Source organism: Nostoc sp. PCC 7524, from assembly GCF_000316645.1.
Taxonomy (GTDB): domain Bacteria; phylum Cyanobacteriota; class Cyanobacteriia; order Cyanobacteriales; family Nostocaceae; genus Trichormus.
Window position 1 is genome coordinate 3233258 of record NC_019684.1, and the last position, 230686, is coordinate 3463943.

The following is a 230686-nucleotide window of genomic DNA, read 5'->3' on the forward strand; positions in this document are numbered from 1 at the left end:
CTACTACCAAAATTTCTGAAGGGCCGGCGATACTGTCTATACCCACAGTCCCGAATACCTGACGCTTGGCTTCTGCAACGTAGGCATTACCGGGACCGACAATCTTATCTACAGGGGTAATAGTTTCTGTACCATAGGCGAGGGCTGCTATTGCTTGCGCTCCACCAATACAATATATTTCTGTCACACCCGCAACTTGGGCAGCTGCCAAGACAACGGGATTAATTTCACCGCGAGGCATAGGTACTGCCATCACAATCCGTTCCACACCGGCGATTTTGGCGGGTAGGGCATTCATCAATACAGAACTAGGATAACTGGCGCGTCCTCCGGGGACGTAAATCCCGACTTGGGTAAGGGACACCCAATTTAAACCGAGTTTTACGCCTACGGTGTCGGTGTAGCCGATGTCTTGGGGTAATTGCTTGTGGTGGAAAGAACTGATACGTTCAGCAGCGAGTTCAAGGGCTGCTTTGACTCCAGCCGGACATTTAGCGGCTTGTTCAGCAATGAAGATGGCACTTAAACGTAAAGATTCCGGGTTGAAATGGTCAAACCGACTGGTGTATTCCTTAACTGCCGCATCCCCCCGCCCTTTGACATCGGCGAGGATATCTCTGACTGTACCACTAACATCAACCGTTGCTTCCCGGCGATCGCTCACCAGTGTTTTGAACTTGACGGCAAAATCGTTGTCGGTTGTTTTGAGGAGTTGCATGGACAGTATCTCTGAAGGAATCCAGGTTTGCAGTAAGGATAATATTTAGTGTAGAACGCTAGTACAGTTTAGTGAAAGTCAAATTCCATCTTGTTGTCATAGTTATTGTGGGGCTTTCTTCTTTGGACTGACTGCAAAATATAGCTGTGAGCGATAAAAACAAACGTCAAACTCCATGAAAAAATTTACTTGCCCTAAAATCATGGGAACTTGCACAGCTTTTGTCCAAGCAAATACGAGTTGCACAGGTTCAAATTTACCAACTGTTGCTTGAATCACAACAACACGAGCCTCATACTGAGCAAGATTTCCCGTTAAGTTTAAAGTTGCTGTCTGACGTTCCCAAACATATCCGAGATCAAGACCTATTGGATAGGGTAATACGTTTACTGTTGCACCTGTATCTAACAGGGCGGATGTTGTTATGGCGCATTGCTGGCTTGCAAGTACAAGTGGCATATATGGGCGAAACCCAACTTCCCCTAATGTTGTATCAGCGTTGACAAAAGGGAACTGCTCAACATTAGACATTGTTTTGATTTTTTGTGGCTTGTAAAACTTCTAGCATTGTGTTCGCTGCTTCAAAAGCATCATAAGGAGACCAGACGGGATAAGATTGTTCTGGTTTAATTAAGTCAGTTTCTTGTTGGGCTAATTCAGAAATCAACACTTGCACAACATACAGTTTTTCAGCACGGCTAAGTCCTTGCAGCGTGTTAAGTAATTCTGATGAAACCATGCTTGATACTCCAACTGATTTAATAGCCTGACTCCATCATAGGACGCTTACTGGTCAGCGATCGCTCACCCATCTTTTGAACTTCACACCTAAATCATCAACTTGCATCCTGGCGGGTGGTTGTGAATAATACATAGGGAAAGCTCTAGGCTTAAATCCCTATAAATTATAGATAACTATGACCACCATCATCTTTGTACATGGCACAGGGGTAAGGGGACGGGAATATGAGGAAACTTTTCGGGTAATTCAGCAGAAAATTCATGCCCAAAACCCAGATGTTATGGTTGCGCCTTGTCTGTGGGGTGATTTATTTGGCACAAAGTTAAACGCTCAAGGTGCATCAGTACCTTTCTATGATGCAACGCTGGGTTTAGAAGAGACACAAACAGAAGACGCAGATATTGTCCTGTGGGGGGAATTATACCGTGATCCTTTATATGAATTGCGATCGCTGTCTTTAAAATCGATTGAACAACGCAGCCTCAATCCTTTTGGAGAGCAACCCGCAGATAGGTTACAGTCACGACTGCAAGATTTCACCCCTACCGCCGAACTCGAAGCGGAATTGTCCCAAGCGGGAATTGCTGATGTGTTTGGGGAAGCGCGAGCAGCAGTGATTCACTCTCAGGCTTATGAGGAAGTTTTACCCACACTCAGCGAATCTGATTTCAATGAGTATGTGGCAGTTGTAGCTAGGGCAATTGTCGCTCAAGCAATGTTGATTTGTGAACAACAGCAAAGATTTGTGCCTATACTCACCGATGCACAATTGCGTGACAAGGTTGTGGAATTGCTAGTTTTAGATTTAGCAGAAGCGGAGTTAGGTTTGCGTAGGTGGTTATTACAACCATTGCTGCACCTGGGAACCAATTATGTTAAGCGCAGACGGGGTGCTGTTACAGATAAGGTTTCACCAATGCCCTCTGATATTTTGTTGTATCAGACACGGGGCGAGAAAATTCGGGCTTTTATCCAAGAACAAATTGCCCAAGCTGAACCGCCAGTAGTGTTACTTGCCCATAGTTTAGGGGGTATTGCTTGTGTAGATTTGCTGGTGCAGCAACCACTGTCTCAGGTGGAATTATTAGTTACTGTGGGTTCTCAAGCTCCGTTTTTATATGAGATTAACGCCTTGTACAGTTTAGAGTATGGTCAACCACTGCCGGAATATTTCCCGGAATGGTTAAATATTTATGATTTGCGGGATTTCCTCAGCTACGTGGGTAGTAGAATTTTTCCTAATGTTCAGGATGTAGAGGTAAATAGTCAACAGCCATTCCCCCGTTCTCACAGTGCTTATTGGACGAATGCTACAACTTGGGAGGCGATTTTTGCGAGGTTGCGATGATGTAATTGAAACGCTAAGGGGCGCGGAGGTAAACGCAGAGGTACGCAAAGAATTAGCTATGAATGAAATGCTGTACTTAATATTAAGGTTTTGGTCATTATGCAGTTGATGGCTAAACCGGAACGTACTTATGGGTTGGTGGTGGGGATTGAAAAATATCACGAATCTCAATGGAATGTACTTGGAGGGGGACAAGTCCATGATGCGCTGAGGTTTGCGCGGTGGTTGTGTGGGTGTGGTGTGCCACAGGAGAATATTCGGCTGTGTTTGTCGTCATTGGTAGAAAATGATCACTTGCTTGGGGAATGTGAGTTAAGGGTAGAGTTAGCGACAGAACAAAATCTCTATGATATTGTGACTAACTTTCTCTCTCAACAGTCGGGTGATTTACTCTACATTTTTTGGGCTGGGCATGGTTTGATTTCTGCGGAACGAGAACGCAGGTTGATTTGTGCTGATGCGACTCAACAGAGTTGGCTAAATTTAGATTTAAATTCTTTACTGCTGTTATTGGGTTCTGATAGGTTTGGCATTCGTCATCACGTCTGTATTATTGATGCCTGTGCTAATTATTTCTTGGAAACCCACGGAAGACCAACTAATTTAGGGGGAAGAATCTTTCCGAGTGGGAAGCCAAGAACGGATAGTCAGCAGTTTGTGTTACTGGCGGCGCGGGAGGGAGAAACAGCTAAGGTAAACACGGCAGAGAAAACGGGGTATTTTTCCCAAGCAGTGAGGGAGGCGTTAGCACAAGCGAATGGCAGCTTTCCGCCGAATATGTTGGCAGTTGCGGAACAAGTTAAGCAGCAATTTCAAACTTTAGATAAAAAACAACTCCCTACTTATTTTTATTACCGTAATGGGGATGGAGATCAAGAGAAATATCATTACAATCCTTTTGATATCCCCCACAATATTCAACAGAGTAACGCCATTAAATTTGTTGGTAGAGATAACCAATTAGAAAAACTGCACCAGCTATTACAGCTAAATGATGTCGTTGTAATTTCTGATGAAACTGGACAAGGTGGCGTAGGTAAAACAGAGTTAGCCATTCAATACTCATGGCAACATTTAGAAGATTATCCTGGCGGGTGTTGCTGGTTGAATCCCCAAGGTACTGAATTAGGAACACAGTTAGTAGAGTTTGGTATGGTGAATTTTCCTAACTTTAATCCTCCCCAGGAATTAAGTCTGAATGGTAAGGTGGCTTATTGCTGGCGGAATTGGCAAGCAGGCAAAGTTTTATTAGTGTTTGATGATGTTAAAGATTGGCAGCACATTAAAGACTATCTACCAGCTAAAGGTTCTCGGTTTAAGGTGTTAATCACGACTCGTATAAATACAGGCTTGACTTATCCCTCTCTGCCGTTAGGTGAATTGTCACCAGATGCAGCCTTAGAATTACTAACACAGCTATTGGGATGCGACAGAGTTGAAAAGGAATTAGAATTTGCCCAAAAACTTTGTCAGTTTGTGGGTAATATACCGATTGGGTTGTACCAAGTGGCAGCATACAGCCGAGAACCAAGGAGAGTGTTATGTTAAAAGACATCCTTGCAAGGCTACAACAAAAGCAAGCAGCAACAGGTGAGTCTGGTGTAGCAGCTGCCTTTGATTTGAATTGGGAGTGCTTAGAACCAGAGGCGCAAAAGTTAGCTTGTTTGTTGAGTTTGTTTGCTTTAGCCCCTATTCCTTGGTCTTTGGTAGAATCAGCAGCGAGTGCTAGTAATTTAGAATTTGACCTGAAAGCTAACCGCAGTATTTTAATTGAGCGTTATTTACTGCAAGAGTTGGCAGAGGAAACTTACCAAATTCACGAACGCATTCAGGAATTATTGCGGCAGAAGTTAGAAGAGTTAGCGGAAGTTGATGAACTCAAGCAGGGCTTTTGTCAGGCGATGGTGGCAGTTGCCAAGAAGATTCCACAGACACCGACATTGATAGAAATTGCTCAAGCAACTTTGGCTATGCCTCACATTGAGGAAGTAGCCACAATTTACCAAGCTTGGTTAAGTAATGATCAATTAATCTGGCCTTTTGCAGGCTTGGGTAGATTTTACCAAGGGCAAGGAGCTTACGAGCAAGCTTTACCTTGGCGGAAAAAATGTTTATCAGCTACTAGAGAACGCTTTGGGGATGAACACCCCGATGTGGCAACTAGCCTCAACAATTTGGCTTCACTCTACCGTTCCCAGGGCAGGTACAGCGAAGCCGAACCTTTGTACGTCGAGGCTTTGACGATGAGAAAACGTCTGCTGGGGAATGAACACCCCGATGTGGCAGTTAGCCTGAACAATTTGGCACTACTCTACGATTCCCAGGGCAGGTACAGCAAAGCCAAACCTTTGTATATCGAGGCTTTGACAATGAAAAAACGTCTGCTGGGAGATGAACACCCCGATGTGGCAACTAGCCTCAACAATTTGGCTTCACTCTACCGTTCCCAGGGCAGGTACAGCAAAGCCGAACCTTTGTATGTCGAGGCTTTGGCGATGACAAAACGCCTGCTGGGAGATGAACACCCCTCTGTGGCAACTAGCCTCAACAATTTGGCTTACCTCTACCGTTCCCAGGGCAGGTACAGCGAAGCCGAACCTTTGTATGTCGAGGCTTTGGCGATGAGAAAACGTCTGCTGGGAGATGAACACCCCTCTGTGGCAACTAGCCTCAACAATTTAGCTTCACTCTACGATTCCCAGGGTAGGTACAGCGAAGCCGAACCTTTGTATGTCGAGGCTTTGGCGATGAGAAAACGTCTGCTGGGAGATGAACACCCCTCTGTGGCAACTAGCCTCAACAATTTGGCACTACTCTACGATTCCCAGGGCAGGTACAGCGAAGCCGAACCTTTGTACGTCGAGGCTTTGGCAATGAGAAAACGCTTACTGGGAGATGAACACCCTGATGTAGCAACTAGCCTCAACAATTTGGCACTACTCTACGATTCCCAGGGTAGGTACAGCGAAGCCGAACCTCTGTATGTCGAGGCTTTGACGATGACAAAACGCTTACTGGGAGATGAACACCCTGATGTAGCAACTAGCCTCAACAATTTGGCTTCACTCTACGATTCCCAGGGTAGTTACAGCGAAGCCGAACCTTTGTATGTCGAGGCTTTGGCGATGAGAAAACGTCTGCTGGGAGATGAACACCCTGATGTGGCAGCTAGCCTCAACAATTTGGCTTCACTCTACGATTCCCAGGGTAGTTACAGCGAAGCCGAACCTTTGTATGTCGAGGCTTTGGCGATGAGAAAACGTCTGCTGGGAGATGAACACCCTGATGTGGCAACTAGCCTCAACAATTTGGCTTCACTCTACGATTCCCAGGGTAGTTACAGCGAAGCCGAACCTTTGTATGTCGAGGCTTTGGCAATTTTGGAACAACAGTTAGGGGCAAATCATCCTAATACAATCACTGTGCGGAATAATTTGGAAACTTTGCGCCGGAATAATTCGTAATGGGCTGCGCCCCGCTACGCTAACGTAATTCGTAATTTTTAGCTTTGTGAGTCTTTGAACTCCGTTAATGAGTATTTTTGTTTCGTTAATGAGTCTTTGATACTCGTTCACGAGTATTTTTGCTTCGTCGATGAGTATTTGAACTCCGTTAATGAGTATTTGAACTCGGTGAACGAGTATGTTTACTCCGTTGATGAGTATTTGAACTCCGTTAATGAGTATGTTTACTCCGTTGATGAGTATTTGAACTCCGTTAATGAGTATTTTTGCTTTGTCGATGAGTATTTGATACTCGTGAATGAATCAATTTCGCTCTACCAAATAGCGGCTAAACTTTACCCCCTGACGGTCTACAATTTCAATATCGTAGATGTGAAAGCCAAATTTTTGAAATAAGCCTAGGCTAAATTCACTAGCTTCTGCATATAAACGCTGGATTTTGTGACTGTGGGCATATTCTAAAATTTTCTGCATTAAAGTAGAACCAATACCTTGACGAATGCGATCGCTTCTGACATAAGCTGAGGTGACATGACCATCTTCAGCAATACCTGCAAAACCTAAAATTCCCGTTTCATCGGTAGCTATAAATGTGGTGGGTTTTAAGATGAACTGTTGAAACCCAGCAGTGTCAGATGAAAAGGATGCCCACATTTGGGTTTGAGCTTGAGAATATTGCTGAGGTGCGATGGGCTACGCCCCACCGTAGGTGATCGCTAACACGGTTGTTTGATAAAGTTCTGCTAGTGCAGGAATATCCAATTCTTCAGCAACCCGAATATTCATATTGATCAGATGGAATCCAAAACACCTCAAGTTAATTTATCGTAAATTCAAGGTTTAAATCCCAGACTCCAACTGTCTTTAATTTTGAAGTAATGAGTAATAAGTAATGGGTATTACTCATTACTCATTACTCATTACTCACTACTCACTACTCACTACTCATTACTCATTTATCAGAAGATTGTTAAATTCTTTCCCATATACCCCTTCCCCAATGGCAGATATAATCGAGTTTTACAAAAAAATCTATGGTTGCAGCTAAACGAGTTTACTTATTATTACTGTTGGGTTTAGCGATCGCTCCCCTATTATCCCTCTTCATCGGTATCCCCGCTAGCATTGCGATCGCTCTCATCTTTGATATCGCTGTCTTAGCTTTGATGGTTGTCGATGGTTTGCGTGTGCAGCCTCTGCGGGTGCAAATCACTCGCCAGTTACCATCCCGCTTTTCTATTGGGCGCGATAATCCGGTGATACTGGCAATTACATCCGAGAAAACTAACGCCATCATTCAAATCCGCGACTATTACCCGGCCGATTTTGGCGTATCCACACCTACACTAAATACTACTGTTGCTGCCAACACTACCCAAGAATTAACCTACACCGTCTACCCCAAACAGCGCGGTGAGTTTAATTGGGGGAATATTCAAGTCAGACAATTAAGCCCTTGGGGTTTAGCTTGGGATGATTGGCAGATTCGCCACGCTACCACCGCTAAAGTTTATCCTGATTTAATCGGATTGCGATCGCTCTCCATCCGTCTGACATTACAATCATCTGGTTCTATCCGCCAATCCCAGCAATTAGGTATTGGTACAGAATTCGCCGAACTGCGGAACTATCGCACTGGTGATGATTTGCGCTTGATTGATTGGAAAGCTACAGCTAGGCGGGTGGGGACACATGGTAATACACCGCCTTTGGTGCGGGTGCTAGAACCGGAACAGGAACAAACCTTATTGATTTTACTAGACCGGGGGCGGTTAATGACGGCAAGAGTTCAGGGTTTGCAACGCTTTGACTGGGGTTTGAATGCTACCTTATCTCTTGCCTTAGCGGGATTACACCGAGGCGATCGCGTGGGTGTGGGTGTATTTGATAACCAAATGCACACATGGATGCCACCGGAACGGGGACAACATCATTTAAATCAACTCATCGACCGTTTAACCCCAATTCAACCAGTATTATTAGAATCAGATTACTTAGGCGCAGTGACTCATGTAGTCCAGAAACAAACTAGGCGATCGTTGGTGGTAATTATTACAGACTTAGTTGATGTCACCGCTTCTACTGAACTCCTCGCAGCATTGACACGGCTAGCACCCCGCTATCTACCGTTTTGTGTCACCTTGAGAGATCCCAAAGTGGATGATTTAGCGCATACTTTTACTGATAATGTGACACAAGCTTACACCCGTGCAGTAGCTTTAGATTTATTAGCACAGCGTCAAGTTGCCTTTGCTAAGTTAAAACAAAAAGGTGTGTTGGTATTAGATGCGCCAGCTAATCAAATTAGCGATCAGTTAGTGGAAAGATATCTGCAACTCAAAGCCAAGAATCAACTTTAAGAGGTTGTTTGAAAAGTTCTTGGCTGTGATTTTGGAGACTTATTGATCCCCCCTACCCCCCTTAAAAAGGCTACAGTGTACACACAAGTTGCTGCATCGACATTGCCAATGTATCGCCTGACATTGCCAATGTATCGTCTGACATTGTTAATGTATCGCCTAACATTGCCAATGTATCGTCTGACATTGCCAATGTATCGCCTAACATTGTTAATGTATCGTCTGACATTGTTAATGTATCGCCTAACATTGCCAATAGACATCTCCAGAAATTAAATATGCGTTTTCCAGAAACCTTGTAGAGACGTTCCATGGAACGTCTCTACATTCTTTTTTGGAGATGTCTAATGTATCGTCTGACATTGCCAATGTATCGTCTGACATTTTTAATTGAATCTTTGTCCAGAGTGAATATTGTAGGGTGTCCATTGCTGTAAAGCCCAAAGGCTAGTGACAGCAGCTAGTGCAGATCCTAAAGTATCCATGATTAGATCAATGATTGTATCATCTAGGCTTTCAATTACTTCTATTGCCAAAATTTGACCAGCCGTCCATTCGCAAATTTCCCACAAAGCACCGATCGCAAGGCCAAAACTGGTAATTGTTAATAAGTATAAAACACGATGTTGACGAAATATCCCTAGCATTGGTCTATACACTAAAAAACTCAGTGCTAAGGCGATCGCAAAGCTAGTAAAAGCATGGACTATTTCATCATAGAGTCCTGGCATCCCAAATAGTCCCCAAACCCAGCCGATAGCGTTTAGCAATGCTGCTAATACAAAGAGAAAATCAAACAAGGTTGGTAGTCTGTCATCTCGAATTACAAATACGAAGGAAGCTGCTAAAAAGCAGAATAAACCCAAAGCATTCAGCCAATTTGCTTGCATAGCTGCGGCTATAACTGCGATTGTTAATAGTGCTTGTCCAACCCAAGCGGCGATGCGATATCCTTGCCAGTTTAAAGTAAACATGATTGCACCTACATTGAAATCCAACGATTTTGCTCTACGGCTTGAATGACGCTGAGATATTTTTCTTGCAAGTCTTGGCGATCTCGTGGTTCTGGTAATCCCTCTTTTCCTCCCCGTTCAATCATGTCAGCATGACGGCGGAGGACGGCTAAGTATTCGGGATTGTGGGTATACTGGGCAATACGGGCGATCGCTTCTAAAAGATGAATTGTCACGGCTGCATCACTACGGGCATATTGGCGAATGGGGTTGAAAGCATCATCCATAATTCCAGCAAAGGTGACGGGTTCAGCGATGATGCGTAATTGGCGATCGCGATCGTAACGATAGGGTGAAGGAAGTTTTCTTTGGACTAAATAACACATCCCCGCGCACAATCTATCAACGCACCGGATAGCCGTAAAAGGATCGTTAATTCCCGGAGACAGCGCACGCAAGGCTATTTCTACCAACTGATTCACCGGAAACTCTACATCTTGCTGTTCGGTGCGTTCTTTACCCAAGATAAAAGCTTTGTTGATTTCATCGATGATTTTTTGATTGACGCGTTTCCGTGGGAAAGCCATGACGAGAATGCTATCTTCAATCACAAACTTTCCTGGACGTAACTCTATCCGTAGTAGTAGATTATTTTTACGGGCAATTTTTAGTAATTGTTCGTCATCGATAAATTGCAGATAACCATTGCGTTTAGCACCAATGGGACTAGCCAAGGACTCAAAATCTTCGGGAAGTATTTCTGTGTGTTGTGGGTTTGGTGGTGGACTTATGCCAATTTTTTCGGGGAACAAACGATCAATGGCTTTGTTTAAATCCTCACTCACACTCTGAATCACATGGGAAGCTTGAATGATTGTTGAGGCGTGATGGATGAAGTAAATTAACACCCCAATACTAAAGATGGCTAGCACAATACCAAATGTCACAGACAAATGAGGTACAAACGGGTTATAGTCCTCACCGTAGATAGTTCGCAGTACCAGTAAGCAGTAAATAAAGGTAGCAATAAATGTACCTAATACCACTTGATTACCTGTGTCCTGCATAAAATTGCGGAGTAATCGGGGGCCAAAGTTAGCAGCCGCTAGTTGCAGTGCCACAATGGTAATTGAGAAAGCTGTAGCTGCTACACTTACCATCGAGCTGGCGATAGCTGAAAGTACCTCTCTGGCACCATCGGGGCCGCCTGTATAAATTAAACTCCAATCCCCAAACCCAATGGAGCGATCAAGGGTGAGCATAATAAATGATAAAGCGATCGCCATCAAAACCATCAAGCTGGGTAAAAACCAGTAGCTAGAATGAAGTGCATCCCATAACTTTCTCAACTGCACGTTATTCATGACTCTTCCTTGGCTGCTGGAGTGTCTACTTTACCGTTACCCCCCTCAGCCAACCGTCGCAGCGAACCGCTAATACTGCGTGGTTTGGGAACTTCTTTCTTACCCGCAGGCCATCCTTCACGTTGACGGGAGCGATCGCCGTCTGTTTCTTCGGTTTGGTCATGGAATAAAATTTGTCTGGTAGGATACGGTAAATCTATGCCATGTTCCACATACAGTTTTTCCTTGATTGCAGAGATGACTTTATCTCGTGACTCTAGTGCATCTAACCTAAAAGGTGGTTTAACCCACCACCTAGCACGAATATTTACCGTACTTTCCGCCAGTTCCATTACCAATACATCCGGGGCTGGCTCTTTTAAAACTACATCTACACTATGTATAGCTTCCAGCATCAACTGCTTTGTCTGCTCTAAATCATCCCCATAGCCCACACCAACATCATATTCCAATCGCCGATGCTCAAAGGCAGTATTTACAGTCACGGAATTAGTAAATAACTCAGAATTGGGGATGACAATCCGACGACCATCATAAGTTCTAATAGTGGTAGCCCGTGTTTCAATATTTTCTACTGTCCCCTCAAAACCTTTAAAAACAATTTGATCATCAATTTGAAAAGGTTCTGTCAATAAAATTAAAATACCCGCTAAAAAGTTTTGCAGAATATCCCGAAATGCAAAACCAATTGCTACCCCACTAATTCCCAACAACTGCACCAAATCCCCGGCTCTGAGTGTGGGAATCACAATAGATAAAGAGACAAATAACCCAACTAAAACCGTAGCACCTTGTGCCAATCTTCCCAACACCATACCCAGATTCCGCGCATAACGGCGGTGACGAGTCAAGTGTTTAACTATGCGTTTGATTTGTCTACCTACAAATATAAATAATACAAAAACAATTAACGCCAGGAAGATATTTGGTAACAAGACAATGAAATTATTTACCATCTTCTGCATCTGATTTAACAGTGCAGATGTTTCTGTATTCATGTTGAGAAATTGCCCTCACTCATCAGTCGTTGCTGATGATACTAAAAAATTCTGAGGGTAAAATCTATCTGTAGTTTGTATACTCGTTTTCTGCAAGAGAGATTTTAGGTGGGGACTGGGGATTTGGGACTGGGGACTGGGGATTGGGGACTGGGGACTGGGGACTGGGGATTGGGGATTTGGGATTTGGGACTGGGTTAGATAAATATTAGTATTCTCCTCTGCTCCTCTGCTCCCCTGCTCCCCCACTCCCCTCACTTCCTCATCCTCCCCTACTCCCCTACTCCCCACTCCCTACTCCCTCTCCAACTTATCTTTGCAATTGGCACAACAATACACCAAACCACTGATGAGAGTCAGTCCATGCTTGGATAGGGACTAAACCCTGTGCAGTGAGTTGTTGCTGGATGATGTCGAGGTCAAATTTGCGAGAGATTTCGGTGAGAATAGTTTCACCAGGGGCAAAGTTGACAGTGAGATTGAGAGATTTTAATTGTACAGTTTGCGATCGCATACTTTTTAAGTGCATCTCAATCTGACGTTGAGTCTCGTTATAAAACGCCCAATGTTCAAATTGTGTCGTGTCAAAGTTCCCCTCAAAACGCAGATTCAAATGCTCCAGCATATTGAGGTTAAACGCTGCGGTAACTCCTTGGCTGTCATCATAAGCTGGCTCTAAAATATGTTTTGGCTTGTGTAAGTCTATCCCCAACAAGAAATACTCACCCACTTGTAAAGCATTGGTAATTTGGGAAAAGAAAATATCACATTCTTGGGCATTAAGATTGCCTAAAGAACTACCAATAAAACCAATCATCCGACTTGGTGACTGAGTGGGTGGGAGTTGTGCCAAAGCTAATTCATAAGTTCCGGCTAGGGCGTAAACTTCCAGTGAGGGATATTCTTGGAGTAACTGTCTGGCGCTACTTTCCAACATCCCTGCACTAACATCTATAGGTAGATAACGCAGAGGATAGCCTAACTGCCGATAAGCATCTAGTAAAATCCGGGTTTTGGTAGAACTACCACTGCCCAGTTCCACTAATTCACAAGCACCAGTAATTTTGGCAATTTCACCAGCACACTGCTGTAAAATCGCCGTTTCCGTGCGTGTGAGGTAATATTCTGGTAACTCACAGATTTGCTCAAATAGCTCAGAACCACGGTCATCATAAAAGTAATAAGGAGGTAAAGATTTAGGAATTTGAGTTAATCCCTTGACGATATCACTCCCGGCAATAGATGCAACTATTCGAGTTGCTGCCACCAAACGCTGTATTTGCAAACGTTCCTCAATACTTTTGAGGGAAGTATCCTTGCTGTTAACAGCTTCAGATATTGACATTTAACCTCCGCATACGTTCCGTAATAGATTGCTTTTATGCGTCAAGCCTTACCCTAGTCAGTGAAACACAAAGCCCTGACTGCTAACATCACGCCTGAGCCAGATGAATCTAATCTCAGAGCGATATTTAGCGATTTTCACATTAAAATAGCACTAAATTATTACTAGAGCTTACCCAATATCTCTTTCATTCTTGTACAGACGTAGCACTGCTACTTCTCTACCGCACAACGGAACCCCGCGAAAATCTGCCGCACGCTCGGATGATACCAGTTGCGAAAACTAGGGCGCAGTACCCACGGACGAGTTGCCCAACTACCACCTTTTAAAACCCGGTGCTGATTGTCAAAATAAGCTTGAGAGTAACCTTTATAGGGAAAACTTTGAAAACCCTCATACCCAGCAAACCAAGAAGCTGTCCATTCCCAAACATTACCCAAAGTATCATACAAACCATAGGCACTTTGCCCAGTCGGGTAAGCATTGACTGGGGTAAGGCCTAGACCATCATAATTACAATATTGAGATGATGGCATTTCTTCACCCCAAGGATAGGTGCGGCGACTCTGAGTCTTGGCATCCCAACTAGCGGCCTTTTCCCACTCAGCTTCTGTGGGTAGACGCTTCCCCACAAACCTTGAGTATGCTTCTGCCTCGTACCAGCTCACACCACAGACTGGATGATCATCGTTAGTGTGTTCTACATTCCAGTAAAGCGGTTGTGTTACCTGCTCAGTTTGTAGCCATTGCCACCCTTCTATTGACCACCACTGGGATTTTTTGTAACCTCCTGCCTCCATAAATAGGCGATACTGCCCACGGGTAACAGGATAGCGATCAATGAAGTAAGTATCTAAATATACTTTATGTGCTTGACATTCATTATCCAGTGCATCTATCGAGTTACACCCTAACTCAAATTCCCCGGCTGGAATTTCCATCATCTCAGCCACAACACAAACAGACGAAGCAACAGCCACACTGAACTTTTGACTATTAACTAATTCCAAAACCATGCGAATAATTTCACAGTGTTGACTTTCGTGCTGAATCAAAAAGCGCCAAAGGCGTTCTTGCGGCTCAATATCTGCAACTTCCAAGTATTGCCAAACTTTTTCTCTAACTGTGTTCAGATAATCAAGAGTTTCCTCTAGCTTGGGTAAATAGACACGTTGGGATTTAGGTAAACCATCAGCTGCAAACAACTTCTGATATTGGGGAAATAAACACGGTAAACCCGCACTGTGTTCTAGTACCCATAAAGATTCTATGTAAGCAATATGACCCAAATGCCAGCCTACAGGACTAAAATCAGGATGAGGTTGATGGCAGAATGTAGCTGCATCCATCCCTGTAAATAATGTCAAAGTTTTGGTGCGACATTCCTCTAACGCATCAACAATAGATTTTTTTACACTAGATTTTGTCAACTTGAATATCACAGTCTTCTCCCACACTGATAACGCTATTTTCTGGGCAAGCAGTCCAATTACCGACGAATAATGGTTCAGAAGCAATAATGACAGAGTTAGGGAAATTTACATCATCTCTGAGCCAGTACAATGACGGTGCGGGTGCAGAAGTGGCAAAACGGGACGCTATCAGGCGATTTCCGTTACTAAAAACTATATTTGCTAAAGCTTTAACTTGATAGCGTTTTGCCATCTCCTGAAGCGTTAAGAGGGTAGTACGTAAAGCATACTCTGGAGGTCGATGTTTGTTAATTTGCATCTGCGAAAGCAACAATGCAAAAATGTGTTCAGAATCCGTATTACCATTGATTTGTTCGTAAAAATCAGGTGCTAAAGTGCTGCGGATTTTTCGGTGTAGGGTTTTACGAAAATTTTCAATAAATCCATTGTGGATGAATAGATGCTGTTGATGTCCAAATGGTTGACAATTAGCAAAATCTAAAGCCTGTCCTGGTGTCGCACTGCGAACATAAGCAAGCATACACTCAGATTCAACGTAACGACTGAGACTAGGTAAATTCACATCATTCCAAATAGGCAGTGTATTTTTATAGGTAAAAGGTGCAGTATTTTTTTGAGTGTGGTACCAACCCACACCAAAGCCATCTGCATTTACTACCCCGGAAGTCATTTCCCGTGGTTGGTAACTTTGAACTATTAAAGAATGTTCTGGTTTATACAAAAGTTGTTCTAAAGAAATCGGTGAACCGAGGTAGGCAAGTAGACGGCACATAATCAAAAAAATTGCTCCCAATTGCTTTACACCATAAGCTGTATTACTGATAATTTCCTGAATTTTAGATAAATTTCTGTCATCCTAGCTTGAAAGTGGTAAGTGGTGTTAGCTTTCTTCGGGGCGATGAGCCATCTACCTGCGGTTTTACCGTTGGGGAGGTTTATTGTCTGTTTGCTCGAAGACATTTTTCAGTAAAGCCAACCCTTCTTCAATATGGGAAATTTGCTCTGGTGTCAGACGTTCCAACAAGTCGGCAATATGAGCGCGAGTTTGGTCTTGGGATTGCTTTAATTGATGCCTTCCCTCTTCAGTTAAATTGAGGAGAACTCGCCGCCGCTCTTGCGGATCATCAATGCGTTGTACTAAGTTACGTTGTACTAGCCTTTCTACTGTGGCTGATGCTGTGGCACAGGTGACACCTAAATGATCTGCCAAATCAGATAGGGAAGCACCGGGATTCCGGTTGAGAAATGCTAGCGATCGCAACTGTGGTATAGACAAGGAAGCAGCACTATGCGCTCGCATATCCGCTCGGATAAACCGCATCACTAACGGAATTGTATCCATTACTCTGACAGCACAATCTTCAGCAGTTGTGCTTTGCGTAGGTTTATCGAGGGTCATGAGGTTCTTGGTTCTCCTAATTACATTGCTCCTGCGGATGAATCAATTCAAAATAAAGTTGTCCACAGATTACGGTCAAGCCTATTAATGTTAACAAGAGAATTGTACAGTCCCAACCAAAGCCATAGATACTAGATCGCTAAGAAAACCTCAATCACCTTGAACCCTATTTTGCCGTATTAGCCAAATGTTACAATCAAATATCTTAGAAGCTACGAAAACAGCATCTTCCCCTAATTTACTGGTGCTAGTTGAGTCACTAGCTGCTGATTTTGCTAGTCGTGCTGCTGTCCATGATCGGGATAGTTCCTTTCCTTTCGAGAACTTTGAGGCACTCCATGAAGCTCAACTATTAAGTTTAACTGTTCCCAAAGAATTTGGTGGTCAAGGTGCAGCCTACACTACTGTTTGTCAAGTCATAGAAAAGATAGCCAGTGGTGATGCTGCTACGGCTTTGGTGTTGACAATGCACTATTTACAACATAGCAACGCCGCCCGGACTCGTTGTTGGTATCCCACAATGTATGAGCGGCTATGTTGGGAGTCAGTTACAGGGATTGCTTTAATCAATGCTGCCCGTGTGGAACCGGAATTAGGCACACCCGCCAGAGGTGGATTACCAGCAACGATCGCCAAACCAACAGATCAAGGTTGGCTGGTGACTGGTCATAAACAATACACCACAGGCAGTCCGATTTTACGTTATTTCGTCGTTTGGGCGCGGACAGATGAGGAAGAAGCAAGGGTAGGCAGTTTTCTCGTACCGCGTGACTTTCCTGGTGTAAAAATCGTGGAAACTTGGGATCATTTGGGGATGCGAGCCACTGGTAGCCACGACTTAATTTTAGAAAATGTCTTAATTCCCCAAGAATATGCTTTAGATATCCGCCCTCTCAACGCTGTGTCAGCACCAGATCCTTTGAAAGTTGCGAGTGGGAGTTTGTGGTTGAGTGCATTGTATCAAGGGGTAGCGACAGCCGCACGAGATTGGTTAATTGAGTATTTAAATGAGCGATCGCCTACTAATTTAGGTGCCAGTTTAGCAACTCTACCCCGGTTTCAAACAGCCGTTGGTGAAATCGAAGCATTACTTTACGCCAACCATCGACTGATTTACAGCCTAGCTGCTGACATTGACCAAGATAAATACAATAGCAAAGTTGCTTTACAAGCCCAAACAGTCAAATATTTGGCTACAAATAACGCCATTCGCGCAGTAGAAATTGGACTCGAACTCATTGGTAATCCCGGTTTATCGAAGAAAAATCCTTTAGAAAGACACTATCGAGATGTACTTTGCAGCCGCATTCATACACCGCAAAATGATGCAATTTGTTTGTCTCTAGGGAAATCAGCACTCAAAATTAACTATTAATTAAGTGTTACCCGAAATCTTTGTAGAGACTGATCTGCTAAGTCTCTACAAGATCCAGATCTTCTTAATTATTGATTACCACCAACATCATAGAATTTTCCGGTGAAAGACTGATCATTAAGGCATCACCCAATTGGATGAGCCATGTGTAGGAATCGGTCAGGCTGTCAACAGGTGATTCTATAAAGAAGACATTCATCACATTGAACTTTCATCAGGAGAACAATTATGCAGCCAAACCGCAGACATCATACTTACATATCTGTGCTGGTTTTAGCCGTAGTGGGAAGTGCTGGAACTTCGATGCAGTGATCACAGCTTGCGATGGCTGAAGAATCAGCGAGGCAAAGTTAATTGGGACTAACATAAGTTTCTATTTTGTTGTTATTGGTAGTACAAAATTTATGACTCAAATGCAGTGGTACAACGAACCTTCCACCTGGAACGAGCAAGCAGAAGTTGTTTACGTTAACGCAGAGGCAAAGACAGATTTTTGGCAAAAGACTCACTATAATTTCATGCCTGATAATGGCAACTTTTACTATCAGGAAGTAAAGGGTAATTTTACAGTTGAAGTCAAAGTTATAGGACAGTATCAGGCTTTATATGATCAAGCCGGATTAATGATTCGGGAAAACGAAATTACCTGGCTCAAATGCGGGATTGAGTACGTTGAAGGGGTGCAAAACGTTAGTGCTGTAGTCACACGAGATTATTCAGATTGGTCAGTAGTTCCACTATCAAAACCACAAGTTGCTCTATGGCTGCGGGTACAGCGTCGCTCAGAAACGGTAGAAGTGCAATATTCTCTAGATGGCGAGAATTATCAAATGCTGCGACTGGCATATCTTACCCATGCAGAAACAGTACAGGTAGGACTAATGTGTGCCTCACCGCAGGGGGAAGGTTTCTTAGTGACCTTTGAAGGTTTCAAAATTACTCAACCATAGCAACACCAAGAACTAACTGTCTTTATAGGGCTATAGCTTACGGGATATCCCAAAACTCTACATGATTTAGTCGCAAAAACTCAAATTTTTCATCAATGGAAATCACGCATATGCTTAGAAGCAAGCAAACAATATCATTACCAATACTCATAACTCTGAAGCAAAATCAATCTTTTCGTTTACCGGAATTAGTAGATGAACTACAAGTATTCTCAGGTTGTGCTTGGATGACTGTTGCCGGACAAGATATTATCTTGAACAATCAACAAATAGCATCAATTCCACATAGTAAAGAAGGCGCTATAATTTCTCCCATTGGTCAAGAAATATTAATCTTAGAGTTGCGAACTAAGGCAACCAGTCTTATTCAGTAATTTAATTTACTGAAAAATTACATTACTCAGTCACTACATTGCATCAAAAAATAGCCCAAAATTACGAGTTTAAACCTTTGCAGATATTAAATATTGGCTGTTTAATATCTGCTACTATGCTCATAACATCAACTTCTGTAGTGGCTCAAACTTTTGAAAAACCAAATATCAGACTAAATATAGAACGTAAATCAGGAAGTTATCCAAGCAGTGTGTGGTTATGGTGAATGCTATGTTCCTTACACCTCATTATCTTTCTTCCCTGTCACCTGTCATCTATCACCTATCACCTGTTACCTATCACCTATTTAATTAAATAAATCTACTTTTTAGCAAAAGTTGAACAATTTTATTTGAACAGGCATGATTTTTAAGAAATTATTCATATTTACTGACTATCAGCGTGAGAAAATTAATGGTAAGTTCGATTTCAGTAAGTACCTAGTAGTGACAATTTTCCCAAAGCCTTATATTTTGGGAGCCAATCATCCAGTTGTGAGGGATCACACTCATAGCAGTACCGTAGGTGATAGATTGTACTTAATATACCTTACGTAGAGTATCTGATGGAGCTGTAGTATAAGTGAATTAATATATATGCGATCGCTGGCAGCAATCTATATACCTATGCGACTTCCACTTATCATTTTTGTGGGAGTAATTTTTATCTTAATGATCATCAGTTGCTCTTATCAAAATAGCGCCCCTAGACCTAAATCTATTAACACAGAACCAGGAGCTTTTAAAGTAGCCATGATTCTCCCTGGTTCAATTAATGATCAAAGCTGGAATCAATCAGGTTATGAAGGACTGAAGTTAATTGAAAAGCAACTTGATGCTCAAATAGCTTATACTACTAATGTAACAGAAATTAATGCCGAAGAAGCTCTCCGCCAATATGCTGAACAAGAATTTGATTTGATTATTATTCATGGCGGTCAATATTTAAAGTCATCGGAAATAGTAGCTCAAGAATTTCCGCGTATTAAATTCGCAATTGTTAGTAGTTATGGCGGTAATAATAAAAATTTTGGAGCTTTGGCATTTCGTAGTAATGAAGTTGGCTACTTAGCTGGGGTAATTGCTGCGCTCAAAACTAAAACTAATAAAATTGCTTTTATTGGCGGTGAACCTATCTTAATTACTCAAGAAGAAGCGATATTATTAAAACGTGCTATTCAAAAAACTAAACCTAATATCAATCTTTCAATTAACTGGGTAAATAGTTGGCGAGATCCAGATAAAGCTAAAAGCATTGCCAAGGCACAAATTGCCGACGGAGTAGATGTTATAGTCACCGATGCAGATTTAGGAAATTTTGGAGTGTTGCAAGCGGTATCTGGCAATAAATCAGTATCTGTGATTACCTGGATGTATGCTATTGAAGGCGTTACAGAACAGTATCAATTAGCTGCTGATTATATTATTACTCATGTTATTCAAAAAGTCCCACAGTTATTGTTAGAAGGAGCAACTTTAGCACAGCAGGGGCGTTGGGAAGGTAAGCAATATAAGTTTGGATTCCTAGAAGGAGTTCAAGATTTAACACTATTGAACGCTTCGTTAACTGCTCAACAACTAGAACTTGTCAAGTCCATCAAAAAAGATATTATCGCTGGCAAAATTGATATTTTCCCTTAAGGAGTTGTGATGAAAAAACAGCAGCGCCCTCATGCTTCTCATCCAGCAGGATATGGATTTTTTTCTATAACTAATCAATTACGTTATGGTTTAGTTGTGCTAGTAGTTATGGCGCTGCTGCTGGTATCCGGGACATTAACCTATCTCAGCTTTCAAGCACAAATGCAACAGTTAGCAGTTGCACAGCAGGAAATTTCACAAGCTGCGGCGGCGAAAATCAATGTTTATTTAGATGACTTGCAACGCAAACTCAGTTACCTGGCAAGAGTGCAAGGTTTAACTGACTTATCACCAGAAATTCAACAAAGATTCCTTGCTGCTTTGACTCGTCATCACAATGCCTATGAAACAGTAGCAATTTTGGATAACCAAGGAAAAGTCGTTTCTGCCGTTTCTCCCTATGGACAAGTAAATCTGGAGAAGATAACGCAAACTTCTTGGATTTTATATGCTTTTAAATACAAAGAAGATTTTGTTAGCCCAGTAGAAATAGATAGTATGACTAAGTTGCCTATGGTAACTTTAGCAGTACCAATTCGTAATCTAGAAGATAAAGTTAATGGTGTATTGATAGCGCGAATCAATCTCAAGTTTCTGCGGTTCTTTATCCACCAAACTCATGTCGGTAAAACTGGTTATGCTTATGTCATTGATCACCGGGATTTACTAATTGCCGCCAAATCAGAATCTTTAGAATTTTTAAGAGATTTATCGAACCAGCCTTTAATCACAGAATTAGAGCAATTAAAAACTAAAAAATCTTTAGCTACCTATCGCGGTTTAAAAGGTGTAGAAGTAGTAGGTGCAATAGCTCCTATTAATAGCCTAAGATGGCAGGTTGTAGTAGAACTTCCCATTGATGAAGCTTATACTCCTATCCATCAAATGCTGTTCTTTATGGGTGTATCTATATTAATAGCAACAGCAGTGAGTATAGGATTAGGTATTTGGTTTCAAAGGCAAATTGTTTTACCTCTACAGCGATTAACAACCGCAGCAGCGCGAATTAGTACGGGTGATTTAGATACTCACATCAAAGTTGTACAGCGTAACGAAATGGGAGTATTAGCTACCACTTTTAATCAAATGACTTTGCAGTTACAAAAACTAATTCACGATTTAAGTCAAGAACGTAATTTTGTGGCGGCGATTCTTGATACTGTGGATGCTTTAGTTATAGTAGTTGATCAACAAGGGCGAATTATTCGCTTTAATCGTGCGTGTGAGCAAATCACTAAATATTCATTGGCAGAAGTAGAATATAGATTTTTTTGGGATGTTTTTTCTCTACCAGAAAAAACAGAGTTAGCTAAATCCGAATTTCATAACCTGAATATAGAGCAATTTCCCAAAACCTATGAAAGTCATTTGTTAACTAAGGATGAACAACAAAGATTAGTTGCTTGGTCAACAACTGCTCTTGTAGATAATGCTGGGCAAATAAGTTATATAATTGGGACTGGCCTAGACATCACAGAACGCAGAGAAGCAGAAATCGCTCTACAACAGAGCGAAGAAAGATTTCGCATGATGGTTGAAGGTAGTGAGCAAGTCTTTTTTTATATTCACGATCGCCAGCATATATTGGAGTATCTTTCCCCTTCTGTGCAAACAGTATTAGGATATGCTCCCGAAGAATTAACGGGTAGGAATTGCGAATACTTCTTAATTGATGATGCAGCGATCGCACAAGCAATTGAATTGACAGATCATGCTTTACTCACAGGAGAGCGTAACCAACCATATGTAGTGGTTGCACGCCATAAAGATGGACATTCTCTGTTTCTAGAAATTGTAGAAACACCAATTATCATGGATGGAAATGCACTAGGAATGCAAGGATTTGCTCGCGACATTACTGAGCGCCGACAAGCAGAAATGCAATTACGCGCAGCCATAGAAAGAGAGCGATTAATTGCGGCGATCGCCCTCAGAATCTTATGGAGCCTCAATCTAGAAGAAATTTTGCATACTACAGTCACCGAAGTCCGTCAGTTTCTCCAAGCTGATAGAGTATTTATTAGTAATTTTAATGATATTCTGCCCGATAAGATTTTTGCCGAATCCATATCTTCAGAGTGGGAATCGATTTTAGATTTATTTTTAACAGATAGTGATTATATTCAAGAAATTAAAAATTTATATTCACAAGGGAATTTACAAAAAATCGATGATATTAGCCAAGTCAAAGTTTCTACCCAACGTGCTTATTACTTTGCTAAATATCAGGTAAAAGCTTGTTTAGCAGTACCAATTATGGTAGGTGATGAGTTTTTCGGCACATTAGTTGTGCATCAGTGTTCGAGAGTTCGTCATTGGCAACAAGTAGAAATTGACTTGCTACAACAGTTAGCAACACAGGTAGCAATTGCTATGCAACAAGCACAACTCTTTCAACAAATCCAAGCTCTCAATCTCAGTTTAGAGCGCAAAGTAGAAGCCAGAACTGCTCAATTGCAGCAAAAAATGATGGAATTACAAGATTTATATAAACAGCAAGATGAATTTTTACACGCTGTTTCTCATGATTTGCGTACTCCCATTACAGGAACTCTCATGCTCTTAAAACATTGGCAGCAATCATCTGTAGAGAATATTTCTATATCTCATAATATTTTAGAGCGGATGATTGAAAGTGGTGAGCGCCAATTACAATTGATTAACTCATTGTTGGAAACTCATTTAAGCGAAATTAAAGGTATTTCACTACATTCTGAGCCTGTAAAAATTAATGATTTAGTGCAATCTATAACTGAAGATTTAGAAGCATTATTAGTAAAAAATCAAGCAACCGTTCAGAATTTATTCTCAGATGATTTACCGCTTGTGAAAGCAGATCCTTTGCAATTAAGGCGTGTCTTTGAAAACTTAATCAGTAATGCACTAAATCACAATCCTCCTGGTTTGCAAATTACTCTGCAAGCTAGCCTAGAAGGGGAAATGATTCGTTGTTTAGTGCAGGATAACGGTGTAGGGATGAGTGAAGAACAATGCTCAGAAATATTTGAACGCTATTCTAGAGGCGATCGCCTCCGAGGAGGCGTAGTCCATCGCGCTCGTTCTACAGGTATTGGTTTAGGACTATACCTCTGTCGCCAAATTATCACTGCACATGGTGGACAAATTGGAGTTCAGAGTAGTCTAGGTAAAGGCGCAACTTTCTGGTTTACCTTACCAGTCAGTGGGAATATGAATTTGTCAAGTCATCACCAATTAGGGTAATTTTACGAAATCAGCAACCTCGAAAGTTTTCCCTGCTACTGTTACTTGATCACTCAAGACCAATTTTCGTCCTCGTCGAGTTTCCACTATACCATTGACTTTGACATCACCATTGATAATCATCAGTTTAGCTTGTCCTCCAGTTGGGGCTACACCTAATAATTTTAAAAACTGGTCAAGCTTAATCATTGATTTGATGCCTCTAGCAAGTAGTTCAATTTAATATGTCATTATCAACGATATCCGCCGCCGTAAGTCTTAGCAGATGCAAATCTCAGATGATTGCCTAAAAAATTATGTGTAAAAATAAAAATAGTAATGTGTGTTACGTATAGAACGTCCCAACGCACTTAAAATGTCTGATGGTGCGTTGCGCTACGCAACAACACACCCTACACCCTATTTTCTTTGGTGCCTCTGTAGCAGTTGGAAATTTTGCAGGGATATTACTATTAATTAGTAATAAAAGCAAGCTTTATCAAGAGAATTAGGTATTTATATCAATCAATAGCCGAATACTCAACTTCAACTCAAAAAAACCCCCCTTTTGGGGGATAGGACAATAGATATAAGTTCGTAGTACAATTTGATTTGTATAGTTAATTCGTCTACGATCACGGTTATCACTGTGGTCGTTTCCCTTATTCTAATTTATGCAACTAGAAACTGGGGTGAGGGGTCATAGCTCCCACCACGCTGTAGGCTAAAAAAGTTTAACCTAGAAAGTTGACCCTAAGATACAGATATACAACCTTAGCCCCTCATCCCCAACGGAGTATATGATATTAGCCGATACGCTCAACTACAGGAGGTGCGCTAGAACCATTACCTTGTTGAGCCTGTCTATGTTGGGGTGTATCGTGCAGTTGGGCTGGGGGTTGTGGTGGTTGTGGTTCTGCTCCTAAAGGCTGGGGGTTAGCAACATACTGGAATTCGCCTTTACCATCCATTGAACGACCTGTTGCCCAACGACCTTCAGCACTTTCATTACCTTCGGAATGATTCCAGAACTGATAGGCAAATTCGCGTTTTTCCAAATCTAAGGGGAAGGAACTGGGAACTGGTGTGCTTTCTAGTCCAGATTGTTCTAAATCTTCAATTGCTGCTAACCAGAGGTTTTGGTGCATGGTATCACGGGCGATCATAAAACTCAGGGTATCTTTCACCCCTGGATCATCCGTCATCTCATACAATCTTACTGCTTGCAAGCGTCCCTGACTCTCGGCGTGGAGATTAGAGCGAAAATCAGCCAAAAGATTACCACTGGCTACAATAAACCGACCATTCCAGGGGAAGCCTACACTATCAGCAGGCATGGCACCCAAACCGGAAACGATCGCGTGTTGGGGGTTCATGGCGGCGTTCATGATAACATCTCGTGGGTTAGTACCGCCCATCACAGCACCAACTACCGCATCTCTGACACCCTCTTCTTGAACTTTCAAAGGTGCTTTATCTAAAAGATGGGCAATTGTCGTAGCTAGCATCTCAATATGACCGATTTCTTCAGTCCCAACGTCTAACAACATATCTCGATATTTGACGGGGCCGCGACAGTTCCATCCTTGAAATAGATACTGCATCATCACGGTCATTTCGCCAAAAGTACCACCGATGAGTTCTTGAATTTTCATCGCGTATACAGGATCTGGCTTCTCTGGTGGCTTGAAATATTGTAGTTTTTTGGAGTGATAGAACATTTTGCTTATGCGTAAGTGACAGAATACAAGCTCATAAATTTCTGATTTTTATGGCTTATTTTCTCTAGTAAACTAAGTAATACTCTTATCTAAATCAGTCAAGAGTTATATAAAAATAGAAAATATTCATAGCATATTTAATTCTCTAGATGCACGTATTAATTTGCATCATAAAAAGGCGCATACCAGCAAAGGCAGAACCCGCAGGGTAGACGCAAAGAGAAAGAGTTGAATATATGGACTTTTAGCAGTATTTTATGAAATAAATAAACACAGATATTTCATCTGTGTTTATTTTTGATGATTATTCGTTTTAATTTTCATCACGTCCATGAACTTGGGCAGGCGGACTGGTGGCTTCTACAGCCGTAAATGGTTCTAGAATATTGTAGTGGTGAGTTGCTCCTTTGGGAACTACCCAAGAAGTACCCGGTTCTAGTAATATCATTTGCCCTTCAATGTGCAGTTCTGCACGCCCATTAATTACATAACCAACGGTTTCATATTCACGTTTGGTGGGTTGTTTATCTTCTCCTGGTTGTTCATTTTCCCAAAGACGCATAGATAAAGATTTGCCAGTAGCTAAATATTTTTGACCAAGTTTACCTTTGGGAGAATGACTAGAGTCTATTTTTTTGATGGTGGTATCAGTCATGGTTTTTTCCTTATGGTTTGAGTACAACTTTGATGCAGTTATCTTGTTTGTGTTTAAAGATTTCGTAGCCGTGGGGCGCTTCTGCTAAAGGTAGAGTATGGGTAATGACAAATGTGGGGTCGATGTCACCATTTTGGATACGTTCTAATAATGGTTTTAAGTATCTATGAACGTGTGTTTGTCCCATTTTGAAGGTTAAACCTTTGTTCATAGCAGCACCCATCGGTATTTTGTCGAGGAAGCCACCATACACACCCGCCAGTGATACATGACCACCTTTAGCAGCAGATACAATTACTTGCCGTAATGCGGTTGGTCGGTCTGTTTCTAAACGGACGGCTTGTTTTACTTGGTCGTAAAAAGCCATAAAGTCTGTACCGTGGGCTTCCATTCCCACCGCGTCAATGCAAGCATCGGGGCCGCGTCCGCCAGTCATTTCTTTAAGTGCTTCCCCAATATCGACTTCTTCGTAGTTGAGAACTTCGGCTTTACCGTATTCCTTAGCCATTTGTAGGCGTTCGGGAATGCGATCAAAGGCGATGACTCTTTCTGCACCCAGCATATATGCACTTTTGATGGCAAATTGTCCGACTGGGCCGCAACCCCAAACGGCGACAATATCACCGGGTTTGATATTGCAGTTTTCTGCGGCCATGTAGCCGGTTGGGAAGATATCGGTTAAAAACAGCACTTGTTCATCTGTGAGATTGTCGGGGATTTTCAGCAAGCCGACATCTGCAAAAGGCACACGGGCGTATTCTGCTTGACCACCAGCGTAACCACCAAATAAATGAGAGTAGCCAAATAGACCGGCTGGAGAATGCCCCATCTGTTTTTCTACAAGCCAAGCATTGGGGTTAGAGTTATCGCACAAAGACCATAATTCCCGTTGACAGAAGAAGCAAGAACCACAAGAAATAGTGAAGGGAACAACAACGCGATCGCCTACTTTCACATTTTTGACGGCACTTCCTAATTCAACGACTTCCCCCATGAATTCATGACCGAGGATATCTCCCTTTTCCATTGTGGGGATACATCCATCATATATATGTAAATCTGAGCCACAAATCGCTGTAGAAGTAATTTTAATAATGGCATCACGCGGATTGAGAATTTTCGGGTCTGGTACTGTCTCTACCCGCACATCGTTTGCTCCATGCCAGCAAACTGCTTTCATAATTATTAGTCCTTAATCAATAGTCATTAGTCAGTAGGGTCGCGATTATACTTTTACGAGCAGACGCTTTTAAAGCGTCCACTCGTTTATTAAGATAGTTTTGAATTTTAAACCTATCTTCTCATTTCTCTTACAGTCTCAGGTTGTTGGTAATAACCACGTTGAGTTCCGGTGATTGGCTCAACTGCTTCTCCGGCTTTTCTTTGGACAGACTTTTGAAAATCTTTTGTAGCTTTAGGAGTTGCTTCGTCTAAATTTAGCTTTTCTCTAACATTATCAGCAGTTTCTCTGAGCTTTTCTTGAGCATTTCTCACTTGAGTATCATTTCTAATGCCTTCATTATTGGGTGTACCTTTATAATAAGTACCCTCTGGGGTTCTAACATCAGCCTGGGCAATGATTGCACTACCGGATATAAAACATTGACCTACAAAAAAAGTAGCTCCTATTAGACAAACAATTAAAACTTGACGCAACAGAAAATTTTGTAACCAGGCAATCACACGATTCATAAATAACCTCAATTGCATTACGTCTATATTTTCAACGTGAGCAGTATAATTAAACATCCTTTCTAAGTTGGATTTATTAATATGTAATTAGTCGCAATTTATATACTTATCTACTTTTTAGGGAGGGAGTAGAGAAGAAGTGTTTTCTAGTAGTGAGATTCACGGAAGGGATGTGTTAAAAATCCTTAGTTATGTATCAAATATTAGATCCCCCTAAATCCCCCTTAAAAAGCTATGCGTTACCCACATCTTTCTTTACAATCTTAAAACCCTTGCTCTATAAGCATCTTAAGGACTGAAACTTTAAGCATACTTGACAAATCATCATTTACTCTTCTCGCTAAAACAGTGTTTTTATTGAGAATGAAAAACGAACGAATCAGGGTTCTAGAGACGTGAGTTCATACTCTCGAAATGTTAAGAAAGATGTTTATAATGGATAGCTTTTTAAGGGGGGCTAGGGGGGATCAAAACCATGTGAAATCAGGTAATCAAACTTGTGTATATGCCGTAGATGTCCTACTTCCTATCTTCAAGGTTTGAGTACAACTTTGATACAGTTGTCTTGTTTCTGTTGAAAAATGTGATAGCCGTGAGATGCTTGTTCTAGTGGTAATTGATGGGTGACTACAAAGGATGGATCGAGTTTGCCATCTAAAATTAGTTGTAGTAACAAGTGCATATATTTCTGTCCGTGCATTTGTCCCATCCTGAAGGTAAGACCCTTATTAAAAGCAGCACCAAAAGGTATTTTGTCTACAAATCCACCATACACACCCATGATGGAGAGAGTACCACCTTTACGACAAGCCACCATCATTTCTCTTAATACATGAGGACGGTCAGTTTCTAGCCTGAGTTTTTGTTTTGTTTGGTCATAAAAATCCTCTATCCCTATTCCATGTGCTTCTAAACCAACCGCATCAATACAAGCATCAGGGCCACGTCCGCCAGTCATTTCTTTTAATGCTTCGCCTGCATTGACTTCTTCATAATTAATGACTTCGGCTTTGGCGTATGTTTTCGCCATTTCTAAACGTTCGGGAAAGCGGTCGATAGCAATGACTTTTTCTGCACCCATCATATAGGCGCTAATCATGGCAAATTGTCCCACAGCACCACAACCCCACACAGCCACAGTATCACCTGGTTGAATATCACATAATTCTGCGCCCATATAGCCGGTAGGGATAGCATCGGAGATGAATAACAACATCTCGTCTGATAAATCTGGTGGTACTTTCACCACACCTACATCAGCGAAGGGTACGCGCACATATTCAGCTTGTGCGCCTGCATAACCTCCCAACATATGAGAGTAACCGTAAATAGCTGAGGTAATATTGCCAAAGAGCTTTTCTTCTATCCAACCATTGGGGTTAGAGTTGTCGCACAATGACCACATATCATGCTGACAATAATGGCATCTACCACAGCCAATTACAGAAGGAACAACAACGCGATCGCCTACTTTTAAAGTATTGATCTCCTTACCAACTTCGACAACTTCCCCCATAAATTCATGACCGATAATATCACCCTGTTGCATTGTGGGGATATAGCCGCCATAAATATGTAAATCTGAACCACAAATTGCTGTAGAAGTAACTTTGATAATCGCATCACGCGGGTTGAGAAGAGTAGGTTCTGGCACTGACTCCACCCGCACCTCATTGGCACCATACCAGCAAACAGCTTTCATAGTTATTAGTTATTGGGGACTGGGGATTGGGGACTGGGGATTGGGGATTGGGGATTGGGGACTGGGGATTGGGGACTGGGGATTGGGGATTGGGGATTGGGGATTGGGGATTGGGGATTGGGGATTGGGGATTGGGGATTGGGGATCAAGAATCAATTCTCCCTTGTCTACCTTGTCTCCTTTGTCTTCCTCATCCCCCTCATCCCCTCATCTCCCCCACTCCCTACTTCCTACCCGAAGGTTGCCCTTCTGTGGTGGCGATTTCCCCTGCTTCCATGAGCATTTTGAAGCGGCGTAATTCATCACCTATTTGCTGTTCTGGTTCCTCACCAAAAAGTTTGGCGAAAATTGCAGTCAATGTTCCGCCTGGGGGATTGTATTCTAAGACTACTTTGACTTCGGTACCGCGATTCGCTGGTGCTTTTTGAAAACGTACAAAACCAGAATTCTCAATATCTGAGCCTTCCACTGAAGCCCAAGAAATAAACTCATTTTCTCGGTCTTCTAAGATGTCTGCATCCCATTCTACATTGTTACCTAAAGGTGCATTTGCTATCCAATGGGAACGTTTCTCATTGTAGACTTTGACAGATTTGAGATGCTTCATAAACGTGGGCAGATTCTCAAAGTTGTGCCAATAACGGTACAGTTCATCTGCTGGTTTATTAATTGTCACCGTCTTTTCAACTTTGATAGGTTTATTAAGTCCGATGGCTTCTTGGACTTGCTCAATAGTGCTGTGTTTGGTTGCACCTTGATAAATTAAACCTCCACCAGCCAAAGCCGTCAGCACCCCCCGCAAAGATGCTTGTCTTAAACCCATCAAAACTAGCGCACCACCCCCAATCAGAGATGCCCAACGCTCCATATCACTGGCTTCTGCCCGTTTCTCTCCTGATGCCAAAGTCACGTCATTTCGCTCCGCATTCAAAATTAAATTTTGGGAAGGTTGGGGATTGGGGACTGGGGACTGGGAAATATCCTTATCTCCCCCCACTCCCACCCTACGGGTAGGCTTACGCCATCGTAAGAGAAGCAAGCTACATCTTCCTCATCTTCCTTGTCTTCCCCCACTCCCAACTCCCTATTCCCCACTCCCTTACATCGATACAGCCGCCCCAGTTGTAGGTTTAGGAGGCTGCACTTCAGTAGCCAAGCGCGCCCGATATAGCTCTACTAATCGCTGTTCGTATTTGAGCAAGTCTTGGTAAATTTCTTTGAAAATGGCGGTTGCAACTGGATCTGTGTACATTGCACACAAATTACCAATATCACCGATACCTGTTTGCACATCACCCAAGGCGCAACGCAACTGATAGATATCGTCGCTACCAGTAAAGGTTGATTTCACTTTGGCGTATTGATTAGCAATGTTTGCTCCAAAGGAAGGTTTTTCACCCAGTCTATGCAGATAGGTTTCTAATCTTTCAATATGACGCTGTTTATTAGTGATCATTTCTTGAAATAGCGCCTTTGCTTGTGTATCAGATTCTTTCTCTGCGTACTTCTCCAAGGCTTCTAGTGAATAACGTTCACCGCCTAGAGCAGTATTGATACCTCTAAGAATCTCACTTTTAGTTGAGCCGCCCCAAGCATCGGCTATTTTCCACCATTCCGCAGTAGTATCTTTTTCATCTGGTAGTGCAGCGTCTTTGCCACCGTAACCTAGACGGCTCAATATCGCGGTGGTGAAAATTGCTAAATCTCCAGGTTCACGGGATGTAATTAAATTACCGTCAACTACTAGGGGATGATCTAGATAATTTGCGCCAGCATTCATCATGTCTTTGCTAATGGCGCTAAAACCCGTGACGCGTTTACCTTTGAGCAAATCGCCTTCAATTAAAACTTGAGGGCCATGACAAACAGCAGCTACCAATTTGCCTTGCTGCATCGCCTCTTGGACAAAGCGGACTGTGTTAGGGTTGCGCCGCATCCTATCAGGAGCCATACCACCAGGAATTATGACAGCATCAAATTCAGAAGCGATCGCCTCTGTAGTGGTAGCATCAGCTTGGATAGAAAGTTTGCCTCGTTTGCCCTTATATTTTTCATTCATCCGCGAACCCAGGACAACTACCTCAAACCCTGCTTGTTTTAGTCCATTACAAGGAATAATAAATTCTACATCTTCTACTGCTTGTTCGATGAGAATAGCTACTCTTTTTTTCCCAGAATGATTATTGTTGGTCATAAACTTTCCTATCTAATTATTTTGAAAATTTTGAATTCTTATGCTGGTACTTCGCTAGTTGGTGGTGTACCAAACATTTCTTCGTAGTCGTGAGAAAAATGATGATGCAGTTTAGCAAATTCTTCTGGATTGATAGCATTTTGTAAAACTGCAAACACAGCACGCACATGAATTGCTGTTGTTGTTGGCTCCATATTCTCTTTTTGACTCACACGCACAATAAAATCTTGCAAATTAAAAGCCTGATCTGGTTGTCCTTCTCTACCTCGCAAACATTCACTAAGTTCCTCTGGTAGTTGGGCTGCTAAATCTTGTGCTTCATCACCAGAAATCCGCTCTTTAATAGTTTCTAGTGTGGTACGGGTAGCACGTTCTGCTTCTTCACGAGAACTAGATTGAGCGAGGCTTTGTACATGGGTAATAAACTCGGTGTATTCCACTGCTTTTCTCCCCTGATAACAATCAAATTTTCGCTGTTGTCCAATGGTTTAAAATAGTCAATAACAATTGCTATCTGAAGTAATTAATTATTCGATAGTTTTCTTACCAAGAAACATAAAAAAGTTATGAGCAGGAATTTTTTAGCTATTTTTGTGTGGATTGAGAATCCCTTGCTCATAACTAACGAATTCAACTACAAGTGGCTTGACCTTGATTTCATATTTTTAAGATTATGTTGTAATAGCTATTTTTCCGTCGTTCTCTGGAAATAGATTGTTTTATTCCTAAAGTTGTACAACCTCTGTAGTACAACTTGATGGCAAGAAAACGTTATGGTGATGATATAGAAAAGGCTAAAATTATGACAGAGCAAAATAATAATCAAGAAGAAATTAATTTAGATAATTTGCCACAGGAAATTACTGAATCTTATGGCACTGGTGTCAAAGACCTACCAGGGTACAATATTGGGGGGCGATCGCTCCAAGCTAAAAGGCATGAGTACACAGATACCAGTCCCGAACTCACAGGCGGTGATATTGATGCCTATTGGCAAGATGCAGACACAGTAGGGGATGAAGCTGTTGGCGGTACTGCTCCCACTCCTGATCAAAATGTCACAGAAGATATAGAAAAAGCCGTGGGATTGGAAATGGACGATAGAGCTTTTCTTCGCACCAACGATATTTTAGAACAGCGTGATGATCGTCGCTGGGAATTAGATCCCAAGTCTTCTGAAGATTATGAGGAACGAAGATAGAGTTTAGGTGAAAAAGGCTAGAGAAGATAGATTTTTTTGTGCTTAACTCTCTAAAAAAAGGGTATTAGGTTGAAGAGTGTAGGAATTGCCAGAAAAAACTTTGATTTGTATTTGCTAGGATCTACTTCATTAACCAAAAAGCTACAAAGTAATCCCTTCACTGTGAAAGTGGGGATTTTTTTATTATTAGTAACAAATGGGTAAAAATATAACTCTGAAGGTGGTAAAGTCCCAAAACAGCTAATTAGCACACGCTTAATAAAAATTTGTGTTTTGATTTAGAACACTCCCATAAGAGATACTTTTAATGTTGACTTATAGAAAATCAGGACTATAAACCTTAGATTATATGTAGACATAGCACAGTATGGTGTAAACGAACCAACCAAATCATCAGTAAAAAAAGCTAAAAATTTTGTATTTTGAATTTTGTGCATCGGTACTAGCAGCAAAAAATATCAATAACCTCAAAGATTAGGCTAAGTATGTCCAAGAAGAACAATGATCAGTTCAATCCACAAGTTGAGAAACGGACAGCCGAGCTTTCACGAGCTAATACTCTTTTGCAGCAGGAAATTCGCGATCGCCAGAGGGCAGAAAAGGCATTACAAAAGCAGGTTGAACGGCAGCAACTGGTGATGTCAATTGCCCAACGTATTCGCCGCAGTTTGAACCTCAACGAAGTTCTCAATACTACAGTAGCTGAAGTCAGAAAGTTCCTACAGGCAGACCGAGTATTTATTTATCGCTTTGAAGCAGACTATAGTGGAGTCGTAGTAGTCGAGTCTGTTGATCAACGTTGGATCTCTGCTCTGAATGCTCATGTAGAAGATACTTATTTCATGGAAACTCAAGGTGAGGAGTATAGACAGGGGCGTATCCAAGCGGTTGTAGACATTGATACATCAGGTTTAAGTGAATGCCATCGCGAGTTACTGGCTGAATTTCAAATCAAAGCTAACTTAGCAGTTCCCATCTTACAAAAAGACAAATTGTGGGGATTGTTAGTGGCTAATCAGTGTGCATCAACACGCAAATGGCTAACTTGGGAAATCGATTTACTCCAGCAGTTAGCAACACAGGTAAGTATTGCCATCCAGCAATCAGAACTATATGAACAGGTACAGGCGGAACTTGTAGAAAGAAGGTTAGCAGAACAGAAAATTCGCGAACAAGCAGCTCTACTTGATATCACCGCCGATGCAATTATTGTCTGTACACTAGAGCAAGAAATTTTGTACTGGAACAAAGGCGCAGAAAGATTATATGGCTTTTGTGCAGGAGAGGCGATCGCTCAAAATGCTAATGAGCTGTTTCACCAAGAAATTGGGTTACAGATGGAAGTAGCGAAAAAGGCTGTAGTTGAAAGTGGTTCGTGGCAGGGTGAGTTGCGGAAGCTAACTAAATCTGGCAAAGAAGTCATTGTTGCTAGTCGCTTGACATTAATGCTGGATGAAGCCCAGCAACCCAAATCAATTTTGATTGTTGATACTGACATCACAGAAAAAAAACAACTGGAAGCCCAATTTCTCCGCGCTCAACGCCTAGAAAGTCTCGGCACATTAGCAAGCGGTATTGCCCATGATCTCAACAACATCTTGACACCGATCATGTCTTCAGTACAAATATTGGCGCATAAACTGCCACATTTGGATGCGCGTCATAAACAAATGCTGAAGGTTCTCGAACATAACTCCAAACGTGCGGCTGATTTAGTCAAGCAAATTCTGACATTTGCCCGTGGCTCTGATAGCAGAGGCGTTTCTGTCCAACCTCTGCAAATGGAACATCTATTATTAGAAGTTGAGCAAATCCTCACCAGTACATTCCCCAAATCAATCAATATTGTCAAACAGCTACCAGCATCAAGACTGTGGACGATCATGGCAGATGGCACTCAAATACATCAGGTATTAATGAACCTGTGTGTTAACGCCCGTGATGCCATGCCCAAAGGCGGTACTTTGTACATTTCTGCGGAAAACTTCGTAGTTGATGAAAACTTTGCCCGCATGAATCTAGATGCTCAAGTAGGTGCTTATGTAGTCATCACGATTTCCGATACAGGGCTAGGTATTCCTCCCTTAATTTTAGAGCGAATTTTTGAACCTTTTTTTACAACTAAAGAATTAGGTAAAGGTACAGGGCTAGGTTTGTCAACGGCGATGGGTATTGTGCAGAATCATGGTGGATTTATCAACGTCGTCAGCGAAGTAGGCAAAGGTAGTCAATTTCAGGTTTACTTACCTTCTGTAGAGAAAATGGGAATTCAGCCAACCGAGAACTTAGAATTGCCTAATGGTAATAACGAATTGATTTTGGTTGTAGATGATGAAGTTGCCATCCAGGAGATTACCAAAACTTCCCTAGAAGACTCCAACTATAGAACTATAAAGGCTGGTGATGGTATCGAGGCGATTTCATTGTATGCCCAACACCAAGATGAAATTAGCATGGTCATTATGGATATGATGATGCCCTCAATGGATGGGTTAACTACCATCCGCATTTTGCAACAAATGAACCCCAATATTAAGATTTTGGCTATTAGCGGTATTGCCACCAACAGCCAGCTGATAGAAGCTACTGACGCTGGCGTTAGTGCATTCTTAAGGAAGCCCTACACTCTTAGTGAGTTATTACACACTATGAATGAAATATTGAGTGAACCGTGAGAAAGGACTGGGGATTGGGGATTGGGGATTGGGGACTGGGGACTGGGGACTGGGGACTCTTAACTAAGCAAACATTCTAGTCAAGAAAGTTACTATCTCAGCCCAAGCGGAGGTAGCGGCTGCGGCATCATAGCGATAACCATCGTCGCGCATGAAGGTATGTTCTGCTTCATATAAATGTACGGTGTGAGGAATTTTAGCATCCTCAAGGGCTTTCAGGAGAGTTTGGCGATCGCTTTCTGGAATGTGAGGATCAAGTGTGCCAAGTATCAGCAGCATTTCACCTGTGATTTCACTGAATCTGTGAATAGTATCAGCTACACCTTTACCTAACTTGCCACTGGGTATCCCCGTTGGGTAACAGCAAACGGCGGCTTTAATTTCGTTGGCAAAAGCTGCCCGAAAAGCTAAATGTCCACCAATACAAAAGCCAAGAGTGCCGATTTTATCGGGATTAACCGCAGTGTCTGCTTTGAGGAAATCAATCATGGCACGACAATCAGCATCATATTCTGCGATCGCAGTTCGCCGCGCATTATCATTACCCCGCATTCTCCCCAAATCATCTGGCTCAATCACTAAACCAATTGGCTCAAGGCGATGAAAAATTTCTGGTGCTGCTACTACATAGCCAAATCCCGCTAGGTAGTTCACTAGCCGAATCATTGCCCCACCTAACTGATAAATATCGCTGTAAAATAAAATACCTGGATATTTTCCGGCAGGCTTAGGTGATGCGACATAAACACGCATCAAGCTGTCGTCTACCCTCAACTCAACGTTGCGCTTAGTGATTTGCACGCTTTTAGCTCCATCTCATACTTTCATTAGCTTCTACATGAGTGAGTGGAGAAATCGGGATAACGGTGAATAGTGGCGATCGCTCTATCTTAAGATTGATTAAAAAAGTGGGGATATCCAAATGACACTCATGCCATCACATATATATGAGATATCTCCCTCTTAGTATACGCATATATGGATATGTTTTACAGCTTTAATTTCAGCAATTAGATGCTTGGAAAGAGATTTTTATGAATGTTTCAATCTATTAAGTAGTTACAATTCAAGATGATGGAAAATACATTAGTTGATAAAACCTTCCGTGACAGCAATGGCAATGTTGTCATAGCTCAAATGCCAAATTTACCGCTTATTGTTTGGATAGTAGCTAGTTTGCTATCTCTCATTTTCACCAATGGCAAAATCAATACAGTGTTAGATTTAGTGGCGTATGGTGCCTTATTTACTTGGGCGTGGATGGAATTATTTCAAGGTGTTAATTATTTTCGTAGAACCCTAGGTTTTGCTGTATTGATTGGTTTGATCGCTTCAAAAGTTATTTACTAATTTGAAATGCTCCCGGTTAACGACATTTCGCTAGCCTCATTTCTAAACAAAACCGGGAGATTCTTCAACCTTTCTCTCATTCCTAGATTCCCTTGTAAGCCGCCTGTGTGGATTAACAATAAGCGATCGCCTCTAGCAAAAAATCCTTGTTGTATTAAATCTATCACGCCATAAAACATTTTGGCGGTATATACATAATCAAGGGGGATACCGTAAGTTTGGGTAAACTCTTGGCTAAATGCTAAAAGATGATCATTTACCTTGGCATAACCTCCAAAATGGTAGTTGCAGATTAATTCCCAAGGTGTGGGAGTCAGAGATGGCGCAGGTAAGCCAGAAGCGAGGTACTGCGTTAATAGGTTGTTGATGTCTTGTTTGAGAAATTCCCCATTTTTCAACACAGGGAAACCAAGTATTTTCTTTGCCGATGGTGATGCCAGAGTCAAACCAATCAAAGTAGTGGCTGTACCACAAGCCATACATACAGTATTAAATATTGCTGTAACTTCAGCCAGTATCTCTGTACAACCGCGTACACCATTGAGATTACAACCACCTTCAGGAATCATAAACACCTCACCAAAACGCTGGCGTAATTGTGCGTGTAGTTCTGGGGTGTGACGTTGGCGGTAGGTTTCGCGATCAACATACATCAGTTGCATCCCTTGTTGCACAGCAAAACTGAGAGTGGGGTTTAGGGGTAGCCTTTCCTCACCGCGAATCACGCCGATAGTGCGAAATCCGAAAAGATTTCCAGCCGCCGCCGTTGCATAGATGTGATTAGAATAAGCACCGCCAAAGGTGAGTAATGTCGTGAAATTTTCCTCTTTAGCAGCCAACAGATTGTATTTCAGTTTGAACCACTTATTACCGTTTACCCACGGGTGCATCAAGTCAAGGCGCAGTACATACATTTCCACGCCTGCACAGTTGGCGATTTCGCTGTTGATTTGTTGTGTGGGGATTGGGGAATGAAGCATTGGATTCTCCCCTTTTGAAGGGGGGTTAGGGGGGATCTGAATGTACTTAAAGTCACAGCCTAACACTTTTCAAACACCCTCTTACCAATAAAACCAATGATTAGCATTGATTAATTTCAATGTTAATCAATACTAATCAGAACTGATTGTTGAAGTCTTACTTAATAAATATTTCTAATCAATCTCTTTAAATATTGGCATTTTACCAATTAGGAATCTCAAGTAAATATAGGAATAAGAATACTTAAATTACAGATAATATTTCTTTGGATAATCCCAATGGTCACACTCACAGAAAATACTCAAATTATTCCTAATCCTGGTCTTTTGACGGTTCAGACTGTAGAAATAGCTAGCGAAACAACAGCTATTCGTTGTTTAGATTGGGATCGTGAGCGTTTTGATATCGAGTTTGGATTACGCAATGGCACAACCTATAATTCTTTCTTGATTAAAGGAGAAAAGATTGCTTTAGTTGATACTTCTCATAAAAAGTTTGAGCAGTTATATCTAGAGTTAATCACAGGATTAATTGATCCAAATGAAATAGATTACCTGATTATTAGCCACACAGAACCAGACCATAGTGGTTTAGTCAAAGATATTTTGCAATTAGCTCCGGCTATCACTATTGTTGGTGCAAAGGTAGCTATCCAATTTTTAGAAAATATGGTTCACCAGCCATTTAAATCCATGCTGGTAAAAAGTGGCGATCGCTTAGATTTAGGCAACGGTCATGAGTTAGAATTTGTCTCTGCCCCTAACTTACATTGGCCTGACACAATTTTCACCTACGACTATAAAACAGGTATTCTCTACACCTGTGATGTATTTGGAATGCACTATTGCGATGATCAGACCTATGATGAAAACTTCTATTCCATAGAAGCAGATTTTAAGTATTACTATGATTGTCTGATGGGGCCAAATGCCCGGTCAGTATTGGCAGCTTTAAAACGCATCGAAAAATTAGACATTAAAACCGTCGCCACAGGACACGGGCCTTTATTACAACATCACATCTGTGAATGGATAGAAAAATATCAAACTTGGAGTTTAGAACAAGCGAAAACAGAGACATTAGTGGCTGCATTCTATGCCGAAGATTATGGTTATAGTGAGCATTTAGTTCGCAATATAGCTCATGGATGTACAAAGGCGGGTGTAGCGATAGAATTAATCGACTTAAATAGTGCTGAACCCCAAGAAGTCACAGAATTAGTAGCACAAGCGGCCGGTTTAATTATTGCCATGCCACCCCAATCATCAGCCACAGCCCAAGCGGCTTTAAGTACAATTTTGGCAGCAGTACATCATAAACAAGCCATCGGTTTATTAGAGTCTGGTGGGGGAGAAGATGAACCTGTATATCCCTTACGCAATAAGTTGCAAGAGTTGGGTTTAACAGAAGCATTTCCACCAGTTTTAGTCAAAGAACCACCCAGCCAAACCATAGAAAAACTCTGTGATGAAGCGGGGACAGATCTGGGGCAATGGTTAACCCGCGATCGCACCATTAAACAAATCAAATCAATTAACAGTGAACTAGAAAAAGCCCTCGGACGCATTAGTGGGGGACTATATATTATCACCACCAAAAAAGGCGAAATTCAAAGTGCCATGTTTGCCTCCTGGGTGACACAAGCCAGCCTCAACCCATTAGGAGTAGCAATTGCAGTAGGGAAAGAACGAGCGATTGAATCCTTAATGCAATTAGGCGATCGCTTTGTGTTAAACGTCCTAGCAGAAGGCAACTATCAAGGCTTAATGAGACATTTCCTCAAACGTTTCCCCCCTGGTGCAGACCGATTTGCTGATGTGAAGACATACCCGGCTGGCAATGGTGCGCCCATACTTGCAGACGCTTTAGCCTACATAGAATGTGAAATCACCAGTCGCATAGACTGCGGCGATCATTGGATTATCTACAGCACAGTGCAAAGCGGCAGAGTCGCCGATATCAACGCACTCACCGCAGTTCATCACCGCAAAGTTGGAAATCATTATTAGGTGACAGGTGACAGGGGACAGGTTACAGGTTACAGGTGACAGAAAGTAGGCGAAGTAAATTCTACATTGTCCCCCTTGTCTTCCTTCCCTCATCCCCCTCATCTCCCACCCTACGGGTAGGCTTACGCCATCGTAAGAGAAGCAAGCTACATCCCCCTCATCCCCCAATCTCCAACCACCAATCACTCAACAGTCATGTATAAACCCATAGAAGATAACGCCCTGTCTGCCTATGAAATCAATCGCAGCCGCATTGTTCGCAGTTTGGAACTTATCCAAGATGTGATTGTGATTTCCTTGTGTATCGGGTTATTTAGTTTCATGGCAATTCAGGTGAGAGATATGTTTCTCTCCCTGCTTCCGCCCCTAGACTTTCATGTTGTGACAGCCGATATTTTATTTCTGCTCATCTTGGTAGAGTTATTTCGCCTACTGATTATTTATCTCCAAGAACAACGCATTTCTATCGGCGTAGCTGTTGAAGTCTCCATTGTTTCCGTTTTACGAGAAATCATTGTCAAAGGTGTACTAGAAATCTCTTGGAGTCAAGTTCTAGCCACTTGTGCCTTCCTCTTAGTTCTCAGCGTACTTTTAGTTGTACGAGTTTGGCTACCCCCGACCTTTGAAGGTATTGACCCAGAACAAAACATATCCCAACGTTATAAAAACCGCATTGTAAGGGACTAGGAAGAAGCCGCAGGGTTAGGTTTTATCCCCCATACCCAGTCCCCAATCCCCAATCCCCATATTAAATTATGACTATCTCCACTCCTATTCGCCCCAGAGATGTACAGGTTGCAGAAATTGGTCAGAATACACTCGTATTGCGATCGCGTACTTGGGAAAGATTAAAATTTGAGGTTGAGTATTCCCGTCAACGGGGAACTACAGCCAATTCTTATCTCATCCAAGCTGACAAAATCGCTTTAATTGATCCTCCCGGTGAATCTTTTACGACGATTTACCTAGACCAATTAGCCCAAAATCTCGATTTGACGCGTCTTGATTATATTATTCTCGGTCACGTCAACCCTAACCGTAGTGCAACATTAAAGGAATTGCTGGCACAAGCACCCCAAGTTACCTTGATTTGTTCTCGTCCGGCGGCTAATGTTCTCAAAGCTACTTTTCCGGAATGGGAATCCCGCATTCAAGCTGTGCGCTGGGAAGACAGTCTAGATTTAGGACAGGGACATCGGCTGAATTTTATCACTGTCCCGACTCCCCGATGGCCGGATGGACTTTGTACTTACGATACTGCTACCAAAATCCTCTACACAGATAAGTTTTTTGGCGCACATATCTGCGAAGATACCCTATTTGATGAAGACTGGAAACAGTTAGACGGGGAACGTCGTTATTACTTTGACTGTCTCCATGCACCCCAAGCCAAACAGGTAGAAGTTGCCTTAGATAAATTAGCAGGGTTGGGAGCGAGATTTTATGCACCAGCTCATGGCCCCGTAATTCGCTATAGCCTCAGTCGTTTTACTCACGACTACCGCCAATGGTGTCAAGCACAGAAATCTCAGGATTTAAGTGTGGCGTTGTTGTATGCTTCCGCCTATGGAAATACAGCAACTGTAGCGAATGCGATCGCTCAAGGTTTAATTGAAAATGGCATCAATGTTGAGTCTATCAACTGCGAACTAGCCGACCCTACAGAAATTACCCGCATCATCGAAGCTAGCGATGGTTTTATTATCGGTTCTCCCACCCTCGGCGGTCATGCCCCAACCCAAATTCAAACCGCTTTGGGTATAGTCCTCTCCACAGCTGCGAAAACTAAATTAGCTGGAGTATTTGGTTCCTATGGTTGGAGTGGTGAAGCCATTGATTTAATCGAAAGTAAACTCAAAGATGCCAATTATCGTTTAGGGTTTGAAACCATTCGGGTACGCTTTAGCCCCACACCAGAGACACTACAAGAGTGTCAGACAGCTGGAGCGAACTTTGCTCAAACCTTGAAAAAGACCAAAAAACTCCGCAATACCCGCCAAGCCGTCACAGAATCCCAAATCGACCGGACTGAACAAGCCGTAGGACGAATTATTGGGTCTTTGTGCGTCGTCACCACACGCGACCAAGACACCCACAAAGGCATTTTAACTTCTTGGATCTCACAAGCCACCTTTAACCCACCAGGAATTATGCTGGCTGTAGCTCAAGAACAGAATGCAGATTTAATGCGTCATCCTGGGGATAGATTTGTGTTGAATATCCTGAAAGAAGGTAGAAATGTCAGGCGTTATTTTTCCCGTCAAAGTACATTAGGGGATAATCCCTTTGCTAACCTGGGGACTAAAACTGCTGAAAACGGTTGTTTGATTCTGACAGAGGCATTAGCCTATTTGGAATGTACAGTAAAAAATCAACTTCAATGTGGCGATCGCTGGTTAATTTATGCTGTAGTTGATCAAGGCGAAGTGTTAGAAAATGAGGGCGTTACTGCTATAGAACATCGCAAATCAGGCAGCTATTTTTAATTATCATCTGATTTACCAATGATCACTTGAGCTAGTCGGCTCACTCCTTCCGTAATTTGAGACTCATTTAGTTCGGCATATCCCAAAATAAATTCACTTCCAGGACTATGTTTTAAATAGTTGGGATATGCCGCAACAATACCTACTCCGGCCTGGGCTGCACGCTGGATGATTTCTTCATCACAAAGATGGGTGTGTATTTTGATCATGAGGTGCATTCCGGCATTTTCTCCCACAATCGTGACTAAATCGCCACAATAAAACAACAAAGACTGTACCAAAGTTTGCCGTCGTTGGTCGTATAGCGATCGCATCCTTCTGATATGGCGTTCTAGATGTCCTTCTGTAATAAAATCAGTCAGGGCATACTGTGCTAATAAACTACATTGCCTGTCTGCTAGCCATTTGGCACGGGCAAAGATAGGTACTAAATTGTGTGGCACAACTAAATAACCCAAACGCAAAGCCGGAAATAGTACCTTGGAAAATGTACCCAGATAAATCACTGAGTTACCTTGGTCTAATCCTTGCAACGCTGGGATGGGACGCTCACCATAACGATATTCGCTATCATAGTCATCTTCAATAATCATCACTCCTGATTTCTGCGCCCAAGTTAATAACTCCAGCCTGCGGGGAAGTGATAACACTGCTCCTGTCGGAAATTGGTGAGACGGAGTAACATAAACAAGTTTAAGGTTGGGAATTATACTTGTTTTTAGACTGTTAACGATTAAGCCAGATTGATCTACAGGTATAGGAAATAAACTAGCTCCTTGCGCTAAAAAAGCCCTTCTTGCCCCTAAATGACCCGGTTCTTCTAGTGCAATCCCATCACCCCTGTCAATGAAAAGCCGTGTAATTAAGTCAAGTCCTTGCTGAGAACCACCCACAATCATGATTTGCTCTGCACTACACTGAACAGCCCTAGAACGAGCCAGATAAGAAGCGATCGCCTGCCTTAATGGTTGATAACCCATTGAGTAAACAGTATAATCAAGCACACTGGGATTTGAGCGACAATGACGAGCTAATAACTTGCGCCACAGGTCTATAGGAAACCTGTCAAATGCTGGTCTTCCATAGCTAAAGTTAATTTCCAATTCTGGTTCTGGCAAGCGAAAAAATCCTTTGTCACTCAGATTTTGACCATAAGTTGATAAAGATACTGATGAAGCGGTTGGTTGTGATGGTGACTGAACAGGTGCAGTATTGAGTAAATCATCAGGAAGTTGCCGACAAACAAAAGTTCCTGAACCCAAAATTGTTTCTAGATAACCCTCACTAAGTAATTGTTCATAGCTTTGAGTAACAGTAGCGCGGGAAATACTGAGAAATTGAGAGAGTGTTCTGGTGGAAGGTAGTTTTTGACCTGGTGCTAATCTACCTGAGAGAATCGCCTGGCGCAATTCCTCGTACACTTGGCGATGCAGAGGTAAAGATGCGTGTGGGTCAATAGTAATGGCAAAATCCATAATCAGAAATCGTCGGTAATTACGAATTAGATTTGCAAGTGGACTGGTAGCTTAGTTAAAAAGTGGCACTTGTATCATGCCACTTATCTAAATACTCTAGTGATGTAGAGTAAAAGTTTCTAGTCATGTCTCAACAAAAAGCTCCCAGTCAAAGAACAACTGTTAAGCGTGTACCCCAAAGAGGAAACTATGAACGTGAAACGATTTATCAAGTCTTGGATGAAGGATTAGTCTGTCATGTAGGTTTTGTCGCTGAAGGACAACCTTTTGTCATTCCCACAGCTTACGGAAGAGTAAATGACACCTTGTATATTCATGGCTCACCTGCTAGTCGGATGCTCAGAACCCTACAACAAGGTATCGATGTCTGCGTTACTGTAACTTTGTTGGATGGGTTAGTATTGGCACGTTCGGCGTTTCACCACTCCATGAATTATCGTTCAGTTGTAGTGTTTGGTACAGCCACTATAGTAGAAGATACTGAACAAAAATTAGCTGCCCTCAAAGCATTTACAGAACACGTCATTAATGGCAGATGGGAAGAAGTGCGATCGCCTAATCGTCACGAATTAGCCGGAACTCTTGTATTATCTCTACCTCTAGCAGAAGCATCTGCAAAACTTCGTACTGGTGGACCTCTTGATGATGAAGCTGATTATCAACTATCTGTATGGGCTGGGGTAATTCCCTTAAAATTAACTGCCACTACACCCATCCCTGATTCTCGGTTGCATCCAAGTATCAAAATACCTACATATATCAGTAACTACACCAGATAAAAATCAACTCAATGCTGAAGAAAATCCAGATATCATCACACAATCACTACCAACAATGGTAAGGTCATTTACTATTCTCGACTCTCCGTCTTTATAGTCTATGGCTAAAGTTTTTGACTGTATTACAGAACAACTGCAAAACTTTATAGCAGCCCAGCATCTGTTTTTTGTTGGTTCAGCGCCCCTGAGTCCTGATGGTCATGTTAACCTCTCCCCTAAAGGATTGGATTGTTTGCGGCTGCTTTCTCCCCATCAAGTAGCCTACTTAGATTTAACAGGTAGTGGCAACGAAACTTCAGCCCATCTAGAAGAAAACGGGCGGATTACTTTAATGTTTTGCGCTTTTGAAGAACCGCCATGTATTTTACGTCTCTACGGACAAGGAAAAACAATTTTACCAACTTCCCCAGATTGGTATGACTTGTATTCCTTGTTTCCCCAAATACCAGGAACTCGTCAAATTATCCTTGTTGACGTGGAACGTGTGCAGACATCCTGTGGTTTTGGTGTCCCACTTTATGAATATAAAGGTCAACGACAGACTCTAGTTAATTGGGCTGATAAAAAAGGAGAACAGGGAATTAAAGACTATCAGCAGCAAAAAAATGTTGTGAGTATTGATGGTTTACCAACTTCACTCAGTAAAATGCCCTAAAAGTTCACTTTTGGATATGAATTACATAATTCGTCCACTGACACAACAAGATGAGCCTTTTCTGTGGCAAATGCTGTATGAAGCCGCACACATGGCAGCAGAAGGTGATTTAACAGTGCAAGATGCCATGAATCATCCTGAGCTATTTCCGACAGCAGCCCCACGCCGTCCCGAAGGGCGGCGATGGGAAGAATGTCGGGGCGGTGACGAACACACCCCCGAACCGATGTCAACCGCTAGGTTGACGGGGTGAGTGGGGTGGGTGAGGAATCGCCAATTGGTCTTGGGCGCAAGTCGAGGAGTCTTGATTCTGCACGTATTGTTTTAGAACCTCGACAGTCACCCCACCGCACGAGGCAATGAAGTAAGCACTATTCCAAAACACGGGTTTACCCCAATAAACGCGCCTAATCTCCATCAAAAACTCTTTACGAATTTGTTGACTTGTGTAAGATTTTAAGGCGTTGACAAACTTCGATAGTTGCATTTGGGGATAGTAGCGGAATAACAGGTGAACATGGTGAGCAGCGCGTTGGACGGGTTTCCCGGCTTGAAGCGACTGCGAACCCGAAGGGTCACTTTCGCCATTAAATTCAACGACTTCACAACCCCATTTCTGGGATATGTGATTAACCGATTCACCCAATCGAATTAGCATTGCAGGTGTGATTACTTTCTTGCGGTACTTGGTGGTCAAAACCAGATGTGCTTTTAGGTCAGAGATAGACCTAGCGGTTGATTTATAAGCCATAAAAAAGCCTGCAAAATGCAGGCACAATAATTATTAAAAAAGTTTAGTTACGTGTGACAAGTTCTTTTGTTACACTTTTCCCCATGCAATCTTGAACGACCTGAGTATAGTTAACAGGTTCATAATACAGAATAATAAATTTCTGATAAACCTGATGGTCAAAAACCTCATATCCCGCAAGATGCCATTCATGATTGGAATTGTCATAGTGTCCAAATGTTTGAACACTCCACAAATTACCTTTCTTTTTATCAAGATTAGATTCTATTTCTTGGATAAAAATAGCGGCATCATAACAACCACTTCCACCGCCATCAAGCATGACTGATGGACTATTAGGTAACGGGAGATTAATGTAGAAAAAACTTGGTGGATCATTTTCCCAAATCTCTAAAAGTCTTGATTGTATGTTCATGCTTATACTCCTTTATCCGTACAATACCAAACACCTTTTTTCAGGAAAACTCTAAACTTTTTAGAGTATCCCATTAAGTAAGCGCATTCTCTTTGTGCTGCTTGCCAAGACTTAGCGTTTAACGGATATACCGAGCCTTGATCTTCTTGTTCTGGATCTTCTAGGTAATCATCAGACCGGAATACATTACCTACTGCGTCAGCTACAACTCTTTTTCCTCCGCTATATTCCCAAACGTAGTAAGTTGCTCCAGCGATAGCAACAGCACCAATCAAAATACACCCTACTCCAGCAGTCCCTGCACAAAAAGCAGCAGGTGCAAGTATCGCTGGATTTGCATTAACTGGGCGTGAAAAACTTGAACAAGACAGCGCGAATGATATTGCAACAGCAATACCCGGTTGTATCCCGACCTTAATTTTTGACATAATACTATTACCAAGTTTTGGATAGAGAAGCGGTTAGTTTTCGAGGCAAGCCGCTTTCTCTATTACTATTAAATCAAGTTAGCTTGTAGTTGTCAAGTTGACTTGTATTAACAACTTGTAGTAGTATTTTATATAGATGACTTCAGGTGAAAGCTTTATGACGCTAAGAGAGTCTCTAGGACTCACTCAAAGACAAATAGCAGAGGCAGTAGGCGTTACTGATCAAACTGTTTCCAACTGGGAACGCGGAGTTCATACTCCGCGACTTACGCTAAGGCAAACCATCAAACTTTGCAAAATCACAAGATCCACAGTTGAAAATTTGGCCGATTTATTTGAACCAGAGAAAGATTAGATAAGAATGCGAATAGCCTACCAGTACCGTCTACGTCCAACCAAGCAACAGATAGCCACGTTTGAACAATGGCTAGAATTGTGCCGTCGTCAATATAATTATCGACTTGGTGAACGGTTCAACTGGTGGGAGCAAAATCGATGTGACATTGATCGTTGTTCATTGGAAGTTTGTCATCTGCCACGGTTAAAAGATAAGCCCAGTTACTACAGCCAAAAGCGCGAATTAACAAACACCAAAACTCTGTTTTCTGACTATAAAGAACTTCCCTCACATACGCTACAGGACGTAATCGCACGGGTTGAAAAGACATTTGACCGTTGGCTTAAGGGCGATAGTAATGGTGAGCAGCGCGGTCTTGGGGTCTCCCCAAGTAGAGCGACTGCGAACCCGAAGGGTAAAAAATCAGGTCGTCCACGGTTTAAAGGCAAAGGGCGTTACCGTTCATTAGCGTTTCCCGACCCCATCAAACCAGAACACATACAGGGTAAATTCATTCAGTTACCCAAAATCGGCAAGATAAAGATGATTTTGCACCGTCCTATTCCTGACGGCTTCAAAATCAAAACCGCCACGATTACCTGTAAAGCTGACGGCTGGTATATCAGTCTTAGTTTGGAAGATGTGACAGTGCCTAGCACTAAAACTTATGTCATCCCCGCGCTGGATAACACTGTGGGTATTGACATGGGGCTGAAATCATTCTTGGTGACGAGTGACAACCAGGAAGTAGAAATCCCCCAACATTACCGCAAATCCGAGAAGAGATTGAAGCGGTTACAGCGTCAATTATCACGCAAAAACAAAAGGTCAAATCGTCGTAAAAAAGCGATTAAACGTGTTGCCAAAGTTCATTTAAAAGTCGCTAATCAGCGTAAAGATTTTCATTATAAAACTGCAATATGGTTATTAACTAAATCTCAAGTCATCGCACATGAAAACCTAAACATCAAAGGACTAGCAAAGTCCATGCTTGCTAAGTCCGTGAATGATGCTGGATGGGGTCAATTTCTACAAATTCTCAACACCAAGGCTGCAAGTGCTGGGTGTTTGGTAGTAGCGGTAAACCCTAACGGCACAAGTCAAGAGTGTTCTGACTGCGGGGCGACAGTTCCCAAGGTGCTTGCTGACCGATGGCACAGTTGCCAGTGTGGTGCTAGTTACGACCGTGACCACAACGCGGCGCGAAATATAAAACACAGAGCGGCGGGGCATCCCGTTCTTCAAAGCTCAGGAAATGTCCGACGGGTTGCCGGGAGTCACTGAGAAGCCCCCGCCGTCCCGGAGGGCGGCGCGGGGAGTATGTCACTTAGCAAAGTATGTGAAAGACTGGGGATTACAAGATGACATGGGCGTTGCTGCTACCTTAGTCAGTAGCAATCAGTCTGTCGGTGCTGCATGGTTACGTTTACTGACTAGGGAAAATCCAGGGTATGGTTATGTTCACAATCGCACCCCTGAACTAGCGATCGCACTTCTCCCAGAATACCGCAGTCAAGGCATAGGAAACCAATTACTCACTCATTTAATAGCAGCCGCCAAAGTTGTTTATCCTGCTATATCACTCAGCATCAGAAAATCAAATCCAGCGTTACGTTTATATCAACGACTGGGTTGGGAAATCATTCCTGGTAGTGAAACCATCAACCGAGTCGGTGGTATATCTTTAAAGATGAAACTTGACTTCTATGAACGCAAATAGTAAGACTCAACCAACTGTCACTCTAAATATTGTGTGCAGTTAAAAACTGATCATTAAGGCAGCAGAGGAGCAGAGGGGCGGAGGAGAAAACTTCTTCAATTCCCCCTTAAAAATCAGGATTTAGGGAAGATATAAAAGTATTTAATACATCACTAATAATTTTTAAAACCCACTCTTGGAACATAATAATAATCTTGAATAAAATATAACAATAATTAAATCTAATGGGTGATCAACTATCTAAAGTATGAAAAACGTTTCTACAAATTGAACCTTTAGCTAGTTGTATTTTTCAGCTAATAAATTAAGAATTATATATATCTGTGCTTTAAATTTTCAATCATATATAAAGCTAAGGTGCATAATTTCGCCTAGCTATAGTCAACAAGATATTTGCCAAATTCTCATACATTGATTGAGCAGAAAAATTAACTTTTTGGAGGATAATTTCGTGCCTAATTTCTTTCACTGGTCATCAACAGGTGGTAATTTACTGGCTTTAGGATTAGCAGCAGCTACAGTTGCTCCTTTGACAATTTCTAGCGTGGTGTTAGCTCAAAATACTGCACCTTATACAGTTGCAGCCACTAATTTTTCTGATGTGAGTGCAGATTTTTGGGCGCGTCCATTCATCGAAGCCCTGGCTGAAAGAAATGTGATTAGTGGCTTTCCCGATGGCTCATTTAAGCCTAGCCAAGCGGTAAGTCGGGCTGAATTTGCGACCATGATCCAAAAGGCATTTAACCAACAACCAGTCCGACAATTAAGCGCCAGTGGATTTACAGATGTTTCGGCTAACTTTTGGGCAGCTTCAGCAATTCAGGAAGCTTACGAAACAGGATTTTTAACAGGCTATCCTGGAAACGTGTTTTTGCCAAATCAACAAATCCCCAAAGTGCAGGCGATCGTGGCATTAACCAATGGCTTAGGCTTACAAGCTACTGACTCTGCAACAGGTGTTGTCAATACCTACTTTACAGATGCTTCAGCCATCCCCAACTATGCGGTCAATGATGTCGCGGCAGCAACACAAGCTAACGTAGTTGTTAACTATCCTAATGTTAGACAGCTTAATCCCCTAGAACCTCTGACTCGTGCTGAGGCCGCAGCAATTTTGTATCAAGCTTTAGTGAAGCAAGGACAGGCACAACCTTTGGCTAGTAACGTTACAGCTGCTGAATATATAGTAGGTAGAACCGCTAGCAATGCTCAAACTGGTAATGATATTGTTTCTGTAGCTGCCTCTAGTAATTCTTTTACTACCTTAACTTCTTTACTCAAGACAGCAGGTTTAGCAGATATCTTACAACAGCCAGGCCCTTATACAGTGTTCGCACCCACTGACCAAGCATTTGCAGCTTTACCGGCTGGTACTATACAACAATTGCAACAGCCGCAGAATAGACCATTACTAATTCAAATATTGCGCTATCATGTGGTTCCTGGACAATTAACTGCTAATCAACTCTCATCTGGAGAACTAAAAACTGTTGAGAGCGCGCCTGTAAATATTAAAGTCGACACTGCTACCAATCAAGTAGCCGTTAACGAAGCTAGAGTTGTTCAATCAGATATTCAGGCCAGCAATGGTGTCATTCATGCCATTAACGAGGTCTTAATTCCCCCCAATCTTACCAGCCAGCAACCACAAGGAGAAACTAATCAAGCACAAGCTCCTACTAATGAGATTAAACCAGGTCGAGCTACTCGTGGCGGCTCTAGCTATATAGGTGCTGCTGGCAATATCGGTTTAGGTGGTGATACAGCTTTGAGTGAAAGTAATTTTGCAGTGATCAGCAAAATTGGTTTAACACGGACTTTATCAGTACGTCCATCTGTTGTGTTTGGGAACGATACAGTATTTCTCGTACCCTTAACTTATGATTTTGCACCTCGTTCAGTAGAGCCTGGTGTTGTTCAACAGTTGTCTGTATCGCCTTACATCGGTGCTGGTGTAGCCCTCGAAGCTAGTGACGATACTGACATTGGTTTGCTACTCACTGGTGGTGTCGATGTTCCTCTGGGAAATCGTTTCACTTTGACTGGTGCTGTCAATGCAGCTTTTGTTGATCAGACTGATGTCGGCTTGTTATTAGGTGTAGGTTACAACTTCTAGATATTACTTAACTTTTGATGTTAATTCTCCTATCAATACTACTGGTAGGAGAATTTTGTTGATTGATTTAAAGTCGCTCACAGACTAAGACAGTTCCTTTTTCTCCGCGAGTAATCCGCAGTTCTTCATCAAGATAGAGAATTTCTAGACGACCTTTAGGCGATCGCTCCATTGTAAAAGCTACTTCTCCGGTTGTAGGATTTATACCTTGGGGAGGAACTAACCCAAACATCAACCGCAAGACAACAGACATCAAATTCTCTTTGATAGTTTGTTTTGTCGGTTTACTTTGCTGACCAAAAACCGCGCGCCAATCATCTATGCTGTTAGGGTCTTGCGGTGCTAAAACTCCCCCCGTGAATTTGACTTGTAGCACCCTATCACTAATAGGTTGACAAACTCCTAAGTTACGCACAATCCCAGACAGTTGGGGAAAGGACTCATCAATAGTTGTAAACTCCACCACAATATCATGGGTGCGTTGTTCACCATTGCCTACAGGAAAAACAGGTTGCAGCACTCGGTCAATTACTAATTTCAATCCGGTCGGCTGAAACATATTAAAAGCCAGACGACCAAGGCTATAAGCAAACTTACCATTAGGAAGCAATTCCCCACCGGGAAAATTCGGCGCACTAATCAACAGCCATGTACCATCTTGTAGCGTATTGTTACGGGCTGGGGCTATCTCGGAGTTCACAGCCTGGAGATTTTCAATAGCAGCAATTACTGTTTTGTCTTTAGTATTACCATTGTTAGCCGCCAGCGCCTGACGCAAAACGGTTTTAGCCTCTGTACATTTCCCTGTGTCTACTGCCATAGCATGGAAATTTTTGAGTTCAACTGATGTTAATGTAGACCATCGATTGATTTCTCAACTCTTGTCTCCCACCTTAGTTAAAAAATTGTTACATTTTTGGTGATAGTGCATCATTCTCTACATATCTCACCATGACCAACAGCCTGTTACAGTCACCATCCTTAACCAGTGCCGCCACCTTACCGGCTGGTGGGCTAGATCCAGAACGCTTTGACTGGCAAGAGGTTTGGTATCCCGTCCATTATGTCGAAGATTTAGATAAATCCCAGCCGACTCGCTTCACCTTACTAGAGCGGGATATCGTGTTGTGGTGGGACAAAAATGAACAGACTTGGCGAGCCTTTGCAGACCAATGTCCACACCGTTTAGCCCCGCTTTCCGAAGGCAGAATCAACGAGGATGGCTGGTTGGAATGTCCTTATCATGGTTGGGCATTTTCTGGAACGGGTAAGTGTGAGCGCATCCCACAACAAGCAGCAGGAGATAAAGCCGAAACCTCTCTACGTGCTTGTGTTAACTCCCTACCTACCACAGTGCGTCAAGGACTCTTGTTTGTCTATCCTGGCCGTGCCGAGAATGCTGCTCAAACCACAGTTCCTATCGTTGATGCCCTGGAAGAAGACGCGGATGGCTGGGTATGTCTCAATACCTTTCGAGACATACCCTACGATGCCCTGACATTGATGGAAAACGTCCTCGATTCCAGCCATATACCCTACACCCACCACCGCACCGTCGGCAACCGAGCTAATGTATCTCCTGTGAATTTAGAGGTGGTAGAATCTGGAAAATGGGGATTTAAAGGGATTTGGGAGGAAGGCCCCCGCAAAGGCACTCTAGGCAAACAAGATACTACCTTCATCGCGCCGGGTTTGATGTGGCATGACCTCACCTCAAAGCAGTTTGGGAGGACGTTAACGGTAGTTTACGCCACCCCCATTCGCAAGGGAGAATGTCGGCTATTTGCTCGCTTTCCCTTCAAGTTCTCCTCCAAAATACCAGGGCTATTTATCAAACTGACTCCGCGCTGGTATTCCCATATTGGTCAAAATGGTGTATTGGAAGATGACCAGATTTTCTTACATTACCAAGAAAGGTATCTCGAACAACGGGGTGGCAGTGCTAATTTGAACAAGGCGTTTTATTTACCAACTAAAGCCGATGCTTTCGTAGCTCAGTTGCACTCTTGGCGGCAGCAATATCATGCTGAACCATTTCCCGGACAGACTTTAACACCGCCATTAACTAAGGAAGCCTTACTAGATAGATATCATTCCCATACGAAACAATGCGCCAGTTGCCGTACTGCCCTCAAAAACTTCCAACGTTTGCGGGTGGGGGTAGGTATAGCAACGGTATTGGCTTGGAGTTTGTTGCCGTTACTAATATTGATGCAGGAACAACCTTCTGTAATTACTGGTATCGTCGTGACTGTGGCTGTTGTACTCGGTGCAGGGACTTGGTTCGGTTTGGGCAAGTTCGAGCAACGGTTTTACCGAGGTAGAGACATCCCACCCAGAAATTTGCCGGAGAAGAAGTAGGGGATTGGGGATTGGGGACTGGGGATTGGGGACTGGGGATTAGGGACTGGGGATTGGGTATTGAGTCAAATCCCCCATCCCCAATAACTTGGTAACGCCAAAAAATTCTTACTTAGCAGGCACTATCACTTATTAGCTGCGTCAATTATCGTGATTAAGCTAAATCTGCATTAGTTTACCTATTGCAGTCATTTGGCGTTTGCTTTGAAAGCAATGTTATAAATTAACCTGATTTATTCAGCATCAATATTCATAAAGTAATGTCAACGCAATTTCAACGCCAAAGTACACGAGTTAACCCTTGGTTTGCTCAATTATTAGCCATACCGAAGCAATTATCTTTCATTCGTCCAGGTTGGCGTTTAATTAAGCGTTTTTTTCCTGTTCTGTTTGCCATATCGCTGGCTACAGTATTGACGCTAGAAAACCTTACCCCTGTAACTGCTCAACTACCCCAGTTACCACCTTCAGAAATTCGCGGGGTGTGGCTGACTAATAATGACTTTGATATCTTAAAAAATCGCGCTAAAGTCCAGGACACACTTGCTCAATTGCGGCGATTAAACTTTAATACGGTTTATCCAGTGGTTTGGAATGATGGCTACACAAAATATCCCAGTGAAATAACGCAACGAATGGGCATCCCTTTTTTCTTTAGAGGTGCAGAGGGACAAGATATCATTGCAGACATCCTAACTCAAGCTCGGAATCAAGGATTACTGGCCATACCTTGGTTTGAGTTTGGTTTCATGGCTCCCTTAACTTCAGAGTTAGCATCGCAGCATCCCGATTGGCTGACACAAAAGCGAGATGGCACCCAAACCTCAATTAGTGCTGCGGGTGAGGTGGCTTGGCTAAATCCCTTTCATCCGGAAGTGCAGAAGTTTATTACTGACCTTGTGGTAGAAATTGTTACCAAATATAACGCGGATGGTATTCAATTTGACGACCACATGAGTTTACCTGTGGATTTTGGCTACGACAAATACACGATAAACTTATATACCCAAGAAATTGGTAGCCCTCCCCCACCCAATCCCCAAGCACAAGCATGGATGAAATGGCGAGCAGATAAAATCACAGCCTTTATGGTGGAGCTAAACAAAGCTGTGAAAGCCAGAAAGCCCAATGCTATTTTTTCTGTTTCTCCTAATTACTATGACTTTGCTTATAAGTTTCAATTACAAGATTGGCTCAACTGGGTACGTTTGGGTGTTGTAGACGAGCTGGTAGTACAGGTTTATCGCAATGATTTGCAAAGTTTTAACAGTAAACTGATTACTCCAGAAATTGTCGAGACACGGCAATTAATACCCACTGGTATAGGGATTATGACTGGGTTGAGAAATCGCCCGGTTTCCATTTCACAGATTCAGTCTCAAGTCCGGGCTGCTCAAGAACGTGGTTTAGGTGCGGTCTTTTTCTACTATGAAAGTCTTTGGGACTCTGCACCGGAACCTGTGGCACAGCGACAGGCTGGATTTCAAGCCCTTTTTCCTCAACCGCTTAGGCGTGATACCTCCCAAATTACAGCCCGAAAACCCAGTTTTAATACGGTGACTGTGCCTCTATATCCTAGAGGTGCTGTTGCTCAACGCGGTTATTTTGTTGAGGTAGCAGTAGCAGGTGGTCAGCCCAGGCGGATTTTACTGGATACAGGCTCGGCGGGGCTGAGAGTACCTAGAGAGTTTTTAGGCAATGCCCCCATCAATAGCACAGGTCAAAGCATCAGGGAAGTCTTAAGTGATGGTACTGTTCTGGAAGGAGAGTTAGTTTACACTCATGTTCGGATTGGTTTGATAGCGACAGAAGAACCTGTTCCTGTGCAAGTCGTTACCAGTCGTCAATGTATCCCCCAAAAACCCAATTGCTCTGCCAGAAGTGGTACACCATTCTCTGGTATTATCGGTGTCAACTATTCTGAGCGCACACTTCCCTATAACCCATTGAGAAAACTTCCAGGCAATCTAAGTAACGGATTTATTGTTACGGGTAACGGTGGTAGTAACAACAACGGTAGCCTGATTCTCGGCTTGACAGCCAATAATCAATCAGGTTTTAGGATGGCTGCCTTGAGTCAACAACCTGCAATTAATGGTGTACCCGGTAAGAGATGGGACTCTAGACTCAATGGTGTTTGTTTAACTATTGCTGGGAGTGCCATGAAAAATGCTTGTAACAACAGAATGGTTGTTGCTTCAGGTAATGGGATGACTGAATTTAAGTCTGCTTCCCTTATGGGTAAACTGAAACCAGGCAGGTTAAGCCCAGCAAATACTGTGAAGGTAACAATACCTAAAGTCTTTGACTATAGCCTGGTACCAGGAAACCGCGACGGGTTTAATGTCTGGAATATCAATGTTTCTCCACAAGCAGAGCAGCCTATATTGGTGAATACTGGGATGGCATTCTTCGATAGATTTAACGTCTTGTTTGATCCGGTTAATGGGCGGATGGGTTTTCGGAGAGTATAGGGATTGGGGATTGGGGATTGGGGATTGGGGATTGGGGATTGAAACTTATCTTGTCTCCCCTCACTCCCCTCACTTCCCTCACTCCCCTCACTTCCCTCACTTCCCCCACACCCCACACCCCACACCCCTCCTTCTTCCTAGCCTCTCGATAGTAATTGTGCGTTTAAGGCTTTGGTGATGCGATCGCTCGAAAATTGCAAATGAGCTAGTGTATAAATATCGAGTTGTTTACCGAATTGTTTGAGTTGATGATCAATGGCTTGTTGTAGTTGACGTAGTTCGTACCAAGCCAGTGTACAAGCATCTTCTGGTAAATCATTTTTATCTAAGATCATTTCTAGCAGAATATTGAGGTGTTCGTGTTGCAATGAACGGCGGATGCTAGAAATTGGTTTTGGGTGTGGGTTGGCTAAAATTTCTGCCCAAATACCTGTTTGTAAGGTGTCAAATAGTTCTGGGATAGATAAAGCTTGATTAGCTGGGCTTTTTAATTCTATATCACGTAACCGATGTAGGCGATCGCTATCTAAGAGCGATCGTAATATCCCACTTTGGAACTGCAAAATCCGTTCGTGAATGGGATAATCAAGGCGGTTATTGGGTACAAGGCTACCCCAGTGTTCCCAACGTGATGGTGCTAGCTGATTCAGTAATTGTGGTGAGAAGGTGAAAGCATCTTCTGCAAAAACATACTCTTGCAACTTTGCTAATGCTTGGTGTTGTTTTAGACGTGGCACTGCCACAAAAGCCCAAGAATGCTCATCATTCACATGAAAATGCTCAAACGATTGTCCACCAATATACTTAGAGAGCAAGGTAGCATTGCGAAAATAATATTGCAATATCCTGTTAAATAGAACACGCAGATGACTATAACTTTCTCCTTTTGCCAGATAATGCTCATTGAGATGCTGCCACATCACACGGGCGTTATCCATTTGCCACTGGGAATAAACTAAGGCATCACTACTCATATCCCAAACATTGGCAAGGGGATTAATATCCCAAATATCTTCATCTGTGGCATAAGATAATTCTGGTTGAGGGGATGCCAAAGCAATCTGCTCTAAAAAGTCTTTCTCTGCTTCCGGTATGCTTGGTTCTATTGCTGGGCTTGGTTTATAGCCATACTCTATCGCCCATTCATCATAGGGGCCGACAACCCAAGGAAAATAGTCACCTTGCTCTACTCCCTGCGGCGCTAGATTCACGGGGACATAATCCATCACCGAAGCGACTAAGCCTTTAGTGTGGGTAATTTCAGTGTTATTTAATTCCTGGGGCGTTAACATGGTACTGCCGTGAAAGTTGTGGCGCAAACCGAGGGTATGGCCGACTTCATGAGCAATCACAGAACGCAAATATTGATGTACATACTCCTGCATGGCTTCATGCTGCGGTTTAGTCTCTGGCAATAGTGACAACGCCAAAGCTCCCATAGCAGCTTGATTTGTGGATTCCATGCCATAGCAAAATTCCGATGACTGTTTTTGACAGGAGTTATTACCCAGTGATGCAGTTGTTTCTTTTAAGGCGCGATATTGTTGCTGAACTGAACGCACCATATTGGCATCAATGATAATATCTGCATCTAATATTTCCCCGGTGAGGGGGTTGACGCGGATTGGTCCTTTGGCAAAGCCTGCATCTAGGGAGTTGAACCAGCGAATCGTATTATAGCGGACATCGGCTGGTTGCCAATCTGCATCATCTGGCATTTGCTGTACTGCGATAGCGTTTTCAAACCCAGCTTTGACAAAAGCTTTGTTCCACATCAGCACACCTTCGCGGATTGCATCGCGGTATTCTAGGGGAACAGCATTTTCAATCCAAAATACTATCGGCTGTTGTGGTGGCGATAAGGGTGCTTGAGGATTAGATGGTTCTAGATGCCAACGATTGATGTAACGGACAAAGCTGTCTGGTGAGTTGGTGTGAGCAAAATCTTGAAAGGCTGTAATAAAATATCCTACGCGATCGTCGGCCAGTCGGGGAATATAGCCGTTATTTTCTGGCAGTTGGGAAAAACTGTAATGTACCTTCAGAGTCAACGCCCTGCTATCAGGTAAGGTAACTAAATTTGCTCCTTCTGCTGAGGAAAACCCGTAAATGACATCTATTTCTACATTCTCTGGGAAGCTCTTGACATCACCAAAATAAGACTTACTGATTTCTAAACGGTAATCGGTTTGTAAAGAGTATTTTAATAGGGGCGTTAACCCTGGAAAGTCCCGCATCAGCAGATCATCTAGGTTGATGAGAATATGATGATTGTAAGGATTAATACTATCTATTGGAAGTGCATACAAAACTGAATCACTAAAGGAACGAGCTAGCGATCGCTGTTCTGGTTCTGTGACATCAGTACGAAATTTAACATTACGCACCACAAAGTGCAAGTTATTGTTGACTTGTCGGAAATAAAATAGAAAATCATTCAGAGGTAAGCCACTATAAATCCCACTTTCCCCAATCCCCGATTCCAACGTCACTGTAGCTAGGTAATTTTTATTCAGCTGCTCAGGTTTAATTTCCCAATAAACTTGTCCTGATTCCTGACTGTAATCAAGGTTGAAAAGTCCCTCTATTTTCTCTGTTGCTTTAATTAATTCCCGAAATCGGCGAAAATCTTCTTTCCTGCTTTGCTCAAAAGTATCGGCACTGGCTAAATTTTCCACGACTGGAATTAGGTTTAATTGCTGCACATCAGGATTTGCCAGTTGGTTAGCCCCTGCGTCATCAACATTTAATAAAAAACTACACAATATTATTGTGTAAATTGCTAATTGCCTGATCCAGTGCTTCATGTTGAGTAAAAATGTGGATTAATTTGCCGAAAATCCACCTTGGGCAGATAAATATTGTGAATTGTCAGGAAAAAACCCACTAGCTTGTCAGCAGTGTGTCTTTTCATTGCTATTAGCGTTTTTTAGTAATTTTCATTTATAAAATAAAATTCGCCATATAGCAATATTTACGTCTTAAGATAGATGAATAATCATCTCATAAATTGTGTAGCAAACTACATTTAGCATTCTCAGAAGTTTTCAATGGCTGGCGTTCCGCACTATCGCGTGTTTATATCCAGTAAAAACCCGGAATTGTTTAGATACACTTCTGCCAAATATAAAACATCTACACTTATCTTTATGGTTCTGCCTCAAACCAAACCGATAAACTCATGATGTAACTCGGATTATTTTGCTATACAAGTTGATGAATAAATTCAAAATTTAAAATACTCCTTCCCTACGGTTCCCTCCGGGTACGGAGAAGCAAGCTACAAAATTCAAAATTTAAAATATAAAATAAAATTCAAAAACTTAAGTAAATATATACCTAAAGTCTCAGAAATAATATCTAATTCTCAATTGCATTTTTACTTCTTTTGGCAGACGGTAAATGTAACTTAACTTTTTATATTAGAGGCTGTTTAATTATTTTATTGCCAGACAGCCAAGACATTAAACCTCACGTTTAGGTCTCATTAATCGCTAATCAATAGATAAATTTTCAAGCTTTTCCCATGATGTGAGAAAAGAGGTTTTCTCTATTGGTAAAACGATGATTTGAAATCTTTCCAGTAAGTAATTTTGTCTAACTAGCTGAAGTTGTGAAAAGTATAAGGAGAGAAAATGCTAACACCCCATAAATATCAAAAGTCAAGTTGGAATACTCGCATAGGTGCAACAGTCATTGCATTGACAGCTTTACTGCTTCCAGCTTGTGAAACTCCACAAGCCACTGCTCCTGATACAACCACAGAAGCTCCTACTACTCCTCCTCCTAGACCTGTAGCAGAACAAGATAATGTGACTGCACCAGAAGTTAGCCAAAATACACAAGAACTCATCGGTAAACTCGTCACTGTCCGAGGCCAAGATATTAATAGGGTAAATGACAAAGTATTTACAATTTCTGATAGAGAAGTCTTAGGTGGCGAAACAATTGCTGTGGTAAATACTACTGGTCAGCCTGTTAATTTGCCCCTACCTCAAGATTCCAGATTACAAGTCACGGGTACAGTGGCTACCCTTGATCCGAATACAATTAAACAAGAATACGGCGTGGATTTAGGTCAAAATCAGGTTGCAGAATATGCAGGTAAACCAGCAATTATTGCTCGTTCCGTGGCATTAGCACCAACACCAGGAGAAATCAACGAAAACCCTCAAGCTTATTACAATAAAGTAATTTCTGTCCCTGCTAATGTTTCCGAAATTTATGGACCTAACGCATTTGTTGTTGAAGACAAAGAAGTTCTTGGTGTCAACCCATTATTAGTTATAGTTACCGATAAATTGAAGGACAAAGCACCGATTAAAGAAGGTGAAAGGCTTGTAACTACTGGTACGCTGCGCCCGTTTGTTGTGAGCGAGATTGAGAGGGAATACAGTCCTGTTTGGGATGCACCATTGAGAACACGGCTAGAGAAAGAATATAGCCAAAGACCTGTGCTGATTGCCGAAGGTATATACCCATCAGCAGTACCATTAGGTACTAGATAGTTATTAGGCAAAATGATCAAGCGATCGCATGGCATAATTTAGTCATTGCGATCGCTTAATATTTCTACGAGTATGACCAAGCAGAATACTCCACTCACCGGAGACGCTCTAATTAAAGAAGTCTGTCGCCGCATTCGAGTAGCCCGCAGCTATTGGGATGCTCACAACAACGCAGCTTGTCGAGGTGAGCGCGAACGCGCCTTAGCCCTGTACAATACACTCACCAAAGAACAAAAACAGCAAATCCCAGAAGTGCTACGGGTGTGGTTACGCTATCGGAGTGAGAAGTATTTTGGCGCTCATCGAACACCGCCCAAGTCAGCGCGAAAATCAAAATAGTTTCCAACAGTTGAGAATCCTGGTTTTTTTCACAGCCAGGATAGTCTAATTGTCAAAGTTTTAATGTTGATTAATCACGGGTCAATATTTCTAGATTATGACCATTTGGATCATAGAAATAGAAACCACGACCTCCTTGTCTGTGATTAATTTCCCCTTTGTTGTGGTGCATGGGATCACTACTATATTCCAGTCCAGCCTGTTTTATTCTGCCAAAGATAGTATCGAATTCTTCATCGCTGACATGAAAGGCATAATGATGAGATTCAAATTCATTCCTATGGTCAAAATCAAGTGTGAGTGTGTCATTAACTCGCACAGCAGCAAAATGACCGAAATTTTCTACTTTTAAACCAAAAATCCGGGCAAAAAACTCAGCAGACGCTTCTTTATCATGGGCAGGAACTATAGTGTGATTTAAAGTGATTGCCATATTTGACATCCAAAATTTTTTCTAACTATAGCTCTAGAATGTCTTGTAAAATTTTGTTTTGCCCTCCTCATTTTGGTAGGAGTTTTGGCAATCCAGAGATGTTCTTAAATCACTGTTTGCTTAATTGTATGACACCCAAAATAGCAATCAGAAGATTTTTCTCAAGTCATTTCCAAAGGTACAGGATTTTGGTGAAACAGTAGTGCAAACATCATAAATTATGGTTGCAAAATCCTAACCACTCACAAGGGCAGCGATGAATAAAACAACACAGAACAAATTCAATTCTGAAATGACAGATGAAGATTGGTTGAATCTAGGAAAAGCTGATGCTTGGGCTGGAAAACCTAAAGCATCACCAGAACAAGATGCTCAAGCTGCTAGTATGTACGATTTAGGTTACAGCGAGGGGGAAATTACACGTTCGCCAATTGAAGCTAAAAAGGCAGATTCATCATTAAAAAGATTGAATTAAGCGCATTAATATCAGGGAAGCATCAATTTCTACTTTCTCTATCTTCTGAATCATACAAAAATGGTGAGCGATCGCCATAAATTTTAGAGTGTATATCTTCGCCTACAGTAACATTTAATTGATCGCCTACTAATAAAACAGCTGCACTCATCCACAGCCACAGCATTAAAACAATAACTGTCCCCACTGCACCATAAACTTTGTTGTAGTTGCCAAAATTCGCCACATACTGCCGAAATAAAGCAGATAAAAACGCCCAAAATACAGATGCGATCATTGCGCCTGGCATGATTGGTGTACCTCGGTTCCAAACGCTGGGGCCGTAACGGTAAATAAAACTAAATGCTGTAGCCACGATACCCAATACTAAAGGCCAGCGCAATAATTTCCAAAGATGCAATACAAAAATCAAAGATGAGTTACCACTAACCACAAATCCCAAAATTAGGTCACTAAGAAATACTAAAAAAGATGCTAATACTAATAGCAAAATAGCACCTACTGTTAATCCCAAAGAGATAATTTTAGCTTGCCAAAAGGGACGGGTTTTCTCTGGGGGGGTTTGATGGATTTGATCAAAGGCTGTCATGGCGGTACTGACTGCGCCGGAAGCAGTCCAAAGTGCAATGACAAAACTCAAAGAAAACAACCCACTATTTTTAGAGCGAGTAATTTCTTTACTGGCGAAATCTCTAATTAGCACCAATACTTCTTCTGGTGCGATTTGACTAAGTTGTACCGCGAGTTGTTTGAAAGTGTCTTGTAAAGATGCTTCTAGTAACCCAATAGCTGTCAGGATTGCCAGAATTGCAGGAAATAAGGATAACATGGCATTGAAAGCAATTTCCGCAGCCAGTCCTAAAAGTCGCCTTTTGATGGTTCTAGCAAGAGTTTTTTTGAGTGTACGCCAAGTAAGGTGACGAAAAAAGCTGACAAAACGGGGCTTTGGCATGACTACAGTTGCAGCTGGTAAGTTTGCGACTGTTCTCTAAATTATGAACTTAGAATGTTCCGGGAATGGTTTCCACGGGTGGCTTTCTCAGTGATTTTACCGTAAGTTTGAGTGTTATGGGGCTTTGGGGTTGTGTTCCTGGCATCAAAGTCAGGCGATCGCGATCAATTTGCCACTGAGATTTGAGATAATCTGTAATTAATTGCGATGGGCTAGGTTCTGCCTTGGGCGATCGCTCTTCGACACTATCTGTTAACTCCTCTAGTTCTGGGTTAACCATGACTTCTAGGTGTAAATTAGGGAATTGCTGCAAAAGTTGCCCTGCACGATCTAACAATTTGATGTTATCTGGTGTCAGTGTAGACTGATTTTGCTCAAAAGATATTGCTCCTAAATTAGTAGCTATTCTCTGCATACTAACTAAAGCAGACCGATAATTTAGCTTATTCCTCACGCTATCAGCTAGCAACACTTGAGCATCTTTTTCAATATCACGTTCACTCAAATACACCAACCTAATACGTAATGGTTCATTGGGAATGGTAATTAATTCATAATTAATCATTTGTGCTGGTTGCGGCAGCCGCATTTCACCTAAAGCTAATTGCACTTCTTGTAGGAAACTTGATTGTAATTGAGCGATGGTAATAACTGGTTCTGGTGGTTTTTCTTCGGGTAGGGGACGTAAAAGTTCACTTGATGCTGTGGGGATTTCAATTAGTTTGAGTGCTACTAATTCCGAAGGTTTTCCTAGGCGTGTAGCTAACTGCTGTACATAAATATTTTGTTCATCTTGTGTATATTGCTTACTACTAAATACTTGAAGTTGTACTGTCAATTGATTATTTTTCTCTAAAGTCGAAATATTGCCGATATAAGAGCGTGGTTCGCCATCAGGAAAAGTAGCAAATTCCTTTTGCCATAGGTCTGTTGCTGCTCTACGAATGCGGTTTTCTTGTTGCTGTTGAGTAATTTCTCTTCTGAGTTGGCTCAAAGATTGGTTGAGTGGAAAGATTACTGCCAAAATTGTCATAACAATTAGTAGTAATCTAGCTGGCAAACCCCCGATTTTTTTCAGTGTATTGTAAACAGGTAGTTGCTCTAAAATTTTCTGCATTCTGATACTTTCTGGGTCTGTATTTCGCCATTCCTTAACTTTGGCTTTCACCTGTAAATTATCAATATGCAGAGCGAGAAAGACTATCATAGCGGTAAAGGTAATCGCTACTAAGTTAGTGAAAAATAGTAAGCCACCACCACTAGCAACCTGTAATCCCTTTACAGAATTGATACTGACAGCTATGCCGATACCATAGCCCACAACACATAATGGTGGCATTAATGCTACTGCGATCGCTACACCAGGAATAGAAGTAGCTACCCCTCGCGGTTCTTTGCAAATTGCTACTGAACCCACCGCACCTGAAAATAAAGCCACAAATAAATCTAAAATATTCGGTCGAGTTCTAGCAACAATCTCACTGGTAATTTCCTTAAATGGCAGTAAAGATACCAGTAATACAGCAAAAGCGATCGCCACCGTACAACTTAACACCAGATTCAGCAACGCCCGCATCGCCAAGATGACATCACCCGCCGCTAGTGCCAGTCCGTTAGCCAGAATACTTCCCATCAAGGGAGAAATCAGCATTGCGCCAATAATGACAGCCGGGCTATTTAAGACGAGTCCGAGGGTAGCAATACCGGCTGCAAATAAAACTTGAATCCAATAGCTGATATCTTCCAGGCTTACTGACCTGCATATATCCAGATATACTTGTTCCTTGCGAGCTTGACTCACTCCCAAGTTATCTGCAAACCAGTCTCTAAACATAGATTAGTATTACTCAACTGATTGCATGATAATGGGCAGAATGTTGTGTGTACTATAAAAACGGACAAATTTCAACAAAATCAAGTCACATAGTCAGATTAGACACAGTAGCTGTATCGATTGTTAACAGGTTTATACCTAATGCTAACTATAGTATGTAGAACTTTAGTATGCAGCCGTTTACTACTATGTTAGCCATGTCTTGAGCAAAGTTCTATGAAGGCTGAAATACTCAAAAAATTTGGTCAAAGAGTCAGAGATGAAAGATTACAGCAAGGTCTTTCTCAGGAAGAATTAGCTGAAAAAGCAGGTCTTCATAGAACTTATATAGGCATGATTGAAAGAGCCGAGAAAAACATTACTCTCATTAACATTGGCAAAATTGCTAAAGCTTTGGATATTACTATTGATAATTTGGTAAAGGGAATTAGTTAAAAATGAGTGTGAATGAAGAAGAACGATGGATTAATGAAATTCGTCAATACTGTCGCTCGTTAAATATATCAACCAGTGACTTATACAAAATAGTAACTGACTTAAAAGTAGCTCCCATGATTCGTGGAAAAGCATTTGAATTTTCTATGTATTCTAAGCTTAGACAAATATTATCTGCAAAAGATTGGACGGTAATTAAGCCTGTTATTAATGCACAAACTGGAAATCATGATATTGATATTATGGTAATACACAATAGAACAAAAAAATTATATCTATTGAATGTAAATTGGCTGGCAAAGGAATGTTTAGTGTTGCGAAAACTTCCAGAACTGGGTTTCATAAAAAGGGTGATTATTTAATCAAAGTTAAATGTATGCGTTCCCGTACAACTAAAACACCAGAAAAAGTTAACATAATGGCGCAAAAACTGGGTGTAAGTCCGCAAATGTTTCTTGCTCATAGTGATCAATATCGGGTAACAAGTTTCAATGTAGTTGCTACATCTATAGGTAATGCTTTTTACCAGACTTTGGAAGACAGTGATGGCAACTTGATGTATAAATTTGAGCCTACTGAAGAAGGAATGCAATTTATTAATAAACTCAACCCTGCTGCAACTGATGAAGAGTTTTTGCAAGAATTTGTATATAACAAAGTTTATCTAGCTTGTTCATTAGATATTACTGTTTCCCATACTAGCGGGGTAATATGTGGTAAAAAAGCTTGCTTAGATAAGTACAATTGTGGCTTTATTCCTAACTATCCAATTATTAATTTTGGTAATATTAAAGAGTTAGCAGATGGCATAATGCCTTCTCCTATAAATGGTTGGATAGAACTAGATAAAAGTCTTGATTTTTTTGAAAATATATTAGAAAGAGTTTAAAATCCTATAACTAACTGCTTTGGCTCATAGAACAGATTGGTATTAGAGTCATAGTTTAATATAAAGACTTCCTTACCTTTATAACGCTCACCTTTGAAGTTATGCTCTTTTTTCTGACCTTTTTTTTGGTCATCTGTCCTATTGATTGTGTAGTTCCATTCTTTATCGTGCATTTCTACTGCCCATTCATACAAATCTCGCACTTCAGGAGTGTTATCGTAAGTTAATAAAAAGTGAATTCTATGTTGATGTTTTTTGAGTATTTTACATAACCGATAGTGATCATCTTTTGAAAAAGAGTAAGTATAAAACTTATCTTGATCTGCATTGAAATAAGGAGGGTCAATAAAGAGAAAAGCATTATTAGGTATAGTTTCTATAACCTGTTCAAAATCTAAGCAAGTAATCTTAACATCTTGCAGTTTTTCAGAAGTTCTGCGGATATTTCTAGGCCAGTTTTCTGGACGCATACTATATTTATCACCATATCCCCAATAGCAGTTTTGTGGCTTCATGATTCCTGAGTAAGAAGTTCGATTTAAATAAAACCATCTGGCTGCTGACTCTAGTTGATTTTGGGGATTAAATTTATTTTTATAAAAAGTATGTCTCTCTTTAGTTGCCTGTTCACCATCTAAATAATTAATTAGCTCTTCTGGATTATCTCTAATAGTTAAATATGTATTTATCAGTTCTTCGTCGATGTCATTTAGCCAATTATTGACGACTTTTTGTTTTGCGAAGAAAATAGAACCTCCTCCAGCAAAAGGTTCAGCATAGTACACATGAGGTGTAATATGTTTCAGGATTAAGTTCCGAGCATAAAACTTACCCCCTGCATATCGGAATGGGGAATTTATAGGCTTATTCATAATGAGTAAATTTTGATTAGCTTAATTAATCATTAGATTGCCAACTATAGTATACATAAAAACATATTGTCAAGGTTATAATCAGTCTGTAATACCTTTCTCAATATAAAAAACTAGACTATTTTTCTGATAAAACAGACTATTATTGTTGAAATTCATGGTCTGAAATGCAGATCAACATATATAAACCCGACAGTAATATGATCAGGTGTAAACATGACAGAAAGTATTGAAATTGGCACACATATCACACAACAATGGTTAGCTGAAATTGAAGCACTTAAACAACAGCTAGTAGAACAACAGCGCGATCGCGATGCCGCTTGGGAAAGTGCCGAGAAGTGGCGTAAACTTTATAACACTGAGGCAGAACAACGCCGCAGCGATGCTGATTTGTACCGCCAAACGATCGCTTCCCTCAAAGCAGAAATTCAAAAACTCAAAGGTATTGACACCACAGCATTACCCAACTCTTTGAACATCGCTGCCATTCAGCAGGAAGTTGCCGGTATCAAGACTTTAGAAGACTTAAAAGCCAAACTAATCGCAGTGATTCAAGAACGCGATCGCTTGCTCAACGCTTTGAAAACAGAGCAAGAAAACCACGCCCAAACCCGCAAAAGCCTTACCACTGCTTTAGGCGATGCTATTGATAGCCTCGCGAAAGAACGTGGTGGAATGGGAGGTGTAGTAGTTAAGGAGTAGGTTTGGTGAAAGGCGATGTCTCACGACGGGCTACGTCTACGCAGATTCTTGGTCGAGAGCGATCGCTTTTCTTTGTACTATCTTAATTAGAGTATAAAATTGTACCTCTGCTAAAAATTAATTGACACCCTTCCTGAAATATTTTTTGTTGCGAGTAGTTTGGTTGACTTTTCTTGGGGCTATAGTTTTAACTAAACCAGTCATTGCCACAATTACAGTTGCAATTCCTCCCATTAATAAGGAACTTAAAATGGCGGCGGCGAGAATAATTTCTGTGGGGCTATTTCCGTCACGTATCCAAGCAGAGGGATTTTCGATGGCTGGGGAATTTGAGGGAATTAACTGTGAGGTTTGGGTAGAAGTTGACGCGACGACGTGCAAATGATTGTGGAAACCCCTCTCCAAACCTCTCCCCGAAGCGGAGAGAGGCTTTAATTCTTGCTCCCCTTCCCTTGTAGGGAAGGGGTTGGGGGTTAGGTCAGAGAAAACGTTGTACACAGCGTCAGTTGTTAAATGATGATGATTCATGGCGAAGTAAGTGAAAAACTCGACTGTGTAAATCTTATTTCTGCCCTTAAAGTCGGAGATTCCTGAGAAATCGAGATAAAGTAGAAACAAAGTAGAAGATAAGTAGAATCAAGCAAAATTTTTCAGGCTGTCTATGCAATGGGATGACTTTTTAAGACAAGAAGCTGCTACTCATGAGTTATCCCCAGAGCAAACGGCAGCATTTTTAGTCAGGTTGCAGGCGGAAAACTCAGGTAAAAGTGAAGCGAAACTAGCCAGCGAGATTAATATCAGTGCGGCGGCGTTCAAAAAGCGCATGACTGAGGTGTATGAAAAGTTTGCCGAAAGTTGTTCTGACTTAGCTACCTCTAAACGCGGCAAGCTGGAGACATTAAAGGCTTACCTAACAGCAAAATATAACGGTGTTACCGACACCCAGCCGAAAAAAGAAATTCAGCAGAATATTCCCCCGGCTGTACCTTGGGAAAGATTTGTAGGTAGAGAGGCGGAATTACAACGACTGCACGAGATGATACAAAAATCCCAGCAAGTTGCAATTGTCGCCGTGGCGGGTATGGGTGGCGTAGGGAAAACTGAACTTGCAACCCAGTATGCTCAACAGAACTTGCAAAAATATCCTGGTGGGGTTTGCTGGTTATCAGCACAGGGTATTGATGTGGGGATTCAAATTCTCAGGTTTGCAGAAGATAAATTTAAATTTATCGCACCAGATGACCGAGAATTAGTAGATCGGGTAAAACTTTGCTGGGATAGGTGGGATGCTGGGGATGTTTTGCTGGTGTTTGATGATGTTACAGACTACAAAACCCAAGTTAAGCCTTATCTACCTGCAAACTCATCTAAGTTTAAAGTATTGCTCACAACTCGCCTGGGGTTTGATAGAACTCTGCCACAATTAAGCCTGGGTGTTCTCAAACCATTGGCGGCGATGAAGTTATTAAAGTCGCTGGTGGCGAGAGAACGACTGAAAAATGAGCCTTTAGTGGCGAGGAAAATTTGTAAATTTTTGGGATATTTGCCTTTAGCTTTAGAGTTGGTGGGACGATATCTGGATACAATGCCAGATTTATCACTGCAAACACTATTGAAGCGGTTAGACAGAAAGCGACTGGAACATGAAGCAATGGCTAAGGCTAACCCGTTGATGCGTTATGAATACGGTGTGGCTGAAGCTTTTGATTTGAGTTGGGAACAGTTAGATGAGAAGGCAAAAGAACTTGGTTGTTGGTTAAGTTTATATGCTTTGGCTGATATTCCTTTTGATGTGGAAGGAATGGAAGATGATGAACAGCAAGAAATTCGAGAGAAAGCCATTGCTGATTTGCTAAAACTGCATTTATTACAATGGCAAAGTAAAGGAGTTTATCGTCTACATCCCCTAATTCGGCAATATTTCCAAATGAAGTTGGATGAATTAAGCAATGCGGATGAGATGAAAAGAAATTTTGCCGCGCAGATGGTAGAAGTTGCAAAGCAAATCCCCCAACAACCTACCCGTGATTTAATTCAACAACTCACTTCCCTGATCCCTCATTTAGCAGAAGTCACCAACCATCTAACAGCATTCATTAGAGATGAAGAATTAATCTATGCTTTCACCGGGTTAGGCTGGTTTTATCAAGGGCAAGGATTTTATAAATATGCAGAACCCTTGTTCAGTCAGTGTTTAGAATTAATTAGACATCGCCTTGGAGCAGAACATCCCCATGTCGCCAATAGCCTAAACAATCTGGCATTAATCTATCTTGATATAGGAAGGTACAGTGAAGCTGAACTCCTGCATTTACAAGCTTTAGAACTTTATAAACGTCTATTAGGAGCAGAACATCCATCTGTCGCCACTAGCCTAAATAATCTTGCAGAACTTTATTTGACGACAGGAAGGTATAGTGAAGCCGAACTCCTGTATCTACAAGCTTTAGAACTTTATAAACGGCTGTTGAAAACGGAACATCCCCTTGTCGCTACTAGCCTGAATAATCTGGGATTATTCTACCATGCGACAGGAAAGTACAGTGAAGCTGAACCCCTGTTTCAGCAAGCTTTAAAACTTTATAAACTCCTACTAGGAACAGAGCATCCCCATGTTGCCACTAGCCTGAATAATCTAGCAGAAGTGTACCATGCGATGGGAAGGTACAGTGAAGCTGAACCCCTGTTTCAGCAAGCTTTAGAACTTAGGAAACGCCTATTAGGAGCAGAACATCCTCTTGTTGCTGCTAGCCTTAACAACTTGGCATCACTCTACAACAGGACAGGCAGGTATAGTGAAGCTGAACTCCTGCATTTACAAGCTTTAGAACTTGATAAACGTCTGTTAGGAGCAGAACATCCATCTGTCGCCACTAGCCTGAACAATTTGGCAGCACTCTATGAATCGACAGGAAGGTATATTGAAGCCGAACTAATGTTTCAGCAAGCTTTTGAACTTAGACAACGCCTGTTAGGAGCAGAACATCCATCTGTTGCCACTAGCCTGAACAATTTGGCATTTCTCTACAAATCGACAGGAAGGTATATTGAAGCCGAACTAATGTTTCAGCAAGCGTTAAAACTCAGACAACGCCTGTTAGGAGCAGAACATCCTCACGTAGCTACCAGTTTGAATGATCTGGCACAACTATACCATATGACAAGAAGATACAGTGAAGCCGAACCCCTATTTCAGCAAGCTTTGGGAATTTGTGAGCGCACTTTGGGTGTAGGTCATCCTGATACTATGACAGTGCGGGGAAATTATGCAACGTTTTTAAGAGAAGCATATCGTTAAGTAGATAGACAAAAATATTTACAGTCATTGCCAGCAAAGCGACGCAATCCCACCCCTGGCGATATTCTCATTTCAGCCTCAAAGGCTCAACGTTCAACCTCAGAACCTCAACGTTCAGCCTCAAAGGTTCAACGTTCAACCTCAGAACCTCAACGTTCAGCCTTAAAGGCTCAACCGTCAGCCTCAGAACCTCAACGTTCAAGCTCAAAGGCTCAACGTTTGACTTCAGAACCCCAACGTTCAACATCAAAGGCTCAACTGTCGCGTTCTGAGGCTGAAACTTCAAGTATAAAAGGTGATGTACGCGATGGGATGCGCCTACTCTCTACCATTTTGCAGATAAAATCAGGTATAGGCGATCAGACCTTTTGCAAAAGCCAGGATTATAGCGTCCTTCTTTGCGTCTTTGCGCCTTTGCGCGAAACAAAAATCATCCCATTAATCAGCAACGCCTCAAAATCTACTAACTGTTAACTGTCAACTGTCCCTAAAATCCCATCGCCTTAGCGACATCATCTAATTCTGCCGCAATCCCCTGTTTAAATTGCGCGTGACTGTGTTTAATGGCTGTATCGGGGTCTTTCAAACCATTACCAGTCAAGACACACACCACGGTTGCACCTGTGGGTACTTGGTCTTTCACCTGTAACAACCCAGCAACAGAAGCCGCACTAGCAGGTTCACAGAAAATCCCTTCAGATGAAGCTAACAGGCGATAAGCATCTAAAATTTCTTCGTCGGTGACGGCGTTGAATTTGCCCTGACTCGCTGATTGAGCCGCGATCGCTTTATCCCAACTAGCCGGATTACCAATACGTATAGCTGTGGCGATGGTTTCGGGATGTGTCACCGGATGACCATTGACTAACGGTGCAGCACCTGCGGCTTGGAATCCCATCATCCGGGGCAGGCGATCGCATTTCCCGGCTTGATGATATTGACAAAATCCCATCCAGTATGCTGTGATATTCCCCGCATTCCCCACCGGGATGCACAGCCAATCGGGAGCATTACCCAAAGCATCGACAACTTCAAATGCTCCGGTTTTTTGACCTTCTAAACGATATGGGTTGACGGAATTTACTAATGTAATGGGGTAGTGTTCCGCCATTTCCCGGACGATTTCTAAAGCGCGGTCAAAGTTGCCTTTGATTGCCAAGACTTCTGCACCGTAGAGTAAAGCTTGCGCCAATTTACCCAACGCCACATAACCATCGGGAATCAACACAAAAGCTTTCATTCCCCCACGACGAGCATAGGCGGCGGCGGCGGCGGAAGTGTTGCCTGTACTGGCACAAATTACAGCTTTTGCGCCTGCTTCTTTGGCCTTGGTAATTGCCATAGTCATCCCCCGGTCTTTGAAGCTACCAGTGGGGTTAAGACCATCGTATTTAACAAACACACGCACTTGTCTACCGATGCGTTCTGCGATCGCTGGCACCGGAATCAAAGGAGTATTACCTTCTAATAAGGTCACAATCGGCGTTGTTTCGCTGACAGGTAGATACTCACGATAGGCTTCTATCAGTCCGGGCCAGGGTTGGCGATGAGATTGAGCAACAGACAAGCTTAAAGTCACGGGATTTAAAACTGAGTTGAGATAGTACAGAGGATTTTGATATTTGTTAGGGTAACGAAGGTCTATTTTGCTGCTTCATTTCCCATTTTGATATTTTTCACTCCAGATATTATCTCTTTTTGTACAGATATTTTACAGAGAATTTTTATTTTATTTACAGGAAGTGGGGATTGGGGATTGGGGGATGAGCAGGGCTATTTCATTCGCTCAGATCAGGATTTTGTCAAGAGTATCGGCGATCACGGTTTAATTCGTCACTACAGGCGAGATTGTCAAAATTATTGCTCTGTACTGGCTGCCCGCAAGGAATTGGCTCTCTGGAACAAAGATAGTTAAATCGTTATCACTTATGATACACACCGTAACCTATTAAACTAAATGATTAAAAGGATACAATTATTTAACAAAGCTTAAAGTTGCTTTATTATAATATTTACCAAAGGTGTGAGTTGAGTTGTGGAATTTAATTAGCTATGACTACTTGTTTATCTACAGTTTCTGAACGCGACTCCCAAGCAATACGGGTGCGCGAACTAGCTAAGACTTGTTATCAAGGCGACCAACAAGTCAAACTAATGAACTTACAGGCAGAGGTCGATTCTCTCTTACAAGAATTGCAAAACCTGAAAGCACAACGTTTAGCAATTACTCAAGAGCAGTAAACCAATTTTCTAGCGATCGCCACCTGCTTGAGAGTGTGAGTTGATTAAAGCACTGATTTTAACTCAGCAAATTTGGGAATTGCTGGTTAAAAATCTAGGCGATCGCTCAGAATAATTTTAAAGACTTTCTAAAAATCTGTATATCAATTTACCATTACTTTGGCAAAGTTGGGAATAGTGGTACAAAAATTTTTGGTGCTAAGTCCTGAGTGGAGCAGGATGAAAGGTAGAAGACACTCCCTACTCCCCACCCTGAAGTTGTTTCAGTAAATTTTGAACATTAACAATAGTTGCGCTTTGCGTCTTGGGTTGCTCCCTTAACCAAGAATTGGCGCGGTCTTCTCCTTGTTGGACTGCTAAGATCAGCGCACCCCAAGTTTTTACATCTTGTCTATAGGGGTTAACTTTGAGTGCAGCTGTTACACGATTCCATAGCCGACCTTTGTCAGATTTTAAGAGGTTAGCGATTTCTTGAGCATTTTGTGGTGAGGCTTCAAATACTTGTAAAGCTTTTTGCCAACGTCCATCAATTAAATCTGCTAGCACTTGTTGACTAGGACTTGCCCAAGTTTTGTCAGCTTGGGTTTTAGAGAGTTGAGCGTGTAACCGAATCAGGTCAATTTGTGCTTGCGCTGCTGCCGGTATTACGCCTTGGCGCTGTTTTCTGATGAATTGCAACCATTCAAAGGCAGGTGTCCACAAGCCACCACGGGCAATAACTAGAGCATTTTGGTAAGCATAATCTTTGATGGCTGCTGTTTTGAGTGTAATTGGTTCTAGTTGCAGAGGTTTAAGGAATAGCTTGACGTTTTTGACTTGATACACTTGTAACTGTGGTTCTAAACCAACAGTTTGATCAATCACTAATTCTTGATCACTATCACCAGTTACCTGCTGCCATTTAGGTAATTGAGCATTGGGACTTGTCCAAGAGAGCATTTGTTGTAGGTTAGCTCTTTCTGGATTGTAATAGAGAATGTGACCGTAGGCGATCGCATGAGTGCCTTGTTGACGCTTACCTTGTAAATAGAACCATACTCCCTCACCTGGGGTTTTCCCTTCAAAGCGTTGAATCGCACTTAAGGGTAAAAGGTTGCTAGCTTCTTGATGTTCTGAGGTGGTATCAGTTATGGGAGCAAGTGCAAAAGATTCTTCAACTCCCGTTATCGATATTTGATCAGTTAAACGATAGAACTTTTCAGGCTGTGCTTTATACGATAAGTCTTCTACCTGATAAACCCTAAGTTCTACAACTTCTTGACAGTCAGACTGACAGTTGGGACGTTGACGCAACACCGGCAGCAGAAAAGAATTGTCGTCAGCATCTAACGCCATAGTATCGCCAACAATTTTTTTCTGGTGACTCAAACTATCCCGAATTTGCCAGAGAGTTTGGGGGTGTTCACTGTGATTCAGGGGAATTTGCGCCCAGTCTGGTAAAACACTATTCAGCCATACCACCTGTTGGGGATTGAAGATTAACAGTAGAGCAAACCAAGTAAAAGAGAAAACTAACCCAGCACCCGTGAGTAAAATCGCGATCGCTATAATTGAAGACAGCTTACTTCCCTTTTGCTGTCGGGATAGAGTTTCAGGGGAAACAGCTTTAATTACACCCACAATAGGCTGATTGTCTCCAGGAGAGTTTGGCGTTAGCTTGCGCGAGGAGCGATTGGCCATGGTAGTTCTCTGTCAATCTACAGTAGAAAGTTTTATTTGTTGTCTTTCTTTTATACTCGCGCTTTGAGTTGTTGCCTAGCATTAAGGATGTTTAAATTTTAACACTAGCCCCTATTTTCAGGTTATTTTGCGGCGGAAAATCATAAATATCCCAGTTTTGAACCCCATGCTGACGTAAGCTGTCTTCTACACGATGAATTTCTGATTCTGTGCTACTAAGGATAAGCAAATAATAACTTTGCTGGAGGCGATCGCTATAAATTCTGGCTCTGTTTTCGGGTATGCCTAAATGAACCAGCGCCCTGACTAAATTCTCATGGGCTGCTGTTCCCACTGCCACACCTCCCATGCTAGCAACTAATGCTACTCCGATAGAACCTGCTGCTAGTATCACTCCTAACGCGCCAGGCAATGCTAAACTGCTGATACCCACCAACAAACTACCCCAAGTAGTTGCTGACAGTGTATCTCCGATCGCACCTGTAGTATCTACATCTTGATTGCCAATGCGATCGCTGACTTTTACCTCACCCACCTGTTCCCTGCGTTTTCCATCTTTGGCAATTACTGAAATATTTTCTACAGGAAAGTCAGCTGCTTTTAAGTTACTAATCGCTTGTTCTAATTCTGTGGATTTAGTAAATACTCCTAAGCCAATTTTTAGATCATTCGTTGCCATATGCACCTCTATGTGGGGATTGGGAACAAATCAATTCAAAATAGTCTACGACTTCGCGTAGCGTCCCGTAGGGAAGGCTTGCGCCTACAAAATTAAAGAATGCTTGGGGATTGGTGAGTTAGGAAGAAATTCTCCCTTGTCTCCCCTCACTCCCTCATCCTCCCCCACTCCCCACTCCCTTCCTTCTAAGACATAGGTAAACCAATTCTTTGCGCTGCATCCCTTGCCATATCCCAGATATCTTGACTGGTCATCCCATCCCGAACTAACCAATTACCACTGATGCCTGTGTAATCTTGCATGGGGTCGAATACGTTGCCATCAGTCTGGGGGGCAGGTTTATGATCCTGGAAGTGGTCTTGATCTACTTGAGTTGCCATCATGCGCTCAAAGACATCGGGAGCCAAGGTTTTTTGTAAAAGCTGTAAATAAACGGCTTGACCAACTACAATTTCGCGCTGTGGTCTTTCTACTAACCCTGCGATCGCCTCAGCAACTTGTCTGGCAGGATATACAGGTGTCATAGCTTTGGTTTGACGACCTGTGTAATTAGCTGCGTGCTGAAATATGGGTGTGTCAATAGAACCAGGCAATACGGTACAAACATGAATGTCAGGCGCATTATCTAGGTACAATTCCATCCGCAATGAGTCAGAGAGTCCGCGAATGGCATACTTGCTGATAGTGTAGGGAATTGTATATGCCTGACCAGTTACGCCTACAACTGAAGACACATTAATTAAGTTACCGTTACCTTGTTCTCGGAAGTGAGGTAAGGCAGCACGCGCACCGTAAATGTATCCAAATAAATTAGTCTCAATTACCCGCCGAAAAGCTTCCATCGGTGCATCTTCAAACCGCGCAAATAAGCTGACGGCGGCATTGTTCACCCACACATCCAAGCGTCCAAAGGATTCAATGGCACGGCGTGCTAGGGCTTCCACATCAGATTCAAATGACACATTTGTTCGTACTGCTACAGCCGTTGCACCTAGATGTTCGCACTCTTGGGCAACTTCCTGTAAAGCACTTTCGCGCCTTGCTGCTAGGATTAATGTTGCCCGTTGTTTGGCAAACTCCAGGGCTGTAGCTCGACCGATGCCGCTTGAGGCACCTGTAATCACTATGACTGAACTATGTATTGGTCGTGGCATATTTTTCTCTCCTTGAGCGATACCTACAGTAGGTGTAGTCAACGCAATGATTTACAGCAAATTTCTACAGTCTTTGATGATTTATTTATCTATTTGCAGTTAATCACTGTTTTTATTTTTTAAGCTTAATTTTTTACGTAGCCAGCTATTATTTTTACTTGCAAGTAATAAGTTTTAATATTGCATAATGATTTTGTTGTTTATTACCATCCTTAGATAGAATTTATAGAATAATTTTGATTAAGTTATTAACAGAAATATTCCAGAATGCAGTAATTGCTATTGTTGGAAAAATATGTGTATGCAATTATATTAAATGCTAATTTTTATTTGCAAACATACAACTTTTGACGCATATAGCGTTTCCTAGTCTGCCGAGGTACAAATCTCTGCGTAACTCTGCGCTTTACTCCGCGCCCCTCTGCGTTTCAAAATATTATTTGTACCTCACTTAAGTGGGAACCTCTATATATTTATTCTTGCTTCTGATAGAAGTTATAGATTCGCTCATTGACCAAAGCACTTCGATGTCTCCTATACCCTATCTATCCCCAGTGCTTACTTCCAGCCAAATTTCCGCATCATCAGCTAATAATTGTTGTGCTGCTTCTAACATGGACCCAGCTATATCTTTGAGGTCTTCTCGATTGTGCAAGTATGTTTTTAATGCTTCCATTGGGTCTATGCTACTACTAGCACTCAACTCAGGAATGCGGGGACGAGCTAACTGACTGACTAATTCTGCTTGAATGGTGTAAGTATGAGCAGAACTGAGGGCAGAATGGAGAGCAGCGTTATCAATCAAATCGATTTGTTCAGAACGGAGTTTGTAAATTAGCCGTACTACTGCATCTTGCAGATCATGTTTAGCGATCGCTTTTATTAAAACACCTTGGGGTTCTTCTGCTTTCGACACATCCACTTCTAATGTGCGGAAAGTACGAACTGGTAAAGGACAAAATTCCCAGTTCACACTCCCCCGTTCCAATTCCACCATCACATAACCTTTATCTTCTTTTTCCTCACTGAAATCTACTCGTTCAATACTCCCCGGATAAATCACTGGTGGGTTATTGGATTTATTCAAGTTTTGATGGCGGTGGACGTGTCCTAAAGCCACATAATCAAAGCAAGGACGAGTCAACAAAGACAAGGGGAGAGTAAAACCTTTCCCCACAGCCAAAAAGCGTTCAGCCCCCAACGTAGCATTATCCGCCATCAAGTGAGCTAAAAGTACAGTGGGGACATCAGGATCAAGCCGCCGAATTTCCCCTTCGATAACAACTTGCAAGCGTTCTGTTAATAATTGATTGACTTCCGCCAAAGATAAATTTTCTGTTTCTTGGCGAGTCATCAGCGTGGAACGAGTCAGCCAAGGTAAGGTAATCACTTGTACTTTACCGTTGGGGGTTTGGATGTGGTGAGTTGTTAACTTATCACCGACTACAAAACCTGGTACTCCCAAGGTGCGGTAAATGTTTAAACTCGCGCCTCCCAACCCTTGGGAATGCTGATCATGATTTCCCACTAACAACACCGTCGGAATATTAGCATCTACCAATCGGCGGAATTGGCCAGCAAAAGCTTCCTGCACATAGGGCGGCGGTGTGGCATCAGGAAAAGCATCACCACCAAATAAAACTAAATCTACTGCATCATTTAATGCCCGATCAATACACAACGATAAAGTCTGAACAAAATCCTCCAGTCGCGTATTTAAACCTGTCACTGGATTAATTCTACCGTGGGAAAAACCGCTTCCCATGTGGATGTCAGAGAGATGGAGGATTTTAATCATAATTGCTAGTCCATAGTCAATAGTCCATAGTTCAAAGCAAAACTCATAACTATTAACTATCTGTACTTTTGTTTTATTGTATCGATTGCGTAAGTCATAAAACTCACCAGTTATACAATACACCTATCATTTACGGTTACGATTTATGCCTTCTTGTAATGACCAAAAATGAGGTTTATCGTAGGTGACAATACCATTACTGAGGGTTGTGAGTTGGAAGTTTGCGCCCCGGAAGTTAGTGTAGTTTAAATTAGTTTCCTTTAAGTTGGCGGCGGCCAAATTAGCACCAATCAAACCGGCGTAAGATAAGTCAGCCTTTACCAGCGATGCCAGTTGTAAATTCGCACCTATTAAAGAAGCGCCAGAAAGATTAGCAGCATCTAAGACGGCACCTTCTAGATTGGCAGACGTTAGATCGGCGTTAGCCAGATTCGCTTGAGATAAGGTTGCACCTTTCAAATTCGCCTGTCGCAAATTTGCTCCTGCTAAATTCATTGCAGATAAATTTGCGCCACTTAAATCACATCGAGGACACATACCAGATGCTTTCAACTGCTCTAGGTCTTGTTGATTGAAGGCAAAAGCCGATTGTGTTAACCCACACGCAGCTAACAGAGATATAGTAGCAATTAATGGCAATTTCATAATTTTAAGTATTATTGGGGATGACAAGTTATAATTTATTTTATTGTCACACACCTGGAACAAGTTTTTGTCAGTAAATAACGCGAATGAAGCTGTAATGAAGAACCTGTTAAAATAGTATAAATTCTGCTTATTATAGTGGTCAATTATGATTTTAGGTTTTAGAATCGAATCGTAACCAACTATACAGAACAAATTATAGTCTACCACCTATAGAAACCCCCTGATTGGCAAAAGAAATACCATCAGGGGGTATTAATTTTTGGATTTTGGTGATAGGGGGACGGGAGAAAAGGGAGACAAGGAAGATTTACTTCTAATGCCCAATGCCAAACTTAGCGCCAACCCAGCCACCGCAATCCAGGAACAATGAGATAGTAGCTGACTCCGAACCAAAAGTTGGTAAATATGCCGATGGAGCTGAAAAAGGCAACTGGTAGGGATAATTCTGACCAGAGAGGACGATCAGGAAATTGTAGGATGTTGGCAGGAAAACCTAAAAGTAGCAATGCTGCACAGCCCATTGCTGCACCAAAAGACCCAACTACGGCATAAACGATATGATGACTACGAAAACCAATACTAAGCGCCAATAAAAAAACAGCAATAGCTGTTGCTCCTACTAAACTTTCAGAGCGATCGCCTGTTAATGTGATCACTTGCCACAATAACCAGCCGAATACATAGCTGATTGTACCCATCAACGATGCTACTAAAAACCGTCGCCGTTGCCCAAAACACCCGGCAGCAGTGATGCCCCAGGCTGTCCCTACGCCTGCAACAGCAAATACTAAACTTTCTGCGCCAAATTTAGGTGGCGAGTTAGCAGCCAATTCGGGTAGCTGAGTCAAGATAAATTCGACCAAGCGATCGCCTAAACTGGTGTGATAGGCCAAAATAAATCCGGTGATTGTACCTGCGCCAGCACCCAAACCAGTGATAAACATTGCCCAAATTGTTGAGAAACAAGCTTTGATGATTTGGAATATGGTTTTAACTATCCACAAAACTATTTTGCGGACTGTCTTACCAAAGTTGCCTAAAGCTTGCTCTGTTGCTTGCAATAAGCTTTGCCATTGATGATTAACTTGAGTTAAAGCTTGCTGAAAAACGTTTGATCGTGATGATGGTTGAGTAATTTTGGTTAATCTTTTTTGAATAATTGCAGCATTGGCGGGACGCGATCGCACATCCTCCTGCACCATCTCATCTAATAAATCTGCCAACTGGGGATGCACATTCACCCGGTTACGCCACTGCAAAGCCCCTGTATCGGGATCTTCCAATTCTAAGGGATACTTGCCTGTCAGTAATTCAATCATAGTCCGACCAAGGGCATAAAAATCAGCCTCTGGCCCTACGTTTCCCCCACTTACCTGTTCTGGTGGACTGTAACCAGAAGAAAATAACCTCGTAGAACTAGACTCTTGACGTAGCCTTGCCGTTTTGACTTGTTTTGCCCCACCAAAGTCAATCAACACCAATTGTTCCCAGCCAGTTCCACCTTGAGAGGGAAGCGCCGTTGATATTGGAGTCCGCAACATCAAATTTGAGGGCTTGATATCGCGGTGAATAATTTGACGCTTATGCAATTCCTGTAAAATTTTTAGGGCTTGGATCAGCCAGTTTAGGATCAATTCCTCTGGGCATCCTTGAGGATATTTTTCTAAAATTTCCGCCAGAGTCGGCCCGTTGATTTTTTCCATTACCAAACAAGCTAGCTGACGCGGCTTAGGATTAGATACATTTACCTGAAAATGCCCATCAGCTTCGACTTTTGGCACCCCTGGATGCCGCAAACTTACTAAAACTGCTGCTTCTTGGGTGAATAATTCCAACGCCTTGGGGGAATCTTCTACCAACACCTTCAGCACTTTTTCGGATTGTGTCCTTTCATCCCAAACTGTGTATATTTGGGCGAATCCCCCCGAACCCAAGGGTTGGATCGGCACATAACGATCTAACAGCTGTAGCACCGCGCCACAGCTGTTACAAAACTTGTTACCCCAAGGTTGGGGATAGGGACGTTGACAATCAGGATTGATGCAGTGAACCGCACTTTTGCTGATGTGGGACACAACCGCTACATTACAAAGGCTGACTTGATTTTAGCGTCTATTTGGGATTGGGGAATAGGGAATAGGGACTGGGGACTGGGAACTGGGAACTGGGGATACTTCCTGTGATTTTTCTGTGTCTGTGTGGTTCAAACTGATATAGTGAGTGTCTGCTGTACTGTATAAATCAATTTTGATGCCAAGAATTGCTGCCAAAACACCATTAAAATTTGTCTCACTGTGGACTGTTGCAACTTTTGGCGGTTTTTTGGGGAGTTTGTTCTGGATTGAAATTGGTGAACGTCCAGATATTGGTGTAGCACAGGCGGCTGTGGGAGGATTAGCGATCGCACTACCTCAAAGCCTCATCCTCAAGCCAACTATCTTCGCTGGTAAGTGGATTGTCTTAACTGTAGCAGCTTGGGTGTTAATTACAGCTATGGGCTTGGGTGCAGTCGGTTGGATTGTCCCAGATGCCAAGGTACTTTACCTCCGGTTCTACTTTGGGGTGATTTATGGCGCAGTTGGGGGCTTAAGTATTGGCATAGCGCAATGGTTAGCAATTCGTCAGCCAGCATCTTGGGCTTGGCAATGGATATTAGCTAGTGCTGTCAGTTGGGCTATAGCCGTACCCATTGGTTCTGTTGTGGGCATGATTTTACATCAGCTAACACAGTTATTTTTAGCCGAAATTGCAGGGTTAGCCGTAACTTGGTTTGTGGTTGCCATCCTCACAGGTATCAATGCTTATCGATTACTTAAACCAAGTTGCTAGTTACAGTGCTGTTAGCGGTAGCGCGGCGTTAAGCAACATGGTAAGTAGAAGTCATTAGTCTAGGAATTGGGTATTGCAAAAAGATGAATTAGGGCAGGAGCGAGGATTTCCCCCTTTTCTCCCAGTCCCCAATCCCCAACCCCTCCTTAAGAAATGTAACAAAATCAATTTAGAATTTTCATTTCGTTAAGTATATGCAAAAATCTTAATAAAAGCTTAATAATAAATTTCCGTAGAATTACACTACCCTGCAAATACTTTTTAACCTTCAAATGGCAGGATTTGTTAAGCTTATTGCTATTCACTTTCTGAGATTTCTGGTAAGAATTAAAGAAAGGGGTCAATATCGTCAGCAAAAACTCACAATCATTCACTTTAGGCGCTAAAAGCATTTCTACCAGCGAAATTCCGAGATAAAGCGCCTCAAAGAGTCAGTAATACCAAACAGGGACTCTCGCATGAATATCAATTCAGTAGACTCAACCATCAAGTTGAAGGCAGAATCTCATTCTCATATTCTGTTCGGCACAGCAGTAGACGAACAAAGTAGTGGCAAACAGCTGCTACTGAGTATGTACGACTCTGTGCAGACATCTATATTCGTGGTGGATGTTCTCGAAGATGGTGATTTTTGTTATGTGGCACTCAATCCCACCCATGAGCGATGGGTAGGCATCCGCACAGAGGATTTACGGGGCAAAAAACCAGAGGATATTCTCAATGCAGTTGATGCTGCTAAGGTGCGTCAGCACTATGCAGAATGTGTGCGTTTGGGCAATACTATTTCTTACGAACAGTGTTTACAATTCCAGGGTGTCCCTACTTGGTGGAGTACAACTTTGACACCACTCAGGGATGCTAATTCTCGAATTTATCGGTTAATTGGTACAAGTAGCAATATTACTCCGGCTAAACAGGTAGCCCACGCGCAGGAAATTCAAGCAGAACGAGATCAAGTGTTGGCAACACTAAGTCAAAAAATTCATGAATCTTTAGATTTAGGTGTAATTCTCCATCAGACTGCTAAAGATTTGCGTCAGTGTTTAAATTGCGATCGCATCCTCATTTATCAGATGCAGACTAGCACAGATGGGGTAGTTATGACCGAAGCTATAGTCAGTCCTGAACTGTCACTATTAGGCAAGAACTTCCGAGATCCTTGCTTGGGTGTGCAACATCCCGAACACTCAGGGCGATGTTGTCTGCAAATTGTGCCAGATATTTACGCTAATGGGGTCAATTCTTGTCAGCAAAAATTTTTGGCAGCCTTGCCAGCGAGGGCGCATTTAGTCACACCAATCTTGCTACGACAAAACATTTGGGGACTGTTAATTGCTCAGTATTGCTATGAACCCCACCAATGGCAACAAATAGAAATTGACTTACTTGAGCAACTTGCAACCCAACTGGGGATTGCTGTACAACAATCAGAACTTCAAAACCAACTCAAACAACTGAAAAATCAACTAGAGTCCCAAAAAAAAGAACATCAAGCCCAATTACGGCAGATTCAGAAGTTTCAAGACTTAGTACGACGGATGACTGAAAAAATTCGTGATACTAAAGATGAAACTCAAATCTTAGTAGATGTAACTCAGGAGTTAGCAAATTTACTGCAACTAGAATCTTGCTATATCGAAATCTATAATCCTGATTGCACGGAAGTTATAGTTGTTTACGAGTACGCATTTGAACATTCTATCTACCAGGGATTGACTAGAAAACCGCCAGAATTGAGCGAAATTTATCAGCCGTTATTGCAAAAACAACACTTTCAATCAGTGGAAATTGTACCAGGATGGCATCCCAAGTTACTGGTAATTACTCAGTTAGCTTGTCCGATTTTTGATGAGCAAGGAATGCTGGGTAATCTTTGGCTGATCAGACCGATACAACAGATGTTTAATGAACTGGAAATTAGTCTGGTGCAAACTTTAGCCAACGAATGCGCGATCGCGATGCGACAAACAAGGTTACACGCCACCAGACAAGCCACGATTAAAAAATTAGAAGAAAAAGAACGCCACACTAAACAATTTCTCAAAAACCTTTCCCATGAACTGCGAACACCGATTACAAGTATTAGTTTGGCGGCTCAAACTCTGGAAAGTCTGCTGTTACCTGATGGCACATTAGATGAAGTAGTACCGCAACTTTTGCAAATCCTACATCATGAATGTGGCAGAGAAAGCAAACTAATTCACGATTTACTGACACTTATCCATTTGGAAGCAGAACCAGAAACCCCAACTTTAATCACTATCGACTTGCAAACTTGGCTTCCCCCCATCGTAGAATCTTTTTCTGATTTGAGCAGTTGTCAAGGGCAAACATTAAACCTGAATATAGAAACCGCACTGCCACCTTTAGCAACAGATATCATAGAGCTAGAGCGAATTCTCACCGAACTTTTAAGCTATACGTGCAAGTACACTCCACCTGGGGAGACAATTACAGTTTCTGCTCAGACGACAGTAGAGGCACTACAAATCAGCATCAGTAATTCTGGGTTAGAAATTCCTAGCCATGAGCGATCGCGCATTTTCGAGCCGTTTTACCACATTTGCAAAAATGATCCTTGGAAATATAGTGGTACTGGTTTAGAAATGGCATTAGTCAAAAAAATGGTCAGACATTTAGGTGGTTCAATTCATGTAGAAAGTGCTGCCTGTCAAACTACTTTCATCGTTAAATTTCCCAAATTTGCTAAACTATAAAACCTCAGTCAGTTGTATATTGGCGAATTAACTATATTTTTGTATTTATTATTAATTTTTGTGCATGATGGCATCATGTAGAGTTGTGTAATTTAGAAAACATAACAATACACCACGATTTTCACCCCTCTGCTTTTATTAGCTCATTCAAAGAAGTGTTGCGTATTAAGGTTTAGGTTGTTGCTTTGAGATATACCAGAGTAGTAAGCCATGTTGGGGATCATGACAGGGTAGGAGTATGGTGACTTTAAATGTTGCAGCATTAGAACCAGTTGATCAGTTTCATAGTCTGCAATTAACTTTGCGCGATCGCTGGAAAACTATCGAGCTATTTGACACTGGAGAGGCAGATATTATCGTCATTCCTTCCCTCAGTATTGACCAGCGTGAGATCCAAAAGGTGGAAGGTTTTGAACATTATGAAGAAAGATTACTTTTTGCCTTGATGCGGTTAAGAAATCCCCGCACAAGGTTAATTTATGTCACATCAATGCCATTACATCCCAGCATTATTGATTACTATCTACAATTATTACCTGGCATCCCCTTTTCTCACGCTCGCAATCGCTTACTTTTACTTTCAACTTATGATTCTTCACCTAAACCCCTAAGTCAAAAAATTTTAGAACGTCCCAGATTAATTGAGAGAATTCGCCAAGCCATCAGACTAGAAAAATCATTGATAGTTTGCTACAACTCCACCAATTTAGAAGCAGAATTGTCTTTAAAATTAAATGTGCCATTGTATGCGGCTGCACCAGAATTACAAATTTGGGGGACAAAAAGTGGTAGCCGACAAATCTTTGCAGAAAGCGGAGTTCCCCATCCAGATGGAAGTGGATTAGTCTGGAATACTCAAGATTTAGCTATAGCAGCTGGTGATTTATGGGAACGCCAACCGACATTACAGCGTATGGTAGTCAAGTTAAATGAAGGTATTTCTGGCGAAGGAAATGCACTGCTAGATTTGCGTCCTATTATGCACCTAGCACCAGGACAAGCTACTCATGAACAAAGATTAGCAGCAATTAGCGATCGCTTCTCTACTATGCGCTTTCAAGCCAAACAAGAAAACTGGCTAAATTTTGCCGGCAGAATTGCCGAATTAGGGGCAATTGTGGAAGCATTTGTCGAAGGAGAAATCAAGCGATCGCCTAGCGTTCAAGGACGCATCACCCCCACAGGCGAAGTTGAAATTCTCTCTACCCATGATCAAATCCTCGGTGGCCCCGATGGACAAATTTACCTCGGCTGTCGATTCCCTGGAGATGAAACCTACCGCTTACAATTACAGAATTTGGGGTTAAAAGTTGGCAGAAAACTAGCAGAAAAAGGTGCATTAGAAAGATTTGGTGTAGATTTTGTTACCGTTGATCAAGGTAACGGGGAATGGGACATTCAAGCCATTGAAATTAACCTCCGTAAAGGCGGCACTACCCATCCCTTCATGACCTTAAAATTATTAACTAACGGTCGTTATGACTTGTCTACAGGGTTATTTTATAGTCAACAAGGTCGCCCCAAATACTACATTGCTACAGACAACCTGCAAAAAGACCGCTATCGAGGATTATTACCAAATGACCTAATGGACATTATCGCCCATCACAAATTACACTTCGATAGCTGTACAGAAACCGGCACAGTATTTCATCTTATGGGTTGTCTGTCCCAGTTTGGCAAATTAGGATTAACCAGCATTGGTGATTCACCCCAACAAGCAGAAGACATCTATAACAAAGTAGTCAAAGTATTAGATGACGAAACCCGCACCGAAACACCCAATTTTTCCCTATTTTCAGACTACACCTTCCCCGTAGCCTGGGATGGATATAGTTGATAAGAATTGGTGAATATCTCTAAGTTCCTGTCACCTGTCACCTGTCACCTGTCACCTATCCCCAGTCCCCCTGACTATTGTCAATGGCCTTTTAGCCTTAGCTGCAAATAACTCACCAAAAACCGTGCGACGTTCTTGTGGTGATTCTGGTGTGATGTAACCCCACAAACTTTCCCAGTAAAAAAATGACATACCAAAAAAAGAGCGATCGCGCACAGCTTCGACTTGTTCTTGAACCTGTGTAATCTGCACAGGACTGCGTAAAGTCCCTGTAGTAATCCCAATTGCCACAGGTATTTTAGTCCGAGCAAATTTCACTGATGGTTTTTCCAATTCCGCAATAAAACTACTTTTGCTATTAGTATAGACCTGCAAAATCAACTCATCTACTAAACCCTTTTTCACCCAATTCTCCCAATCTTGCAGGTAGTTTCTATAGGCAAAAGCTTGTGAGGTTGGAGACACAGATATTTTGATATTAGGTTTTATCCCTTTCACAACTCTATATATTTTTGCCATAAACCCAGTTATTTTATTGGCACGCCATTTCATCCATTCCGGGTCAAATGGGTCATTAGGAGGGATTTTTCCCTGATGCTCTTTTTGATAAATTTCAATAGTAAAGGGGTCATAACCAAACTGTACTGGCATACCAAAATGATCATCAACTTGAATGCCATCTACATCATAATTGCTCACAACTTCTACAATTAGAGACAAAATAAACTCTTGCACTTCAGGATGCAATGGATTCAGCCAGACTAACTTATTGGTAGGATTATTATTAATTTCTTCAGGCAGCATTTCACTAATAGTTTTTGCACCTTGTTGACCAGTTGTCAACCAGTCAGGATAACGCCTAGCTAATTCTGAATCAGGTGGTGCCATAAAACCATATTCAAACCAGGGAATGACAGTTAAACCTTGGGGTTTAGCTAGTTGTAATAACTTCCTTAAAATATCCTGACCACCATGCACAACATTTACCAAGGGCTGAACATCACTACCTGTAAATAATTTGGCTGTATCACTTTTGTAGAAAGTATATCCTCGGTTCCAAACTACAGGATAAATGGTATTAAAATTGAGTGCTGATAATTGCTTGATAGCCCTGTCAATCCCCCAAGGGACAAATAGTACACCACTAGCAACATTAGTTAGCCACACTCCCCGGATTTCGGTTGTAGTAGGTAGGCTATTTTTTTGTTGATAATCTGAGAGTGAAGGGTTAGAGAATATTGTTAAGCACAATACTAATTGCACACAAAATAAATAAAACAAGCAAAGTTTAGCCAACCGATTCATTTGTTGTTTTGACTTTGTTGGGTAGAGATTGTTATTGATACAGAATAAATCATTATTTTTCTGGGTAATGTAGAAATATCATAAAAACATACCAAGATATAAAGCAAAACCTATCACTTTATATCTTGGCTTGAATTTAGTTATAGGATAGTTAACAGTGAACTTTGTTCGTAGTAAAGGCTTCAGCCCTTATTCTTAAATCTCCAAAGGACTAAACTCCTCTCTTCTCTACGAGAGGCTGCGCCAACGAGACGCTGCGCGTAGCTTGCTTCCCCGGAGGGGTACACTACAAACTGTCTTAAAACCTCTCCACTCCTGCAAACTGCTGATTGCTGTTTTGATTTGCCGCCTCCCCACAAGTGCGCGGCGTAGGAAATATCTTGCCCGGATTAGCTAACCCTTGGGGATTAAATACTTGTCTTACCCACTGCATCGTTTCTAAATCAGCAGTGCTGAACATATCGGGCATATAGCACTTTTTATCAGCGCCTATACCATGTTCTCCAGAAATACTACCGCCAACTCTGACACAAAGTTTGAGAATTTCACCGCCCAATTCTTCCACTTTTTCTAATGCACCAGGAACGGCATTATCAAACAGAATTAGTGGATGTAAATTGCCGTCACCAGCATGAAATACATTGGCGATTTGATAACCAAATTTTTGACTTAATGCCTCAATCTCTTGTAATACATAGGGTAACTGCGTCCGAGGAATCACCCCATCCTGCACATAATAATCTGGGCTTAAATGACCAGCCGCCGCAAAAGCAGCTTTACGTCCTTTCCACAGCTTCAATCTAGTTTCCGGATCACTAGCAGAAGTAACATTCCGCGCCCCATTCTTTTTACAAATTTCAGCGACACGCTTTTTATTTTCTGCCACTTCGATTTCTAAACCATCAATTTCAACTAACAGAATGGCTGTAGCATCACGGGGATAACAATTAGTAGCAACCACATCTTCCACAGCATTAATGCTGATGTTATCCATCATTTCCATCCCGCCAGGAATTATCCCCGCACTGATGATATCAGAAACAGTTTCCCCCGCCGCTTCTACAGTGGTAAAGTCTGCCAACAGCACACAAATTGATTCTGCGCTCTTGAGAATTCTGAGAGTAATTTCTGTAGCAATCCCCAAAGTACCTTCTGAGCCGACAAAGATACCCGTCAAGTCATAACCAGGGGTTTCGGGAATTTGTCCCCCTAAATCCACAATTTCCCCTTCAGGTGTGACGATTTTTAAACCCAAAACGTGGTTAGTTGTCACACCATACTTTAAACAATGCACTCCGCCAGAGTTTTCCGCCACATTTCCCCCAATCGAGCAGATAATTTGGCTGGAGGGGTCAGGAGCGTAGTAAAATCCAGCACCACTAACTGTCTGTGTTACCCAGCTATTAATCACTCCTGGTTGTACGACAATGCGCTGATTATCTAAATCAACGCTCAGAATTTGCCGCATTAAAGAAGTAACAATTAAAACTGAGTCATCAGAAGGTAAAGCGCCGCCAGATAAACCAGTTCCAGAACCCCGTGCGATGAATGGTACAGCATACTGGTTGCATATCTTCACCACCGCCGCCACTTGTTCTGTAGTTCGTGGTAACACCGCCACAGCCGGACGTTGACGATAGCTAGTTAAACCATCACACTCATAGGTGATGAGTTCTTCACGGCGTTGCACTACCCCGTTTGTACCAAGAACAGCCTCGAATGCTTTGATGATGGGTTTCCAGTTACGTTGTTGTTTATCTTGGGTAAGCATAGATTTTTATTTAAAGCCTGGGTGGGTAAGTTTAATTACTATTGTGGCCAGAATAGCAGTTTAAGGGAATGAAGAGGCGATCGCTTACACTGGGTTGTACCAATGCAACAATATTCAGTATTCTCCATTACCGTTATCTTGTAAAAAATTAATTGATTACGAATGAGAATCTAACCTCAAATTTTGCACCTACCCGATATTCCGCCTCGGAATTTATTCCGAGGCTCATTTATTTCTTGGCAGGATGAACATCTGGTGCAAGATATCAATACAAGTACATTCTTATTAAGTAGGTCGGCGTAAATAATTATTGTTGGAATAAGGCAGGGGGCAGGGGGCAGGGAGCAGGGGGAGAAAGAGTTTGAGCCTTATTTACTTTTCTTCACATGGTTTGGTTTTATTGCACCGACTTACTTACTCTAATCCATTAACCTAGAAATAACGCTCTTAAATCAATGGATAAAATCATGGTTGAGCAACTTCTCATAAATAATGATGATTTCTATGTACCAGATGCCAACCTGCTAGTCACTGAAGATGATACACCTGTGGACAATTTTGCATCTGCCAAGCAACAACGCCTATTAGTCGGATCTCTTTATAGTTCTTTACAAAATCAGACTTTTTTAGCTGAAGCTAATGTTGGTATTTATCACACAGACAAACAGCCTGCAATTGTACCTGATGTTTTCCTCAGCTTGGATGTCCAAACTCCTGAAAATTGGTGGGAGAAACAAAATCGCTGTTATATGGTTTGGCGATTTGGTAAACCTCCAGAAGTCGTGATTGAAATTGTTTCTAATCAAGAAGGTGACGAACTCGGTAAAAAGCTGGGAATTTATGAACAAATGCGAGTCAGTTACTACATTGTTTATGATTCAACTCAGCAATTAGGAGAAAACATCCTACGAGTTTATGAACTTAGAGGCAGACGCTATTTTGAAACCTCTGAAACTTGGTTAGAACAAGTGGGTTTAGGTGTGACTCTTTGGGAAGGTGAATTTGAAGGTAGACAGGATATTTGGTTACGTTGGTGCTATCAAGACGGTAGTGTTTTACTAACTGGTGATGAACTCGCTCAACAAGAACGACAACGTGCTGAACAGGAGAAACAACGTGCTGAACAAGCAGAAGAACGCGCCCAATTACTAGCAGAAAGACTAAGGGCTATGGGAATTGATCCCGATACCCTGTAAAAATCTTTCATGCAGAAAACCTATAGAGAGACGTTTCATGAAACGTCTCTACATATTATTGGTGAGAGTTACTGAATGATGGGATGAAACTTGATGTATTTAAATCTCAACCTCCTCATTCTCTCTGCGCCTCTGCGTGAGACAAAAAAATCCTTATACAAAAAGTCAATTATTGATAAAATCTTCCACACGCTGCCAAACATTTTCCAACAAATCAGAATCATCCGCATCAAACCATTCAATTTGGGGATATGCTCTAAACCAAGTACGTTGGCGTTTAGCAAATTGTCGGGTATGCAAAACTGTTAATTCTTTGGCAGATTCTAAAGAAATTTCACCCCTTAAATATTGCTTGATTTCTTGATATCCCAAAGTATTTAACAAAGGCAAATCAGCACCATATTTTTGACAGAGATATTCAACTTCAGCCACTAACCCATCTGTAATCATTTGTTCAGTACGTTGGTGAATGCGCTTGTCTAATTTCTCTACTTCACAATCTAACCCAATCTGCAAAATCGGATAATTTGGTGGATTTTCCCCTTGTTGTGCAGAAATAGGTATTCCAGTTACATAAAATACTTCCAATGCGCGTAAAGTTCGCACGGGATCATTGGGATGAATCTTTTGTGCAGCCGTGGGATCAACTTGTTGTAATATGCCGTAAAGTGTAGTTTGACCCAGAGATTCTAACTGCGATCGCAATTCATAATTGGGTGCAACTCTAGGAATTTTCATCCCTTGGACAATTGAGCGTATATACAAACCAGTACCACCCACTAATAACAGTGGAGATACCGCCAGAGAATTAATTAAAGCTTGTGCTTGCTCTTGATAGTCTGCCACCGTCATAGTATCTTTGGGATCGCAGATATCTATCAAATAATGTGGCACTACTTTTTGTTCTGCCAATGTTGGCTTTGCCGTACCAATATTAAATTCCCGGTAAACCTGACGGGAATCAGCACTCAAAATCACAGAACCCAACCGCCTAGCTAAATTCACAGCCAAGCTAGACTTACCAGTCGCCGTAGCACCACAAATCACGATTAATTTAGTCATTAGTCAATAGTCCATAGTCAATAGGTGACAGGTGACAGGTGACAGGTGATAGTCAATCTCTACCTTGTCTCCTCTGCTCCCTTGCTCCTCTGCCCCCCTGCTCCTCTGCTCCCCTGCCCCTTAAGAGTCCCCATTCCCTTTTATGCTAAAATTTTGAGGCTTTTTGCTCTCTTTAGATTAAACGCTACAAGCTCTGATTTTCTCCTACTCAAAATCTCTAGAGTATGTTATAAATCTGTGAAATTTGAAAAAATCAAGGAATTAATCTAAAAAACTTATGGGGATACATCCCCTATATAAACTTCTCATAAAATTGCCCTACAGTCGTCATTAAGGCTTTTGTGTTAGAATCTTGGTGTGTTTTTGACTTTTTAGCCTTTGGGCGCTTTCAACCCCACGCATCAGGAGAAATTTCATGACGAGCAGTTACAGTGCCGATCAGATTCAAGTTCTGGAAGGTCTGGAAGCCGTCCGCAAACGACCGGGGATGTACATTGGTTCTACCGGGCCGCGAGGACTCCACCATTTAGTCTATGAGGTGGTAGATAACTCTATTGATGAGGCATTGGCAGGTTACTGCACTCACGTAGAGATCGATCTCAATGCTGATGGTTCCGTGACGGTCACAGATGATGGTCGGGGTATTCCTACCGATACTCACTCGCGGACGGGGAAATCAGCTCTAGAAACTGTGTTAACCGTACTGCACGCTGGGGGCAAATTTGGCGGTGGTGGTTATAAGGTTTCTGGAGGGTTGCACGGGGTTGGGATTTCTGTAGTTAACGCCTTGTCTGAAGTTGTAGAAGTCACGGTTTGGCGAGATAAAAAGGTTCACACTCAGCGATATGAACGGGGTGTTCCTGTAACTGAGTTAATCGCAAAACCCTATAAAGAAGCAAGAACTGGCACTTCTGTCACCTTTAAGCCAGATGTGCAAATCTTTACCACTGGGACTGAATTTGATTATCTGACTCTAGCTAACCGCCTGCGGGAATTGGCATATTTGAATGCAGGAGTAAAAATAACTTTTACTGATAATCGTCTAGAACTACTCAAAAGCGAGACACCCAAAGTAGAAGTCTACGAGTACAAGGGTGGAATTCGGGAATACATCGCTTATATGAACCGCGAGAAGCAACCACTGCATGAAGAAATTATTTATGTGCAGGGAGAACGTAATAACGTTCAAGTGGAGGTGGCTTTGCAGTGGTGTACCGATGCTTACACAGACAATGTGCTAGGTTTTGCTAATAATATTCGTACCGTTGACGGTGGTACGCACCTAGAAGGTTTAAAAGCGGTATTGACGAGAACCTTAAATGCGATCGCTCGCAAACGGAATAAACTCAAAGAAAATGATTCTAACCTCAGTGGTGAACACGTCCGCGAAGGTTTGACGGCGGTAATTTCTGTCAAAGTTCCCGACCCCGAATTTGAAGGACAAACTAAAACCAAACTGGGTAACACTGAAGTTAGAGGTATTGTTGATTCTTTAGTCGGTGAAGTCCTCACTGAATACCTGGAGTTTCACCCCAGCATCGCTGATTCTGTTCTAGATAAAGCCATCCAAGCCTTTAAAGCCGCAGAAGCAGCCCGTCACGCACGGGAGTTAGTGCGACGCAAATCTGTATTAGAATCTTCCCCGTTACCTGGGAAATTAGCTGATTGCAGTTCCCGTGACCCTGGCGAGTCAGAAATCTTTATCGTAGAAGGTGACTCCGCAGGTGGTAGTGCGAAACAAGGACGCGATCGCCGCACCCAAGCTATCCTGCCCCTACGCGGTAAAATTCTCAATATCGAGAAAACTGACGACTCGAAAATCTATAAGAATAATGAAGTTCAAGCTTTAATTACAGCTTTAGGTTTAGGTGTCAAAGGTGAGGAATTCGACTCTTCCCAGCTACGTTATCACCGGATTGTGATCATGACTGATGCTGACGTAGATGGGGCGCACATCCGCACCCTACTGTTAACCTTTTTCTATAGATATCAGCGATCGCTCATCGAACAAGGCTTTATTTATATTGCTTGTCCCCCATTATATAAAGTCGAACGGGGACGCAATCATGAGTATTGCTATAGCGATCGCGAACTGCAAGAAATCCTTGCCAAGTTCCCCGCTAACGCCAACTACACCATCCAACGCTTCAAAGGTTTGGGTGAAATGATGCCTGGGCAACTCTGGGATACCACTATGAACCCCCAAACCCGCACCCTCAAGCAAGTGGAAATTGAGGATGCTGCCGAAGCTGACCGCATCTTTACAATTTTAATGGGCGATCGTGTTGCACCTCGGCGCGAATTTATCGAAACCTATGGTTCTAAGTTGAATCTCGTTGATCTAGATATTTAATCTACTCAAAATTCTCCAGTCAACTTGTCAATGGGTAATTGGTTAATATCAATTACCCATTAATTTTTCCCAAACCCATACAGGACGAGGGGAAATTAGCCCATGCCCTATGCCTAATCTCAACAAATCATTCTATTGCCTCAGTCCTCTCCAATTAAATTTTTTTTGTTAAGCAAAATTGTTTGATAATATACATAAGCAATCATTAACTAAATGATCAGTTTTCTCAAATCACACTAATGCACAAAGCTGATTTCTTGTCAACTATTATTTTCCAACTGATTGAATACCTTTTATCATCGGCTGTTATCAAGTCACAAAAACCTTACTTTGTTACCTTTGGGCTAGTTACTCCTACAATCTCCAAGAGTATTTGTTAAGCTGGGTAAGAAAACTGCTGCATTCATCTGCCCAGTAGGGTAATCTTGTTTTCTTCAATATTGAAGATCACTAGATAAACACATTGACTCAGAAATCAGGGTATTCTACTTCACATTTATTTAATTTTTTTTGACAAACAGCCAAATTGAAAATTAGGTTAAGCTCCAAATTATGATCTGAACTATACTTCTGCTACTCACTCCAAGCAGGAGAAGATAGCCTGCTACTAACTTGCTAATGTATTGCCTCTCTACCTTTTTCACAGCTATGATTTTGTCTTTATTCGATAAAGTTTTGCTTTAAGTCAGCAAATATCTGTCATCTCAACTGTCAAATCCCTTTTGAATTGATTAAAATATCGTTGGATACAATAATCAAAGTTTGTCAAGGTTCGGAGGGTTGAAATCTCAGTAGTGCGCTAATGTGTGAATAAGACTAAATTCGTGAAATTTCAATTAACTGCCATCCGGCCAGTTTTCTTAACCCTTTACTTGCTAGTAAAGGCGTTTTACACGTAAAAAGTTAAGTCTCTCAAAGCAAAAACTATTTTTGTTGGTGTCTTTATTTCGTGGAAAGTCTCGCCCAATTCTCCGGACTGAGTTCTTTATGAAGGAAATGTAAAAATGGGTGCCTTCATGCTTCTGGACTCAGTTAATATAAAAGACGCTGTTTCTAGGTAATTCATGTTTTGCGGAATACCAGAAATTGTGTAAAGGCGGCTTTAAACTCCTGAAAATATGAAGACAGTACCACGACAATTGCTAAAAGCTTTAGAGAAAATTTAAGGGATTCACTACCATTTTTAATGTCTTTTTGATAGTAGTGCCTTTACCTTGTGTAATGACTTCATGATTAACACCCAAAAAGAGTGCAATTTTTGTGAAACAGGCTACAATCGGAACAGTCTTTATAGGAAAATATGCCAACAGTCATAAATCATTTGTATGAAGTGGTAATTTTTTTTATCAAGACGAGTTTTGTTTGAGACAAGTCAATTAACAGTGTTTGCTACAGCAACACTTTTGGCTGGTATTGGGTGAGGAAGTCAGCATTAACTGCTACTTTTCACATTTGAGAAGAAATTCCTCCTTTGGCGAGGAAAAACTTCCAAAAAACATCAGGGAAACCCATCTAAAACTTTATTGTCGGTTGTTAACTAGCTCAGTTTAAAAAGAGCAGTAAACACATCTTGAGTAATTGATTCTGCAAGGAGCATGAGGAACGCGGCATGAACCAGGCTAACAACGTACTCGATAGCATTTATCAGCCTGATCTAGAAATAATGAATCAGCCTGAGATCGAGTTAGAAGACCTCTTAATTGAAGAAGATGAGGACTTACTACTTACCGATGACGGCGACATTGATGAGTTTTTAGAGCCTCAGTCTGATGAGGACGACGCAAAGTCTGGAAAAGCCGCTAAATCGCGTCGTCGGACACAAAGCAAGAAGAAGCACTACACCGAAGATTCGATTCGTCTGTACTTGCAAGAAATTGGTCGGATTCGTCTGTTGCGGGCAGATGAAGAAATTGAATTAGCCAGAAAAATTGCTGACTTACTCGAATTAGAAAGGATACGGGAAAGACTTTCAGAACAGTTAGAACGTGATCCTCACGATAGTGAATGGGCAGAAGCAGTACAATTACCGTTGCCAGCTTTTCGTTATCGCCTGCATCTTGGTCGCAGAGCGAAAGATAAAATGGTGCAGTCAAACCTGCGTCTGGTGGTTTCCATTGCTAAGAAGTACATGAACCGGGGCTTGTCATTCCAAGATTTAATTCAAGAAGGTAGCCTGGGTTTGATTCGTGCGGCGGAAAAATTCGACCACGAAAAAGGTTACAAATTCTCCACCTACGCTACATGGTGGATTCGTCAGGCCATCACCAGAGCGATTGCGGATCAATCTCGTACTATCCGCCTCCCGGTTCACCTCTACGAAACCATCTCCCGCATCAAGAAAACTACCAAGTTGCTGTCTCAAGAAATGGGACGCAAACCCACAGAAGAAGAAATCGCTACTCGCATGGAAATGACCATTGAGAAATTGCGGTTCATTGCTAAATCTGCCCAGTTACCCATTTCACTAGAAACACCGATTGGGAAAGAAGAAGATTCCCGCTTGGGTGATTTTATTGAATCCGACGGTGAAACCCCAGAAGATCAAGTTTCTAAAAATCTGCTCCGGGAAGACTTAGAAAAAGTCCTCGACAGCCTCAGCCCCCGCGAACGCGATGTCCTCAGACTCCGTTATGGTTTAGATGACGGTCGGATGAAAACTTTAGAGGAAATTGGACAGATTTTCAACGTCACTCGCGAACGGATTCGTCAAATTGAGGCCAAAGCACTCCGTAAGTTACGCCATCCCAATCGCAACAGTGTACTTAAGGAATATATTCGTTAGTCAATAGTTAATAGTCAATGGTAGAACTTTTTTACTCTTGACTATGGACTTTGGATTATTGAATCAAAGCAATAAAGAGCCTGGGAGTTTGATATTCTCCCAGGTTTTTTATTTATCTCTTGATTATTGCTAGGCAATCTGAAATTTTAAAAATTACAGAATACCCCAGAAATGTAGGAAACCCTGACCAGAAAATAGTTCAATTAATACAGCTGCTAAAAAGCCGATCATTGCCAAGCGACCATTCCAAATTTCTGCTTGGGGAGTAAAGCCCCAACGCCAAGCATTACGATCTTCGATTACAGGAGCAGTAATTTTTGTTGTGTCTGTCATGATTGGCACTCCAAACTGAGTTTGCTAAGGATTATTGCCTTATGTAAATTAATATAACAATTATTTTCAGAAATGCAACATTTATTTATGCTTTTGTTGACATAAATTAAATGCTATGGTTTGGCAAAATCCAGAAACAGACTTATACATCTATCTTTTGGTAGAAGGCTAGGTGTCAGGTGACAGGTGTCAGGTGACAGGTGACAGGTGACAGGTGACAGGTGACAGGTGACAGGTGACAGGTGACAGGTGACAGGTGACAGGTGATAGGTGATAGGTGATAGGTGATAGGTGACAGAATTGAAAGCCTTTTATTGTAAAGGTTTTAGGATTGTTGGCTGTCCTAATCTATATGGCTACTGCTATAGTAGTATGAAAAAATATGTATATTGCAATTATTTATCAACTATCTTAGCAGATTAGCTGTAGTTTGCGCTATATAAGCCCAAAAAATAGATATTTATAGGATTTACCATGCTTGCAAGCTAGTAAGTATATTGCTATTAATTAGCATTAATCTAGTGTCAACGCAAATATTCTTTACTGGCAATGGGAGTTTCAGAGTTGGTAGGGTGCGTCAGCACAAATAATTTCTCGGTAAGTCAAGGGTTTTTCTAGCTGACGCACCCTACATAGATATTGCATATTTTTTATTTGGAACTCCCTACCAGTAAAACGGTATTAGGATGAGCGTACTTCAGCGACAGTGATGACTTTTTCATCACGGTTGAGTTGCAGGATGCTTTCACCTTTACCATCTCTAGCCAAAATAGGCACGGCATCTATGGGTATTCGCACTACCCGCTCTTTATTAGTCACCAATGCCACTTCGGTAGTAGCGATCGCCCCGACCATACCAGCCAGATTATCTGTATTGCTGGTAAATTTCAGGGCTTGCGTACCTAAATCGCCGCGATTAGCTGACTTTAACTGATTTACAGGTAAGCGTTTGGCGTATCCTTGTTCTGTAACTAGCAATAGATGCTCTGCTTGCGCCGCACTCACACAACCTACCATTTGTTGATGTTTGAGTAGCCGTAATGCTTGCAAACCCATTGCTGTCCGACCCATCACTGGTAGTTGTTCATCATTGACGGGGAAGCGCAGCAACCGCCCACCAGAACTAGCTAAAATCAAATGCTCTCCTGACTTGATGAACTGAGTTAATAACAATTCATCATCATCTTTGAGTTTGACAATTGTTATTCCTCGCCGTGTTAAGTTGGTCAGTTCCCCTAAAGACAAACGCTTAATTCTACCCTGCTTTGTCAACAGAATAATTTGCTGAGTCTCCAAATCTGCTGGCAAGATAAAACGGCTAACCACTGTTTCTTGAGTACCTTGAGCTGTACTTGTCAGCATGGTAATCAATGGTGTCCCCCGTGGGGAACGTCCAGTAGTGGGGGGAATATCTCCGATTTTTACAGGGTAGAGTTTACCACCACTGGTCAGCACTAATAACTCTTTGTGGGTATCGGTTAACTCAGTGTGAATAATGAAGTCGTTATCATTTAAACCGTTGTCTAATTTGGCCTTTTTCCCAGATAGCTGAATCCGACGGAGATAACCCCGTTGGGTCGATTCTAAAATTACTTCTTCCGCAGGTTCGGCAAATTCCTGTTCTTCTTCAGTAACATTGAGGCTTTTTTGTCTGTCTACGCTTTTGCTTTTTGGTAATTCCTCTGAAATGTTAGTGCTAATCTTAGTACGTCGAGAATCGCCGTATTTCTTTTTGAGCGATCGCAGGTCTTTTTTCAAGGCTTTGAGTAATTCTTTGCGATCGCTCAACAGTTTTTGCAATAAAGCGATTTGCTCACTCAGTTGTTCAAATTCACGCTGTAAATTTTGCTGTTCTAAACTGGTGAGGCGGCGCAACGGCATCGCGAGAATAGCATCAGCTTGACTTTCACTTAAATCTAGTCGGCTACACAAACTCATTTTCGCCGTGCTACCATCAGCAGCCTGCCGCAAAATAGTAATGACTTCATCCACATGAGATAAAGCTGTGAGTAACCCTTGGACTGTATGCAACCGACTTTCTGCCTTCCCTAACTCATAACTGTAGCGACGATTAAGTGTTTGTTCTCGGAAGTGCAGAAACTCTAGTAACAGTTGCCGTAAACTTAACTGGCGGGGTTGGCCATCAACTATAGCTAACAGAATTGCTCCAAAGTTAACTTGTAAAGCTGTTTGGTGATACAAATGCTGGAGAATTTCCTGGGGATTGGTATCGCGTTTGAGTTCAATCACAACTCGCATCCCTTCGCGATCGCTCTCATCTCGAATGTCAGAAATCCCATGCAGGCGACTTTGATTTACCAAATCAGCAACTTTTTCAATCCAACCTGCCTTATTGACTTGATAGGGTAACTCAGTCACAACAATGGCTGTGCGTCGCTTGCTCCCTCTAGCTGCGGGAATTTCCTCGATTGTGGCGACTCCCCGCAAAACAATGCCACCCTTACCTGTGATATATGCTTCCCGAATCCCTGCTTCACTCACTATTTCCCCCCCAGTGGGAAAGTCAGGTCCTGGAATTAACTGCAATAACTTGTCATCTGATAAATCTGGTTGATCGATGAGGGCAATCAAGCCATCGACAATTTCCCCTAAATTATGGGGGGGAATATTAGTCGCCATGCCAACCGCAATTCCGGCACAGCCATTGAGTAACAGGAAGGGCAACTGAGCAGGTAAAACCGTTGGCTCTTGCTGAGAATTATCAAAGTTACCAACAAATTCTACAGTTTCTTCCCCAATTTCTGTCAGCATCCCCTCATGGCTAATCGGTGCTAGACGGGTTTCAGTGTAGCGCATCGCCGCCGGTGGGTCATTATCAACGCTACCAAAGTTGCCGTGTCCTGCCAGTAAGGGGTAACGACTGGAAAAATCCTGTACCAGTCTCACTAAAGCATCATAAACTGCTTGATCGCCATGAGGGTGATATTTACCTAACACATCCCCTACCACACGAGCGCATTTTCGGTAGGGTCTATCGGGTGTCAAACCTAATTCGTGCATAGCGTATAAAATCCGCCGATGCACTGGCTTTAAACCATCGCGCACATCTGGTAATGCCCGCCCCACAATCACACTCATGGCATATTCTAGGTAAGACCGTTGCATCTCGGTGTGCAGGGCTGTTGTGATTACCTGTCCCGTAGAGAGAAGGTTTAACTGTTTTGCCATGAGTTTTTTCCCTGAGATTGAACTACATAAAAGTCGCTGGCACTAAACATTGCAGCAAACACAGCATAACGGATGAAATGGAATTCATAACACAATTTTGATTATCACCGAAGAAAAAGCCGTAGTATTATCCTTGATGACAGGTATGTACATAGACTATTAAAAAGGATACAGTTAAGTGATTTAATCTAGTTGTTATCCACCGTTGCGGCTCTAGTTTGCCTAGTGTTCCGTAACCAAGATGCTAACCATGATTTCATTTGCAATTTTCTAGACTTACTCCTTTGGGGAAGCAAGTTATGCGTAGCGTTCTTGAAGGGTATTTTAAATTAATTTGTCCTCCTGACTTCTATAGATAAAATTCTCATGAAAACTGTTTTAATTGTCGAAGATGATCTGATTAATGCTCGTGTTTTTTCTAAGATTTTGACTAAACGGGGTGGTTTAGGTGTCAAACATACCGAAAATGTGGACGAAGTAATGCAAATAGCCCAATCGGGAGAAGCAGACCTGATTTTAATGGATGTTTCTCTGTCTAGAAGTGTTTATCAAGGCAAATCAGTTGATGGAATTAAGATTACTCAGATGTTAAAGTCTGATCCACAAACAGCAAATTTGCCTGTGATTTTAGTAACAGCACACGCGATGGAAGGCGATCGCGAGAACTTTCTCCGGCTTAGTGGTGCTGATGATTACATTTCTAAGCCTGTTGTAGACCATCAACAATTCGTTGACCAAATCATGGCACTTCTCCCCACAGACAACCACTGAAAACTTTAGACATTCTCTGAGGAATATTCACCACTTGGTGTTTTTGGTGAACATTTTTCATCCGATAGTATATATGTACCATATTATGAATCCTCATGCGTAAATTCCCCGTCGCAAAAAACAGGGGATATGAGCGAAAAGCCTAATACATTTAATTTAATGTATAATTTGCAACAAAAAAGTAATAGGTAGTGATTTTTAGCAAGTTCCGATACACAGATGTAGAGACGTTGCAATGCAACGTCTCTACCAACCATTTTGTAGATAAATGAGGTGTTATCCCCTATTCACCGGATTTATTTTCTGTTGTGTCAATGTGCTTGATTAGACGTGTAAAAGCTGATCCACTATCTGTTTGTTCTTAGCTAAAGCAGAGCCAGAGACGCTCCGCTTTGGTATGAGCAAATCTTCTTCAACGCTGTTCTAAAGCTGCTTGAATACGCGGTAATTCCAAGAATTTTTTCGCATCAGACAGTAGACGATCGCCCCAAAGATTTTCTTTGAGGAAATCTAAATTAGCATAGCGTTGATCAATGCGGAGTGCAGTTTCTCCCAAAGTTAGGCCTTGTTGGCGATCGCCTTTGGTGTATAGTGCTACCGCCAGTGCCAGTAATGGTTCGGCGGCTTGTTTATCAAGGGTGACAGCAGTTTGCCACTGCTTCATTGCCGCTTCCACATTACCCTGCTCGTATTGGATTAAGCCAATGTTGTTAATTGCAGGCCAAAATTTCTGATCTTGAGCGACGGCTTTATTGTATTGAGCGATCGCATCGGAGAGTCGGCCTACCATATAGTAACCATTACCCAAATCAAATAGCCCCTCTGGATCATTGGGTTTTAACTTCAAGCCTGCTTGGTAATTGTCAATAGCTGCTTGATATTTTTTCTGTTGAAAATTAGCCGAACCCAAAGCAAACAGAACTTCGGCATTTTTAGGATTGAGAGTGTTGGCTTGAGTTAAAGCTGCGATCGCAGCATCATAATTTTTGGTTTGCAAGTGCAAGCCACCCAAGAGAAACCAAACTTTATCGTTCTTAGGAGCCAGCTGACTAGCTAGCCGCGCCCGTGGCAAAGCCAACTCATACTGCTGAAACTGCCCTAGTTGGGCTGCCTCTTGCGCTAAACTTAACCCCTGCTTTTCTAACTTAGCTGTATCTAGTTGCAAAGTATGAGGTATCAATGCCTGGGCGTGAGCAGTTCTTGGCGCACTCCACAAACCACAGATCACTAAAAGAGAAATTAACCGAAAGTATTTAGGCACACTACCGCCTCTTAAACCATATATCAATAATCTTTCAGCTAGCTTAAACGATATCCGCTTGAGGTGACAGGCAAATTTTACAGTCGTTAGCACTGTTGGACTCAAGAAGTAGAAGGCAGTCCCCAGAATGAATCAATTCAAAATTCAAAAAACCCTACGGATACTCTATGAGAACGCCTTTGGCGAACGCGGTAGCGGGACGCAGTAAGGTTTTGAACCTAGCTTTTTCCGATAAAATGCTATTAAGAATTGTCTCAAAACCACAAAAATCGAATTTATTATGAGGACATAGTGATTACTTTTGAATCAGCATTCCATCCATTCACTCACATAAGGCGTATAATATGAAATCTTTGATGCAAGCTGCTCCTGAATCTTTTCGTAATCGCTATGGAAGTAGGTTGAAGGCAGCATACTTATGGACTCAGAGCATTCTGGGCAGAATTAAAAGACAGTTTTTTCGCCCCCCATTTCCTCAGCTAGATGATGAAGTGGTTAATCTACACTTAGGATGTGGCCCAATTAGTCATCCAAAGTTTATTAATATTGATGCGTTACCTGCTCCTCATGTACACTATGTACGTGCCATCAACGATCTATCTCCTTTTAAAGATAACAGCATTAACTTAATATATGCTTCTCATTGTTTAGAGCATTTTCCACACCCTAAAGTTCCACAAGTATTAGATGAATGGTTTCGAGTTCTCAAACATGAAGGCATTTTACGTCTTTCTGTTCCTGACTTCGATGTATTGCTAAACATCTATCATGATAATGAAAATAATGTGAATACTATTCTGAAATTTTTGATGGGGGGTCAAGACTACCCATTCAATTTTCACATGACTGTATTCAATCAAGCTAGTCTCAAAAATTTGTTGATACGCACAGGATTTAAAGAAGTAAGAGTATGGCAACCAGGTTCTTCTGAACTAACGACTTTAAATGATTCTTCTATATTAAAAATCATCAAGAATGGTAAAGAATATCCTTTAAGTCTTAATATTGAAGCCGTAAAGTAAAGGTAGTATTTCAGTCTTTTATCACAAGAGTATTTTTGGTTATTGATAAATATGTATATATGAATCCGGTTTGATTACTGTTCGTGTAACTTGGCGTAGCCAAATGATTTGCTTAAGTACACAGAAAAATTAGATATTGGTGTGAGGATGAAAGCCGTGTAGGATTGAAAACTGAAGCTGGTAGATTAATTACAGCAAAAGGTACAAAGCCTATTGGCATTATGCAATGGAAACGAGAGAATTTTTATTTATATGGATTAGTTGAACCATTAACTGGCGAGTATTTAATTTGGGAATTCTCTCATTTAAATACAGCTTGTTTTCAGATTTTTTTAGAAAAATTCTCTGCTACTTATTCCCAAGATATACATATTATTCAGTTAGACAACGGTGCTTTTCATTTTAGCCAACATCTTCAGATACCAGAGAATATCATTTTATTGTTTCAACCCCCACATACACCGCAAGTTAATCCAATTGAGCGGTTATGGGAAGAAGTTAAAAGACATTTGGCTTGGGAAAGTTTTGCTACGTTAGATGAATTAAGACAATTTATCTGGACGCGTTTGGAGAAATTAAATACATCAACCGTTGCTTCTATAACAGGGTGGGATTTTATTCTTGATGCTTTATTTGAATCAAATTTTTAGTGAATTGGTATAAGCCACCGATCAGAAAGCCGAGTGTCGGGGACTGCCACTGAGACCCAAGTCCCGCAGGCATAGAAATACTGCTACAAAAAACCGGGGTCATGCCCCGGCTTTTTAGGTCTGTGTCGTCTCGATTCAACAGCCGTCTGGTCCACAGAAACTGTGCCCGTACAGTACCTCCGCGTCACAAATATAGATCATGCCCGCAAAATCGAGGAAAAACTTCACTGCGACCTGATCCGCAATATTCTCGGCCATATCCCGATCCGGGGTGAGCACCTCGAATTTTATATTCGCCGTGGTGTCAGAAACGCTGGGTTGTCCCGACGAGCGCACGTTGCGACTGCCTTTACCGCCAGTTTCCAGAACCGTATAACCGGTTGCCCCGGATTCTTCGATGATATTGGCGATCTTTTTCAGCAGAATCTTTTCCGTGACGATGACGAGCTTTTTGGCTGGCTTGGCCATGTTGGTTACCTCCTTACCGTAATTGATCTTATATATTGAGTCGCTTGGTCTGCCGGGTCAAGGGAGGACCGACAGAACGCGACCCGTCTGGGATTACCTACCGCCTATCGCCTGGGCGAGTCCGACGAAGAGCGGTATACACAAGCCGATCGCAACGGGCGTACCGATGGCTGTGGAGGCCCCGATGTAGGCGGAGGGATTGGCCGACGGGATACCGGCTCGCAACGTGGGCGGACCTGAGATGTCTGAACTAGAGGAGGCGATGACGGCCAGAACCACGACACCGCCCAGGCTGAATCCTGTGGTGTAGTGGGCAATCAGGCCGAGACCGAAGGCGATAAGCCCATGCACAAACGGTGCCACTACGCTATACACGACGTACCACTGAGCCACCTTACGTAGTTCGCCAAGTCTTGACCAAGCCTCCATACCCATGACCAGCATCAATATCGAAAGCAAGCCGCGAAAGGCGGGATCGTAGAAGCTTTTATAGACACTTTCCGGCCGGGCTAATATGCCAATAGCAATGCCGAGCAACATTGCCGATAGGGCAGGTCCCTGGAGGCTTTCCTTCACGATCGGCCATATTTTGACCCGATTATCCGCAGACTGCTGCTTGCTGAGATACTCTTGCCGGGTGCTGGGATAATCCTGCTGAGCGAGATAATCGCCTGCTGCAACGGGCTGCTTGCCGAGATACTCCTGCTTGCTGAGATACTCGTCTGCTGCACTACCCTTCTTTTTCTTTTTGAGATAAATGTTGGCTATCACAATCGCAGTTACGAGCGCTGGGATATCCATGAAGGGATAGAGTGCGCCAGCCCATGCCTCGTATTGCATTGTTTGTCCATCCAGTACCGTCAGGGCGGCGGCCATGGTAGAGCCACTCACAGCACCAAACAACCCCCCGGTCGCAATCGCATCCACAGTTTTGACCTTCGGCAGCTTGGCCAACGTATAGCGCGCGATGAATACAATGAGAATTCCTATTGCTATAGCAGACGCTACGGGTAACACCATCTCCGTTAGGTTGGAATTGCGGATCGCCTGACCACCGGTCAGACCGATTTTCATGAGCAGCATGAAGATGATGATCTGAGTAATCGCCTCTGGAATTATTAATTCGCTACCAAGGGCGGCAATGACCATACCACCAATCAGAAAGCTGAGTGTTGGGGACTGCAACTGCTTAACGAAGTCCATTAAGAACAAGGACAAAAAATCCATGAATACCTCCTTCTGCCTCCTCTAAAAAAGAGCGATTATTGTGATAAGTGAGCTTTAAGAAGTAAGGGTGCAGCGCTTCAACCCTGCCGACAGGTGTTATGCGAACACCTGTCGGCAGGGGGCTCAAAGATGGCCGCTCTCCGAATGGGCTGGAAGGTGTTGCTGTCCCACAGTAACTTCTATAGAGCAATATCTATCTAATGCGCAAAATTCTATGTACTTAAGTCATATACTTAAATTCGCACAAAGTTGCGATCGTTTTACATGGATATGCTAAGTAATTTCAAATTCAAATCATAAGTTTTCCTTTTATTTTCAGAAACCCCGTATATCTCTGGTCAGTGTAAATTGCGATCACAAAATTTTCTCTATACACGGATATTGCACCGAGGACGGTATGAAATCAGCCAAATCGGAAGAGTTGTGTGGACACCGCTCTTCTAGCCATGACTGAGCTAATCAATCCACATTTATTTCAGGGGGAGCTGTTGACGGTTCATAAATCGTGGATGGACTGTAACTGGCGAGGTTAAACCACCCCACCGCCAGTAGGAGACCGAACCCACAGCCCAACAAAAAAGTCCAGGCGTGAGACGACTCGAGTACGCAGAGTAGGCGGCGATCGCCACTATATACCTGCACTAGCCAGCCTTCGCTGGTGTTGTCAAATTTTGTCCGCGTTGAGTCAAACTTGTTCATTGTGTACGCTCCATGCTGATCGAATGTTTGTGGCGGTGGCGGGCACTTGCGCGCTGCGACGGAAACACCTGTCAGAAATTCACCTGTGAATGGAGAATGTCTCAAGGAGAGAAACTGGGTCGCTCAAACCTGATGTTGATGTCGAACAGAAGACAGACATCTATGCTTTCGCCTTGAACGATATTCTTAAAGTTTATATAAGCTCATCAAGAAATCGGACAAGAAATCCACGTTATAATTCCTCCTTGATTCAGATATTGGGGGTCAAAACAATTCAAAATTGCAATCATTAGGGGCTTATACCCAGAATTAATTCAAAATAAATCTTCTTCTTAATTTTGCCTTTTGCATTTTGCATTTTTAATTCAAAAAAGGTCAGAACGGCAGGCATTTGCTTAAGTTTATCTGAAAATTCGTACAAATTTGCGATCGCTTTACATGGTTCTGCTAAGTAATTTCAAATTCAAATCATAAGTTTTCCTTTTATTCTCAAAAAACCCGTATATCTCTGGTCAATGTAAATTGTGATCACAGAGTTTTCTCTATACGTTCTCAAAACCCCAGCAATTCTCATTTTGACAAGAAGCTGTTCAAGCACTGGAAATCTCGGTGGGGAATATGTCGCTATCATGGGTGCTTCGGGTTCGGGTAAATCTACACTCATGAATATTATGGGGTGTTTGGATCGTCCCACGACTGGACACTATATTTTTGAAGGTAGAAATCTGACTACTTATAACTACGAATTAATCGGTTATTTTTTTCAACTTCTGCTACTTGATTTCTGTACCTGAGCAATTGCGAAAGCCATTTTCTACCTTTCACTGCAATTTGAATTTTTTGCCTCTGAATGCTCTCAAATACCTATTTTTTCGTAGCTCACATAGCGATCTCCTATTGCATTCAAATTTCTCAACCCCAGTTACAGTAAGCATTTTTCATTTGCGGATGAGTCTAATCAAAGAATAGGTTTTGTATTTCAGCAATTTAACTTACTCTCAAGAGCCACGGCGTTAGAAAATGTTATGTTGCCAATGGTTTACGCTAATATACCCAAACGCAAACGCCGTCAGAGAGCCTTAGAAGCTTTAAAAAGAGTAGGATTAGGAGAACGTATTTCAACCGTCCCAGTCAACTTTCTGGTGGACAACAACAACGGGTAGCGAGGCCGGCATTAGTATTAGCGGACGAGCCTACAGGCGCTTTAGACACTGAAACCTCTCATGAAGTGATGAATTTACTCACAGAACTGAATTAGCAAGGAATCACCATTGTCATTGTCACCCATGAGCCAGATATTGCCGCCCAAACCAAAAGAGTTATTCACGTACAAGATGGTTTAATTGTCAAAGATCAGAATTCTACACTGCAAGTCTGAAGATGTATCCCGTAACACTAAACAAGCAAATAGCTCTCATAAAACCTCTGTGTGACTTTGCGTAAACCTCTGCGTGCCTCTGCGTTACAAAATCCTCATCATAGAGATATCACTACTCAGCACCTAGTTCACCCTGTTAGGTGAAGGCACATTCAATAAATCAAAGCTAGGATTATTGACATATCAGCAACACCACGAATAATTATTCGTCTAATTAGTTATTTAGTTTTATGGCAATTGCCATATAGATTAGGACATCAAGCAATCATACAATCGTTACAATAAACCGCTTTCAAGTCTGTAATTTGTAACCTGTCACCTGTAACCTGTCCCCTGTCCCCTGCTATAAATAAGTATTTATTTCTACAATATTCTTAATCATTGAGATTCCTCATCAGACTGCCAATACTTTTCATAGACCAAAACTTATGATTGCCTACATAGAAGTTCCCATTATTGGCAAAGTCAAGCACCCAACTAGATGGCTAGTGGGATTGTTAGCAGCTGGAGCTTTGGTTGTTGGTACAACGACAACCTATAGCCTTGTTAGTCAAAGAAATAATCAACAAGATGTCACGCAACTAACCGTTCCTGTAGAAGCAAAAAATGTGACTCTGCGGATTACTGCCAGTGGTAAAGTTGTGCCAGTTCAGAGTGTTAATATTAGTCCAAAAAACCCTGGTGTACTGGCACAGTTATATGTAGAACAGGGCGATCGCGTCCAGCAAGGACAAATTATTGCCCGGATGGATGTGGGTGATATTGAAGCCCAAATCCGCCAATACCGCGCTAATTTAGCCCAAGCCGAAGCCCAGTTAGCCCAAGCTCAAGCAGGGAATCGTCCCCAAGAAATTGCTCAAGCTAGAGCGCGACTAGCCCAAGCCGAAGCCCAATTAGCCGAATCGCGTGCAGGGAATCGTCCCCAAGAAATTGCTCAAGCCCAAGCCCAAGTCGATGCAGCTCGCGCCAGGGCAAATTATACATCTGAGCAAGTTAAGCGTTATCAATACCTCTACCAACAGGGAGCAGAGAGAAAACAATTACTCGATCAAGCCATTAGTGAAGATAAAAGTGCTAAAGCTAATTTGGCGGAAGCCCAAAAAAGGTTGTCACTACTGGAAAGTGGCACTCGTAGCGAGGTGATTACAGCCAGAGAAGCAGCCGTCATTGAAGCACGCGCCGCACTGGTATTGTTGGAAGAAGGTAGCCGCGTTGAGGAAATTGCCCAACGTCGAGCATCTGTGAAAGCGGCTCAAGCACAGGTAGCAGCCGCAGAAGTCAGACTCCAAGATACTGTAATTCGCGCGCCCTTTTCTGGCATTGTTACGCAAAAATACGCCAATATCGGCGCTTTTGTGACTCCTACTACTTCTGCCTCCACCAGTGCATCGGCAACTTCTAGTTCTATTGTGGCTGTAGCCAAGGGTTTGGAAGTATTAGCGCAAATCCCAGAGGCTGATATTGGTAGAATTCAACAGGGACAGCAGGTGGAAATTGTAGCTGATGCCTATCCTGATGAAGTCTTTAAAGGTAATGTGCGTTTGATCGCACCGGAAGCAGTGATTGAACAAGGTGTAACATCCTTTCAAGTGCGGGTGGCACTGGATACAGGTATAGAAAAGTTACGTTCTGGGTTAAATGTGGATTTGACATTTTTGGGCGATCGCGTCAATGATGCTTTGCTGGTGCCAACGGTGTCAATTTTGACTGAGAATGGTAAAACTGGCGTACTTGTACCAGATGCTAGGAATAAACCCCGATTTCAGGAAGTGACTGTAGGCGCACAAATCCAAGACCAAACGCAAATTTTATCAGGAATCACAGCAGGCGATCGCGTATTTGTTGATCTGCCCAAAGACTACAAACTAGAGAAGCAGAAACAAGAGGGTAATTAATGAACCTGCTAGAAAGTGTGCAAATGGCAGGTAAAACCCTGCTGTCTAATAAACTCCGTAGCGCCCTCACCATGCTGGGTATTGTTATCGGTAATGCTTCGGTGATTGCCATGATTGGCATTGGTGAAGGTGGACAAAAATTTGTGCAGCAACAGTTAGAGTCTTTGGGACCAAACGTACTATTTATTATTCCTGGTAATCAAGCAACTCAACGAATTTCCAGAGAAGTACCGAAGACTTTAGTATATGAAGATGCCAAAGCGATCGCTACTCAAGTCCCAACCATCGCCAATGTAACTGCGGAGTTAAATGGTAGGCAGGTTGTTACCTACAGTAATAAAAATACTGATGTCAATATTATTGGCACAACTCCCAGTTTCTTAATTGTGCGGGATTTTGAAGTCGCCCAAGGGCGATTTTTTAGCGACGTAGACATGAAGCGCAGCAATCAAGTTGCAGTGTTGGGGGGAAAATTAGCCAACAGACTATTTGGTAATAGTAACCCTGTAGGTCAACAATTAAGAATCAAGAATGCTAGCTTTCAGGTGATTGGAGTATTAGAAACCAAAGGCTCAAGCTTGGGTGTTGACTATGATGATGCAGCCTTGATACCTGTGTTCACTATGGCTAATCGGATTGTGGGGCGGACTTCTCCCTATGGACTGGAGTTAAGTTATATTGTGGCTTCCGCGAAAAATGCCGATAGCGTAGATGCAGCCGTCTTTCAAATCACCAATTTGCTGCGACAACGCCACAAACTGATCGGTGAAGATGACTTTACCATTCGGACTCAAAAGGATGCTTTGCAAACAGTAGGACAGATTTCTAGTGCATTGACAATTATGTTAGCGGCGATCGCTGGTATATCTCTGTTTGTCGGTGGTATCGGTATCATGAATATTATGCTAGTTTCCGTCACTGAACGCACTCAAGAAATTGGACTGCGTAAAGCAATTGGCGCGACAGAACAAGATATTTTGCTGCAATTCATCATTGAATCTGTGATTGTTTCAGCCATTGGCGGCTTAGTTGGGACTGCGGTTGGTGTCAGTGGGATTATGTTAGTAGCAGCTTTAACACCCTTAGAAGCAGCAGTTTCACCCGTAGCGATTATGACTGCTGTGGGTGTCTCTGGTGGAATTGGTTTATTTTTTGGTGTTGTTCCCGCCCGTCGTGCTGCAAAACTTGATCCGATTGTGGCTTTAAGAAGCGTTTAGTTAAATTCTTAACAGCTTTACGGCGATGTCTAATCAAATCTTTTTCAAACCGCAACCCAGCTAAAACCTGAACACAAGCTGATATATTCTGTCGCTCGTCTGTTTCTTCAAACATATCGAAAGCATAAAATTATTGTCATTCAGTTCGTAGTAAGGGCTAAAGCCCTTTTCTTAGAACTAAAGTCCTTACTACAAACCTTTAATTATTTACACCGCGTATTTAATGCTCCTTGTCTTATTTCTCGACTTGATTTTTCATCAGCCTTTGCACACTGACTAATGCCCGATTTAACTCATAATTCCGTCTTTGGGGATTTTGTAAATACGCCTGCTGTTCCTCCTCAATCATCTGTACATCTTGCACCACTAAACCATCAAGAAACTTTTGCGCTGCGCCAAACAAACTATCTTTGACAAACTGCCGAAACCATACAGGCAATTTATGTAATCGCCAAAAAGCATTTAATGAGGTGAAGTGAATTAAATAAGCTTTCGTTTGCGTTTCACTCACCGGACATAATAGACAATAAATTTTAAAATCTTTGCCTAATGTAGACATCCAATGAGGATAGATATAACTCACATCCAAAGGTTCGGGATGTAAGCGGCGTAATGCAGGGAAAAATAACTGTGAAATAGACCAAATTTTATCTATTTTGTAATAACTTTGCGCTTGGTAATGTGCGTCTACACGGTGATTATCTTCATCAATATCTTCTAGTGTTGCTTCTGCCCAAGCCTGCAAATCCTGATGTAAATGTCCGTGATACATATCCATCAGGTTTTCAATTAAATAAGAATAATGAGCCTGACAATTAATTACTGCAACTGTAGCAATATAGTTTAAATGCTCCCATTCTGGTAAGCCTAAAGGTTCTACAGATGGTTCACCATCGCCAGGAAATAACCAAATAAAACCGTCTTGTTCTTTAACTGGATAAAGTCGGATTGTGCAATTAGGTAGTTTCTGATTGGTGGCTAGATAAGGAACAGTTGCACATTCACCTTGATGATTGAAACGCCAACCGTGATAAGCACATTCTAATTCATCGTTGATGACTTGTCCGTGACTGAGTTTAACTTGACGATGGGGACAACGGTCTTCTAAAGCGTGAATTTGTCCTTGACTGTCTCGATAGAGTGCGATCGCCTGATGCCAAATTATAATTCCTAATGGCCTATTTGTGACTTCACTACTGCGCGCGACCACATACCAATGATTAGGGTTAATCCCCAATTGCCGAACATCACGACTTGGCACAATTTGAGACAGAGAGGACATAGGTTGATACATCCTTGGCGGCGTTACAATCGGAAATTGCTACACCATTGACTAATTACAGGTGCAGTAAAACATATATTACAAGTAATTACGCCAAAATGGAATGTAATATTTCTTACTAATATTTCATAATGAACCAAAGCAGATAACCACACCCTTGGTTTTTCTGTCACCTGTAACCTGTCACCTGTCACCTGTCACCTGTCACCTGTCCCCAATCCCCAGACTATTACTTAAGGAACTCAACCTAATTTTGCTTACAGGCTATAAAGTATTGTGTAGATAAAACAGCGAATATATTGAGAGAAAAATCTGTATGACAGGCTACAAAGAAACCCTAATTAACCCAGAATCTTTAGATGAAATGGTTGAGACAACCGGCATTAACCATGTGGAAGTGATTGAAAATGTCATCGACTCCCTAGAACAAGATGACACCGCAATGGTAAGCCATCCCGCAGAAGGTGGTTATCTGTGGAAGTTTAAATATGGCAGTGTGGAAGTATTCGTCCAGTTGACAGGGACAACGGATGAAGATACCATCACCGTTTGGTCTGCGGTTCTCCAGCTACCGGCTAAAGATGAACCAAAGTTAATGCGTCACCTGTTGGAAATGAATTGCTCTAGCACCTTTGAAGCTCGTTTTGGTATTATTGAGAACCGAGTAGTAGTCATCTCTACACGCACTTTAGCAGAATTATCGCCTGGGGAAGTTTCCCGACTAATTACCATTGTGGCAACGATCGCAGATGACAACGATGAAGCCTTACAATCTGAATTTGGTGCAGCTTAGATAATTCACAATTCTGAATGGGTAACAAGCAGGTTTGGCGACTAATTCCTTTTTTAGAAGCGTCTGGTAGTGTGCAGATGGCAATTGACCGATGGTTGTTAGCACAGCATCTATCAGGACAGCAACCTTCAACTCTACGATTTTATACTTGGTCGCCACCCGCTATTTCCCTTGGTTATCATCAAAGACAATATCCCCAACATTGGGAACATCTCACTTGGAAAAATCAAATATTAGATTTAGTCCGTCGTCCTACAGGTGGTAGGGCAGTGTTGCACCAAGGAGATTTGACTTATACTGTTGTCACTTCGGGATTAACTGGCAATCGTCTAGAGAATTATCAAAGGATTTGTGAATTTTTGATTACTGGATGGCGATCGCTCAATATTCACTTAGACTATGGTACAGCCGGACGCGGCTACATTCATAACCCCAACTGCTTCGGCACAGCTACAGGTGCAGATTTAGTATTAACAGATGGTGCTAAATTAATTGGTAGCGCCCAATTAAGACGAGGCGGTGCAATTTTGCAACATGGTTCGATGCGTTTGCAGCCAGATGCAGAATTATTTGTTCAAGTATTTGGTGCAGAATCCTTTCAGGCTGTGCAAATACCGCAAAGTTTGAGTTTAGACAAGATTATGACAGCTTTAATTGCTGCGGCTAGGGATTGTTTTGATGTCGAGATTGAAGCACAACCCCTTTGTCTATCCGAGTGGAATGAAATTTTAAGCTAGCGTTCACCTGATACTATGAATGCGCTTAGTAGCAATAGGATCAAAAGGCAGCAAAATTAGTAAGGATTTTTACTAGATTCGCTGCCTCAGTAATTAATTTCAGAGTTAATTTTAGCTCAAGCTTACGAAACTTTTGCTTCCAAAGATTTGAGCAATTCAGTATTGACACCAGACTCACGAGTTAGAGAAATTTTACCAGTGCGAGCGATTTCCCTCAGCCCAAATTTTTGTAGCACCTGGACGATCGCCACCATCTTACCAGGATCACCTACAACTTCCAAAGTGAGCGAGTCTTCTGCCACATCTACCACCCGCGCCCGAAAAATTTGAGCTAGTTCGATCACTTCTGAACGGTTACTGCTAGTAGCATTCACCTTCAACAGCATCAATTCTCGCTCTACGCAGGGAGTTTCTGTGATATCCTGCACCTTGAGAACGTTGACCAGCTTGTATAGTTGCTTAGTCAATTGCTCGATCACGCGATCGTCACCATGTACAACCATCGTTATTCGGGAAACTCCTCCCTGTTCAGCTGCACCAACCGCAAGGCTTTCTATATTAAAGCCACGACGAGCAAATAAACTAGCAATGCGGGATAGAACCCCGGCTTCATCTTCTACGAGAACTGAAAGGGTATGTTTCATCTTTGCCAACACAGGCTAAGACAGCATCTTGCTAAAGCAAATGTTAGCTAACAGCTGCCTTACACGTACTGTTTACTAGGTTAATTAATTATAAATCGTGTATTTTATTTTAAACTTAATACTCGCACTCTTCATACTCTCCAGCAAAAAGTTATGTCCAAATCATTCTGCAAGCAGAAGCTAACTAAGGTAAATATCTTTTGATCGGCAGATGTGGATGATTTAGCAAAATTTTATCCTGGGAACGTTGTCAACCTTAAATCAGGAGAACATATATGAGTTGGTTGAAAAGATTGTTTGGCATGGAAAAACCTCAAAATGCCCAAGTAAATCCTACTCCGCAAGTTACACAAGCTCCTGCTACCTCTACTGCATCTACTGCTACTCAATCAATTCCACCAGAGCGTTTAGGATTGAATGGCGAATATGACCAAAGTGGTTTAGCCAAGCGGGTAGCATTAGCATTTGATCAAGACCCCCAACTAGATGATATGAATTCTCTCTGGGTAGCTCAGACTGGCAGCACTGTAGTGTTAAAGGGTAAAGTTCCTAACCAAGAAATTCTGAACAAAATGATTTCGGTAGCGCGTTCTGTACATGGTACTGCCGCAGTTGACACTAATCAAGTCAATATTGGCTAAACAGTCCAAATGTTTGGCTCTCCTAGTAGATAAGCACTGTTAGGAATTTTCAAGACATTTGTTAATCCAATCTAAAATTGCTTGGTTCACCTGTTCTGGACATTCGTCATGAGGACAATGGCCTACATCTTCTAAGTTGAGCAATTGCAATTTCTCGTTGTATTGAGCAAATTGATTAGCCAACATGGGAGGAACAAAGCGGTCTTTCTGCCCCCAAATTAACAACATGGGAATTGTTATGGTTGGTAACAGTGCTTTCACACTAGGACTGAAATTAATCCCGATCGCAGCTTTAAACAAGGCACTAAAAGCACGGACAGCACCCCTATCTTGGGGAGGGCTAGCCAAAATCTCGATCAGTTCATCGGTGATTGCTTCGGGGTGAGCGTAAGCCAACCCAGCCCAACGCCGTAGCACACTAGGCCGACGCACAAAATGAAACACAGGCTTTAACAACAATGGCGAAGCCACTAGATTTTTGATTGTCCTGACAACAGGGCGCAAAAAAGGTGGAATCGCCTCTTCCTCCAGCGATGGGTCGGGTAGACTCATCATGACTATCCCCTGTACCATTTCTGGATGGGCGGCGGCGGCGGCCAAAGAAACTAGAGAACCATTGGAATTACCTACAAGTACCACTGGTTGGCGAATAAAAGTTTGCCAGAAATCATACACCTGCTCTACCCACAACTCTATACTATAGTTAGCTGGAGCTTTTTCCGAACCACCAAAACCCAGCATATCCAGGGCATAGACTGTATGATACTCCCCTAAAACTTCTAAATTATGTCGCCAATGCCCAATAGAAGCTCCAAATCCGTGGAGTAGAATCAGAGGTATTGTTTTCTGGGAATTTTGGCTAGGGCGAATGTAAGTGTAACGGGTTTGCCAACCACGCCACACCCAGTCTCTTTGATTACCCACTCTTTGCTGCCAATGTACCGTAGTGGTCACACTTGCCTCCGATTCCTTGTTGCAACTCTCATAACTTCTATCTTACAAAGTCAAAAAGAAGGGTGTGGGGTATGGGGGGTAGGGTGTAGGGGAAATCAGTGGGTGCTTGATCCCAGCACTGATTTTAGACCACCAAATCAGAGATTTTGGTGGGGGCTTTTACCCTATTGGTTTCGGGGCAGGGTGTAAAAATAATATAGTTTTCTCTTCTTCCCCCACACCCCACACCCTGCACCCTACACCCTGTTTTGGTCAGGAAAGCCGCTATTAACTATGGACTATTGACTATGAGCAAATGAGAAAATAATTGTTACAATAATTAATTCTTCTCTAGGTTATGTGATTTAAATTAACTATGGGAGAGAAATTCTCTCAGAATGAGTAGAATAACAAATACAGAGATAACTAATTACTCTGTGGACTAACTAAACCAAAACTATAGACTCTTAATGAAGTCCTCAGTTATTTTAGTGTTGTGCCTATGATGCACAAAAATCAAGTCCAAGTACATCAAGTCCAAACTAACTTCTTAAAAAAGAGCTCCCACAAATCATAATGCCTGTGATTGAGAAAAAAAGAACTCGCGATCTGCCCCAAATTAACGAAAGAATTCGCTTCCCGAAAATTCGAGTTATTGACACTGACGGCTCCCAGCTAGGAATCATGGCTCCCCAGGAAGCACTGCAACTAGCAGAAGAAAAGGAGCTGGATCTAGTGCTGCTCAGTGACAAGGCTGACCCGCCAGTTTGTCGGATTATGGACTACGGGAAATACAAGTTTGAACAAGAGAAAAAAGCGCGGGAAGCCAGGAAGAAGCAGCATACAGCTGATGTCAAAGAAGTCAAGATGCGCTACAAAATCGAAGAACACGACTATAACGTGCGTGTTAAGCAAGCAGAACGCTTCTTGAAGGATGGAGATAAAGTCAAAGCGACTGTTATGTTCCGGGGTCGAGAAATTCAACACAGTGATCTAGCAGAAACTTTGCTCAAGCGTATGGCAACTGATTTGGAGCCATTCGGTGAAGTACAGCAAGCACCTAAAAAAGAAGGGCGAAACATGATGATGTTGATATCGCCTAAAAAATAGTGTGCCATTAATCCACCACTAAAAATATGACAATGACTTGATAGTCGTTGAATTTGATTAAAAACTGATAGTCCTGAACGCTGAGTGGGAAACATAATACTCAGTTGTTCAGGGCTTTTGCCATTTTTAGGAGAGATTGAGGGTGAAGGGATGAGGAGGATGAGGGGGATGAGGAGGATGAGGGGGATGAGGAGGATGAGGAGGATTAAGTATAAGTTCTCCCCCATCTCCCCCCACTCCCTCATCTCCCCTCACTCCCCCACTCGCCACTCACCACTCCCTACTCCCTACTCCCATTTCTCCTAAATCCGGTGATGACACCAGAAAATAAACATGGAATCGAAAAATCACTCGTTGGCTGCAAATCAGGGCTGGCTAACACAACTGCTTAAGTGGGTGAATCTACGGCCAGAGGAAGGCGAACGGACTTGGATGATGTTTGCCTTTTACACCACGGTATCGGTAGGGTTGCGATGGGCGGAAGACAGTACAGTTGCATTGTTTTTAGATGAATATGGGGCTGGGCCACTACCGTGGATGTATATAGCTAGTGCTGCTATGGGTGTAGCACTGGTTTTTTTATATTCTTGGTTGCAAAAGATTTTTCCGTTGCGCTGGGTGGTGGTGGCGATCGCACCTTGTATGGTGATGCCGTTAGTTGCTTTAGTATTATTACGCTGGGGTGTACAGGTTGCTTTCTTTTCAGTGATTGTGGTGTTCTTGCTGCGGTTGTGGGTGGATTCCCTGTATGTGGTAAATGATCTCAACACCTCTATTGTTGCTAACCAACTATTTAATATTCGCGAAATTAAGCGCACTTACCCACTGGTAAGCAGTGGTTTATTAGTGGCTGATGTGATTAGTGGCTTTAGTTTGCCTTGGTTGTTGCAATTCGCCAGACTCAATCGGGTGATTATCATCGCCTGTGGTGTGATTATCTTGGGTTCGGCAATTCTGGCCTATCTCAGTTATCAGTATCGAGCCGCTTTTCCCGATGCACCGCAACGCATCATTCCCCAAGAACAAGCTTCTCGCCACCGTCGCATTGAAGCACCACTGAAACGGTATACATTACAATTATTTGCCTTTGTCGGTCTTTTGCAGGTGATTGGTTTATTAATCGATTTCCAATATCTGCAAGAATTAAAGCTCAATTTAGGTGACAAAGAACTAGCCAGTTTTTTGGGTTTATTTGGTGGCATTATCGGACTGTGTGAGTTAACCACTCAGTGGTTTTTCTCTAGCCGACTCATCGAACGCTTTGGGGTATTTTTTAGTGCTGCCCTCTTACCTGTGGCTGTAGGCTTGGTTGTCCCTGGATTGATTGCTATCCTCAATTTGTTACCTGGAATCCAATCTTTGGCTTTTTTCTGGGGGTTGGTAGGGCTGAAATTTGCTGACGAACTCCTACGTTATACTTTCGTTGTCAGTAGTGGCCCGGTATTATATCAACCGATCCCTGAACGCATTCGCAGCCGGATGCAAGCATTATCAGGAGGAACAGCCGAAGCGATCGCTACAGGTTTGGCTGGGGTAGTAATTCTGATGACATTATTATTTTGCGGGCAGTTTGTCTCTGCTACCTGGCAAAAATGGGTCTTTATTGGGGAGACAATGATTGTAGCGGCTGCCTGCTTCAAAGTTGTTTTGGTATTGCGATCGCGTTATGTTGATTTGCTAGTCTTAAGTGCTGAACGCGGTGAATTGAGTGCTGCTAAAGTGGGTTTACGTGCCTTTAAACACGGGGTAGTCAAAGCTTTAGAAGAAAAAGGTAGCGCCGCCGATAAACACTCTTGTATTGAACTGTTAGCCCAAATTGATCCCCAAGGGGCAGCAGAAATTTTAGCAGGATTACTATTTAAGTTAACTCCAGATTTACAGCGTCACAGTTTAGAAGTGATGTTGACAGCAGGTGCTAATGCAGAATATGTATCGGAAGTGCGGTGGTTCTTAGAACGTCCTCCCGGTGCTGTGAATCCAGAAGTTTTTGCTTTAGCCTTGCGTTACGTTTGGCTATCGGAAGCTAATCCCAATCTCAGCCTGCTAGAAGAATATTTACAGTTACGAAACCATTCCCTCATCCGTGCTACTGCGGCGGCTTTGTTGCTACATCAGGGAACAGCCATGCAAAAGTTAGCAGCAACCAAAACTCTGCGCCTGATGCTGATCAATAAACAAGAAATAGAACGGATGAATGCTGTGAAAGCTTTAAGAGAAGCTGTTTATTTACAGGCGTTGCGGATTCACATACCCAATTTGTTGCAGGATGAATCGTTACGGGTACGCTGCGCTGTCTTAGAAATGATTGCGGCAACTCGCATGGAAGAATATTATCCGGCATTGCTGAAGGCACTCTACTATAAATCCACCCGTGCAACGGCGATGCGTGCCTTAATTAAAATGGAAAATGAAGCTTTAGATATGCTGCTGCAATTGGCTACCGATGCTTACAAACCAGAAGTATTGCGAATGTATGCTTGGCGGACAATAGCGCAAATCTCGACTTCAGAAGCAGTAGAAACTTTATGGTTACATTTGGAATCTTCTTGTAGTGCAACCAGATATCATATTCTTCGGAGCATATTAAAAATTCAAAAACAATCCGAAATTACTAATTTAGTAGATCGGTTTCAGCACAGTCGGGTAGAAAATTTAATTGAGCAGGAACTGCGATTTTTAGGTGAAATTTATGCTGCTTACCTAGATTTACAACCACAGAAAACTTTAGATATCTATCTCAATAATCAGCGAACTTTGGTTGTTTATGAGTTGCTGCAACGAGCTTTAAAAGAAATGGAATGGGATATTAGAGAGAGATTATTACTACTGTTGCGGCTACTGTATTCCCCAGAAAAAATGCAAGCGGCGGCTTTTAACTTAAGGTCTGAATCAGGGGCAAATTTAGCACGAGGGTTAGAAATTTTAGAACATACGGTGAATTTACCAACTAAAAGTCTGTTGTTGAATATTTTAGATAAGCGATCGCACCAAGAAAAACTAAATTATCTGATTACCGCCGGATTAATCGAATATCAAGAATTATCAGACGGTGATCGACTCCGCCGAATGCTTACCTTGGGAAATTTTCTCTCCGATTGGTGTTTGGCTTGCTGTTTACATTTTGCTCAAATTAATCGGATTCGCCTGACAATTCACGAAATCTTGTTAGCTTTACGTCATCCTACAGGCTTTGTGCGCGAAGCAGCGATCGCTTATTTAAGTGTAGTGTCCCACCGCGTCCTCTGTGAACTTTTACCAATTTTGCAAAAAGATTCACACCCTTTAGTAGCCGCACAAGTCAAGGAATTAATTAAAAAATACCCAACTACAAGTTATGTTGAACCAACATATTCCATATCCGATTCTGTGTGATTTCACGTTAGCTTTTCCACATAACGTGAAAAGTCAGAAACCATACTCATCATTAAACTCAAACGTAATCTGTAAATCTTGCAGATGAATCTATCCGTTCTTGCTTTTCTGGCGGTTCTCATCTATCTACAGCCTCGCTGTTTTGAATTTGATTAATCGCGTTTTCTATAGTTTTTGTTGGTGTTTTCAAGCAAAATATTCCTGAACGCCAAGCCCAAAAATCAGGAGCAAATTTAGCTAGGCGCGTGATGGCATAGTCTGGCAGAATAAATAATATGGGATGAGGTACGGTACTTTTATAAGCATCCCGTACAAAATTTAAGTCTTGCAAAACTGGGGGATATTCAGCGAAAACACCAATAGCATTTTCTAAACCTCTGATCATCAAGACTAATTTTTTATTGCTTTCCACCTCAATTTCAGCTAATCTTTGCACAATTTCATCTCGCAAAAATCGCAGATTAGCATCTGAACAATTGAGGATAAAAAATTGAATATCTTTACATTCTGAGTTTTTTTGCAACGCTGCAATTAATAAGTCTACATCTGGGAGAAAGTTAACTTCCACAAAACCAAGTGTAAACTTTTCTGCAAAATCGATAAAAGTCAGTAACTCAGCAAAGGCTTCTTGATTAATTGTGATAAATTGCCCAAGTTCTACGCTATTGACTTGTGAGTGCTGCAAGGGCTTTTTGGAAAAACTCATTTTGTTTTACCACGGGAGCGGGGTAATTCTAAGGTTTATTGTCGTTGTATTCTAAGACTGAATTTTAGGCGAGCAGCTACCCTGGGAGAAACACGATCGCCACTATCTTACCAGGATTGCCTACAACTTCTACCCCCTCAGAGCAACCGAAGAGGTGGCTATGATATAACTCATGTGATTTTGCGTCAATCTGGGAAAAATGTTCAGATGATTAAGAAGTGCAAAATTCTACCAGGAATTTCCTTATGGTAATTGAATCAGCAATGGGAGAGGAAGCGATCGCCTCTAATCTCAAACAGTTTCTTTTAGTGCTGTCGGTATCTTTAGGGGTGGCAACCCTACCGCAGATATTTACTTGGTTTCGCCAGATCCCCTATACATTACTGCTGGTAATTGTGGGGTTAGGTTTGGCGTTGGTTGATGTGCGTTTAGTCACTCTTTCCCCAGCCTTAATTCTGTTCATTTTTTTACCCCCTCTATTATTTGAAGCCGCATGGAATCTCAAATGGTCGGATTTAAAGCAGGAATTTGTCCCCATTTGTCTGTATGCGGTGTTGGGGGTAGTAATTTCCATTGCTGGGGTAGCCATTGGACTTAATCAACTGGCGGGATTATCTATCACCACAGCTTTACTCATCGGTGCAAGTCTTTCAGCTACTGATCCTGTTTCTGTAACAGCCTTATTTCGGGAATTAGGGGTAAGTAACCGCCTTGTCACCCTCATGGAAGGTGAAAGCTTATTTAATGATGGCATGGCAGTAGTGGCCTTTGGTTTTTTGGTAGCCTTGCCTTTAGGAAATGCCGAATTAGGATTTCAACCCATCACGGTGGAATTTTTTCAAGTTGTAGGTATTGGGTTAGCGGTGGGAGGCTTGATTGGCTTTGGGATTTCCTACCTTACCCAACGCTTTGATTTGCCGATGGTTGAACAATCTCTGACCTTAGTATCAGCTTACGGTACTTACCTGATTACCGAAGATTTGGGTGGTTCTGGGGTGATAGGAGTTGTCACCACAGGTTTAATTTTAGGTAACTTTGGCTCACGTATCGGCATGAATCCCCGTACTCGGATTATTGTGTCCGAGTTTTGGGAATTTTTAGCGTTTTTCGTGAATTCCATTGTCTTTTTGCTGATTGGCGACCAAATTCGCTTTGCGAGTTTAGGCGAAAATCTACAAACTATTGTAGTGACAGTAGCAGCAATGATTTTAATGCGAGCGATCGCTATTTTTATTCTTAGCTACTTGAGTACCACAATCACCAAATCAGCAATTTCTCTACCCGAACAAACTATTTTGTGGTGGGGAGGCTTAAGGGGTTCTGTATCTATAGCTTTGGCCTTGAGTGTACCGACAATTTTACCGGGGCGAGAAAAAATTATAGCGATCGTCTTTGGAGTCGTTTTATTTACCCTACTTGTTCAAGGACTAAGCATCAAACCGCTAGTTAAACAGCTCAATTTACTAGGCGATGCACCCCTACGGGAAGAATATTTAGAAATGGTTGCTCGTAATGTGGCCTTAGAAAGAGTTCTGCAATATCTTCAAACACAAAAACATCCCGGTATTGAGCCAGAATTCGTGCGCTACCAAGAGAAACTAATTGCAGGGGAAATGGAACAAATGCAAACCAAGATTGACAAATTGCAAAATGAGTATCCCAATCTCCAGAACTTTACAACTGAACAGTTTCGCGAAGAACTATTGACAATTGAAGCCGATACTTATGCAGAATTTGTCAAATCAGGTCGGTTAACTAAAGAACTAGCACCCATGTTAGAAAATGTTTTGCATCAAGGAGGCTAGAGACTATGTAGAAGCAGAGGAAGCAGAGGAGCAGGGGAGCAGGGGAGAATAAATTAACTTAACGCCCAATGCCTAATACCATTTCACGAAAAACCTGATACAGATGTAAACCCTGAAAGCCTTACTGCATCTAAGTTTTTTAATTGCGTAAAGCCTACGGCATAGCTGCGCTTAGAGCGGAGCGGGGCGAGAGCATCGTTGTGAATTGGTATAATCCCTACTTCCCGCTCACCATGACAGCAAAAGGACAACGACTCTCAGCTAAATTTACATTTGTTGGTTTTTTTCTCCAAGGCCAGAGTTTCCTAATGAAACCCCATAATCTTTGCCAGATAGAACGAGTAGTTTTTGTCTCTGCTACTGACTGCTGTTGTTGATCATTGTTTGGTAATTTACCACCAGATGTGAGCTTTTCTAGGAACTTAGTATTGTCATAATAATGTTCCAACCCAATAATTTTTAAATCATCGTTGACATGAACAACACTTGTGCCGATGATTTCAATAGTTTCACCTGTGGGTGCATAGTCTTTATATGCACCATTAAAATCTCCCCAATGTCGCCATTTAAAAACAATATTTGGCGGAGTTGAATAAACTTCCAAAACTTCCCATAAGAAACCATCAGGGAATGCAGTATGGAAAAGATTAGTTGAGGTTTCAAAGTTTTCCTCAGAGGCTTTGTAATGTTTGGTGTTGCCAATTAATAGTTTATAAGTACCGGAACTAATTAAATCTGTAATGGTGTAGCCATAACCACCATTGGTACTCATGCGAAACTTATCTTGGACAACAGAAAGCCACTGAGCCGGATTAGTTTTAAAATTCGCCTCAATGTCAAAAGTCCGCACTAAATTTTGGACTAATCTTTCTAGGGAATTTTCAGGATGATTGCGGGTGCTTTCTGCGGCAAGTCTTTCATTAGAATGGGTATAGTCTGGCTTTTGACCATATCGCCAGTCTATATGATGACTGTATTCCAACACTGTGTCTCTATCTTGTACCCAAAGATGAAGCTTACTGATGTCGATGGGATTCATAAATGCCTACGTGAAAAATTAACTACGAAATAACTGTAAATTCATGATGAGCAACAGAATTACGCAGTGAAAACCCTCTGATTTTGCAGCTAGTTATACAGCTTTTTTACAGATTTAATCTCTAATTCTTTTGTAGCGTTAGAGATTGAGAAATATATGTACTTGCATCTTTTACTATTATGCCAGCCAGCACAAAAAAAGGTGATTAATATATAATTCCAATCAAGTTTAAAGGTAATTTATTGATATTTTTATTTTTAATATTTGATTTATAGCAGGTGACAGGTGACAGGTGATAGGTGACAGGTGACAGGTGACAGAAGAGGGATATAAAGTAAATCTTAATATACAAGGGTGCGTTACGCTACGTTAACGCACCAATGATTATGATCAATTTGGTTGATTATGCCAAGGGCTTATGTCTGTTAGTTTTACGTGATTTGAGTCCCACAGTACCCAAGCCAAACATCAAGAAACCAAAAATGATACTGGGTTCAGGGACTGCTTGGACAATCCGCCCATTGGTATCTACAAACATAGTAATCTCATCGCTGTAGGTACGGCGCTCAGTACGCAAGAGATTATAGTTTTGATCAAGGATGGGGAAGCTATATACAGGTGTCAGTGTCACTTTGGCGTATTTGCCATTGTTGCTGTTGAGTTTCTCTAAATTCACCTCAAGATGTCCATAATGTTTACCACCACTGACTAATTGCAGCGCACCTGCGATTTCTTGCCACAACTCCCCTTCACTTTGGTCAGCTGACCATTGGCTGAAGCTGTTGTATTTCAGTAGGGGGTCATTCAAGCTTGAACCGTTACGTTTTTCGCCACGTAATCCATCACCCGCTACACCCACATCATAGTAATATACGCCAATGCCGTCGCCGTTCTCATCAACAAAGCTACGCTCGAACATTTCGCTATGACCGGATAGTACCGCCAAAACACCATATTGCTCAAACATACTCTGATATTGGCGCATTGGTGTACCACCCTGTCCTGTTGAGAGGGTATGGTTCATTGGTTGTCCGTGTTCACCACTGCTGTAGGGTGCGTGATGGAACTGCACGAAAATCATTTGACCCTTGGCTCGTGCGTCTTCTAATTGTGCTTCTGCCCAATTCCATTGAGGACTACCAGGGTTGAAGTCTGCCAAGTCTGTACCACCAGCCGCTTCATACTGGGCGCGCGTATAGTTTTCTTGGGTGTCGGTTCCTGTACCTGTGTAATCTTGTCCGCTTATTTTCGGTGGTTGACCTACACCACCGTAGTTACTGCGGCGATCGTCTGGTTCACCGTTGGAACTGTCGAGGGTAATAATGGTGATGGGGCCATAGTCGATGCGATAGTAATTATCCCGGTGTTCGGGTGTACCGTTGTCGGGTGCATCGAAGTAAACATGATACTTATCGCGGCCAAACTTCGGGCCAAAACGTCCGTCAGCATCAGTACCATAACCACCGTTTAGTGCGCCAAAGTTCTCCCAGTTACCCAAGGCTGGCAAAATAGGGTAGGTTGACAAGCCACTGCCAAATTCCCCGGCGTTGTGGCGGAAGAATTCATCCCAACCGGGTTGATAGCCACCACCTTGCACTAAATCACCGGGCATCATGAGGAAATCAGGGTTGCGGCTGTTAACGATTTCCAGGTTGCGTTTGTAGCCTTCAGTTTCAGTCACAGCATAACGCAAGGTTTGTGAACCACCTGACCCGGAAGTGCCGAAAGTGCTTGCCCATTGGCTACCGCTTAGTTCGGGACGTGGTGCTGAACCTGGAGCTAAAGCACCGGGTTGCCATTCACGGCGGCTAGAACGCCCGGCTGGTTCGGTTTCACTGTCAGACATAGCGATAAAGCGGATGCTGCTCCAGTCGTCCTTACTGGGAGCAGTTTTAAAGGATGAGTTAAAAATATTTGATCCCTGAACTACCGTATATTCATATGTCGTTCCCGGCAGCAAACCACGTACATCTACGGTATGTTTATAGTTATTATCACTGAGCAACCAAGAACCTGGAGATAAACCAGTAATATTTTGATTCTTTTCGGCATTCGTGTATGCCAGCACCGATTGGTATGCAGGTGTACTGGTAAATGTGAGGGGATTACTTAGACCTGCACCAGTAATTGAGAGTATGCCAGGTACATCTTCCTCGGTGAACCAAGTAAAAGACATTCCATCGCTCCCTGGTTGCTGTAAGTAGGGATTGATACGGAATGAGGATGCTGTGGCTGGAAAGCTTGTAGCAGCAATCAATCCAGTTGTGAGGGTGAGGGCGATCGCTGTTTGCGGCCAGTGCAACTTGTGTAGCATAGACATGAATCGTAACTCCGTTGGGTTTCCTAGTCGGCTCTGGACTGAAGCTATTTAGTTATTAGATTTCTAGGATTAAAACTAGGTTAAGTCCCCAATATTTCAGGGTTAACAACTCTGAAGCTACACATCATTTATTTTGAACTGGAACGTCTACGAAATGTCAATACGATTACACCTAGCAAAGATGCGATCGCTAGCAGCAATCCTGGATTAAAAGTAATATTAAAACCCACATCTGGACTATTTTGCCAACGCAACAACCAGAGATTACTATTACCCACCATAAATGAAGGGGCTTGTAAAATAGTTAAAATAGGTAGCAACAGTAACACACCTAACATGAATAGAAAGAACACCGACAGGGTAATTTGCAACCACGTTCCAAAAGCAGATGCAAAGTGAGATTTGTTAATTGGCATTGTTCTAATTTAATAGAAAATACAGATACTATTCGTAATAGCTATTCATGGCTTTTTCTTTTTATAAAAACTGATGCTTTTAATTACATTGTCACTTGGCTGTCACCTTTTTATAGAAAACTAGAATAAGAGTAAGCAAACAACTATCCAATGGATTATTTCTTGATTTAAATGAATCAATTGCCTAAAAAAATATGCTTATTATGGGTAGCGATCGCCCTATTATCAATTGGGTGTGAGCAAATTACCGAACAATTGCCACCTCTACCCAATATTGAAATACCAACAAGCCAACCTCCAGAACCCTTAGTTTCACCCGAATCTGCCACGGCTGCCGAAATGGAAGCAGCAATTCGACGAGGGATTAATCAAGTAAGACAAAAGAATGGTCTTTCGCCACTAAAAGATAATCAGAAATTGGCGCAAGTTGCCCGTAAATATAGCCGTCAGATGTCCGAACAAAAGTTTTTTAGCCATACTGGTGCTGACGGTAGTACACCACAAGAAAGAGTGCTAAGAGACGGTATTATTTACTCAGCCGTAGGTGAAAACTTATTCAAAAGTCAGAATGTACCTCGACCAGTACCAGCCGCCATTGAGGGTTGGATGAAAAGTCCCGGACACCGAGAAAATATTCTGCGTCCAGTATTTACGGAAACAGGTGTAGGTGTTTGGCGAGAGGGTAACACTTACTACGTTACCCAGTTGTTTTTACGGCCATTTCCTTAGAGGGCAGCAGAGGAGGAGGGGGGCAGAGGGGGCAGAGGGGCAGGGGGAGCAGGGGGAGCAACTTTTACCCAGTCCCCAATCCCCAGATAGGTGCAGCGATCGCCTTTTATTCTCTACACTGCAAATATAGACCTACTTCGACAGGAAACCATTGTGAAAGCTAAATGGATTATCACAGCAGTTTCGGCAGCATTATTTTTCGGTGGTAGCCTGTTTACCTCACTGCGCGACCCTTGGTTTCAGAACTTGCAACGTCCCAACTGGTTGACATTCGAGTTTCTTATCCCATTTATTTGGACTTTAATTTGGGCTTGTCTGACTATCTCAGCCATTATTGTCTGGCAGCAACGGACAAAACAGGGTTCTCGACCCTGGAATTTAATGATAATTTACGCTGCGATCGCTATCCTCACTTCCGCCTATAGCCCAATTGTGGTAGAACTCCGCAGCCTCACAGGTGGAATGATTGTTGGTGGGGTAGCTACACTTCTGGTTTATATCCTGGCTTTCATTGTCAAGCCCATCTCTCAAAAAGCAGCTTGGCTTTTCCTTCCTTATGCCCTTTGGGGGCCTTTTGGTACTTATTTAACTTGGTTATTGCTGCAACTCAATCCTGGCGTAGCTGGCTAGAAGATTGCACCACAAAGGAAACTTTGACTCCACCGCCAAAACCATGAAACGAATTGTTCTACAACCTGCGCTATACCTGGCTTTGTTGATGTCTGGATGTATGTCCGCTCCAGAAGTTAGGAATGCTCAATCATTACCAGTAAAGCAACCACTAATTCCTAACAATTCCACAGATGCTAACTATGTCACGCGGGTTGTGCAGCAAGTAGGCCCCGCAGTAGTGCGAATTGATGCCACTCGCACAGTTTCAGTATCTCCTGATCCAGTGTTCGAGCGTTTTTTTGGTGGAGATTTCCCCAGTAGAGAAGAAGTACAACGAGGTGTAGGTTCAGGGTTTATTACCAGTGCTGATGGCTTAATTTTTACTAATGCCCATGTGATAGCAGGTGCAGATAATGTTTCGGTGTTATTAAAAGATGGTCGGCGTGTTCAGGGTGATGTTTTAGGAATTGACCGTGTGACAGATGTTGCTGTTGTCAAAATTGAAGCCAAAGACTTACCAGTAGCTAGGTTAGGTAACTCTGATAATCTTATGCCAGGACAATGGGCGATCGCTATTGGCAATCCCCTAGGACTAGATAACACCGTCACCCAAGGCATTATCAGCGCCACTCAGCGTTCTGTTGCCGATTTGGGTGTACCAACCGAGCGAGTTGACTTTATCCAAACCGATGCAGCCATTAACCCCGGTAACTCTGGCGGCCCCTTGTTAAATACCGAAGGTGAAGTCATTGGGATGAATACCGCCATTATCCGAGGAGCGCAAAGCTTGGGTTTTGCTATTCCCATTAATACAGTTCAACGCATCGCCACACAATTAGTCACTCAAGGCAAAGTAGATCATCCCTACATTGGCATTCAAATGGCTCAGTTGACTCCTGAATTGCGCTCGAAAATTAATCAGAGTGATGTTGGTGTCAAAGTTAACCAAGATTCAGGTGTCATTATTCTAGGAGTCGCTCGCAATTCTCCGGCTGCTCGTGCAGGCTTGCGTCCTGGTGACATTATTGACAGTATTAATGGCGTTGCTATCAAAGATACACAGCAAGTACAACAACAAGTAGAAGCCACCAAGATTGGTAATACCATACCAATAACCATCAATCGTAATGGTAATACACAGATAATTACTCTGCGTCCTGCGACTTTACCAGCTAAAGAGCCTAGTTAAAGGGGACAGGTGACAGTTATCAGCATCTTTCTTCTGGAACATACCTCTCTATCGTTTGCTAGAGGCGGCAAGAATGACCGTTTTCTATGCTTTTGGTGATTTAGCATTCAGCTTTTTCACTAAAAACGACTAAAACGAGAGCAAGTTATGCAAGGTTTTCGTTTAGGCACTATTTTCGGCTTTGAAATCCGAATAGATTTGTCTTGGTTAATCATCTTCTTTCTTGTCCTGTGGACTTTAAGCGCGGGTTTATTTCCAGAAAATTATCCAGGACTAAGCAATGCTACTTATTTTGGTATGGGTATAGTAGCAACATTGCTGTTTTTCATCTCATTACTCGCTCATGAACTTTCTCATTCTTTTGTCGCTAGAGCTAAAGGCATTCCTGTAGAGGGAATTACCTTGTTTATTTTTGGTGGCGTTTCCCGGACTCGGATGGATGCAGAAACCCCAGGGGATGAATTTCAAATAGCAGGAATTGGGCCTCTTGTCAGTGTGGTGCTTGCTGCTCTATTTGGTTTGCTCTGGTATGTAGGCAGAAATGCTGGCTGGAGTGTGGTAGTAAATGGTGTGACTTCTTATTTAGCCTCTATTAACTTGGCGCTGGCTATCTTCAATATGTTGCCAGGATTTCCTTTAGATGGGGGGCGTGTTTTCCGTTCTCTGATCTGGAAATATACAGGCAATCTCAAAAAAGCGACACAAGTTGCTACTACAGGTGGGAAATGGCTGGGTTATGTGCTAATTGCGCTGGGTTTGTTGCAAATGTTTGGTGGTGCAATTTTAGGCGGACTTTGGTTTATCCTCATTGGTTGGTTCTTGTATAACGCCGCCGCAGCTAGTTATGACGAAATTTTGCTACGTAGCAGTCTAGAAGGGGTACGAGCAAGAGAAGTTATGACTCCCTATCCAGAAACCGTCAACGCTGACTTAACACTCCAAGAATTAGTGGATAAATATTTTCTCAGTCGTCGCTATCAGTCTTTTCCAGTCATTCAAGATGATCACCCAATAGGAATTATTACTTTGAATCAGGTAAAGGATATCCCGCGACAAGAATGGATGCACCGCACTGTTCAAGAAACTATGATTCCCTCGGAGCAGGGAATAACTGCACGTCCAGAAGAGCAAATGTCTCAGGTACTACAAAAAATGCAAGACTCAGGAGTGCGTCGGGTATTAGTAACTCAAAATGGTTTACTCCAAGGCATCATTACCGCCAATGATATAGCTAATTGGCTACAGCGACGACGAGAATTTGGTCAGGTTGCCTAACTATGGGTTCTGTGCTTATTTCAAAATGTTTTTAGGAGATAATTTCTCATTTTTAGGTGAATATTCAGAACAGTTTTTAGCTTCTTCTGTCATCACAATAGAAGGCTGTACAGCACATTTAAGATAATGGTTATTGGTATAAAATCGACAGTTTCTACAAGGTAATTGATGTGATCCTTTAACTGTCACCACCATCTTATCTTCTAAAAGAGACCTGATTTTTCGCAAAATCAGGAAAAATATGACCCAACTAAAAACTAAGCCTATGGGTGTCAAAGATATTGCTAGATTAGGTATCTCAAAATTATTAGCTTGAGGTTGATTGTTTTTGATTTCATTATGAGTTACCTGATTGCCAGACTTATTTAATGTTAATTTGTGTTGCATTAATTCCTCAAGTAACATATTACTAGCCTTAGTTATATATATTTACAAGCTCAAGGGTTGTAAAAAGTTATTTTGTCATTTTCTGACAAAAATCATTCGTGATTCAGTGAGGATATATACTAAAAAACTAGCGAGATAATTAATTAATCTGTCAAAAACCGAAATTTCAGTTTTATTATCAATAGCTGCACATTACAACATTGACATTTGTTTACTGCTTGTCTATGCAGTTATTACGTCTAACTAGCTGATTAGCTTATTCAAACTGAAGCTTTATTAATGATTCAATTATAGGTTTAGCAAACCTAAATATCATCCATCTCTGTCAATAGTTTTGCTTATATTTTTTTATTTGTATATCCAAAGGAATATATTCCAGACATAAAATTATAAAATATATTTTTGTGTTAGAATTTTTTGAAAGAAAAATATCAATATAGTCAAAAAAATACATTTATATTCGTGTGAAAATAAATAACATATTAATCAGAATATAATGCTATATCTTATGATTATTTGGACTAAAATCAAATTTCATTTATAAATGAAGTAGAAATAATAATTATGAGATTAACAAGTGGATAATTATCATCATTAATTTAGCTAATGAATAGAATAGAGGCAGAATTATTATGCTAAATCTTATCTTAACTTGGCTAGTTACCAGTATCAGCTTTTTAATTATTTCCAAGTTACCATTAGGTATTGAAATTGATGGTTTTGGGAAAGCCGCGATCGCAGCAGCTGTCTTCGGACTTTTAAATGCCTTGCTCTTGCCAATATTGACTGTGTTAGCTTTCCCATTAATTATCCTGACGCTAGGATTATTCTTTTTGGTATTGAATGCCATAATTTTTGCCTTAGCTGCATATTTAGTAGAAGGTTTCCGCCTCCGGTGGGGTTTTTGGAGTGCATTGATTGGCTCTCTAGCTTTGGCAATTATTAATTCCATCCTCTTGGGTATTCTGTACCCATTGACCTAAAAATTGGTAATATACAGCAGTTTGTAGTTGACTGATTTTTAAAGTCTAATTTGCAAAACTTCCAACTAATCAAAATATTGATTTTGAGGTGTCAGTTTATGTTTAAGCATCTGCAAAAGACACTGGCTGTATTGTTCACAGCTATTTTGCTGTCAACTATATTAATCGCCTGTGGCACAATCCCAACTGCTGAATCACAATCAGCAACAGCTTCACCAGCTGCTAGTTCGTCTCTACCTGTAGCTTATACTGATAAAGAATTAAGTGCTGCTCCCGCCAAGTTACCGCCATTACCTTATGACAACACAGCTTTAAGTAAAGCGATTGATGCAGAAACTATGAAATTGCATCATGATGCACACCATGCTGCTTATGTGAACAACCTCAATGATGCTTTGAAAAAATACCCCGAACTGCAAAAAAGAAGCGTGGAAAGCTTATTGCGGGATTTAGAGAGTGTACCAGAAAATATTCGGACGAAGGTACGAAATAACGGTGGCGGACACTTAAACCACACCATGTTCTGGCAAATCATGAGTCCTGATGGTGGTGGAGAGCCTACAGGAGAACTCGCACAAGAAATTAACAAAAGCTTTGGCAGCTTTGATAATTTTAAACAACAGTTTAATCAAGCTGGTGCTGGACGCTTCGGTAGTGGTTGGGTTTGGTTAGTGCGTAATCCCCAAGGCGCACTTCAGATTACAACTACTGCCAATCAGGATAATCCCATCATGGACGACGCATATCCGATTATGGGTAATGATGTTTGGGAACACGCCTATTATTTGCGATATCGCAACCGTCGTGCAGAATATTTAGATAATTGGTGGAATGTAGTGAATTGGCCAGAAATTAGCAAGCGATCGCAAGTTTCATTAAAGAAATCATAAGTTTTACCAGCTGGTTGGATATCCTATCCACCAGCTATATTCTGATACTCTAAGTCCCAAACACTTGTGGCCAAGTTGTATAGAGGAATACTACAACAGTAGCGATCGCTAACAATCCTTGAATTAAATTCCCTACAACTGTCCCGACGACAATACCTACACCAGCTTTAATAGCCAATCCCAGTTGCCGACAATAAATATACTCGGCAACAATCGCTCCCAACAATGGCCCAAATAAAATACCCAATAAAGGCCCACCCACAGGTAAAGTTGGTAGTAATCCGAAAAAACCAAGCAAGAAACCGACAAATGCACCAATCTGTCCCCACTTGCTAGCACCTGCTTGTTTTGCTCCCAAGTAACCAGCTAAAAAATCCACCCCAATACTCAAAATTAAAACAATCGCTGTCACAATTAAGGGGATTTTAATAGCCATAAACGAATGACTGACAATTCCCCAGATAATAATTGCTACTAAAATTAAACTGGTTCCAGGTATGGCTGGTACTACAGCACCAATAATACCCACAACCATCAAGGCAACCAGTAGCCAATAAATAATTTGCATGATTATTGATAATGCCCTTTGAGAGTGACTGCTAATTTATCAGCAATGCCAGCAATCCAATTTTCATCTTGTTTGGTGTAACTTCTGGGTGCATTTGCCCCTAATATCATGACACCTTGATTGCCCAAAGGTTGACAAATTACTCCTTGGGTGTTTTCTGGTAAATAATCAAATTCAAACCTGCCTGGGTAAACATTTAAAGCTACCAAATAGACAGGTTGTTGTTTTTCTAATACTCGTTTAACAATTGCTCCTGGGATGACTTCTGCTTTTTTTCCCAGAATGCCGCGACGTAACAAAACTTTGCCTTGATACAACACCACGAGCGATCGCGTGACTGTATTAGTTAAGAGTAAACGCGATGACCAGGCTAATTCTGTTTTCACGGCTTCTGGCAAATCATCTGCTAACACAAAACCTTCTTCTCCAACCAGTTCTACCGCATCAGGCGATCGCGGCTGCACCTGTTGCCAAATTAACCCCGTTAAAATTAGCACTGCACTCAAAATTACACCCAGCACATCACCACGCGCTTGGGAATTTGTAAGTTCCGGTGTCCATAAACGGTTAATCAGCAAAAGGATAGCCCCTAACCCACCAACTACCAAGGGCAAACGCCGTAAAACTCGATTGGGATCAGATTTAGTCATGTGTTATCAGTGCTGTTAGCGGTAGCGCGGCGTTTAGCCGATGTTGAGTGTTGAGTGGGTAAAAACTCTCTTTTTGTCTCCCCTGCTCCTCTGCTCCTCTGCTCCCCTACTTTCTACTCCTCTCCGGGTTCAATTATCCTTTGAAACAGATAGCCAGTGCCTCGTGCTGTGAGAATCAACTCTGGGTTGCTGGGATCATCTTCTAATTTTGCCCGTAAGCGGGAGATATGTACATCTACTACGCGTGTATCTACATGACGTTCTGGTGTATATCCCCAAACTTCTTGCAAAATTTCGGAGCGGGAAAAGGCTTCTCCTGAGCGACTGACTAGCAACTCTAGTAAACTAAACTCCATGCCAGTCAAGCGAATTCGTTCGTCACCTTTGTATACTTGCCGTTTGTTGGTATCAATTTTGATCGTACCAACATGAATCACCCCAGAGCTAGGAATACCAGAAGCACCGGTTTTGTCTACTCGTCGCAATACCGAGCGAATCCGCGCTTCCAACTCTTTGGGAGAGAATGGCTTAACTACATAGTCATCAGCACCCAATTCTAGTCCGGTAATGCGATCGGCTACGTCCCCCAAGGCTGTTAGCATAATAATGGGAACATCAGATTCCTTACGTAGCTCTTGACACACACCGTAGCCATCGAGCTTTGGCATCATAACATCCAAAACTACTAAATCGGGATCAGCTTTGCGAAAAGTGTCTAAAGCTTCTTCTCCATCGCCAGCTGTGACTACATCGTAGCCAATCATCGACAGGCGCGTTTCCAAAATTCGGCGAATGCTGGCTTCATCGTCTACCACCAGGATTTTTTCTTTATGACTTTCCAAGTTTCTCAACGCTCCTTAACAACTAAAAATTTTTCATGATGAATTTTTAATACCATAATATTAAGATATCATTCCCTCAATTGATTTGGAAAAGGCGGCAAATCTTACTATAAATAGGATTTTCAATTAGAGGAATAATTAAGGAAAAATTAAGATATTTCATAATATTTAAGATTTAAGAATGGCAAAGCCCAAAACAGTTTACATTTGTAATGAATGTGGAGCCGAATCTTCCCAGTGGTTTGGTAAGTGTCCCAATTGTGGTACTTACAACTCCTTAGAAGAGCAACTTCTGATTCAATCTTCCGTAGATATTCCTAGTCGTGGAGGGGTAGGTGGTTGGCATTCATCTCAGGGTAACGGCAAACCGCCCAGCAAGCCAGCAAAACCACGAGCTTCTTTAACATTTGACCAAATTAGCGATCGCCAAGTCACTCGTTGGGAATCTGGTTATGGCGAGTTAGATCGGGTACTCGGCGGTGGTGTAGTTCCCGGCTCAATGGTGTTAATTGGCGGCGATCCCGGTATTGGGAAATCAACCTTATTATTGCAAGTCTCCAATCAATTAGCGCAGAGATACCGCATCCTTTATGTATCGGGAGAAGAATCGGGACAGCAGGTAAAATTACGCGCCTCTCGCTTGGGTGTCTCCAAACCCCTGAGTATGCTGGAAGATGAAAACGGTACTACAGCAGAACAGACACCTGAAACAGAAGCCTCTGGGGAAACAACGGCAGAAAATCACCATCCATCAGAAGCACCTGAAAGTATAGACGCAAGTTTGTATATCCTACCGGAAACAGATTTAGAAGAAATTTTACGGGAAATCGATTCCTTAAAACCCAATGTGGCGGTGATTGATAGTATTCAAACTGTGTTTTTTCCAGCTTTGACATCAGCACCCGGTTCGGTAGCCCAGGTAAGAGAATGTACGGCAGCATTGATGAAAGTTGCCAAGCATGAAGACATCACAATGTTAATTGTGGGACACGTCACCAAAGAAGGTGCGATCGCCGGGCCGAAAGTCTTAGAACACCTAGTTGATACAGTATTGTATTTTGAAGGCGATCGCTTTGCCTCCCACCGCTTGTTAAGAACTGTCAAAAACCGGTTTGGTGCAACCCACGAAATCGGCATCTTTGAAATGGTGCAACACGGTTTGCGGGAAGTACCTAACCCCAGTGAATTATTTTTAGGCAACCGTGATGATCCCGCACCCGGTACAGCTATTGTTGTAGCTTGCGAAGGTACACGCCCCATCGTCGTAGAGTTACAAGCCTTAGTCAGCCCCACCAGTTACCCCTCACCCCGTCGGGCGGGAACTGGCATAGATTACAACCGCTTAGTGCAAATTCTCGCCGTCTTAGAAAAGCGCGTGGGGATTCCTATGTCCAAATTAGATTCCTACGTTGCTTCCGCCGGTGGTTTAAGTGTGGAAGAACCAGCCGTAGATTTAGGAATTGCCATTGCTATTGTTGCTAGTTTCCGCGATCGCATCGTTGATCCCGGTACAGTATTAATCGGTGAAGTCGGCTTAGGTGGACAAGTGCGAGCCGTTTCTCAGATGGAACTGCGGTTAAAAGAAGCCGCTAAACTAGGATTTAAACGAGCGATCATCCCCAAAGGTCAAAAATTCCCCGACTTTGACATCGAAATTTTACCAGTTTCCAAAGTAATAGATGCGATTATTGCCGCCATCCCCCATCAAGAATTGACAGCCGAAGACTTGGATATAGACGAAGAATAGGTTACAGGTGACAGGTTACAGGTGACAGAAGCATAAAAAAAAATTTCTTTTCCCCTACTCCCCATTCCCCATTCCCCACTCCCTACTCAATATGACAGCCATCATCACCCCCAACTACCAAATCACTTGGGAAAAGCTACCCGATGATTACAAGCTACCAGACGATCCAGTGGACAACATCAACCAACCATTTCTCGCCGCAGCACTCACCCAAAGTTTAGAATTAGCGGGAAAACTACCAACTAATGCCCTCACACCTACAAATTACGGCGTTTGCGCCACATTAAATGGCAAAACTGTCGTTAAAGCCCCAGATTGGGCATATATTGCTAATATCAAAGTCAGTAGAGAAGAAGTTATCCGCAGTTACACCCCTCAACTAGAGGGAGACATCCCTGTAATTGTCATTGAATTTTTATCCGATACAGATGGGAGCGAATATTCTAGTAAACCGACTTACCCCCCTGGTAAATGGTTTTTTTATGAATGTGTCTTAAAAGTACCTAATTACGCCATCTTTGAACCTAACACAGGAGAGTTAGAAGTATATCGCCTAGATCAGAAAACAGGGAGATACAGCCTACAAACCGCCAACGAAAACCAGCTGTATTGGTTAGCCGAAATGAATCTTTACCTTGGTGTATGGCAAGGTACGCGAGAAAACCGCACAGGTAATTGGTTACGCTGGTGGGATGAAAGCGGACAGCTACTATTATGGGGTTCAGAGTTAGTCGAACAAGAACGCCAACGTGTTGAACAAGAACGCCAACGCGCCGAACAAGAACGCCAACGTGCCGAACGACTAGCCGCACAACTGCGCGCCGCCGGAATTGAACCGCAAGATTAGACTGACTTTTCACATGATCTGGAAAACCCCTCTCCAAACCTCTCCCCTGCAAGGAGAGAGGCTTTAACTTTTCCCCCTTCCCTAGTAGGGAAGGGGGTTAGGGGGTTAGGTTTTGCGTTAACTTTTCCACATAATAAGACATTGCGATCGCCCACCCACCTAACTAGATGACTTCAATATTTGCCAATTCCTCGACTAACTATTGGGCTGTATATTGCATAAAATCAACTTGGTAGCGTGATAATGCCTGAATAAGTTCAGCACGCGTTAGCCCTGCTATTTCTGCGGCTTTGGCTTGTGAGATTTCCCCTAATTCATACCATTTAACTATTGATGATATTTTTTAACCCACCCTTACGGTTAGATAAATTTGAGGAGGCTTGGTTTTATGGTGGTGAAATTAGCGGTGATATAGGTTATTCATTAGAGTCTGGCGTTGAATCATTATTAATGTCTGTTAAAAGTTTGCCCTCAAAATTGGCTGGTAAAATAGCCTCTTGAAGATTTGCCCCTTCAAGATTCGCCCCTTCAAGATTCGCCCCTTCAAGATTCGCCCGTTGAAGAATCGCCCGTTGAAGATTCGCCCCTTCAAGATTCGCCCGTTGAAGAATCGCCCGTTGAAGATTCGCCCCTTCAAGAATTGCCCGTTGAAGAATCGCCCGTTGAAGATTTGCGCCGTAAAGATTCGCCCCTTCAAGATTCGCGCCGTAAAGATTCGCCCGTTGAAGATTCGCCCCTTGAAGATTCGCCCGTTGAAGATTCGCCCCTTGAAGATTCGCGCCGTAAAGATTCGCCCCTTGAAGATTCGCCCCTTGAAGATTCGCCCGTTGAAAATTTGCCATATAAAAATCTTTCGAGCTTAAAATGCAATTTTGTAAATCTAAAAAACTCAGACACTTCAAGCACAATACATCACCATCAAAACTAACTCTCTGCCCATGCAAGCGGGAAATCCAATTACCAAAAGCTTCAGGCGCAGGCCAGTCAATTTTTGAAATCTTTTGCGTTACCCTAGCACAAGCATTTAAAACCACTAACAAAGCTTCTTCAGCATTACGCGCTTGTTGATTAGCTTGATGAAAACTTTTGATTTCAGGCAAAAGTTCCATTGGCATTCCATGACGCAGCATAAAACCAATGAGATGACACAAACTTTGTTGCCAATTTTCAACATCTGCGAGATTGTGTAAACGGATTTCGTCGCCAATGAAATCAAAAAGATACTGATCAATTGGGGATGTGCCGCAAAGAATTGCCCAGTTTCTTAAAGCCTCAGTTTCATCCCATCCATCACGATGATAGCGGTCTGTTTGACGTTTATCTAACTGTTTATGAATCCAACTCAGTTCTTGTACTATGCGTCTGGCTGTGAGATATTCACCAAAACTTTTGTGTGTAAATTCAAAGGTTTTTTCCTGTTCTCTAACTCCACTCTGCCGGAAATAAAACGCTGTCAATAGACGCGTTACACCTGCTTCTGCTGCTTCTTGATATTTAATAAACAGTTGCTTGATATGACTGTTACCACCGCATTTATTTTCAATCTCCCTGACTGTTGTAGTTCTACCATTACCATGCCAGCAAGCTAGGGCAATTTCTTCTAAAATCAGCGCAAATTCTTCATCATCTGCTATGCTAAACTCTTGAGCTATGGGATGCTTTTGTCTATCACCCCAACGGCGTTCATAAACAGCTTTGAGTAAGTCTGCATAAATAGTATTTAAGTTGCTATTTTCTGAAAATTCTACTTCACCACGTTCATAACTCAAAGCTACTAAATAATTTAACAAGGGTTGAGCAGTAATCTCTATGAGCCTTCCTTGGTCTAGAACTGCGGGTAAACCATTATATTGCTTATTCTTGGATAGTGAATACTTCTGCCACCAAAATTGACGTTGATCTGTCTCAAGCAATTTGCTTTCGTCTCTGTACTTTAATCTTTCTTCGTCAGTCACAAAATAAGGCAGAATATGTAATATTTCTTGGGGAGATTTATCAAACTGATTTGTGTTAGCTTGTACTATTAATTCTCGTCCGGTAATCAAAACTTGCAAGCAAGTTTGCTGTTGATTAGAGTTGTTGATTTTTCTTTCTACTTTTTGAATAAATTCTTTGGCTACTTCCGCACCGAGTTTACCCTGCATGGCAAGTTCATCTAAACCATCAAAGATAATTAGTAACCGTGATTGCTGATTATCTTCTAAGGGGTTATGCTCCAAGAATTTATTAGCTGTAACAAACTCACCAACTGCATTAACTAAATTATCTTCCACCTCAAAACGGTGTAAAGGAATAAATAAAACGTTAATTTCTCCTTTCGTAGCTTGTTCAGCCGCGAAGATTTTAGCAAAAGTAGATTTGCCACTACCGGGGCCACCACTAATTACACGAATAGCATCTTGCGGCGCGGCTTTATTCAACCAAGTTTCTAGTTCTGTTTTTAAATCAACTACAACCTGCTCAAATTTTTCTTCTTCTTGACGTTGACGATAAGAATAACTATCTTTTTGAGGTTTGATAGGGACTTTATAGTAAGCCCGTAAGGGAATATAAACTTTGTCTAAGCCAAAAGTTTCATCGAATATTGGCTCGGCTACTTGTTTTTGCAGCCAAGCATTGTAACGCATCCATGAGCGTTCTCGTTCACTGGCTTTAAAAAAGGGACTATCTACTTGTTTTTGTAAACAATCATATTTATCTGGGTGTTCTAACCACTCTTCATGTAGAGCAAATACAAAATAAGGGGGTAAGCGATCGCTAATTGTCTGAGCTTCAATTGTATTCAGGCTAAAATATTGCAACCAATTACCAAAAGCTGTTTTAATTGTGGCTAAAATTGGCAAATCTTTGGGATTGTTAAAGAAATCCTGGTCAATACGTAACTCTTGACTTTCTAATGATTCGTTGAGGCGACTACACAATAACTCAATATCACTTTGATTGGGTTTTTCAAAGAAAAAACCTCGGTTCTCTTCTACTAAACTAAGCATTGCTTGTATCAAAGCACGGTAAACAAGCAACCAACCAATTTCTTCTGGTGTTTGCGCCCAACCAATTGCTGCTAAGGCTTCTACCGCATCTTTCCCTACCTCTTGCCAATTCCCAAAAGCTCCATCTAGAGCCGCTTTACTCAAAGATTTAAATAGTTCTTTAACATCTAAATTTGGTGGTTTTCTCCAAAATCGAACAGGCTTACTGATTGGCGTTCCAGATTCACTGCTCATACTCATGGTAATTAGGTAACAAATACTGCTTTAACACATAATAAAGCACTGTTTTATCCAAAAATTTCCCAAATCCATTGCAAAAATTCATAATTTACTGGTCAAAGATTGAACTTTTAGCCTGAGAAGATTTTGGGAAAGTTGCGAATAATAATAAAAACCCCTCTCCAAACCTCTCCCCTACAAGGAGAGAGGCTTTGAAACCCCCATTCCCTAGTAGGGAAGGGGGGCTAGGGGGATTAGGTCTTTCAGACTTTAATGTTACTAATAATACTTTTAAAACTTCAGCCTCCAAGGCTCAACTGTCAACCTCAAAAGCTCAACCGTCACCCTCAAAGGCTCAACTTCCAGCCTTAAAGGTTCAACTTCCAACCTCAAAGGCTCAACTTCCAACCTCAAAGGCTCAACTTCCAACCTCAAAAGCTCAACTTCCAACCTCAAAAGCTCAACCGTCAACCTCCAAGGCTCAACCGTCACCCTCAAAGGTTCAAACGCGAATAAATATATAAAAAAAGACACAAAAATTTTGTGTCTCTATATCAATATATTTGGTGCAATCGCCTATCTTAAACTTTATCCAGCCACAACCTCGGCTTTCTTTTTCTTAGAACGGCGTGTAAACCTGCGTCCCATCTCATCAATCACGCCATCTAAACCAGTCACGTCACCACTAGCCTTAGCATAGTTATAAACTGCTAATGCTGCTGTATATGCTTCACTGCCAGATGCCATACAAGTATCATCCACCAGTTCTTGGAGTTGCGTCAAAGACAACAGCACCGGATACAACGCTTCATACAGTGCTAAATCCCGACGCATTTCTTCGATATCAAAAGAACGAGGTAAAAAATTGGGATTTTGTGTGGCTACTTCCAAAGCTTTGCTCACAAACGCTCGGCTTTTATCTCCCATTTTGACTATAGTACGGCGGTCTTCCGTGGTCAAATCAATTAAAAACGGTAACTTTTCGCGGATAGTCGCAATTGCTTGCATAACTGCATCCCTATCTGCTGCGGAAAGCTTGGCACTGATACGATTTTCTGCCATATTTACTACAAGTTCGTATACTTTAACTTCAGTATTCACTAAATAATTCAGGCAGTCATGGTTGCTTATAAGCAATTAAGAGATTTTTTTTATACATTTAAAGAAAGTAATATCTCGCTAATTACCAACCTTGCATAAGTTTTCTGGCTGGATGCTAGCCGCGTGGTAAGGCAACTGAGCATTTAGAGATAATAAGAGTAAGAATCACCAGATAATATATGACTACCTTTCCTAAATACATACCCCAATCTGAGCCACCCCTTCCTCCGTGGGAAACCCTACCCACAATGTATGATTTACCTAGCGACAACCCAGAGGAACCAGGTTTGCCAGACGATTTTCACTTTTTACAACCCTTACTTTTATACTTAACCTTTCAACCAATTAACTGGAATCCCGAATTAGTTTACAGTGCGGCTGACCTGAATCTTTATTACGATCTTGATCATCCACTATGGTATAAACGCCCTGATTGGTTTGGCGTTGTGGGAGTACAAAAACTCTACAAAGGCGAAGATTTGCGTTTAAGTTATGTCACTTGGCAAGAACCAGCGAATCCTTTTGTAGTAGTAGAACTATTATCCCCAGGTACAGAAGACGAAGATTTAGGCATTACTCAAAAGCCAACAGCTAAACCTCCTAGCAAATGGGAAGTTTACGAGCGAATTTTGCGAATCCCTTACTATATTGTGTTTAGTCGCTACACCAATGAACTGAGAGCTTTTCAGTTAGTAGGTGGTCACTATGAAGCGATAAATTTAACTGAGGGACGCATACTCATGCCAGAGTTGGGTTTAAGTTTGGGTGTATGGCAAGGAGCGTTTCGAGATATTAACAGGTTGTGGCTACGTTGGTTCACCTTAACAGGGGAATTAATTTCTGAGCCGACAGAAAAAGTTGTTGCAGCTACGGAACGAGCAATGATTGCTGAACAGGAAGCTACTGATGCTAAACAAGAAGCTGAACAGGCAAAAAGAAAAGCAGAACAATTAGCAGAACGCCTGCGACAATTAGGAGTGAATCCTGATGAGCTAGTGTAAACTATGCTTCTCAGATAAACCTGTAGATAGAATTGCGATCGCCTAAAAATTGTCACAATAATGACATCAAAAGTTTTATTGGCACAAATAATATTATGGGCTTTGGCATTGGAGACTTATTCTGGATTTTCCTGCTTCTTTCTTCCTTGCAACCCATCTGGCAAAAACGTCAGATGGAATATCGCCGCTTCCGCGCCTTACATGAATTTCAAGAAGAACGTAAAAGCCGCGTAATTTTATTAATACACCGCCAAGAGTCCATCAGTTTACTAGGCATTCCCATCTCGCGTTACATCACCATTGAAGACTCGGAACAGATACTCAGGGCAATTCGCCTCACACCCCCTGATGTCCCCATTGACTTAATTCTGCACACTCCAGGCGGTTTGGTACTTGCCACTGAACAAATCGCTAGAGCATTAATTCGTCATCCATCTAAAGTTAGTGTTTTTGTACCCCACTATGCCATGAGTGGCGGTACAATGCTGGCACTGGCAGCAGATGAAATTGTTATGGATGCCAATGCGGTTTTAGGGCCAGTTGATCCCCAACTTGGTAACTACCCAGCCGCCAGTATTCTCAAAGTCATAGCAGATAAGCCCATCAGCGAAGTTGACGACCAAACTCTCATCATGGCAGACTTAGCCGGCAAAGCTATTCAGCAAGTACAGCGATTTGTGCGGACTCTGCTCAAAGATAATATACCTAAACAAAAAGTCAGCCCGGAAAATATCGAATCCATTATTGAAGCTTTAACAACCGGACGCGTCACCCATGATTATCCCATCACAGTTGAGGAAGCTACAGAAATGGGGCTGCCCGTAACTGTCGGACTGCCCCGTTCCATATACGAATTGATGGATTTATATCCCCAACCGCAAGGCGGAAGACCTACTGTTCAGTATATTCCCATGCCTTACGATGATCGTCGTCCACTTTTACCCACACCCAAGGGTAGACCAATGGAGGAACCAAATCAAAACACATAAAATATGCCTACGGTGTAGCTGTTGGCGTTGGTGACGGTGTAGAAGTTGGTGTAGCCGTTGGCGTTGGTGATGGTGTAGAAGTTGGTGTAGCCGTTGGCGTTGGTGATGGTGTAGAAGTTGGTGTAGCCGTTGGCGTTGGTGATGGTGTAGAAGTTGGTGTAGCCGTTGGCGTTGGTGATGGTGTAGAAGTTGGTGTAGCCGTTGGCGTTGGTGATGGTGTAGAAGTTGGTGTAGCCGTTGGCGTTGGCGATGGCTTAGTACCAGGCTGATTAATGATTTCCTTCGCCTCTTTGTCTAGCTTTTGACGAAGTGCCAAATTAGCAATACCAGTTTCTTGTAGTTTATGCTTTTTCTGATACTCTTTAACTAAATCTTCTGTGCGATCGCTGTAAAACTGATCACGAGGCAATGGCTGTTTAGGTTTAAGTACAGCATTTAAGTTGCCTTGGAGAATCTGCACGATAGTAGCAGCAAAATCTTGGGTTTTCGGCCCGGCTATGCCATCGACGGTTAGCTTGTAGCCTTTTTGAAATTCACTGATTGCTGCTTTTGTTTCCTTATCAGTGAGGGGTGCATTTGTCACTTTGACGTTATAGCCTAATCCCCGCAACACAGCACGAAATTCCTGGGGTGTATAGTTACGTTGACGAGCCGCAAAAGTTGTATTTGAAACGATTACACTAGCAGTAACCAAACAAGCAGCGCCTATGACCATACTTGATTTGTTAAACCCACACCACATAATTTAAAACTCCTGCGGATTAAATAAACAGCATTATAAAGGTTAACAGACACAACTGAGCTTTTTTCTGGTTTTCTTGAGTTATTAATAATGACCAATTTCCAGAGCCTATATCAGGATAAGTTCGGGAGTTATCAATCAATATATTTGACATCTATCGCAGGTTATAATTTTCCGCAAAAACAATAATTAATTACAATAATCTCAAAAATTATAAGCCAAAATTTTTAATATTATAAAATGTATAAATTACAACTAAATATGATGAACATAAAAACAACAAAAAAGCGCAATTTATACTTTGAAAGACTAATGGCAACTATTGCCACATTCAACTTATGCTTAGTTGCCTTTGATTTGACTTACGTACCCTGGAGAGATTTTTATTTACGGAGACTTCCTCAAATTACCCAAATTTACGACCCCATTAAAGGTATTGAACCTCACAGAGAAACAGCAAATTACCTAGAAAAAGTCAATGCACTAGAAGAAAAAGTTAGTCAGACAGGTTTAACATCACCACAAGCCAATGCTCAGTTAGAAGATCTGAGGCGGCTCAGTCGAGAAATGATTGACAGCAATCCCTTTGCAGCCGTTGGTAAAAGTGGAACTTTAGAAAAAATCAAAAACCGAATGCGCGATCGCATCGGTCAAGAATCCGCCAAACAATCCTTCGCGACCTTTTGGAGTCAGTCTTATTTAACTAATCGAGGCTGGAAACAAGAAATCAATTTCTTCAATCAGAAAATTAGACCGTTAATTGCTACCAACTACTACCGTCCCATCGGAGAAAACAGCGAATTTTTTGACTTATTTTGGTTGATTGATTTACCCTTTATCTTGTTATTTGGTACAGAGTTATTAATTCGTGTCTTTTATATCAAACGGAGTCATATAGGTTTTAGTTGGTTAAACGCTATATTGTGGCGTTGGTATGATTTATTTTTGCTGCTCCCCTTCTGGCGATGGTTGCGAATCATACCTGTAACTATTCGTTTAGATCAAGCAGAATTATTGGACTTGCAACCAATTAACTGGCAATTTCATCAAACATTTTTAGCAAACTTTGCCGAAGAAATTACAGAAATTGTAGTGATTCGAGTGATTAACCAAATCCAGATTTCGATTCAACGGGGTGAACTAACACGTTGGTTGTTACAAAAAGAGAACCTACGCCCCTACATCGATATCAATGATGTCAATGAACTAGAAGCGATCGCAGGTCTTTTGGTAAGAACCATTGTCTATCAAGTTTTACCAAAAATTCAACCAGAACTCGCTGCGATCGTACACCACAACATTGAAAGCGTATTACATCAAGTTCCTCTCGCTCGTAACCTGCAATTATTACCTGGAGTCACTAAGGCACAAAATCAACTCAGTGAACAACTAGCAACTCAACTCACCACCAATCTCTACAATGCCCTAGTCAACGCCGTCGAAGATCCCGTAGCTGCCAAACTCACAACTCAACTTGTAGAAAGTTTCAGCAAGGCACTAGGCACTGAAATCCAGCAAAAGCAAGTAATTTCCCAAATCCAAAGCTTACTCGTTGACTTTCTAGAAGAAATCAAGCTCAACTACGTAAAACGCCTATCTCAAGAAGACTTCGACCAAATTCTAGAACAAACCCGACAACTCAAAACACAAGGGAGCATCCAGCCAATAGTGGAACAACGTACTACTCTCCCAGAGATTAGATATCAGCGTCGTGGTAAGTGAAGGGCAAGGGTAGCACAGGAGAATAAACTATTGCCTATTGCCTACTAACTATTAACTAATGACTATTGACTATTAAAGAAATGCGCTACACTCAAATGAGGGCGAACCACTACTGGTTCGTCACAAGACTTCTTGGAAGATATCCCTATCGCAGGAAGTGGGTTGATGCCCACTTTTTTTATTGATTTCGCTCATGGCTCATCCTCTAGTTCCACAAATTACAGATTTGGCAATACCAGTAGCAGAACAACTGGGTTTAGAAGTCGTTGGCATTGTTTTTCACACCAACCAACGCCCACCAGTATTGCGGGTAGATATCCGCAATCCCCAGCAAGATACCGGTTTGGATGATTGTGAGCGCATGAGCCGTGCTTTAGAAACATCCTTAGATGCTGCGGAGATCATTCCAGATGCTTATGTTTTGGAAGTGTCTAGTCCTGGTATTTCGAGGCAACTTGTAACCGACAGGGAATTTATTTCCTTTAAAGGATTTCCTGTCATTGTCTCCACTGCCCCACCCCACGAAGGACAACAAGAGTGGAATGGTCAATTGATTCGCCGGGATGAGACAAAAGTTTACTTAAATCAGAAAGGTCGTGTCATCGAAATTCCTCGCTCCCTAATTACCAGGGTGCAGTTAGATGAGCGCCGATAAACAAGCAGCGAGGAACTAGAGGCTAGGGACGCTTAGGCTAGCAGTTAGGGACTAGAGTCAAACTTTTCTCTAATCCCTATTGTCTAATGCCTAGTTTTTTATCTTGCTTAATTCTTCATCCCCAATTGCTCCTAATCCCCAAAAGGAGCCTAGAATTCCCCAATTTTCAATCCCTAATTTTTAAAGGAGATTGCTTATGTCAATGGTGAGTTTACCAGGATTAAAAGATTTAATTGAAAGTATTAGTCGTGAACGTAATTTACCTCGGTTAGCAGTGCAATCAGCAATTAGAGAAGCACTCCTCAAAGGCTATGAACGTTACCGTCGCGCTCAAAACTTAGAACGCAAGCAGTTCGATGAAGATTATTTCGACAACTTTGAAGTCGAACTCGATATTGACGGAGAAGGTTTTCGCGTGCTTTCCACAAAAACTATTGTGGAAGAAGTGAATAATACTGATCATCAAATCTCTTTAGATGAAGTACAACAAGTAGCTCCAGAAGCGCAGTTAGGCGACTCTGTAGTTCTGGATGTTACCCCAGATCAGGGAGAGTTTGGGCGCATGGCAGCAATGCAAACCAAGCAGGTGCTAGCCCAAAAACTGCGGGATCAACAGCGCCAGATGGTACAAGAAGAGTTCCAAGATTTAGAAGGGACGGTACTACAAGCCAGAGTTTTAAGATTTGAGCGCCAGTCAGTAATTTTGGCAGTCAGTAGCGGTTTTGGTCAACCAGAAGTAGAAGCTGAACTACCAAAGCGGGAACAACTACCAAACGATAACTATCGTGCTAATGCTACATTTAAGGTGTATCTTAAAAAAGTTTCCCAAGGACAACAACGTGGGCCACAACTCCTCGTATCTCGCGCTGATGCTGGGTTAGTAGTTTACTTATTTGCCAACGAAGTCCCAGAGATTGAAGACGAAGTAGTAAGAATTGTTGCCGTAGCACGGGAAGCCAATCCTCCCTCCCGATATGTAGGCCCACGGACTAAAATAGCTGTAGATACCCTTGATCGAGATGTAGACCCAGTAGGCGCGTGTATTGGTGCTAGAGGATCACGGATTCAGGTAGTAGTGAACGAATTACGCGGTGAAAAAATAGACGTAATTCGTTGGTCTCCAGACCCAGCAACATATATTGCCAATGCTTTGAGTCCAGCGAGAGTAGACGAAGTGCGGCTCATGGACCCTGAAACCCGACAAACTCACGTATTAGTAGCTGAAGATCAACTGAGTTTAGCCATCGGTAAAGAAGGGCAAAATGTCCGTTTGGCAGCCCGCTTAACTGGTTGGAAAATCGACATTAAAGACAAAGCCAAATATGATCACGCAGGAGAAGATGCCAAATTCGCTGCTGCCCGCGCCCAATATAAACTAGAGGAAGATGAAATAGAACTAGAGGAGCTAGAGGATGAAGAAAATCAAACAGAAGAACTAGAAGAACTAGAAGAATTAGAAGATGAAGCTTTAGATACTGAATATGATGACGAGTAATTTATGAGCCTGAAGAAAGTTCTGGTAGGATGGACATCAGTACCAGTCTTCATGATTACTTCAAATCAGGCAACTTTTTATGAATAGAGATTGGCCAAGCCAACTTTATGATTACCAACAACATTTCTGTTAAATTCTCAGAAAACCGATGAAACCCAACTATCGGCGTTGTGTTAGTTGCCGCAAAGTAGGCTTAAAAGAAGAGTTTTGGCGGATTGTCCGAGTATTTCCTTCGGGAAAGGTACAATTGGATGAGGGCATGGGGCGTTCAGCTTACATTTGCCCAAACCATAGCTGCTTGCAAGCAGCGCAGAAAAAAAATAGACTAGGGCGATCGCTACGTGCATCAGTACCAGAAACACTGTACCAGACATTGTGGCAACATCTAGCCCAAAAAAATCCCCAAAATCAAAATTTAGGTTGAAAAGCATTCTTGGCGGTAATCCGCAGAGGAATTGTGTCAAAAGCCGAAATATTCGCGCTATTACACACCCTCTGCATTTATTAAGGTTAGTGCCAAAATAGTAAATGGGTGTAGTTAGCAAACGGCTCTCCCAGAATTGAGGAGCGAAGCAGTACTCCCAACAAATTTAACTAGATTGTGTTGTGGAAGACTCAGAATCACCAAAGCAAACAACAACAAAATGGCAACCTGGTAGCGTTCAGGCGCAAAGCGGCATCACCAGCAACTATAAAAAAATTTGCTCGCAAAAGTTTTTATGGTTGCCTGTTAACTACAGTCCTCAGTGGGGATGCCAGCATTAAACCGAAACATCTCTCTTTCCTGATTGGAGGCACCGGCAAAATCACCAAGGGCAACCTAAAAACAGTAATCGAAGGATGGAGATGTCGCACTTCCAGGCAACCATCCGCAAAAAAGCTGTAAATTAAAGGGGAAGAGTGGATGAACAACGGCAAAGTAAGAATCTACGAATTATCAAAGGAATTGAATTTGGATAACAAAGAGCTATTAGCAATTTGCGACCAGCTCAATATTGCGGTCAAAAGCCATAGCAGTACAATTTCAGAAACAGAGGCAGAAAGCATTCGGGCGGCTGCTGAAAAACTGGCAGCTACAAATGGAACGCCCAAAAAAGAATTAGGTACAATTAGTCATAAACCAAATTCGCCACATAGTGGCTCGCGCAACCGACCTGCGCCCACCCAAAAACAACAACAAATTTTGGAAATTCGCAAACCCAAAATATTGAGAAATCCTAACTCCAACGCCCCAGATGCGTCAGCTGCGTCTGAAGCTAATCCTCCTTCACCTCCAAAGCCCATCGCTACACAAGTCTCACCCATGAAGCCGACGGCACCAACTCGACCTGTACCCCGGAATCACTCGGAGACCAGCCAACAACCTGCTGCCACAGATACGGAGCCAGCACCTAAGTCACAGGCACCTGAAAAAATTGCAGCAGAGAAGCCAGAGAAAGTTGCTCCAGCTAGACCAAAACCGGAAAAACCCCAAAAACCTCAGCTGGTAGCTCCACCCGCTAGACCTGTGGCAGAAACGGCAGATGTAGCTGAACAGGTGAGTGTGGCAGAAAAACCGATCCTCAAACGAGAACGTCAACGGCGTGTTGAAGAAGATCGAGACCAGCCCAGACCAAAAGCCTCTAAACCTACACAAACAGATACATCTCAAGCTCCTGTACAAAAACAGGCTCGTCCCAGTCTATCCCCAACTAAACCGGAACATCGTGGCAATAGACCAGGCACACCGTCTGGAGATGGGCAACGTCCCACCAGACCAATGCGCCCGGCTGAAGTGGCAGCAGCGATGCCGGTGGCAACTCCACCAAGACAGATGGCAGGGACAGCCAACAGAGCCGAAACTCCAGATGCTACGGTCACACCTGACTTACTGGATTTGAAACGCCCCATGCCACCTCGTCCACCTAAAGGTGGCAAGAAATGGCAGGAAGAAGAAATCATTGACGAAATTAAAGAAAAAGCTGGGAAGGCAGGCGTTAAAGGTAAGCGCGTCAAGCCCATCTTGGATGATGATTTTGAAGAAGATGATTTCCTCGATGATGACAAACTGGAAATCCCAGCAGCAGTTCAGGTCAGCCTCTCCATCGCCCGTCCTCCCAAACCAAAAGCAGCGCGACCAGTACAGGCTCCTGGTGCAACCGTAGCTATCGCTCCAACTACTAGAAAGAAAAAGTTTGGCTCCCGTGACCAAAATCGCCGTCAGCAAGAAGTCGAGGTAAAACGCGAGCGTCCAAGTAAATTGGTAGTCACAGGCCCCATGACAGTGCAGGAACTCGCCGATGGGTTAGTAGTAGCTGATACAGAAATTGTGAAAATCCTGTTCATGAAGAGCATGGCAGTGAGTATCACTCAAAATCTGGACATCCCGACCATTACTTTAGTAGCCAAAGAGCTAGAAGTAGAGATCGAAACTGCTGAACCAGAAGCAGAAGCCCGCAAAGTTACAGAAATGATTGATATTGGGGATCTAGAACACCTCCATCGTCGTCCACCTGTTGTGACAATTATGGGTCACGTAGACCATGGTAAAACTACACTACTCGACTCGATTCGGAAAACTAAAGTCGCAGCCGGTGAAGCTGGTGGTATTACCCAGCATATCGGTGCTTACCACGTCGATATAGAACACGAAGGTCAGAAACAGCAGATTGTCTTCCTAGATACCCCTGGTCACGAAGCCTTTACCGCCATGCGAGCTAGAGGTGCTAGGGTGACAGATATAGCCGTATTAGTAGTAGCTGCTGATGACGGTGTACGTCCCCAAACAATTGAAGCCATCAGCCATGCCCAAGCGGCAGGAGTGCCAATTGTTGTCGCCATCAACAAGATTGATAAAGAAGGCGCACAACCCGATCGCGTCAAACAAGAACTCACCCATTATGGTCTCACCCCAGAAGAATGGGGCGGTGAGACAATTATGGTACCTGTCAGCGCCATCAAGGGTGAAAACCTCGACACACTCCTAGAGATGATTCTCTTGGTTGCAGAAGTAGGAGAACTCTCGGCTAACCCAGATCGTCTGGCTAAAGGCACTGTCATTGAGGCGCATTTGGATAAAGCCAAGGGTGCAGTTGCTACCTTGCTGATTCAAAATGGTACTCTCCATGTAGGAGACATCCTAGTTGCCGGTTCAGCCTTTGGTAAAGTCCGGGCGATGGTTGACGATCGCGGCAGACGCGTCGAAGTCGCTTCTCCTTCCTTCGCCGTTGAGGTGCTGGGTTTAAGTGACGTACCAGCAGCAGGTGATGAGTTCGATGTCTTCGACAACGAAAAAGAAGCCAGAGCGATCGCCTCAGACAGAGCAGACAAACAACGCCTCTCTCGTCTATTACAAGGACGTGTCACCCTCACAACCCTATCAGCTCAAGCCCAAGAAGGCGAGTTGAAAGAACTCAACTTGATCTTGAAAGCCGACGTGCAAGGTTCTGTCGAAGCCATTGTGGGATCACTCAAACAAATCCCCCAAAACGAAGTCCAAATTCGGATGCTATTGGCTACAGCAGGTGAAATCACCCAAACAGACATCGACCTCGCCGCCGCCAGTGGCGCAGTCATCATCGGCTTTAACACCACCTACGCCAGTGGAGCCAGACAAGCGGCTGACGAAGCCGGTGTAGATGTGCGGGAATACAACATCATCTACAAACTCTTGGAAGACATCCAAGGAGCCTTGGAAGGTCTGTTGGAACCAGAATTGGTAGAAGAACCTTTGGGTCAAACCGAAGTCCGTGCCGTCTTCCCAGTCGGTCGCGGTGCTGTTGCCGGTTGTTACGTTCAAACTGGCAAACTGGTGCGTAACTGTAAAATCCGGGTACGTCGTGGCGGTAAAGTCATCTATGAAGGTGTGCTGGACTCCCTCAAACGGATGAAAGAAGATGCGCGTGAAGTTAACGCTGGTTATGAATGTGGTGTCGGCCTGGATAAATTCCACGACTGGGTTGAAGGTGACATCATTGATGCCTTCCAAATGGTAACTAAACGCCGCACCCTGGCGTTAACAAGATAGTGCTGAGTCACGAGTGCTGAGTCATGAGTATAGATGAGTATAGAGTTATGAGAATTACCTCAGATAAATATACTCAATCTAACAATCACAACTCAGCACTCAAAACTCAAAACTCAGGACTTTAACTATGCCCTCATTTCGTTCTGAACCTATTTTGTGGATTCATGTCGCTGGATTAGCGACATTGCCCGTTTTTTTGCTCATGTGCTTATTATTTCTGTCCGTAGGTGAACCGTTTTTACCTGTATGGATGGAAATTTTGTTAGTATCCATCATTGGCGTAATGCCGCTGTTGTGGATGCAACTACGTCGTCCTTTTTATATATTTGCTCTGTTGGGAATAGCCCTTAAACCAGAAAATCTGACTGAGCAGCAAAGAAAAATTCTCTGTTTAATTAATACAAAATTAAATCGTGTGCTAGCACTGCTGGCTGCCATTCTATCCATTGGTATATTGTGGCAGCTGTATCAAGCCACCCCATTGGTAGTACATCTAGCCAGATTTCTTCCTCAATGGCGCATTTTGGCATTACTGATGGCTGGATTAACTTTTTTAGCCAGTAATTTATTCTTGCAAATTCCAGTCAGTGTAGCACGAGTTTTGGTGACGGATGACACAGAATTTGCTGCCATAGAACCGTTACCTTTAGAAAAGATTAACCAGGATTTCACAATTTTAGGGGTGCGGGTTAATAAAATCTTGCCCCAGTTGACTGTTGAAGTTAAAACTGAGGAATAAAGAACTATGGTGAAAATTACAGCTTCTCGTGATCCTGAAATTTGGCAAAATCTTCAATACGCGATCGCAGCTAGTTCTGGTTTTCAACGTTGGCAGCTAGAAAGCTATACCCAACTACGAGAACTACACCTAGAGCAACAAGTACAACGTTACTTGCGGGAAACTTTAGAAACTTTAGCTTATTAAAAACATCATAAATTTTCCAATTTGGCTTGTAAGTGACTAAATTGACTGAAAGCTGTGGGAAACTCCATCCCGTTTTAGGTGGTTGAGGTTGCTCCCCCACCACATGGGATATAGGAAATTGGCAACTTTTTTCCCATTACCCATACCCAAAAACTCCATCCCTTAGTAGGTGGAGTTTTTCCTTTGCTTAAGGTATAAATACTTAGCACTCTTCATCTAAGCCCTGATCAAATTTAATTTTTAGCTCTGATCTCAAAAATTTCTTTGATTTCTTGCAAAACTGGGCGAAACTTAGCGGCTGATGTGTTAGTCATCCGGTATAGTTTGGCATGGTTTTTGTAGCCATATATTTGCTATATCGACCATACTATACTTAACCAACATTCAGTGAAACACAGTGATAAAAATGAAACATCAGGGCTTTGACATTTCTTCAGTAAAATATCTGTTCTCAACAGCATCCGTACCTACAGCTTTGGTATTTGTTGCTAGTGGTTTGATGCTTATACCCAGTGCAGTCAATGCTGGTGCTACTAACCAAAGAGCGATCGCTCCCACTGTCATAGCGCAAGTTCCTACATCTGCACCAGTAATTTATGTCAACCCAGCCACCGGCACAGATAGAACTGGTGCTGGTGCTACCGCCGCCACAGCTTACAAAACAATTACCTTCGCGCTGAATCAAGCTCAACCTGGTACAGTCATTCAATTAGCACCGGGAACTTATAACAGTGAATCTGGAGAACAATTTCCCCTCATACTCAAGCCAGGGGTGACATTACAAGGTGATGAATCTACTAAAGGTCAAGGAATATTAATTATAGGTGGTGGGTTCTATACCAGTCGTACCTTTGCCAGACAAGACATTACCATTTTGGCAAATGATAATACTGCGATCGCAGGTGTAACCGTCACTAACCCCAATCAACGTGGTACTGGTGTCTGGGTAGAATCCAGTAATCCTGCCATCAGAAACAATACTTTTACGAAAAGTGTCAGAGATGGGGTTTTTGTCACTGGTACAGGAAATCCCAAAATTGAAAACAATATTTTTGTGCAGAACACTGGTAATGGAGTTTCTGTTGCTAAGTCTGCTCAAGGTGAAATTCGCAATAACTTATTTCAAGACACAGGTTTTGGTATAGCCATTGGTGGTACTTCTACGCCTTTGGTTATAGAAAACCAAATTGTGCAGAACCAAGATGGACTATTCATCTCAGAATCAGCCCAGCCTATCCTGCGTAAGAATGTCATTCAAAACAATAAGCGAGATGGCGTTGTAGCAACTGTTTCTGCTCAACCTGATTTAGGGACTAATGAAAATCCCGGTGGTAATTTGATTCGCAGCAACACTCGCTTTGATGTGAATAACGCTACCAGAAGCAATCGTATTCTGGCTGTTGGTAACGATATCGACCAGAAAAAAATTGCTGGTCAGGTAGATTTTGTTGCCGCCACCGTTGATCAACCACCAGGTCAAACAACAGCATTTAGAGATGTAGCCGCAAATTACTGGGCTAAAAATTATATTGAAGCTTTAGCTTCACAAAATATTATTGCTGGCTTTCCTGATGGTACATTTAGACCCAACGAGCCTGTAACCCGCGCCCAATTCGCTACCATTATCACCAAAGCTTTAACACCACCAGCTAAACGTTCAGCCATTGAATTTCGAGATGTTAGCAGAAATTTCTGGGCTTATGCTGCTATACAAGCGGCTTATCGGAGTCAATTTGTTTCTGGTTATCCCGATGGCACCTTTAAACCACAGCAAGAAATCCCCAGAGTTCAAGCTCTAGTTGCTCTCGCCAATGGACTAGGTTTATCTGCTGATAATCAAAATGTTATTTCTGTTTATGCGGATGCGGCTCAAATCCCCACTTATGCAATAGGGCCAGTTGCCGCCGCTACCTCCAGACAATTGGTAATCAACTATCCCAACATCAACCAACTCAACCCCAATCGTCAAGCAACTAGAGCAGAAATCGCTGCCTTTGTATACCAGGCATTAGTTAATGCTGGACGCGCTCAACCCTTGCCCTCATCCTATATAGTCAGAGTTCCTTAAATTCAGGAGATTAAAATCACTAGCGCCAGAGCAAGATTTGACTTGTCTGGCGCTGGTGATTTTTGGTGTTTTCTTAACACTAGGGTCTTTAAATGTATTTGACCCCATTTAAATGTACGGCTTTATAGTCAGGGTCTTTATATGGGCTGACCCCGTTTGAACAATTACCAGTGTCTCAGAAATTTTGAGATTTCCTGATTTCCTAATATTTTTTTTATTTTTTCTCTCTTTATATTTCGGAATGTTTAAAAACGTAAACTATTTTAAACAAAATAAAGTTATGTAACAAGTATTGTGTTTATGTCTCTAGAATTAATAAGCAATTTTACCTAAAACTATTTTAGGTTGTTTTTGCTAATTCTGAAGATGCAATGATTATCGATTTTGCCGACGTTGTTCCCAACGCCAAAGGAAAATCATGAGTATAACGATTCCTACTTGGAGAGCAAAGTTAGGTAAAGTGTGTTCAATATCTTTGCCAGCCAGCAGTTTAAAAAAGAAGGTAAATGCACCAATGAAACCAGAAGCACCCACACCGAAATAGATAAATTGCCGTAAACCACGATAAGGGGCTACCATTTCTGCTTTCAAGCGATTATATTGCTCAGGGTTTAAGCGGTTTTTAGGATTTGGTTCTACCATAGGTGAATAATGCTATAATTCTGTATCGTGTGCGCCGATGTGGCTCAGTGGTAGAGCAGCTGATTCGTAATCAGCAGGCCACGGGTTCAAATCCCGTCATCGGCTTTGAATAAAATATGACTGCGGAAACTGTCTAAAATTATCATCGGATATTTTTGACCGATAAATTTTCTGGAGCTAGGGGAAGACCAAAAAATAAATTATCCAGAATTGACAGTTTAGTAGGGTGCGTCAGTGTCAGAAAACCTAACTACACCAAGAAATTATTCATACTGACGCACCCTACATTGGGAATATTTTTTTCTCTGGAAGTCCCTATTGGCTTCAGTTTTGTAAAGATTCAGTAAAAATACTTAGCTTAACATTTAGTTAACCCTAGCTTATTTATTCGTTAATCTAAAAGTCATAAATTTTGCGGATGTACCTATGATTGATGATTCGTCTAACTCAGTGTGATAACTTCCAGCTAATTTAGTCTACTCGACACAGAAACCAGAAAAATCCACAGAGCTAGTTATAGCCTAGTGGGGATATTTTTGTGTGCTTAATTGGCGGTAAGGAGTACACCGTGTCTGACTGACATCAGGAAGTTAAACATTTAACATTCAATCAAATCATGACTATCCAAAAGTTAATCGGACTCATAGCTCCATCTGCCATTTTGTTGGGAGCAATGGCAACTCCAGCAGCAGCCTTTACACTTAAACCTATTGGAACTTATAGTACAGGTTTGTTTAATGTAGGAGGTGCAGAAATCCCAACTTATGACCCTGTGACTCAACGGTTGTATGTGGTCAATGGTCAAAATAAGAGTATTGATATCATTAGCATTAGTGACCCTACTCAGCCTTCACTCTTTAAAAGTATCGATATTACCGCCTATGGTGGTGGAGTAAATAGCGTCGCTTTTAAGAATGGCTTGCTAGCAGCAGCAGTGGAAGCACCTGTTAAACAAAATCCAGGCTTGGCTGTATTTTTCAACCCTAATGGTGACTTTATTAATTCTGTAACTGTGGGCGCACTGCCTGATATGCTCACCTTCACACCCGATGGAACTCGTGTGTTAGTAGCTAACGAGGGTGAACCAAATAGTTACAGCCAACCAAATAGCGTTGATCCAGAAGGCTCAGTCAGTATTATTAATCTTGGTAATTTTAGTGTAATCAACGCTGCCTTTACCCAATTTAACAGCCAGATTGATCAGCTACGAGCAGCAGGAGTGCGAATCTTTGGCCCCAATGCTACCGTAGCTCAGGATTTAGAGCCAGAGTACATTACTGTTTCTCAAGATTCTACGAAGGCTTGGGTGTCCTTACAAGAAAATAACGCGATCGCTGTATTAGACCTGGGGAATAATGAGTTTACAGACATTATTCCTTTTGGCTTTAAAGATCACAGCCTACCAGGAAATGGTTTTGATGCTAGCGATCGCGATAATACTATTAATATTGCTAACTGGCCTGTCCTGGGGATGTACCAACCCGATGGTATAACTTCCTATACAATTAATGGCAAAACCTATATTGTCACAGCCAACGAGGGTGATGCTCGTGACTACACTGGTTTTTCAGAAGAATTAAGGGTGGGTAATTCTGCGTATCAACTTGACCCCACAGCTTTTCCTAATGCTACTGTTTTAAAACAAGTTGCCAACCTGGGTCGTTTAAATGTCACCAGAACTCTTGGTGATCATGATGGCGATGGTGATTTTGACGAAATTTACGCTTTTGGTAGTCGTTCTTTCTCAATTTGGGAGTGGGATGAAAATACAGGAGAACTGAAGCAAGTCTACGACAGTGGCGACAGCTTTGAGAAAATTATTGCCGAACGTCTACCTAACTTCTTTAACTCTAATCATGAAGAGAACAGCCTTGATGACCGCAGCGATAACAAAGGCCCAGAACCAGAAGATGTGAAAGTTGCTGAAATCAACGGCCGCTTTTACGCCTTCATTGGATTAGAGCGTGTTGGTGGTGTGATGGTTTATGATATCACCGACCCACTCAAGCCTACTTTTGTTAATTACGTTAACAATCGTGATTTCACAGTTCCTACAACTCTAAATGGCAGAACTAATCCATTAGTAGGAGACTTAGGTGCAGAAGGGCTTCTCTTTATTTCAGCGACAGATAGCCCCAATGGTAAACCTTTGTTAGTGACAGCAAATGAAGTCAGTGGTACTACAACCATTTTCTCAATTGATGATGGTGTGAAATCTGTACCTGAGCCTGGATTTATCTTGGGCTTTTTGGCAACTGCTACGATGGGTATCTTGAAATTTAAACGTCAGCGTTAAGATACTGCTACCAATGTAGGGGCTGACGTATTGATCAGCTCCTACTCATTGACATAATTCTTGGTCACGGAACTACCTGGGACTGAGCAACTAACTCTCTAATCTTTTTTCTAAATACTGACCAATCATCAACTGTTCACCAGCACGAGAAATAATGGTTTGTCTGGTGCGATACTTACTGCCAATTAGCTTTAACTCTTCCTCAAACACTGAACCGTTATATTCAGTTCGCAGACATAGTGTTTGGGGATTGGGAAAATGATATTGGGCAGTGACTGGTTTAGATGTGGCAAAACCGCGATCGCGATACAATGTACTACCTAACGCTCCAAATAGTGTAGAACCTTGTGACTCATGGCGATTTTTTAGCACATCTGTACTGCACCAATTCACCTCTGCACCACAAATAAACATTACTGACTCAGGTAAATCGTGTATCTGAGCCAATCTTTGTAATTCATTGCATCCTGGCTCTAAAAATTTGATGCTGATCAAACTCTCCATCTCTTTTGTGTCACCGGCTGGCAGAGTATAGTAACGTCTTTCCGAACGCCACTGACCGACTGACTGCTGGAAAAATTCAATGATTTGGGATTCATCCGTGGTGTGTGCAACTTGTAGCGGTGATGTCACTCGTAATTTTCCTCACCTAAAGGGCATAAAATTTAGGGTTTCTTATATAATACATGAGTACAAAAGGCAATATTAGTTTATATTTTTTAATATATTTTCTATATACCGAAAATTACCAGTGACTTCGCTGCTGTTTTTGCTACTATATTGTGTGTATATTTAGTAAAGCTAAATATTTTGATTTCAAATTGAATATGGGACAAATTGGCAGAGAAACTTAGCCGCATATTTTGGCTTATATTCAGTCTTTTGTCTTGAACTTAATTTCTAGTAACCATGAAAATGGCTACCAAAATAATAGTCGAATCAACCGTCAAAGATGATTCTAGTTCTGCGTACATAGAGTAGCAGGAAAAATTACTTTGACTTTATGGAATAAACGTAGTAAGGTTTGACACAAAAAGTCTTTTTACAAAATTTTTATATTCTTCCTATTCCTCATCTGGCAATACATACAGAATTGCTTAGTTTTAAAAAGCTGTTATGTCGAAAAAGGCTTTATTAAAGCAAAATAGATGATTTTCCCGAAAAAATACAGTAAAAAGCAATGAAACATCCAACTTATACAATGCCGTGCCAGGTAATGAAAAAACAGTTAAGTTTAGGTGTAAATATTCATCCCCCCAAAGGTAGATGTTTCTATTACCCATCGGGGAAATCTATCTCATTAATTATTTGTCTAATGAGTATGGGACTACTCACAGCCAGTTGTGGATCTTTACCTAGAGAATCTGCTACAGCGCAATCCCAGGAGCGTAGTAGAAGAGAAGGTGGTGAAGCGACACCTGTAGATGTAGCGATCGCCCGCATAGATCGACTGCAACCACAACCAGAATACACAGGTACAACTACACCATACCGCACCATTTCAGTGCGATCGCAGGCAGAAGGGAGGCTGTTATCTTTGAGCTTAGATGTCGGTGATACAGTCAAAAAAGGACAAATCGTCGGACAACAAGATGACACCTTGCTATTAACTGATTTAAAGCAGGCCGAAGCCGAACTAGCAGCCTTACAGTCAGAAGTAGCCAGAGCTACCAATCAAGTCAGTAATGCCCGCACGGCAGTCGAACAAGCGCGGCTAGAACTCGTACAAGCCCAAGCAGATGCTCAACGCCAGCAGCAACTATTTAAAGAAGGTGCGATCGCCGAACAAGCGGCGGAACAAGCCAACACCCAAGCAAAAACAGCAGATCAAGCCCTAAAAGCTGCAACTGAACAAGTCCGCACCGCACAGCAAGCCGTCGCCGCCGCTCAAGGTAGAGTATTAGCTCAAAAAGCAGTAGTAGCCCAAGCCAAAGAGCGTAGATCCTATACTCGGTTAACATCTCCCATCACTGGCGTAGTTACAGAAAAAGTCACTGAGCCAGGTAATCTCTTACAAGCAGGTGGTGAAGCCTTAAAAATTGCCGACTTTAGCCGTGTAAAAGTTGTCGTGCAAGTTTCCGAATTAGAATTAGCGCAAATTCAGGTAGGGCAATCAGTCCAGGTACGCTTAGATGCCTTCCCCCAGGAAAAATTAATTGGCAGAGTGACCCGCATTTCCCCCACAGCTGATGCTACGGCTCGTTTGATACCAGTGGAAGTAGTGATTCCCAACAGTAACAACAGCATTGGTAGCGGACTACTAGCAAGAGTTAATTTTGAAACCCAAACACCGCAGCGAGTGGTGGTGTCCCAAACAGCCATTCAAAAGCCAGCCAAATCTCAAGAGGCTGCTGCTAGCACAGCAGAAACCGAAGCACAAAATGGCAAACTCTACGTAGTTACAGACTCAGCAGGTAAAGCAACAGTAACAGCCCGTCCTGTAACCCTAGGGAAAAAAGTGGATGGCAAAGTAGAAATTTTATCCGGCTTACAACCAGGAGAACGCTATGTCGTTCGCAGTGGTAGACCTTTAAAAAATGGTGCAGCTGTACGCCTTTCAATTCTTTCAGAAACACCAAAGGGTAATTCAAATTTCAAAAGGCCAAATTAACAATTAATTTTTGAATTTTGAATGGGAGCAGCGACACAAATGCAGCAAGTGAATAACGGCGGTGGATTTAGTATCAGTGCCATATCCATTCGCAAACATATCGGCACACTCATGCTTACCCTAGCAGTGATAGTTTTAGGTGTATTTTTCATTGCCAAACTACCTGTAGATTTATTACCCTCAATTACCTATCCTCGCATTGGTGTACGGATACAAGCACCTGGTATTTCCCCAGAGGTAGCGATTGATGAAGTGACAAAACCCCTAGAAGAAGCTTTTTCTGCTACTGAGGGCGTGATCCAGGTTTTTTCCCAAACTCGTGAGGGGCAAGTCAGTATAGATTTGTACTTCCAACCTGGAGGTAATATTGACCAAGCCTTGAACGATGCCACAGCCGCCTTTAATAGAGCTAGAAGCACCTTACCAGACACCATTGAATCGCCGCGCTTATTTAAAGTAGACCCTTCCCAGCTACCTGTCTACGAAATGGCACTCACTTCTCCATCCTTGACAGGAGTTGATTTACGAGTGTTTGCCGAAGAAGAACTCGCACGGGAATTAGGTGTTGTCCCTGGAGTGGCTGGGGTAAGTGTATCGGGAGGTTTACAAGAAGAAATTAGAGTCAATCTTGATTTAGACCGCTTGCAAGCTTTAGGTATAGGTTTAACTGATGTTCTAGATGAGTTGAGAAACCGCAACCAAGATATTTCCGGCGGTCGGCTTTTGGGAGTCAATTCTGAGCCACTCACCCGGACTGTAGGACGCTTTAAAAATGCAGATGAAATTAGAAACTTATCTTTTGCAGTTTCCTCCAGTTCAGCTTCCCCAGTCCCCACTCGCCGTGTCTATCTGCGAGACTTTGCTGAAGTTATCGATGGTTCAGAACAACAAAGGATTTATGTTTCCCTCAACGGTGAACCAGCCGTCAAAGTCAGTATTCAAAAGCAGCCAGATGCGAATACGATCAATGTGGTTGATGCTGTCAAAATCCGTTTAGAACAATTGCAAGAATCTGGTGTCGTTCCTGAAGGGACGATCATGACACCCACTTTAGATGAATCCAAATTTATCCGCAATTCTATCTCCAATGTTACAAGTTCTGGGTTGATTGGTACTGGATTGGCGGCGATCGCAGTTCTCTTATTTCTCGGTTCTCTACGACAAACTTTGATTATCGTTGTTGCCATCCCCTTAGCCACCCTAGCAGCAATCATCTTGATGGGGTTATTTGGCTTATCCCTCAACGTTTTTAGTTTGGGTGGTTTAGCCTTGGGTGTGGGTATTGTCGTAGACAACTCCATCGTTATGTTAGAAAACATTGCCGAGGGTGTCGGTATGACTCCTGGTAAGGATAACAAAAGCCGTTTGCGTCCACAACAATTAATTGATCAAGCAGAACAAAGTAGCAGAGAAGTAGAATCGGCGTTGATTGCTTCCACTAGCACTAACTTAGTAGCAGTATTACCATTCTTGCTGATTGGCGGTTTTATCGCTCTATTATTCAACGAATTAATTCTTACTATTAGCTTCTCGGTGGCTGCTTCCATTTTGATTGCAGTTACGGTTGTACCGATGCTCTCCTCCCGGTTATTAGGATGGAAATTTTCGAGTAATTTGGGCAAATTCTGGCTGTTGCAGCAGTTCAATCGCCGCTTTGCAGACACTACCAGGATGTATGGTGGCTTCTTAAGGATTATATTACGCTGGCGGTTAGTAGTAATTGCGATCGCCATTATCCTCTTTGGTGGCAGTAGCTTATGGATGGTTCCTCAAATCCCTCAGCAAATCCTTCCCCGGATTAGTACAGGACAAGCTAATTTATTTGCCCAGTTTCCCCCAGGTACACCCTTAGAAACTAACCGTAAAGTTATGAATGCGGTGGATAAAATCCTCCGCCAACAACCAGAAACAGAATACGTCTTCTCTACCTCTGGCGGTGCGCTGTTTGGGACTAATACAAATGCTAATCCCCTACGTGGTACGAGTAACATTACCCTCACACCCGGTACAGATATCGATGCTTACATTGAACGAGTCACCCAAGCTTTTAACAAGTTAAATTTAGCAGGCATTCGTCTCCGCCTAGCTCCTGGTCAAGTACGAGGTTTAATAGTTAATAATTCCCCTGTCCGCAATGCTGATGTTGACATCATTCTTCAGGGTAATGACTCACAAGCTTTAGAACAAGCTAGTCGTCAAGTCCTCACAGCCTTAGAAGAACGTGCCACCCTAGCTAGATTTCGTCCCGATGCCGATGACAGACAGCCAGAAATTCAAATCCGTCCCGACTGGGAAAGAGTCGCAGCTTTAGGATTAACTACCCAAGATATCGGCAATACAATTCAAACTGCCCTAGAAGGTAGCGTACCCACTCAACTACAACGTGGCAACCGTTTAGTTGATGTCCGAGTCCAGTTAAATGAAACATCTGTACAAACACCGTCTCAACTGGAGAGATTACCTTTATTTGTAGATGGCAATCGTCAAGTCCGCTTAAGCGACGTTGCCCAAATTGCCGAAGACCAAGCCCCCGGAGAGATTCAGCGCATCAATCAACGCCAAGTGATTATCTTTGCAGGCAATTTAACCGAAGGTGCTAGCTTGAGTGCAGCCTTAGCACAAGTACAAGCAGTAGTAGATAGCCTCAACTTACCAGAAGGTGTCAGCATCTTACCCAGTTCAGCCGCCGCATCCAATCAGCAACTACAAGATTCATTGCAACTGTTAGGTGGGTTAGCTACCTTCCTAGTTTTTGTAGTGATGGCAGTACAATACAATTCACTTATCGACCCCTTAGTAATTATGTTCACAATTCCTCTAGCATTAGCTGGTGGGATTTTTGGACTCTACATTACTCAGACTGCCATTGGTGCAACTGTCATAGTTGGTGCAGTCTTACTGGTGGGTATTGTGGTGAACAACGCTATCATCATGGTGGAATTAGCCAACCAAATTCGGGAACGGGAAAAAGTAGACCGCAAAACTGCTATTTTGCAAGCAGCCCCGCAACGTTTACGTCCAGTTTTAATGACTACCATCACCACTGTTTTAGGGATGTTTCCCTTAGCATTAGGAATTGGTGAAGGCTCAGAATTTCTCCAACCTTTGGGTATAGTAGTATTTTCAGGTCTATCCCTAGCAACACTACTGACACTGTTTATTATTCCCTGCTTCTATACCCTACTTCACGATTTACTCGGTGGAACTTGGAGCAAACCTGTGTTAGTTTGGCTACGCTTATGGAAGAAAAATTTCAATAAAGCCTAGTTAGCAGTAGCGCGGCGTTGAGCCGCGTGCTGAGTAAAAAACTCTAGTTTCTCGTCTCTTTACCCTCTGTTATGTAGCTGTAGCCAATGAGATTAGGACATCAGGAAATCATAAAACCATTACCATCAGAGGCTTTTAAACCTGTCCCCTATCCCCTGTCACCTGTCACCTGTCCCCTGCTATACTTGTCCGTCACACTAGACATCTCCAAACAAGAATGTAGAGACGTAGCATTGTTACGTCTCTACTGATTTCATCAGAACGCCTTGTTTAGGCTTCCATTAATACAAATTTATCAATATGGGAATTGTACATATTTAAACGACGTGAATACACAACTTTCCACAAAAGCCACCAAGTGGAAAGATAAAAAATTGATTTATCTAGCATTTTAGAAAAGATTCGTAAGTCTCGTTTTTTCAACGCTACTAGAATCCAATGTAATTTCAGGTAATTTTTGATGTCTTGCAGAGTGGGTAAATAAGATTGGTGTTTTTCATCGATGAAAGTGTAAATCTTCTCTTTCATCATAATGTTTGTATTTAGACGTTGGAGAAAAGAAAATTTTTGGTTATAAGCACCAGTCCAAATTGTGCGGTAAGCCAGGCACTGATTGAGAAAAATGGCATGGCCAAACTGAGCAATGCGAATCCAAGAATCAATATCATCACAGTTGGTATCTAGTTGAGAATCCCAACCACCAGACTGCAAGAAAGCATCTCGGCGACACGCAACCTGAACTGGTGTACCAAATGGTACCAATTCCAAAAGCATACCGTAGTGAATATCAGCTTGGGGAATATAAAAAGCTAAACCAGGGCCAAACCGAGGAGTAAGACTAAGTTCAACTTCATTCTGGTCTACTTGAGCCGCAATGCAAGAACAAATGACAGCATCAGGACACAATGCGATCGCCTTTGTCATTTGTTCAATACAATTAACATCTAAATAGTCATCATCATCTAAAAACTTAATCCAATCACCGCTAGCTTTCTGCACGCCAGCATTAACTGTAGCTGCATGGCCTTGATTGACTTCATTACGGTGATAAACAACGGCATCACCTAAACTTTTAACATACTGTTCTGTTTCATCAGAAGAGCAGTCATCAGCCACCACTACCTCACAAGGAATAGTCTGTTTAAGTGCAGAGTCAATAGCACGGCGTAGCAAATCTAAGCGATTGTAGGTAGAGATAACAATACTAAATGTCATAAATCTCACACCTGTGGCAAAATTATGGTTTTTGTAATATAGCTCTTATGCTCAGATTCCTGTATCAGTAATTTCATCAGTTTTTTAGGACTACTACACAGGGCAACGATAAATTACTACTTAAGGAGCAAATTAGGGATTAAAGAGATAGAGGATTGGGAAATGGCTAAGTCCGGAAAAAATTTCTTCCATCCTTAACCTAAACCAGTGGACTGAAAGATGATTCTGGATTTATGATGGATGATCGTGAGTTTTTTAAGCAGACTAGCTATGAGTGCTCAAGAAATTATTCGCTCCATTGAAGCGGAACAACTAAAATCAAATTTGCCTCAAATTTACGTGGGTGACACCGTAAGAGTAGGCGTGAAAATTAAAGAAGGCGATAAATACCGCGTCCAACCCTACGAGGGAGTTGTAATTGCCATGCGTAACGGCGGTATTAACGAAACTATTACAGTTCGTCGAGTCTTCCAAGGGGTGGGCGTTGAGCGGGTATTCTTATTACATTCTCCCCGCATTGACAGTATTAAAGTATTACGTCGCGGTAAAGTCAGACGTGCTAAACTCTACTATCTGCGCGGTCGTGTCGGTAAGGCTACACGGATTAAGCAACGTTTTGACCGTGCTTTGTAACTCTTTGTTCAGGGTAGGGGGAAAATCTCGGTTAGCAGGCGGCATCTGCCGCTAGTTTACTCACTAAAAAAAATGTGATATAATCGCGATTGTGCATTAAACTAAAAAAAGTTTCAGCACCGCCAACAAACCCAACCCAGCTTGTGCGCTCTTAGTTCAGTTGGTAGAACGCAGGTCTCCAAAACCTGATGTCGGGGGTTCGAGTCCTCCAGGGCGCGCTCGAAAGTAAAAACACAACCCGAATCAGTAGCACGCCTGCTAACATAGCAGATAGTGCTGTTGGTTTCGGGTATAGTTGTTTGATACTTGCAGCTTTTTTGTTTCCAGTTAATTTTTGATGGAGTCAAAGCTGTCAACCTGGATGAAAATTAGCAAAGTATAGCTGTATTGAAAAAGATGGGGGGATAAACGATCGTGGCCAAAAAAAATGAGGCAGAAATCGCAGAAAACGCTGGTGGGTTTAACTTTCTCAATTTCTTTCAAGGAACAAGAGAAGAATTAGAGAAAGTAGTTTGGCCTAGCCGGAAGCAACTTGTCAGCGAATCAGCCGCCGTATTGCTGATGGTGACACTCTCCGCTTCTTTGATCTATTTGGTCGATGGATTGTTTTCTTGGGCAGCAAAACAGGTATTCTGATGACTTTTGCAACAGACGAACCAATGGACTCGGCGTTGCAGTCAGAGGAAACAGCAGAAGCAGCGTCTAATGAAGCACGCTGGTATGCCGTACAGGTGGCCTCAGGCTGCGAAAAGCGGGTAAAAACAAATTTAGAACAGCGCATCCAAACTTTTGACGTGGCTGATAAAATTCTCCAGGTAGAGATTCCCCACACGCCAGCAGTAAAAATCCGCAAGGATGGTAGCCGCCAGCACACAGAGGAAAAAGTTTTTCCGGGCTATGTGCTAGTAAGGATGATGATGGATGATGATACCTGGCAGGTGGTACGTAACACATCCCATGTAATTAACTTTGTGGGAGCCGAACAAAAACGTGGTAGCGGCAAAGGTCGCGGTCACGTTAAACCAGTACCTTTAGGTCACTCAGAAGTAGAGCGGATATTCAAACAAACCACCGAACAAGAGCCAATTGTCAAAATTGACATGGCAACTGGTGATAAGATAGTCGTGCTTTCTGGCCCATTTAAGGACTTTGAAGGTGAGGTAATTGAAGTTAGCCCTGAACGGAGTAAACTCAAAGCCTTGCTGTCAATTTTTGGGCGAGACACACCAGTAGAACTGGAATTTAATCAGGTAGAAAAACAGAGCTAAATCCAAATGGCAAAGAAAGTAGTAGCGGTCATTAAACTGGCCTTGAATGCTGGAAAAGCCAACCCAGCACCCCCAGTTGGCCCTGCGTTGGGTCAACATGGTGTTAATATCATGATGTTCTGCAAAGAGTACAACGCCAAAACAGCAGACCAAGCTGGGATGGTAATTCCTGTAGAAATTTCGGTTTATGAAGACCGGAGTTTTACATTTGTACTCAAAACACCTCCAGCATCAGTATTGATTCGCAAGGCAGCGAAAATTGAAAGAGGTTCCAACGAACCTAATAAAAAGAAAGTTGGTTCAATTACCACAGCGCAACTGCGGGAAATAGCTCAAACCAAACTTCCTGACCTCAACGCTAACGACATAGACGCGGCGATGAAAATTGTGGCAGGAACCGCCAAGAACATGGGTGTAACCGTCCAAGATTGATTGAATTTTGAGTGAGCAATTAGACTCAATTTATAATCAATTTCCCATCTAAAATCCAAAAATTACATTGGGGGAGAGGCATAGCTTCGTCAACAACCCCTGGAGATAAAAATGACACAAAAAGTATCACGTCGCTTGCGAGAATTGCAAGCAAAAGTAGAAGATAAAGAATACGCACCTTTAGATGCTTTAGCCCTCCTGAAAGAGACCGCTACAGCCAAATTTCCCGAAGCTGCGGAAGCACATATCCGTCTAGGTATTGATCCAAAATATACAGATCAACAATTGCGTACCACAGTAGCACTACCCAAAGGCACAGGGCAAGTGGTAAGGGTGGCAGTGATTGCCCGTGGTGAAAAAGTTACAGAAGCCTCCAACTCTGGCGCTGATGTAGTTGGTTCTGAAGAACTAATTGACGAAATCCAAAAAGGCAGAATGGATTTTGACAAATTGATTGCTACACCAGATGTCATGCCACAGGTAGCAAAACTTGGTAAATTGTTAGGTCCTCGTGGTTTAATGCCATCACCAAAAGGTGGTACAGTCACATTTGACATCGCCAGTGCGATCGCGGAATTTAAAGCTGGTAAATTAGAATTCCGGGCTGACCGTACAGGCATAGTTCATGTTATGTTTGGAAAGGCATCCTTCTCGCCAGAAGATTTATTGGTAAACCTGAAGGCGTTACAAGAGACGATTGACCGTAACCGTCCTTCAGGAGCCAAAGGCCGTTATTGGCGTTCAATTTATGTGTCCGCCACAATGGGGCCATCCATTAGAGTCGATGTTGCTGCTCTGCGAGATTATAAACTGACTGAAGTTGCTTAATTAGGGACTGGTAATTACGGACTGGGGACTGGGGAATAGGGAAAAAACAGAAAGTTAATCTTTTTAAACCTTACCTTTTTCCCTGAAACTGATGTCCAATGCTCAATGCCCAAAATTGAATAAGCAAAGCCGGAGACAGCAGGTGCTAATTGCTTAATATCCTGCCGAGGTAGAAGTTCTATTGCCGAAAGTTGCACGAAAATTGTGTGTAACTGTGGCCGCAATAGTCTTGATACTAAACCCCGGCTGAGATAGCTGGGGTTTATTGTTATGCCCTAGTCAGAAAAAACATCACAAAAGAGAAATCGACGATTGTTTTGAGGAGGTGAAACCGACATGGGTAGAACACTAGAAAACAAAAAAGAGATAGTAGCTGAACTCAAAGAAACTTTGAGTGAGTCAACTTTGGCATTGGTAATTGACTATCAAGGGCTGACAGTTGCGGAAATTACAGACTTACGGCGGCGGTTGCGTCCCACTGGCACTATCTGTAAAGTGACGAAGAACACTTTTATGGGTATTGCCATTCAAGACGATGAAAAATGGCAACCCCTGTCGGAGTTGCTGAAGGGTTCATCTGCCTTCTTATTGGTTAAAGAAGATTTTTCTTCTGCAATCAAAGCTTACCAAGATTTCCAAAAAGCCTCCAAGAAGACAGAACTTCGTGGCGGCGTTATGGAAGGTCGCCTACTCAAAGAACCGGATGTCAAAGCTTTAGGAGATTTGCCATCCAAAGAACAACTTATGGCTCAAATTGCTGGAGCTATCAACGCTTTGGCGACAAAGGTAGCCGTAGGTATCAACGAAGTTCCCAGTGGTTTGGCGCGGGCTTTGCAAGCTGTCGCTGATAAGGAAAATAGTGGCGCTGACAGTGCTAGTGAGTAATAGGTAAAGCGGTTATATCCAACCAATTACCTAATTAGCAATTACTAAATCAACAATTACAGGAGTTATATCAATGTCTGCTGCAACCGAACAAATTTTAGAACAATTGAAATCTTTGACTCTGCTAGAAGCTGCTGAATTAGTTAAGCAAATTGAAGAAGCTTTTGGCGTAAGTGCTGCTGCACCAGCTGGTGGCATGATGATGATGGCTGCTCCTGCTGCTGCTGCTGCTGAACCAGTAGAAGAAAAAACCGAGTTCGATGTAATTCTTGAATCTGTTCCAGCTGATAAGAAGATTGCTGTACTGAAAGTTGTACGGGAAATCACTGGTTTAGGTCTGAAAGAAGCAAAAGACTTGGTAGAAGCTGCACCTAAACCAATCAAAGAAGCTATTGCTAAGGAAGCTGCTGAAGACGCTAAGAAGCGGATTGAAGAAGCTGGTGCTAAGGTAACAGTTAAGTAATTAAGGCACGGGATTAATTACTGAAACGTTCTTGTGATGAAAAAAGGAGTCTAAGAAGACTCCTTTTTTGTTGGCTGTTTAATAACTTGTTTTCAATACAGTTTAGTTAAGATAATCTCTCTACCGTTCCAGGAGAGAGGTTTGGAGAGAGACCAGAGTCTATACAATACAAAAGCGATCGCCTAAAATCTCTCTATTAGGCGATCGCTTTCGTTTTTACTGAATTTGGGGTTGGCGATCGCATGACCAATCTTCAAGATGCGATCGTTCTCTTTCTTCCCTTAGTTTAAAGGTGCGTTAGCCTTGCCACGCCAATACCGAAGTTGATTACCTCACAGAAAATGCCTCACTGAATCGGCGAGTTACTGGTTCCATAATGAAAGTCAAAATTGACTTTTTACGAGTGACTATTTCCCCAGTAGCAACCATTCCAGGAGTAAATGCCACTTCTTGACCTCGAACATTCAAAGTGTGTTTATGCAATTGGATTCTGGCGGGAAAAACCAAGCCTAAATCTTTATCGACAATGGCATTGGGGCTGACTTGCACAACTTCACCATCAATTGTGCCGAATTCTTGAAAGGGAAAGGTTGCCATTTTCACTTTTGCTTTCATCCCTTTTTGGATAAAACCAATATCACGGTTGAGGACTTTCACCTCTAGTAATATTTCTTCCCCCTCCGGTAAGATGGACAGCAATTCCTCTCCTGCTTGTACTGGCCCCTTGGTGGCTTTAATTTTATAGATTGTGCCTGCAACGGGAGCTTTAATAGTTTCTCCTTCTTTTTGTTTTCTGGCTTGTTCTAACTGACCAGCTACACCAGTTAGTTCTTCTTGACGCTTATTTATCTGGGTTAAAATTTCACTTTGGCGCTCGGATGCCACACGTTGCAGCTGATTACGGGCTGCTTGATATGCTTCTTGTGCTTGGCGAATTTCTTGTACTTGGGCAGCAATATCTTTTTCTAAGGATGTAACTCTGTCTTGAGCCTCTGTTAAACGATTTTGGGCATTTGTCACTTCATCTTTTGCCCTAGTAATTTCTGTTTGGGTGCGAGTTAATCGTTCTTTAGCTTCTAGGTAATCTACTCTGGGAACAGCACCAGGAGTAATCAGAGTGCGGAGATTTTCTTCTCTACTTTGAGCAATTTCTAAATTGCCTTCAACTTTGGCACTGATGTTTTCTGCATTGACAAGGTTAGTTTGAGCATTAGCAACACTTTTTTTCGCACTGAATAAATTATCTTTTAATCGGGTGAGACGCACTTTGGCTTGATCAATCAGCGCCCGTTGGCGATTGGCTTCTGCTTCTGCTGCTGCTTGACGTGCTTGGTAGTCTTGCAGACGAGATTTTAATAGTTCATCTTGTATGGCACTACCGGTGTTATTAGCACCTGTGCGTTCTGCTTGTAAGCGTTGTAAATCTTCTTGAATTAATTTAGTAGCTTGGGCTAGGCGGGTGACATCAGTTTGTTTTAAGTCTGGGTCACGCTGAATAATAACTTGATCTTTGGTGACGCGATCGCCTTCTTTGACTTTAATGGCGACAATCTCCCCATTACCCAGAGATGTCACAGGACGTACTTGGGTGGAAGCGATTAATTCCCCTTGTGCTACTGCCACCTCATCGATTTCGGAGAAATGCGCCCAGGCGATCGCACCAAATACAACTAAGCTAATCGTTCCTGCTAGCAATCTAGTATAAAGTGCAGGTAATTCTTTAACTGCTTTACCCAGTTCATAGGACAGTTGGTCTTCGGGTCTAGCAAATTGCTGTTTTGTTTGACGTGCTTGAGCTGCATTAGCTAATAGGGAATATTTCATAATTGGGGATTGGGGATTGGGGAAGCAGGGGATGGGTATTCTGTTATATCCCATGCCCCTTGAGCGAATTCAAACTGCTAAATAGCGCCGCAAAAAACTTTCCAATGTTTCTAATTGGAAGTTGAAAGTTTGCTCTAAGTTAGCTATTTCCTCTTTTCTACAGAAAAATTCATCTGACAGCAATGTCCGAAAAGTTCCCAAAGCCTTTTGTGCTTCGGGATTCATTAGTCCCAATACACTCCGTAATCCGTCAACCAATAATAAAGGCGAGTTAATCACTATTGGCTCTTTATTAAAGATGCGGCTAAAGATGTGAGGGATGTCCTCACGGAATAAAATCTCTGGGCCTCCAACTGGAAATATTTGGTTACGAGCGCCTGTAACCTTGACTGAATCTACTACTATCCTGGCTAAATCATCTGTACTCACAATCGAAGTGCGGTTTTTAGGATCACCAATGAGTAAATATAACCCTGTTTCTCGAAATCTTTCCGCCAAAGGCAGCAAATTAGATGCTAATCCGGCTGGACGTAAAATAGTGTAATTTATACCACTAGCAGCTAAATAGCGTTCTACAGCTCGTTTGGCTTTAAATACGGGAGCGTCTTCATAACCTCGGTCAGAGCCGAGTACAGAAATGAAGACAAAGTGCTGTACTCCCATAGCTTTTGCCTGATCAATGAGTGCAATATTAGCACGGTAATCTAAGGAAAGAGCATCGCTATCCGAACCGTGGGTGCTGATGATATATTGAACGCCCTGACAAGCTTTGACGATATCTTTGTCACACTTTAAATCACCGATAAAGATATCTGCTCCTCGGTGTTCTAATTCACCGTAACGCGAGGTAAGGCGGACAAATGCTCGCACAGTCTGCGCCTGTTGGCGTAAGAGTCTTACAACCCGGCGGCCAATGTCTCCTGTTGCTCCTGTGACTAAAAACATAATGATTAGGGATTAGGGATTGGGGATTGGGCATGGGACATAGGGAATGGGGCATAGGGTATCAACAGTCGTCAATTATCAGTTATCAAGTGGCTGATAACTGATAACTGATTTTAGTTTCCCCTGCTTTTTCCTAGTCCCTAGAGGATCGATTCAGTCATGAAAAACCTAACCCCCCAACCCCCTTCCCTAGTAGGGAAGGAGGAGAAAAACTCCCCTCTCCTTGCAGGGGAGGGGCTGGGGGAGGGGTTCTTCTAGGTATACTGAATTGGTGTTCTCGTCCCTAGTACCCAATATCTAATCTAAAAGCTCAACTTTAAAATTCAACAATCACTGGTGCGTGGTCACTTGGTTGGGGTAACTTTCTGGGGGAGATATCAATGGTGCAGCTGGTGGCTCGTTCGTAGAGAACTGGTGTGAGATAGTGATGATCAATTCGCCAACCCATATTGCGACGGAAGGCGGCGGTGCGGTAATCCCACCAACTAAAGTGTCCGCCTTCAGTGGTGAATTTGCGAAAGGCATCAGCAAAGCCTAATTCTAGAACATCTCGTAAAGCTTGACGCTCTGCTGCCGATGCCATGATGTGATTTTCGGCTTTGACTTGTTCGTGAATATCTCTGGCTTCTAGGGCAATATTAAAGTCCCCACATACGCAGATTGCAGGTTCTGCTTGTAGGAGTGTTTGCAAATACTTTCGTAGCACTGTCAGCCAGCGTAACTTATATTCATATTTCTCACTAGCGATCGCTGAACCATTGGGAACATAGAGGTTCACAACCCGAATTCCATCCCATACACCCGTAATTACTCGTTTTTGCTCATTCCAGACTGGATCAATCTCTGGCAAAATCGGCGTGAATCCGTGACTCACATCCTCAAGTGGTTTGAGGCTAATTAAGGCTACGCCGTTATAAGCTTTTTGTCCTGAAATATAAAGGTGATAGCCTAATTCTTCTATGGGCGATCGTGGAAAATCAGCATCTATCACTTTGGTTTCTTGCAAACAGAGAACATCAACGGGATTTTCCTTTAACCAATCAATAACCTGTTCCAAACGAGTCCGAATCGAGTTAACATTCCAAGTGGCTACTTTCATTAGTTGCTTAACAGTCTATAAATGAATAATCAATTTTCAATTTAGATTTTTTTAGAATTATTTAATATTTACCATTTTTCTTTATTTTTTACCATTTCCTCTAAATCAGCAATGGAAAAAATTGATCCCATACTAGATTTTTAGTATTTTAAACTACAAAATCTATTTTTTTGTCAGCTATACTACAAAATGTTTGACTTACTTATGACTCTCCAGGCAGATTTAACTAGAAAAGGTTAGCCCTATATTAAAAAGAGTGGCACAGTGGCTAAACTAATGTTTTCTTATATATCTGTCATACTCATAATTTTTGAGGTAGGATTAACTTAGATGACGCTTTTAGATGTTAGTTAGGTTAATTTAAATTTCAAAAAAGTAAGTAATAATTTTTCTCCTCATAAAATGAGGATGTAAATATTAATTTTGGGGAGAATCTGATCGCCGAAAGCAAAATAATTTATAAAAATTGCTCAAGTTGCCCTGAAGGAGTTCCACCTCCTAGTTACGGAGGGACTGAACTGGTAGAGAGTGACTTGACTAATGAATTATTGCGTCGCTGGTCATGCGTTAAAGTTGTTTGCCTCTGGTAGTTCTCAAAAACTTGGCTGATTTAGCAGCAGTTTATCTGCGTGCATTACGCTTAAATAAACTTTTCAAGAGTATGCTGTGGAAGAGATGCTAGAACTTAGCCGAGTGTACTAACAACAGGTGTAATTCGATATTATCCATTGGCAAAGTTATGAGGAAATGTTAGAAACGATTCCTACTACTTTGGAATTAAATCACCGCAGTTGTAGAGAATATGTAGAAAACAAATTTAGCGTTACCTAAAAAGTTGACGAATATAAAACGATTGATGCACAAATTAGCAAAAGCCGCTTCAATCTAAATAGTTATATCCATCAGCTAAAATTCCAATTTTAAACAACAAAATTTTTTAACTTTTTTCAACAACAATTTTTTGAGGAGAACATTGGTATGAATATGCGAGCCAACAATTGCCCTTGTTGTGGCGGTTCTCTTCTCCGCCATGTCCGTCACGGGGAACTATATTGGTTTTGTCTGTCTTGCCGACAAGAAGTCCCATTATTAAATGTTAATCGTTTGCCGAATGTGGATACCCGCAATACAGGTGTAGTTTCCCAATCAGCTGTCAACACTTAGATAAGCATAAATTTTGGCTCTACCTGATAAAATCAGGTGGAGCTGAATTTATAGGTCTATAGCTGTGTTAGCAGCATTATTATATGGTCAGGAAGATTTACGCCTAGAACAAGTGGCTGACCCTTCTCCAGAGGCTGGGGAAGTAGTGATTCAAGTAGGAGTAGCTACAACTTGTGGCACAGATTTAAAAGTTTGGCGGCGTGGTGGTCATGCCAAAATGTTGAAACCGCCAACTCTATTTGGCCATGAAGCCGCAGGAGAGATTATAGCAGTAGGTGCGGGTGTGACGGGTTGGCAAGTAGGCGATCGCATCGTCGCCAATAACTCCGCTCCCTGCATGAAATGCTTTTTTTGTCAACGTGAAGAATATTCTCTTTGTCCCCATTTAACCTGGAATAACGGCACATTTGCCGAATATTTAAAAATTCCTGCTCCTATTGTGCAGCATAATATGTTGCGCGTTCCCGATGAATTGGCGTTGGAATTAGCAGCGATAACAGAACCCTTAGCTTGTGTGCTGCATGGAGTTGCTCGTTCTAACGTTAAACCTCAAGATAGAGTTGTAGTTTTGGGGGATGGCGCGATTGGGTTGATGTTTGTTGCAGCTTTAGCAGAAAATACTGAGGTGTTGCTGTGGGGAGGTAACGACAGCAGACTAGAAATTGGGGAAAAACTCGGTGCGGCTAAGACATTTAACTATCATCAAACATCAGATATTCCGGGTGTAGTGAAAGAACTTACCGACGGTTGGGGAGCAGATGTGGTGATTGAAGCGACAGGAGTACCTAGCGTTTGGGAAACTGCGATCGCCTGCGCCCGTCCTGGTGCTACTGTGAATTTATTCGGTGGTTGTCCTAGAGATACGACAATTACAGTCAATACAGAACAATTACATTACAGCGAACTCACCTTAAAAGGTGTTTTTCACAACACACCTAAATATGTTAGGGCTGCGCTGGCATTAATTGGTAGTCGTAAAATACCTTTTGAATTATTGATTAGTGAACAGCGACAATTAAAAGAATTAGAACAAGTTTTTCACGATATGAAAGCACGCAAAGTTATTAAAGTGGGTATTACACCTTAATTGGGATTAATTTGGTTTCGACTTGATTAGCTCCTGTAAAGTCATGTTCAGTGCCTCTATTTCTTGTTGTGAGAAAAGATTTTTTTGATTTCGCAATGTTTTTAAAGTTGTCTCAAAATGAGATATTACTATTTCGGCATCAGATTTAGATAAAGTATTTATTAGCTGTGCAGAGCTATAAAACAATTTTGAACCAGCAGTATTACGTACTTCAACATCTGTATCTTGAAGAGCAGATATGAGTTCTAAAAAAACAGTTTTTGGTTCAACACCAATTTTTGTTCCATAAAACTCACCAAAACTGGAGAAAACTATTCCACGTTGAATATTTAAATTTGGCCATTGTTCTTGGATAGCCGAATTTAGTGTTGGCAGAGGTAAATTAGTTTTTGCATTAATTATTGCCGATCCAATATATCCCAAAATACTAATAGCATTTGGTCGTACCTTTGGTACAGGAGATTTGAGAGCCGCTTGAAGTTCTTTGCCAAAAGTTTGATATTCTTCTTGTACTAAAGCATAAATAGCGTTAAGGCGTACTTGCTCATCCGAATCATTTAGTGCAGTAAAAATAATCTCTGATAACAAATCAGTAGGTTTTATTTCTATATTCGCTAAGGCAAAAGTAGCATTAGCACGTAAGCTTGGATCTGGATGTCGGAGAGTCGCTCTGAGTTCAGGGAAAAGCGCAGAGGTTTCTGCACCTATTAAACCCAAAGTTATAGCTGCATGACGACGCACATCAGGATCTGGATCTTTCAGAGCATCTCTCAGGTATGGTAGTGTTTGTTTGTGCTTTATATCTATGAATGCTAAAGCATCAATAACCAGAATACGTATATTCTTATTTGGGTCTTGAAGGGCTTTAATCAGCACTGGTACAGCATTCATCTTAACCAAAGCTAAAGCAGCAAGGGTACGTACATCCGGTTCTGTGTCTTGGAGAGCAAAAGTGAGTTCTGGCACAGCTAATAACGTTTGATTGTCAACAAATGACTCCAAAGATAGGGCTGCGAAAATACGCACATCTCTATCCTGGTCTTTCAGAGCTATAGCAAGGTGAGGTGCAATAGTTTGTTTTTTGGACACGGGCGTAGATAAAGGCATCTGACTCAATGCAAAAGCAGCACTGCGGCGTACTTCTACTTCTGAGTCTTTGAGCGCAACAATCAGACTAGGTACAGCAGCAGAGGCATCATCAGCAGAGGCTTCAGTGTAAATTCTACCCAAAGCGTTGCTAACTCCACTACGTACTCGCTTATCTGGGTCTTTTAATGCTTTGATCAAAGTAGGAATTGCCTCTTGACCAATTGCCGCTAACTTTACCAGGATTTTTTCCCGGTCTTCTCTGTTGTCAGTTTTCAACTGTTCAATTAGAGGTGTAACTTTTGTGCTGTTAGTATTAACTTGTGCTAGTGGTGATGTTGATTCTGTGTCGGAGGAGACTGAAACCAACGAAAGTTTACTCTGAATAGGGGTTTGTCCCGCTACAGACATCACTTGAGTTAACAACGACAGCACTAATGTAACCGTAGCAACAACTGTTGAGCCTAAATACTTCATAGATTTCTCTGTAATGTTTCATTGAACCAAGAATCCCCTGCCTTTTCAAGCAAGTGAGCGAAAGCGAAACCTGGTTAGGTAAGGGGAGTGTCAATGACATTCTCTCCCGCTAAATGCCAGTAGTGTAGCGGTAAATTTTCAAGCCTCAAGCTGAAGAACCGTATTATCATCGTGCCAATTCCGACTATAATCTTGGTAATTATCAAGCCGCAGTGGTAGATTATACGGAAGTAATTAGACAAAATACAGCTAAGTCTGGTTTCAGTCGATTTAAGCGGTAATTGTGGCAGTGTTATGATAGATGGAAGATATCAACAAATATTAGAGCAAGTTAGAGTTGAATTGTTAGAAATAAACTCTTAACTAATGTGATTTATTTTGCTGTGTGAAGGCATGAATTATTCATCGATTTGCCATCACACACAACTATATAATTAGGTACTGAACACTGCGTTATTACGGACTTTGAAATCACACAATATCTCAAATGTAGGGTGCGTCAGCACGATAAAACCTAAATACACGAAGAAATCATTCATACTGACGCACCCTACTGAACCGTCAATTTTAGATCATGTATTGTTTGATGTGAGTTTATAGTCAATGCAATAATTTTGCTGAAAAACGGGAAGACTATGATTACTCCCTTATAGGGTAATTTCTCTGTAATTCCCGTATAGGAAAATGCTAAAAAAATCTCAGCTTAACTTGTTGGTTTGTGCCTGTACTCTGGTTTCTGGGCTAGGTGTGGGAATGCTATTGGATACCAAAGCCAATGCTTTACCAGGACAAAGTACAGAGGAAGTTGGTACTTGGATGAAAGCCCATCCCACACTACGCCCTAGTCGTGGAGAGAAACTATATGTGCAGAAAAGTGATACAGCAGCCCAGCGATTTACTTTTCAGGCTTCCGTTTTACCTCCTGGTAGAGTAGCATTCACCAAAGATAGAAGTAGAATCCGCTATGAGCGTCTAGCGATGTATGATGCCATTAACGGCATGAGTTTTCAGCGTTTGCAAGAGTCTTTAAGAGTAATTTACGGTTTAGATATTTATCAAGACTTTAAAAACGCCCAAACTGTATATGAGTATCCTAACCAGAGTGCAATTAACTCAGCGCGGTTTGCCAAAACTCCCATTAGAGAAGCTTTAAAAGGAGAATTACGAATAGGCGATCGCTACGCCTATTGGGTAGAAATTGCCCAACCACGCAACGGTAAAGCTTTCACCGGACAAATGACGGTTTTACTCAAAAGCGACTTAGATAAATTAGAAGCAGAACTGCGAAATCGTTAATTCAGATATGGCAGTTTTAATTGTTTTGAAAACTACAACCCCAATTTTTGAAAAAAAGTCGGGGTTTTGTGATGAAATTCTTGAATATTGCACTTGCTAATAATCACATACTCACTTCTATTGTCTAAAATCAGCAATTAGTGTATGAATTGACGTTGTTTGCTCAGTAGGACTCATTTCCATTGGTTTTAATTATCCGTGAAGCTGCTACCCCTCAAGAGATAGAGGAAATGCTGAAAACCTGGGATGTATTTATTAAAATAGCAGTAGATATAGAACGTCAAATTCTAGCAGGTGGTGGCGTTCGCCATTACGAATGTGAACAAGAATTGCTTAAAGACGGTAGCAAACAACGATATATTTGGGGTGCTGATTGGTCTCCTTACACTCAAGAGATCGTATTTGAGTCAATTATTAACATTCGCCCCAGTCAAAACAATCGTAGTATGATCATCCAATCTCCACAAATTCGAGAACAAGTTAGTCAAATTACCCAGCAATTGCTAGGAGGACTGTAATGCCTAACTGGAGTGCAATTGAAGCTAGTTTTGTCAACCAAACCCATGCACAACAGTTGGGAGAATTAGCAGCTTGTTTAGCACGTCTCAATTCCTGGTTAGAAAAGAGTGCTAATCGTGAATTAGTTCCGCTTTTAATTGAAGAAAGTTTGGTGTATTTATCTTTGATAAAACAAAAAAACGAAATAAATAATTTTGAATTAAATGAACTTCAAGACTTGCTACAGGCTTGGAAACAAGAGTGGATAAATATTTGGGACAAACCAACAGAAACAGCACGTATTGCGGTAACTGCATCTAATTGGTCACAGTTAATATTAGATATGTCTGGATTGTTGACATCTGAATCCATGAGTGCTTAATTTAAAAACTTCCAGGTGGAGGAGTTTGCCAAACACCAGAAAAGATACTTTCCACAGCTAAAGAAATTCTCACTAAATCTTCCTTAAGTAATGGTGGCCAATCAACACCAACTCTACGTCCAGCAATAAATAACTGTTGCGTTTTCACACTTAATTGATAAAGAGCAAAAGTTAATTCTCTATCTAGACTGGGAGATTCTTTTAAGGCTTCAAACACAACTTTTAAAGCTAACAAAATTGAGGTAATTTGACCAGGAACGGGTGGTTTACCCTGTTTCATTCGCATCAACAGAGCATCTGGGTTTTCCTCAGTTGCGATTGTTTGACCTACTAGGAGTTTGCGAGCTGTTTCGTAATTCATCTATCCAGCGTAGTGTGGTTTTTTACAATCCCGTCAGTCTAGGTTAAATATATCTTTAGATGTTGTGTGTAACATTATTATTGTGCCTGAATTTGTCTAACTACTGTCAAGGCGGAATAACTTACCCCGGCTGTACCTTCGCCTGGATGGGTGGAGTCACCGACTAACCATAAACCCTGAATGGGTGTACGATTAGCAAAACCAAAGGGGCCAAAGGTGGGGATTCTTTGACCGATACCGCCAACTATACCGCGATCGCGCCCAGTATAGTAAGCAAAAGTTCGGGGTGTGGCGGCTTCTTGATAAACTATGGTTTCCGGTTTGAGATAAAAGTATTGGGCTAGTTTAGCGATCGCATCTTGGGTATACTGCTGTTTTAATGCGGGGTAATCTTCAGTACGCCACCACTGTTCAGCATCTACAAAGGAGGAAGCAATAATTGTGGCTTTCCCTGCTGGTGCGCGTCCATCACCCCCATGACTTACCGACACAAATAAAGAATTATTCTCCCCAATGACTCCATCTGCATCATACATAAACTGTAAATGCGGCGGACAATCGTAAGGAATCGCGCTAGCATCTACACCCAAATACACCACAAACGCACCGGATGCTGGGGGTAGCTTTTCTACACGTTGTTTATAGCCAATGGGGGCCTTTTCTCCCAATAGTTGCACTAAGTTCTGTACAGTGACATTAGCAACTACATGATCTGCGGCTTCCGTCCAGACTTCGCCTGTTTTTTGATTTCTAATCACCACAGCCGTAGCTTTGCCTTTTTCAACTTTGATTTGTTCGACAGTGTGGCGCATTAATAATTTACCACCGTCTCTTTCTAAGGCTGAGACTAGGCGATCGCTCAATACCTGCATACTACCTTGGAGGTGAAATAATCCTTGGGGTAGTTGGGACACACTCAAGGCTGTAGCGGCGTAAAGTAAAGCTGTTTCTTCCGCGTTGACTTGAGAATATAGCTTGAGTTGTAAATCTAAAAATGTCCTGAGTCGCCTGTCATTTCCTAAACCAAATAACCTTAAAGCATCACCTACAGTTAAAAAAGTAAAAGGTGCAGTAATAAAGGTACTCGGACGCACTGCTTGAATTAACTGCCCTAAATCCCATAAATTACGGGGTGGCAACACAGGATCACGTCCCTGGAACTCCCAACTAGCGTTAAATAAAGTCGCCATCAGTTGCCAAAATGGTTCGCTACCAGGAAACTGTCTTTGTCGTTCTTCCCGCCATTTCTCAGGATCACGCCAAACATTAATCGGTGTGCTTTCCCCAGGTAAATAGACTGCACAAGCAGGATCACAAGGGGTAGCCTCTGGTAAATCTATTTCTAGTTCCGCAAATATCCGATGATGAATACCCCCTGGTTCTAACCCTGCAACTTGGGTTGCACCGACATCAAACGTAAATCCTTGGCGTTTAAATGTGGAAGCACATCCGCCTGGGACAATGGCTTGGTCGAGAATTAACACGCTGTAACCACTATGGGCTAACAATGCACCAGCCGTCAGTCCGCCAATTCCAGCACCGATGACGATTACACGGGGTTTTTGTAGGTTAACAATAATATTAGACATTAATATTAGCTTTACAAAAATTTATATTCTTACTCATAATTTTACACTTTTTAATTTATTCTCGGCATTTATTTATTTTTGTTGGTAAATTTTTAAATCCTATGAACAGCTACTCAATTGGGAGTAAAGCATCTATGACATTGGTTTAAAATGATGAATACCTGATTGAGCCGTGATATTTTACATCCTGATCAAAAAAACTTCTGCTATCCTCAGACAGAATAAATACTTGGATTTTTAGTTTAAATTAATACTTTAAGATTTGAGGTATCACAGTGTACCTAGACAAATATCTTCATCCCACGATTCAGCCAAACCTGAGTTTGGCAAATAATTCCACAGCCACCATTCCCACTCAACTGGCGGGGGCAATTCTGGAGCAACCACTGCCATTAATCACAGATATCATTCATGATGTGGCAGATTGTGGGAGTTGGCTGAGTGTGCATCAGATTTGGGGACAATTGCCACCAGAAGCACTACAAGCGATCGCCAATTCGTTTCATTACTTTCGCGTCGCACCCCAAACCCTCATCTACCAAGAGGGACAAACCCCCACAGGCCTTTACTTGTTAAAGTCGGGCAAGGTGGAGATATTTCGAGAATCTTTGATTGGTCAATTGCTGATTCGGTATCGCCATGCAGGGGATTTGTTTGGTTATACTTTAATTGCGAATGCAGTAGAGGGACATTATCAAACAAGTGCGATCGCTCTCACGCAAAGCGAAGTTTTATTTCTACCGAAAGCAGCATTTCAGCGTCTCATTGTTGAACACCCTACAATTCAACAGGTGATTCATTCCCAGCTTTCTCAAGATTTGCATGAGTATGCCATTCGGATTGCTTGGTCACAAGTGCGGATTCAATCGTTACAATCTTACATCCAGCCAGTACCCAGTCAGACAGATATTATCGGCAGTAGTAAAGCAGCACAAAAGCTGACACAACAGATTAATCAAGCAGCCGCAAATCTCAAGCCTGTAATCTTACAAGCACAGGTAGGCACAGGTAAAACATTCGTGTCAGGTTTAATTCATGCTCACTCAGAACTAGCATCTCAACCCTTCGCGGAAATGGACTGTGCAAATTTACCGCGTGCAGAGGATGGCCGACTGAATACAGATGCCTTGTTTGGTAGGGTAGAGGAGCAACCGGGGATTTTAGAACTTTTGGAGCGAGGTACACTGCTGTTAGCTTGAACTGACAGAAGCCTCTCACTTACCGCAATAGCGGAAGTGATGAGATGAATGGCAGGGCGGTGAGGAGTCCCACCCCCGACCAATAACGACTATCACTCGTTGAGGGAGTGGGGTGGGCGACGAATCGCCAAACTTTGGACTAAGGTTCTCAACGCTTCAGACATCGGGATATCCAGAGTCTCTGCGAACTCTTTTAAAAGTCCCAATTCCCTGTCGTTAAGTCTTGTTTCAACCCTGTGTTTTCTTGACATAATTACGACAAATCACCGTAACCATGATATACTTAAGTCGTACAGGTTTAATCAAATTAATAGCTAACCGCTTCCTGTGCGCCGAACCTTGACAACTCAGAGTATGGGGTTCTACCCAGTAACAGACATTTGTTTGTCGCTTCTGTGGGTAGGTAAAACTCTGACAGTACAAAGGATTGAACATTTTTGTACTTGTTCAAGTCTGCGGAGGGGCATCTCGTGGACTCAAAACAAAGCTCATCGCCTCCGTTCGCGTAGCGTCTCCGTCAGGAGAAGCAATAGCTGGATTGGATGAGAAGCCCACACTGTATGCTTGCATCAGTGTGGGAGTATGTCACATAATGTGCAGGTATTGAGTGAAGGCGATCGCACTCGCTTAATCCACTACCTCAAAACCGGATTAATTCTACCCAATCACGGTATTGTGGGCAAAATTAATCTCGCTACTACACCTCCCCAACCTGTTCAATCTTGGGTGCGCCTCATCTTAGCATCACCCAACAAACTAGAATTACCTGATATTGATGCCATCACCATCAAACTTTTTAGCCTACCCCAACGCAAAGCCGACATTCCAGATTTCGCCCGCCACTTCTTAAATCAGTTTTGCCGGGAACAGAATCGCCCCTTGTTAAAACTAGATCAATCTGATTTGCGCCGCTTGATTAGCTACGACTACCCCGGAAACTTGGCGGAACTAGCAGAGATTTTGCACCGAGCCGTGACTATGACACCACAGGGACATTCAGTCATCCCAGAACAAGTATTATGGTCGGTGCAATCAACCAAAAACGCTTTTCGGCTTGACTTATTAACTCATGTACCCTGGTTGCGGCAAGTGTTGCTAAGTCGTTGGTATCCTGACGGCATCTGGATATTAATGATGGTAGTTTTTGTACCTGTGATTATCCTGGGTTTTATCGGCTCTCAAGAACGAGATAGCAGCGTCACCCTGAATTTATTTTGGGCTTGGTGGTGGCCTGGTTATCTGTTCCTATTTGCCTTTGTTGGTCGTCTTTGGTGTGCCGTTTGTCCATTTATGATCACCGGAGAATGGATACGGCGAATTTCTCTATGGCTATTTCCCCGCCAACAACTCACCTGGAACACCCAATGGTTGAACCGTTGGGGAGGTTGGATTGTGTTCAGTGGCTTTGTAGCAATTTACCTATGGGAAAAACTTTGGGACTTACCCCACCATGCTTACCTGTCTGCATGGTTGTTGTTGACAATTGCAGCCGGAGCAGTGATTTTCAGCCTGATTTACGAACGTCGATTATGGTGTCGGTATCTTTGCCCCATCGGTGGGATGAACGGGATGTTCGCCAAACTATCAATGATTGAGTTGCGCTCAACTCAACAAGTGTGCGGCAGTCAGTGCAACACCTTTGGCTGTTATAAAGGTACAGAAAAAACCCCTATCACCTTTGCCGAAGCCTTAGAAAACGAAGGACAAGCCACGGGGGGATGTCCACTCTATTCACATCCAGCGCAATTACAGGACAACCGCGATTGTATGCTGTGCATGACTTGCCTGAAAGGTTGCCCCAATCGCTCCGCACAACTGAATTTACGATTTCCGGCTTCGGATTTATTGGACAATCATCAAGGATTTTGGGCAGAAGTCGCCTTGTTACTGTTGTTATTAGGTGGTGTGTTCATGCACCATTCTCAGACGATTTTAGAATGGTTGGGATGGGCTGCTGTTCCTGTGGATGCTGATCATTTGCCGATCAGTATTCCTGTTGCTCTTGTACTCTTGAGTATTCCTGCTGTATTGACTTATTTTACTCATGCGATCGCTCGTCTCCTCGATGCAGAGCAACCGGACTATCTCACCGTCATCTATGCCTATCTCCCCTTAACCCTAGCAGCCAATCTCACTCATTACATCCCTGCTGCGCTCACTGAAGCGGGGCAAATTATCCCAGTGTTAGCCAGGACACTAGGTTACAGTGGTGCAGGCTTACCGACACTCACCTGGAATTTAGATGTAGCGCAATTCTTGCAAGGTGTGACTCTACTTTCAGCGATGGTATTTAGTCCTTATCCATTATTGCGGATTACGAGGCGATCGCTATTCCAAAACATTCCCCATCTGTTGCTGATGTTGGGTTTGACGGCATTCTTTTTTAAGTTGATGCTAGCAAATTAAGATCAAGAACTTCCCATACTATTCTGGATAGTAAAGTGAATTTGATAGGAACTGCCGATGCAGTCGTTTGAACCGGGCTTTATTGAAAGTCAACCGATTACTCAAAATCTACTGCGTACCATTCGCCTGATTGGTGAGTATAAAGGCAAACAAGATTTATTCAAAGAACAGTCACCTCAAGTATTGGAAACATTACGTCAAGCTGCGGTTATTCAAAGTACCGAATCTTCTAACCGTATAGAAGGTATCACAGCACCCTTAGAACGTATCAAAAAACTGGTAGCAGAAAAAACCACACCGCGCGATCGCTCCGAACAGGAAATTGCTGGCTATCGAGATGTACTCACAACCATTCACACCAGCTATACTCATATCCCTTTCACCCCTGGAGTTGTCTTACAGCTGCATCGTGACCTTTATCAATTTACGGCGGCTGAGGGTGGACGCTGGAAGTCAGTAGATAATGAAATTAGCGAAACTTACCCCGATGGCAGAAAAATTGTCAGATTCCAGCCAGTTCCAGCCTATGGAACTCCAGACGCAATGCAACGTTTGCACGAAAAGTTCAATCGTCTGTTTGAGTCAGAAGAAATCGAACCGTTATTGCTTATCCCCACATATATTTTAGATTTTCTGTGCATCCATCCTTTTACTGATGGCAATGGACGGATGGCACGACTGTTAACACTACTGTTACTGTATAAAGCTGGTTACGAAGTTGGTCGGTTTATTAGTTTGGAACGGATTGTAGAAAGTACAAAAGAAAGTTACTACGATACACTTTATCAATCATCGCAGAACTGGCATCAAGGACAGCATAGCTTGTTGCCGTGGTGGGAGTATTTTCTGGGTGTAATCATGCTCTCACCGTACCGGGAGTTTGAGCAGCGAGTCGGGTTAGTCAGTTCAGCCAAGGGAGCTAAAACAGCTATGGTGCTAGATGCGATTAGCAATATACCCGGAGATTTTTCGATCAAGGATTTACAAGAACGATGTCCCACAGTGGGCATAGACCTCATTCGCCGCATTTTACGCCAGGAGCGTAATTTAGGACGATTGGAATGTTTGGGTCGAGGCCCCGATGCACGTTGGTGCAAGAAATAGGTACTGTACCTATTAAATAGGTACTGAACGGCTGTCCAGTACCTATTTACTTGAAACACTTGATCTGTTTTCTACATAATGCTCAATACACATGCAACGACATCACAGGTTGATTCAAACAGATTCAGTGTATGAACTTGTCAAAAGAAAAGGCAATCAACCGCCTACTTATATGTGATTGCCTAAACCTCTTTTTAATTCAATCCAGACTGTTCTTTAGTTTTGAGTTGGTCGTTTTCAAAAGTAACAGTAATTTTAGAATCGTCAGGATTTTTCCACTCAAAGGTTGCTGTTGTTGCAGAACGCCTAACTTCAGTACCTAGACCCAAGATTGATCGCACATCAGTTAACGACATTCCTATTATTAACTGTTCGTACTCCAGACGACTAATGCGACGAAGTTGAGATTCTTGCACAGATTGTTTAGAGTGCTGAGGATAGAAACCAGCTTGAGGGAAGCCAGGGGGTAAAAAACGAGGTATCATTCCTACTGCGGCGGCTGTTGCTACTCCTGAAATAACTATCTTCACTTTTAAGCAGTCGAAAGTATTATTGGATTGATTGGGGTTACTTTTATTAACCATTGTTAACTCCATAAAATAGATGATTTAAGTAGATTGTTTGATGCTGGTCTGATTGCCGCCAGAACAGCTTTAACTGTCCAAGTTGTTGTACATGACAGGCTCTTCGCCAATAGTCCGCAAATTAGAACCTCCTTGATCTTGTTGATCCATATACATCGAGTCTGCCTAAAACTCTTTTGACTTCAAAATGAAACCAAGTGAATGGATTCATGGACTTATGTTGAAACGAACTAAAGCCTTACAAGGTAGGCGACCCAGTTTTCCACTGTGATCGCCTCACAAATACTTATTTAGCAGTAACCCAAAAAGTTTTTCCCAAATCATGAAAAATAAATGTAGTTCGCACTCAGTAATCGATAATATTTCTAACAATTTTCGCTGGACTCAAGTAAGTTTCATTTTTGACCAACTTTAAACTGTAAGTCCCCTTAAAACTTCACTGGGGTTCTGCTGGCAAATTAAGATATAGAAGTAAGAGCTATCTTCACTCACCACTACCCATGACCTCAACCCTGTTAAAATTTCCGCGTCTTAACGCCCCAAAAATCCATCAATTGCCCAATGGCTTAACTATCATTGTTGAACAAATGCCGGTGGAAGCGGTGAACCTCAACTTATGGATCAACATTGGTTCAGCAGTAGAATCTGATGAAATTAACGGCATGGCTCACTTTTTAGAGCATATGATTTTTAAGGGAACTGAGCGAATCGCTAGCGGTGAGTTTGAACGAAAAATAGAAGAACGTGGTGCTGTCACCAACGCCGCCACTAGCCAAGATTACACCCATTACTACATCACCACCGCCCCCAAAGATTTTGCTGAACTAGCTCCTTTGCAAATGGATGTAGTATTAAATGCCAGTATTCCCGATGCAGCCTTTGAACGGGAACGATTCGTAGTCTTAGAAGAAATCCGACGTTCGGAAGATAACCCCCGTCGCCGCACCTTTCGCCGGGCGATGGAAACGGCATTTGCAGAGTTACCCTACCGTCGTCCAGTGTTGGGGCCGGAATCAGTAATTTCCCAACTAACAGCCCAGCAAATGCGAGATTTTCATCAAACTTGGTATCAACCCCGCTCGATGACGGCTGTAGCTGTGGGTAATTTACCAGAGGAAAAATTAATCGAAATTATCGCTGAAGGATTCACCTCACAGAAGAGTCAACAGTCAACAGTCAACAGTCAACAGTTTCCCAACCTCGAACCCGCATTTACCGAAATTGTCCGCCGGGAATTTATTGATGAAAGCCTCCAGCAAGCGAGGCTAGTTATGGTTTGGCGAGTTCCAGGGATGAATCACCTAGAGCAAACTTATGCTTTGGATGTGTTAGCAGGGATTTTGGGACATGGAAGAACATCAAGATTAGTTCAGGATTTGCGGGAAGAACGGGGATTAGTCTCCTCTATTGGTGTGAGCAATATGAGTCATCGCCTACAAGGAACGTTTTATATTTCTGCTAAGTGTGCAGTAGAAAATTTAGCAGAAGTAGAAACCGCGATCGCCCAACACATCCGCAGGTTACAAACAGAATTAGTCACTGAAAAGGAAATCTCCCGTGTTCAAAAGCGCGTCGCCAATCGATTTATTTTTGGTAACGAAACACCAAGCGATCGCACAGGCTTATATGGTTTTTATCACTCCCTCATCGGCGATTTAGAACCAGCATTCAACTACCCAGCCCATATTCAAGCCCAAGCCGCCCAAGATTTACTCCTAGCAGCCAATCAATACCTTTGTCCAGAAGCTTATGGTGTAGTGGTACTTAAACCAGCTTGATTGACGTGGTAAAAATGCTGAGTAAAGAGTGAGATAATATACAATAATCTCAAATCTCTATCTCTTATCACTCAGCAATTCTTTAATTTTGAATTTTGAATTTTGAATTTTGAATTTTGAATTTTTTAAAATGTGGACTGAAATCGATGCCCATATTAGCCGAGTCACTGGCGAAAAATTTCACAGTCAACAGAGGCGATCGGTTAGTGGTGGTTGTATTAACCAAGGTTATTCTGTCTCTGATGGTAAAATAACGTACTTTGTCAAGCTCAACCAAGCGTCTCAAGTCTCCATGTTTGAGGCAGAGATGCTGGGATTACAGCAGATGTACGATACTCACACAATTCGCGTACCGCAACCGATATGCTGGGGGATAGCCGGTAACTCTGGTTACATTGCTCTGGAATGGTTGGAAATGGGAGGCGGTAACAACAAATCCTGGGCAGAAATGGGACGCAAGTTAGCAGGAATGCACAAAGCCACCAGCAAAAAAGGTTTCGGCTGGGAGATGAATAACACTATCGGTTCTACACCCCAAATCAACACTTGGACAACAGACTGGGTAGATTTTTATACTAAGTATCGTCTAGGTTATCAGTTCCAATTAGCCAGAAGACGGGGCGGTAATTTTCCTAAACAAGATGATTTACTAGCAGCTATTCCTGATTTATTAGCAGATCATCAAGTCCAACCTTCCCTAGTACATGGTGATTTGTGGGGTGGTAACGCTGGGTGTACTGTTGCTGGCGAACCAGTAATATTTGATCCAGCAACTTATTTTGGCGATCGCGAAGTCGATATCGCCATGACAGAATTGTTTGGTGGGTTTCCCGCAGCTTTTTACCAAGGTTATAACGAAGTTTGGCCTTTAGGTGCAGGCTACGAAAATCGCAAAACGTTGTATAACCTGTACCACATTTTAAATCACTTCAATTTATTTGGAGGTGGTTACGCTTCTCAGGCAAATCGTATGATTGAGCAGATTTTGCCATAATTTCCTGTTCACGCTCAGATGAGCTATTGCTTTCCCCTCTGTGACTGTGCGTGATCTAAAAATTAATCAAGAGACGCGAAATTTCGCGTCTCTCAAAACTACTGCTCATTAATTACAGTTGACGGCTGAAATTGCTGTGGTGGTTCAGGGTTGAGCAACTGCTGCCATATCTTAATTTGCTCTTGTGCTGCACTGTAAGCAGAGCTACTGCGTGGGACTAAGCGAGCTGTTTCAATGGCTCTAGCAATATCAGAGCTACCTTGCGAACGGGCAGTATCTAATATTTGCTGGCTCCATTGGTCAATAGCAATATTTGCATCCATACGCAAGATACTGCTGTTCGGTACATTATCAGCTAATCGTATTGCTTGGAGCAAAGCTTCCGGTGTGCCAGCAATTGCTACTTCCTTGGCTCGTCTCCAGTTTTCTCTAGCACGAATTTGGGCTTCCCATTCTGCTATGGCTGCTTGCGCTTCTCCAGAGAGCGATCGTCCAGAAGATGCAATTGGTCTAGCTGCATTAATTGCAGCTGCTAAATCTCCAGTTTGAGCTAAATCTCTTGCCTGATCTAAGAAAGGTTGGTCTTGGATGCGCTCTACCCTACCTACCCAAGTCCGAATTCTGCGGCGTGCTTCGGGATATAATGCCCGACCCTGACGAATTTGACTAGCTTCGGCGATCGCGGCCTGCAAAGAATTAATATCTCCCAAGAACGCTATTTGTTCAGCTCTTTCTAGGTAAGGTCGGTCTTCAATCGTTTCTACCTGAGCTTGCCAACGATTGATATCTTGTCTAGCTTCCGAGCCACGGGGATTGCTAGTAGGCACCATCTGTGCTTCGGCGATCGCGGCTGTTAAATCGTTGATTGTGCCTCGACTAGCCAGTGTTCTGGCTTTTTCTAGACGGGCAACATCTTCAATTTCCAACTGCCATTGCGTAATTAGTTGTTGGGCTTTGTCATAGACTGGCCGTGATGGATCAATTTGTTGTGCCTGGGTAATTGCTGATTCTAAACCTGCTACATTACCTATCCACGCACTCCTTTGGGCATCAGCCAAGGCAATGAAGTCTTCTACTTCTGCCTGTAATCCCGTAATTTCGGGAATTTGTCTGGCAATGTCTAGAGCTGTATCGGCATCGCGCTCATCCATTTTCGCTTGCGCCAAATCCAGCATTTTCCGTCCGTATGCCGGAATTAGTTCTTGAGCTTTTTGATGTAGGTAGCTCTTGTTGCCAATTGATTGAGCTATCTTGATTGCTTCTAGTAAATTATCTACTACCTTACTCTTGGCTAGTCTTTCGGCTTGGGCTAGCTTATCAACGTCTTCTTTTGATGAGGTAATAATGCCGTGCAATTGGTCATATTTGGTCGTCGCCCAATATTGATTATCTACACGCAACAATTTAGCTGCTACCATAAACGCCGATTGCCAACGTTTTTGTCGTAGCTCTTCTTCTGCGTCCTTGTATATACCGTCTGCTTTAGCCCAAATTGTTTCCCATTTGGTAATTTGCTCATCTACCAATTTATAAGTTGGCAAGTCTTGGGGTATTTTGCGAGCCGTGGCGATCGCCTCTTCTAAATTCCCTGATTGAAAATTTTGGTCAGCCAGCTTCAAAATATCCCGTGACCATTCCTCTAAAAAACGTTCTATTTCTCCCCGCAATGGGTGGTCTGATGGCAGTTGTCTTACTAAGGCGATCGCTTGCAACAGGTCATTAACTGTCTGTTTAGAGGCTGCCAGTTGAGCGCAATGTAGCCGCACAGAAGCACTTGCCAGAGGCCAAAAAATTGCCGGGCAATTAGGTGCAGACGGTAACTTCAAAAGCATTGCCGTTGCCATAAATGCCACACTGCCAGGGATGAGCGTTAACAATAAAGCCCATCCTATCCAACTTTTCATCCAGCGTGGCAACTTATTTGCACCGTTACTGAGTATATTATTTGCTTCTGATTGACTGTTAATAGGTAATCCTTCGGTATTATTATCTGTTCGCTGCTTCACTGAATTAGAGGAACCAGTCGCTGGGACACCAGACCCGTGGGGTTCACCAAAATTTTGCGTTGGGGAGAATCCTGCCGCATCATCTGGATTTCTTCCTCTGGTTGGATGCCAACTTTCTGGGATATCCCGCTCTGTCATCTCTCACACCACAATAAGGGAATAGCGATCTGTTTTAGAATGATAATTCTATTTTTGCCATAGTAACTTTCTCATAATTAAAAAGCTACTTGTTACATTATCCTTCCCACAGATAACATTAATAATTAGCAGATTCAGCTACCTTTTATACCTATCCAGAAACAGAAGATTCTGCTTGCAAATCAACAATGAGTTGAGCTAAATGATCGCTGCTGGCCTGATATACTCTGCCACAAAAGTCACAGGTTGCTTCAGCTCCATCATCTTTCACAATCATGTCTTGTAATTCCGCCTCTCCCAACATCTTTAATGCTCCTAACACCCGATCAAAAGAGCATCCACAGTGGAAGCGTAAAATTTGGCTTTCTGGGAAAATATTTAAACCCATGTCGCCTAGTAAATCATGAAAGATTTCTGGCAAAGTCTTACCAGCTTGCAATAACGGCGTGAAACCAGATAAAGCTGCTACCCGCGATTCTAATTTCGCCACTAATTCTTCATCTCTGGCGGCTTTCGGCAATACCTGCACCAACAACCCACCGGATGCTGTTACTCCACCAGCACCGACGAACACACCTAATACCAATGCAGAAGGTGTTTGCTCCGAATTGACGAGGTAGTGAGCTACATCATCACCAATTTCCCCAGAAATCAGTTCTACTGTACTAGAGTAGGGGTAGCCGTAACCGATATCTCTGACTACGTAGAGGTAGCCATTACCCACAGCACCACCAACATCTAGTTTGCCCTTAGCATTAGGAGGCAATTCCACAGAGGGATTACCCACATAACCCCGGACTGTGCCATCTAAACCAGCATCCACTAAGATGCCACCCAAAGGCCCATCACCCTTAACCCGGACATTAACCCTAGATCCAGGCCTCTTCATACTGGAAGCCATCAACAAACCTGCTGCCATTGTCCGCCCTAGAGCCGCCGTTGCTACGTAAGAAAGCTGGTGGCGTTGCCGTGCCTCTTCTGTCAAACGCGTGGTGATCGCACCTACTGCACGAATTCCACCGTCGGCTGCTGTGGCGCGAATTAATTGATCCGCCATGAAAACCTTACCAATAATAATGTCTCAACAAAGGCCCTTGCTCTTCAGCGTCGGGTTTCAAGTAATATCTAGTATAACAAAACTTAACTTATACAAAAGTTACGTAAGTGTTATTTGCTGAATCGGAAGTCTAATATCGATTTCAGTTCCCTGGTTAGCAATGGAAGTACATTTGATAGAGCCACCATGTTGCTCAACGATAATTTGATGGCTAATAGACAAACCTAAACCAGTTCCTTGACCAACGGGCTTAGTAGTAAAAAAAGGTTGGAAAATGCTGCGGCAAATCTCTTCACTCATGCCACAACCATTATCAGAGATTGTGATATTAATTTGATTATCCTCAGACTGAAATGTACGAATCCAAATAGTTGGTGTTTCTTCTGTAGTTTGTCCGAGAATTGCTGTTTTTTGAATCAAGGCATCGATAGCATTATTAATTAAATTTAGAAATACTTGGTTTAAAAAACGAGGATTACAGAAAATATGAGGAATTTTTCCGTATTTTTTAATCACTGAAATAGGTTGGCTATTACTAGCACAACATTTAAGCCGATGCTGCAAAATTACGAGTGTACTATCAATACCTTGATGGATGTCAGCTTTTTTATAGTCAGCTTCATTCAAACGTGAGAAATTTGATAGGGATTCTACAATCTCCATAATCCGAATTGTGCCAACCTGCATTGAGTTCAGCAGCTTTGGCAAGTCGCTCTGGATAAACTTCAGTTCACTGTTAGCAAGAGCATTAACGATTTTGAGATCTGGATTCGGATATACAGCAGCATAATTAGCTAGCAGGTTGAGTAAGTCTTGGGTATACTGACGAAGATATTCTAAATTGCCATGAATAAAACTCACCGGATTATTAATTTCGTGAGCAACTCCAGCCACCATCGTTCCCAAGGCTAACATAGTTTCCCGTTGAATTAATTGCATTTGAGCTTGCTGAGTTTGTTTTAATTGAAATAAAGCTGACTCTGCATTTTCTTTTGCTGTACGGTATTTTTCTTTGACTATAAATAGTCTTTGCAGTGTTTGGTAGTAGATAGTAACGCTAAAAAATACGAATAATGCTCCGAAAAAGAAAACCATGCCAGTGAGCAATGGTATCCATTCAATTAGCCTAGCAATTGTTAAATAGATACATAACGAATAACCACCCAGAAAAAAAATCATTAGCAAAAACATGATTCGCCAACTTAGTTGCTCTGGTTTTGTATTGAATAATTTGAGAATTTTCTGCGTCCTAAGAATGGATAGCCCCATGATTCCAGCACCAAGAGTAATCATGGTGACAATAAAATACAGAAAAGTTGAAGAACTTAGCATAGCCTTGAGCCGAAATAGACTTAAAAAACGGCAAGATCATCTGTAGGTTCTACCCACTAAAATCTTAATTCACGTAAAAACAAGAGAAATAGTTGTAGTAGATTTCGTTTTTAATAAAACTGATTATTTTGCTGTAAATAATAAGTTACTACCTTTTTCAATGAAAATTTTATTTATAGATGCTTTTTATCAAAATTTTATTGAATTCCATGCTATATAAAGCCAGATTTTACGAATAGAACCTACTATATAAAGTTTTTAATTTAAACTCGAAAGATGATCATCATATATTCAAGAAAATAGAAATTATTTATAAGTGATAATGCTGAATTGGAATTAACAGATAATCTAAATCTTTTTTGGCATTAGCAATTGTATTAAAAGGGAATAGGGAATAGGGAAAAGACTGGTTTTGGACGATCGCGGTAGCGTGCCGTAGGCAAAGTTACTGTTGCCTGTTGCCTGTTCCCTAACCCGAAGGGGTTGGTGACGTTTTCCATGTCTATTGTTGTTTACCCATGATTTAGGATTACTATAGAAACTTCTTTTATTGAGCTTCTACAAATGCTAGGTAATTTTCAACACAGCCAACTGCGAATCGAAATAGAAGCATCAGCTAGCGCCATTCATGATAGTCTCTTACGAACTGAGAAGCTGGAAAAATGGCTGATAGGGCAAAGATTTGCACCAGGAATACCAGATGAACTAACCACAGGAGTAGAGTTTACTACCTGGACTGGAGCGATCGCTATTCATCATCGGGTAGATGTCGCCAAAGCCAACTGTCTACGGTTGTTACTTAGTGGCGGGATTGATGGATTTCATGAATGGTATTGGGGAGACGGTTGGGTGCAATCTCGAATTGAAGGTATATCACTACTACCCCTCAATTTAGGACAAACCATCAGTTTATTGAGTTTACGTCAGTTTCTTGCTGAGTCTCATAGCAAGGTTTAATTACTGCTCATCACCCGCAGAAAATACTTGCTCGACTTTTAATTGTAAGTCTGGAAAAGTAGAAGATTGAATGCGTTCTGCACCAACAAATTCCGCAGGTTCGTACAAATCCTCAATTAAGGTAAATTTATGAGCGACTACCGGAGTTTTAGTCATGAGTTATTAGTCATTAGTCAACAGTCATTAGTTAAGGGAAATGGAATTTTTTCCCTTGTCTCACCTACACCCCTACACCCGATTTTAACTAGGCTTGACTACCAACACAGAACAAGCCGCCTCTTCTACCACTTGATTACTTACAGAACCCAAGACAATCCGTGTCATACCTGTTAAACCACGACTGCCAATAATAATTAAATCTGTTTTGTGAATATTAGCCAAACGAATAATTTCTTCAGATGGTTCACCAGCAACCAGTTCTATTTCACTTTGAACTGATAACTGTTCCTGAAAAGATTGCAATTGTTTTTCTATATGGAAAGAGGAAAATCGAGAAGATTCAGGTTGAGGCCGATCAGCTGGCAGTTCTGTTTCTGACTCGGCTGTGGGAAACACATGACAGAGTATAACTTTAGTTTCTGGGGACAAAACCAAACTATCTAAAGTCTCAATGACTCGTGTGGCGATTTCTGAACCATCTATAGCTACCAAAATAGTTTTGAGCATTGCTGTTGCCTCTTCAGATGTAGATCCCTGATATCAGGAAGTGATATGGATAAGCTTATTGGCAGCTATACCAACAGTTTCTCAGAAAATGACCGAGTTTACATGGTAGAGACTTTGCTGTACAAAGCTTTCCGACCTTGAGGCGACAGCTGCCTAGACTTTTAGTTTGATACCACTGAGTATTTTTTTTCCAAAACTATAGGAAAAAATTAAGCATTCTTAATCACTCTTCTTGCTGAATTCGGCGGCGTACTGAATCAGCATGAGAAGGTAAGCCTTCAGCCGTTGCTAATGCGTCAATTGCACCTGCTACTTTTTGCAATGCTGTGGGTGAATATTGAATGATATTAGAATGCTTGAGAAAAGTTTCCACTCCTAAAGCTGAAGCATAGCGAGCCGCACCGGAAGTAGGTAAAGTGTGGTTGGGACCGGCTATATAATCCCCTACAGCTTCCGGTGTGGAATAACCCAGGAATATCGCCCCAGCATGACGAATGTTTGGCAGTAATGCCCAAGGGTCTTTAATTTCTAATTCTAGGTGTTCCGGTGCGAATTCGTTGGAGAGTTCGGCAGCTGCTTCTAAAGATTCCACCAAGACAATTAAGCCGTAGTGAGCGATCGCTTTTTCGGTATCGATCCGCCGTGGGTGATCTACTAATTGTCTTTCTACAGCGACTTGCACATTTTTGGCTAAAGCGGGATCTGTAGTTAACAAAATCGCCGCCGCCATTGGATCATGTTCCGCTTGCGCCAATAAATCCGTTGCCACATGGACAGGATTGGCTGTTTCATCGGCAATGATCAATACTTCACTGGGGCCTGCTAAACAATCAATACCCACAGTGCCGTAAACTAACTTTTTCGCTAGGGTGACGTAGATATTGCCTGGCCCGGTAATCACATCTACCTTGGGAATTGTTTCTGTACCATAAGCTAAAGCGGCGATCGCTTGCGCTCCCCCGACGCGATAAATTTCTTTGATTCCCGCCTCTTGCGCCGCTACTAAAACTGCGGGGTTAATGACTTTATTGGCTCCTGGTGGAGTTACCATAATTACACGCGGTACACCAGCTACCTTGGCCGGAATGGCATTCATCAGTACCGTACTTGGATAGGCAGCACGGCCGCCAGGGATATACAAACCCGCTTTGTCTACGGGATTATAGCGTTTACCTAACACTACATCATCATCGCCAAAGTGTACCCAGCTTTTGGGGACTCGCTGACGATGAAAGGCTTCAATTTGGCCACAAGCCAGCCGAATCGCCGCCAATAGTTCCTGAGATACCTGTTGATAAGCTGCATCCAGTTCCGAACCTTTGACACGCAGTTCTTCCGGCTTGAGGTTTTGATTGTCAAATTCGGCAGTATAATGTAGCACAGCTTTATCGCCTTGGCGTTTGACTGCTTGCAACACTTCCCGCACTGTGGCTTCTTTATGAAGCACTGGTTCGTCACTGGTGCGATCGCAGATACGTTTTAGTTCTGCTTTAACGTCTGCCTGCTGAGTAATGATTCGCAGCATGGAGTAAGGACAATGCCAAAATTTTAGAATATACCGCCTCAGAATTAGTTCTGCTGTTTACCCACGGGGTACAAAGCCAACGCTAATTCTCCTCTCTAGCTTAACCTGGATTTTTTTGATACTCCCAAGACATCCAGCACTTGATTTGCTTGAGGAGGCGATTTAATTACTCATGCCGATTTGCCTAGTTGGCTGTGGGCAGAGAAGAGGAGTACCAATCCCTACTACCCTTAAACCACTACACAATCTCTCTGGGAGCATAGCCGATGCTGATACACATCCAGGTTGGCCCAATCCAGAAACTAACTTTAGAAGTTGAGTATAATTTGTACTGATTTTTTACTTGACTGTGAGCTAATTTCCTGAATTCTAGCTATTTGCAGCCTTTGTCTTTTCACAATACATCCTGATTAGGGGACGTACTCCATGACTGATGTATTTAGATCAGGTTTTGCAGAAATTCAGATGGCTATTTTTATGATTAAAGTTTCTTATGATAGCGTTTTTTCTCAGGTTTAGTAAATACCTAAAAAATTAGGCATCAGTTAAGTTAATGAGCAACCCAACAGTAATTTTTTTTCAGAAACCATAACATTGGCAATCTAGATGCTATATTAGTAAGTCTAGTAGTGTGTGTACATATAATAGTCTTTTTGGAATCGACTGTGGCGAATACAAAGTCTGCTCTCAAGCGCGCCAAAATCGCAGAACGCAATCGGCTGCGTAACAAAACCTACAAATCAGCCGTGAAAACGCTGATTAAAAAATACTTGAATGCGGTAGAAGTCTATGCAGCTAATCCTACCCCGGAATCTCAACAGGAAGTACAAGTAAGACTTTCTGAGGCTTACAGCAAAATTGATAAAGCTGTGAAGCGGGGTGTTCTGCATCCCAACAACGGGGCAAGGAAGAAGTCTAGACTGGCTCACAAGCTCAAGCCACTCACCCAAACAGCATAAGCAGTTAATTAGTCATCAGTCATTAACTAATGACTAATGACTAATAACTAATGACTAATGACTAATGACCATGCAGCTGATTGACACCCACGTACATCTCAATTTTGATGCCTTCCAGGCAGATTTAACAGCAGTGCGATCGCGATGGCAAGAAGCAGGGGTAGTGCGTTTAGTACATTCCTGTGTCGAGCCAAAGGAATTTTCCAGTATACAAACCATAGCCCACCAGTTCCCGGAAATCAGCTTTGCTGTAGGCTTGCATCCATTAGATGCCGCTCAATGGCAAAGTGATACAGGGGAGCAAATATTATCCTTAGCGCGTTCTGACTCTAAGGTAGTAGCAATTGGTGAAATGGGGCTGGATTTTTACAAAGCCGACAATTATCAGCAACAGTGCATGGTATTGGAAGCCCAATTAGCGATCGCCTCTGAACTCAACTTACCCGTAATTATTCACTGTCGAGATGCAGCAGTTGCTTTGAGAGAAATACTCAAAACATGGCAGGAGCGAACAAATCATCAACTCCGGGGTGTAATGCACTGTTGGGGAGGAACACCAGAAGAAACTCAATGGTTTATGGATTTAGGCTTTTATATTAGTTTTAGCGGGACAGTTACCTTTAAAAACGCCAAAGCCATCCAAGCTTCTGCTCAAATGGTGAAAAGCGATCGCCTGCTAGTGGAAACAGACTGTCCATTTTTAGCACCAGTTCCCAAGCGGGGTGAAAAGCGGAATGAGCCTGCCTATGTGCGCTATGTAGCCGAGCAAGTAGCCCAGCTACGAGGAGAGACATTAGAGGCTATTTCCACTCAAACTACCCAAAATGCTTGCGAATTATTCGGTCTAGCACTATAAAGTTTTGCCGATTATCTTCTAGGTTGCATCAAAAAATCAAAAGCTAGGAGGAAAAAAATATGCTAAGATTAATCCCTCCAAAACATTTTGTGTGCGTCATAATGATAAATAAAGGAACTGAGAACTCCTAAACTTGATTTTGTACAGTTATCAACTTGACCATCCTCACATCTCTACAAACGGATGCTCTCAATGTTATAAAAAACCTCACAAACAACATTGAGATAAACTTTGACCACAACCACCTGCCTTGTATTTAACCTATAGAAAATTGTTAAAAGAAATTGTCTTGTGATCACAATCCAGAACAATCAAGCCATTTTGACCCATAACCTCCCAACTAAGGCTCATTTTCCCCATTTCAGGCTATCACCATGAGTATCTCTGGTGTGTGCAGACGATTTTAGGAGCTGCGTCAATTTAGTTAACGCACTTTTGGGAGGGGAAGTGAGGCAGACAAACCAAATTCAGGCATATCTCAAACTACTGCTGTTGAGGAATCAATCAAATAGCTGGATAGTAGCAGCTTTTGCTGGGTTTCAGGGGCTATTACCCCCTTGTCAAAATCGCCCTCTCCAGATTCAATTGCTGCGTTTACCCACACTTGTAGATCATCGGGTGACATTGAAGGAGAAGTTCCCACACGGCTAAGGACACTGGCTAGCGACAGGAACAGTACCCCATCTGTGTCCGTGAAAAATTTAACCAGGTTGACAAAGGTAGAGGCATGACTAGCGAAAATTACATTGAACCCGCCTTTCTATTGCCCGACTTGATTGAAATCCAGCGTTCCAGCTTTCGCTGGTTTTTAGAAGAAGGGCTAATCGAAGAACTTAACTCCTTTAGTCCTATTACAGACTATACCGGCAAATTAGAACTGCATTTTTTAGGACAAAACTACAAACTCAAGGAGCCAAAGTACAGCGTTGAAGAAGCCAAACGCCGGGATAGTACCTATGCTGTACAAATGTATGTCCCCACCCGTCTGCTGAATAAAGAAACTGGGGATATTAAAGAGCAAGAAGTATTTATTGGTGATCTACCTTTGATGACCGATCGCGGTACCTTTATCATTAACGGAGCCGAGCGGGTAATTGTCAATCAAATCGTGCGATCGCCTGGAGTTTACTACAAATCAGAAATCGATAAAAACGGACGACGTACCTATTCTGCCAGTTTGATCCCCAACCGGGGGGCATGGCTGAAATTTGAAACAGACCGTAACGATTTAGTGTGGGTACGGATCGATAAAACCCGGAAACTCTCAGCCCAGGTATTACTCAAAGCTTTAGGGTTATCAGATAACGAAATTTTTGATGCTCTGCGCCATCCCGAATATTTCCAGAAAACCATCGAGAAAGAAGGGCAATTTTCTGAAGAAGAAGCCCTCATGGAGTTATATCGCAAACTCCGCCCCGGTGAACCACCCACAGTCCTCGGTGGGCAACAACTTTTAGACTCCCGATTCTTCGACCCCAAACGTTATGACTTGGGTCGTGTTGGTAGATACAAACTTAACAAAAAATTACGCCTATCTGTACCTGAGACGGTGCGGATTCTCACCCCTAGCGATATATTAGCCGCAGTTGATTACCTGATCAACCTGGAATATGACATTGGTAGTATTGACGACATCGACCACTTAGGCAACCGTCGCGTCAGAAGTGTCGGTGAGTTGTTGCAAAACCAAGTCCGAGTAGGATTAAACCGCCTAGAGAGGATCATTCGGGAACGGATGACCGTATCTGACGCGGAAGTCCTCACCCCTGCTTCCCTGGTGAACCCCAAACCCTTGGTAGCAGCCATCAAAGAATTCTTTGGTTCTAGCCAATTAAGTCAGTTCATGGATCAAACCAATCCCCTAGCAGAACTGACCCACAAACGCCGTTTATCAGCCCTTGGCCCTGGCGGTTTGACCCGTGAACGGGCAGGGTTTGCCGTGCGAGATATCCATCCTTCCCACTACGGGCGGATTTGTCCCATTGAAACACCAGAAGGCCCCAACGCTGGTTTGATTGGTTCCTTGGCAACCCACGCCCGCGTTAACCTGTATGGCTTCTTAGAAACTCCCTTTAGACCAGTAGAAAATGGTCGAGTGAGATTTGACCTGCCAGCAGTATACATGACGGCAGATGAAGAAGACGACCTGCGGGTAGCACCTGGAGATACCCAACTAGATGAAAATGGCTACATCCTGGGTCCACAAGTACCTGTACGTTATCGCCAGGATTGGTCTACCACAACCCCTGAGCAGGTAGACTACGTAGCTGTGTCCCCCGTGCAGATTGTATCTGTAGCTACTAGCATGATTCCCTTCTTGGAACATGACGACGCTAACCGCGCCCTCATGGGTTCCAATATGCAACGGCAAGCAGTCCCCCTACTCAAACCAGAGCGGCCATTGGTAGGTACAGGCTTAGAAGCCCAAGGTGCTAGAGACTCTGGGATGGTGATTATCTCCCGGACGGATGGGGATGTCACCTATGTAGATGCCACAGAAATTCGTGTCCGTCCTAAACCCAATGCCCCAGAAATTAAGTACACGATTTCCAAATACCAGCGTTCTAACCAGGATACCTGTCTCAACCAAAAGCCCCTCGTGCGGATGGGTGAACGTGTAGTGGCAGGTCAGGTATTAGCTGATGGTTCCTCTACTGAAGGGGGCGAATTGGCCCTGGGACAAAATATCGTCGTTGCTTATATGCCGTGGGAAGGCTACAACTACGAAGACGCAATTTTGATTTCCGAGCGCCTGGTACAAGATGACATTTACACCTCAATTCACATTGAAAAATATGAAATTGAGGCACGCCAGACCAAACTCGGACCAGAAGAAATCACCAGAGAAATTCCCAACGTCGGGGAAGATGCCTTACGTCAGTTAGATGAACAGGGGATCATTCGCATTGGGGCGTGGGTAGAAGCTGGAGACATCTTAGTAGGTAAAGTCACACCCAAAGGAGAATCTGACCAACCCCCAGAAGAAAAGCTGTTGCGGGCGATTTTCGGGGAAAAAGCACGGGATGTGAGAGATAATTCCCTGCGCGTCCCTAACGGTGAAAAAGGGCGGGTAGTTGACGTGCGTCTATTTACCCGTGAACAGGGTGATGAATTACCACCAGGTGCCAACATGGTAGTCCGGGTATATGTTGCCCAAAAACGGAAAATCCAAGTTGGAGACAAAATGGCAGGTCGCCACGGGAATAAAGGGATTATTTCTCGCATATTGCCGATAGAAGATATGCCTTATCTGCCCGATGGCGCACCTGTAGATATCGTGCTGAATCCCCTGGGTGTACCTAGCCGGATGAACGTCGGACAAGTATTTGAGTGTCTGTTAGGTTGGGCTGGTTACAACTTAGGTGTGCGGTTTAAGATTACCCCCTTTGATGAAATGTATGGGGAAGAATCATCTCGAAAAATTGTGCATGGCAAATTGCAAGAAGCACGGGATGAAACCGGTCGCAACTGGGTGTATAACCCCGATGACTCTGGCAAAATCATGGTGTTTGATGGTCGGACTGGAGAACCATTCGACCGACCAGTTACAGTAGGTGTCGCTTATATGTTGAAGCTGGTACACCTAGTAGACGATAAGATTCACGCTCGTTCTACAGGACCATACTCCTTAGTAACGCAGCAACCCTTGGGTGGTAAAGCGCAACAAGGTGGTCAGCGATTTGGGGAAATGGAAGTGTGGGCATTGGAAGCCTTTGGTGCAGCGTACACCTTGCAAGAGTTGCTGACAGTGAAATCCGACGATATGCAGGGACGAAACGAAGCATTAAATGCGATCGTTAAAGGTAAGGCGATTCCCAGACCCGGTACACCAGAGTCCTTCAAAGTATTGATGCGAGAACTGCAATCCTTGGGTTTAGATATTGCTGTCCATAAGGTAGAAACCCAAGCCGATGGTAGTTCCTTAGATGTGGAAGTTGATTTGATGGCAGACCAAGCCAACAGAAGAACACCACCTCGACCAACCTACGAATCGCTTTCCCGTGAATCATTGGAAGACGACGAATAAATTTAGGGACTGGGGACTGGTGAGCCAGCGCGGTCTTGGGGGTTTCCCCCATGTTGGCGTAAGCCTTCCCGTAAGGGTGCGACTGGCGAACCCGAAGGGGGACTAGGAAATAATCCCCAGTAACCAATACCGAGTACCCAATACCCACTCCCCAAGGTTCTAAAACTAAATACATTCATCATTTAAAACTCAACACCTAAGTATGAGACCCGCCCAAACTAATCAGTTTGACTACGTAAAAATCGGCTTGGCATCACCTGAACGGATTCGCCAATGGGGTGAAAGGACATTACCCAATGGTCAGGTAGTCGGTGAAGTTACCAAACCAGAGACAATTAACTACCGCACACTCAAGCCGGAGATGGATGGCTTATTTTGTGAGCGCATCTTTGGCCCTGCTAAAGATTGGGAATGTCACTGTGGTAAGTATAAAAGAGTACGCCACAGAGGGATCGTGTGTGAGCGTTGTGGCGTAGAAGTCACCGAGTCGCGGGTGCGCCGCCATCGAATGGGATATATTAAACTCGCCGCCCCAGTGGCTCACGTTTGGTATCTCAAAGGGATTCCTAGCTATATCTCCATCCTGCTGGATATGCCTTTGCGGGATGTAGAGCAGATTGTATATTTCAACTCTTATGTTGTTCTTAGTCCTGGCAATGCAGAAACTTTAACCTATAAACAGCTACTGAGTGAAGATCAGTGGTTGGAAATTGAAGATCAAATTTACAGCGAAGATTCTCAATTGCAAGGCGTAGAGGTAGGTATTGGTGCTGAGGCACTATTGCGCCTGCTGGCTGATATCAATCTAGAGCAAGAAGCTGAAAGCCTACGGGAAGAAATTGGCTCTGCCAAAGGACAAAAACGGGCAAAACTGATCAAACGCCTGCGGGTGATAGATAACTTCATCGCTACCGGTTCTAAGCCGGAGTGGATGGTAATGACTGTTATCCCTGTGATTCCTCCAGATTTGCGCCCAATGGTGCAGCTCGATGGTGGACGGTTTGCTACCAGCGATTTGAATGATTTATATCGCCGCGTCATTAATCGGAATAATCGTCTAGCACGACTGCAAGAAATTCTGGCACCAGAAATTATTGTGCGGAACGAAAAGCGGATGCTGCAAGAAGCTGTAGACGCACTCATTGACAACGGTCGTCGGGGACGTACCGTAGTTGGGGCAAACAACCGACCCCTGAAGTCTTTATCTGACATTATTGAGGGTAAGCAAGGACGTTTCCGGCAAAACTTGTTGGGTAAACGGGTTGACTACTCTGGACGTTCCGTCATTGTGGTAGGGCCAAAGCTGAAGATTCACCAGTGCGGTTTGCCAAGGGAAATGGCAATTGAGCTATTTCAACCGTTTGTGATTAATCGCCTAATTCGCAGTGGCATGGTGAATAACATCAAAGCTGCGAAAAAGTTGATATCACGGAATGACCCCAGTGTGTGGGATGTCTTGGAAGAAGTGATTGAAGGACACCCCGTTATGCTCAACCGTGCGCCAACACTGCACCGCTTGGGTATTCAGGCTTTTGAGCCGATTTTGGTGGAAGGTAGAGCGATTCAACTACATCCTTTGGTGTGTCCAGCGTTTAACGCTGACTTTGATGGCGACCAAATGGCGGTACACGTACCCCTGTCATTGGAAAGTCAAGCAGAAGCAAGACTATTGATGTTGGCCTCTAACAACATTTTGTCACCAGCCACGGGTAGACCGATTATCACCCCTAGCCAAGACATGGTTTTGGGGGCATATTATCTGACTGCGGAAAATCCTGGTGCTGTAAAAGGAGCAGGTAGATATTTTGCTTCGCTGGATGACGTAATTATGGCTTTCCAACAAGAGCAAATTGACTTACACGCCTATGTATACGTGCGGTTTGACGGGGAAGTTGAAACAGACAAACCTGATATAGATCCCCTAGAAGTTATAAACAACGAAGATGGTAGCCGGACTGTAATTTACAAGTTCCGCCGAGTCAGAGAAGACGCTCAGGGAAATTTAATTTCTCAGTATATCCGTACAACAGCAGGTCGCGTTATTTACAATAAAGCGATTCAAGAAGCACTAGCAAGTTAGGGAGTAGGGAATAGGGAGTAGGAAATATCACCACTCACTACTCCCCATTCACCACTCCCCACTCCCTACCATTGACTAAGGACTAATGACTAATGACTAACGAAAAGATGATTTTTCGCAATCGCATCGTTGACAAAGGTCAACTGAGAAATTTGATTTCTTGGGCATTTACCCACTATGGAACGGCGCGAACCGCAGTAATGGCGGATAAATTGAAAGATTTAGGGTTTCGCTATGCTACCAGAGCGGGGGTTTCTATCAGCGTTGATGACTTGATGGTACCACCAACGAAGCGGAGTCTGTTGGAGTCAGCCGAGGAAGAAATTCGCGCTACCGAGGCTCGTTACCAAAGGGGTGAAATTACGGAAGTAGAACGCTTCCAAAAGGTAATTGATACCTGGAATGGTACCAGTGAAGCCCTCAAAGATGAAGTAGTCACCCACTTTAAACAGACTAATCCCCTCAACTCTGTATACATGATGGCGTTTTCTGGGGCGCGGGGTAATATCTCCCAAGTACGTCAGTTGGTAGGGATGCGGGGACTGATGGCAGATCCCCAAGGGGAAATTATTGACTTACCTATCAAAACTAACTTCCGTGAAGGACTGACTGTCACCGAGTACATTATTTCCTCTTACGGTGCGCGCAAAGGGTTGGTAGACACCGCTTTACGTACCGCCGACTCTGGTTATCTCACCCGTCGTCTAGTTGACGTATCCCAGGATGTGATCATTCGGGAAATTGATTGTGGTACTACTAGAGGGATTCCCCTACGGGCGATGACTGAAGGTAGCAAAACCCTAATCAAGTTGTCTACACGCTTGTTAGGACGGGTAGTAGGAGAAGATGTGATTCATCCTACTACTAAGGAAGTAATTGCACCGCGCAATACCCCAATTTCTGATGACTTAGCTAAAGAAATTGAAAAGGCTGGGGTGACAGAAGTCGTAGTGCGATCGCCTCTTACCTGTGAAGCTGCCCGTTCAGTATGTCAACATTGCTACGGCTGGAGTTTAGCCCACGCCAAAATGGTAGATTTGGGGGAAGCGGTAGGGATTATCGCTGCCCAAAGTATTGGGGAACCTGGAACCCAGCTCACCATGCGGACATTCCACACTGGGGGTGTATTCACAGGGGAAGTCGCCCAACAAGTACGTTCCAAAATCGATGGTACTGTCAAGCTACCTCGCAAACTGCGGACAAGACCCCATCGTACCCGTCACGGTGAAGATGCCTTGTATGTCGAGAGCAACGGGACTTTGATTCTAGAACCCCGTAAAGATGGGGCAGAAACTCCAGTTCCCCAAGAAATTAATGTTACCCAAGGTTCAACATTATATATAGTTGATGGGCAGCAGGTAAAAGTGGGTCAGTTACTGGCCGAGGTTGCCCTCGGTGGACGCACCACCCGTGCCAACACAGAAAAAGCTGTAAAAGATGTGGCATCTGACTTAGCTGGTGAAGTTAAATTTGCTGAGGTAGTTCCGGAACAAAAAACCGATCGTCAAGGCAACACCACCACTACAGCCGCACGGGGTGGTTTGATTTGGATTTTGTCTGGGGAGGTTTATAACTTACCACCAGGGGCAGAATTGGTGGTCAAGAACGGCGACTCCGTAGCAACTAACGGCGTGTTGGCGGAAACCAAATTAACTACCTTACATGGTGGTGTAGTCCGTTTACCAGAGGCTACCCCAGGCAAGAGTACCAGGGAAATTGAAATTATTACGGCTTCTGTGGTTTTAGACCAAGCCACAGTTACCGTCCAAAGTTCCCAAGGGCGCAACAACTACCTCATCACCACAGGTAATAACCAAGTATTTAACTTGCGGACTACTCCAGGCACAAAAGTTCAGAATGGTCAAGTAGTAGCTGAGTTAATTGATGACCGCTATCGTACCACCACAGGTGGATTGCTCAAGTTTGCTGGTGTAGAAGTCCAGAAAAAAGGCAAAGCCAAACTAGGTTACGAAGTGGTGCAGGGAGGTACACTGTTATGGATTCCCGAAGAAACCCACGAAGTCAACAAAGATATCTCCTTGTTGTTGGTAGAAGATGGTCAGTATGTCGAAGCTGGTACTGAAGTTGTTAAAGACATTTTCTGCCAAAACAATGGTGTAGTTGAAGTCACCCAGAAAAACGACATTTTGCGGGAAGTTGTGGTTAAGCCTGGGGAACTGCTGATGGTAGATGATCCAGAAGCAGTAATCGGTAAAGATGACACCATCCTCCCCGCAGGTGAAGAATTATTGGGACGAGTCTTCAATGAACTGCGTTATATCCAGTATGTGGAATCACCAGAAGGCCCAGCATTGTTAAGCCGTCCCGTGGTAGAGTTTGCTGTACCTACTAATCCTGATGTACCATCTACTACATCTGTCAGCCAACAAACCGGACGTTCAATTCAAATGCGGGCAGTACAGCGACTGCCTTACAAAGATTCTGAACGTGTCAAGTCTGTGGAAGGTGTAGAACTGCTACGTACCCAATTAGTTTTGGAAATTGAGCAGGAAGGTGAACAAGAACATAATGCTTCACCTCTAGCCGCAGATATTGAATTAGTACCGGATGCTGAAAATCCAGACATTCAACGCTTACAGTTGGTAATTTTGGAGTCCTTGGTGATTCGGCGCGATATTGCTGCTGATGCGACTCAAGGCAGTACCCAAACCAGTCTGGAGGTAAAAGACGGAGACACTATCGCACCTGGTGCTGTGGTAGCACGTACCCAAATCTTGTCTAAAGAAGGTGGGATTGTGCGGGGCGTACAAAAGGGTACTGAAGCAGTGCGTCGTTGTTTAGTGCTGCGCCACAATGACATGGTAACGCTGAATGCTACCGCCCAACCCACCGTCAAAGCAGGTGACTTAATTGTTGCAGGTGCAGCAATTGCTCCTGGTGTCTTCGCTGAGGAATCTGGCCAAGTTGTGTCAGTGAAAAATGCTAATGCGGCATCTGCTGGTAGTGAATCAGCACTCAGCGTCCAAAATTACTCAGTCACAATCCGTGTTGGTCGTCCCTACCGAGTTAGTCCTGGTGCAGTGTTACAGATAGAGGACGGCGACTTGGTACAACGGGGCGATAACTTGGTACTGTTGGTATTTGAAAGAGCCAAAACCGGAGACATCATTCAAGGTTTGCCCCGGATTGAAGAACTATTAGAAGCCCGGAAACCCAAAGAAGCTTGTATTCTGACAAAACGGGGCGGGGAAGTTAAGGTTGTTTACGGTGATGGTGATGAAGCGATCGCAATCAAGGTCGTAGAATCAAATGGCGTAGTCACCGACTACCCACTTGGCCCTGGTCAAAACCTCATCGTACCTGATGGCTATCATGTATCAGCCGGTCAACCAGTCACTGATGGGCCTTCTAATCCCCACGAAATTCTGGAAATCTTCTTCAGTTTGGGTTCAGAAGAAGGAGTTTATGCCTGTGCCAGCCATGCCTTACAAAAAGTACAGACATTCTTAGTGAATGAAGTACAGATGGTATATCAATCTCAAGGCATTGACATTGCCGACAAGCACATCGAAGTGATTGTACGCCAAATGACCAACAAAGTGCGGATTGATGATGGTGGTGACACTACTATGCTTCCCGGCGAGTTGGTGGAATTGCGCCAAGTTGAGCAGGTGAATGAAGCTATGGCTATTACTGGCGGTGCGAGAGCGCAATATACTCCAGTATTGTTAGGGATTACCAAAGCATCCTTGAACACTGACAGCTTTATTTCTGCGGCATCCTTCCAAGAAACAACACGGGTTCTCACGGAAGCAGCCATTGAAGGTAAATCCGATTGGTTGCGTGGTTTGAAAGAAAACGTGATTATCGGACGTTTGATTCCGGCTGGTACTGGTTACAACACCTATGATGAACCCGGTATGATCGAAGATTATGCAACTCTGGATACCACCAGTGTCTTAGATGAAACCGATGATCCACTGGATATGGTGTTAGATGACCGCACAGCTCGCGCCTACAATTTAGATGCTCCTACTTTGACAGAAAGCGGATTTGGTAATCGGCGGTCAATTTTAGATGACGACGAGTTGATTGCAGATGAAGTTCATGACCTCGTAGATGAAGACGAAGGTGATGATTACGAGGAAGATGACGAAGACGATTACGATGATGATTAATACCAAAAAGTAAGAGTGAAAATTTCCAGGGCAGAAGAATTAATTCTTTTGCCTTTTTTTTGACTACAGATTGGTAAAAAGCTTGTACTCTAAGACCAAAAACATTATTACCTGCGGGTGGGTAAATATTTTCTAGAGATTATCCGACTATCACGATCCCCAGAAGGTCTTAAAATATTGTTAATTTCCCCCAACTCCCTAGACCTTCAAATCACAAGTATCACCCAAAACACTATGGCTATTGGCTACGTCGCGCTTGTACTCCACGCCCACCTGCCTTTCGTTCGTCACCCAGAAAGTGACTATGTACTGGAAGAAGAATGGCTGTATGAAGCTATTACCGAAACATACATTCCCTTACTGAAAGTATTTGAAGGCTTAAAACGAGACGGCATCGACTTTAAAATCACCATGAGTATGACACCGCCGCTTGTGTCGATGCTCCGTGATCCTTTGTTACAAGAACGTTATGATGCCCACTTAGCCAAACTAGAAGAACTAGCGGAACTGGAAGCCGAACGGAATGTCCACAACGGGCATATTCGTTACCTAGCCGAACACTACGCCACTGAGTTTAACGAAGCGCGTCAGATGTGGGAACGCTACAACGGTGATTTGGTGACGGCTTTTAAACAGTTCCAAGATACTAACAACCTGGAAATTATCACCTGTGGTGCAACTCACGGTTATTTGCCGTTGATGAAAATGTATCCGCAAGCTGTGTGGGCGCAAATTCAGGTAGCTTGCGAACACTACGAACAAACTTTTGGTCGTCCACCCAAAGGTATTTGGTTGCCAGAATGCGCCTACTATGAAGGTTTAGAGCGAATGCTGGCAGATGCCGGGTTGCGTTATTTCCTGACTGATGGGCATGGTATTCTTTATGCACGTCCTCGTCCCCGCTTCGGTACTTACGCCCCGATTTTTACAGAAACTGGTGTGGCGGCTTTTGGTCGGGATCATGAATCTTCACAACAGGTATGGTCTTCTGAGGTGGGCTATCCCGGTGCGGCAGAATATCGGGAATTTTATAAAGATTTGGGCTGGGAAGCTGAGTATGAGTATATCAAGCCCTACATTATGCCCAACGGTCAACGTAAAAATACGGGGATTAAGTATCACAAAATTACTGGACGGGGATTAGGTCTATCAGATAAGGCACTCTATGACCCATATTGGGCAAAAGAAAAGACAGCAGAACACGCTGCTAACTTTATGTATAACCGCGAACGTCAGGTAGAGCATCTCTACGGCATTATGCAGCGTCCGCCAATTATTGTTTCGCCCTACGATGCTGAGTTATTTGGGCATTGGTGGTATGAAGGCCCTTGGTTTATTGATTACCTGTTCCGCAAGTCATGGTATGACCAAGGAACCTATAACATGACTCACTTGGCTGATTATTTACGGGCAGAACCTACTCAACAAGTGTGTCGTCCTTCCCAATCAAGTTGGGGTTACAAGGGTTTCCATGAGTATTGGTTAAACGAAACCAACGCCTGGATTTACCCACATTTGCACAAAGCTGCTGAACGTATGATTGAAATTTCTCATCTGGAACCAGAGGATGAATTAAGCTGGAAGGCACTCAACCAAGCAGCGCGGGAATTATTATTGGCACAATCTTCAGACTGGGCGTTTATTATGCGGACAGGAACAATGGTTCCTTATGCTGTGAGACGGACGCGATCGCACCTCATGCGCTTTAATAAGCTGTACGAGGATGTGAAAATCGGCAAAATTGATAGCGGTTGGTTAGAAAAAGTGGAATTAATGGATAATATCTTCCCTAACATTAACTATCGGGTTTATCGCCCTTTGTAGTCAGTGGTGTTAGCGGTAGGGGGGCGTTTAGTCGGTGCTGAGTAGTGAGTAAAAATATTTATTTGTAGCACAGCAAGGCATGAGATGACTGTTTCCAATTCTCCAACAGTTCACAAGCCAGAATATAACTATTTTGACTTCTTCTACTTCTAGTAGTTTAAAAGCAAAACCCCCAAGTTTCGTGCTGGGGGTTTTGTCGTTATGGAGTTAACTAGCATTTTAACTGTTATCGAGGCAAAGTCTGGCTAGTATAAGCATCCATTGCATAGGCTGGGGTGCGATCGCTGTAATCTATTTCCATGCCAGTAATAGACTTAGCCAACTTTTCAAAAGACTCTGAACGCCAGTTACGCTCATGAATTGGCTTTTTCTGCTCTCCTAGGAAGTAAGCTAGAGAACCTAAAACAGAAGCGGCAACCCAACCTAAAACTAACACTGCAAATAATATAGTCATGGCAAACCTCTTTTTTATACTTTTGTAACTTTATGTAAATAAATATAACTTTATTGCAACAAAGTTTGCAATATACTCTGAGGTGTGTATACCGATCTGGCAGGTAGGGTATTTCCTACCGTCGCCATCATATTTAATATGGTTCAGTAGAGACGTTGCATTGCAAAGTCTCTATAAGCGTTATTGTTTTGGCACATTATCTTATGGTTATAAAAAATAAAAAAGACAGGCTATTGCCTGCCTTGGATGTATTGATTTAGCAGAGAATTTAGAAATTCATTTCAGCAGCTTGGACTTTTTCCACCTGCTTCTTCTTGAGAACTAGCATTACTTGAGCTAACATTACCAGCGCAATGAAAGCAATCAGCCAGCCAACTCTGTTGGCATCTTGCAACACGATTTCTGCATCTTGTTGACCGAAGCCACCAACGTTGGGATTATTGGTCAAAGCATCGCCAGCTGTCACAGCTTGCCCTTCCGAAACAATCAATTCTGGGCCTGCGGGAATGGTATCACTTACCACTTCACCAGATTCAGTTTTGATGTCTACTAGATATTTAACGCTACCGGTTTCATCTTCTTCTTTAGCAATCTTGCTAATTGTGCCTGTAGCGGCAGCACTATATACGTTGTTGTTGCTCTTTTCGCCTGTAGGATAAACTTGTCCACGGCCTCGGTTACCACCTACATGAACTGAATATTTACCGAAGTGGATGCTTTTATCGTTGGCAGGGTTGGGAGAAAGAACTGGGAAGACAATTTCCTGATATTGTTCGCCAGGTAAGGGGCCAACGATGACGATGTTCTCTTTATCTTCGCCGTAGGGTTGGAAGTAAACATCGCCAACCTCTTCCTTCATTTCTTCAGGAATGCGGTCTGCGGGTGCAATTTTGAAGCCTTCAGGCAACATTAACACAGCACCAACGTTTAAGCCGACTTTAGAACCGTCAGCGCCTACTTGTTGCACGCTGGTGTCGTAGGGAATTTTAACGACGGCTTTAAATACTTGATCAGGTAGTACGGATTGGGGAACTTCTACTTCTGTGGGCTTGGCTGCTAAGTGGCAGTTAGCGCACACGATTCTGCCTGTAGGTTCGCGGGGGGTTTCTGGGTAAGTTTGCTGCGCCCAGAAAGGATAAGCAGCAGCCGATTGGGGCAGGGCTAGATCGCTGGTAAAGAAAATAGTTACAGTAGCGATCGCTATGAGCAATGCTTTCATCATCGCTCTAACACTGCGAGTTAACCTCGCTGTTACACAAGCATTTCTCATCTCTATAAGGGCAACGATTAATTTAGTCAAGAGCAATAGTCAAGAGTCAATAGTCAAGAGTCAATAGTCAATAGTTTTTACTATGGACTTTGGACTTTGGACTATTGACTAAAAATTAAGCCCACCAAGGTTCTTCATTGGTGCGGAAGTCGGTTTCTGTCCAAGCAGTTAAAACGATTTTGTCGTTTTCCACGTTGGCATGACTCAATGCCAAAGAACGTGGTGCAGGACCGCGCACCACTTTACCAGTTGCATCGTACTGGGAACCGTGACAAGGGCATTTAAACTTGTTTTCGGCAGCGTTCCAGGGAACAACACAACCCAGGTGGGTACAGACAGCATTGATGCCGTAATCGCCAATAGCTTCCTTACTTTCCACCACAATGTAAGTTGGGTCTCCCTTGAGTCCTTGAACTAGGGTGCGATCGCCTACATTATGGCTTTCTAGAAATTTACTGACGCTAACATCGTTGCCCAGTTCGTCTTTTGCTGTTGTACCGCCACCTGCACCACCACTAGCAGGTGGAATAAAGTAATTGACAACGGGATACAATGCACCCAGAGCCACACCGGTGACAGTACCAAAAGTTAGCAGGTTCATGAATTGACGTCTCCCCATATCGGGAACGTCCATAGATTCAGAAAATTGAGCCATAATCTACGCGCTCTTCGTGTATTTTTTTAAGCATCTTGACAAGCGGGCTAATACTTGAGCCACTCCTGTCTGAGTCGAAATGCCAACGTTGATCTCGATGCTGTACTTCTTTGTTTCAAGATATATCTAGCATCTATTTTGTTAGCATTACATTTCTTTATATCCTTATCATACTTGAGTTACGGAACTTAACATCATAACTAAATGTAAAATCTAGTTGAGCAAATCTATGACAGGACAGGAATTAAGACAACTTTTGGTAGATAAATGGGGACATTCCTATGATGTCCAGTTTCGGCGCACACAAGGCAAGATATTTTTGCAGGTGATGTGGAAATATCTTGAGCAAGCATCTTTTCCCATGAGTGAGACAGAATATCAAGAACATCTAGATGGTGTGGCGAATTATCTTCATGCGTTGGGTGGTGCAGCCCAGGTGCGGACATTCATCGCCCAAACACGCGATCGCCCCCGCCTTGGCAAAGCCGTCAGCATCCCTCTAGATTTAGGTGAACGTGCCTCGGAGTGGATAGTTTAACTTGCGATCGCCCCTTTTGGGGTCTTTTATTATTCAGTTTAAAATTTCTTATATAGCTGTGGACAAGGCGATTAGGACATGACAAAAAGCTCAAACTCATTCATGGCATGGATTTTACTATTGCCTATTGCAAGAGTGCCTATTGCCTTCTGCTATATGCTTGGATTCGCGTTGGTAATAACTATGACTTACATATGAATCACAAAAAATTATATAAATCAATGGCTACAAAATGCGTTTGCCCAGGGGTACATCTCTGTCTGGTTGAATTAAAGCAACTTCACCATCATCTAAAACTACACCCAATACCAGAACTTCAGACAAGAAATCAGCAATTTGACGAGGAGGGAAGTTGGTCACAGCTAATATTAATTTGTTGAAAATTTCCTCTGGTTGATACAGTTTGGTAATTTGGGCGCTAGATTTTTTAATGCCCAAATCACCAAAATCTATCCACAGTTTATAAGCTGGTTTTCTGGCTTTAGTAAACGCTTCTACTTGGATAACTTTACCAACACGAATCTCGACTTTTTCAAAGTCTTCATAGCTAATTGGCATTATTAATTGATCATTATTTACCTGTAAGTTTTACCAAACCAATACCACCAAAATAAAGACCCAGCACAGCACCCGCCAGTAGGCTTTGGGTGAGAGGATCTGTAGAAGGCGTGAGAACAGCGCCTAAAATGACTCCGCCCATAATGACAAATCTCCAACCAGCAAGCATGGTTGCTGAAGAGACAATGCCCAAATTAGCCAGTAACAATTGGATGATCGGCACTTGAAAGGCTAACCCAGTGCTGAACATTAACAGCAAGACAAATTCAAAATACTTATCAATTGACCAAATTTGTTCTACTACATCCGCGCCATAGCTGATAAAGAAATTCAAGGCGGCGGGAATCAGTAGTAAATAGGCAAAAACTAAACCAGCACCAAACAGGACACTCGAACCTAAAACTATCGGCCCCAGTAATCGGCGTTCACGGCGAGTTAGTCCAGGTAGCACAAACTGAATGACTTGGTACAGGATGAAGGGACTGGAAAGTACCAAGCCACTATAAGCAGCTACTTTTAGAGAAACAAAGAAATATTCGCCGGGGGCAAGTTGTAGAAATTTGACTCCCTTAGCTGGGACTTCTAGTAGCTGGACAATGGCTTTGACACCAAAGAAACAGCCAACAACACCCACAGCAACAGCAATCAATGAATAGAAAATTCGTTGTCGTAACTCTTCTAAGTGGTCGAAAAGAGACATTTCGACTTCATCTGGCAACTCATCTAGAGGATGATGTTCCGAGTTGCCGTATCCCTCAGTATCGATATCAGGAGTTTTTACGGTATCTACTTCTTGTGAAGGTGTCATGAGTCAGGTGTTAGGCAACATTTGTTAACTATTCTATCTGGGGAAGCAGCTACCTTGATAGGGCTTATACCTAATTTTGGATTTTGAATTGGGCAAAAATTTTGCTTTTGATAGGGAACAGGGAAGAAAGCATATGCGGTTTACTGAATTCTTATGCGCCAGCGCAGGCTACGCCAACAGAAATCAAATATGAGTCCTATAGATTACGGCTACTTAACTGGCAACATCAGATTATGATAAATATAGGGGAATTAATTGACTGTTGAAATTTGGCTTTAAACATAGAATTTGATTAAAGAGAGTCGCAACAGTTACTTTTGGGCGTAAATCAATTTAGATATTTTTGCTTTTTTTAGTTTTGCATCTGCTTAAATGATTGATCCAGCAGTATGCACATATATGGAACTGGTAGCTATTAATTACGTCTCTGCGGACAGTAGCATTGATTAAAGCAACATCACATCAATAGACCTCTACGAAAATGAATGTAGAGACGTTCTATAGAACGTCTCTACAAGGGTTTCAAACCACGCACATTTAATTACCGGAGATGTCTAATAAAAATCTACAATGCTGAGTTTGTTAAGGGACTTCCAAATAAAAAAATATCGACAATGTAGGGTGCGTCAGTGCAAGAAAACCTAACTATACCAAGAAATTAGTAAGACTGACGCACCCTACTAACTGAGTTTGGTAATTCCAGTTCAACAGGTGGCATCTACAAAATAACGCGATCACAATTTTTTTGACTGAGGTTCGTATGGATAGGAGAATTTATATTGGCATCATGGCATTGCCTATTTATCTATACAATGCTGGAGTCAATATTGTTATTAGTGATGATGCGCCAAGTTGCACAAATCAATTATTGGCTACAACGGCTTTGATGTCTGATGACACAAATACTAATTCACAGATAATTCCTGGTCAAATATCGACTAGAGACGAGCAAACAGAAGATTGTTTACGTCGTCGTACCTGTAAAGATTGATAGAGAATATTCATCTGTTCAGGGTACTGAAAATTTGAGGATAGCCAAAACCACAAATAAACTGTACCTAAGAGTACCTTTTTATTTGTGAAATATTTTTAATATTCATAACAATACATTGGGAAAAAACCGGGATTTTGACAATTTGTAATTCTCGGCTCATCTCGACTGCTCTCATCACAGCGAGTTATAACATTGGTGTGTAAAATCACAACAATATACCCAAAATACCCGGAATACTGCTAAATTATTGAGTAATTTGTGCGACAAGTGCTGAAATAAAGCATAAATTAACAAGAATAAACATATTCAATCAGCAGACTTTGTTCTCCCACTTCCTGAGTGAATGCGATTAGTTATGCCCCTAGATTTAGAAAAATTTTATCAGGCTTGCAATCCCAGCAGACCTCTAATGATGGGAAATTCTACCGATCGCAGGTATTATATCGATTTTGCGTCAGTGCGGGGCGGCAAAATTATTGAGGCTTTGCAGCGCACGATTACGCGCATTTCACCGAACGCACCCACCTGTCAGTTATTTACCGGACACCTGGGTTGTGGGAAATCAACAGAGTTGCTGCGACTCAAGGCGGAGTTAGAAGAACAGCAATTTCATGTCGTTTATTTTGAGTCTACCCACGTCTTAGAAATGGCGGATGTGGATGTGACTGATATTTTACTGGCGATCGCAGGGCAGGTGAGCGAGAGTCTGGAAGCGATGAAAATCCGGCTCAAACCCAATTATTTCACTAAATTGTTTAGTGAAGTGGTGGATTTTCTGCAAACACCAATTGAGTTGGGAGTGGAAGCGGAATTGTCGGTGGGGATTGCCAAAATTACTGCCAAAACCAAAGAAAGTCCCCAACTGCGCCGCCGCTTGAGAGACTACCTCGAACCCCGTACCCAAAATATTTTACAAGCGATTAATCAAGAACTATTAGAACGCGCTAACAAAGAACTTAAAGCCTTAGATAAAAAAGGCTTAGTAGTCATCGTGGATAATTTGGATCGGGTAGCAATTCGCCCTTTACCATCGGGGCGATCGCTGCCAGAATATTTATTTATCCAACGGGGTGAGCAGTTACGTAAACTCAACTGTCATGTAGTTTACACCATTCCCTTGGCTTTAACTTTCTCCAACGATAGCGCCGAACTGCAACATCGTTTAGGGGGTGGGGTTGCACCCAAAGTTTTACCCATGATACCTGTACGGTTGCGCTCTGGAGATATTTTCACTCAGGGATTGGAACTAATGCGCCAAATGGTTTTAGCGCGAGCCTTCCCTGACATCGAGCCGAGCGATCGCTTAAGCTTAATTACAGAAGTGTTTGATAACTTAGAAACACTAGATCGATTGTGCCTGATCAGTGGTGGTCATGTGCGCGATTTGTTGGGGTTGCTGTTTGACTGTCTGCGCGAACAAGATCCACCCTTTGGACGGGAGTGTTTGGAGTTGGTAATTCAAAGACAACGGGACTATCGCGCTAACCCTATTGACACCCACGAATGGGAGTTAATCTTCCAAGTAGTGAAGCAACAGAGGGTGAGAGGTGATATAGAATACCATACCTTATTGCGGAGTTTGTTTGTCTTTGAATACCGCGACCATCAAGGAGCTTGGTTTGCCATCAACCCAGTTTTAGCCGAGACACCCAAATTTAAGTCATGGTTGAAGGACAACTACCAGCAGATATAAGAGCAGCCAATGAGCGAGCCTTACAAAGTTTATGGAGAGCCATTACTCTTTCTTGTGGCCATTTTTCTGTGGCTCTAGTTTGCTGTAACTATCGAGTGCTGCAACAGCGCATCCTGCAACAACTCGATAAATTAGCGGCTGGGGTGGCTCGCATCCAAAAAGTTGTTTTACCCCACAATACGAGAAGTCTTTACACCGCCATCCATTTGCAGATGCCGAATGATGGTGTAGCGCCATCGGCTCTGATGATTTTAGGTTTAGAAACTGTAGATGAAATTGACGATTTATTAAGTTCAATTAACCATATTCGGGATGAATTTCCTAAGCGTCACTCATTTCCGATGATTTTTTGGGTAAATGACGAAGTTTTACAAAAAGTTGTGCGTTTAGCTCCCGATTTTGCTAGTTGGGCAGCCACACCGATTCGGTTTGAAATGACCACACCAGAATTGCAGCAATTTCTGCAACAAGAAACAGACTCTTTATTTAATCGAGTATTAGCCAACGATACAGCACAACACCGCCCACCAAAATTTACAGAAAATTATGCCACCCTAGAACAAGTCTGGGAACATAGCGATGAACTCCATTGTGCCATTAATGAACTGCACGATCGCGGCATTACTTTAGAGCCAGCATTACACGCCAGTTTAAAGTTTGTCTTTGGCTTAGATGATTATGTCACCGATCGCATTCATTATGCCCTAAGTAATTTTCAGCAAAGCTTAAAAATTTGGCAAAAGCTCCTAGAGAGGAGAGATGCTGGGGATATAGAGGATGAGGGAGTATTTTCTTCCCCATCTCCCCCCACTCCCCCATCTCCCCCACTCCTCCGACAAGGAGTATTACTTTTTTACATCGGCCTGTGTTACTTTCGTCTTGCTGAACAAAATCAGCTAGATAACCGTCGCTATTGGGAAGCTGCCAAATCTTGCTTTCAAGAATGCTTACAGATTTTACAGTTAGCGCGACGACCAGATATTGCAGCAGAATTTATTGGTCAACTTGCCGAAGTTTTAGAACATCTGCAAGAGTGGCCAGAATTGCAGCAGGTGGCGCGAAACTCCCTAGAGTTCCATCAAATCTACGGTAGCCAAATTCAACTGGCTTGTGACTACGGTTTTTTAGCACAGGTGGCGCTACAGGAATCACGGTGGATACAAGCTAGTATTTTAGCCCACGTTGCACTCTTGAAGTTAGCTGAAGCACAAAACTGTGACAGTGACCCCTATCATTGTTTGTTTCCCTTGTTGTTAGCGCAGATTTATTACTTAGTGTTAGCTAAAGCCCAGCACAAGATAGGTGAGGAAACAATTGCACGAGAGTATTTAGAAAAAGCTGCCAAAGAACTACCAACAGCATTAGAAAACAGCGCCCATCAATACGATGCCCATCGTTATATTAGAATGCTGCGGACATTGCGATCGCTCTACTTTGAAGCCGGTCGTTATTTAGAAGCCTATTGCATTCGTCAAAAACGCCGCTCTGTAGAACAGCAATATGGCTTTCGGGCGTTTATTGGTGCAGGGCGCTTGCAACCCCAAAGACAAGCTACGAATCCGGCTTTGTTATCACCTTCGGGAAGTAGTAGTGTCGCTTTAGAAATTGCTGCTTCTGGTCGAGAACGAGATATTAATAATTTAATTGGCAGAATTAGCCGCGCCGACCAAAAACTCATCGTTATACATGGCCCCTCTGGCGTGGGCAAAAGTTCCACCGTCACCGCCGGTTTAGTTCCCGCCTTACAAAATCGCGCCATTGGTGATCAAATTGCTGTACCTGTGGTGCTGCAAGTTTATACAGAGTGGGTGCGAGAATTAGGCAAATCTTTGAGTGTTGCTATTGCTCATCTTAATGGAGAGGGAGCGATCGCACCGGAAAATTCACCCGTTACTACCACCGAAATTCTGCAAAAATTACGTGAAAATGCTGATAACCATCTGATTACAGTGTTAATTTTTGACCAGTTTGAAGAATTTTTCTTTGGTTATAGCGATCGACAACAGAAACAAGCATTTGATCAATTTGTCAGTGATTGTTTGAATGTATCATTTGTCAAAGTTATTCTTTCCTTACGAGAAGATTATTTACATCGGTTGTTAGAGTTTAAGCATCTTTCCAACCTAGAAGCAATTAATAATAATATTCTCGATAAACAGATTCGTTATCAATTAAATAATTTTTCACCCGGATATGCCAAAGTAATTATTCGGAAATTAACAGAACGTTCTCAATTAAGTTTAGAACCAGATTTAATTGAGGCTTTAGTCGCAGATTTATCCACAGAACTAGGAGAAGTGCGCCCTATTGAGTTACAGGTAGTTGGCGCACAAATTCAAGATGAGCGCATTACTACTTTAGAACAATATCAACCTTATAGACCGAATAAACTCATAGAAAGATATATCAAAGAACTCATTAAAGACTGCGGACCCGAAAACGAGCGAGCAGCTTTATTAGTCTTATATTTACTCACAGATGAAGCCAACAAACGACCATTTAAAACCCGTGTTGAACTAGCAACTGAACTAGCAGAATTAGAAGATGCCAGCAAATTAGAATTAGTCTTAGATATTTTAGTTAGCTCTGGCTTAGTAGTATTATTTCCCGATGTCCCAGAACGTTATCAACTGATTCATGATTATTTAGTAGACTTAATTCGTTACTTGCAACAACAAGAATCAAGCCTACAGGCGCAACTCAATCAACTCCGCCATAAAGTTGAACAAAGTCAAACAGAAATTGAACGACTCAAAAGCGAACTCCGGCAAAAAAAGCAGCAAGCCAAACTCACAGACACTCAAATACCATCAGGATTAGATTTAGTTACCGAATTGCGAGAGTTACGCAAACGCGAAGAACTCAGTCAATTAGAAATGGAACAATTACGGGCGGAACTGAAAGAAAAAGAATTAACAGCCCAACTGGCAGAAAGCCAAAAACAACAACGCCTCAGTGAAGCTAAATTAAATCGTTCCCTCAAAATTGCCTTGACTGCTTCATGTTTGGCAATCTTGGGTTTAAGTATCTCTATAATTACAGCCGTAGATAATGAAATTAAAACCCTCAGTGTTTCTAGTGAGGCCTTATTTGCATCTCAAAAAGGTATTGATGCTCTCAAGGAAGGTATCAAAGCCGGCAGAAAACTACAACGGGCTGTTTGGGTAGATGCTTACACTAGGGAAAAAGTCCAGACAGCACTGTATCAGTCCGTTGCTGGAGTGAGAGAGTATAACCGCTTAGAAGGACATATCGCGGGTGTAAATAGTGCTACATTCAGCCCTGATGGCTCATTGATTGCTTCCGCTAGTGCAGATAATACCGTCAAACTCTGGCGTGCTGATGGTAGCTTCATTGCCAATTTGTCACAGCATAGTGATGTTGTGAATAGCGTGAGTTTCAGTCCTGACAGTCAAATAATTGTATCTACCAGTCAGGACTCTACAGTGAAACTTTGGACTCGCCAGGGTAAATTGCTACATACCCTAGAAGACCATCAAGATGGGGTAAATAGTGCCAACTTCAGCCCTGATGGACAGAACATAGCTTCAGCCAGCACCGACGAAACCGTGAAAATCTGGAGTCGGGACGGTAAATTAATCAAAACTTTGATTGGACACCGTGATGCAGTTTTAGGTGTGGCTTGGTCGCCTGATGATCAGAAACTAGCTTCTGTAGATACTGATAAAACTATCAAATTATGGAGTCGGGAAGGGAAATTACTCAATAGTTGGAAGGGACATGATGATGCCATTTTAGGTTTAGCATGGTCAACCGATGGTCAAATTATTGCCACTGCCAGTTTAGACAAAACTATCAAACTCTGGAGTATGCAAGGGAAACTACAAAAAACCTTATCAGGTCATACTGCGGGAGTCACCAGCGTTAGTTTTAGTCCCAATGGTCAAACTATTGTTTCTGCCAGTATCGACGAAACCATGAAACTGTGGAGTCCTCAAGGTCTATTGTTGGGAACATTGAAAGGACATAGTGGCTGGGTGAATAGTGTGAGTTTTAGCCCCAACAGTCGCAGCTTAATTTCTACCAGTCGTGACAAAACAGTAAAACTCTGGCGTTGGGACGAAGTGTTACAGCGTCACCCCAAAACTGATGGTAATAACTGGGTAACTAGCATTAGTTTCAGCCCCGATGGTCGTTATTTAGCGGCTGGGAATCGAGACAAAACTATCAAAATTTTGAGTCGAGACGGGCAATTGTGGAAAACTTTTCCTAAACATGAAGATGAAGTTTGGGGTATAGCATGGTCAACCGATGGTCAGATCATTGCCTCAGCTAGTAAAGATAAAATGGTCAAGTTGTGGTCTCCAGATGGTCAATTACTTCAGACCTTAGTAGGTCATGAGGATACAGTCTTCGGTGTAGCTTGGTCGCCAGATAGTCAGATGTTGGCATCAGCTAGTAAAGACAAAATGGTGAAGTTGTGGAGTCGAGATGGTAAACTTCTTTACACCTTGGTAGGTCATGAAGATGGTGTAAATTGGGTAAGTTTTAGCCCTGATGGTCAATTACTAGCTTCCGCCAGTGATGACTTAACAGTAAAAGTCTGGAGTCGAGACGGTAAACTTCTGCATACCCTCAAAAACCACAGTCGCCGCGTTAACGGGGTAGCATGGTCACCTGATAGTCAAGTTTTAGCTTCAGCCAGTATTGATAGCACAGTCAAACTCTGGAGTCGGGACGGTAAGCTGTTAAAAAGTCTGTCTGGAGAGGGCGATAATTTTATCAGTGTGAGTTTTAGTCCCAATGGTAAGACTTTGGCAGCTAGTAGTGATGATAAAGTCAAGCTTTGGAATCGGGAAGGAACTTTACTAATAGCTTTGAAGGGAGACAAAAAAGAATTAACCAGTGTGAGTTTTAGTCCTGATATGCAGACAATAGCGGTTGGTAGTGGCAATGGTCAAGTAATTTTACGTAATTTAGATGATATTAAGTTAGATAAGTTACTGACACAGGGTTGTGATTTTCTCCAAGATTATTTCCAGACTAACTCAAAATTAACTCCGAGCGATCGCGCTTTATGTCCTAAATAGGTGACAACAATTCAAAATGTATAAACACAGATTGATACTGGGTGAAACATATGGTTTGATCCCCCTAAATCCCCCTTTTGAAGCTATCCATTATAAACAGAATATAAATTAATAGATTGTTTAATCTTTTTAACTCTCAATAATTAAGTCTACAAAGAGTTAATTCTTTTATAACTTCTACGCCATTTTTCCAGATTATCAATAGATATATATTTAGTGACAACATTAACACAGTCGCCGCGCCAATCTACTTCTGAATCTGTCGTAAAAACCCCGCATTCCAACTGTTCTGGGTGGATATCCCAATATTGACTAAATCTACTTTTTAAAGTAATTACTTGCTCAAATACCTTGTTTCTGTGCTTATTTCTGCGTTTTCTTTCTGTAGCTCCTGTTGCTTCAGTATCAATAAATTTTGTTTCTATTAAAAATAAATTACCTTTAAATGTTAAGTATACAAAATCACACTTTCCTAAATCAGTGTAATCTGCAATTGGAGACTTTTCAAACAACAGTAACTCATAACAGGAAGGAAACAAATCACGAATATTTAAAAATAGATACGCTTGTAATAGCAGTTCCTTATCATAGGGAAAGACAATCACTCCCTCAAAAAACTGTTTAATATCTTCCTGAGTTTGGGGTTGAGTTTTTTTGCAGTAAGATATAAATTTACTTAAGTCATTTGCAATCATTAAGTTTTAACTCCTTCCCCTAACTCTTGCTTAAATACTCATGGCATCAAAAAATACCACGCATTACAGGAAATCATCATCCGCATAAGTAACTAAAAAAACTATTAGTTTTGTAAACATCTACGGTAATATACGGGACTGGGGATTGGGGATTGGGGATTGGGGACTGAGTAAAAGATTATTCTTTTTCTCCTCTGCTCCTCTGCTCCTCTACTCCCTAACTACCAGTTAGCGATCGCAATTGTGCCGGGAATCTGGCGTTTTGCAAGGCTTGAACGGTAATCCGAGCATCTTGGACGCAAAATTGCCACCCTAAGCGGACTAATCTACGTGAGTTGTCAGATTGTATAATTCCGATCACGGGCATTTTGGCTTTTTCTTTGTCCCCTGAATGTTCCTGTAAAATTGTTTTCAAGCGATGCAGTTCTTCGATGTTACTCGCTTGTTGGGGATTTAATTCCACCATAACCATTTGCACTGTTTCTACTGGTTCTGCATCTTCAACAATCAATTGCACTTGTTCGTCTCGTCGGTCTACTTTACCCCAAATAATTAATCTGGCATCAACTTGCAATAGAAAACTTATGCGTTCGTAAGTTTTGGGAAACACCACGGCTTCTGTTTGCGAGGTTAAATCTTCGATTTGCAAAATCGCCATAGCATCGCCTTTCTTAGTCATCACCTTTTTGACACCGTTGAGCATGATCACCACACATAGTTTTGTGTCATCTCGCTGTTCATTCAACTGTGAAAGATTAATTGGTGTTAAAAGTGGTGCTACTTGCCTTAAAGATTTTAATGGATGGTCGGAAACGTAAAAACCTAATAGTTCTTTTTCCATCCGTAATTTTTCCTGCGGTGGATAATCATTCACTGGTTTGGCTTTGGGTGCAGAGTCAAAAGCGTTATTAGTTTTCTTCTCACTGGTGGCAGCGACACCTAATAAATCAAACAGATTTCCTTGGCCAGTGGCTCTATCTTTAGCACGGGACTGCGCCCAATCGTAAACTAATTCTAAATCTTGGATTAATTGGTGACGATTCGCTTCAATTTTGTCAAAAGCTCCGCAGTAAATCAATGATTCTAAAGTACGACGGTTGACAGTGCGAAGATCAACGCGATCGCAAAAATCAGCCAGAGATTTAAATACTCCACCCTCATCCCTAGCTTCCAAAATAGCAGCGATCGCATTCTGTCCTACATTTCGCACAGCCGAAAATCCAAATAAAATCTTTCCCGCCGCAGGTGTAAAGTCCACTCCAGAGCGATTAATATCTGGTGGTTCTATTTGAATATTCATACTCAGACAGGTAGAAATATATTTCTGTACCTTGTCTGTGTCACTACTGTTAGCCGTCAGTAGCGCCGCCATGTATTCCAATGGGTAATTAGCTTTGAGATAGGCAGTTTGATAAGTTACATATCCATAGGCGGTTGAGTGGGATTTATTAAAACAATTAGAAGCAACTAAACCGTTTCTGATGACAAAATTATGGTCACGCTCCACCCCGATGTCATAGACATTTTCTTTACCTATATACTTACGTGTAACAACTTTAACCATAATCTTTGAAACCTGATCAAGAGAATAAATAAATCTACGTGATATACAGAATTTTAGACTAGGCGAGGTGGGAGTGAGGAGAGACAAGGGAGACAAGGTAGAAGTTTTTGCCTAGTTCCCAATCCCCAATCCCCCCCAATATGTACTAAAATCAATGACTTGAGTCACTGAGAGAGTAATCATGGCATCCATCCGCGAGTTGCACGAACAGCTAGTTAAAAAAGAACGTTCTGCCGTTGAAATTGCCCAAGAAGCTTTAGACCGCATTCAAGCTTTAGAGCCACAATTGCACAGTTTCTTACACGTAACGGCACAAAAAGCTTTAGAACAGGCTAGTGCTGTGGATGCCAAAATTGCTGCTGGTGAGGAAATTGGGCTGCTAGCGGGAATTCCAATTGGTGTGAAAGACAATATGTGTACTAAGGGAATTCCTACCACCTGCGCCTCTCGGATTTTAGAAAATTTTGTCCCGCCTTATGAATCAACAGTGTCACAAAAGCTGATTGATGCTGGGGCTGTAATTGTTGGTAAAACCAATTTAGATGAGTTTGCTATGGGTAGTTCTACTGAAAGTTCTGCCTATCAAGTCACTGCTAACCCTTGGGATTTGTCAAGAGTTCCTGGTGGTTCTTCTGGGGGTTCAGCCGCCGCCGTAGCAGCTGATGAATGTGTGGTGGCGCTTGGTTCTGATACTGGTGGTTCAATTCGCCAACCGGCATCTTTTTGTGGCGTGGTGGGACTCAAGCCAACCTATGGATTAGTTTCCCGTTATGGTTTGGTGGCTTATGCTTCATCTTTGGATCAAATTGGGCCTTTTGGACGCTCAGTAGAAGATGCTGCGATATTATTGAATGCGATCGCAGGTTATGATCCCAAAGATTCCACCAGCCTGAAAGTAGAAATTCCTAACTATGTAGCCAGCTTAAAACCAGACCTCAAAGCTAGAGGTAAACTACGGATTGGCATCATCAAAGAAACTTTTGGCGAAGGTTTAGATTCTGTCGTTGAACAAGCCGTTACCAAAGCCATCGACCAACTACAAAGTTTAGGTGCAGAAGTTCATGTAATTACTTGTCCTAACTTCCGTTATGGTTTACCCAGCTATTACATTATCGCCCCCTCAGAAGCCTCAGCTAACCTAGCTCGTTACGACGGCGTGAAATATGGTTGGCGGGCGGCGGATGCAGATAATTTGCTGTCTATGTACACTCGTACCCGTGCCACTGGGTTTGGTGCAGAAGTCAAGCGCCGAATTATGATTGGTACTTACGCCCTGTCGGCTGGTTATTATGATGCTTACTATCTCAAAGCTCAAAAAGTCCGTACCTTAATTAAACAAGACTTTGAAAAAGCTTTTGAGACAGTGGATATACTGGTTACACCTACTGCTCCAACCACAGCATTCAAAGCAGGAGAAAAGACTGCTGATCCCCTGAGTATGTACTTAAATGATCTGATGACTATTCCCGTCAACCTTGCTGGCTTACCAGGGATAAGCGTTCCCTGTGGTTTTGATGAACAAGGGCTACCCATTGGCTTACAGCTCATTGGCAAAGTGCTAAGAGAAGACCAACTACTGCAAATAGCCTATGCTTATGAGCAATCAACTACTTGGCATTTGCGTCAACCGAAAATAGGGTGATGTAGTGAGTGGGGGAAGCAGGGGAGAATAACTATTGCCTATCACCTGTCACCTGTCACCTGTCACCTGTCACCTGTCACCTGTCACCTATTGCCTATTGCCTTCCGCCAAATAAGTCACCTGTTTAACTTCTCCTTGTCCCCCTAGAGGTTGTGCTGGTTGCTCATCGACGGAAATCAAGACAGCACCGGCATTACCTGAACGCAAAGTTAGCTGTTTTTCGGCTGACCAAGTTCTCTGTTCTCCTGTGGTTAAATTACCTACAAACTCTGTTTTCCCATCTGCTGTCACTTGTAACCATGATTCGCCTTGTAGTTCTAAAGAGACTTTCACTTTGGAATTATCAGTGCTGTTGGGTGATGGTGACTCTGAGGATGGTGTGGCTACGGGAGATGGGGTGGTTGGTGGTGTCGCTGGGGATACTGACTCTGGTTGGCTAGTCACAGCTTCAGCTAAGGGGGTTGAAGCTACGGGTGCTGGGGGGGTTTGTGTGGTTTCACTGGGTAATGAGTCTTGTTTGCTTGCTGATGATTGAGCTATTAATTTGGGATTGAGTATATAAATTAGTCCGATCGCAGCCAAGCCTAATAGTAAAACATAGGGTACAACAAGCGGTATGCGAATATTGGGTATTTTGACAACGTTTTGCTTTTCATTTTGAGACTCTGGATGAGATGCGGCTTCTGAACCCTTCACTTTAAAGGAATTGGCTAAAGCCGCACCATCCAATCCTAGGGTATCGGCATAACGCCGGATGAATCCTTGAACGTAAATCGGTTCTGGTAATTCTTCAAATTGGCCTGCATCCAGAGCTTTTAAGAAAGATAGTCTAATATGTGTTTTAGCAGCTACTTCTTCTATGCGTATGGATTTTTCTTGTCTTACCTGTAGTAAATATTGACTTATTTCCCTTAGTTGTTTCTCTTGTGCTTCATTTAATAGCTTCACGGTCTTCTCCTAGCATTCACTAATTTTGATTATTCACCTGTGAGACTACTTAAGTAAAGTAAATATTATTACTATTGCATAAAATTGTTGGCTCTTTTTTAAATTTTAATTAGAATTCCTAATTATAAATCATTAACCTTTTGTGGTTATTAAACAATTATTGTCTGTCTCAACATTTGTTAAACTATCTCATTGATTGCATGAGCAATAACAAGATGTTAAGTATACTACAAATATCTTTTAAGCTCCTACCTATAGCTGGCACAATTGTGGCGATCGCTTATCTGAGTATTTGTCTATTTCTTTTGGCTAAACAAACTCGGTTTATTTTCTTTCCCTCTAGTATCATTGAAATGACTCCAGAGTATTTTCAACTTCCCTATGAGGATGTTTGGCTACCTGTAGAAGTCAGTTCTGGTAAGGTGGAACGTATGCACGCTTGGTGGATTCCAGCCAAGCAACCCCAGTCTAAGGTGTTGTTATATTTGCACGGGAATGGGGTAAATATTGGTGCGAATGTAGCTCATGCTCATCGATTTCATCAACTAGGATTTTCTGTGTTATTGATTGATTATCGAGGTTATGGCCGCAGTGAAGGTAATTTTCCCAACGAAATGAGCGTCTATCAAGATGCTGAAACCGCTTGGAATTACTTAGTACAACAACAAAAAATTTCCCCCCAGGAAATTTTTATTTATGGGCATTCTTTAGGTGGTGCAGTAGCAATTGATTTAGCAATCAAACAACCAGAAGCAGCCGGATTAATTGTAGAAGGTACTTTTACTTCTGTCCGCGAAGTGATAGATTATCGTAAGGTATTCCAAACATTTCCTATTGATTTAATTTTGACACAGCGATTTGAATCTATTAAAAAAATACCAAAATTGCAAATGCCAATTTTGATTATTCATGGTACGGGTGATTCTACAATACCGTCTTTTATGAGTCAAAAATTGTATGCTGTTGCACCAGAACCGAAACAGCTAATTTTAGTTCCTGGAGCCGAACATAATGAATTAGCAAAGGTAGCAGGGTTAAAATACCTGCAATGGATTGAGTCTTTTGTTCAGCAAGTGATGGTTGTTAGTCAATAGTCCTTAGTTATTGTCTTGTTTTGTTTTCTTAGAGATGGGGTAGCGCACCTATTAGACATTTCCAGAAAATAATTAATTATGCGTTACCTCAAATCCTTGTAGAGACGTAGCAGTGCTACGTCTCTACATTGTTTTTACTTTTAAGCTAAATACTGAGTTTATAAACTTTTTTATACCATAACGGTTTAATTTTGTATGTAACTTGTTTAATTTTAATACTTACGTATAGAAAGTTTAAAAATATATTTCCTATATACAGACAATTACGTGAGTTTAGTAATTCCTGTTAATAACAAAATTAGTATGTATTTACTTAATATACAACCTTTTCAGCTTTTAATCAGTTATACAAATAACTAAGGATGTCATCAGCAAGTGGGAAACTTTGTAAAAATAATACTAAAATTTCCGGATTAATTTATGAAGAATAGGGAAAATGATACAGATTATTCTTGATTAACTACTGAAATATACTTTAATTATGTCTACAGAACCTGTGTATTTATTAACCCTTCCCGGAAATCAAACTGTTGCGTTTTCTCAAGAGGAATTGCGATCGCTCCTAGGACAAATTGAGGCTCAACTCCATCGCAGTCAGGTTTATCGTCGGATTGTCGCTAGGTTGCAAACCTTATTAAGTTCTTCCGGTGAACAAGTCAAGGTGTTATGTCAAGCTATAGGTAGAGAAGCAATTGGTATAGCATTTCAGCAATTTGCACAACAGCAAACTTTCGCAGACATCGAACAAGATACATCAACTGTTGCACCAGAATCTCATGGCTCGACTTCAGCAGCATTCATTTCTAAGCAAACAGAAATAAATACTAACCAAGACAATACAGTATCTACTTCTAAGGAAGTGACAACTGCAAAAGATACCGAGAAAAACCCAGTCGCCAAATTCAACCATTGGTTGCAGTCAAACAAAAAACCTGCCAAACCAGAACTAGCCAAGCAAATACCAGAGCAGCAACGCCTAGACATCATGCGTCAAATAGGTGTGCAACTGAGAAAAGCGCGTGAGTCTCAAAATCTCAGCTTGAGTCAACTTCACATTTATACTCACATTCCACTCCATCAAATGGAGGCAGTGGAAAATGCTAACTTCGAGACTTTACCAGAAGATGTCTGCGTGCGGGGATTTATCCGCATCATGGGAAATGCTTTAGGCTTAAATGGCATGATTTTGGCAGCTTCTTTACCTACATCCAGCACAGTAAAATCAATTTTGCCCTCTTGGTGTCAGCCGAAAAATAATGCCCCAAGCTTAAAATTAGAACTACGTCCACTACATTTATATTTAGGTTATACAGCCCTCGTGGCTGGAGCAGTAGGAGGATTATCTTATGTATCTCAGCCAGCAACTAATGATAGTCTGTTAAATTCAGAGATAGTTCCCCCATCTTCATCAACTTCGCGATCGCCCCATCATAATCATGACACCATAGCCAAACCGGGGATCAAATCTAGCACAACTGGGATAAGTGTTGGACACGATATTTCTCCACCGGAAGCTTTTTATCAATAATTTATTTTCGCATACCTACTTAATATTTACTCTTCATC

At 42.4% G+C, this 230686-nt stretch carries 198 protein-coding genes, 2 tRNA genes, 3 pseudogenes and 1 other annotated feature (2 of these 204 cut by a window edge); of the genes and pseudogenes, 109 read left to right on the forward strand and 94 right to left on the reverse strand.

Features of this window, described 5'->3' with window-relative positions:
• The 3 genes from hisD (NOS7524_RS12900) to NOS7524_RS12910 all read right to left on the reverse strand — a co-directional run.
• Positions 1–718 carry the 5' portion of a histidinol dehydrogenase gene (hisD, locus tag NOS7524_RS12900; protein ID WP_015138924.1) on the reverse strand. 563 nt of this gene lie to the left of the window's left edge, so 718 of the gene's 1281 nt are visible here — the first part of the coding sequence; its start codon is at positions 716–718; the stop codon falls past the left edge of the window.
• A gap of 102 nt (positions 719–820) precedes the next feature.
• Positions 821–1249 carry an aspartyl protease family protein gene (locus tag NOS7524_RS12905; RefSeq protein ID WP_015138925.1) on the reverse strand — a complete coding sequence of 143 codons (429 nt, stop codon included), beginning with the start codon at positions 1247–1249 and terminating at the stop codon, positions 821–823.
• The gene (locus NOS7524_RS12910) at positions 1242–1457 is read right to left on the reverse strand and encodes a hypothetical protein (protein WP_015138926.1); all 216 of its coding nucleotides are present in this window, start codon (positions 1455–1457) and stop codon (positions 1242–1244) included. The genes NOS7524_RS12905 and NOS7524_RS12910 overlap by 8 nt, the downstream gene beginning before the upstream one ends.
• 178 nt (positions 1458–1635) lie before the next feature.
• Here NOS7524_RS12910 and NOS7524_RS12915 point away from each other — a divergent pair, with 178 nt between their 5' ends.
• From NOS7524_RS12915 to NOS7524_RS12925, 3 genes are all read left to right on the forward strand, one after another.
• Positions 1636–2808 carry a hypothetical protein gene (locus NOS7524_RS12915; protein ID WP_015138927.1) on the forward strand — a complete coding sequence of 391 codons (1173 nt, stop codon included), beginning with the start codon at positions 1636–1638 and terminating at the stop codon, positions 2806–2808.
• 108 nt (positions 2809–2916) lie between these two features.
• Entirely contained in the window at positions 2917–4356 is a 1440-nt protein-coding gene (locus tag NOS7524_RS12920) for an NB-ARC domain-containing protein (protein ID WP_235622431.1), read from the forward strand.
• Complete coding sequence (locus NOS7524_RS12925; RefSeq protein WP_015138929.1) at positions 4350–6272, forward strand: tetratricopeptide repeat protein; 1923 nt, start codon at positions 4350–4352, stop codon at positions 6270–6272. The genes NOS7524_RS12920 and NOS7524_RS12925 overlap by 7 nt, the downstream gene beginning before the upstream one ends.
• 303 nt (positions 6273–6575) lie before the next feature.
• Here the strand turns inward: NOS7524_RS12925 and NOS7524_RS12930 are convergent, their stop codons facing one another.
• Positions 6576–6962 carry a GNAT family N-acetyltransferase gene (locus tag NOS7524_RS12930; protein ID WP_268742007.1) on the reverse strand — a complete coding sequence of 129 codons (387 nt, stop codon included), beginning with the start codon at positions 6960–6962 and terminating at the stop codon, positions 6576–6578.
• A 344-nt stretch (positions 6963–7306) separates the two neighbouring features.
• Here NOS7524_RS12930 and NOS7524_RS12935 point away from each other — a divergent pair, with 344 nt between their 5' ends.
• Positions 7307–8632: a DUF58 domain-containing protein gene (locus NOS7524_RS12935; RefSeq protein WP_015138930.1), complete on the forward strand. Its 1326-nt coding sequence runs from the start codon at positions 7307–7309 to the stop codon at positions 8630–8632.
• Between the two features lie 75 nt (positions 8633–8707).
• Positions 8708–8908, forward strand: a complete 201-nt coding sequence (locus tag NOS7524_RS29445) for a hypothetical protein (protein ID WP_144050865.1) — start codon at positions 8708–8710, stop codon at positions 8906–8908.
• Positions 8909–9018: 110 nt separating this feature from the next.
• Here the strand turns inward: NOS7524_RS29445 and NOS7524_RS12945 are convergent, their stop codons facing one another.
• From NOS7524_RS12945 to NOS7524_RS12980, 7 genes are all read right to left on the reverse strand, one after another.
• A complete protein-coding gene (locus tag NOS7524_RS12945; protein ID WP_015138931.1) occupies positions 9019–9606 on the reverse strand; it encodes a hypothetical protein in 588 nt (195 codons plus the stop codon).
• Between the two features lie 8 nt (positions 9607–9614).
• Complete coding sequence (locus NOS7524_RS12950) at positions 9615–10949, reverse strand: DUF2254 domain-containing protein (RefSeq protein ID WP_015138932.1); 1335 nt, start codon at positions 10947–10949, stop codon at positions 9615–9617.
• Positions 10946–11947 carry a mechanosensitive ion channel family protein gene (locus NOS7524_RS12955; protein WP_015138933.1) on the reverse strand — a complete coding sequence of 334 codons (1002 nt, stop codon included), beginning with the start codon at positions 11945–11947 and terminating at the stop codon, positions 10946–10948. Before NOS7524_RS12955 ends, NOS7524_RS12950 begins: the two co-directional genes overlap by 4 nt.
• 310 nt (positions 11948–12257) lie before the next feature.
• Positions 12258–13292, reverse strand: a complete 1035-nt coding sequence (egtD, locus tag NOS7524_RS12965; protein ID WP_015138934.1) for an L-histidine N(alpha)-methyltransferase — start codon at positions 13290–13292, stop codon at positions 12258–12260.
• Positions 13293–13504: 212 nt separating this feature from the next.
• Positions 13505–14734 carry an ergothioneine biosynthesis protein EgtB gene (gene egtB / locus NOS7524_RS12970; protein ID WP_015138935.1) on the reverse strand — a complete coding sequence of 410 codons (1230 nt, stop codon included), beginning with the start codon at positions 14732–14734 and terminating at the stop codon, positions 13505–13507.
• Complete coding sequence (egtC, locus tag NOS7524_RS12975; RefSeq protein ID WP_015138936.1) at positions 14709–15497, reverse strand: ergothioneine biosynthesis protein EgtC; 789 nt, start codon at positions 15495–15497, stop codon at positions 14709–14711. The genes egtB and egtC overlap by 26 nt, the downstream gene beginning before the upstream one ends.
• Before the next feature lie 147 nt (positions 15498–15644).
• Positions 15645–16124: a MarR family winged helix-turn-helix transcriptional regulator gene (locus tag NOS7524_RS12980; RefSeq protein WP_015138937.1), complete on the reverse strand. Its 480-nt coding sequence runs from the start codon at positions 16122–16124 to the stop codon at positions 15645–15647.
• Positions 16125–16311: 187 nt separating this feature from the next.
• Between NOS7524_RS12980 and NOS7524_RS12985 the strand changes: the two genes are divergently transcribed.
• Positions 16312–17499 carry an acyl-CoA dehydrogenase family protein gene (locus NOS7524_RS12985; RefSeq protein WP_015138938.1) on the forward strand — a complete coding sequence of 396 codons (1188 nt, stop codon included), beginning with the start codon at positions 16312–16314 and terminating at the stop codon, positions 17497–17499.
• A 64-nt stretch (positions 17500–17563) separates the two neighbouring features.
• Here the strand turns inward: NOS7524_RS12985 and NOS7524_RS30955 are convergent, their stop codons facing one another.
• Both NOS7524_RS30955 and NOS7524_RS30030 read right to left on the reverse strand, forming a co-directional pair.
• Positions 17564–17698, reverse strand: coding sequence for a hypothetical protein (locus NOS7524_RS30955; protein ID WP_268741999.1), 135 nt, complete (start codon positions 17696–17698; stop codon positions 17564–17566).
• A gap of 27 nt (positions 17699–17725) precedes the next feature.
• Positions 17726–17866 carry a hypothetical protein gene (locus NOS7524_RS30030; protein WP_171815372.1) on the reverse strand — a complete coding sequence of 47 codons (141 nt, stop codon included), beginning with the start codon at positions 17864–17866 and terminating at the stop codon, positions 17726–17728.
• 37 nt (positions 17867–17903) lie between these two features.
• On the opposite strand from NOS7524_RS30030, the gene NOS7524_RS12990 reads away from it, so the two are divergent.
• The 4 genes from NOS7524_RS12990 to NOS7524_RS27820 all read left to right on the forward strand — a co-directional run bounded on the left by NOS7524_RS12990 (position 17904) and on the right by NOS7524_RS27820 (position 23686).
• Entirely contained in the window at positions 17904–18449 is a 546-nt protein-coding gene (locus NOS7524_RS12990; protein WP_015138939.1) for a DUF1349 domain-containing protein, read from the forward strand.
• Between the two features lie 110 nt (positions 18450–18559).
• Positions 18560–18823 carry a hypothetical protein gene (locus NOS7524_RS12995; protein WP_015138940.1) on the forward strand — a complete coding sequence of 88 codons (264 nt, stop codon included), beginning with the start codon at positions 18560–18562 and terminating at the stop codon, positions 18821–18823.
• 627 nt (positions 18824–19450) lie between these two features.
• A complete protein-coding gene (locus NOS7524_RS13005; protein WP_051039196.1) occupies positions 19451–20464 on the forward strand; it encodes a BMP family protein in 1014 nt (337 codons plus the stop codon).
• Between the two features lie 9 nt (positions 20465–20473).
• Positions 20474–23686 (forward strand): PAS domain S-box protein, encoded by a 3213-nt coding sequence (locus NOS7524_RS27820; RefSeq protein WP_015138942.1) that lies wholly within the window; start codon positions 20474–20476, stop codon positions 23684–23686.
• Here the strand turns inward: NOS7524_RS27820 and NOS7524_RS13020 are convergent.
• From NOS7524_RS13020 to NOS7524_RS13060, 10 genes are all read right to left on the reverse strand, one after another.
• Positions 23678–23875 (reverse strand): RNA-binding S4 domain-containing protein, encoded by a 198-nt coding sequence (locus NOS7524_RS13020; protein ID WP_015138943.1) that lies wholly within the window; start codon positions 23873–23875, stop codon positions 23678–23680. The genes NOS7524_RS27820 and NOS7524_RS13020 overlap by 9 nt on opposite strands.
• A 596-nt stretch (positions 23876–24471) precedes the next feature.
• Complete coding sequence (locus NOS7524_RS13025; RefSeq protein ID WP_015138944.1) at positions 24472–25386, reverse strand: manganese catalase family protein; 915 nt, start codon at positions 25384–25386, stop codon at positions 24472–24474.
• 313 nt (positions 25387–25699) lie between these two features.
• Entirely contained in the window at positions 25700–26041 is a 342-nt protein-coding gene (locus NOS7524_RS13030; protein ID WP_015138945.1) for a cupin domain-containing protein, read from the reverse strand.
• 10 nt (positions 26042–26051) lie between these two features.
• Positions 26052–27221 (reverse strand): zinc-dependent alcohol dehydrogenase, encoded by a 1170-nt coding sequence (locus tag NOS7524_RS13035; protein WP_015138946.1) that lies wholly within the window; start codon positions 27219–27221, stop codon positions 26052–26054.
• A gap of 113 nt (positions 27222–27334) precedes the next feature.
• Entirely contained in the window at positions 27335–27733 is a 399-nt protein-coding gene (locus tag NOS7524_RS13040; RefSeq protein ID WP_041555304.1) for a hypothetical protein, read from the reverse strand.
• Between the two features lie 532 nt (positions 27734–28265).
• Positions 28266–29435, reverse strand: coding sequence for a zinc-dependent alcohol dehydrogenase (locus NOS7524_RS13045; RefSeq protein ID WP_015138948.1), 1170 nt, complete (start codon positions 29433–29435; stop codon positions 28266–28268).
• A gap of 5 nt (positions 29436–29440) precedes the next feature.
• Positions 29441–29584 (reverse strand): hypothetical protein, encoded by a 144-nt coding sequence (locus NOS7524_RS30035; protein WP_171815373.1) that lies wholly within the window; start codon positions 29582–29584, stop codon positions 29441–29443.
• A 74-nt stretch (positions 29585–29658) separates the two neighbouring features.
• Positions 29659–30345 (reverse strand): SRPBCC family protein, encoded by a 687-nt coding sequence (locus NOS7524_RS13050; protein ID WP_041555746.1) that lies wholly within the window; start codon positions 30343–30345, stop codon positions 29659–29661.
• Between the two features lie 189 nt (positions 30346–30534).
• Positions 30535–31629, reverse strand: coding sequence for a DJ-1/PfpI/YhbO family deglycase/protease (locus NOS7524_RS13055; protein WP_015138950.1), 1095 nt, complete (start codon positions 31627–31629; stop codon positions 30535–30537).
• A gap of 38 nt (positions 31630–31667) precedes the next feature.
• Positions 31668–32069, reverse strand: coding sequence for a DUF2267 domain-containing protein (locus tag NOS7524_RS13060; protein WP_015138951.1), 402 nt, complete (start codon positions 32067–32069; stop codon positions 31668–31670).
• 317 nt (positions 32070–32386) lie between these two features.
• Here NOS7524_RS13060 and NOS7524_RS13065 point away from each other — a divergent pair, with 317 nt between their 5' ends.
• Both NOS7524_RS13065 and NOS7524_RS13070 read left to right on the forward strand, forming a co-directional pair.
• The gene (locus NOS7524_RS13065) at positions 32387–32830 is read left to right on the forward strand and encodes a DUF6335 family protein (RefSeq protein WP_015138952.1); all 444 of its coding nucleotides are present in this window, start codon (positions 32387–32389) and stop codon (positions 32828–32830) included.
• Between the two features lie 485 nt (positions 32831–33315).
• Positions 33316–35505, forward strand: coding sequence for a hybrid sensor histidine kinase/response regulator (locus tag NOS7524_RS13070; RefSeq protein ID WP_015138953.1), 2190 nt, complete (start codon positions 33316–33318; stop codon positions 35503–35505).
• 63 nt (positions 35506–35568) lie between these two features.
• Here NOS7524_RS13070 and NOS7524_RS13075 read toward each other — a convergent pair whose 3' ends face one another.
• Complete coding sequence (locus tag NOS7524_RS13075) at positions 35569–36306, reverse strand: dienelactone hydrolase family protein (RefSeq protein WP_015138954.1); 738 nt, start codon at positions 36304–36306, stop codon at positions 35569–35571.
• Positions 36307–36579: 273 nt separating this feature from the next.
• Here NOS7524_RS13075 and NOS7524_RS13080 point away from each other — a divergent pair, with 273 nt between their 5' ends.
• Positions 36580–36855 (forward strand): hypothetical protein, encoded by a 276-nt coding sequence (locus NOS7524_RS13080; RefSeq protein WP_015138955.1) that lies wholly within the window; start codon positions 36580–36582, stop codon positions 36853–36855.
• Here the strand turns inward: NOS7524_RS13080 and NOS7524_RS13085 are convergent.
• On the reverse strand, positions 36852–37835 hold the full coding sequence (locus NOS7524_RS13085) for a 1-aminocyclopropane-1-carboxylate deaminase/D-cysteine desulfhydrase (protein WP_015138956.1): 984 nt from the start codon (positions 37833–37835) through the stop codon (positions 36852–36854). The two genes, NOS7524_RS13080 and NOS7524_RS13085, sit on opposite strands and share 4 nt — an antisense overlap.
• A 279-nt stretch (positions 37836–38114) precedes the next feature.
• Between NOS7524_RS13085 and NOS7524_RS13090 the strand changes: the two genes are divergently transcribed.
• The 3 genes from NOS7524_RS13090 (at position 38115) to NOS7524_RS13100 (ending at position 42331) form a co-directional block, all read left to right on the forward strand.
• On the forward strand, positions 38115–39845 hold the full coding sequence (locus NOS7524_RS13090; protein WP_015138957.1) for a diflavin flavoprotein: 1731 nt from the start codon (positions 38115–38117) through the stop codon (positions 39843–39845).
• Between the two features lie 195 nt (positions 39846–40040).
• Complete coding sequence (locus NOS7524_RS13095; protein WP_015138958.1) at positions 40041–40532, forward strand: phosphate-starvation-inducible PsiE family protein; 492 nt, start codon at positions 40041–40043, stop codon at positions 40530–40532.
• Positions 40533–40600: 68 nt separating this feature from the next.
• Positions 40601–42331: a diflavin flavoprotein gene (locus NOS7524_RS13100; protein ID WP_015138959.1), complete on the forward strand. Its 1731-nt coding sequence runs from the start codon at positions 40601–40603 to the stop codon at positions 42329–42331.
• Here NOS7524_RS13100 and pdxR read toward each other — a convergent pair.
• Positions 42328–43806, reverse strand: coding sequence for a MocR-like pyridoxine biosynthesis transcription factor PdxR (gene pdxR / locus NOS7524_RS13105; RefSeq protein ID WP_015138960.1), 1479 nt, complete (start codon positions 43804–43806; stop codon positions 42328–42330). The two genes, NOS7524_RS13100 and pdxR, sit on opposite strands and share 4 nt — an antisense overlap.
• Positions 43807–43931: 125 nt before the next feature.
• Here pdxR and NOS7524_RS13110 point away from each other — a divergent pair, with 125 nt between their 5' ends.
• The 3 genes from NOS7524_RS13110 to NOS7524_RS30720 all read left to right on the forward strand — a co-directional run bounded on the left by NOS7524_RS13110 (position 43932) and on the right by NOS7524_RS30720 (position 45493).
• Positions 43932–44585: a pyridoxamine 5'-phosphate oxidase family protein gene (locus NOS7524_RS13110; protein ID WP_015138961.1), complete on the forward strand. Its 654-nt coding sequence runs from the start codon at positions 43932–43934 to the stop codon at positions 44583–44585.
• A 100-nt stretch (positions 44586–44685) separates the two neighbouring features.
• Positions 44686–45240: a pyridoxamine 5'-phosphate oxidase family protein gene (locus NOS7524_RS13115; RefSeq protein ID WP_015138962.1), complete on the forward strand. Its 555-nt coding sequence runs from the start codon at positions 44686–44688 to the stop codon at positions 45238–45240.
• Between the two features lie 16 nt (positions 45241–45256).
• A complete protein-coding gene (locus tag NOS7524_RS30720; protein WP_015138963.1) occupies positions 45257–45493 on the forward strand; it encodes a hypothetical protein in 237 nt (78 codons plus the stop codon).
• On the opposite strand, the gene tnpA is transcribed toward NOS7524_RS30720, so the two are convergent.
• The 3 genes from tnpA to NOS7524_RS27825 are packed head-to-tail and all read right to left on the reverse strand — an operon-like array spanning position 45470 to position 46834.
• Positions 45470–45991: an IS200/IS605 family transposase gene (gene tnpA, locus NOS7524_RS13125; protein ID WP_015138964.1), complete on the reverse strand. Its 522-nt coding sequence runs from the start codon at positions 45989–45991 to the stop codon at positions 45470–45472. The genes NOS7524_RS30720 and tnpA overlap by 24 nt on opposite strands.
• A 43-nt stretch (positions 45992–46034) precedes the next feature.
• Complete coding sequence (locus NOS7524_RS13130) at positions 46035–46406, reverse strand: hypothetical protein (protein WP_015138965.1); 372 nt, start codon at positions 46404–46406, stop codon at positions 46035–46037.
• Positions 46407–46408: 2 nt separating this feature from the next.
• Positions 46409–46834: a hypothetical protein gene (locus NOS7524_RS27825; protein ID WP_015138966.1), complete on the reverse strand. Its 426-nt coding sequence runs from the start codon at positions 46832–46834 to the stop codon at positions 46409–46411.
• Positions 46835–46991: 157 nt separating this feature from the next.
• Here NOS7524_RS27825 and NOS7524_RS13140 point away from each other — a divergent pair, with 157 nt between their 5' ends.
• The 4 genes from NOS7524_RS13140 (at position 46992) to NOS7524_RS13155 (ending at position 51007) form a co-directional block, all read left to right on the forward strand.
• Positions 46992–47189: a helix-turn-helix transcriptional regulator gene (locus tag NOS7524_RS13140; RefSeq protein WP_235622432.1), complete on the forward strand. Its 198-nt coding sequence runs from the start codon at positions 46992–46994 to the stop codon at positions 47187–47189.
• A gap of 6 nt (positions 47190–47195) precedes the next feature.
• Positions 47196–48455 carry an RNA-guided endonuclease InsQ/TnpB family protein gene (locus tag NOS7524_RS13145; RefSeq protein ID WP_015138968.1) on the forward strand — a complete coding sequence of 420 codons (1260 nt, stop codon included), beginning with the start codon at positions 47196–47198 and terminating at the stop codon, positions 48453–48455.
• Positions 48456–48510: 55 nt separating this feature from the next.
• A complete protein-coding gene (locus tag NOS7524_RS28030) occupies positions 48511–48891 on the forward strand; it encodes a GNAT family N-acetyltransferase (RefSeq protein ID WP_235622433.1) in 381 nt (126 codons plus the stop codon).
• Positions 48892–49342: 451 nt separating this feature from the next.
• The gene (locus NOS7524_RS13155) at positions 49343–51007 is read left to right on the forward strand and encodes a fasciclin domain-containing protein (protein WP_015138970.1); all 1665 of its coding nucleotides are present in this window, start codon (positions 49343–49345) and stop codon (positions 51005–51007) included.
• A 67-nt stretch (positions 51008–51074) separates the two neighbouring features.
• On the opposite strand, the gene NOS7524_RS13160 is transcribed toward NOS7524_RS13155, so the two are convergent.
• Positions 51075–51827, reverse strand: a complete 753-nt coding sequence (locus tag NOS7524_RS13160) for a PAP/fibrillin family protein (RefSeq protein WP_015138971.1) — start codon at positions 51825–51827, stop codon at positions 51075–51077.
• Positions 51828–51958: 131 nt separating this feature from the next.
• Between NOS7524_RS13160 and NOS7524_RS13165 the strand changes: the two genes are divergently transcribed.
• Positions 51959–53368 (forward strand): aromatic ring-hydroxylating dioxygenase subunit alpha, encoded by a 1410-nt coding sequence (locus tag NOS7524_RS13165; protein ID WP_015138972.1) that lies wholly within the window; start codon positions 51959–51961, stop codon positions 53366–53368.
• A gap of 260 nt (positions 53369–53628) precedes the next feature.
• A complete protein-coding gene (locus NOS7524_RS13170) occupies positions 53629–55842 on the forward strand; it encodes a family 10 glycosylhydrolase (protein WP_015138973.1) in 2214 nt (737 codons plus the stop codon).
• Positions 55843–55979: 137 nt separating this feature from the next.
• On the opposite strand, the gene NOS7524_RS13175 is transcribed toward NOS7524_RS13170, so the two are convergent.
• Positions 55980–58649 carry a zinc-dependent metalloprotease gene (locus tag NOS7524_RS13175; protein WP_015138974.1) on the reverse strand — a complete coding sequence of 890 codons (2670 nt, stop codon included), beginning with the start codon at positions 58647–58649 and terminating at the stop codon, positions 55980–55982.
• A gap of 828 nt (positions 58650–59477) precedes the next feature.
• Between NOS7524_RS13175 and NOS7524_RS13180 the strand changes: the two genes are divergently transcribed.
• On the forward strand, positions 59478–60350 hold the full coding sequence (locus tag NOS7524_RS13180; protein WP_015138975.1) for a hypothetical protein: 873 nt from the start codon (positions 59478–59480) through the stop codon (positions 60348–60350).
• Positions 60351–60422: 72 nt separating this feature from the next.
• Complete coding sequence (locus NOS7524_RS13185; protein WP_015138976.1) at positions 60423–60689, forward strand: hypothetical protein; 267 nt, start codon at positions 60423–60425, stop codon at positions 60687–60689.
• 70 nt (positions 60690–60759) lie between these two features.
• On the opposite strand, the gene NOS7524_RS13190 is transcribed toward NOS7524_RS13185, so the two are convergent.
• A complete protein-coding gene (locus NOS7524_RS13190) occupies positions 60760–61122 on the reverse strand; it encodes a VOC family protein (RefSeq protein ID WP_015138977.1) in 363 nt (120 codons plus the stop codon).
• A gap of 256 nt (positions 61123–61378) precedes the next feature.
• Here NOS7524_RS13190 and NOS7524_RS13195 point away from each other — a divergent pair, with 256 nt between their 5' ends.
• Entirely contained in the window at positions 61379–61597 is a 219-nt protein-coding gene (locus tag NOS7524_RS13195) for a hypothetical protein (RefSeq protein ID WP_015138978.1), read from the forward strand.
• Positions 61598–61619: 22 nt separating this feature from the next.
• On the opposite strand, the gene NOS7524_RS13200 is transcribed toward NOS7524_RS13195, so the two are convergent.
• Complete coding sequence (locus NOS7524_RS13200; protein WP_015138979.1) at positions 61620–62549, reverse strand: YihY/virulence factor BrkB family protein; 930 nt, start codon at positions 62547–62549, stop codon at positions 61620–61622.
• Positions 62550–62598: 49 nt separating this feature from the next.
• Positions 62599–64383, reverse strand: a complete 1785-nt coding sequence (locus NOS7524_RS13205; protein ID WP_015138980.1) for a DUF389 domain-containing protein — start codon at positions 64381–64383, stop codon at positions 62599–62601.
• Positions 64384–64599: 216 nt separating this feature from the next.
• Between NOS7524_RS13205 and NOS7524_RS13210 the strand changes: the two genes are divergently transcribed.
• From NOS7524_RS13210 to NOS7524_RS13220, 3 genes are read left to right on the forward strand one after another with little or no spacing between them, the layout of a single operon-like run.
• Positions 64600–64818, forward strand: a complete 219-nt coding sequence (locus NOS7524_RS13210) for a helix-turn-helix domain-containing protein (RefSeq protein WP_015138981.1) — start codon at positions 64600–64602, stop codon at positions 64816–64818.
• Between the two features lie 2 nt (positions 64819–64820).
• Positions 64821–65180 (forward strand): hypothetical protein, encoded by a 360-nt coding sequence (locus tag NOS7524_RS13215; RefSeq protein WP_041555305.1) that lies wholly within the window; start codon positions 64821–64823, stop codon positions 65178–65180.
• A 14-nt stretch (positions 65181–65194) separates the two neighbouring features.
• Positions 65195–65707 carry a hypothetical protein gene (locus tag NOS7524_RS13220; protein WP_041555306.1) on the forward strand — a complete coding sequence of 171 codons (513 nt, stop codon included), beginning with the start codon at positions 65195–65197 and terminating at the stop codon, positions 65705–65707.
• Here NOS7524_RS13220 and NOS7524_RS13225 read toward each other — a convergent pair.
• Positions 65704–66579, reverse strand: a complete 876-nt coding sequence (locus NOS7524_RS13225) for a DNA adenine methylase (RefSeq protein WP_015138982.1) — start codon at positions 66577–66579, stop codon at positions 65704–65706. The genes NOS7524_RS13220 and NOS7524_RS13225 overlap by 4 nt on opposite strands.
• 216 nt (positions 66580–66795) lie before the next feature.
• Between NOS7524_RS13225 and NOS7524_RS13230 the strand changes: the two genes are divergently transcribed.
• Positions 66796–67284 (forward strand): hypothetical protein, encoded by a 489-nt coding sequence (locus tag NOS7524_RS13230; protein WP_015138983.1) that lies wholly within the window; start codon positions 66796–66798, stop codon positions 67282–67284.
• A gap of 117 nt (positions 67285–67401) precedes the next feature.
• Here NOS7524_RS13230 and NOS7524_RS30725 read toward each other — a convergent pair whose 3' ends face one another.
• Positions 67402–67812, reverse strand: a complete 411-nt coding sequence (locus tag NOS7524_RS30725; RefSeq protein WP_015138984.1) for a hypothetical protein — start codon at positions 67810–67812, stop codon at positions 67402–67404.
• 133 nt (positions 67813–67945) lie between these two features.
• Here NOS7524_RS30725 and NOS7524_RS13240 point away from each other — a divergent pair, with 133 nt between their 5' ends.
• Positions 67946–70582: a tetratricopeptide repeat protein gene (locus NOS7524_RS13240; protein ID WP_015138985.1), complete on the forward strand. Its 2637-nt coding sequence runs from the start codon at positions 67946–67948 to the stop codon at positions 70580–70582.
• 27 nt (positions 70583–70609) lie between these two features.
• Positions 70610–71056: a hypothetical protein gene (locus NOS7524_RS30450; protein WP_041555307.1), complete on the forward strand. Its 447-nt coding sequence runs from the start codon at positions 70610–70612 to the stop codon at positions 71054–71056.
• 13 nt (positions 71057–71069) lie between these two features.
• Here the strand turns inward: NOS7524_RS30450 and thrC are convergent, their stop codons facing one another.
• Positions 71070–72161 carry a threonine synthase gene (thrC, locus tag NOS7524_RS13250; RefSeq protein WP_015138986.1) on the reverse strand — a complete coding sequence of 364 codons (1092 nt, stop codon included), beginning with the start codon at positions 72159–72161 and terminating at the stop codon, positions 71070–71072.
• Positions 72162–72248: 87 nt separating this feature from the next.
• Here thrC and NOS7524_RS13255 point away from each other — a divergent pair, with 87 nt between their 5' ends.
• Together NOS7524_RS13255 and NOS7524_RS13260 are read left to right on the forward strand one after the other, a co-directional pair.
• A complete protein-coding gene (locus tag NOS7524_RS13255) occupies positions 72249–72497 on the forward strand; it encodes a hypothetical protein (RefSeq protein ID WP_041555308.1) in 249 nt (82 codons plus the stop codon).
• A 137-nt stretch (positions 72498–72634) separates the two neighbouring features.
• Positions 72635–72823 (forward strand): hypothetical protein, encoded by a 189-nt coding sequence (locus tag NOS7524_RS13260; RefSeq protein ID WP_015138987.1) that lies wholly within the window; start codon positions 72635–72637, stop codon positions 72821–72823.
• Between the two features lie 240 nt (positions 72824–73063).
• Here the strand turns inward: NOS7524_RS13260 and NOS7524_RS13265 are convergent, their stop codons facing one another.
• From NOS7524_RS13265 to NOS7524_RS13290, 6 genes are all read right to left on the reverse strand, one after another.
• Positions 73064–74503, reverse strand: coding sequence for a hypothetical protein (locus tag NOS7524_RS13265; RefSeq protein WP_015138988.1), 1440 nt, complete (start codon positions 74501–74503; stop codon positions 73064–73066).
• 91 nt (positions 74504–74594) lie between these two features.
• Complete coding sequence (locus NOS7524_RS13270) at positions 74595–75182, reverse strand: general stress protein (RefSeq protein ID WP_015138989.1); 588 nt, start codon at positions 75180–75182, stop codon at positions 74595–74597.
• 185 nt (positions 75183–75367) lie between these two features.
• Complete coding sequence (locus tag NOS7524_RS13275; protein WP_015138990.1) at positions 75368–76336, reverse strand: SDR family oxidoreductase; 969 nt, start codon at positions 76334–76336, stop codon at positions 75368–75370.
• 541 nt (positions 76337–76877) lie between these two features.
• A complete protein-coding gene (gene sbcD, locus NOS7524_RS13280) occupies positions 76878–78134 on the reverse strand; it encodes an exonuclease subunit SbcD (protein ID WP_041555309.1) in 1257 nt (418 codons plus the stop codon).
• A gap of 126 nt (positions 78135–78260) precedes the next feature.
• On the reverse strand, positions 78261–78779 hold the full coding sequence (locus NOS7524_RS13285) for a pentapeptide repeat-containing protein (RefSeq protein WP_015138992.1): 519 nt from the start codon (positions 78777–78779) through the stop codon (positions 78261–78263).
• Between the two features lie 335 nt (positions 78780–79114).
• Positions 79115–80857 (reverse strand): serine/threonine protein kinase, encoded by a 1743-nt coding sequence (locus tag NOS7524_RS13290; protein WP_015138993.1) that lies wholly within the window; start codon positions 80855–80857, stop codon positions 79115–79117.
• A 175-nt stretch (positions 80858–81032) separates the two neighbouring features.
• Between NOS7524_RS13290 and NOS7524_RS13295 the strand changes: the two genes are divergently transcribed.
• The 3 genes from NOS7524_RS13295 (at position 81033) to NOS7524_RS13310 (ending at position 86168) form a co-directional block, all read left to right on the forward strand.
• Entirely contained in the window at positions 81033–81611 is a 579-nt protein-coding gene (locus NOS7524_RS13295; protein ID WP_015138994.1) for a hypothetical protein, read from the forward strand.
• Between the two features lie 458 nt (positions 81612–82069).
• Positions 82070–84328, forward strand: a complete 2259-nt coding sequence (locus tag NOS7524_RS13305; RefSeq protein WP_015138995.1) for a GAF domain-containing protein — start codon at positions 82070–82072, stop codon at positions 84326–84328.
• A gap of 238 nt (positions 84329–84566) precedes the next feature.
• Positions 84567–86168 (forward strand): peptide ligase PGM1-related protein, encoded by a 1602-nt coding sequence (locus tag NOS7524_RS13310; protein WP_015138996.1) that lies wholly within the window; start codon positions 84567–84569, stop codon positions 86166–86168.
• A 51-nt stretch (positions 86169–86219) separates the two neighbouring features.
• Here NOS7524_RS13310 and NOS7524_RS13315 read toward each other — a convergent pair whose 3' ends face one another.
• Both NOS7524_RS13315 and glcD read right to left on the reverse strand, forming a co-directional pair.
• Complete coding sequence (locus NOS7524_RS13315; RefSeq protein WP_015138997.1) at positions 86220–87473, reverse strand: glycoside hydrolase family 10 protein; 1254 nt, start codon at positions 87471–87473, stop codon at positions 86220–86222.
• A gap of 298 nt (positions 87474–87771) precedes the next feature.
• Positions 87772–89244, reverse strand: a complete 1473-nt coding sequence (glcD, locus tag NOS7524_RS13320) for a glycolate oxidase subunit GlcD (RefSeq protein WP_015138998.1) — start codon at positions 89242–89244, stop codon at positions 87772–87774.
• A 467-nt stretch (positions 89245–89711) separates the two neighbouring features.
• On the opposite strand from glcD, the gene NOS7524_RS13325 reads away from it, so the two are divergent.
• Positions 89712–90440, forward strand: coding sequence for a Uma2 family endonuclease (locus tag NOS7524_RS13325; protein WP_015138999.1), 729 nt, complete (start codon positions 89712–89714; stop codon positions 90438–90440).
• A gap of 165 nt (positions 90441–90605) precedes the next feature.
• Here NOS7524_RS13325 and miaA read toward each other — a convergent pair whose 3' ends face one another.
• Positions 90606–91502 (reverse strand): tRNA (adenosine(37)-N6)-dimethylallyltransferase MiaA, encoded by an 897-nt coding sequence (gene miaA, locus NOS7524_RS13330; RefSeq protein WP_015139000.1) that lies wholly within the window; start codon positions 91500–91502, stop codon positions 90606–90608.
• Between the two features lie 415 nt (positions 91503–91917).
• On the opposite strand from miaA, the gene gyrB reads away from it, so the two are divergent.
• Together gyrB and rpoD are read left to right on the forward strand one after the other, a co-directional pair.
• Entirely contained in the window at positions 91918–93855 is a 1938-nt protein-coding gene (gene gyrB / locus NOS7524_RS13335) for a DNA topoisomerase (ATP-hydrolyzing) subunit B (protein ID WP_015139001.1), read from the forward strand.
• Between the two features lie 1609 nt (positions 93856–95464).
• Positions 95465–96637, forward strand: coding sequence for an RNA polymerase sigma factor RpoD (gene rpoD, locus NOS7524_RS13340; RefSeq protein ID WP_015139002.1), 1173 nt, complete (start codon positions 95465–95467; stop codon positions 96635–96637).
• A gap of 153 nt (positions 96638–96790) precedes the next feature.
• Here the strand turns inward: rpoD and NOS7524_RS13345 are convergent, their stop codons facing one another.
• Positions 96791–96970: a chlorophyll a/b-binding protein gene (locus tag NOS7524_RS13345; RefSeq protein ID WP_015139003.1), complete on the reverse strand. Its 180-nt coding sequence runs from the start codon at positions 96968–96970 to the stop codon at positions 96791–96793.
• 681 nt (positions 96971–97651) lie between these two features.
• Positions 97652–100159: a DNA gyrase subunit A gene (gene gyrA, locus NOS7524_RS13350; RefSeq protein WP_015139004.1), complete on the reverse strand. Its 2508-nt coding sequence runs from the start codon at positions 100157–100159 to the stop codon at positions 97652–97654.
• A 366-nt stretch (positions 100160–100525) separates the two neighbouring features.
• Between gyrA and NOS7524_RS13355 the strand changes: the two genes are divergently transcribed.
• Positions 100526–100930, forward strand: coding sequence for a response regulator (locus tag NOS7524_RS13355; RefSeq protein WP_015139005.1), 405 nt, complete (start codon positions 100526–100528; stop codon positions 100928–100930).
• Positions 100931–101342: 412 nt separating this feature from the next.
• Here NOS7524_RS13355 and NOS7524_RS13360 read toward each other — a convergent pair whose 3' ends face one another.
• Positions 101343–102191, reverse strand: a complete 849-nt coding sequence (locus NOS7524_RS13360) for a tetratricopeptide repeat protein (protein ID WP_041555311.1) — start codon at positions 102189–102191, stop codon at positions 101343–101345.
• 344 nt (positions 102192–102535) lie between these two features.
• On the opposite strand from NOS7524_RS13360, the gene NOS7524_RS13365 reads away from it, so the two are divergent.
• Both NOS7524_RS13365 and NOS7524_RS13370 read left to right on the forward strand, forming a co-directional pair.
• Positions 102536–103213 carry a class I SAM-dependent methyltransferase gene (locus NOS7524_RS13365; protein WP_015139007.1) on the forward strand — a complete coding sequence of 226 codons (678 nt, stop codon included), beginning with the start codon at positions 102536–102538 and terminating at the stop codon, positions 103211–103213.
• A 128-nt stretch (positions 103214–103341) separates the two neighbouring features.
• Positions 103342–103863: an IS630 family transposase gene (locus NOS7524_RS13370; RefSeq protein WP_041555312.1), complete on the forward strand. Its 522-nt coding sequence runs from the start codon at positions 103342–103344 to the stop codon at positions 103861–103863.
• A 135-nt stretch (positions 103864–103998) separates the two neighbouring features.
• Here NOS7524_RS13370 and NOS7524_RS13375 read toward each other — a convergent pair whose 3' ends face one another.
• Complete coding sequence (locus NOS7524_RS13375; RefSeq protein ID WP_015139008.1) at positions 103999–104331, reverse strand: P-II family nitrogen regulator; 333 nt, start codon at positions 104329–104331, stop codon at positions 103999–104001.
• A 93-nt stretch (positions 104332–104424) separates the two neighbouring features.
• Positions 104425–105558, reverse strand: coding sequence for a sodium-dependent bicarbonate transport family permease (locus NOS7524_RS13380; protein ID WP_015139009.1), 1134 nt, complete (start codon positions 105556–105558; stop codon positions 104425–104427).
• 1310 nt (positions 105559–106868) lie between these two features.
• Between NOS7524_RS13380 and NOS7524_RS29070 the strand changes: the two are divergent.
• The 4 genes and pseudogenes from NOS7524_RS29070 to NOS7524_RS13395 all read left to right on the forward strand — a co-directional run.
• A pseudogene (locus tag NOS7524_RS29070) lies at positions 106869–107015 on the forward strand (ATP-binding cassette domain-containing protein); the annotation flags it as partial.
• A gap of 198 nt (positions 107016–107213) precedes the next feature.
• Positions 107214–107635 (forward strand): annotated as a pseudogene (locus NOS7524_RS28660) (ABC transporter ATP-binding protein); the annotation flags it as partial.
• Positions 107636–108063: 428 nt separating this feature from the next.
• Positions 108064–109530, forward strand: a complete 1467-nt coding sequence (locus NOS7524_RS13390) for an efflux RND transporter periplasmic adaptor subunit (protein ID WP_015139010.1) — start codon at positions 108064–108066, stop codon at positions 109528–109530.
• On the forward strand, positions 109530–110747 hold the full coding sequence (locus NOS7524_RS13395; protein WP_015139011.1) for an ABC transporter permease: 1218 nt from the start codon (positions 109530–109532) through the stop codon (positions 110745–110747). The genes NOS7524_RS13390 and NOS7524_RS13395 overlap by 1 nt, the downstream gene beginning before the upstream one ends.
• Before the next feature lie 235 nt (positions 110748–110982).
• Here the strand turns inward: NOS7524_RS13395 and NOS7524_RS13400 are convergent, their stop codons facing one another.
• Positions 110983–112029, reverse strand: a complete 1047-nt coding sequence (locus NOS7524_RS13400; protein WP_015139012.1) for an aromatic ring-hydroxylating dioxygenase subunit alpha — start codon at positions 112027–112029, stop codon at positions 110983–110985.
• Positions 112030–112345: 316 nt separating this feature from the next.
• Here NOS7524_RS13400 and NOS7524_RS13405 point away from each other — a divergent pair, with 316 nt between their 5' ends.
• Complete coding sequence (locus tag NOS7524_RS13405; protein ID WP_015139013.1) at positions 112346–112822, forward strand: YbjN domain-containing protein; 477 nt, start codon at positions 112346–112348, stop codon at positions 112820–112822.
• A gap of 17 nt (positions 112823–112839) precedes the next feature.
• Positions 112840–113559: a lipoate--protein ligase family protein gene (locus NOS7524_RS13410; RefSeq protein ID WP_015139014.1), complete on the forward strand. Its 720-nt coding sequence runs from the start codon at positions 112840–112842 to the stop codon at positions 113557–113559.
• Between the two features lie 122 nt (positions 113560–113681).
• On the opposite strand, the gene ilvN is transcribed toward NOS7524_RS13410, so the two are convergent.
• Positions 113682–114203 (reverse strand): acetolactate synthase small subunit, encoded by a 522-nt coding sequence (ilvN, locus tag NOS7524_RS13415; RefSeq protein WP_015139015.1) that lies wholly within the window; start codon positions 114201–114203, stop codon positions 113682–113684.
• 275 nt (positions 114204–114478) lie between these two features.
• On the opposite strand from ilvN, the gene NOS7524_RS13420 reads away from it, so the two are divergent.
• A complete protein-coding gene (locus tag NOS7524_RS13420) occupies positions 114479–114844 on the forward strand; it encodes a BON domain-containing protein (RefSeq protein WP_015139016.1) in 366 nt (121 codons plus the stop codon).
• Positions 114845–114883: 39 nt separating this feature from the next.
• On the opposite strand, the gene NOS7524_RS13425 is transcribed toward NOS7524_RS13420, so the two are convergent.
• Positions 114884–115798, reverse strand: a complete 915-nt coding sequence (locus NOS7524_RS13425; protein ID WP_015139017.1) for an alpha/beta fold hydrolase — start codon at positions 115796–115798, stop codon at positions 114884–114886.
• 555 nt (positions 115799–116353) lie between these two features.
• On the opposite strand from NOS7524_RS13425, the gene infC reads away from it, so the two are divergent.
• Both infC and NOS7524_RS13435 read left to right on the forward strand, forming a co-directional pair.
• Positions 116354–116887, forward strand: a complete 534-nt coding sequence (infC, locus tag NOS7524_RS13430) for a translation initiation factor IF-3 (protein ID WP_015139018.1) — start codon at positions 116354–116356, stop codon at positions 116885–116887.
• Positions 116888–117220: 333 nt separating this feature from the next.
• On the forward strand, positions 117221–120259 hold the full coding sequence (locus NOS7524_RS13435) for a hypothetical protein (protein WP_015139020.1): 3039 nt from the start codon (positions 117221–117223) through the stop codon (positions 120257–120259).
• Positions 120260–120377: 118 nt separating this feature from the next.
• Here NOS7524_RS13435 and NOS7524_RS13440 read toward each other — a convergent pair whose 3' ends face one another.
• Positions 120378–120965, reverse strand: a complete 588-nt coding sequence (locus NOS7524_RS13440; protein ID WP_015139021.1) for a hypothetical protein — start codon at positions 120963–120965, stop codon at positions 120378–120380.
• A 245-nt stretch (positions 120966–121210) separates the two neighbouring features.
• Between NOS7524_RS13440 and NOS7524_RS13445 the strand changes: the two genes are divergently transcribed.
• Entirely contained in the window at positions 121211–122770 is a 1560-nt protein-coding gene (locus NOS7524_RS13445) for a cation:proton antiporter (protein ID WP_015139022.1), read from the forward strand.
• A gap of 217 nt (positions 122771–122987) precedes the next feature.
• Here NOS7524_RS13445 and NOS7524_RS13450 read toward each other — a convergent pair whose 3' ends face one another.
• The 3 genes from NOS7524_RS13450 to NOS7524_RS13460 form a co-directional block, all read right to left on the reverse strand.
• Positions 122988–123809 (reverse strand): ester cyclase, encoded by an 822-nt coding sequence (locus NOS7524_RS13450; RefSeq protein ID WP_015139023.1) that lies wholly within the window; start codon positions 123807–123809, stop codon positions 122988–122990.
• A gap of 403 nt (positions 123810–124212) precedes the next feature.
• Entirely contained in the window at positions 124213–126129 is a 1917-nt protein-coding gene (locus NOS7524_RS13455; protein WP_015139024.1) for a fibronectin type III domain-containing protein, read from the reverse strand.
• A 128-nt stretch (positions 126130–126257) separates the two neighbouring features.
• Entirely contained in the window at positions 126258–126545 is a 288-nt protein-coding gene (locus tag NOS7524_RS13460; RefSeq protein WP_015139025.1) for a hypothetical protein, read from the reverse strand.
• 171 nt (positions 126546–126716) lie between these two features.
• Between NOS7524_RS13460 and NOS7524_RS13465 the strand changes: the two genes are divergently transcribed.
• The 4 genes from NOS7524_RS13465 (at position 126717) to NOS7524_RS13480 (ending at position 130350) form a co-directional block, all read left to right on the forward strand.
• Positions 126717–127274 (forward strand): CAP domain-containing protein, encoded by a 558-nt coding sequence (locus NOS7524_RS13465; protein ID WP_015139026.1) that lies wholly within the window; start codon positions 126717–126719, stop codon positions 127272–127274.
• A 153-nt stretch (positions 127275–127427) separates the two neighbouring features.
• Positions 127428–127904, forward strand: a complete 477-nt coding sequence (locus tag NOS7524_RS13470) for a TspO/MBR family protein (RefSeq protein WP_015139027.1) — start codon at positions 127428–127430, stop codon at positions 127902–127904.
• 43 nt (positions 127905–127947) lie between these two features.
• Positions 127948–129075: an HhoA/HhoB/HtrA family serine endopeptidase gene (locus tag NOS7524_RS13475; RefSeq protein WP_015139028.1), complete on the forward strand. Its 1128-nt coding sequence runs from the start codon at positions 127948–127950 to the stop codon at positions 129073–129075.
• 147 nt (positions 129076–129222) lie between these two features.
• The gene (locus NOS7524_RS13480) at positions 129223–130350 is read left to right on the forward strand and encodes a site-2 protease family protein (protein WP_015139029.1); all 1128 of its coding nucleotides are present in this window, start codon (positions 129223–129225) and stop codon (positions 130348–130350) included.
• 15 nt (positions 130351–130365) lie between these two features.
• Here the strand turns inward: NOS7524_RS13480 and NOS7524_RS13485 are convergent, their stop codons facing one another.
• A complete protein-coding gene (locus NOS7524_RS13485) occupies positions 130366–130755 on the reverse strand; it encodes a hypothetical protein (RefSeq protein WP_041555314.1) in 390 nt (129 codons plus the stop codon).
• A 614-nt stretch (positions 130756–131369) separates the two neighbouring features.
• Here NOS7524_RS13485 and NOS7524_RS13490 point away from each other — a divergent pair.
• Positions 131370–131720 (forward strand): phage holin family protein, encoded by a 351-nt coding sequence (locus NOS7524_RS13490; protein ID WP_015139031.1) that lies wholly within the window; start codon positions 131370–131372, stop codon positions 131718–131720.
• Between the two features lie 98 nt (positions 131721–131818).
• Positions 131819–132610, forward strand: coding sequence for a superoxide dismutase (locus tag NOS7524_RS13495; protein WP_015139032.1), 792 nt, complete (start codon positions 131819–131821; stop codon positions 132608–132610).
• A gap of 49 nt (positions 132611–132659) precedes the next feature.
• Here the strand turns inward: NOS7524_RS13495 and NOS7524_RS13500 are convergent, their stop codons facing one another.
• From NOS7524_RS13500 to rpaB, 3 genes are all read right to left on the reverse strand, one after another.
• A complete protein-coding gene (locus tag NOS7524_RS13500) occupies positions 132660–133178 on the reverse strand; it encodes a DUF456 domain-containing protein (RefSeq protein ID WP_015139033.1) in 519 nt (172 codons plus the stop codon).
• A gap of 2 nt (positions 133179–133180) precedes the next feature.
• On the reverse strand, positions 133181–133828 hold the full coding sequence (locus tag NOS7524_RS13505) for a cofactor assembly of complex C subunit B (protein WP_015139034.1): 648 nt from the start codon (positions 133826–133828) through the stop codon (positions 133181–133183).
• A gap of 113 nt (positions 133829–133941) precedes the next feature.
• The gene (rpaB, locus tag NOS7524_RS13510; RefSeq protein WP_015139035.1) at positions 133942–134670 is read right to left on the reverse strand and encodes a response regulator transcription factor RpaB; all 729 of its coding nucleotides are present in this window, start codon (positions 134668–134670) and stop codon (positions 133942–133944) included.
• A 181-nt stretch (positions 134671–134851) separates the two neighbouring features.
• Between rpaB and radA the strand changes: the two genes are divergently transcribed.
• Both radA and NOS7524_RS13520 read left to right on the forward strand, forming a co-directional pair.
• Positions 134852–136417, forward strand: coding sequence for a DNA repair protein RadA (gene radA / locus NOS7524_RS13515; protein WP_015139036.1), 1566 nt, complete (start codon positions 134852–134854; stop codon positions 136415–136417).
• Between the two features lie 91 nt (positions 136418–136508).
• Complete coding sequence (locus tag NOS7524_RS13520) at positions 136509–137264, forward strand: Uma2 family endonuclease (protein ID WP_015139037.1); 756 nt, start codon at positions 136509–136511, stop codon at positions 137262–137264.
• Positions 137265–137463: 199 nt separating this feature from the next.
• On the opposite strand, the pseudogene NOS7524_RS28665 reads toward NOS7524_RS13520, so the two are convergent.
• The 3 genes and pseudogenes from NOS7524_RS28665 to NOS7524_RS13535 form a co-directional block, all read right to left on the reverse strand.
• Positions 137464–137607 (reverse strand): annotated as a pseudogene (locus tag NOS7524_RS28665) (UPF0175 family protein); the annotation flags it as partial.
• A gap of 73 nt (positions 137608–137680) precedes the next feature.
• Positions 137681–140488 (reverse strand): pentapeptide repeat-containing protein, encoded by a 2808-nt coding sequence (locus tag NOS7524_RS13525; RefSeq protein ID WP_041555315.1) that lies wholly within the window; start codon positions 140486–140488, stop codon positions 137681–137683.
• 573 nt (positions 140489–141061) lie between these two features.
• Complete coding sequence (locus NOS7524_RS13535) at positions 141062–141535, reverse strand: hypothetical protein (RefSeq protein WP_041555761.1); 474 nt, start codon at positions 141533–141535, stop codon at positions 141062–141064.
• Between the two features lie 218 nt (positions 141536–141753).
• On the opposite strand from NOS7524_RS13535, the gene NOS7524_RS13540 reads away from it, so the two are divergent.
• Complete coding sequence (locus NOS7524_RS13540) at positions 141754–142575, forward strand: Uma2 family endonuclease (protein ID WP_015139040.1); 822 nt, start codon at positions 141754–141756, stop codon at positions 142573–142575.
• A 95-nt stretch (positions 142576–142670) separates the two neighbouring features.
• Positions 142671–143564, forward strand: coding sequence for an SDH family Clp fold serine proteinase (locus tag NOS7524_RS13545; RefSeq protein ID WP_015139041.1), 894 nt, complete (start codon positions 142671–142673; stop codon positions 143562–143564).
• Between the two features lie 7 nt (positions 143565–143571).
• Here the strand turns inward: NOS7524_RS13545 and NOS7524_RS13550 are convergent, their stop codons facing one another.
• The gene (locus NOS7524_RS13550) at positions 143572–144306 is read right to left on the reverse strand and encodes a peptidoglycan-binding domain-containing protein (protein ID WP_015139042.1); all 735 of its coding nucleotides are present in this window, start codon (positions 144304–144306) and stop codon (positions 143572–143574) included.
• Between the two features lie 261 nt (positions 144307–144567).
• Between NOS7524_RS13550 and NOS7524_RS13555 the strand changes: the two genes are divergently transcribed.
• The 8 genes from NOS7524_RS13555 (at position 144568) to NOS7524_RS13595 (ending at position 155177) form a co-directional block, all read left to right on the forward strand.
• The gene (locus NOS7524_RS13555; protein ID WP_171815374.1) at positions 144568–146028 is read left to right on the forward strand and encodes a hypothetical protein; all 1461 of its coding nucleotides are present in this window, start codon (positions 144568–144570) and stop codon (positions 146026–146028) included.
• A 193-nt stretch (positions 146029–146221) separates the two neighbouring features.
• Entirely contained in the window at positions 146222–146683 is a 462-nt protein-coding gene (rimP, locus tag NOS7524_RS13560; RefSeq protein WP_015139044.1) for a ribosome maturation factor RimP, read from the forward strand.
• Between the two features lie 196 nt (positions 146684–146879).
• Complete coding sequence (nusA, locus tag NOS7524_RS13565; RefSeq protein WP_015139045.1) at positions 146880–148178, forward strand: transcription termination factor NusA; 1299 nt, start codon at positions 146880–146882, stop codon at positions 148176–148178.
• 148 nt (positions 148179–148326) lie between these two features.
• The gene (locus tag NOS7524_RS13570) at positions 148327–148602 is read left to right on the forward strand and encodes a YlxR family protein (protein WP_015139046.1); all 276 of its coding nucleotides are present in this window, start codon (positions 148327–148329) and stop codon (positions 148600–148602) included.
• Between the two features lie 480 nt (positions 148603–149082).
• A complete protein-coding gene (gene infB, locus NOS7524_RS13580; RefSeq protein WP_015139048.1) occupies positions 149083–152184 on the forward strand; it encodes a translation initiation factor IF-2 in 3102 nt (1033 codons plus the stop codon).
• A 127-nt stretch (positions 152185–152311) separates the two neighbouring features.
• A complete protein-coding gene (locus NOS7524_RS13585; protein ID WP_015139049.1) occupies positions 152312–152923 on the forward strand; it encodes a low-complexity tail membrane protein in 612 nt (203 codons plus the stop codon).
• A 6-nt stretch (positions 152924–152929) separates the two neighbouring features.
• Entirely contained in the window at positions 152930–153109 is a 180-nt protein-coding gene (locus NOS7524_RS13590) for a hypothetical protein (RefSeq protein ID WP_015139050.1), read from the forward strand.
• A 406-nt stretch (positions 153110–153515) separates the two neighbouring features.
• On the forward strand, positions 153516–155177 hold the full coding sequence (locus NOS7524_RS13595) for a DUF1565 domain-containing protein (protein ID WP_015139051.1): 1662 nt from the start codon (positions 153516–153518) through the stop codon (positions 155175–155177).
• Positions 155178–155552: 375 nt separating this feature from the next.
• On the opposite strand, the gene NOS7524_RS13600 is transcribed toward NOS7524_RS13595, so the two are convergent.
• Positions 155553–155819: a DUF3493 domain-containing protein gene (locus NOS7524_RS13600; RefSeq protein WP_015139052.1), complete on the reverse strand. Its 267-nt coding sequence runs from the start codon at positions 155817–155819 to the stop codon at positions 155553–155555.
• A gap of 33 nt (positions 155820–155852) precedes the next feature.
• Here NOS7524_RS13600 and NOS7524_RS13605 point away from each other — a divergent pair.
• Positions 155853–155924: transfer RNA gene (locus tag NOS7524_RS13605), tRNA-Thr, on the forward strand.
• Between the two features lie 511 nt (positions 155925–156435).
• Positions 156436–158115, forward strand: a complete 1680-nt coding sequence (locus tag NOS7524_RS13610) for a choice-of-anchor I family protein (protein WP_015139053.1) — start codon at positions 156436–156438, stop codon at positions 158113–158115.
• A gap of 90 nt (positions 158116–158205) precedes the next feature.
• Here NOS7524_RS13610 and NOS7524_RS13615 read toward each other — a convergent pair whose 3' ends face one another.
• Entirely contained in the window at positions 158206–158748 is a 543-nt protein-coding gene (locus tag NOS7524_RS13615) for a phycobiliprotein lyase (protein ID WP_015139054.1), read from the reverse strand.
• A gap of 547 nt (positions 158749–159295) precedes the next feature.
• On the opposite strand from NOS7524_RS13615, the gene NOS7524_RS13620 reads away from it, so the two are divergent.
• Positions 159296–160726: an efflux RND transporter periplasmic adaptor subunit gene (locus tag NOS7524_RS13620; RefSeq protein ID WP_144050867.1), complete on the forward strand. Its 1431-nt coding sequence runs from the start codon at positions 159296–159298 to the stop codon at positions 160724–160726.
• Positions 160727–160765: 39 nt separating this feature from the next.
• Complete coding sequence (locus NOS7524_RS13625; protein ID WP_041555763.1) at positions 160766–163993, forward strand: efflux RND transporter permease subunit; 3228 nt, start codon at positions 160766–160768, stop codon at positions 163991–163993.
• Between the two features lie 270 nt (positions 163994–164263).
• Here NOS7524_RS13625 and NOS7524_RS13630 read toward each other — a convergent pair whose 3' ends face one another.
• The gene (locus tag NOS7524_RS13630) at positions 164264–165208 is read right to left on the reverse strand and encodes a glycosyltransferase family 2 protein (protein WP_015139058.1); all 945 of its coding nucleotides are present in this window, start codon (positions 165206–165208) and stop codon (positions 164264–164266) included.
• A gap of 270 nt (positions 165209–165478) precedes the next feature.
• On the opposite strand from NOS7524_RS13630, the gene rplS reads away from it, so the two are divergent.
• From rplS to rplL, 8 genes are all read left to right on the forward strand, one after another.
• Positions 165479–165841 carry a 50S ribosomal protein L19 gene (rplS, locus tag NOS7524_RS13635; protein WP_041555319.1) on the forward strand — a complete coding sequence of 121 codons (363 nt, stop codon included), beginning with the start codon at positions 165479–165481 and terminating at the stop codon, positions 165839–165841.
• Between the two features lie 145 nt (positions 165842–165986).
• Positions 165987–166059: transfer RNA gene (locus NOS7524_RS13640), tRNA-Trp, on the forward strand.
• Between the two features lie 196 nt (positions 166060–166255).
• Positions 166256–166477 (forward strand): preprotein translocase subunit SecE, encoded by a 222-nt coding sequence (gene secE / locus NOS7524_RS13645; RefSeq protein ID WP_015139060.1) that lies wholly within the window; start codon positions 166256–166258, stop codon positions 166475–166477.
• Positions 166477–167109, forward strand: a complete 633-nt coding sequence (nusG, locus tag NOS7524_RS13650) for a transcription termination/antitermination protein NusG (RefSeq protein ID WP_015139061.1) — start codon at positions 166477–166479, stop codon at positions 167107–167109. The genes secE and nusG overlap by 1 nt, the downstream gene beginning before the upstream one ends.
• A 6-nt stretch (positions 167110–167115) precedes the next feature.
• The gene (gene rplK / locus NOS7524_RS13655) at positions 167116–167541 is read left to right on the forward strand and encodes a 50S ribosomal protein L11 (RefSeq protein WP_015139062.1); all 426 of its coding nucleotides are present in this window, start codon (positions 167116–167118) and stop codon (positions 167539–167541) included.
• A gap of 111 nt (positions 167542–167652) precedes the next feature.
• Positions 167653–168369: a 50S ribosomal protein L1 gene (gene rplA / locus NOS7524_RS13660; protein ID WP_015139063.1), complete on the forward strand. Its 717-nt coding sequence runs from the start codon at positions 167653–167655 to the stop codon at positions 168367–168369.
• A 111-nt stretch (positions 168370–168480) separates the two neighbouring features.
• Positions 168481–168645 (forward strand) — a sequence feature (ribosomal protein L10 leader region).
• Between the two features lie 60 nt (positions 168646–168705).
• A complete protein-coding gene (rplJ, locus tag NOS7524_RS13665) occupies positions 168706–169254 on the forward strand; it encodes a 50S ribosomal protein L10 (protein WP_015139064.1) in 549 nt (182 codons plus the stop codon).
• Positions 169255–169327: 73 nt separating this feature from the next.
• Positions 169328–169717, forward strand: coding sequence for a 50S ribosomal protein L7/L12 (gene rplL / locus NOS7524_RS13670; RefSeq protein WP_015139065.1), 390 nt, complete (start codon positions 169328–169330; stop codon positions 169715–169717).
• A gap of 327 nt (positions 169718–170044) precedes the next feature.
• Here the strand turns inward: rplL and NOS7524_RS13675 are convergent, their stop codons facing one another.
• The 3 genes from NOS7524_RS13675 to xth form a co-directional block, all read right to left on the reverse strand.
• Positions 170045–171541, reverse strand: a complete 1497-nt coding sequence (locus tag NOS7524_RS13675) for an HlyD family efflux transporter periplasmic adaptor subunit (protein ID WP_015139066.1) — start codon at positions 171539–171541, stop codon at positions 170045–170047.
• 69 nt (positions 171542–171610) lie between these two features.
• On the reverse strand, positions 171611–172486 hold the full coding sequence (locus NOS7524_RS13680) for an SDR family oxidoreductase (RefSeq protein ID WP_015139067.1): 876 nt from the start codon (positions 172484–172486) through the stop codon (positions 171611–171613).
• Between the two features lie 316 nt (positions 172487–172802).
• Positions 172803–173585: an exodeoxyribonuclease III gene (gene xth, locus NOS7524_RS13685; RefSeq protein WP_015139068.1), complete on the reverse strand. Its 783-nt coding sequence runs from the start codon at positions 173583–173585 to the stop codon at positions 172803–172805.
• A gap of 978 nt (positions 173586–174563) precedes the next feature.
• Here xth and NOS7524_RS28675 point away from each other — a divergent pair.
• Together NOS7524_RS28675 and NOS7524_RS13690 are read left to right on the forward strand one after the other, a co-directional pair.
• Positions 174564–174749, forward strand: a complete 186-nt coding sequence (locus NOS7524_RS28675; RefSeq protein WP_015139069.1) for a hypothetical protein — start codon at positions 174564–174566, stop codon at positions 174747–174749.
• Positions 174750–174813: 64 nt separating this feature from the next.
• Positions 174814–175836 (forward strand): zinc-dependent alcohol dehydrogenase, encoded by a 1023-nt coding sequence (locus NOS7524_RS13690; protein WP_015139070.1) that lies wholly within the window; start codon positions 174814–174816, stop codon positions 175834–175836.
• A 6-nt stretch (positions 175837–175842) separates the two neighbouring features.
• Here NOS7524_RS13690 and NOS7524_RS13695 read toward each other — a convergent pair whose 3' ends face one another.
• Positions 175843–177399 carry a HEAT repeat domain-containing protein gene (locus NOS7524_RS13695; protein ID WP_015139071.1) on the reverse strand — a complete coding sequence of 519 codons (1557 nt, stop codon included), beginning with the start codon at positions 177397–177399 and terminating at the stop codon, positions 175843–175845.
• Between the two features lie 684 nt (positions 177400–178083).
• Here NOS7524_RS13695 and NOS7524_RS13700 point away from each other — a divergent pair.
• The 3 genes from NOS7524_RS13700 to NOS7524_RS13710 all read left to right on the forward strand — a co-directional run bounded on the left by NOS7524_RS13700 (position 178084) and on the right by NOS7524_RS13710 (position 179575).
• On the forward strand, positions 178084–178695 hold the full coding sequence (locus tag NOS7524_RS13700) for a hypothetical protein (RefSeq protein WP_015139072.1): 612 nt from the start codon (positions 178084–178086) through the stop codon (positions 178693–178695).
• Between the two features lie 182 nt (positions 178696–178877).
• The gene (locus tag NOS7524_RS13705; RefSeq protein WP_015139073.1) at positions 178878–179213 is read left to right on the forward strand and encodes a DUF5674 family protein; all 336 of its coding nucleotides are present in this window, start codon (positions 178878–178880) and stop codon (positions 179211–179213) included.
• Positions 179213–179575 (forward strand): hypothetical protein, encoded by a 363-nt coding sequence (locus NOS7524_RS13710; RefSeq protein ID WP_015139074.1) that lies wholly within the window; start codon positions 179213–179215, stop codon positions 179573–179575. The genes NOS7524_RS13705 and NOS7524_RS13710 overlap by 1 nt, the downstream gene beginning before the upstream one ends.
• 1 nt (position 179576) lies before the next feature.
• On the opposite strand, the gene NOS7524_RS13715 is transcribed toward NOS7524_RS13710, so the two are convergent.
• Both NOS7524_RS13715 and crtD read right to left on the reverse strand, forming a co-directional pair.
• Positions 179577–179936 carry a hypothetical protein gene (locus NOS7524_RS13715; protein WP_015139075.1) on the reverse strand — a complete coding sequence of 120 codons (360 nt, stop codon included), beginning with the start codon at positions 179934–179936 and terminating at the stop codon, positions 179577–179579.
• 77 nt (positions 179937–180013) lie between these two features.
• A complete protein-coding gene (gene crtD / locus NOS7524_RS13720; protein ID WP_015139076.1) occupies positions 180014–181525 on the reverse strand; it encodes a C-3',4' desaturase CrtD in 1512 nt (503 codons plus the stop codon).
• 275 nt (positions 181526–181800) lie between these two features.
• Between crtD and NOS7524_RS13725 the strand changes: the two genes are divergently transcribed.
• Positions 181801–182724, forward strand: coding sequence for a cyclic nucleotide-binding domain-containing protein (locus NOS7524_RS13725; RefSeq protein WP_015139077.1), 924 nt, complete (start codon positions 181801–181803; stop codon positions 182722–182724).
• Positions 182725–182816: 92 nt separating this feature from the next.
• Here NOS7524_RS13725 and NOS7524_RS30040 read toward each other — a convergent pair whose 3' ends face one another.
• Entirely contained in the window at positions 182817–182975 is a 159-nt protein-coding gene (locus NOS7524_RS30040; RefSeq protein WP_171815336.1) for a hypothetical protein, read from the reverse strand.
• Positions 182976–183306: 331 nt separating this feature from the next.
• Between NOS7524_RS30040 and NOS7524_RS13730 the strand changes: the two genes are divergently transcribed.
• Positions 183307–185130: a 4Fe-4S binding protein gene (locus tag NOS7524_RS13730; RefSeq protein WP_015139078.1), complete on the forward strand. Its 1824-nt coding sequence runs from the start codon at positions 183307–183309 to the stop codon at positions 185128–185130.
• 57 nt (positions 185131–185187) lie between these two features.
• On the forward strand, positions 185188–186234 hold the full coding sequence (locus NOS7524_RS13735; RefSeq protein WP_015139079.1) for a Fic family protein: 1047 nt from the start codon (positions 185188–185190) through the stop codon (positions 186232–186234).
• A gap of 194 nt (positions 186235–186428) precedes the next feature.
• On the opposite strand, the gene NOS7524_RS13740 is transcribed toward NOS7524_RS13735, so the two are convergent.
• Positions 186429–186818, reverse strand: a complete 390-nt coding sequence (locus NOS7524_RS13740; protein ID WP_015139080.1) for a hypothetical protein — start codon at positions 186816–186818, stop codon at positions 186429–186431.
• Between the two features lie 500 nt (positions 186819–187318).
• On the opposite strand from NOS7524_RS13740, the gene NOS7524_RS13745 reads away from it, so the two are divergent.
• Positions 187319–188596 (forward strand): M16 family metallopeptidase, encoded by a 1278-nt coding sequence (locus tag NOS7524_RS13745; protein ID WP_015139081.1) that lies wholly within the window; start codon positions 187319–187321, stop codon positions 188594–188596.
• Between the two features lie 130 nt (positions 188597–188726).
• The gene (locus NOS7524_RS13750) at positions 188727–189590 is read left to right on the forward strand and encodes a fructosamine kinase family protein (protein WP_015139082.1); all 864 of its coding nucleotides are present in this window, start codon (positions 188727–188729) and stop codon (positions 189588–189590) included.
• A gap of 98 nt (positions 189591–189688) precedes the next feature.
• On the opposite strand, the gene NOS7524_RS13755 is transcribed toward NOS7524_RS13750, so the two are convergent.
• The 4 genes from NOS7524_RS13755 to NOS7524_RS30960 all read right to left on the reverse strand — a co-directional run bounded on the left by NOS7524_RS13755 (position 189689) and on the right by NOS7524_RS30960 (position 194623).
• Positions 189689–191734: a hypothetical protein gene (locus NOS7524_RS13755; protein WP_015139083.1), complete on the reverse strand. Its 2046-nt coding sequence runs from the start codon at positions 191732–191734 to the stop codon at positions 189689–189691.
• Positions 191735–191885: 151 nt separating this feature from the next.
• Positions 191886–192791: an Hsp33 family molecular chaperone HslO gene (gene hslO / locus NOS7524_RS13760; protein ID WP_015139084.1), complete on the reverse strand. Its 906-nt coding sequence runs from the start codon at positions 192789–192791 to the stop codon at positions 191886–191888.
• A 99-nt stretch (positions 192792–192890) separates the two neighbouring features.
• Positions 192891–194123 (reverse strand): sensor histidine kinase, encoded by a 1233-nt coding sequence (locus tag NOS7524_RS13765; RefSeq protein WP_041555321.1) that lies wholly within the window; start codon positions 194121–194123, stop codon positions 192891–192893.
• Between the two features lie 377 nt (positions 194124–194500).
• On the reverse strand, positions 194501–194623 hold the full coding sequence (locus tag NOS7524_RS30960; protein WP_268741961.1) for a hypothetical protein: 123 nt from the start codon (positions 194621–194623) through the stop codon (positions 194501–194503).
• Positions 194624–194687: 64 nt separating this feature from the next.
• Here NOS7524_RS30960 and NOS7524_RS13770 point away from each other — a divergent pair, with 64 nt between their 5' ends.
• Entirely contained in the window at positions 194688–195080 is a 393-nt protein-coding gene (locus NOS7524_RS13770) for a hypothetical protein (protein ID WP_015139085.1), read from the forward strand.
• On the opposite strand, the gene NOS7524_RS30045 is transcribed toward NOS7524_RS13770, so the two are convergent.
• From NOS7524_RS30045 to hisD (NOS7524_RS13780), 3 genes are all read right to left on the reverse strand, one after another.
• Positions 195081–195236, reverse strand: coding sequence for a hypothetical protein (locus NOS7524_RS30045; RefSeq protein WP_171815375.1), 156 nt, complete (start codon positions 195234–195236; stop codon positions 195081–195083).
• Positions 195237–195320: 84 nt separating this feature from the next.
• A complete protein-coding gene (locus tag NOS7524_RS13775; RefSeq protein WP_015139086.1) occupies positions 195321–195746 on the reverse strand; it encodes a universal stress protein in 426 nt (141 codons plus the stop codon).
• Between the two features lie 223 nt (positions 195747–195969).
• Positions 195970–197271 carry a histidinol dehydrogenase gene (gene hisD / locus NOS7524_RS13780; RefSeq protein ID WP_015139087.1) on the reverse strand — a complete coding sequence of 434 codons (1302 nt, stop codon included), beginning with the start codon at positions 197269–197271 and terminating at the stop codon, positions 195970–195972.
• 665 nt (positions 197272–197936) lie between these two features.
• On the opposite strand from hisD (NOS7524_RS13780), the gene rpsT reads away from it, so the two are divergent.
• From rpsT to rpoB, 3 genes are all read left to right on the forward strand, one after another.
• Complete coding sequence (gene rpsT / locus NOS7524_RS13785) at positions 197937–198230, forward strand: 30S ribosomal protein S20 (RefSeq protein ID WP_015139089.1); 294 nt, start codon at positions 197937–197939, stop codon at positions 198228–198230.
• 70 nt (positions 198231–198300) lie between these two features.
• Positions 198301–199086, forward strand: coding sequence for a TatD family hydrolase (locus NOS7524_RS13790; protein WP_041555323.1), 786 nt, complete (start codon positions 198301–198303; stop codon positions 199084–199086).
• Positions 199087–199813: 727 nt separating this feature from the next.
• Positions 199814–203113, forward strand: a complete 3300-nt coding sequence (rpoB, locus tag NOS7524_RS13795) for a DNA-directed RNA polymerase subunit beta (protein WP_015139091.1) — start codon at positions 199814–199816, stop codon at positions 203111–203113.
• Between the two features lie 2 nt (positions 203114–203115).
• Here the strand turns inward: rpoB and NOS7524_RS29475 are convergent, their stop codons facing one another.
• Positions 203116–203295, reverse strand: a complete 180-nt coding sequence (locus NOS7524_RS29475) for a hypothetical protein (RefSeq protein ID WP_015139092.1) — start codon at positions 203293–203295, stop codon at positions 203116–203118.
• 20 nt (positions 203296–203315) lie between these two features.
• Here NOS7524_RS29475 and NOS7524_RS30965 point away from each other — a divergent pair, with 20 nt between their 5' ends.
• From NOS7524_RS30965 to NOS7524_RS13810, 3 genes are all read left to right on the forward strand, one after another.
• Positions 203316–205193: a DNA-directed RNA polymerase subunit gamma gene (locus NOS7524_RS30965; protein WP_015139093.1), complete on the forward strand. Its 1878-nt coding sequence runs from the start codon at positions 203316–203318 to the stop codon at positions 205191–205193.
• 92 nt (positions 205194–205285) lie between these two features.
• Positions 205286–209332, forward strand: coding sequence for a DNA-directed RNA polymerase subunit beta'' (locus NOS7524_RS13805; protein WP_015139094.1), 4047 nt, complete (start codon positions 205286–205288; stop codon positions 209330–209332).
• 234 nt (positions 209333–209566) lie between these two features.
• Positions 209567–211156: a glycoside hydrolase family 57 protein gene (locus NOS7524_RS13810; protein ID WP_015139095.1), complete on the forward strand. Its 1590-nt coding sequence runs from the start codon at positions 209567–209569 to the stop codon at positions 211154–211156.
• Between the two features lie 226 nt (positions 211157–211382).
• Here NOS7524_RS13810 and NOS7524_RS13815 read toward each other — a convergent pair whose 3' ends face one another.
• From NOS7524_RS13815 to petC, 3 genes are all read right to left on the reverse strand, one after another.
• Positions 211383–211610, reverse strand: coding sequence for a photosystem II protein, Psb35-related (locus NOS7524_RS13815; protein WP_015139096.1), 228 nt, complete (start codon positions 211608–211610; stop codon positions 211383–211385).
• A gap of 268 nt (positions 211611–211878) precedes the next feature.
• Positions 211879–212880 carry a cytochrome f gene (gene petA, locus NOS7524_RS13820; RefSeq protein ID WP_015139097.1) on the reverse strand — a complete coding sequence of 334 codons (1002 nt, stop codon included), beginning with the start codon at positions 212878–212880 and terminating at the stop codon, positions 211879–211881.
• A 115-nt stretch (positions 212881–212995) separates the two neighbouring features.
• Positions 212996–213535, reverse strand: a complete 540-nt coding sequence (gene petC / locus NOS7524_RS13825) for a cytochrome b6-f complex iron-sulfur subunit (RefSeq protein ID WP_015139098.1) — start codon at positions 213533–213535, stop codon at positions 212996–212998.
• 229 nt (positions 213536–213764) lie between these two features.
• Between petC and NOS7524_RS13830 the strand changes: the two genes are divergently transcribed.
• Complete coding sequence (locus NOS7524_RS13830) at positions 213765–214073, forward strand: DUF3067 family protein (RefSeq protein WP_015139099.1); 309 nt, start codon at positions 213765–213767, stop codon at positions 214071–214073.
• 225 nt (positions 214074–214298) lie between these two features.
• Here the strand turns inward: NOS7524_RS13830 and NOS7524_RS13835 are convergent, their stop codons facing one another.
• Positions 214299–214631, reverse strand: a complete 333-nt coding sequence (locus NOS7524_RS13835; RefSeq protein ID WP_015139100.1) for a tRNA-binding protein — start codon at positions 214629–214631, stop codon at positions 214299–214301.
• A 13-nt stretch (positions 214632–214644) separates the two neighbouring features.
• Entirely contained in the window at positions 214645–215439 is a 795-nt protein-coding gene (tatC, locus tag NOS7524_RS13840) for a twin-arginine translocase subunit TatC (protein WP_015139101.1), read from the reverse strand.
• Between the two features lie 760 nt (positions 215440–216199).
• On the opposite strand from tatC, the gene NOS7524_RS13845 reads away from it, so the two are divergent.
• The 3 genes from NOS7524_RS13845 (at position 216200) to NOS7524_RS13855 (ending at position 223177) form a co-directional block, all read left to right on the forward strand.
• Positions 216200–216430, forward strand: coding sequence for a hypothetical protein (locus NOS7524_RS13845; protein ID WP_015139102.1), 231 nt, complete (start codon positions 216200–216202; stop codon positions 216428–216430).
• Positions 216431–216788: 358 nt separating this feature from the next.
• A complete protein-coding gene (locus NOS7524_RS13850; protein WP_041555767.1) occupies positions 216789–218126 on the forward strand; it encodes a P-loop NTPase fold protein in 1338 nt (445 codons plus the stop codon).
• Positions 218096–223177, forward strand: coding sequence for an nSTAND1 domain-containing NTPase (locus tag NOS7524_RS13855; protein WP_015139104.1), 5082 nt, complete (start codon positions 218096–218098; stop codon positions 223175–223177). The genes NOS7524_RS13850 and NOS7524_RS13855 overlap by 31 nt, the downstream gene beginning before the upstream one ends.
• 149 nt (positions 223178–223326) lie before the next feature.
• Here NOS7524_RS13855 and NOS7524_RS13860 read toward each other — a convergent pair whose 3' ends face one another.
• Complete coding sequence (locus NOS7524_RS13860; protein WP_015139105.1) at positions 223327–223872, reverse strand: hypothetical protein; 546 nt, start codon at positions 223870–223872, stop codon at positions 223327–223329.
• A gap of 217 nt (positions 223873–224089) precedes the next feature.
• Positions 224090–225436: a trans-splicing intein-formed DNA polymerase III subunit alpha C-terminal partner DnaE-C gene (locus NOS7524_RS13865; RefSeq protein WP_015139106.1), complete on the reverse strand. Its 1347-nt coding sequence runs from the start codon at positions 225434–225436 to the stop codon at positions 224090–224092.
• A gap of 181 nt (positions 225437–225617) precedes the next feature.
• Here NOS7524_RS13865 and gatA point away from each other — a divergent pair, with 181 nt between their 5' ends.
• Entirely contained in the window at positions 225618–227078 is a 1461-nt protein-coding gene (gatA, locus tag NOS7524_RS13870; RefSeq protein WP_015139107.1) for an Asp-tRNA(Asn)/Glu-tRNA(Gln) amidotransferase subunit GatA, read from the forward strand.
• An 87-nt stretch (positions 227079–227165) separates the two neighbouring features.
• Here the strand turns inward: gatA and NOS7524_RS13875 are convergent, their stop codons facing one another.
• Entirely contained in the window at positions 227166–228026 is an 861-nt protein-coding gene (locus tag NOS7524_RS13875) for a helix-turn-helix domain-containing protein (RefSeq protein ID WP_015139108.1), read from the reverse strand.
• 215 nt (positions 228027–228241) lie between these two features.
• Here NOS7524_RS13875 and NOS7524_RS13880 point away from each other — a divergent pair, with 215 nt between their 5' ends.
• Both NOS7524_RS13880 and NOS7524_RS13885 read left to right on the forward strand, forming a co-directional pair.
• Positions 228242–229120, forward strand: coding sequence for an alpha/beta hydrolase (locus NOS7524_RS13880; RefSeq protein ID WP_015139109.1), 879 nt, complete (start codon positions 228242–228244; stop codon positions 229118–229120).
• 481 nt (positions 229121–229601) lie between these two features.
• Entirely contained in the window at positions 229602–230648 is a 1047-nt protein-coding gene (locus tag NOS7524_RS13885) for a helix-turn-helix domain-containing protein (protein ID WP_015139110.1), read from the forward strand.
• Positions 230649–230684: 36 nt separating this feature from the next.
• On the opposite strand, the gene NOS7524_RS13890 is transcribed toward NOS7524_RS13885, so the two are convergent.
• Positions 230685–230686: a 2-nt sliver of a hypothetical protein gene (locus NOS7524_RS13890; protein WP_015139111.1), read on the reverse strand. It continues 607 nt past the right edge of the window; only 2 of the gene's 609 nt are visible here; its start codon lies beyond the right edge, outside the window; its stop codon straddles the right edge of the window (only 2 of its three bases are visible, at positions 230685–230686).

Excerpts from the sequence above, each read along its gene's own strand:
- NOS7524_RS13625 (WP_041555763.1), top strand. The coding sequence starts at position 160,766 with ATGCAGCAAGTGAATAACGGCGGTGGATTTAGTATCAGTGCCATATCC.
- hisD (WP_015139087.1), bottom strand. The coding sequence starts at position 197,271 with ATGCTGCGAATCATTACTCAGCAGGCAGACGTTAAAGCAGAACTAAAA.
- NOS7524_RS13880 (WP_015139109.1), top strand. The coding sequence starts at position 228,242 with ATGTTAAGTATACTACAAATATCTTTTAAGCTCCTACCTATAGCTGGC.
- NOS7524_RS13020 (WP_015138943.1), bottom strand. The coding sequence starts at position 23,875 with ATGATTAAGCTTGACCAGTTTTTAAAATTATTAGGTGTAGCCCCAACT.
- NOS7524_RS13190 (WP_015138977.1), bottom strand. The coding sequence starts at position 61,122 with ATGGCAATCACTTTAAATCACACTATAGTTCCTGCCCATGATAAAGAA.
- NOS7524_RS13805 (WP_015139094.1), top strand. The coding sequence starts at position 205,286 with ATGACTAACGAAAAGATGATTTTTCGCAATCGCATCGTTGACAAAGGT.
- NOS7524_RS13450 (WP_015139023.1), bottom strand. The coding sequence starts at position 123,809 with ATGAATCCCATCGACATCAGTAAGCTTCATCTTTGGGTACAAGATAGA.
- radA (WP_015139036.1), top strand. The coding sequence starts at position 134,852 with ATGGCAAAGCCCAAAACAGTTTACATTTGTAATGAATGTGGAGCCGAA.
- NOS7524_RS13455 (WP_015139024.1), bottom strand. The coding sequence starts at position 126,129 with ATGTCTATGCTACACAAGTTGCACTGGCCGCAAACAGCGATCGCCCTC.
- NOS7524_RS13855 (WP_015139104.1), top strand. The coding sequence starts at position 218,096 with ATGGTTGAAGGACAACTACCAGCAGATATAAGAGCAGCCAATGAGCGA.
- NOS7524_RS13585 (WP_015139049.1), top strand. The coding sequence starts at position 152,312 with ATGCCCTCATTTCGTTCTGAACCTATTTTGTGGATTCATGTCGCTGGA.
- NOS7524_RS13265 (WP_015138988.1), bottom strand. The coding sequence starts at position 74,503 with ATGGCCAATCGCTCCTCGCGCAAGCTAACGCCAAACTCTCCTGGAGAC.
- NOS7524_RS13405 (WP_015139013.1), top strand. The coding sequence starts at position 112,346 with ATGACAGGCTACAAAGAAACCCTAATTAACCCAGAATCTTTAGATGAA.
- NOS7524_RS13435 (WP_015139020.1), top strand. The coding sequence starts at position 117,221 with ATGGAATCGAAAAATCACTCGTTGGCTGCAAATCAGGGCTGGCTAACA.
- NOS7524_RS13410 (WP_015139014.1), top strand. The coding sequence starts at position 112,840 with ATGGGTAACAAGCAGGTTTGGCGACTAATTCCTTTTTTAGAAGCGTCT.
- NOS7524_RS13170 (WP_015138973.1), top strand. The coding sequence starts at position 53,629 with ATGTCAACGCAATTTCAACGCCAAAGTACACGAGTTAACCCTTGGTTT.
- NOS7524_RS13505 (WP_015139034.1), bottom strand. The coding sequence starts at position 133,828 with ATGACTAAATCTGATCCCAATCGAGTTTTACGGCGTTTGCCCTTGGTA.
- NOS7524_RS29475 (WP_015139092.1), bottom strand. The coding sequence starts at position 203,295 with ATGATGAATGTATTTAGTTTTAGAACCTTGGGGAGTGGGTATTGGGTA.
- NOS7524_RS13175 (WP_015138974.1), bottom strand. The coding sequence starts at position 58,649 with ATGAAGCACTGGATCAGGCAATTAGCAATTTACACAATAATATTGTGT.
- NOS7524_RS13525 (WP_041555315.1), bottom strand. The coding sequence starts at position 140,488 with ATGAGCAGTGAATCTGGAACGCCAATCAGTAAGCCTGTTCGATTTTGG.
- NOS7524_RS13755 (WP_015139083.1), bottom strand. The coding sequence starts at position 191,734 with ATGACAGAGCGGGATATCCCAGAAAGTTGGCATCCAACCAGAGGAAGA.
- rplA (WP_015139063.1), top strand. The coding sequence starts at position 167,653 with ATGACACAAAAAGTATCACGTCGCTTGCGAGAATTGCAAGCAAAAGTA.
- NOS7524_RS13165 (WP_015138972.1), top strand. The coding sequence starts at position 51,959 with ATGACCAACAGCCTGTTACAGTCACCATCCTTAACCAGTGCCGCCACC.
- nusG (WP_015139061.1), top strand. The coding sequence starts at position 166,477 with ATGACTTTTGCAACAGACGAACCAATGGACTCGGCGTTGCAGTCAGAG.
- NOS7524_RS13850 (WP_041555767.1), top strand. The coding sequence starts at position 216,789 with ATGCCCCTAGATTTAGAAAAATTTTATCAGGCTTGCAATCCCAGCAGA.
- NOS7524_RS13750 (WP_015139082.1), top strand. The coding sequence starts at position 188,727 with ATGTGGACTGAAATCGATGCCCATATTAGCCGAGTCACTGGCGAAAAA.
- NOS7524_RS13035 (WP_015138946.1), bottom strand. The coding sequence starts at position 27,221 with ATGAAAGCAGTTTGCTGGCATGGAGCAAACGATGTGCGGGTAGAGACA.
- NOS7524_RS13735 (WP_015139079.1), top strand. The coding sequence starts at position 185,188 with ATGCAGTCGTTTGAACCGGGCTTTATTGAAAGTCAACCGATTACTCAA.
- NOS7524_RS13550 (WP_015139042.1), bottom strand. The coding sequence starts at position 144,306 with ATGTGGTGTGGGTTTAACAAATCAAGTATGGTCATAGGCGCTGCTTGT.
- petC (WP_015139098.1), bottom strand. The coding sequence starts at position 213,535 with ATGGCTCAATTTTCTGAATCTATGGACGTTCCCGATATGGGGAGACGT.
- NOS7524_RS13865 (WP_015139106.1), bottom strand. The coding sequence starts at position 225,436 with ATGGTTAAAGTTGTTACACGTAAGTATATAGGTAAAGAAAATGTCTAT.
- NOS7524_RS13830 (WP_015139099.1), top strand. The coding sequence starts at position 213,765 with ATGACAGGACAGGAATTAAGACAACTTTTGGTAGATAAATGGGGACAT.
- NOS7524_RS13700 (WP_015139072.1), top strand. The coding sequence starts at position 178,084 with ATGCTAAAAAAATCTCAGCTTAACTTGTTGGTTTGTGCCTGTACTCTG.
- NOS7524_RS13110 (WP_015138961.1), top strand. The coding sequence starts at position 43,932 with ATGTCTCAACAAAAAGCTCCCAGTCAAAGAACAACTGTTAAGCGTGTA.
- NOS7524_RS13200 (WP_015138979.1), bottom strand. The coding sequence starts at position 62,549 with ATGCCAAAGCCCCGTTTTGTCAGCTTTTTTCGTCACCTTACTTGGCGT.
- tatC (WP_015139101.1), bottom strand. The coding sequence starts at position 215,439 with ATGACACCTTCACAAGAAGTAGATACCGTAAAAACTCCTGATATCGAT.
- NOS7524_RS13595 (WP_015139051.1), top strand. The coding sequence starts at position 153,516 with ATGAAACATCAGGGCTTTGACATTTCTTCAGTAAAATATCTGTTCTCA.
- NOS7524_RS30030 (WP_171815372.1), bottom strand. The coding sequence starts at position 17,866 with ATGTTAGTCCCAATTAACTTTGCCTCGCTGATTCTTCAGCCATCGCAA.
- NOS7524_RS30040 (WP_171815336.1), bottom strand. The coding sequence starts at position 182,975 with ATGTCAAGAAAACACAGGGTTGAAACAAGACTTAACGACAGGGAATTG.
- NOS7524_RS27820 (WP_015138942.1), top strand. The coding sequence starts at position 20,474 with ATGAAAAAACAGCAGCGCCCTCATGCTTCTCATCCAGCAGGATATGGA.
- gatA (WP_015139107.1), top strand. The coding sequence starts at position 225,618 with ATGGCATCCATCCGCGAGTTGCACGAACAGCTAGTTAAAAAAGAACGT.
- NOS7524_RS12980 (WP_015138937.1), bottom strand. The coding sequence starts at position 16,124 with ATGACCCTCGATAAACCTACGCAAAGCACAACTGCTGAAGATTGTGCT.
- NOS7524_RS13630 (WP_015139058.1), bottom strand. The coding sequence starts at position 165,208 with ATGACATTTAGTATTGTTATCTCTACCTACAATCGCTTAGATTTGCTA.
- egtC (WP_015138936.1), bottom strand. The coding sequence starts at position 15,497 with ATGTGCCGTCTACTTGCCTACCTCGGTTCACCGATTTCTTTAGAACAA.
- NOS7524_RS13680 (WP_015139067.1), bottom strand. The coding sequence starts at position 172,486 with ATGTTTTTAGTCACAGGAGCAACAGGAGACATTGGCCGCCGGGTTGTA.
- rplJ (WP_015139064.1), top strand. The coding sequence starts at position 168,706 with ATGGGTAGAACACTAGAAAACAAAAAAGAGATAGTAGCTGAACTCAAA.
- NOS7524_RS13130 (WP_015138965.1), bottom strand. The coding sequence starts at position 46,406 with ATGAACATACAATCAAGACTTTTAGAGATTTGGGAAAATGATCCACCA.
- NOS7524_RS13395 (WP_015139011.1), top strand. The coding sequence starts at position 109,530 with ATGAACCTGCTAGAAAGTGTGCAAATGGCAGGTAAAACCCTGCTGTCT.
- NOS7524_RS12995 (WP_015138940.1), top strand. The coding sequence starts at position 18,560 with ATGCTTAGAAGCAAGCAAACAATATCATTACCAATACTCATAACTCTG.
- NOS7524_RS12950 (WP_015138932.1), bottom strand. The coding sequence starts at position 10,949 with ATGAATAACGTGCAGTTGAGAAAGTTATGGGATGCACTTCATTCTAGC.
- NOS7524_RS13465 (WP_015139026.1), top strand. The coding sequence starts at position 126,717 with ATGAATCAATTGCCTAAAAAAATATGCTTATTATGGGTAGCGATCGCC.
- NOS7524_RS13160 (WP_015138971.1), bottom strand. The coding sequence starts at position 51,827 with ATGGCAGTAGACACAGGGAAATGTACAGAGGCTAAAACCGTTTTGCGT.
- infB (WP_015139048.1), top strand. The coding sequence starts at position 149,083 with ATGAACAACGGCAAAGTAAGAATCTACGAATTATCAAAGGAATTGAAT.
- crtD (WP_015139076.1), bottom strand. The coding sequence starts at position 181,525 with ATGTCTAATATTATTGTTAACCTACAAAAACCCCGTGTAATCGTCATC.
- rpoB (WP_015139091.1), top strand. The coding sequence starts at position 199,814 with ATGACTAGCGAAAATTACATTGAACCCGCCTTTCTATTGCCCGACTTG.
- NOS7524_RS13195 (WP_015138978.1), top strand. The coding sequence starts at position 61,379 with ATGAATAAAACAACACAGAACAAATTCAATTCTGAAATGACAGATGAA.
- gyrA (WP_015139004.1), bottom strand. The coding sequence starts at position 100,159 with ATGGCAAAACAGTTAAACCTTCTCTCTACGGGACAGGTAATCACAACA.
- NOS7524_RS13380 (WP_015139009.1), bottom strand. The coding sequence starts at position 105,558 with ATGGATTTTTTGTCCTTGTTCTTAATGGACTTCGTTAAGCAGTTGCAG.
- NOS7524_RS12915 (WP_015138927.1), top strand. The coding sequence starts at position 1,636 with ATGACCACCATCATCTTTGTACATGGCACAGGGGTAAGGGGACGGGAA.
- NOS7524_RS13225 (WP_015138982.1), bottom strand. The coding sequence starts at position 66,579 with ATGAATAAGCCTATAAATTCCCCATTCCGATATGCAGGGGGTAAGTTT.
- pdxR (WP_015138960.1), bottom strand. The coding sequence starts at position 43,806 with ATGGATTTTGCCATTACTATTGACCCACACGCATCTTTACCTCTGCAT.
- NOS7524_RS13715 (WP_015139075.1), bottom strand. The coding sequence starts at position 179,936 with ATGAATTACGAAACAGCTCGCAAACTCCTAGTAGGTCAAACAATCGCA.
- NOS7524_RS13305 (WP_015138995.1), top strand. The coding sequence starts at position 82,070 with ATGAATATCAATTCAGTAGACTCAACCATCAAGTTGAAGGCAGAATCT.
- NOS7524_RS13845 (WP_015139102.1), top strand. The coding sequence starts at position 216,200 with ATGGATAGGAGAATTTATATTGGCATCATGGCATTGCCTATTTATCTA.
- NOS7524_RS13065 (WP_015138952.1), top strand. The coding sequence starts at position 32,387 with ATGGCAAGAAAACGTTATGGTGATGATATAGAAAAGGCTAAAATTATG.
- egtD (WP_015138934.1), bottom strand. The coding sequence starts at position 13,292 with ATGTCAATATCTGAAGCTGTTAACAGCAAGGATACTTCCCTCAAAAGT.
- NOS7524_RS13460 (WP_015139025.1), bottom strand. The coding sequence starts at position 126,545 with ATGCCAATTAACAAATCTCACTTTGCATCTGCTTTTGGAACGTGGTTG.
- rplS (WP_041555319.1), top strand. The coding sequence starts at position 165,479 with ATGAGTGCTCAAGAAATTATTCGCTCCATTGAAGCGGAACAACTAAAA.
- NOS7524_RS12920 (WP_235622431.1), top strand. The coding sequence starts at position 2,917 with ATGGCTAAACCGGAACGTACTTATGGGTTGGTGGTGGGGATTGAAAAA.
- NOS7524_RS13860 (WP_015139105.1), bottom strand. The coding sequence starts at position 223,872 with ATGATTGCAAATGACTTAAGTAAATTTATATCTTACTGCAAAAAAACT.
- NOS7524_RS30955 (WP_268741999.1), bottom strand. The coding sequence starts at position 17,698 with ATGAATGTCTTCTTTATAGAATCACCTGTTGACAGCCTGACCGATTCC.
- NOS7524_RS13475 (WP_015139028.1), top strand. The coding sequence starts at position 127,948 with ATGAAACGAATTGTTCTACAACCTGCGCTATACCTGGCTTTGTTGATG.
- NOS7524_RS13205 (WP_015138980.1), bottom strand. The coding sequence starts at position 64,383 with ATGTTTAGAGACTGGTTTGCAGATAACTTGGGAGTGAGTCAAGCTCGC.
- NOS7524_RS13570 (WP_015139046.1), top strand. The coding sequence starts at position 148,327 with ATGAAACCCAACTATCGGCGTTGTGTTAGTTGCCGCAAAGTAGGCTTA.
- NOS7524_RS13100 (WP_015138959.1), top strand. The coding sequence starts at position 40,601 with ATGACTATCTCCACTCCTATTCGCCCCAGAGATGTACAGGTTGCAGAA.
- hslO (WP_015139084.1), bottom strand. The coding sequence starts at position 192,791 with ATGGCGGATCAATTAATTCGCGCCACAGCAGCCGACGGTGGAATTCGT.
- NOS7524_RS13555 (WP_171815374.1), top strand. The coding sequence starts at position 144,568 with ATGATGAACATAAAAACAACAAAAAAGCGCAATTTATACTTTGAAAGA.
- NOS7524_RS13005 (WP_051039196.1), top strand. The coding sequence starts at position 19,451 with ATGCGACTTCCACTTATCATTTTTGTGGGAGTAATTTTTATCTTAATG.
- rplK (WP_015139062.1), top strand. The coding sequence starts at position 167,116 with ATGGCAAAGAAAGTAGTAGCGGTCATTAAACTGGCCTTGAATGCTGGA.
- NOS7524_RS13070 (WP_015138953.1), top strand. The coding sequence starts at position 33,316 with ATGTCCAAGAAGAACAATGATCAGTTCAATCCACAAGTTGAGAAACGG.
- NOS7524_RS13390 (WP_015139010.1), top strand. The coding sequence starts at position 108,064 with ATGATTGCCTACATAGAAGTTCCCATTATTGGCAAAGTCAAGCACCCA.
- NOS7524_RS30960 (WP_268741961.1), bottom strand. The coding sequence starts at position 194,623 with ATGGAAAACGTCACCAACCCCTTCGGGTTAGGGAACAGGCAACAGGCA.
- NOS7524_RS30720 (WP_015138963.1), top strand. The coding sequence starts at position 45,257 with ATGAATTACATAATTCGTCCACTGACACAACAAGATGAGCCTTTTCTG.
- miaA (WP_015139000.1), bottom strand. The coding sequence starts at position 91,502 with ATGACTAAATTAATCGTGATTTGTGGTGCTACGGCGACTGGTAAGTCT.
- NOS7524_RS13545 (WP_015139041.1), top strand. The coding sequence starts at position 142,671 with ATGGGCTTTGGCATTGGAGACTTATTCTGGATTTTCCTGCTTCTTTCT.
- NOS7524_RS13025 (WP_015138944.1), bottom strand. The coding sequence starts at position 25,386 with ATGTTCTATCACTCCAAAAAACTACAATATTTCAAGCCACCAGAGAAG.
- NOS7524_RS13590 (WP_015139050.1), top strand. The coding sequence starts at position 152,930 with ATGGTGAAAATTACAGCTTCTCGTGATCCTGAAATTTGGCAAAATCTT.
- NOS7524_RS13610 (WP_015139053.1), top strand. The coding sequence starts at position 156,436 with ATGACTATCCAAAAGTTAATCGGACTCATAGCTCCATCTGCCATTTTG.
- NOS7524_RS30965 (WP_015139093.1), top strand. The coding sequence starts at position 203,316 with ATGAGACCCGCCCAAACTAATCAGTTTGACTACGTAAAAATCGGCTTG.
- NOS7524_RS13275 (WP_015138990.1), bottom strand. The coding sequence starts at position 76,336 with ATGCCACGACCAATACATAGTTCAGTCATAGTGATTACAGGTGCCTCA.
- NOS7524_RS13740 (WP_015139080.1), bottom strand. The coding sequence starts at position 186,818 with ATGGTTAATAAAAGTAACCCCAATCAATCCAATAATACTTTCGACTGC.
- NOS7524_RS30045 (WP_171815375.1), bottom strand. The coding sequence starts at position 195,236 with ATGACTAAAACTCCGGTAGTCGCTCATAAATTTACCTTAATTGAGGAT.
- NOS7524_RS13695 (WP_015139071.1), bottom strand. The coding sequence starts at position 177,399 with ATGAAGTATTTAGGCTCAACAGTTGTTGCTACGGTTACATTAGTGCTG.
- NOS7524_RS13115 (WP_015138962.1), top strand. The coding sequence starts at position 44,686 with ATGGCTAAAGTTTTTGACTGTATTACAGAACAACTGCAAAACTTTATA.
- NOS7524_RS27825 (WP_015138966.1), bottom strand. The coding sequence starts at position 46,834 with ATGTCAAAAATTAAGGTCGGGATACAACCGGGTATTGCTGTTGCAATA.
- NOS7524_RS12990 (WP_015138939.1), top strand. The coding sequence starts at position 17,904 with ATGACTCAAATGCAGTGGTACAACGAACCTTCCACCTGGAACGAGCAA.
- NOS7524_RS13310 (WP_015138996.1), top strand. The coding sequence starts at position 84,567 with ATGGTGACTTTAAATGTTGCAGCATTAGAACCAGTTGATCAGTTTCAT.
- NOS7524_RS13180 (WP_015138975.1), top strand. The coding sequence starts at position 59,478 with ATGCTAACACCCCATAAATATCAAAAGTCAAGTTGGAATACTCGCATA.
- NOS7524_RS13045 (WP_015138948.1), bottom strand. The coding sequence starts at position 29,435 with ATGAAAGCTGTTTGCTGGTATGGTGCCAATGAGGTGCGGGTGGAGTCA.
- NOS7524_RS13885 (WP_015139110.1), top strand. The coding sequence starts at position 229,602 with ATGTCTACAGAACCTGTGTATTTATTAACCCTTCCCGGAAATCAAACT.
- NOS7524_RS12985 (WP_015138938.1), top strand. The coding sequence starts at position 16,312 with ATGTTACAATCAAATATCTTAGAAGCTACGAAAACAGCATCTTCCCCT.
- NOS7524_RS13620 (WP_144050867.1), top strand. The coding sequence starts at position 159,296 with ATGAAACATCCAACTTATACAATGCCGTGCCAGGTAATGAAAAAACAG.
- NOS7524_RS13140 (WP_235622432.1), top strand. The coding sequence starts at position 46,992 with ATGACGCTAAGAGAGTCTCTAGGACTCACTCAAAGACAAATAGCAGAG.
- gyrB (WP_015139001.1), top strand. The coding sequence starts at position 91,918 with ATGACGAGCAGTTACAGTGCCGATCAGATTCAAGTTCTGGAAGGTCTG.
- rimP (WP_015139044.1), top strand. The coding sequence starts at position 146,222 with ATGGCTCATCCTCTAGTTCCACAAATTACAGATTTGGCAATACCAGTA.
- NOS7524_RS30725 (WP_015138984.1), bottom strand. The coding sequence starts at position 67,812 with ATGAATCATCATCATTTAACAACTGACGCTGTGTACAACGTTTTCTCT.
- sbcD (WP_041555309.1), bottom strand. The coding sequence starts at position 78,134 with ATGATTAAAATCCTCCATCTCTCTGACATCCACATGGGAAGCGGTTTT.
- NOS7524_RS13770 (WP_015139085.1), top strand. The coding sequence starts at position 194,688 with ATGCTAGGTAATTTTCAACACAGCCAACTGCGAATCGAAATAGAAGCA.
- NOS7524_RS13400 (WP_015139012.1), bottom strand. The coding sequence starts at position 112,029 with ATGTCCTCTCTGTCTCAAATTGTGCCAAGTCGTGATGTTCGGCAATTG.
- petA (WP_015139097.1), bottom strand. The coding sequence starts at position 212,880 with ATGAGAAATGCTTGTGTAACAGCGAGGTTAACTCGCAGTGTTAGAGCG.
- NOS7524_RS13480 (WP_015139029.1), top strand. The coding sequence starts at position 129,223 with ATGCAAGGTTTTCGTTTAGGCACTATTTTCGGCTTTGAAATCCGAATA.
- NOS7524_RS13240 (WP_015138985.1), top strand. The coding sequence starts at position 67,946 with ATGCAATGGGATGACTTTTTAAGACAAGAAGCTGCTACTCATGAGTTA.
- NOS7524_RS13030 (WP_015138945.1), bottom strand. The coding sequence starts at position 26,041 with ATGACTGATACCACCATCAAAAAAATAGACTCTAGTCATTCTCCCAAA.
- NOS7524_RS13810 (WP_015139095.1), top strand. The coding sequence starts at position 209,567 with ATGGCTATTGGCTACGTCGCGCTTGTACTCCACGCCCACCTGCCTTTC.
- NOS7524_RS13210 (WP_015138981.1), top strand. The coding sequence starts at position 64,600 with ATGAAGGCTGAAATACTCAAAAAATTTGGTCAAAGAGTCAGAGATGAA.
- NOS7524_RS13285 (WP_015138992.1), bottom strand. The coding sequence starts at position 78,779 with ATGAAATTGCCATTAATTGCTACTATATCTCTGTTAGCTGCGTGTGGG.
- NOS7524_RS13345 (WP_015139003.1), bottom strand. The coding sequence starts at position 96,970 with ATGACAGACACAACAAAAATTACTGCTCCTGTAATCGAAGATCGTAAT.
- NOS7524_RS13500 (WP_015139033.1), bottom strand. The coding sequence starts at position 133,178 with ATGCAAATTATTTATTGGCTACTGGTTGCCTTGATGGTTGTGGGTATT.
- NOS7524_RS13095 (WP_015138958.1), top strand. The coding sequence starts at position 40,041 with ATGTATAAACCCATAGAAGATAACGCCCTGTCTGCCTATGAAATCAAT.
- NOS7524_RS13365 (WP_015139007.1), top strand. The coding sequence starts at position 102,536 with ATGAAATCTTTGATGCAAGCTGCTCCTGAATCTTTTCGTAATCGCTAT.
- NOS7524_RS13675 (WP_015139066.1), bottom strand. The coding sequence starts at position 171,541 with ATGAAATATTCCCTATTAGCTAATGCAGCTCAAGCACGTCAAACAAAA.
- glcD (WP_015138998.1), bottom strand. The coding sequence starts at position 89,244 with ATGCTTACCCAAGATAAACAACAACGTAACTGGAAACCCATCATCAAA.
- NOS7524_RS13710 (WP_015139074.1), top strand. The coding sequence starts at position 179,213 with ATGCCTAACTGGAGTGCAATTGAAGCTAGTTTTGTCAACCAAACCCAT.
- NOS7524_RS13260 (WP_015138987.1), top strand. The coding sequence starts at position 72,635 with ATGACTACTTGTTTATCTACAGTTTCTGAACGCGACTCCCAAGCAATA.
- NOS7524_RS13745 (WP_015139081.1), top strand. The coding sequence starts at position 187,319 with ATGACCTCAACCCTGTTAAAATTTCCGCGTCTTAACGCCCCAAAAATC.
- NOS7524_RS12905 (WP_015138925.1), bottom strand. The coding sequence starts at position 1,249 with ATGTCTAATGTTGAGCAGTTCCCTTTTGTCAACGCTGATACAACATTA.
- NOS7524_RS13540 (WP_015139040.1), top strand. The coding sequence starts at position 141,754 with ATGACTACCTTTCCTAAATACATACCCCAATCTGAGCCACCCCTTCCT.
- NOS7524_RS13090 (WP_015138957.1), top strand. The coding sequence starts at position 38,115 with ATGGTCACACTCACAGAAAATACTCAAATTATTCCTAATCCTGGTCTT.
- xth (WP_015139068.1), bottom strand. The coding sequence starts at position 173,585 with ATGAAAGTAGCCACTTGGAATGTTAACTCGATTCGGACTCGTTTGGAA.
- NOS7524_RS13775 (WP_015139086.1), bottom strand. The coding sequence starts at position 195,746 with ATGCTCAAAACTATTTTGGTAGCTATAGATGGTTCAGAAATCGCCACA.
- NOS7524_RS12910 (WP_015138926.1), bottom strand. The coding sequence starts at position 1,457 with ATGGTTTCATCAGAATTACTTAACACGCTGCAAGGACTTAGCCGTGCT.
- NOS7524_RS12945 (WP_015138931.1), bottom strand. The coding sequence starts at position 9,606 with ATGTTTACTTTAAACTGGCAAGGATATCGCATCGCCGCTTGGGTTGGA.
- NOS7524_RS13375 (WP_015139008.1), bottom strand. The coding sequence starts at position 104,331 with ATGGCCAAGCCAGCCAAAAAGCTCGTCATCGTCACGGAAAAGATTCTG.
- NOS7524_RS13040 (WP_041555304.1), bottom strand. The coding sequence starts at position 27,733 with ATGAATCGTGTGATTGCCTGGTTACAAAATTTTCTGTTGCGTCAAGTT.
- NOS7524_RS12955 (WP_015138933.1), bottom strand. The coding sequence starts at position 11,947 with ATGAATACAGAAACATCTGCACTGTTAAATCAGATGCAGAAGATGGTA.
- NOS7524_RS13790 (WP_041555323.1), top strand. The coding sequence starts at position 198,301 with ATGCAGCTGATTGACACCCACGTACATCTCAATTTTGATGCCTTCCAG.
- NOS7524_RS13835 (WP_015139100.1), bottom strand. The coding sequence starts at position 214,631 with ATGCCAATTAGCTATGAAGACTTTGAAAAAGTCGAGATTCGTGTTGGT.
- ilvN (WP_015139015.1), bottom strand. The coding sequence starts at position 114,203 with ATGAAACATACCCTTTCAGTTCTCGTAGAAGATGAAGCCGGGGTTCTA.
- NOS7524_RS13145 (WP_015138968.1), top strand. The coding sequence starts at position 47,196 with ATGCGAATAGCCTACCAGTACCGTCTACGTCCAACCAAGCAACAGATA.
- NOS7524_RS13440 (WP_015139021.1), bottom strand. The coding sequence starts at position 120,965 with ATGAGTTTTTCCAAAAAGCCCTTGCAGCACTCACAAGTCAATAGCGTA.
- NOS7524_RS13215 (WP_041555305.1), top strand. The coding sequence starts at position 64,821 with ATGAGTGTGAATGAAGAAGAACGATGGATTAATGAAATTCGTCAATAC.
- rpoD (WP_015139002.1), top strand. The coding sequence starts at position 95,465 with ATGAACCAGGCTAACAACGTACTCGATAGCATTTATCAGCCTGATCTA.
- NOS7524_RS13765 (WP_041555321.1), bottom strand. The coding sequence starts at position 194,123 with ATGCTAAGTTCTTCAACTTTTCTGTATTTTATTGTCACCATGATTACT.
- NOS7524_RS13085 (WP_015138956.1), bottom strand. The coding sequence starts at position 37,835 with ATGCTTCATTCCCCAATCCCCACACAACAAATCAACAGCGAAATCGCC.
- tnpA (WP_015138964.1), bottom strand. The coding sequence starts at position 45,991 with ATGGCTTATAAATCAACCGCTAGGTCTATCTCTGACCTAAAAGCACAT.
- rplL (WP_015139065.1), top strand. The coding sequence starts at position 169,328 with ATGTCTGCTGCAACCGAACAAATTTTAGAACAATTGAAATCTTTGACT.
- NOS7524_RS13315 (WP_015138997.1), bottom strand. The coding sequence starts at position 87,473 with ATGAATCGGTTGGCTAAACTTTGCTTGTTTTATTTATTTTGTGTGCAA.
- NOS7524_RS13325 (WP_015138999.1), top strand. The coding sequence starts at position 89,712 with ATGGTTGAGCAACTTCTCATAAATAATGATGATTTCTATGTACCAGAT.
- NOS7524_RS13445 (WP_015139022.1), top strand. The coding sequence starts at position 121,211 with ATGGTAATTGAATCAGCAATGGGAGAGGAAGCGATCGCCTCTAATCTC.
- NOS7524_RS13490 (WP_015139031.1), top strand. The coding sequence starts at position 131,370 with ATGCTAAATCTTATCTTAACTTGGCTAGTTACCAGTATCAGCTTTTTA.
- NOS7524_RS13495 (WP_015139032.1), top strand. The coding sequence starts at position 131,819 with ATGTTTAAGCATCTGCAAAAGACACTGGCTGTATTGTTCACAGCTATT.
- NOS7524_RS13080 (WP_015138955.1), top strand. The coding sequence starts at position 36,580 with ATGGAAAATACATTAGTTGATAAAACCTTCCGTGACAGCAATGGCAAT.
- NOS7524_RS13230 (WP_015138983.1), top strand. The coding sequence starts at position 66,796 with ATGACAGAAAGTATTGAAATTGGCACACATATCACACAACAATGGTTA.
- NOS7524_RS13420 (WP_015139016.1), top strand. The coding sequence starts at position 114,479 with ATGAGTTGGTTGAAAAGATTGTTTGGCATGGAAAAACCTCAAAATGCC.
- NOS7524_RS13815 (WP_015139096.1), bottom strand. The coding sequence starts at position 211,610 with ATGACTATATTATTTGCAGTGTTAGTTTTAGGTTGGGTTGCCGCTTCT.
- NOS7524_RS13295 (WP_015138994.1), top strand. The coding sequence starts at position 81,033 with ATGCCAAGAATTGCTGCCAAAACACCATTAAAATTTGTCTCACTGTGG.
- NOS7524_RS12935 (WP_015138930.1), top strand. The coding sequence starts at position 7,307 with ATGGTTGCAGCTAAACGAGTTTACTTATTATTACTGTTGGGTTTAGCG.
- NOS7524_RS13485 (WP_041555314.1), bottom strand. The coding sequence starts at position 130,755 with ATGTTACTTGAGGAATTAATGCAACACAAATTAACATTAAATAAGTCT.
- infC (WP_015139018.1), top strand. The coding sequence starts at position 116,354 with ATGCCTGTGATTGAGAAAAAAAGAACTCGCGATCTGCCCCAAATTAAC.
- NOS7524_RS13730 (WP_015139078.1), top strand. The coding sequence starts at position 183,307 with ATGTCACATAATGTGCAGGTATTGAGTGAAGGCGATCGCACTCGCTTA.
- NOS7524_RS13055 (WP_015138950.1), bottom strand. The coding sequence starts at position 31,629 with ATGACCAACAATAATCATTCTGGGAAAAAAAGAGTAGCTATTCTCATC.
- NOS7524_RS13600 (WP_015139052.1), bottom strand. The coding sequence starts at position 155,819 with ATGGTAGAACCAAATCCTAAAAACCGCTTAAACCCTGAGCAATATAAT.
- NOS7524_RS13355 (WP_015139005.1), top strand. The coding sequence starts at position 100,526 with ATGAAAACTGTTTTAATTGTCGAAGATGATCTGATTAATGCTCGTGTT.
- NOS7524_RS13185 (WP_015138976.1), top strand. The coding sequence starts at position 60,423 with ATGACCAAGCAGAATACTCCACTCACCGGAGACGCTCTAATTAAAGAA.
- NOS7524_RS13520 (WP_015139037.1), top strand. The coding sequence starts at position 136,509 with ATGACAGCCATCATCACCCCCAACTACCAAATCACTTGGGAAAAGCTA.
- NOS7524_RS12925 (WP_015138929.1), top strand. The coding sequence starts at position 4,350 with ATGTTAAAAGACATCCTTGCAAGGCTACAACAAAAGCAAGCAGCAACA.
- NOS7524_RS28675 (WP_015139069.1), top strand. The coding sequence starts at position 174,564 with ATGAATATGCGAGCCAACAATTGCCCTTGTTGTGGCGGTTCTCTTCTC.
- NOS7524_RS13535 (WP_041555761.1), bottom strand. The coding sequence starts at position 141,535 with ATGGCAGAAAATCGTATCAGTGCCAAGCTTTCCGCAGCAGATAGGGAT.
- NOS7524_RS13220 (WP_041555306.1), top strand. The coding sequence starts at position 65,195 with ATGCGTTCCCGTACAACTAAAACACCAGAAAAAGTTAACATAATGGCG.
- NOS7524_RS13270 (WP_015138989.1), bottom strand. The coding sequence starts at position 75,182 with ATGGCAACGAATGATCTAAAAATTGGCTTAGGAGTATTTACTAAATCC.
- nusA (WP_015139045.1), top strand. The coding sequence starts at position 146,880 with ATGTCAATGGTGAGTTTACCAGGATTAAAAGATTTAATTGAAAGTATT.